Origin of the sequence: Paenirhizobium daejeonense (genome assembly GCF_014280875.1) — a bacterium.
GTDB classification, from domain to species: Bacteria; Pseudomonadota; Alphaproteobacteria; order Rhizobiales; family Rhizobiaceae; genus Allorhizobium; species Allorhizobium daejeonense.
The window spans coordinates 56,040-279,676 of sequence record NZ_JACLAL010000005.1 but is presented as its reverse complement, the minus strand read 5'-3'; the positions used below and the strand labels follow the sequence as shown (position 1 = coordinate 279,676).

At 60.0% G+C, this 223,637-nt stretch carries 238 protein-coding genes and 8 tRNA genes (2 of these 246 cut by a window edge); 96 read left to right on the top strand and 150 right to left on the bottom strand.

Annotated elements, in window-relative coordinates:
* Positions 1-722: the 3' portion of a molybdopterin molybdotransferase MoeA gene (locus H4I99_RS13940; RefSeq protein WP_163905441.1), read on the top strand. Its footprint begins 499 nt before the window's first position; 722 of the gene's 1,221 nt are visible here — the last part of the coding sequence; its start codon lies beyond the left edge, outside the window; its stop codon occupies positions 720-722.
* A gap of 20 nt (positions 723-742) precedes the next feature.
* On the opposite strand, the gene H4I99_RS13935 is transcribed toward H4I99_RS13940, so the two are convergent.
* The 5 genes from H4I99_RS13935 to H4I99_RS13915 form a co-directional block, all read right to left on the bottom strand.
* Positions 743-1,165 (bottom strand): hypothetical protein, encoded by a 423-nt coding sequence (locus H4I99_RS13935; RefSeq protein ID WP_163905439.1) that lies wholly within the window; start codon positions 1,163-1,165, stop codon positions 743-745.
* Positions 1,166-1,298: 133 nt separating this feature from the next.
* Entirely contained in the window at positions 1,299-2,936 is a 1,638-nt protein-coding gene (gene pyrG, locus H4I99_RS13930) for a CTP synthase (RefSeq protein ID WP_163905438.1), read from the bottom strand.
* Positions 2,937-3,070: 134 nt separating this feature from the next.
* The gene (gene secG / locus H4I99_RS13925) at positions 3,071-3,490 is read right to left on the bottom strand and encodes a preprotein translocase subunit SecG (protein WP_163905436.1); all 420 of its coding nucleotides are present in this window, start codon (positions 3,488-3,490) and stop codon (positions 3,071-3,073) included.
* Between the two features lie 93 nt (positions 3,491-3,583).
* Positions 3,584-4,354, bottom strand: a complete 771-nt coding sequence (tpiA, locus tag H4I99_RS13920; protein WP_163905434.1) for a triose-phosphate isomerase — start codon at positions 4,352-4,354, stop codon at positions 3,584-3,586.
* A 160-nt stretch (positions 4,355-4,514) separates the two neighbouring features.
* Positions 4,515-5,402, bottom strand: coding sequence for an alpha/beta hydrolase family protein (locus H4I99_RS13915; RefSeq protein ID WP_163905432.1), 888 nt, complete (start codon positions 5,400-5,402; stop codon positions 4,515-4,517).
* 219 nt (positions 5,403-5,621) lie between these two features.
* Here H4I99_RS13915 and parE point away from each other — a divergent pair, with 219 nt between their 5' ends.
* Positions 5,622-7,691, top strand: coding sequence for a DNA topoisomerase IV subunit B (parE, locus tag H4I99_RS13910; RefSeq protein WP_163905430.1), 2,070 nt, complete (start codon positions 5,622-5,624; stop codon positions 7,689-7,691).
* Positions 7,692-8,213: 522 nt separating this feature from the next.
* Positions 8,214-11,777: a putative Ig domain-containing protein gene (locus tag H4I99_RS13905; RefSeq protein ID WP_163905429.1), complete on the top strand. Its 3,564-nt coding sequence runs from the start codon at positions 8,214-8,216 to the stop codon at positions 11,775-11,777.
* A 134-nt stretch (positions 11,778-11,911) separates the two neighbouring features.
* Here H4I99_RS13905 and H4I99_RS13900 read toward each other — a convergent pair whose 3' ends face one another.
* Both H4I99_RS13900 and H4I99_RS13895 read right to left on the bottom strand, forming a co-directional pair.
* Positions 11,912-13,642: an ABC transporter ATP-binding protein gene (locus H4I99_RS13900; RefSeq protein WP_163905427.1), complete on the bottom strand. Its 1,731-nt coding sequence runs from the start codon at positions 13,640-13,642 to the stop codon at positions 11,912-11,914.
* Positions 13,643-13,785: 143 nt separating this feature from the next.
* Entirely contained in the window at positions 13,786-14,247 is a 462-nt protein-coding gene (locus H4I99_RS13895; protein WP_163905425.1) for a GNAT family N-acetyltransferase, read from the bottom strand.
* A gap of 165 nt (positions 14,248-14,412) precedes the next feature.
* Here H4I99_RS13895 and H4I99_RS13890 point away from each other — a divergent pair, with 165 nt between their 5' ends.
* Positions 14,413-14,847 carry a hypothetical protein gene (locus H4I99_RS13890; protein ID WP_163905423.1) on the top strand — a complete coding sequence of 145 codons (435 nt, stop codon included), beginning with the start codon at positions 14,413-14,415 and terminating at the stop codon, positions 14,845-14,847.
* Between the two features lie 9 nt (positions 14,848-14,856).
* Here the strand turns inward: H4I99_RS13890 and H4I99_RS13885 are convergent, their stop codons facing one another.
* The gene (locus tag H4I99_RS13885; protein ID WP_163905420.1) at positions 14,857-15,993 is read right to left on the bottom strand and encodes a DUF2336 domain-containing protein; all 1,137 of its coding nucleotides are present in this window, start codon (positions 15,991-15,993) and stop codon (positions 14,857-14,859) included.
* A 91-nt stretch (positions 15,994-16,084) separates the two neighbouring features.
* Between H4I99_RS13885 and H4I99_RS13880 the strand changes: the two genes are divergently transcribed.
* On the top strand, positions 16,085-16,819 hold the full coding sequence (locus H4I99_RS13880) for an aldolase/citrate lyase/malate synthase family protein (protein ID WP_163905419.1): 735 nt from the start codon (positions 16,085-16,087) through the stop codon (positions 16,817-16,819).
* On the opposite strand, the gene H4I99_RS13875 is transcribed toward H4I99_RS13880, so the two are convergent.
* Complete coding sequence (locus H4I99_RS13875; RefSeq protein ID WP_163905417.1) at positions 16,816-17,430, bottom strand: flavin reductase family protein; 615 nt, start codon at positions 17,428-17,430, stop codon at positions 16,816-16,818. The genes H4I99_RS13880 and H4I99_RS13875 overlap by 4 nt on opposite strands.
* The gene (locus tag H4I99_RS13870; protein ID WP_163905415.1) at positions 17,430-18,014 is read right to left on the bottom strand and encodes a nitroreductase family protein; all 585 of its coding nucleotides are present in this window, start codon (positions 18,012-18,014) and stop codon (positions 17,430-17,432) included. The genes H4I99_RS13875 and H4I99_RS13870 overlap by 1 nt, the downstream gene beginning before the upstream one ends.
* A gap of 168 nt (positions 18,015-18,182) precedes the next feature.
* Here H4I99_RS13870 and H4I99_RS13865 point away from each other — a divergent pair, with 168 nt between their 5' ends.
* Positions 18,183-19,073, top strand: a complete 891-nt coding sequence (locus H4I99_RS13865; protein WP_163906307.1) for an RgsD C-terminal domain-containing protein — start codon at positions 18,183-18,185, stop codon at positions 19,071-19,073.
* A gap of 15 nt (positions 19,074-19,088) precedes the next feature.
* On the opposite strand, the gene H4I99_RS13860 is transcribed toward H4I99_RS13865, so the two are convergent.
* The 4 genes from H4I99_RS13860 to H4I99_RS13845 form a co-directional block, all read right to left on the bottom strand.
* On the bottom strand, positions 19,089-19,931 hold the full coding sequence (locus H4I99_RS13860; protein ID WP_163905413.1) for a lysophospholipid acyltransferase family protein: 843 nt from the start codon (positions 19,929-19,931) through the stop codon (positions 19,089-19,091).
* Positions 19,932-20,033: 102 nt separating this feature from the next.
* Complete coding sequence (gene thrS / locus H4I99_RS13855; RefSeq protein ID WP_163905411.1) at positions 20,034-22,055, bottom strand: threonine--tRNA ligase; 2,022 nt, start codon at positions 22,053-22,055, stop codon at positions 20,034-20,036.
* Positions 22,056-22,172: 117 nt separating this feature from the next.
* Positions 22,173-22,559 carry a membrane protein insertion efficiency factor YidD gene (yidD, locus tag H4I99_RS13850; RefSeq protein ID WP_163905409.1) on the bottom strand — a complete coding sequence of 129 codons (387 nt, stop codon included), beginning with the start codon at positions 22,557-22,559 and terminating at the stop codon, positions 22,173-22,175.
* Positions 22,560-22,563: 4 nt separating this feature from the next.
* The gene (locus H4I99_RS13845; RefSeq protein ID WP_163905407.1) at positions 22,564-23,013 is read right to left on the bottom strand and encodes an iron-sulfur cluster assembly scaffold protein; all 450 of its coding nucleotides are present in this window, start codon (positions 23,011-23,013) and stop codon (positions 22,564-22,566) included.
* 278 nt (positions 23,014-23,291) lie between these two features.
* On the opposite strand from H4I99_RS13845, the gene folE reads away from it, so the two are divergent.
* From folE to H4I99_RS13830, 3 genes are all read left to right on the top strand, one after another.
* On the top strand, positions 23,292-23,897 hold the full coding sequence (gene folE / locus H4I99_RS13840) for a GTP cyclohydrolase I FolE (RefSeq protein ID WP_163905405.1): 606 nt from the start codon (positions 23,292-23,294) through the stop codon (positions 23,895-23,897).
* A gap of 61 nt (positions 23,898-23,958) precedes the next feature.
* Entirely contained in the window at positions 23,959-24,426 is a 468-nt protein-coding gene (gene hisI / locus H4I99_RS13835) for a phosphoribosyl-AMP cyclohydrolase (protein ID WP_163905403.1), read from the top strand.
* Between the two features lie 103 nt (positions 24,427-24,529).
* Entirely contained in the window at positions 24,530-25,483 is a 954-nt protein-coding gene (locus H4I99_RS13830; protein WP_163905401.1) for a patatin-like phospholipase family protein, read from the top strand.
* A gap of 58 nt (positions 25,484-25,541) precedes the next feature.
* On the opposite strand, the gene H4I99_RS13825 is transcribed toward H4I99_RS13830, so the two are convergent.
* Together H4I99_RS13825 and H4I99_RS13820 are read right to left on the bottom strand one after the other, a co-directional pair.
* Positions 25,542-25,976, bottom strand: a complete 435-nt coding sequence (locus H4I99_RS13825) for a CBS domain-containing protein (RefSeq protein WP_163905399.1) — start codon at positions 25,974-25,976, stop codon at positions 25,542-25,544.
* Positions 25,977-26,167: 191 nt separating this feature from the next.
* A complete protein-coding gene (locus H4I99_RS13820; protein WP_163905397.1) occupies positions 26,168-26,920 on the bottom strand; it encodes a rhomboid family intramembrane serine protease in 753 nt (250 codons plus the stop codon).
* A 342-nt stretch (positions 26,921-27,262) separates the two neighbouring features.
* Between H4I99_RS13820 and H4I99_RS13815 the strand changes: the two genes are divergently transcribed.
* The 6 genes from H4I99_RS13815 (at position 27,263) to H4I99_RS13790 (ending at position 32,596) form a co-directional block, all read left to right on the top strand.
* Positions 27,263-27,874 carry a PilZ domain-containing protein gene (locus H4I99_RS13815; RefSeq protein ID WP_163905395.1) on the top strand — a complete coding sequence of 204 codons (612 nt, stop codon included), beginning with the start codon at positions 27,263-27,265 and terminating at the stop codon, positions 27,872-27,874.
* 592 nt (positions 27,875-28,466) lie between these two features.
* On the top strand, positions 28,467-29,078 hold the full coding sequence (locus H4I99_RS13810; protein WP_163905393.1) for a transglutaminase-like cysteine peptidase: 612 nt from the start codon (positions 28,467-28,469) through the stop codon (positions 29,076-29,078).
* A gap of 273 nt (positions 29,079-29,351) precedes the next feature.
* Positions 29,352-30,137, top strand: a complete 786-nt coding sequence (locus tag H4I99_RS13805; RefSeq protein ID WP_163905391.1) for a hypothetical protein — start codon at positions 29,352-29,354, stop codon at positions 30,135-30,137.
* Positions 30,138-30,231: 94 nt separating this feature from the next.
* Positions 30,232-31,725: an SPOR domain-containing protein gene (locus H4I99_RS13800; protein WP_425314384.1), complete on the top strand. Its 1,494-nt coding sequence runs from the start codon at positions 30,232-30,234 to the stop codon at positions 31,723-31,725.
* A gap of 46 nt (positions 31,726-31,771) precedes the next feature.
* Entirely contained in the window at positions 31,772-32,041 is a 270-nt protein-coding gene (locus H4I99_RS13795; RefSeq protein ID WP_099057728.1) for a hypothetical protein, read from the top strand.
* Positions 32,042-32,068: 27 nt separating this feature from the next.
* On the top strand, positions 32,069-32,596 hold the full coding sequence (locus H4I99_RS13790; protein WP_163905389.1) for a gamma carbonic anhydrase family protein: 528 nt from the start codon (positions 32,069-32,071) through the stop codon (positions 32,594-32,596).
* A 21-nt stretch (positions 32,597-32,617) separates the two neighbouring features.
* Here H4I99_RS13790 and H4I99_RS13785 read toward each other — a convergent pair whose 3' ends face one another.
* From H4I99_RS13785 to H4I99_RS13775, 3 genes are read right to left on the bottom strand one after another with little or no spacing between them, the layout of a single operon-like run.
* Positions 32,618-33,013, bottom strand: a complete 396-nt coding sequence (locus tag H4I99_RS13785) for a Fur family transcriptional regulator (RefSeq protein ID WP_163905387.1) — start codon at positions 33,011-33,013, stop codon at positions 32,618-32,620.
* A gap of 5 nt (positions 33,014-33,018) precedes the next feature.
* Positions 33,019-33,834: a zinc ABC transporter permease subunit ZnuB gene (gene znuB, locus H4I99_RS13780; RefSeq protein ID WP_163905385.1), complete on the bottom strand. Its 816-nt coding sequence runs from the start codon at positions 33,832-33,834 to the stop codon at positions 33,019-33,021.
* The gene (locus tag H4I99_RS13775) at positions 33,827-34,750 is read right to left on the bottom strand and encodes an ATP-binding cassette domain-containing protein (RefSeq protein WP_163905383.1); all 924 of its coding nucleotides are present in this window, start codon (positions 34,748-34,750) and stop codon (positions 33,827-33,829) included. Before H4I99_RS13775 ends, znuB begins: the two co-directional genes overlap by 8 nt.
* Positions 34,751-34,855: 105 nt before the next feature.
* On the opposite strand from H4I99_RS13775, the gene znuA reads away from it, so the two are divergent.
* Both znuA and H4I99_RS13765 read left to right on the top strand, forming a co-directional pair.
* Complete coding sequence (gene znuA / locus H4I99_RS13770; RefSeq protein ID WP_163905381.1) at positions 34,856-35,872, top strand: zinc ABC transporter substrate-binding protein ZnuA; 1,017 nt, start codon at positions 34,856-34,858, stop codon at positions 35,870-35,872.
* 84 nt (positions 35,873-35,956) lie between these two features.
* On the top strand, positions 35,957-37,150 hold the full coding sequence (locus tag H4I99_RS13765; RefSeq protein ID WP_163905379.1) for a GTP-binding protein: 1,194 nt from the start codon (positions 35,957-35,959) through the stop codon (positions 37,148-37,150).
* 120 nt (positions 37,151-37,270) lie between these two features.
* Here H4I99_RS13765 and lpxB read toward each other — a convergent pair whose 3' ends face one another.
* The 14 genes from lpxB to H4I99_RS13695 form a co-directional block, all read right to left on the bottom strand.
* On the bottom strand, positions 37,271-38,458 hold the full coding sequence (gene lpxB / locus H4I99_RS13760; protein WP_163905378.1) for a lipid-A-disaccharide synthase: 1,188 nt from the start codon (positions 38,456-38,458) through the stop codon (positions 37,271-37,273).
* Positions 38,455-39,330, bottom strand: coding sequence for an LpxI family protein (locus H4I99_RS13755; RefSeq protein ID WP_163905376.1), 876 nt, complete (start codon positions 39,328-39,330; stop codon positions 38,455-38,457). Before H4I99_RS13755 ends, lpxB begins: the two co-directional genes overlap by 4 nt.
* Before the next feature lie 3 nt (positions 39,331-39,333).
* Positions 39,334-40,149 carry an acyl-ACP--UDP-N-acetylglucosamine O-acyltransferase gene (lpxA, locus tag H4I99_RS13750; RefSeq protein ID WP_163905374.1) on the bottom strand — a complete coding sequence of 272 codons (816 nt, stop codon included), beginning with the start codon at positions 40,147-40,149 and terminating at the stop codon, positions 39,334-39,336.
* Positions 40,146-40,613 (bottom strand): 3-hydroxyacyl-ACP dehydratase FabZ, encoded by a 468-nt coding sequence (fabZ, locus tag H4I99_RS13745; RefSeq protein ID WP_163905372.1) that lies wholly within the window; start codon positions 40,611-40,613, stop codon positions 40,146-40,148. The genes lpxA and fabZ overlap by 4 nt, the downstream gene beginning before the upstream one ends.
* On the bottom strand, positions 40,606-41,670 hold the full coding sequence (gene lpxD / locus H4I99_RS13740) for a UDP-3-O-(3-hydroxymyristoyl)glucosamine N-acyltransferase (protein WP_163905370.1): 1,065 nt from the start codon (positions 41,668-41,670) through the stop codon (positions 40,606-40,608). Before lpxD ends, fabZ begins: the two co-directional genes overlap by 8 nt.
* A gap of 51 nt (positions 41,671-41,721) precedes the next feature.
* Entirely contained in the window at positions 41,722-44,079 is a 2,358-nt protein-coding gene (gene bamA / locus H4I99_RS13735) for an outer membrane protein assembly factor BamA (protein ID WP_163905368.1), read from the bottom strand.
* Positions 44,080-44,271: 192 nt separating this feature from the next.
* Positions 44,272-45,405, bottom strand: coding sequence for an RIP metalloprotease RseP (rseP, locus tag H4I99_RS13730; RefSeq protein ID WP_163906301.1), 1,134 nt, complete (start codon positions 45,403-45,405; stop codon positions 44,272-44,274).
* A 33-nt stretch (positions 45,406-45,438) separates the two neighbouring features.
* Entirely contained in the window at positions 45,439-46,272 is an 834-nt protein-coding gene (locus tag H4I99_RS13725; protein ID WP_163905367.1) for a phosphatidate cytidylyltransferase, read from the bottom strand.
* A gap of 8 nt (positions 46,273-46,280) precedes the next feature.
* Complete coding sequence (locus H4I99_RS13720) at positions 46,281-47,024, bottom strand: isoprenyl transferase (RefSeq protein ID WP_163905365.1); 744 nt, start codon at positions 47,022-47,024, stop codon at positions 46,281-46,283.
* 44 nt (positions 47,025-47,068) lie between these two features.
* Positions 47,069-47,629: a ribosome recycling factor gene (gene frr, locus H4I99_RS13715; RefSeq protein WP_163905363.1), complete on the bottom strand. Its 561-nt coding sequence runs from the start codon at positions 47,627-47,629 to the stop codon at positions 47,069-47,071.
* Between the two features lie 52 nt (positions 47,630-47,681).
* Complete coding sequence (gene pyrH / locus H4I99_RS13710) at positions 47,682-48,404, bottom strand: UMP kinase (protein WP_163905361.1); 723 nt, start codon at positions 48,402-48,404, stop codon at positions 47,682-47,684.
* 103 nt (positions 48,405-48,507) lie between these two features.
* Positions 48,508-49,434, bottom strand: coding sequence for a translation elongation factor Ts (gene tsf / locus H4I99_RS13705; protein ID WP_163905359.1), 927 nt, complete (start codon positions 49,432-49,434; stop codon positions 48,508-48,510).
* 248 nt (positions 49,435-49,682) lie between these two features.
* Positions 49,683-50,450 (bottom strand): 30S ribosomal protein S2, encoded by a 768-nt coding sequence (gene rpsB, locus H4I99_RS13700; protein ID WP_163905357.1) that lies wholly within the window; start codon positions 50,448-50,450, stop codon positions 49,683-49,685.
* Positions 50,451-50,647: 197 nt separating this feature from the next.
* On the bottom strand, positions 50,648-51,478 hold the full coding sequence (locus H4I99_RS13695; RefSeq protein ID WP_163905355.1) for a cell envelope integrity EipB family protein: 831 nt from the start codon (positions 51,476-51,478) through the stop codon (positions 50,648-50,650).
* 118 nt (positions 51,479-51,596) lie between these two features.
* Here H4I99_RS13695 and H4I99_RS13690 point away from each other — a divergent pair, with 118 nt between their 5' ends.
* The 5 genes from H4I99_RS13690 (at position 51,597) to H4I99_RS24705 (ending at position 54,725) form a co-directional block, all read left to right on the top strand.
* Positions 51,597-52,067: a RidA family protein gene (locus H4I99_RS13690; RefSeq protein ID WP_163905353.1), complete on the top strand. Its 471-nt coding sequence runs from the start codon at positions 51,597-51,599 to the stop codon at positions 52,065-52,067.
* Positions 52,064-52,798: a glycerophosphodiester phosphodiesterase gene (locus tag H4I99_RS13685; RefSeq protein ID WP_163905351.1), complete on the top strand. Its 735-nt coding sequence runs from the start codon at positions 52,064-52,066 to the stop codon at positions 52,796-52,798. Before H4I99_RS13690 ends, H4I99_RS13685 begins: the two co-directional genes overlap by 4 nt.
* A gap of 10 nt (positions 52,799-52,808) precedes the next feature.
* Positions 52,809-53,999 (top strand): GNAT family N-acetyltransferase, encoded by a 1,191-nt coding sequence (locus tag H4I99_RS13680; protein WP_163905349.1) that lies wholly within the window; start codon positions 52,809-52,811, stop codon positions 53,997-53,999.
* Between the two features lie 69 nt (positions 54,000-54,068).
* Positions 54,069-54,494, top strand: coding sequence for an HIT family protein (locus tag H4I99_RS13675; RefSeq protein WP_163905347.1), 426 nt, complete (start codon positions 54,069-54,071; stop codon positions 54,492-54,494).
* A gap of 102 nt (positions 54,495-54,596) precedes the next feature.
* Complete coding sequence (locus tag H4I99_RS24705; protein ID WP_280513871.1) at positions 54,597-54,725, top strand: hypothetical protein; 129 nt, start codon at positions 54,597-54,599, stop codon at positions 54,723-54,725.
* 6 nt (positions 54,726-54,731) lie between these two features.
* Here the strand turns inward: H4I99_RS24705 and H4I99_RS13670 are convergent, their stop codons facing one another.
* Positions 54,732-55,589: an urea carboxylase-associated family protein gene (locus H4I99_RS13670; RefSeq protein ID WP_163905345.1), complete on the bottom strand. Its 858-nt coding sequence runs from the start codon at positions 55,587-55,589 to the stop codon at positions 54,732-54,734.
* Positions 55,590-55,711: 122 nt separating this feature from the next.
* On the opposite strand from H4I99_RS13670, the gene H4I99_RS13665 reads away from it, so the two are divergent.
* Complete coding sequence (locus H4I99_RS13665) at positions 55,712-56,593, top strand: LysR substrate-binding domain-containing protein (protein ID WP_163905343.1); 882 nt, start codon at positions 55,712-55,714, stop codon at positions 56,591-56,593.
* Positions 56,594-56,633: 40 nt separating this feature from the next.
* Here H4I99_RS13665 and H4I99_RS13660 read toward each other — a convergent pair whose 3' ends face one another.
* The 8 genes from H4I99_RS13660 to cysE all read right to left on the bottom strand — a co-directional run bounded on the left by H4I99_RS13660 (position 56,634) and on the right by cysE (position 63,303).
* Complete coding sequence (locus H4I99_RS13660; protein WP_163905341.1) at positions 56,634-56,969, bottom strand: branched-chain amino acid transport AzlD family protein; 336 nt, start codon at positions 56,967-56,969, stop codon at positions 56,634-56,636.
* Positions 56,966-57,718 carry an AzlC family ABC transporter permease gene (locus H4I99_RS13655; protein ID WP_163905339.1) on the bottom strand — a complete coding sequence of 251 codons (753 nt, stop codon included), beginning with the start codon at positions 57,716-57,718 and terminating at the stop codon, positions 56,966-56,968. The genes H4I99_RS13660 and H4I99_RS13655 overlap by 4 nt, the downstream gene beginning before the upstream one ends.
* A 188-nt stretch (positions 57,719-57,906) precedes the next feature.
* Positions 57,907-58,332 (bottom strand): nuclear transport factor 2 family protein, encoded by a 426-nt coding sequence (locus tag H4I99_RS13650; RefSeq protein ID WP_206110875.1) that lies wholly within the window; start codon positions 58,330-58,332, stop codon positions 57,907-57,909.
* A 180-nt stretch (positions 58,333-58,512) separates the two neighbouring features.
* Positions 58,513-60,984 (bottom strand): ATP-dependent Clp protease ATP-binding subunit ClpA, encoded by a 2,472-nt coding sequence (gene clpA / locus H4I99_RS13645; RefSeq protein WP_163905337.1) that lies wholly within the window; start codon positions 60,982-60,984, stop codon positions 58,513-58,515.
* A 9-nt stretch (positions 60,985-60,993) separates the two neighbouring features.
* Complete coding sequence (gene clpS / locus H4I99_RS13640) at positions 60,994-61,344, bottom strand: ATP-dependent Clp protease adapter ClpS (protein ID WP_099057701.1); 351 nt, start codon at positions 61,342-61,344, stop codon at positions 60,994-60,996.
* A 251-nt stretch (positions 61,345-61,595) separates the two neighbouring features.
* Positions 61,596-61,949, bottom strand: a complete 354-nt coding sequence (locus H4I99_RS13635; protein WP_163905335.1) for a phasin family protein — start codon at positions 61,947-61,949, stop codon at positions 61,596-61,598.
* 198 nt (positions 61,950-62,147) lie between these two features.
* Positions 62,148-62,351: a DUF3126 family protein gene (locus H4I99_RS13630; RefSeq protein ID WP_163905333.1), complete on the bottom strand. Its 204-nt coding sequence runs from the start codon at positions 62,349-62,351 to the stop codon at positions 62,148-62,150.
* Positions 62,352-62,478: 127 nt separating this feature from the next.
* The gene (gene cysE, locus H4I99_RS13625; protein WP_163905331.1) at positions 62,479-63,303 is read right to left on the bottom strand and encodes a serine O-acetyltransferase; all 825 of its coding nucleotides are present in this window, start codon (positions 63,301-63,303) and stop codon (positions 62,479-62,481) included.
* Positions 63,304-63,377: 74 nt separating this feature from the next.
* Between cysE and H4I99_RS13620 the strand changes: the two genes are divergently transcribed.
* Positions 63,378-64,181 carry an enoyl-CoA hydratase-related protein gene (locus H4I99_RS13620; RefSeq protein WP_163905329.1) on the top strand — a complete coding sequence of 268 codons (804 nt, stop codon included), beginning with the start codon at positions 63,378-63,380 and terminating at the stop codon, positions 64,179-64,181.
* Here H4I99_RS13620 and H4I99_RS13615 read toward each other — a convergent pair.
* The gene (locus H4I99_RS13615) at positions 64,178-64,963 is read right to left on the bottom strand and encodes an alpha/beta fold hydrolase (RefSeq protein WP_163905327.1); all 786 of its coding nucleotides are present in this window, start codon (positions 64,961-64,963) and stop codon (positions 64,178-64,180) included. The two genes, H4I99_RS13620 and H4I99_RS13615, sit on opposite strands and share 4 nt — an antisense overlap.
* A gap of 168 nt (positions 64,964-65,131) precedes the next feature.
* Here H4I99_RS13615 and H4I99_RS13610 point away from each other — a divergent pair, with 168 nt between their 5' ends.
* Positions 65,132-65,377: a zinc-finger domain-containing protein gene (locus H4I99_RS13610; protein WP_112830162.1), complete on the top strand. Its 246-nt coding sequence runs from the start codon at positions 65,132-65,134 to the stop codon at positions 65,375-65,377.
* Positions 65,378-65,402: 25 nt separating this feature from the next.
* Complete coding sequence (locus H4I99_RS13605) at positions 65,403-66,569, top strand: FAD-dependent monooxygenase (protein ID WP_163905325.1); 1,167 nt, start codon at positions 65,403-65,405, stop codon at positions 66,567-66,569.
* 2 nt (positions 66,570-66,571) lie between these two features.
* Here the strand turns inward: H4I99_RS13605 and H4I99_RS13600 are convergent, their stop codons facing one another.
* Positions 66,572-67,762 carry a cystathionine beta-lyase gene (locus H4I99_RS13600; protein WP_163905323.1) on the bottom strand — a complete coding sequence of 397 codons (1,191 nt, stop codon included), beginning with the start codon at positions 67,760-67,762 and terminating at the stop codon, positions 66,572-66,574.
* Positions 67,763-68,118: 356 nt separating this feature from the next.
* Between H4I99_RS13600 and H4I99_RS13595 the strand changes: the two genes are divergently transcribed.
* The 4 genes from H4I99_RS13595 to H4I99_RS13580 all read left to right on the top strand — a co-directional run bounded on the left by H4I99_RS13595 (position 68,119) and on the right by H4I99_RS13580 (position 72,388).
* On the top strand, positions 68,119-69,147 hold the full coding sequence (locus H4I99_RS13595) for an amino acid ABC transporter substrate-binding protein (RefSeq protein ID WP_163905321.1): 1,029 nt from the start codon (positions 68,119-68,121) through the stop codon (positions 69,145-69,147).
* Between the two features lie 97 nt (positions 69,148-69,244).
* The gene (locus H4I99_RS13590) at positions 69,245-70,438 is read left to right on the top strand and encodes an amino acid ABC transporter permease (RefSeq protein ID WP_163905320.1); all 1,194 of its coding nucleotides are present in this window, start codon (positions 69,245-69,247) and stop codon (positions 70,436-70,438) included.
* Between the two features lies 1 nt (position 70,439).
* Entirely contained in the window at positions 70,440-71,597 is a 1,158-nt protein-coding gene (locus H4I99_RS13585; protein ID WP_163905318.1) for an amino acid ABC transporter permease, read from the top strand.
* A gap of 17 nt (positions 71,598-71,614) precedes the next feature.
* Complete coding sequence (locus H4I99_RS13580; RefSeq protein WP_163905316.1) at positions 71,615-72,388, top strand: amino acid ABC transporter ATP-binding protein; 774 nt, start codon at positions 71,615-71,617, stop codon at positions 72,386-72,388.
* A gap of 96 nt (positions 72,389-72,484) precedes the next feature.
* Here H4I99_RS13580 and H4I99_RS13575 read toward each other — a convergent pair whose 3' ends face one another.
* Positions 72,485-73,240 carry a thermonuclease family protein gene (locus H4I99_RS13575; RefSeq protein WP_163905314.1) on the bottom strand — a complete coding sequence of 252 codons (756 nt, stop codon included), beginning with the start codon at positions 73,238-73,240 and terminating at the stop codon, positions 72,485-72,487.
* 600 nt (positions 73,241-73,840) lie between these two features.
* On the opposite strand from H4I99_RS13575, the gene H4I99_RS13570 reads away from it, so the two are divergent.
* Both H4I99_RS13570 and H4I99_RS13565 read left to right on the top strand, forming a co-directional pair.
* Complete coding sequence (locus H4I99_RS13570) at positions 73,841-74,413, top strand: transglutaminase-like cysteine peptidase (protein WP_163905313.1); 573 nt, start codon at positions 73,841-73,843, stop codon at positions 74,411-74,413.
* Between the two features lie 321 nt (positions 74,414-74,734).
* A complete protein-coding gene (locus H4I99_RS13565) occupies positions 74,735-75,448 on the top strand; it encodes an SOS response-associated peptidase (protein ID WP_163905311.1) in 714 nt (237 codons plus the stop codon).
* 251 nt (positions 75,449-75,699) lie between these two features.
* Here H4I99_RS13565 and H4I99_RS13560 read toward each other — a convergent pair whose 3' ends face one another.
* The 3 genes from H4I99_RS13560 to H4I99_RS13550 are packed head-to-tail and all read right to left on the bottom strand — an operon-like array spanning position 75,700 to position 76,647.
* Positions 75,700-76,050 (bottom strand): DUF1515 family protein, encoded by a 351-nt coding sequence (locus H4I99_RS13560; RefSeq protein WP_163905309.1) that lies wholly within the window; start codon positions 76,048-76,050, stop codon positions 75,700-75,702.
* Positions 76,047-76,208 (bottom strand): hypothetical protein, encoded by a 162-nt coding sequence (locus H4I99_RS13555; RefSeq protein WP_163905307.1) that lies wholly within the window; start codon positions 76,206-76,208, stop codon positions 76,047-76,049. The genes H4I99_RS13560 and H4I99_RS13555 overlap by 4 nt, the downstream gene beginning before the upstream one ends.
* Before the next feature lie 37 nt (positions 76,209-76,245).
* Positions 76,246-76,647 carry a secretion protein HylD gene (locus H4I99_RS13550; RefSeq protein WP_163905305.1) on the bottom strand — a complete coding sequence of 134 codons (402 nt, stop codon included), beginning with the start codon at positions 76,645-76,647 and terminating at the stop codon, positions 76,246-76,248.
* Positions 76,648-76,779: 132 nt separating this feature from the next.
* On the opposite strand from H4I99_RS13550, the gene H4I99_RS13545 reads away from it, so the two are divergent.
* Both H4I99_RS13545 and H4I99_RS13540 read left to right on the top strand, forming a co-directional pair.
* On the top strand, positions 76,780-76,968 hold the full coding sequence (locus H4I99_RS13545) for a hypothetical protein (protein WP_163905303.1): 189 nt from the start codon (positions 76,780-76,782) through the stop codon (positions 76,966-76,968).
* Between the two features lie 45 nt (positions 76,969-77,013).
* A complete protein-coding gene (locus H4I99_RS13540) occupies positions 77,014-77,478 on the top strand; it encodes a hypothetical protein (RefSeq protein WP_163905301.1) in 465 nt (154 codons plus the stop codon).
* A 428-nt stretch (positions 77,479-77,906) separates the two neighbouring features.
* On the opposite strand, the gene H4I99_RS13535 is transcribed toward H4I99_RS13540, so the two are convergent.
* Genes H4I99_RS13535 through H4I99_RS13520 form a run of 4 tightly spaced genes read right to left on the bottom strand, consistent with a single transcriptional unit; the run spans position 77,907 to position 80,371 of the window.
* Positions 77,907-79,130 (bottom strand): SGNH/GDSL hydrolase family protein, encoded by a 1,224-nt coding sequence (locus H4I99_RS13535; protein WP_163905299.1) that lies wholly within the window; start codon positions 79,128-79,130, stop codon positions 77,907-77,909.
* 5 nt (positions 79,131-79,135) lie between these two features.
* On the bottom strand, positions 79,136-79,429 hold the full coding sequence (locus tag H4I99_RS13530; RefSeq protein WP_163905298.1) for a hypothetical protein: 294 nt from the start codon (positions 79,427-79,429) through the stop codon (positions 79,136-79,138).
* A 29-nt stretch (positions 79,430-79,458) separates the two neighbouring features.
* Complete coding sequence (locus H4I99_RS13525) at positions 79,459-79,659, bottom strand: Pam3-gp28 family putative phage holin (protein WP_163905295.1); 201 nt, start codon at positions 79,657-79,659, stop codon at positions 79,459-79,461.
* Positions 79,660-79,669: 10 nt separating this feature from the next.
* Complete coding sequence (locus tag H4I99_RS13520; RefSeq protein WP_163905293.1) at positions 79,670-80,371, bottom strand: NlpC/P60 family protein; 702 nt, start codon at positions 80,369-80,371, stop codon at positions 79,670-79,672.
* A gap of 104 nt (positions 80,372-80,475) precedes the next feature.
* Here H4I99_RS13520 and H4I99_RS13515 point away from each other — a divergent pair, with 104 nt between their 5' ends.
* Complete coding sequence (locus tag H4I99_RS13515) at positions 80,476-81,576, top strand: acyltransferase family protein (RefSeq protein ID WP_163905291.1); 1,101 nt, start codon at positions 80,476-80,478, stop codon at positions 81,574-81,576.
* Here H4I99_RS13515 and H4I99_RS13510 read toward each other — a convergent pair.
* From H4I99_RS13510 to H4I99_RS13375, 28 genes are all read right to left on the bottom strand, one after another.
* Positions 81,560-82,117, bottom strand: a complete 558-nt coding sequence (locus tag H4I99_RS13510) for a DUF4376 domain-containing protein (RefSeq protein WP_163905289.1) — start codon at positions 82,115-82,117, stop codon at positions 81,560-81,562. The genes H4I99_RS13515 and H4I99_RS13510 overlap by 17 nt on opposite strands.
* Positions 82,110-83,345, bottom strand: coding sequence for a hypothetical protein (locus tag H4I99_RS13505; protein ID WP_163905288.1), 1,236 nt, complete (start codon positions 83,343-83,345; stop codon positions 82,110-82,112). Before H4I99_RS13505 ends, H4I99_RS13510 begins: the two co-directional genes overlap by 8 nt.
* A 25-nt stretch (positions 83,346-83,370) precedes the next feature.
* Complete coding sequence (locus tag H4I99_RS13500; protein ID WP_163905286.1) at positions 83,371-84,075, bottom strand: putative phage tail protein; 705 nt, start codon at positions 84,073-84,075, stop codon at positions 83,371-83,373.
* A gap of 3 nt (positions 84,076-84,078) precedes the next feature.
* The gene (locus H4I99_RS13495; RefSeq protein ID WP_163905285.1) at positions 84,079-85,158 is read right to left on the bottom strand and encodes a baseplate J/gp47 family protein; all 1,080 of its coding nucleotides are present in this window, start codon (positions 85,156-85,158) and stop codon (positions 84,079-84,081) included.
* Positions 85,130-85,666 carry a phage GP46 family protein gene (locus H4I99_RS13490; protein ID WP_194362110.1) on the bottom strand — a complete coding sequence of 179 codons (537 nt, stop codon included), beginning with the start codon at positions 85,664-85,666 and terminating at the stop codon, positions 85,130-85,132. The genes H4I99_RS13495 and H4I99_RS13490 overlap by 29 nt, the downstream gene beginning before the upstream one ends.
* A 2-nt stretch (positions 85,667-85,668) precedes the next feature.
* A complete protein-coding gene (locus H4I99_RS13485) occupies positions 85,669-86,088 on the bottom strand; it encodes a phage baseplate assembly protein domain-containing protein (RefSeq protein ID WP_163905283.1) in 420 nt (139 codons plus the stop codon).
* On the bottom strand, positions 86,085-87,152 hold the full coding sequence (locus tag H4I99_RS13480; protein ID WP_163905282.1) for a phage baseplate assembly protein: 1,068 nt from the start codon (positions 87,150-87,152) through the stop codon (positions 86,085-86,087). Before H4I99_RS13480 ends, H4I99_RS13485 begins: the two co-directional genes overlap by 4 nt.
* Entirely contained in the window at positions 87,153-87,776 is a 624-nt protein-coding gene (locus H4I99_RS13475) for a hypothetical protein (RefSeq protein ID WP_163905281.1), read from the bottom strand.
* Positions 87,776-88,234, bottom strand: coding sequence for a DNA circularization N-terminal domain-containing protein (locus H4I99_RS13470; RefSeq protein WP_163905279.1), 459 nt, complete (start codon positions 88,232-88,234; stop codon positions 87,776-87,778). The genes H4I99_RS13475 and H4I99_RS13470 overlap by 1 nt, the downstream gene beginning before the upstream one ends.
* A gap of 17 nt (positions 88,235-88,251) precedes the next feature.
* A complete protein-coding gene (locus H4I99_RS13465) occupies positions 88,252-90,138 on the bottom strand; it encodes a phage tail tape measure protein (protein WP_163905277.1) in 1,887 nt (628 codons plus the stop codon).
* Positions 90,139-90,196: 58 nt separating this feature from the next.
* A complete protein-coding gene (locus H4I99_RS13460; protein WP_163905275.1) occupies positions 90,197-90,571 on the bottom strand; it encodes a hypothetical protein in 375 nt (124 codons plus the stop codon).
* 2 nt (positions 90,572-90,573) lie between these two features.
* Positions 90,574-90,948, bottom strand: coding sequence for a phage tail tube protein (locus H4I99_RS13455; protein ID WP_163905274.1), 375 nt, complete (start codon positions 90,946-90,948; stop codon positions 90,574-90,576).
* A gap of 59 nt (positions 90,949-91,007) precedes the next feature.
* The gene (locus H4I99_RS13450) at positions 91,008-92,492 is read right to left on the bottom strand and encodes a hypothetical protein (RefSeq protein ID WP_163905272.1); all 1,485 of its coding nucleotides are present in this window, start codon (positions 92,490-92,492) and stop codon (positions 91,008-91,010) included.
* Positions 92,482-92,652 (bottom strand): hypothetical protein, encoded by a 171-nt coding sequence (locus H4I99_RS13445; protein WP_163905270.1) that lies wholly within the window; start codon positions 92,650-92,652, stop codon positions 92,482-92,484. The genes H4I99_RS13450 and H4I99_RS13445 overlap by 11 nt, the downstream gene beginning before the upstream one ends.
* Before the next feature lie 23 nt (positions 92,653-92,675).
* Positions 92,676-93,407: a hypothetical protein gene (locus tag H4I99_RS13440; RefSeq protein ID WP_163905268.1), complete on the bottom strand. Its 732-nt coding sequence runs from the start codon at positions 93,405-93,407 to the stop codon at positions 92,676-92,678.
* Positions 93,394-93,795: a hypothetical protein gene (locus H4I99_RS13435; RefSeq protein WP_163905266.1), complete on the bottom strand. Its 402-nt coding sequence runs from the start codon at positions 93,793-93,795 to the stop codon at positions 93,394-93,396. Before H4I99_RS13435 ends, H4I99_RS13440 begins: the two co-directional genes overlap by 14 nt.
* 2 nt (positions 93,796-93,797) lie before the next feature.
* Positions 93,798-94,148, bottom strand: coding sequence for a hypothetical protein (locus H4I99_RS13430; RefSeq protein WP_163905264.1), 351 nt, complete (start codon positions 94,146-94,148; stop codon positions 93,798-93,800).
* 98 nt (positions 94,149-94,246) lie between these two features.
* Positions 94,247-95,257 (bottom strand): major capsid protein, encoded by a 1,011-nt coding sequence (locus H4I99_RS13425; protein ID WP_163905262.1) that lies wholly within the window; start codon positions 95,255-95,257, stop codon positions 94,247-94,249.
* Between the two features lie 11 nt (positions 95,258-95,268).
* Positions 95,269-95,652: a head decoration protein gene (locus H4I99_RS13420; protein ID WP_163905260.1), complete on the bottom strand. Its 384-nt coding sequence runs from the start codon at positions 95,650-95,652 to the stop codon at positions 95,269-95,271.
* 2 nt (positions 95,653-95,654) lie between these two features.
* Positions 95,655-96,239: a hypothetical protein gene (locus tag H4I99_RS13415; RefSeq protein WP_163905258.1), complete on the bottom strand. Its 585-nt coding sequence runs from the start codon at positions 96,237-96,239 to the stop codon at positions 95,655-95,657.
* Between the two features lie 2 nt (positions 96,240-96,241).
* On the bottom strand, positions 96,242-97,162 hold the full coding sequence (locus H4I99_RS13410; RefSeq protein ID WP_163905256.1) for a S49 family peptidase: 921 nt from the start codon (positions 97,160-97,162) through the stop codon (positions 96,242-96,244).
* Between the two features lie 9 nt (positions 97,163-97,171).
* The gene (locus H4I99_RS13405) at positions 97,172-97,441 is read right to left on the bottom strand and encodes a hypothetical protein (RefSeq protein ID WP_163905254.1); all 270 of its coding nucleotides are present in this window, start codon (positions 97,439-97,441) and stop codon (positions 97,172-97,174) included.
* Positions 97,438-99,054, bottom strand: coding sequence for a phage portal protein (locus H4I99_RS13400; protein ID WP_163905252.1), 1,617 nt, complete (start codon positions 99,052-99,054; stop codon positions 97,438-97,440). Before H4I99_RS13400 ends, H4I99_RS13405 begins: the two co-directional genes overlap by 4 nt.
* Entirely contained in the window at positions 99,051-101,045 is a 1,995-nt protein-coding gene (locus H4I99_RS13395; protein WP_163905250.1) for a terminase gpA endonuclease subunit, read from the bottom strand. The genes H4I99_RS13400 and H4I99_RS13395 overlap by 4 nt, the downstream gene beginning before the upstream one ends.
* Positions 101,042-101,650, bottom strand: a complete 609-nt coding sequence (locus tag H4I99_RS13390) for a hypothetical protein (protein WP_163905248.1) — start codon at positions 101,648-101,650, stop codon at positions 101,042-101,044. The genes H4I99_RS13395 and H4I99_RS13390 overlap by 4 nt, the downstream gene beginning before the upstream one ends.
* Positions 101,651-101,823: 173 nt before the next feature.
* The gene (locus H4I99_RS13385) at positions 101,824-102,393 is read right to left on the bottom strand and encodes a hypothetical protein (protein ID WP_163905246.1); all 570 of its coding nucleotides are present in this window, start codon (positions 102,391-102,393) and stop codon (positions 101,824-101,826) included.
* Between the two features lie 186 nt (positions 102,394-102,579).
* Positions 102,580-103,377 carry a hypothetical protein gene (locus tag H4I99_RS13380; RefSeq protein WP_163905244.1) on the bottom strand — a complete coding sequence of 266 codons (798 nt, stop codon included), beginning with the start codon at positions 103,375-103,377 and terminating at the stop codon, positions 102,580-102,582.
* A 309-nt stretch (positions 103,378-103,686) separates the two neighbouring features.
* Positions 103,687-105,495 carry a DNA primase family protein gene (locus H4I99_RS13375; RefSeq protein ID WP_163905242.1) on the bottom strand — a complete coding sequence of 603 codons (1,809 nt, stop codon included), beginning with the start codon at positions 105,493-105,495 and terminating at the stop codon, positions 103,687-103,689.
* Between the two features lie 53 nt (positions 105,496-105,548).
* Between H4I99_RS13375 and H4I99_RS13370 the strand changes: the two genes are divergently transcribed.
* Positions 105,549-106,736 (top strand): hypothetical protein, encoded by a 1,188-nt coding sequence (locus H4I99_RS13370; protein ID WP_163905240.1) that lies wholly within the window; start codon positions 105,549-105,551, stop codon positions 106,734-106,736.
* Here H4I99_RS13370 and H4I99_RS13365 read toward each other — a convergent pair.
* Positions 106,726-108,003: a DUF7146 domain-containing protein gene (locus H4I99_RS13365; protein WP_163905238.1), complete on the bottom strand. Its 1,278-nt coding sequence runs from the start codon at positions 108,001-108,003 to the stop codon at positions 106,726-106,728. The genes H4I99_RS13370 and H4I99_RS13365 overlap by 11 nt on opposite strands.
* 134 nt (positions 108,004-108,137) lie before the next feature.
* On the opposite strand from H4I99_RS13365, the gene H4I99_RS13360 reads away from it, so the two are divergent.
* Entirely contained in the window at positions 108,138-108,332 is a 195-nt protein-coding gene (locus tag H4I99_RS13360) for a hypothetical protein (RefSeq protein WP_163905236.1), read from the top strand.
* 54 nt (positions 108,333-108,386) lie between these two features.
* The gene (locus H4I99_RS13355) at positions 108,387-108,812 is read left to right on the top strand and encodes a type II toxin-antitoxin system HicB family antitoxin (RefSeq protein ID WP_163905235.1); all 426 of its coding nucleotides are present in this window, start codon (positions 108,387-108,389) and stop codon (positions 108,810-108,812) included.
* 56 nt (positions 108,813-108,868) lie between these two features.
* Here the strand turns inward: H4I99_RS13355 and H4I99_RS13350 are convergent, their stop codons facing one another.
* The 6 genes from H4I99_RS13350 to H4I99_RS13325 are packed head-to-tail and all read right to left on the bottom strand — an operon-like array spanning position 108,869 to position 112,717.
* Complete coding sequence (locus tag H4I99_RS13350) at positions 108,869-110,722, bottom strand: DNA cytosine methyltransferase (protein ID WP_163905233.1); 1,854 nt, start codon at positions 110,720-110,722, stop codon at positions 108,869-108,871.
* Positions 110,712-110,858, bottom strand: a complete 147-nt coding sequence (locus tag H4I99_RS13345; RefSeq protein WP_163905231.1) for a hypothetical protein — start codon at positions 110,856-110,858, stop codon at positions 110,712-110,714. Before H4I99_RS13345 ends, H4I99_RS13350 begins: the two co-directional genes overlap by 11 nt.
* Positions 110,855-111,175, bottom strand: a complete 321-nt coding sequence (locus H4I99_RS13340; protein WP_163905229.1) for a hypothetical protein — start codon at positions 111,173-111,175, stop codon at positions 110,855-110,857. The genes H4I99_RS13345 and H4I99_RS13340 overlap by 4 nt, the downstream gene beginning before the upstream one ends.
* Complete coding sequence (locus H4I99_RS13335; protein ID WP_163905227.1) at positions 111,172-111,669, bottom strand: hypothetical protein; 498 nt, start codon at positions 111,667-111,669, stop codon at positions 111,172-111,174. Before H4I99_RS13335 ends, H4I99_RS13340 begins: the two co-directional genes overlap by 4 nt.
* Positions 111,670-111,671: 2 nt before the next feature.
* Positions 111,672-112,124, bottom strand: a complete 453-nt coding sequence (locus H4I99_RS13330; protein ID WP_163905225.1) for a hypothetical protein — start codon at positions 112,122-112,124, stop codon at positions 111,672-111,674.
* Positions 112,121-112,717: an MT-A70 family methyltransferase gene (locus H4I99_RS13325; RefSeq protein WP_163905224.1), complete on the bottom strand. Its 597-nt coding sequence runs from the start codon at positions 112,715-112,717 to the stop codon at positions 112,121-112,123. The genes H4I99_RS13330 and H4I99_RS13325 overlap by 4 nt, the downstream gene beginning before the upstream one ends.
* Positions 112,718-112,836: 119 nt before the next feature.
* Here H4I99_RS13325 and H4I99_RS13320 point away from each other — a divergent pair, with 119 nt between their 5' ends.
* The gene (locus H4I99_RS13320; RefSeq protein ID WP_163905222.1) at positions 112,837-113,859 is read left to right on the top strand and encodes a hypothetical protein; all 1,023 of its coding nucleotides are present in this window, start codon (positions 112,837-112,839) and stop codon (positions 113,857-113,859) included.
* A 26-nt stretch (positions 113,860-113,885) separates the two neighbouring features.
* Here H4I99_RS13320 and H4I99_RS13315 read toward each other — a convergent pair whose 3' ends face one another.
* The 4 genes from H4I99_RS13315 to H4I99_RS24815 all read right to left on the bottom strand — a co-directional run bounded on the left by H4I99_RS13315 (position 113,886) and on the right by H4I99_RS24815 (position 115,505).
* Complete coding sequence (locus tag H4I99_RS13315; RefSeq protein WP_163905220.1) at positions 113,886-114,461, bottom strand: winged helix-turn-helix domain-containing protein; 576 nt, start codon at positions 114,459-114,461, stop codon at positions 113,886-113,888.
* Positions 114,458-114,649 carry a hypothetical protein gene (locus H4I99_RS13310; RefSeq protein WP_163905218.1) on the bottom strand — a complete coding sequence of 64 codons (192 nt, stop codon included), beginning with the start codon at positions 114,647-114,649 and terminating at the stop codon, positions 114,458-114,460. Before H4I99_RS13310 ends, H4I99_RS13315 begins: the two co-directional genes overlap by 4 nt.
* Positions 114,646-115,146: a hypothetical protein gene (locus H4I99_RS13305; RefSeq protein ID WP_163905216.1), complete on the bottom strand. Its 501-nt coding sequence runs from the start codon at positions 115,144-115,146 to the stop codon at positions 114,646-114,648. The genes H4I99_RS13310 and H4I99_RS13305 overlap by 4 nt, the downstream gene beginning before the upstream one ends.
* Before the next feature lie 164 nt (positions 115,147-115,310).
* On the bottom strand, positions 115,311-115,505 hold the full coding sequence (locus H4I99_RS24815) for a helix-turn-helix domain-containing protein (RefSeq protein WP_163905214.1): 195 nt from the start codon (positions 115,503-115,505) through the stop codon (positions 115,311-115,313).
* On the opposite strand from H4I99_RS24815, the gene H4I99_RS13295 reads away from it, so the two are divergent.
* A complete protein-coding gene (locus H4I99_RS13295; RefSeq protein ID WP_425314383.1) occupies positions 115,435-116,187 on the top strand; it encodes an XRE family transcriptional regulator in 753 nt (250 codons plus the stop codon). The two genes, H4I99_RS24815 and H4I99_RS13295, sit on opposite strands and share 71 nt — an antisense overlap.
* Before the next feature lie 23 nt (positions 116,188-116,210).
* On the opposite strand, the gene H4I99_RS13290 is transcribed toward H4I99_RS13295, so the two are convergent.
* A complete protein-coding gene (locus H4I99_RS13290; RefSeq protein ID WP_163905212.1) occupies positions 116,211-117,203 on the bottom strand; it encodes a hypothetical protein in 993 nt (330 codons plus the stop codon).
* 457 nt (positions 117,204-117,660) lie between these two features.
* On the opposite strand from H4I99_RS13290, the gene H4I99_RS13285 reads away from it, so the two are divergent.
* The 19 genes from H4I99_RS13285 to H4I99_RS24760 all read left to right on the top strand — a co-directional run bounded on the left by H4I99_RS13285 (position 117,661) and on the right by H4I99_RS24760 (position 128,314).
* Positions 117,661-117,897: a hypothetical protein gene (locus H4I99_RS13285; protein ID WP_163905210.1), complete on the top strand. Its 237-nt coding sequence runs from the start codon at positions 117,661-117,663 to the stop codon at positions 117,895-117,897.
* A gap of 1 nt (position 117,898) precedes the next feature.
* Positions 117,899-118,552: a hypothetical protein gene (locus tag H4I99_RS13280; RefSeq protein ID WP_163905208.1), complete on the top strand. Its 654-nt coding sequence runs from the start codon at positions 117,899-117,901 to the stop codon at positions 118,550-118,552.
* Entirely contained in the window at positions 118,552-118,833 is a 282-nt protein-coding gene (locus tag H4I99_RS13275; protein ID WP_163905206.1) for a hypothetical protein, read from the top strand. The genes H4I99_RS13280 and H4I99_RS13275 overlap by 1 nt, the downstream gene beginning before the upstream one ends.
* Positions 118,830-119,564 (top strand): hypothetical protein, encoded by a 735-nt coding sequence (locus H4I99_RS13270; protein ID WP_163905204.1) that lies wholly within the window; start codon positions 118,830-118,832, stop codon positions 119,562-119,564. Before H4I99_RS13275 ends, H4I99_RS13270 begins: the two co-directional genes overlap by 4 nt.
* The gene (locus tag H4I99_RS13265; protein WP_163905202.1) at positions 119,557-119,808 is read left to right on the top strand and encodes a hypothetical protein; all 252 of its coding nucleotides are present in this window, start codon (positions 119,557-119,559) and stop codon (positions 119,806-119,808) included. The genes H4I99_RS13270 and H4I99_RS13265 overlap by 8 nt, the downstream gene beginning before the upstream one ends.
* Entirely contained in the window at positions 119,808-119,963 is a 156-nt protein-coding gene (locus tag H4I99_RS13260; RefSeq protein ID WP_164490807.1) for a hypothetical protein, read from the top strand. The genes H4I99_RS13265 and H4I99_RS13260 overlap by 1 nt, the downstream gene beginning before the upstream one ends.
* Positions 119,960-120,442: a hypothetical protein gene (locus H4I99_RS13255; RefSeq protein WP_163905201.1), complete on the top strand. Its 483-nt coding sequence runs from the start codon at positions 119,960-119,962 to the stop codon at positions 120,440-120,442. The genes H4I99_RS13260 and H4I99_RS13255 overlap by 4 nt, the downstream gene beginning before the upstream one ends.
* The gene (locus H4I99_RS13250) at positions 120,442-120,666 is read left to right on the top strand and encodes a Lar family restriction alleviation protein (RefSeq protein ID WP_162760627.1); all 225 of its coding nucleotides are present in this window, start codon (positions 120,442-120,444) and stop codon (positions 120,664-120,666) included. Before H4I99_RS13255 ends, H4I99_RS13250 begins: the two co-directional genes overlap by 1 nt.
* Positions 120,666-121,172 (top strand): single-stranded DNA-binding protein, encoded by a 507-nt coding sequence (gene ssb / locus H4I99_RS13245; protein ID WP_163905199.1) that lies wholly within the window; start codon positions 120,666-120,668, stop codon positions 121,170-121,172. Before H4I99_RS13250 ends, ssb begins: the two co-directional genes overlap by 1 nt.
* 41 nt (positions 121,173-121,213) lie before the next feature.
* Positions 121,214-121,573 (top strand): YfdP family phage-associated protein, encoded by a 360-nt coding sequence (locus H4I99_RS13240; protein ID WP_163905197.1) that lies wholly within the window; start codon positions 121,214-121,216, stop codon positions 121,571-121,573.
* Positions 121,574-121,600: 27 nt separating this feature from the next.
* Positions 121,601-122,518, top strand: a complete 918-nt coding sequence (locus H4I99_RS13235) for a DUF2303 family protein (protein ID WP_163905195.1) — start codon at positions 121,601-121,603, stop codon at positions 122,516-122,518.
* Positions 122,519-122,575: 57 nt separating this feature from the next.
* A complete protein-coding gene (gene dnaN / locus H4I99_RS13230) occupies positions 122,576-123,688 on the top strand; it encodes a DNA polymerase III subunit beta (RefSeq protein ID WP_425314386.1) in 1,113 nt (370 codons plus the stop codon).
* An 11-nt stretch (positions 123,689-123,699) separates the two neighbouring features.
* A complete protein-coding gene (locus H4I99_RS24350; RefSeq protein ID WP_206110873.1) occupies positions 123,700-124,353 on the top strand; it encodes a nucleoside triphosphate pyrophosphohydrolase family protein in 654 nt (217 codons plus the stop codon).
* 9 nt (positions 124,354-124,362) lie between these two features.
* A complete protein-coding gene (locus H4I99_RS13220) occupies positions 124,363-124,554 on the top strand; it encodes a hypothetical protein (RefSeq protein WP_163905191.1) in 192 nt (63 codons plus the stop codon).
* Complete coding sequence (locus H4I99_RS13215; protein ID WP_163905189.1) at positions 124,551-125,153, top strand: hypothetical protein; 603 nt, start codon at positions 124,551-124,553, stop codon at positions 125,151-125,153. Before H4I99_RS13220 ends, H4I99_RS13215 begins: the two co-directional genes overlap by 4 nt.
* On the top strand, positions 125,150-125,617 hold the full coding sequence (locus tag H4I99_RS13210) for an ASCH domain-containing protein (RefSeq protein WP_186663315.1): 468 nt from the start codon (positions 125,150-125,152) through the stop codon (positions 125,615-125,617). The genes H4I99_RS13215 and H4I99_RS13210 overlap by 4 nt, the downstream gene beginning before the upstream one ends.
* Positions 125,610-126,866 carry a phage Gp37/Gp68 family protein gene (locus tag H4I99_RS13205; RefSeq protein ID WP_163905187.1) on the top strand — a complete coding sequence of 419 codons (1,257 nt, stop codon included), beginning with the start codon at positions 125,610-125,612 and terminating at the stop codon, positions 126,864-126,866. The genes H4I99_RS13210 and H4I99_RS13205 overlap by 8 nt, the downstream gene beginning before the upstream one ends.
* Positions 126,863-127,075 (top strand): hypothetical protein, encoded by a 213-nt coding sequence (locus H4I99_RS13200; protein WP_163905185.1) that lies wholly within the window; start codon positions 126,863-126,865, stop codon positions 127,073-127,075. The genes H4I99_RS13205 and H4I99_RS13200 overlap by 4 nt, the downstream gene beginning before the upstream one ends.
* Before the next feature lie 207 nt (positions 127,076-127,282).
* Positions 127,283-128,314 (top strand): tyrosine-type recombinase/integrase, encoded by a 1,032-nt coding sequence (locus H4I99_RS24760; protein ID WP_163905183.1) that lies wholly within the window; start codon positions 127,283-127,285, stop codon positions 128,312-128,314.
* Between the two features lie 70 nt (positions 128,315-128,384).
* Here H4I99_RS24760 and H4I99_RS13190 read toward each other — a convergent pair.
* The 5 genes from H4I99_RS13190 to H4I99_RS13170 all read right to left on the bottom strand — a co-directional run bounded on the left by H4I99_RS13190 (position 128,385) and on the right by H4I99_RS13170 (position 130,576).
* Positions 128,385-128,461: transfer RNA gene (locus H4I99_RS13190), tRNA-Arg, on the bottom strand.
* 63 nt (positions 128,462-128,524) lie between these two features.
* The gene (locus tag H4I99_RS13185; protein WP_163905181.1) at positions 128,525-128,830 is read right to left on the bottom strand and encodes an ETC complex I subunit; all 306 of its coding nucleotides are present in this window, start codon (positions 128,828-128,830) and stop codon (positions 128,525-128,527) included.
* A gap of 505 nt (positions 128,831-129,335) precedes the next feature.
* Positions 129,336-129,412, bottom strand: a tRNA-Pro gene (locus tag H4I99_RS13180).
* A 95-nt stretch (positions 129,413-129,507) separates the two neighbouring features.
* On the bottom strand, positions 129,508-129,957 hold the full coding sequence (locus H4I99_RS13175) for a DUF192 domain-containing protein (RefSeq protein WP_244625078.1): 450 nt from the start codon (positions 129,955-129,957) through the stop codon (positions 129,508-129,510).
* A gap of 40 nt (positions 129,958-129,997) precedes the next feature.
* A complete protein-coding gene (locus H4I99_RS13170; RefSeq protein WP_099057687.1) occupies positions 129,998-130,576 on the bottom strand; it encodes a cold-shock protein in 579 nt (192 codons plus the stop codon).
* A 185-nt stretch (positions 130,577-130,761) separates the two neighbouring features.
* Here H4I99_RS13170 and gloA point away from each other — a divergent pair, with 185 nt between their 5' ends.
* The 4 genes from gloA to H4I99_RS13150 all read left to right on the top strand — a co-directional run bounded on the left by gloA (position 130,762) and on the right by H4I99_RS13150 (position 132,716).
* Positions 130,762-131,202 carry a lactoylglutathione lyase gene (gene gloA, locus H4I99_RS13165; protein WP_163905178.1) on the top strand — a complete coding sequence of 147 codons (441 nt, stop codon included), beginning with the start codon at positions 130,762-130,764 and terminating at the stop codon, positions 131,200-131,202.
* Between the two features lie 161 nt (positions 131,203-131,363).
* Positions 131,364-132,164 carry a hypothetical protein gene (locus tag H4I99_RS13160; protein ID WP_163905176.1) on the top strand — a complete coding sequence of 267 codons (801 nt, stop codon included), beginning with the start codon at positions 131,364-131,366 and terminating at the stop codon, positions 132,162-132,164.
* 186 nt (positions 132,165-132,350) lie between these two features.
* Positions 132,351-132,425 (top strand) — tRNA-Glu (locus H4I99_RS13155).
* 216 nt (positions 132,426-132,641) lie between these two features.
* A tRNA-Glu gene (locus H4I99_RS13150) sits at positions 132,642-132,716 on the top strand.
* 102 nt (positions 132,717-132,818) lie between these two features.
* Here the strand turns inward: H4I99_RS13150 and recJ are convergent.
* From recJ to H4I99_RS13120, 6 genes are all read right to left on the bottom strand, one after another.
* On the bottom strand, positions 132,819-134,621 hold the full coding sequence (recJ, locus tag H4I99_RS13145; RefSeq protein WP_163905174.1) for a single-stranded-DNA-specific exonuclease RecJ: 1,803 nt from the start codon (positions 134,619-134,621) through the stop codon (positions 132,819-132,821).
* A gap of 168 nt (positions 134,622-134,789) precedes the next feature.
* A complete protein-coding gene (locus tag H4I99_RS13140; protein ID WP_163905172.1) occupies positions 134,790-134,999 on the bottom strand; it encodes a hypothetical protein in 210 nt (69 codons plus the stop codon).
* 250 nt (positions 135,000-135,249) lie between these two features.
* The gene (locus tag H4I99_RS13135; RefSeq protein WP_163905171.1) at positions 135,250-135,468 is read right to left on the bottom strand and encodes a hypothetical protein; all 219 of its coding nucleotides are present in this window, start codon (positions 135,466-135,468) and stop codon (positions 135,250-135,252) included.
* A gap of 205 nt (positions 135,469-135,673) precedes the next feature.
* Positions 135,674-136,993 (bottom strand): homoserine dehydrogenase, encoded by a 1,320-nt coding sequence (locus H4I99_RS13130; protein ID WP_163905169.1) that lies wholly within the window; start codon positions 136,991-136,993, stop codon positions 135,674-135,676.
* 62 nt (positions 136,994-137,055) lie between these two features.
* Positions 137,056-138,273 (bottom strand): LL-diaminopimelate aminotransferase, encoded by a 1,218-nt coding sequence (locus tag H4I99_RS13125; protein ID WP_163905167.1) that lies wholly within the window; start codon positions 138,271-138,273, stop codon positions 137,056-137,058.
* A gap of 228 nt (positions 138,274-138,501) precedes the next feature.
* A complete protein-coding gene (locus H4I99_RS13120) occupies positions 138,502-138,909 on the bottom strand; it encodes an SHOCT domain-containing protein (RefSeq protein ID WP_163905165.1) in 408 nt (135 codons plus the stop codon).
* A 157-nt stretch (positions 138,910-139,066) separates the two neighbouring features.
* Here H4I99_RS13120 and H4I99_RS13115 point away from each other — a divergent pair, with 157 nt between their 5' ends.
* The 4 genes from H4I99_RS13115 to radC all read left to right on the top strand — a co-directional run bounded on the left by H4I99_RS13115 (position 139,067) and on the right by radC (position 143,449).
* The gene (locus H4I99_RS13115; protein ID WP_244625076.1) at positions 139,067-140,914 is read left to right on the top strand and encodes a PHA/PHB synthase family protein; all 1,848 of its coding nucleotides are present in this window, start codon (positions 139,067-139,069) and stop codon (positions 140,912-140,914) included.
* Between the two features lie 88 nt (positions 140,915-141,002).
* Positions 141,003-141,722, top strand: a complete 720-nt coding sequence (gene sfsA / locus H4I99_RS13110) for a DNA/RNA nuclease SfsA (protein WP_163905160.1) — start codon at positions 141,003-141,005, stop codon at positions 141,720-141,722.
* A 38-nt stretch (positions 141,723-141,760) separates the two neighbouring features.
* Positions 141,761-142,597 (top strand): type I methionyl aminopeptidase, encoded by an 837-nt coding sequence (gene map / locus H4I99_RS13105; RefSeq protein WP_163905158.1) that lies wholly within the window; start codon positions 141,761-141,763, stop codon positions 142,595-142,597.
* 3 nt (positions 142,598-142,600) lie between these two features.
* Positions 142,601-143,449 carry a RadC family protein gene (gene radC, locus H4I99_RS13100; protein ID WP_163905156.1) on the top strand — a complete coding sequence of 283 codons (849 nt, stop codon included), beginning with the start codon at positions 142,601-142,603 and terminating at the stop codon, positions 143,447-143,449.
* Positions 143,450-143,480: 31 nt separating this feature from the next.
* Here radC and recQ read toward each other — a convergent pair whose 3' ends face one another.
* Positions 143,481-145,340: a DNA helicase RecQ gene (gene recQ / locus H4I99_RS13095; RefSeq protein ID WP_163905154.1), complete on the bottom strand. Its 1,860-nt coding sequence runs from the start codon at positions 145,338-145,340 to the stop codon at positions 143,481-143,483.
* Between the two features lie 182 nt (positions 145,341-145,522).
* Here recQ and sthA point away from each other — a divergent pair, with 182 nt between their 5' ends.
* Positions 145,523-146,953, top strand: coding sequence for a Si-specific NAD(P)(+) transhydrogenase (gene sthA / locus H4I99_RS13090; protein ID WP_163905152.1), 1,431 nt, complete (start codon positions 145,523-145,525; stop codon positions 146,951-146,953).
* 59 nt (positions 146,954-147,012) lie between these two features.
* Positions 147,013-147,174, top strand: a complete 162-nt coding sequence (locus H4I99_RS13085; protein ID WP_163905150.1) for a hypothetical protein — start codon at positions 147,013-147,015, stop codon at positions 147,172-147,174.
* Positions 147,175-147,247: 73 nt separating this feature from the next.
* Here the strand turns inward: H4I99_RS13085 and tig are convergent, their stop codons facing one another.
* From tig to H4I99_RS13065, 4 genes are all read right to left on the bottom strand, one after another.
* Positions 147,248-148,729, bottom strand: coding sequence for a trigger factor (gene tig / locus H4I99_RS13080; protein WP_163905148.1), 1,482 nt, complete (start codon positions 148,727-148,729; stop codon positions 147,248-147,250).
* 189 nt (positions 148,730-148,918) lie between these two features.
* A tRNA-Leu gene (locus tag H4I99_RS13075) sits at positions 148,919-149,003 on the bottom strand.
* 183 nt (positions 149,004-149,186) lie between these two features.
* The gene (locus H4I99_RS13070; protein WP_244625074.1) at positions 149,187-149,777 is read right to left on the bottom strand and encodes a GDYXXLXY domain-containing protein; all 591 of its coding nucleotides are present in this window, start codon (positions 149,775-149,777) and stop codon (positions 149,187-149,189) included.
* The gene (locus tag H4I99_RS13065; RefSeq protein WP_163905146.1) at positions 149,774-150,877 is read right to left on the bottom strand and encodes a DUF2157 domain-containing protein; all 1,104 of its coding nucleotides are present in this window, start codon (positions 150,875-150,877) and stop codon (positions 149,774-149,776) included. Before H4I99_RS13065 ends, H4I99_RS13070 begins: the two co-directional genes overlap by 4 nt.
* 663 nt (positions 150,878-151,540) lie before the next feature.
* On the opposite strand from H4I99_RS13065, the gene H4I99_RS13060 reads away from it, so the two are divergent.
* The 3 genes from H4I99_RS13060 to trmFO all read left to right on the top strand — a co-directional run bounded on the left by H4I99_RS13060 (position 151,541) and on the right by trmFO (position 153,621).
* Positions 151,541-151,687, top strand: a complete 147-nt coding sequence (locus H4I99_RS13060) for a DUF1127 domain-containing protein (protein WP_163905145.1) — start codon at positions 151,541-151,543, stop codon at positions 151,685-151,687.
* A 259-nt stretch (positions 151,688-151,946) separates the two neighbouring features.
* Positions 151,947-152,090 carry a DUF1127 domain-containing protein gene (locus H4I99_RS13055; RefSeq protein ID WP_099059989.1) on the top strand — a complete coding sequence of 48 codons (144 nt, stop codon included), beginning with the start codon at positions 151,947-151,949 and terminating at the stop codon, positions 152,088-152,090.
* A gap of 115 nt (positions 152,091-152,205) precedes the next feature.
* Positions 152,206-153,621 (top strand): methylenetetrahydrofolate--tRNA-(uracil(54)-C(5))-methyltransferase (FADH(2)-oxidizing) TrmFO, encoded by a 1,416-nt coding sequence (gene trmFO, locus H4I99_RS13050; RefSeq protein ID WP_163905143.1) that lies wholly within the window; start codon positions 152,206-152,208, stop codon positions 153,619-153,621.
* A gap of 124 nt (positions 153,622-153,745) precedes the next feature.
* Here trmFO and H4I99_RS13045 read toward each other — a convergent pair whose 3' ends face one another.
* The 5 genes from H4I99_RS13045 to yajC all read right to left on the bottom strand — a co-directional run bounded on the left by H4I99_RS13045 (position 153,746) and on the right by yajC (position 158,532).
* Positions 153,746-154,207 (bottom strand): hypothetical protein, encoded by a 462-nt coding sequence (locus H4I99_RS13045; RefSeq protein ID WP_163905141.1) that lies wholly within the window; start codon positions 154,205-154,207, stop codon positions 153,746-153,748.
* Between the two features lie 80 nt (positions 154,208-154,287).
* Positions 154,288-155,130 carry a phytoene/squalene synthase family protein gene (locus H4I99_RS13040; protein ID WP_163906285.1) on the bottom strand — a complete coding sequence of 281 codons (843 nt, stop codon included), beginning with the start codon at positions 155,128-155,130 and terminating at the stop codon, positions 154,288-154,290.
* Between the two features lie 29 nt (positions 155,131-155,159).
* Positions 155,160-155,546, bottom strand: coding sequence for an Mth938-like domain-containing protein (locus tag H4I99_RS13035; RefSeq protein ID WP_163906282.1), 387 nt, complete (start codon positions 155,544-155,546; stop codon positions 155,160-155,162).
* A gap of 17 nt (positions 155,547-155,563) precedes the next feature.
* The gene (gene secDF, locus H4I99_RS13030) at positions 155,564-158,116 is read right to left on the bottom strand and encodes a protein translocase subunit SecDF (RefSeq protein WP_163905139.1); all 2,553 of its coding nucleotides are present in this window, start codon (positions 158,114-158,116) and stop codon (positions 155,564-155,566) included.
* 65 nt (positions 158,117-158,181) lie between these two features.
* Positions 158,182-158,532, bottom strand: a complete 351-nt coding sequence (gene yajC / locus H4I99_RS13025; protein ID WP_163905137.1) for a preprotein translocase subunit YajC — start codon at positions 158,530-158,532, stop codon at positions 158,182-158,184.
* A gap of 214 nt (positions 158,533-158,746) precedes the next feature.
* Here yajC and H4I99_RS13020 point away from each other — a divergent pair, with 214 nt between their 5' ends.
* Positions 158,747-159,619, top strand: coding sequence for an ATP-binding protein (locus H4I99_RS13020; RefSeq protein ID WP_163905135.1), 873 nt, complete (start codon positions 158,747-158,749; stop codon positions 159,617-159,619).
* Positions 159,620-159,700: 81 nt separating this feature from the next.
* On the opposite strand, the gene H4I99_RS13015 is transcribed toward H4I99_RS13020, so the two are convergent.
* The 14 genes from H4I99_RS13015 to H4I99_RS12950 form a co-directional block, all read right to left on the bottom strand.
* Positions 159,701-161,266, bottom strand: coding sequence for a LysM peptidoglycan-binding domain-containing M23 family metallopeptidase (locus tag H4I99_RS13015; protein WP_163905133.1), 1,566 nt, complete (start codon positions 161,264-161,266; stop codon positions 159,701-159,703).
* Positions 161,267-161,409: 143 nt separating this feature from the next.
* On the bottom strand, positions 161,410-162,063 hold the full coding sequence (locus tag H4I99_RS13010; RefSeq protein WP_163905130.1) for a protein-L-isoaspartate(D-aspartate) O-methyltransferase: 654 nt from the start codon (positions 162,061-162,063) through the stop codon (positions 161,410-161,412).
* Entirely contained in the window at positions 162,060-162,833 is a 774-nt protein-coding gene (surE, locus tag H4I99_RS13005; protein ID WP_163905128.1) for a 5'/3'-nucleotidase SurE, read from the bottom strand. The genes H4I99_RS13010 and surE overlap by 4 nt, the downstream gene beginning before the upstream one ends.
* Positions 162,834-162,850: 17 nt before the next feature.
* Entirely contained in the window at positions 162,851-164,134 is a 1,284-nt protein-coding gene (serS, locus tag H4I99_RS13000) for a serine--tRNA ligase (protein WP_163905126.1), read from the bottom strand.
* Between the two features lie 114 nt (positions 164,135-164,248).
* Positions 164,249-165,070 carry a twin-arginine translocase subunit TatC gene (tatC, locus tag H4I99_RS12995; protein ID WP_163905124.1) on the bottom strand — a complete coding sequence of 274 codons (822 nt, stop codon included), beginning with the start codon at positions 165,068-165,070 and terminating at the stop codon, positions 164,249-164,251.
* Positions 165,067-165,741 carry a Sec-independent protein translocase protein TatB gene (tatB, locus tag H4I99_RS12990; protein WP_163905116.1) on the bottom strand — a complete coding sequence of 225 codons (675 nt, stop codon included), beginning with the start codon at positions 165,739-165,741 and terminating at the stop codon, positions 165,067-165,069. Before tatB ends, tatC begins: the two co-directional genes overlap by 4 nt.
* A gap of 51 nt (positions 165,742-165,792) precedes the next feature.
* Complete coding sequence (locus tag H4I99_RS12985; protein WP_163905114.1) at positions 165,793-165,990, bottom strand: twin-arginine translocase TatA/TatE family subunit; 198 nt, start codon at positions 165,988-165,990, stop codon at positions 165,793-165,795.
* Between the two features lie 33 nt (positions 165,991-166,023).
* The gene (locus H4I99_RS12980; RefSeq protein ID WP_163905112.1) at positions 166,024-167,130 is read right to left on the bottom strand and encodes an ABC transporter ATP-binding protein; all 1,107 of its coding nucleotides are present in this window, start codon (positions 167,128-167,130) and stop codon (positions 166,024-166,026) included.
* Between the two features lie 99 nt (positions 167,131-167,229).
* Positions 167,230-167,967: an SMC-Scp complex subunit ScpB gene (gene scpB / locus H4I99_RS12975; protein WP_163906280.1), complete on the bottom strand. Its 738-nt coding sequence runs from the start codon at positions 167,965-167,967 to the stop codon at positions 167,230-167,232.
* Between the two features lie 8 nt (positions 167,968-167,975).
* Entirely contained in the window at positions 167,976-168,827 is an 852-nt protein-coding gene (locus tag H4I99_RS12970; protein WP_163906278.1) for a segregation and condensation protein A, read from the bottom strand.
* A 17-nt stretch (positions 168,828-168,844) separates the two neighbouring features.
* Complete coding sequence (nagZ, locus tag H4I99_RS12965) at positions 168,845-169,873, bottom strand: beta-N-acetylhexosaminidase (RefSeq protein ID WP_163905110.1); 1,029 nt, start codon at positions 169,871-169,873, stop codon at positions 168,845-168,847.
* 116 nt (positions 169,874-169,989) lie between these two features.
* A complete protein-coding gene (locus H4I99_RS12960) occupies positions 169,990-172,836 on the bottom strand; it encodes an SPOR domain-containing protein (protein WP_163905108.1) in 2,847 nt (948 codons plus the stop codon).
* A gap of 65 nt (positions 172,837-172,901) precedes the next feature.
* Positions 172,902-174,662 carry an arginine--tRNA ligase gene (gene argS, locus H4I99_RS12955; RefSeq protein WP_163905106.1) on the bottom strand — a complete coding sequence of 587 codons (1,761 nt, stop codon included), beginning with the start codon at positions 174,660-174,662 and terminating at the stop codon, positions 172,902-172,904.
* 65 nt (positions 174,663-174,727) lie between these two features.
* A complete protein-coding gene (locus H4I99_RS12950; protein WP_163905105.1) occupies positions 174,728-175,945 on the bottom strand; it encodes a deoxyguanosinetriphosphate triphosphohydrolase in 1,218 nt (405 codons plus the stop codon).
* A gap of 205 nt (positions 175,946-176,150) precedes the next feature.
* On the opposite strand from H4I99_RS12950, the gene erpA reads away from it, so the two are divergent.
* Positions 176,151-176,483, top strand: coding sequence for an iron-sulfur cluster insertion protein ErpA (gene erpA / locus H4I99_RS12945; protein ID WP_163906276.1), 333 nt, complete (start codon positions 176,151-176,153; stop codon positions 176,481-176,483).
* Between the two features lie 4 nt (positions 176,484-176,487).
* Complete coding sequence (gene xth / locus H4I99_RS12940) at positions 176,488-177,276, top strand: exodeoxyribonuclease III (RefSeq protein ID WP_163905103.1); 789 nt, start codon at positions 176,488-176,490, stop codon at positions 177,274-177,276.
* 61 nt (positions 177,277-177,337) lie between these two features.
* Here the strand turns inward: xth and exoR are convergent, their stop codons facing one another.
* From exoR to H4I99_RS12895, 9 genes are all read right to left on the bottom strand, one after another.
* Positions 177,338-178,132, bottom strand: coding sequence for an exopolysaccharide production regulator ExoR (gene exoR, locus H4I99_RS12935; protein WP_163905101.1), 795 nt, complete (start codon positions 178,130-178,132; stop codon positions 177,338-177,340).
* Positions 178,133-178,671: 539 nt separating this feature from the next.
* Positions 178,672-179,829 (bottom strand): OmpP1/FadL family transporter, encoded by a 1,158-nt coding sequence (locus tag H4I99_RS12930; RefSeq protein ID WP_163905099.1) that lies wholly within the window; start codon positions 179,827-179,829, stop codon positions 178,672-178,674.
* Between the two features lie 419 nt (positions 179,830-180,248).
* Positions 180,249-183,092, bottom strand: a complete 2,844-nt coding sequence (locus H4I99_RS12925) for a valine--tRNA ligase (RefSeq protein ID WP_163905097.1) — start codon at positions 183,090-183,092, stop codon at positions 180,249-180,251.
* A 122-nt stretch (positions 183,093-183,214) separates the two neighbouring features.
* On the bottom strand, positions 183,215-184,090 hold the full coding sequence (locus H4I99_RS12920) for a PopZ family protein (protein WP_163905095.1): 876 nt from the start codon (positions 184,088-184,090) through the stop codon (positions 183,215-183,217).
* A 168-nt stretch (positions 184,091-184,258) separates the two neighbouring features.
* A complete protein-coding gene (locus H4I99_RS12915) occupies positions 184,259-185,650 on the bottom strand; it encodes a TolC family outer membrane protein (RefSeq protein ID WP_163905093.1) in 1,392 nt (463 codons plus the stop codon).
* A gap of 255 nt (positions 185,651-185,905) precedes the next feature.
* Complete coding sequence (locus H4I99_RS12910) at positions 185,906-186,577, bottom strand: protein-L-isoaspartate O-methyltransferase family protein (protein ID WP_163905091.1); 672 nt, start codon at positions 186,575-186,577, stop codon at positions 185,906-185,908.
* Between the two features lie 173 nt (positions 186,578-186,750).
* A complete protein-coding gene (locus H4I99_RS12905; protein WP_163905089.1) occupies positions 186,751-187,083 on the bottom strand; it encodes a hypothetical protein in 333 nt (110 codons plus the stop codon).
* Between the two features lie 116 nt (positions 187,084-187,199).
* Positions 187,200-187,273, bottom strand: a tRNA-Cys gene (locus H4I99_RS12900).
* Positions 187,274-187,445: 172 nt separating this feature from the next.
* A complete protein-coding gene (locus H4I99_RS12895) occupies positions 187,446-187,730 on the bottom strand; it encodes a hypothetical protein (RefSeq protein WP_163905087.1) in 285 nt (94 codons plus the stop codon).
* Between the two features lie 162 nt (positions 187,731-187,892).
* On the opposite strand from H4I99_RS12895, the gene H4I99_RS12890 reads away from it, so the two are divergent.
* The 6 genes from H4I99_RS12890 (at position 187,893) to sseA (ending at position 193,704) form a co-directional block, all read left to right on the top strand.
* A tRNA-Asn gene (locus tag H4I99_RS12890) sits at positions 187,893-187,967 on the top strand.
* Positions 187,968-188,222: 255 nt separating this feature from the next.
* A complete protein-coding gene (locus H4I99_RS12885; protein ID WP_163905085.1) occupies positions 188,223-188,459 on the top strand; it encodes a hypothetical protein in 237 nt (78 codons plus the stop codon).
* A gap of 235 nt (positions 188,460-188,694) precedes the next feature.
* The gene (locus H4I99_RS12880; RefSeq protein ID WP_163905083.1) at positions 188,695-190,137 is read left to right on the top strand and encodes a cryptochrome/photolyase family protein; all 1,443 of its coding nucleotides are present in this window, start codon (positions 188,695-188,697) and stop codon (positions 190,135-190,137) included.
* Between the two features lie 305 nt (positions 190,138-190,442).
* Positions 190,443-191,483 carry a cysteine synthase A gene (locus H4I99_RS12875; RefSeq protein ID WP_163905082.1) on the top strand — a complete coding sequence of 347 codons (1,041 nt, stop codon included), beginning with the start codon at positions 190,443-190,445 and terminating at the stop codon, positions 191,481-191,483.
* 4 nt (positions 191,484-191,487) lie between these two features.
* The gene (locus tag H4I99_RS12870) at positions 191,488-192,225 is read left to right on the top strand and encodes an alanyl-tRNA editing protein (protein ID WP_163905080.1); all 738 of its coding nucleotides are present in this window, start codon (positions 191,488-191,490) and stop codon (positions 192,223-192,225) included.
* 39 nt (positions 192,226-192,264) lie between these two features.
* Positions 192,265-193,704 carry a 3-mercaptopyruvate sulfurtransferase gene (gene sseA / locus H4I99_RS12865; protein ID WP_163905078.1) on the top strand — a complete coding sequence of 480 codons (1,440 nt, stop codon included), beginning with the start codon at positions 192,265-192,267 and terminating at the stop codon, positions 193,702-193,704.
* Positions 193,705-193,780: 76 nt separating this feature from the next.
* Here sseA and H4I99_RS12860 read toward each other — a convergent pair whose 3' ends face one another.
* A complete protein-coding gene (locus tag H4I99_RS12860; RefSeq protein WP_163905076.1) occupies positions 193,781-194,620 on the bottom strand; it encodes a DUF4344 domain-containing metallopeptidase in 840 nt (279 codons plus the stop codon).
* Between the two features lie 169 nt (positions 194,621-194,789).
* On the opposite strand from H4I99_RS12860, the gene H4I99_RS12855 reads away from it, so the two are divergent.
* Complete coding sequence (locus H4I99_RS12855; RefSeq protein WP_163905074.1) at positions 194,790-195,260, top strand: DUF1203 domain-containing protein; 471 nt, start codon at positions 194,790-194,792, stop codon at positions 195,258-195,260.
* Positions 195,261-195,362: 102 nt separating this feature from the next.
* Here H4I99_RS12855 and ald read toward each other — a convergent pair whose 3' ends face one another.
* Entirely contained in the window at positions 195,363-196,481 is a 1,119-nt protein-coding gene (gene ald, locus H4I99_RS12850; protein WP_163905072.1) for an alanine dehydrogenase, read from the bottom strand.
* 157 nt (positions 196,482-196,638) lie between these two features.
* Between ald and H4I99_RS12845 the strand changes: the two genes are divergently transcribed.
* Entirely contained in the window at positions 196,639-197,100 is a 462-nt protein-coding gene (locus H4I99_RS12845; RefSeq protein WP_163905070.1) for an Lrp/AsnC family transcriptional regulator, read from the top strand.
* Positions 197,101-197,204: 104 nt separating this feature from the next.
* Positions 197,205-197,540: a PilZ domain-containing protein gene (locus H4I99_RS12840; RefSeq protein ID WP_163905068.1), complete on the top strand. Its 336-nt coding sequence runs from the start codon at positions 197,205-197,207 to the stop codon at positions 197,538-197,540.
* A gap of 85 nt (positions 197,541-197,625) precedes the next feature.
* Here H4I99_RS12840 and H4I99_RS12835 read toward each other — a convergent pair whose 3' ends face one another.
* The gene (locus H4I99_RS12835) at positions 197,626-198,594 is read right to left on the bottom strand and encodes a hypothetical protein (protein ID WP_163905066.1); all 969 of its coding nucleotides are present in this window, start codon (positions 198,592-198,594) and stop codon (positions 197,626-197,628) included.
* A gap of 13 nt (positions 198,595-198,607) precedes the next feature.
* On the opposite strand from H4I99_RS12835, the gene H4I99_RS12830 reads away from it, so the two are divergent.
* A complete protein-coding gene (locus H4I99_RS12830) occupies positions 198,608-200,596 on the top strand; it encodes a bifunctional 2',3'-cyclic-nucleotide 2'-phosphodiesterase/3'-nucleotidase (protein ID WP_163905064.1) in 1,989 nt (662 codons plus the stop codon).
* A gap of 177 nt (positions 200,597-200,773) precedes the next feature.
* On the opposite strand, the gene H4I99_RS12825 is transcribed toward H4I99_RS12830, so the two are convergent.
* Complete coding sequence (locus H4I99_RS12825; RefSeq protein ID WP_163905062.1) at positions 200,774-201,775, bottom strand: LysR family transcriptional regulator; 1,002 nt, start codon at positions 201,773-201,775, stop codon at positions 200,774-200,776.
* A gap of 138 nt (positions 201,776-201,913) precedes the next feature.
* On the opposite strand from H4I99_RS12825, the gene H4I99_RS12820 reads away from it, so the two are divergent.
* Entirely contained in the window at positions 201,914-202,528 is a 615-nt protein-coding gene (locus H4I99_RS12820) for an FMN-dependent NADH-azoreductase (protein WP_163905061.1), read from the top strand.
* Here the strand turns inward: H4I99_RS12820 and H4I99_RS12815 are convergent.
* The 3 genes from H4I99_RS12815 to H4I99_RS12805 all read right to left on the bottom strand — a co-directional run bounded on the left by H4I99_RS12815 (position 202,525) and on the right by H4I99_RS12805 (position 207,565).
* Positions 202,525-203,787: a GGDEF domain-containing protein gene (locus H4I99_RS12815; protein WP_163905059.1), complete on the bottom strand. Its 1,263-nt coding sequence runs from the start codon at positions 203,785-203,787 to the stop codon at positions 202,525-202,527. The two genes, H4I99_RS12820 and H4I99_RS12815, sit on opposite strands and share 4 nt — an antisense overlap.
* Before the next feature lie 121 nt (positions 203,788-203,908).
* Complete coding sequence (amt, locus tag H4I99_RS12810; RefSeq protein ID WP_244625072.1) at positions 203,909-207,100, bottom strand: ammonium transporter; 3,192 nt, start codon at positions 207,098-207,100, stop codon at positions 203,909-203,911.
* A 141-nt stretch (positions 207,101-207,241) separates the two neighbouring features.
* On the bottom strand, positions 207,242-207,565 hold the full coding sequence (locus H4I99_RS12805) for an HlyU family transcriptional regulator (RefSeq protein ID WP_099057626.1): 324 nt from the start codon (positions 207,563-207,565) through the stop codon (positions 207,242-207,244).
* A 185-nt stretch (positions 207,566-207,750) separates the two neighbouring features.
* Here H4I99_RS12805 and H4I99_RS12800 point away from each other — a divergent pair, with 185 nt between their 5' ends.
* Positions 207,751-208,686 (top strand): alpha/beta hydrolase, encoded by a 936-nt coding sequence (locus tag H4I99_RS12800; protein WP_163905057.1) that lies wholly within the window; start codon positions 207,751-207,753, stop codon positions 208,684-208,686.
* On the opposite strand, the gene ilvA is transcribed toward H4I99_RS12800, so the two are convergent.
* Positions 208,679-209,929, bottom strand: a complete 1,251-nt coding sequence (gene ilvA / locus H4I99_RS12795; RefSeq protein WP_163905055.1) for a threonine ammonia-lyase — start codon at positions 209,927-209,929, stop codon at positions 208,679-208,681. The two genes, H4I99_RS12800 and ilvA, sit on opposite strands and share 8 nt — an antisense overlap.
* 102 nt (positions 209,930-210,031) lie before the next feature.
* Between ilvA and H4I99_RS12790 the strand changes: the two genes are divergently transcribed.
* The 3 genes from H4I99_RS12790 (at position 210,032) to H4I99_RS12780 (ending at position 212,383) form a co-directional block, all read left to right on the top strand.
* The gene (locus H4I99_RS12790; protein ID WP_163905053.1) at positions 210,032-211,486 is read left to right on the top strand and encodes a TrkH family potassium uptake protein; all 1,455 of its coding nucleotides are present in this window, start codon (positions 210,032-210,034) and stop codon (positions 211,484-211,486) included.
* An 86-nt stretch (positions 211,487-211,572) separates the two neighbouring features.
* Positions 211,573-212,169 carry a hypothetical protein gene (locus H4I99_RS12785; protein ID WP_163905051.1) on the top strand — a complete coding sequence of 199 codons (597 nt, stop codon included), beginning with the start codon at positions 211,573-211,575 and terminating at the stop codon, positions 212,167-212,169.
* Between the two features lie 128 nt (positions 212,170-212,297).
* A tRNA-Leu gene (locus tag H4I99_RS12780) sits at positions 212,298-212,383 on the top strand.
* Between the two features lie 99 nt (positions 212,384-212,482).
* Here H4I99_RS12780 and H4I99_RS12775 read toward each other — a convergent pair.
* Together H4I99_RS12775 and wrbA are read right to left on the bottom strand one after the other, a co-directional pair.
* Positions 212,483-212,740: a PilZ domain-containing protein gene (locus H4I99_RS12775; protein WP_163905049.1), complete on the bottom strand. Its 258-nt coding sequence runs from the start codon at positions 212,738-212,740 to the stop codon at positions 212,483-212,485.
* Between the two features lie 145 nt (positions 212,741-212,885).
* Complete coding sequence (gene wrbA / locus H4I99_RS12770) at positions 212,886-213,482, bottom strand: NAD(P)H:quinone oxidoreductase type IV (protein WP_163905048.1); 597 nt, start codon at positions 213,480-213,482, stop codon at positions 212,886-212,888.
* Between the two features lie 296 nt (positions 213,483-213,778).
* Here wrbA and H4I99_RS12765 point away from each other — a divergent pair, with 296 nt between their 5' ends.
* The 3 genes from H4I99_RS12765 (at position 213,779) to gpt (ending at position 216,235) form a co-directional block, all read left to right on the top strand.
* The gene (locus tag H4I99_RS12765) at positions 213,779-214,567 is read left to right on the top strand and encodes a competence/damage-inducible protein A (RefSeq protein ID WP_163905045.1); all 789 of its coding nucleotides are present in this window, start codon (positions 213,779-213,781) and stop codon (positions 214,565-214,567) included.
* Between the two features lie 95 nt (positions 214,568-214,662).
* Positions 214,663-215,505, top strand: coding sequence for a universal stress protein (locus H4I99_RS12760; RefSeq protein WP_163905044.1), 843 nt, complete (start codon positions 214,663-214,665; stop codon positions 215,503-215,505).
* 232 nt (positions 215,506-215,737) lie between these two features.
* Positions 215,738-216,235 (top strand): xanthine phosphoribosyltransferase, encoded by a 498-nt coding sequence (gene gpt, locus H4I99_RS12755; protein ID WP_163905042.1) that lies wholly within the window; start codon positions 215,738-215,740, stop codon positions 216,233-216,235.
* A 320-nt stretch (positions 216,236-216,555) separates the two neighbouring features.
* On the opposite strand, the gene H4I99_RS12750 is transcribed toward gpt, so the two are convergent.
* Positions 216,556-216,966, bottom strand: a complete 411-nt coding sequence (locus H4I99_RS12750; protein WP_163905040.1) for a winged helix-turn-helix transcriptional regulator — start codon at positions 216,964-216,966, stop codon at positions 216,556-216,558.
* A gap of 54 nt (positions 216,967-217,020) precedes the next feature.
* Here H4I99_RS12750 and H4I99_RS12745 point away from each other — a divergent pair, with 54 nt between their 5' ends.
* Together H4I99_RS12745 and H4I99_RS12740 are read left to right on the top strand one after the other, a co-directional pair.
* Positions 217,021-217,386 (top strand): nuclear transport factor 2 family protein, encoded by a 366-nt coding sequence (locus tag H4I99_RS12745; RefSeq protein ID WP_163905038.1) that lies wholly within the window; start codon positions 217,021-217,023, stop codon positions 217,384-217,386.
* The gene (locus H4I99_RS12740) at positions 217,344-218,126 is read left to right on the top strand and encodes an SDR family oxidoreductase (protein ID WP_163906273.1); all 783 of its coding nucleotides are present in this window, start codon (positions 217,344-217,346) and stop codon (positions 218,124-218,126) included. The genes H4I99_RS12745 and H4I99_RS12740 overlap by 43 nt, the downstream gene beginning before the upstream one ends.
* A 39-nt stretch (positions 218,127-218,165) precedes the next feature.
* Here the strand turns inward: H4I99_RS12740 and H4I99_RS12735 are convergent, their stop codons facing one another.
* The 3 genes from H4I99_RS12735 to H4I99_RS12725 all read right to left on the bottom strand — a co-directional run bounded on the left by H4I99_RS12735 (position 218,166) and on the right by H4I99_RS12725 (position 221,133).
* Positions 218,166-218,699, bottom strand: a complete 534-nt coding sequence (locus H4I99_RS12735) for an SRPBCC family protein (protein ID WP_163905036.1) — start codon at positions 218,697-218,699, stop codon at positions 218,166-218,168.
* Positions 218,696-219,052: an ArsR/SmtB family transcription factor gene (locus tag H4I99_RS12730; RefSeq protein ID WP_244625070.1), complete on the bottom strand. Its 357-nt coding sequence runs from the start codon at positions 219,050-219,052 to the stop codon at positions 218,696-218,698. The genes H4I99_RS12735 and H4I99_RS12730 overlap by 4 nt, the downstream gene beginning before the upstream one ends.
* Positions 219,053-219,228: 176 nt before the next feature.
* Entirely contained in the window at positions 219,229-221,133 is a 1,905-nt protein-coding gene (locus H4I99_RS12725) for a methyl-accepting chemotaxis protein (RefSeq protein ID WP_163905032.1), read from the bottom strand.
* A gap of 807 nt (positions 221,134-221,940) precedes the next feature.
* Here H4I99_RS12725 and H4I99_RS12720 point away from each other — a divergent pair.
* A protein-coding gene (locus H4I99_RS12720; RefSeq protein WP_163905030.1) for a vitamin B12-dependent ribonucleotide reductase crosses the window boundary here: on the top strand, positions 221,941-223,637 show its 5' portion. 2,116 nt of this gene lie beyond the right edge of the window; the window shows 1,697 of its 3,813 coding nt (coding positions 1-1,697); the start codon lies at positions 221,941-221,943; its stop codon lies off the right edge, out of view.

Below are 223,637 nucleotides of genomic sequence, written 5' to 3'. Positions count from 1 at the left end.
ATGACCGGGTGACGGTCTACGAGAGGCCCAAGGTCGCTATCCTCGCAACCGGCGATGAACTGGTGCGACCGGGCCAGACGCCGGGGCCAAGCCAGATCATCGGTTCAAATAGCTTTGGGATCGCAGCTCTTGCTCGCGAGAATGGAGCGGAGGTTATCGATCTTGGCATCGTGCCAGACGATCGGGGAGAGATTACCCGCGCGATCGAGAAGGCCAGATCGCTCGGCGCCGATGTTCTGGTGACGCTCGGTGGCGCGTCGGTCGGTGACCACGATCTGGTGCAGTCGACCCTGATTGCGGCGGGAATGATGCTGGATTTCTGGCGGATCGCCATGCGGCCCGGAAAGCCACTGATGGTCGGCAGCCTTGGGGAAATGCGGGTGCTCGGCCTGCCCGGCAATCCCGTGTCCAGCATGGTCTGCGGTCTGCTGTTTCTCGAACCGCTGCTGGCGAAACTGACGGGCCGCATTCCATTGCAACGAAAGACGACCGCGCTATCTGCATCCGTTCTTCCGGCGAATGACCACAGGCAGGATTACCTGCGTGCACGATTGATGCGCGCAGACGGAAAACTCGTCGTGCAGAGTTTCGGCAAGCAGGATTCCTCGATGATGAAGATCTTCGCGCAATCGGATTGCCTGATCATCCGTGCGCCGGGCGCGCCTGCGCTGGAGACCGGCGCCGAAACGCCGATCCTGCTTCTTCGTCCGTTTGTCGGGTAACAGCTGGGTAGCTACCTGCCTCAGACGGCGAGCGCTTCTTCCGAGCTTGCGGTATCCTGGTCCACACCGAGCTGCTGCTTGATGGCTTCCTTGATTGCGTCCTCGATCGCCTTGCGCTCATCTTCGGGCATCGCCGCGAGCTGCTCTTCCGTAAGATTGTGATCATCGAGATAGGCGGCGCGGATCTTCTCGGCGAGAGTCACATCCGAGTATTCCAGAAACTTGGAAATGATGTCGTCGTGAGAGCGGCTCTTTTCCGCCCTCTGCTCGGCCTCGTATTCGTTCTTGCGCGTTTCGAGAGCTTCTTCATCGCCGAAGGTGAAGGCCGGTTTGTCCTCTTCATCCAGAATTGCGGAAAAACCGGTGTCCGCAGAACTGCCGACCGAGTTCGTAGCCTTGTTTACAACTTGCGAAGAAAAGAAAGATGAATCACCGATACGCATTAAAGCCTCCTTGGTTCGCGGGCACGATGCCGCAAGAGGCTTGCACGAGACTGGGGACAACTCGCGCAGAAAATTTAAAACCCGGCCTCGCGGCCGGGTTCATATTCGTCAAAACAGCTATTTCACGCTGCGGTCAGACCAAACGGCTCTGTTCGACAGCGGCTCCGATGAAGCTCGAGAACAACGGATGCGGATCGAGCGGACGGCTCTTCAGTTCCGGATGATACTGCACGCCGATGAACCACGGGTGGTCTGGATACTCGACCGTTTCCGGCAGCAGGCCATCGGGCGACATGCCGGAGAAGACCAGGCCACAGTTTTCCAGCCGGTCCTTGTAATCGACATTCACCTCGTAACGATGGCGATGGCGTTCCGAAATCTCGGTCGAGCCGTAAATCTCGGAAATCTTCGTACCCTTCTTGAGGGATGCCTTGTAGGCGCCAAGGCGCATGGTGCCGCCAAGGTCACCGGCCTTGGACCGCTTCTCGAGTTCATTGCCCTTCATCCACTCGGTCATCAGGCCAACGACCGGTTCATTGGTCGGACCAAACTCGGTGGAGGATGCCTTCTCGATGCCGGCAAGGTGACGGGCAGCTTCAACCACCGCCATCTGCATGCCGAAGCAAATACCGAAATACGGGACATCGCGCTCGCGGGCGAACTGGGCTGCAAGGATCTTGCCCTCGGAGCCGCGCTCGCCGAAGCCGCCGGGCACCAGGATGCCATTGACCTTTTCGAGATAAGGCGCCGGATCTTCCTTTTCGAAGACCTCGGACTCGATCCATTCAAGCTTGACCTTGACCCTGTTGGCGATGCCACCGTGATAGAGCGCTTCGATCAGCGACTTATAGGCGTCCTTCAGGCCGGTGTATTTGCCGACGATGGCAATCGTAACCTCGCCTTCCGGCGTACGGATACGGTTGCAGACGTCTTCCCACTGGTCGAGACGCGGCTTGGGCGCCGGCTCGATGCCGAAGGCGGCCAGAACCTCGTTGTCGAGGCCTTCCTTGTGATAGGCCATCGGCACGTCGTAGATATTGGAAACGTCGAGAGCTTGGATGACGGCGGTCTCGCGCACGTTGCAGAACAGCGACAGCTTGCGACGCTCCGCTTCCGGAATCTCGCGATCTGCACGTACCAGCAGGATATCCGGATGAATGCCGAGCGCCTGCAGTTCCTTGACGGAATGCTGCGTCGGCTTGGTCTTCAGCTCGCCGGCCGCCGGGATATAGGGCATCAACGTCAGATGAACGTAGACGGCGGTGCCGCGCGGCAGGTCGTTGCCGAGCTGGCGGATCGCTTCCATGAACGGCATGGCCTCGATGTCGCCGACGGTGCCGCCGATCTCGCAGATGACGAAATCATAGTCTTCGTTGCCTTCTACAACGAAATCCTTGATTTCATTGGTTACGTGAGGAATGACCTGAACGGTTGCGCCGAGATAGTCGCCGCGACGCTCCTTGTCGATGATGTTCTTGTAGATCCGACCGGTGGTGATGTTATCGGTCTTGGTTGCCGAACGGCCGGTGAAGCGTTCGTAGTGACCAAGGTCAAGGTCGGTTTCTGCCCCGTCATCGGTTACGAAGACCTCGCCGTGCTGTGTCGGGCTCATGGTGCCCGGATCGACGTTGAGGTAGGGGTCCAGTTTGCGCAGGCGCACGCGGTAGCCCCGCGCCTGCAGCAATGCTCCGAGTGCCGCGGCCGCAATTCCTTTACCAAGAGAGGAAACCACGCCGCCTGTGATGAATACATATCGCGCCATGGGAGTCACCGGATACCTTTTCAGAATTGATTCCGCCAGCCTAAAAGAGCCGAAACCCTACTTTTTTCTTAAGAGGGGCGGAATATACACAAAAGAAAACCGGCGGACCGTTAAGTCCGCCGGAGGGATTGGAAAGCCGACGATCAGTTGCCCGTCGGAACGGCGTTCGGATCAGACTTAGGAGCGGCAGGAGCCGGAGTAGCCGCGCCATCGACAGCAGGAGCTGTGGAACCGGCCGGAGTCTGGTTGGTAGCCGGAGCCGAACCCGGAAGCTGATCGAGAACGCTGGCACCGGGAGCCGTCGGGCTCGACTGGATACGATCGAGAATGTCCGTCGGCTTCGATTCGAAGCGGGCGAGCAGGCCAAGCCCAAGCGAGGTCGCAAAAAACAGCGCCGCCAGAATAGCAGTCGTGCGTGTCAGCGCATTGGCCGTGCCGCGTGCCGACATGAAGCCGGAGCCGCCGCCGATACCAAGGCCGCCGCCTTCGGAACGCTGGATCAGCACTACGCCGACGAGCGCCAGCACGATCATGAGATGAATGACAATCAATACAGTCTGCATGGAATTTCCGTCCTGCCCTGAGCGGACAAAATAGCGATGTTTGGCGGCTCTCTACACGAGAGACCGCGCCAATGAAAGCCCCTCGCCCGTTTTTCAGGCGGTGAGTTCTTCATACGCCCTGTATATGGCGAGGAAATCCGCTGCCTTCAAGCTCGCACCGCCGATCAGAGCGCCGTCGACATTGGCAACGCCCATCAGTTCCTTCGCATTGGAAGGCTTGACCGAACCGCCATAGAGAATGCGCATGCCCTTGCCTTCGTCGCCGAAGCGCTTGACCAATTCCGCGCGCATGAAGGCGTGGGCCTCCGCGACGTCGGCAACGGTCGGAGTCAGGCCGGTACCGATTGCCCAGACCGGCTCATAGGCGATGACGGTATTCGCTGCAGTCGCGGCATCCGGCACGGAGCCAGCAAGCTGCCGCTTGAGGATATCAAGCGTCTGTCCGGACTTGCGCTCGTCTGCGGTCTCGCCGATGCAGATGATCGCAGTCAGCTCGGCGGCATAGGCGGCCTCTGCCTTGGCGCGAACGAGATGGTCGGTCTCGGCATGGTCGGTGCGGCGCTCGGAGTGCCCCACGATGACATGGGTGCCGAAGCAATCTGCAATCATTTCAGCAGAGATATCGCCGGTATGAGCGCCGGAAGCGTTCTGATGGCAATCCTGTGCACCGATCATCAGAGGGCTGTCCGTGCAAAGAGCGGTTGCGACATAAAGCAGCGTCGCCGGTGGGCAGATCAGCGTCTCGACCTTTTCCGACAGCGGCGACACGACGCCTTCGGCCATTGCCTTGATCTGGTCGAGCGAGGCTCGCGTACCGTTCATCTTCCAGTTTCCCGCGACAAGCGGACGAACATTCGGTGTCATGTCGATAATCCAACCCCAGCTTCGTTGTCGGGGACCTAGCAAATCAAGGGGGCAATGAAAAGCTTGCGAGGGGAAATTCGCCGCCAAATCAGGCGATATGGTGAAAATCCGGCTCAAATTTGCAGCATTTATTAGCAATCACTGCTTTCCGTCGCCATTTTCAGCGTGTCTTCAACAGCCAGTTGAGGATCTGTCGCCAGTCGCTCATCCGCACGGGCGTACCGTGGGATCCAGTCTCGAAAAGGGTAAACCGGGTCGGATAACCGACCTTGTGCAACCGGTCATAAAGCGCGATCTGATCGGTCGCCGCATAGACGCTGTCACGGCTGCCATGGGTGAAGGCGATCGGCAGCTTGCGCTTGTAGGCGGCACTCCTGGCAAAATCGGGATCGGTCGCGCCGCCGAGGATCGCCATACCACCGAGTTTCTCGACGACAGCCGCATCCCGCGTCACGCCCCAGCAGATGAAACTACCCATGGAGGCGCAGGCGAGCACGACCGGCTTCCCCGGAGAGCGGGCGGAGATATCGCCGATCAGCGCGGAAACCGCAGCAACGCCTGCTGTATCGAAGGACGCAACAGTGGGGGCGTAGTACGTCCCACCATTACGGACCGCGAGGTTCTTCAGGCGATTGAAGTTGCCACCGAAGGAATAGTCGTTGGCACCGAGCCTGCGGTCGCCACCCCGTCCATGGATGAATATGACGGTGAAGGCCGCATTTTCGGCTACCCCCACCCGCGTCACGTCGAGCGGACCGGTCGTCAGGGCCAGCGTTTCGTTCACCTGCTGCCGCTTGATACCAAGATCGACATATCGCGATTTCACCCGTCGCTCGGGTATCTGGTCACGACCGTTGATGTCGCGCATTTCCTGATAATCGACCAATTCGAAGTCGCCACCGTCGCGGCTTTCGATGATCGTCGGGCTGGAAAAGAGGTCGTCCTTGAAGGGCGCCAGAGCCTCGGCGCGAGCCTGATCGCATAGAAAAACGGCCAGAAGCAACGCAACGAACGTCACACCGCGGAAATGAACTGTGGACATTTGCATCGGGAATGCGTCTCCTCGTCCGGTCAGCCTTGCCTTCGCCCCGGCGGACACGCAATGCTTCAGTGAAATTTCACGCGGCGGCCTGCAGCCAAAGTCGCGCCTGCCTCGCCTTTCTGGCAAAATCCCGGCGATTCGCAAGAGTGACCCGGGTTCGAGGCGATTTGCGCGCAAGGCCCTGCCATTGACGCCGGTATAACCGACAGATTATCGAACGAAGCCATGGACGACAACGATCTCTTCGCCGGACTGCCGCTTGCGCAGAAGACCGAGGCTCCCGAAACGCCGGCGAGCCCTACCCCGCCTCCGGGACAGGCGCGCGCCGCTGCGCCCTCTGCTCCGACACTTGCGCCCGCCGCTGGCGGCGATGATTACGGCGCATCCTCGATCCGCGTGCTGGAAGGGCTCGAGCCCGTGCGTATGCGGCCGGGCATGTATATCGGCGGCACCGACGAAAAGGCCCTGCACCACCTGTTTGCCGAAGTCATCGACAACTCGATGGACGAAGCGGTCGCGGGTCATGCGAACTTCATCGAGGTCCACCTCGATCTCGATGGCTGCCTGACGGTTACCGATAACGGCCGCGGCATTCCGGTCGAGAACCATCCACAGGTTCCTGGCAAGTCGACGCTTGAAGTCATCATGACCAAGCTCCATGCCGGCGGCAAGTTCGACGGCAAGGCCTATGAGACCTCCGGCGGTCTTCACGGCGTCGGCATCTCGGTCGTCAACGCGCTCTCCGACATTCTCGAAGTCGAGGTCGCCCGTAACCGCAAGCTCTATCGCCAGACCTTCTCGCGCGGCATCCCGCAGGGCGGATTGCAGGAACTCGGCGATGTGCATAACCGGCGCGGCACCCGCGTTCGCTTCCACCCCGACGCACAGATCTTCGGTGACCACGCCAAGTTCGACGCCGGGCGTATCTTTCGCATGGCGCGCTCCAAGGCCTATCTCTTCGGCGGTGTCGAGATCCGCTGGAGCTGCGATCCGGGCGTCGTCCCGCCAGGCGGCGAAATCCCGGAAAAGGCGGTCTTTCACTTTCCCGGCGGCCTGAAGGATTATCTGGCGGCTACGCTCGGCAAGGACTTTACCGTGACCCGCGAAATCTTCGCCGGCCGAACGGAAAAGACCGGCGGGCACGGCGCGCTGGAATGGGCGATCACCTGGTATGGCGGTGATCCGCAGGTCCATTCCTATTGCAACACCATCCCGACGGCCGAGGGTGGCACGCATGAAGCAGGTCTGCGCATCGCGCTGACCAAGGGCCTGAAGAACTACGCCGAACTGACGCAGAACAAGCGCGCCAAGGAGATCACAACCGACGACGTGATGATTTCCGCCGTCGGTATGCTCTCCGTCTTCATCCGCGAGCCGGAGTTCGTCGGCCAGACCAAGGACAAGCTTGCGACCGTCGAGGCACAGCGCATCGTTGAAAACGCGCTGCGCGACCCCTTCGACCACTATCTCGCCGACAATCCCGCCGAGGCGGCCAAGCTGCTCGATTGGGTGATCGAGCGGGCGGAAGAACGTCTGCGCCGCCGCAAGGAAAAGGAAGTCAACCGCAAGACCGCAGTGCGCAAGCTGCGCCTGCCGGGCAAGCTGGCCGACTGCTCACAGAATACGGCCGAAGGCGCCGAACTCTTCATCGTCGAAGGCGATTCGGCAGGTGGCTCCGCCAAGCAGGCGCGCAACCGCTCCAACCAGGCCATCCTGCCCCTGCGCGGCAAGATCCTCAACGTCGGCAGCGCCAGCCGCGACAAGCTGATGGCAAACCAACAGATCGCCGATCTCATCCAGGCGCTCGGCTGCGGCACTCGGTCGAAGTATCGCGACGAGGACCTGCGCTACGAGCGCATCATCGTCATGACCGATGCCGACGTCGATGGCGCACACATCGCCTCTCTGCTGATCACGTTCTTCTATCAGGAAATGCCGGAACTGATCCGAGGCAACCATCTCTATCTCGCGGTCCCCCCGCTCTATGTCATCCGTCAGGGTGCGAAGACGGTCTATGCCCGCGACGACGCCCACCGGGCCGAGCTGATGGAAACCGTATTCAAGGGCAAGAAGGTCGAGATCGGCCGCTTCAAAGGTCTGGGCGAGATGATGCCGGCCCAGCTCAAGGAAACCACGATGGACCCCGCCAAGCGCACGCTGCTGCGCGTGGGGATTGACGACGTCGACTTCGAGGGAACCCGCGATGCCGTGGACGCCCTGATGGGCACCAAGCCGGAAGCGCGCTTCCGCTTCATCCAGGACCGGGCGGCTTTCGCGGAAAACCTCGACATCTGAGGCGAGCGAGTCAGACGACGCGCGGTCGAGCGCCGCCCGTCGACCATCCGCACGAGTGTGGCCGTTACGTGGGGAATTTCATCGTTCCGGCATGCAACATCTGCCAGTTCGATCGCGCGTGACACCGCGCATGCGTCGCCCCATGAAAACCGTGTGCGCTCAGCCATATGAGAATCGGCTGCAGTCTGGAAGACAGTGTCTCGCTGACGGTCACTCGACGCATTCCATGCTTCCGCCCACAAGACACCTTGTCTACCCGTTCAAGCCGCATTCAGCCTTTTAGTTCGAATGCACGGTCCTTTCAAACCTCGCGCGCTTGCACGAACAGGAATGGCGGCATCCGCCGACCTGCCGGGATGGTACGCCCCTGCAGAGATGCACACAATTTTGACCCCTCCAGGCATCCATACGCCCAGTATTGGACGATTGGTCACGCCCCGTTCCGGGCTAGAACTGCCCCCGACACAGATTGCAGCCGTTCTGATTTGAACGCTGGTTCCCACTGCTCGAGTAGTTCGTTTCATGTCCATTGCGATCACCCACCTATTGCGGCGTCTCGCCGTCAAGGCGCTTGCAACGCTCGCCCTCATCATCTGCCTTTCGCAGACGAGCGCCAAGGCCACGGACCTCTACCATGAGGTTTACAGCGGCGAGAGCGTGAGGCTCGTCGTGAACGAATATGGTCAAAACGCCGTGGGTTATGACTATCCGAATGGCCTTCATGGCACTACGACGGGCGCGCCCGATGGGACCGCCGACCTCATCTACACCTCCAATGCCGGTTACGTCGGACAGGAGGTGATTGTAACGACAGCCTACGGCGGTGCGAATTATGACATCCCGGTCGCCTCGGACACCCACCATATCACCGTCAAGCCACGGATCACCTTCTCCGCGAGCAGCTGGCCGAATGGCAAGAAGGGTGCGGTCTATAGCCAGTCAGTGACCGCCAGCTACAGCGCCAGCTCAACGGCCGTGACCTATTCTCTTGCCGACGGCTCGCTACCTACTGGCCTCAGCCTCGACGGATCGACTGGCACGATCTCGGGAACGCCGACCGCTACAGGAAGCTGGACATTCACATATCGGGCCGTCAATGGCGACGGTTACTCATCGAGCCAGTCGATGACCCTGAAGATCGCCCCTTCTGCCACCGACCTGTCGACCACGGTCGCAGCAAACAGCAGCGGCAACACCATTGCCTTCGCGGTATCAGGAAGCGAACAGGTATCAGCGGTCTCCGCACCAAACCACGGCTCGACGAGCCTCTCCGGTTCGACGGCAAGCTACACCCCCACCGCCGGCTACTCCGGTTCAGACAGCTTTACCTACCTCGTAACGGACAGCGCCACGGGCCTTTCGTCGGCAGCCACAGTGAACATCACCGTCACGGCCCCGACGGTGGCCATATCGCCCTCCACCTTGCCTGCAGGCACCGCTGCCGTTGCCTATAGTCAGACGCTCTCGGCGGCCAACGGCACCGCGCCCTATATATTCGCCGTCACTTCCGGCTCGCTGCCCGCCGGTCTCATGCTCTCCACCGACGGCACGCTGTCCGGCACACCAACGACGCAAGAGAGTCGGACCTTCACTATCACCGTAACGGATTTCTACGGAGCCACCGGCAACCAAAGCTATACCGTAGCCATCGCAATCGCCGCACCTGTCGCCAGCGACACTTCAACAACGGTCGCTGCCAACAGCAGCGACAATCCCATCGCGCTCAATCTTTCCGGTGGCGTGGCTTCAACCGTTGCAATTGCTAATGCTCCCGGCCACGGCAACGCCACGGTCTCCGGTGCTTCGATCGCCTATACGCCAACCGCCGGATATTCCGGTTCCGACAGCTTCACCTATACGGCCACCAATGCCAGCGGCACTTCGACGGCTGCCACCGTATCGGTCACCGTCACGGCTCCAACAGTCGCCATTTCGCCTTCCTCCCTGCCCGATGGCACCGCTGCCGTCGCCTATAGCCAGTCGATCACGGCGAACAATGGCACCGCGCCTTATACCTTCGCGGTCACGTCAGGCAGCCTGCCCGCCGGACTGACACTTGCGACGGACGGCACGCTAGCGGGCACGCCCACAGCCGAAGGAAGCCAGACCTTCACCGTCTCCGCAACGGACGCCTATGGAGCCACCGGAAGCCAGAGCTACACCGTGGCCATCGCAGTCGCAGCACCCGTCGCAGGCGACGTCTCGGCAACGGTCGCAGCCAACAGCAGCAATAATGCCATCACGCTCAATCTCTCCGGTGGCGCGGCATCAACCGTTGCAATCGAGACAGCTCCGGGTCACGGCACTGCCACGGCCTCCGGTGCTTCGATCGCCTATACGCCAACCGCCGGATATTCCGGTTCAGACAGCTTCACATATATAGCCACGAATGCCAGCGGCACCTCGGCGGCCGCGACCGTGACCATCACCGTGACGGCCCCAACGCTTGCCCTTTCCCCGACAGGACATTTCAGCCTTCGGGAGAACGAAACCTTCTCGCAGACCTTTACCGCCAGCAATGGCGGCGCGCCCTACAGCTATGCGATTACCGGGAGCCTGCCCGCAGGGATCAGCTTCAACGCCGCTTCTGCGACCCTATCCGGCAATCCGACAGTCAGTGGGGAATTCCCGCTGACCCTGACGGTGACCGATACCTTTGGAGCCACGACTTCCGCCAGCGTCGTTCTCGCCATCGGCGATGCGCTGCCGGTTGCCCCATCCATGTCGAGCGTGACGACCTCCGGCCTGACGACAACGGTCGATCTGACCGAGGGTGCAACCGGCGGCCCCTTCACTGGCGCCGATCTTGTATCACTTTCGCCGCCGTCCGCAGGCACCGCTACCATCATTCTCGGCGACACGGCTGCGGTGGACAGCAGCGCTGCAATCGCCTCGGCCATTCGCGAAGGGCGCTATCGGCTGCGTTTCACCGCAAGCCCCACATTCTCCGGCAATGCCGTAGCAACCTACACCCTGACGAGCGCCACCGGCGTTTCGGCACCGGCGACCGTTACCTTCAGCGTCACGGCCCGTCCCGACCTCTCCGCCGACGCCGATCTCGCGGGCCTCGTCAAGGCTCAGGCGGAGGCCGCCAAGCGTCTTGCCGACAGCCAGATCGACAATGTGCAGCAGCATCTGAAATCGCTGCGCGGCAAACAATGCCTGGAGAACAGCCTCGGCATCAGCCTGACCGACACAGCTGACGGACAGGCACCCATCTCTGGGAGTGCCGGCTGCTCGCCGATTGCCGGTGGAGATCTTGCCTTCTGGAGCGGCGGTTCGATCGACCTCGGCGATACATCAGGCCGGGATGGCGCGAGCGACATCGACCATACCACAGTCTCGCTGACAGCAGGTCTCGACTACAGGCTGACCGACACCTTCATAGGCGGCGTCGCTATCGGCTTCTCGCGCGACCGTTCCGACATCGGTGACAAAGGAACGACCAGCGTCAACAAGGCGGCGAGCGCCACGCTCTACGGCCTCTACCTGCCCGGCGGCGGCTTCTTTATCGACGGGCTGCTCGGCGCCGGTATTCTCGACTTCGATTCGCTCAGGATCACGTCCGTGACCGGACAGGAGGCGGAAGCGAACCGCAGCGGCCGGCAATTCTATGCCGCCGTCACCGGCGGCTACGATTACCGGATCGGCGAGGTTTCCCTGTCATCCTATGGCCGCCTCAGCGGTTCACGCTCCATCCTTGACAGCGTGGAGGAAAGTGGCACCGAATGGGAAAATACCCTGATCGGTCGCCAGCAGGCAGACAGCTTCACGGCGACGCTGGGCCTCTCACTCGGATACGACATCGACCTTGAAAGCGCTGTCTTGACGCCCGAGCTGACACTGGACTTCTCTCATGATTTCCTGAGCAGCAGCGACACGACCGTAACCTATGCCGACAGCGGTTGGCCAATCGACTATGTGATACCCGGCTCGGACAGCAGCCGAGATCGGCTGACGGTCGGGTTCGGGCTGACGCTGGCGGCCAGCGAAGCCGGAACGATGACCGGGCGCTACAGTGCGACGCTCGACCGCGACGGTCTGCAGAGCCAGCGTTTCAACATCGATCTGTCACGCAAGTTCTAACGGATCGACCCGCAAATCAGAATCGATTTGTGGGTCGATAACCTTTGTTTCAGGAAGCCAGAGCCAGCCTCTGCACGTCCGACTGGATATCCGGCGCTGTCGCAGAGCAGAAATCAAACCGTGAAAGCGGTGGATTACTCCGCCGCGCCCAATTGTCCGAACTGAGCCTCGTATAGCCGGGCATAGCCCCGGCCGGCACGCAGGAGTTCGGTATGGGTGCCGATCTCGGAAATGCCACTCGCGTCCACCACAACAATCCGGGAAGCATCGCGGATCGTTGCCAGGCGGTGGGCGATCACCAGGGTCGTTCGCCCTTCTGAGAGTTCGCTGAGCGACTGCTGGATCGCCCGCTCCGTCTCCGTGTCGAGCGCGGACGTCGCTTCGTCGAGGATAAGAATGGGTGGGTTTTTCAGGAACATGCGGGCAATCGCCATGCGCTGCTTCTGGCCGCCGGAAAGCTTGACGCCGCGCTCGCCGATGACGGTATCGAGCCCCTGTGGCATGCCGGCGATGACACCATCGAGCTTCGCACGACGGGCGGCTTCCATGATCTCGACCTCGGACGCACCGAGACGGCCATAGGCGATGTTCTCGCGCACCGTACCGCCGAACAGGAAGACGTCCTGCTGCACGATGCCGATCTGACTGCGCAGCGAGGCAAGCGTCAGCTTGCGGATATCATGCCCGTCGATGGTGATCGCTCCCGTGGTGACATCGTAGAAGCGCGGCAACAGCGAGCAGAGCGTCGTCTTGCCGGCTCCGGACGGTCCGACGAAAGCGATGGTCTCACCGGCCTTGATGTCGAGATCGATCCCACGCAGCACCGGCTTTTCAGCCGTATAGCCGAAGCTTACTGACCGGAAGGCGATATCGCCCTTGAATTGCGGCGCTTCGACGGCATCCGGCGCATCGGCGATATCCGGCTCGGTGTCGATGAGTTCGACGAAGCGGCGGAAACCGGCAATGCCCTTGGGATAGGTTTCGATGACGGAATTGATCTTCTCGACGGGCCGGAAAAATACGCCGACCAGCAGCAGGAAGCTGACGAAACCGCCATTCGACAGATCACCTGACAGCACGAAATAGGCTCCGGTGATCATCACGACCATCTGGATCAGCCGCATGCTCATGTAGCTCATGGAAACGCTGGCAGCCATGATCCTGTAGGCCGCGAGCTTGGTGCGGCGATAGTTCTGGTTGTCACTTTCGAAAAGCGTGCGTTCGTGCTCCTCGTTGGCAAAGGCCTGCACCACGCGGATGCCGCCGACATTTTCCTCGATGCGCGTATTGAAGTCGCCGACACGGCCGAAAAGCGCACGGAAGTTATCCGTCATCCGCGTGCCGTAACGGCTGGTGACCCAGGCCGTCAGCGGCACAATCGCAGCCGTCAACAGCGCCAGTTCGACATTGATCGACAGCATCAGCAGGAGGGCGCCGATAAAGGTCATGATCGCGATAAACAGGTCTTCCGGACCGTGATGGGCGACTTCGCCGATCTCCTCCAGATCCTTGGTTAGCCGCCCCACGAGATGACCGGTCTTCTCGTTATCGAAATAGCGGAAGGAGAGCTTCTGGATGTGGCTGAAGGCGAGGCGGCGCATATCCGTCTCGATGTTGATGCCGAGCATGTGACCCCAGTAGGTGACGGTCGCCATCAGAACAGTATTGAGCAGGTAGATCACCAGCAGGGCGAGCGAAGCTCCAACGATCAGGCCCCATTGGCCGCTCGGCAGGAGATCGTCGACGAACGATTTCACGGCCATCGGGAAGCCTAGCTCCAGCACGCCTGACAAGACGGCACAGCCGAAATCGAGGACGAACAGGCCGCGATAAGGCCAATAGAAAGCGAAAAATCTACGAAGCATGATCAGTCCGTAAGGAATGGAAAGAGACGTCGCCACCGAGACAGGAGGCTAAATGTTGATTTTCTTTTTCATATTTTTACCGCCGCGCCAAGGGCATTACTTGACGCTTTACGAGTGATTTGCCGCATCGCCGGTACAGGTGGCTAGTCCGCCAGCCGCTTTTCCATGAACAGGCTCAAGGGATCTGGCCTGTAGGAACCGAAGGGCGGAATTTCCACAAATCCGAAACGACGATAAAGCCCGATGGCTTCTGGCTGGCTTATACCCGTTTCGAGACGGATGGCCGCAAGTCCCGTGGCGCGAGCGCAATCCTCCAGAGCTTCCATCAGAAGGCGGCCGATCGCAAGGCCGCGTGCTTCGGGCGACACGAACATACGCTTGATTTCGGCGGTACCCTCGCCAGACACCACGAGTGCGCAGCATCCGACGATTTCGCCATCCTTCCGCGCCACAAAAAACGACACCTCGGGCTTTTCCAGCGAGGCTACGTCAAGCAGGTGATTGCTCTCGGCCGGATAGAGCGTCGCCATATAGGCATCCGACTGTTGGAGAAGGGCAATCACTGCCTTCTGACGGACCGGTTCGCGGGCAATGGTGACGGGCATGGCGCTTTCCTTCCACAATAAGGCGGAAGCTTCAGCCAAATGTCGCCGGTCGGTCAAGATCGCCGCCGCGACGCCCTGCTATCGTCTTGCTTTGGCTGCATTCCTCTGATTGAAAGTGAGGGAAACACATCGATATCACCAGCCATTTTCGAAAACGGGTTTCCCATGCAAGCCGCCCTTATCGTCATGACCATTCTTGGCTGCGACGACAGCGTCAACGAATGCCATTATGTAGCAACGGCACAACAGCATTTCGTGTCCGTGGAGCTTTGCGACGCTGCAACGGAAAAGGTGCTCGAGGGATATTCCGGCATCAAATATCCGATGGTCGTTGCCGTATGCCAGCCACCGGACAAACAGACGGCGGACATGCAGACACCCCCGGAAGGCGCCGCCAAGCCAGCGGTCGATGAACCGGCCCCTCTGCCCGGCCCGGCCGCCTCGCTGCCGGAGGAGGAGCGCCAGTCACTTGCCGCCCGTGCGATCTCCAAGATCCGCAACGTGCTGCCCGAAACCTCCGACATCAAGATGGTGTTTGCAACACCGCTCCACGTCGTTGCAGACGGCTATTCCTGGGTGGCCAAGAAGATCGTTCCGTAACAGGCGGCCTCAGGCCGCGAAAGCGATGCCGTTCGCGTAGTCGCGGGCGATACGCCGCTCTTCCGATATGGCCAGCTTCTCGACCATTTCCAGAAGCTCCATCGCGGCTGCCGGACGGTGGGCACCATCGCGGTAGCGCGCCATCAGGCGCGGGGCGATATTGTCCACATCAGTTGCCTGGGACGACAGGACGGCATTACGCCACAGCATGATCGCATCGACAAAAAGCGGGCTGATGTCACGGGCAAGACCAACGCTTTCGAGCAGCGCACGCACGGAGTGGAAGCGTCCGGTCGCGAGAATGGCCCGGACACGCCGCTCTTCAAGACCGGAAAGTGCGACAACGACCGACGCGAAGAAATCCGTCCGCCCGACGCATAACGCATGCATCAGGAAGGCGGGCGTCAGACGCCCCTCCGTCCGTAGCTGTTCGACCAGTGACGGCATCTCCTCGTGCGTAGCGGTCCCGGCAATAACGATGGAAGCAGCCGCGCCAGCCTCGCGGGCCAACCTCTCCATCCGGCGCGCACCGATGGCCGCGAGAACGAAATTGGAACCGGTCAATGCTTCGGCAACACGGCCCACAAGGATCTGGCGCACGGCTGCAGGAAGATTTTCGCGGGCCAGCAAAAGCGCCCTCACCTCGTCTTCTGCACCGTGACGTTCCGCGATCCTCCGCAACGTCAGAGGAGAGATGCCGGCACTTCTATTTTCCAGCAAGACGCAGACTTCACCCGCATCGCCTATCTCTGCCAGTGCCGCAGCTACGACGCGCGAGAGCGCAGGACGAGCTGCGATGAGGGCTCGAGTCTCGGCATTGCCACGACCTGCAAGATCAACGAGATCCATATCGCCGAGCACCGGCGAATGCAGGATTGATACCGCCGCGATTTCCGGTTGATCCTCTGCGAGAGACACCATCAAGCCACGCGGCGCCTGATTGGACGCGGCCAGCGCTTCAACCAGCGCCAAGCGCACGCGCGGCGAAGGATCATCGAGAAGACAAGTCATCGCCATCTGGGCGGCCTGTCGTTCCTGAGCGCTCATGTTGGAGCGAAGATAAGCCCTCGCGAGAGCATTGGCTGCCCGTGCCCTGTCCCCCGCCTTGGCCGTCTCTACCCAACGAAGAAAAGCTGCAACGATCACTGCAAAACCCAACCAAGCCCTGAGAAGCCGCGTAAGATCACTTGGCTTATGGTTTCACGGTAACGGGAAAAGGTTTAACATTCAGTTCACCATGTTCATTAACCGGGAGGCCGATCTGGCCAGCAACGCCAACGACATCCTCAAGGGGCCTTCACTACGGATCTTGCTTGAGATCGCTTCCACATTCGAGGCCAGAAACGTGGCCCATGCGGTGGATGCAATCGTGGTGAACGGCAGCGGTCAAACCGATAAGTCCCCTTTTGAGGAAGGCCATGGCGACATTCCGCGCCTTGCCTATCTCGACAACAATCCGGACAACGACGCGCTTGCGGCACAGCTCGCGGTGCTGATGGAATCGCTTCCACATGGAATCGTACTCGGCAAAACACGGAACGGGTCTGACCTCCAGCGACTCGACACGCTGCTTTCCGCGGAAGAAGCCATGCGGCAGCTTCCCGTCGGTGCAACCGCAATCCTTGCGGTGATGGGAGACAATCCGGCAGGATTGCTCAATGCAGAGAGTTTTGCGGGACGGACACCGCGCCTCAAAGGATTGGGATGCAATACGAGCGCTCTAAGGCGGAGCGACGGAGCGGCCGGAACACTTAGGCTTGCGGCGGATATCACGTTGCTGGCCGCGTCCCACGCCGACGTGCCCGCCTTCAGCTGGCTGGAGCCGGAGTTGTCGGGCAAGGCTCTCGCCGAAGCTTGCACCCGCGCCCGGCAGGATGGCTTTACTGCACTCGTCACGTCCCGAGCGACGCAGGTCGCTACGATCCTTGCGACCCGCGACAGCGATGCAGAAACACTCGAGGAAGCGGGTTAGAGCTTCTTCGGCGCCTCGGGGCGGAACATTTCGAAGACCGGCGCCTGTTCGGCAAAGTCCATGTAGCCCAAGCGCGCCACCGGCCGCGCCAGCTCCACGTCAAACCTGCCGTTGCGGATGACTCTCTCGTCAATGTGGATGCCGACGACCTGGCCAAACACGGCATGGCTGTCCGAAGCGCCACCCTCCAGCGTTTTCAGGGTGTGGACCTCTGTCACGCGGCATTCGAGCGCCGCTACAGCTTCGCCGACGAAGGGAGCCGAGACCAGCCTCCCTTCCACCGGGGTCAGACCTGCAATCTCGAATTCACTCACGCCGTAAGGAACGACGACCGAGGAAAGGTTCACCTTCTCCACCAGATCGAAGCCAACAAAGCTTGTGGTGAAGACGCCGGTCTCCTCGGCGTTCTTCAACGAATCCTTGCGACCGCTCGAGGAAAACATCACGATCTTCGGCCGGTCGCTCACGGCGTTGAAGAAGGAGTAGGGAGAAAGATTGACCGAACCGTCCCGTCCGCGAGTGCCGATCCAACCGATCGGGCGCGGCGCCACGATTGCCTTGAAAGGATCGTGGGCGAGACCATGGCGGTTGGATTCCGTCTCATAGAACATCAATCACCGTTTCCTACCCATGTAACAACATCCGATAGGGCTGGCCGCGGGCGCTCGGTCGCAGGAAAGGTCGTGGAACCTATATGGATAAAGCCCGCCACCTTCTCGCCCGGCCTGATTCCCAGCAGCGGATGGGCCCGCTCGTCATAGGCAAACCATTCAGTCAGCCAGTTGGATACGAAGCCGACGGCATTGGCCGCCATCAGGAGATTGAGGCAGACCGCGCCCGCGGACATCACCTGTTCCCATTCGGGGATCTTCACATGCGGAGCAGCTGTGCTGACCACGGCGATCACGACAGGCGCGCGGGTAAAACGTGTGCGCTCGACATTGACCATTTCCTCGGAAAGATCCGGTTTCTTCTGAAGCGCCATGGCGAGCAGTTCCTCGCCGATTCGAACCCTCTCTTCACCACGATAGACGATGAACCGCCACGGAGCGATCTTGCCGTGGTCCGGCACTCGGACGGCAAGCGTGAGAATCTGCTCAAGTTCGGCGGTCGTCGGTCCTGGCTCGCTCATCTGAAACGCGGGAATGGAACGACGGACGGCAAGATAATCGATAAGTTTCATATCATTTTTCATTCAGGGGCACTTTCCGGCTTTGTCGATGGCAGACACGTCTTGAAATTGCCATCGCATTGCGATTGAAGTTGCTGTCATTGGAGTAGAAGTCAACCAATTGTGCGATACATGATCCGCCATACCCGCGCTGCCCGCCTGTTGTTCGTCGTGGCGGCAACATTGTTTGCCATGACATCCGCGCGCGGTGAAGACGCATTCCAGTCGTTCAAGCAGCTCAACGGCACCACCAAGATGCCGAAGCTGAACGCGTTTTCTCCCAATTTCAGCCAGACGACACCGCCTCGATCCACATCAAAGAGTGTCGCGCTAGAAGCCAAGCTCACCAGCGATGGCGAACCCATGCAGCAGGGCCTCTCCTGGCGAGTGTTCAGCCCCATCCCGGACGGTGACGGCAAACTGCCGCTACTCGCAAGCGCCGAGGGCGGTTCGGCCGACTTCCAGCTAGAACCAGGAGACTATTTCGTCAACGTTTCCTTCGGCCGTGCGGGCGTCACGAAAAAACTTTCGGTTCCGAGCGAAGGCGAAGTTGAAAAACAGGTGATGGTGCTTGATGCTGGCGGTATCCTGCTCAATGCCGTCTCAGGCCCAGACACCCGCATTCCAGCCAAGGAACTGAAATTCGACGTCTATTCCGCCGAAGTTCAGGCGGACGGCGAGCGAGGCCTCATACTCGAGGACGTGAAGCCTGACACGATCGTCCGCCTCAGCACCGGCACCTATCACATCGTTTCCGAATACGGTTCCGTCAACGCGGTTGTACGCGCCGATATCAAGGTCGAGGCCGGCAAGCTGACCGAGGCGACCATCCAGCACCGTGCGGCGCAGATCAATCTCAAACTGGTCTCGGAAGCGGGCGGCGAAGCGATCGCCGACACCGCCTGGTCGGTCCTCGCCTCCTCGGGCGACATCGTGGCGGAAAGCGTGAGCGCCTTCCCGGTCATGGTGCTGGCGGAAGGCGAGTACACCGCGATTGCCCGCAACAAGGACAAGATCTACCAGAAAGACTTTACCGTCAGCGCCGGCCAGAACGTCGATGTCGAACTGCTTCTGACAAAGTAAGCCGCCTCTTGCGGCTCAGCCCACCTTTTTCAACGCTATACGGCGACGTGTCGGTTCCATTGAGAAGACGGCATCGTAAAGCCGTGCAAGGATATCCTTTCGATCCGGGATGGCGCGCAGTTCTTCCCAGTTCAGCAGATCCCCGATACGGGCAGATATGGTCGATCCCGAAAGACGCCGGAACTCGCGAATCAGAAGCGAAATGCGGAGCGTCAGCGACAGCTTACTGGCCAGATGGAAAAGTCGGCCGTTCTGCCCCTCGAAATAGACGGGAATCACATTCGCACCGGCAGCCTGGATGAGTTTTGCCGGGAATATCTTCCACGGCAAATCTTCCGCGCGGCCAAAGCCCCGGCGAGCGGTCGCAACGCCACCGGCCGGAAACACGATCACGGTCACCCCTTCCTTCAGGAGCCGCACCGCCTCATGGCGCGTCTTCATGTTGATCGCCATCGCTTCCTTGGTCTCCTCGAAGGAGACAGGCAGCGAATAAGGCGCCATTTCCGGCACCTTCAGCAGTTCATTGTTGATCAGCACCCGGAAGGGACGGCCGAGTTCCTCCGCGAGTGCCAGAATGGCAATGCCGTCTCCGATACCGAACGGATGGTTCGCGACAATGACGACAGGGCCTTGCGGAAGATTGGCCGGCGGCCATTGCCCCTGCACATTCAGGTGCACATCGATGAGATCCAGCATCTTGCCGAAAACGCGGTCGGTTTTGCCGACGATATCGGAGCGCCAGATGTCATAGAGACGGGCAAAACGATCTCGGCCGGAAAGTCCTTCGATCGACCGGATAAACCAGCGCTTCAGGCGCGGGTCACGTTCATTGGCGTAGGAAAGCTTATCGAAACGCAAGGTATTCCCCTCAACCAGCGTTACATATTCCAAAGGCCGTATAACAATGATGTGACAAATGTCTGACAGGACCTGTTCGCAGGCCCTGTCAGACAACCACAATCAGGCGGAGGCCTTGCCCGCCAGCTTCCGCTTCAGGTCCGGTGCCGTGGCTTCCAGCGACAGGGCCTTGATCGCTTCGTCAAGCGTCATGGCGGTCTGATCCTGGGAGCCGAGACGACGGATGTTTACCGTCCGCTCTTCGGACTCGCGCTTGCCACAGACGATGATGACCGGAACCTTGGTCACGGAATGCTCCCGGACCTTGTAGTTGATCTTCTCGTTACGGAAGTCGGTCTCGACCTGAAGACCGGCGTCGCGCAGCGCATCTGCCACTTCCTGACCGTAACCGTCAGCTTCGGAGGTGATGGTTGCAACCACAACCTGGGTCGGCGCGAACCACAGCGGCATGTGACCGGCGAAGTTCTCGATCAGGATGCCGAGGAAGCGTTCCATCGAGCCGCAGATCGCCCGGTGGATCATTACCGGCTGCTTCTTCTCGGAATTCTGGTCGATGTAGAAGGCCCCGAAGCGTTCCGGCAGGTTGAAGTCGACCTGCGTGGTGCCGCACTGCCAGTCACGGCCGATGGCATCCTTCAGTGTGTATTCGAACTTCGGACCGTAGAAGGCGCCCTCGCCCGGCAGAATGCCGGTCTTGATGCGTCCACCGGACTGTTCTTCGATGGTCTTCAGCACGTCCATCATTACCGTTTCGGCACGATCCCAGAGCTCGTCGGAACCGACGCGCTTCTCCGGACGGGTAGAAAGCTTCACCACCACTTCCTTGAACCCGAAGTCTTCATAGACAGAGAGGATCAGGTCGTTGATGCGCAGGCACTCAGCCGCCATCTGATCTTCCATGCAGAAGACGTGTGCATCGTCCTGCGTGAAGCCGCGCACGCGCATCAGGCCGTGCAGCGCGCCGGAAGCCTCATAACGATGAACAAGACCGAATTCGGCGAGGCGCACGGGCATGTCGCGATAGGACTTCAGGCCATGCTTGAAGATCTGCACGTGTCCCGGGCAGTTCATCGGCTTCAGTGCGAAAACGCGCTGGTCGGCCTCCTCGTCATCGGCATTGGTGAAGGCATGCGCGGACTTCACCGCAAACATGTTCTCCTGATACCAGCCCCAGTGACCGGAGGTTTCCCAGAGCGATTTGTCGAGCACCTGCGGAGCGTTGACTTCCTGATAGGTGCCGGACAGCCGGCGACGCATGTAGGCCGTCAGGGTCTGGAACATGCGCCAGCCCTTGCCATGCCAGAAGACAACACCCGGACCTTCTTCCTGGAAATGGAACAGGTCCATTTCGCGGCCGATCTTGCGGTGGTCGCGCTTTTCGGCTTCCGCGAGAACGTGGAGGTAATTGTCCAGCTGTTCCTGCTCGGCCCAAGCCGTGCCGTAGATACGGGTCAGCATAGGCCGAGTGGAATCGCCGCGCCAGTAAGCGCCCGCGACCTTCATCAGCTTGAAGGCGGTGCCGACCTGCCCCGTCGAGGCCATGTGCGGACCACGGCAGAGGTCGAACCAGTCGCCCTGCCTGTAGATCTTGAGGTCCTGCCCTTCCGGGATCGCGTCAACGAGCTCGACCTTGTAGGCCTCGCCCTTGTCGGCAAACACATCCCGCGCCTTGTCGCGCGACCAGACTTCCTTGGTGAAGGCCGCGTTCTTCTGAATGATCTCCTTCATCTTCTTTTCGATCTTGGGCAGATCTTCGGGAGTGAAGGGCCAGTCCTCGCGGGTATCCGGGTGGACGCGCTTGAAGTCGTAATAGAAACCGTTCTCGATCACCGGACCGATGGTTACCTGCGTGCCGGGCCATAGGTCCTGCACGGCTTCGGCCATCACATGGGCGGCGTCGTGGCGAATGAGTTCCAGCGCGCGCGGATCTGTGCGGGTGACGATTTCAATGGTGCCGTCAACCACAGGATCGGAGAGATCGCGCAGGGAGCCGTCGAGCGCAATGGCGACAGCCTTCTTGGCAAGCGACTTCGAAATCGACTCGGCAACATCGCGACCGGTCGTGCCCGCAGCGAAACTGCGGACGGAGCCATCGGGAAATGTGAGGGAAACAGATTCAGACATGAATATCTCCTTATCCAGTCCCGCCAACGAATGCGGGTGGTGATTGAAAGCCGAACCAAACGGAGCGGCCTGTAACGCGGCGCGTATTAGTCCGAAACACTGCAGAAGTAAAGGAAATCAGCCGTTGCCGCCGATATCCCGCCGCTTGCGGCCAGCCCGCCAGTAGCGCCATGGCGCCCACCAGTTATAAGCCTTGCCGAGCGCCTCCGGCACCGGGTCCGCGCCCCAGGTGCCGCCGGGTCCGCAGCGTCCGACGCGAAACAGTGTCAGCCATCCACCCGCCCAGAGACCATGGCGGGCAATTGCCTCGTAACCGTATTCCGAACAGGTCGGCATGTGGCGGCAAGAATTGCCGATGAAGCTGGAAAGCGTCAGCTGGTAGAGCCTGATAAGCGCCATGCCGAGAAGCCGGTCAGGCGTCTTGCGGAAATGACCGGCATAATTTCGCCCGCGCCGGGCCTCCGCCCGGGGCCGATCATGGCCGCAACCCGGCTGGTCGCACATCGCTTCAGCCGACCTTCGCGGTCGCGGCAGCGCCAGCCTCGATCTGGTCGATGCAGTCCACGACGGCTTCGAAAGTCAGCATGGTGGAGGCATGGCGGGCCTTGTAGTCACGAACCGGCTTCAGAAAGCGCATGTCCTCGAAGCGACCGGACGGACCTTCGCCGCCATCCTTCAGCATGGCAAGCATATCGTCGCGAGCGGCGCGAACCTCCCCGGCACTCGCTCCCACGACATGGCGGGCCATGATCGAGGAAGACGCCTGACCGAGAGCGCATGCCCTCACCTCGTGGGAAAAGTCGGTAACGACATCTCCGTCCATCTTGAGATAGACTTTGACGCGGGAGCCGCAAAGCTTCGAGTGTTTCTCCGAGACCGCGTCGGCATCGTCCAACCGGCCGGTACGAACGATGTTTCCCGCGAAATCGAGAATCTTGGAATTATATATGTCGTCCATGGCGTGTCTTTATGGTCTCCTGAACCATTATACGATCAAGGCGGCGGGCGCGTTGTAGTCACTTTACGCAACACACTGTTGCGCCTGCGTTCCTTCACTCTGCCTCGAACACCATTATATGAGAGTTGAGAATTCGATCCAAATAAAACAAGGGCGGCGCCGGTCCGTCGCTCAGGAATTGAAAGAACGGACTTGCCAAGATGAGCCGAGTTACGCATTTACAGGCGGAAAAAGAGAAACAGACGGTCCGTACTGCGAAGAACCGGGAGACCATAGGCATGGATGCCATCGTCAACAAGCTATCGTCCGACGCCGACCGTCCAAGCCGCGAAGAGGCTGAAGAGGCTGTTCGCACGCTGTTGCGCTGGATTGGCGACGACCCTGGTCGCGAAGGTCTGCTCGACACTCCCAAGCGAGTGGTGAAGGCTTATCGTGAGCTGTTTGCCGGCTACGATGCCGATATCGATGAAGTGCTCGGCACGACCTTCGAGGAAGTCGCAGGCTACAACGATATCGTTCTGGTGCGCGACATTCCGTTCTTCTCGCATTGCGAACACCACATGCTGCCAGTGATCGGCAAGGCGCATGTGGCCTACTTGCCCGATGGTCGTGTGCTCGGTCTTTCCAAGATCGCACGGGTGGTCGAGGTGTTTGGCCGCCGCCTGCAGACGCAGGAAGCGATGACGGCGCAGATCGCCAACGCCATCGAGGAAACCTTGCGACCGCAGGGCGTCGGTGTCTTCATTGAGGCCGAGCATATGTGCATGGCCATGCGCGGCGTCCAGAAGTCGGGCTCCACCACGCTGACAACCACCTTCACGGGCCGGTTCAAGGATAACGCTGCCGAGCAGGCCCGCTTCATGTCGATGGTGCGCGGCCGCTGAGCGGCGCATCGCCATCGTCCCTTTCAGGCCTCCCATTCAGGCCCCTTTTCAGGAATGCATCATGACGACGATCGCCTTCGATCCGCCCCCGTCCGACAAGCACGCCCTTGAGGAAGACACGCATTTTACGCCGAAGTTCGACGAGAAGGGTCTGCTGACGGCCGTTGTCACCGACGCCCGCGACGGCGAACTGCTGATGGTCGCACATATGAATGCCGAGGCGCTCGCTCTGACGCTCGAAACGGGCATCGCGCATTATTACAGCCGCTCGCGCGGGAAAATCTGGAAAAAGGGCGAAAGTTCCGGCAATCTGCAAGGCGTAAGGGAAATTCGGACCGATTGCGACCAGGATGCCGTTTGGCTGAAGGTCGAGGTGGCTGGCCACGATGCTACCTGTCACACGGGGCGTCGATCCTGCTTTTATCGGAGCGTATCGCTCTCCGGCGATACGCCGCACCTCGACATCACCGACAATCACCGTCACTTCGATCCCGATGCCATTTATGGCGGACCGGACAAGAAGGCCTGACGGAGCATTTCCGAACACGCCCGATCCACCGCGAAAGGATTTGGTAAGCATCCGGTGCGCTAATGATGCACTGGGAGTTGTTCAGCCGTGAGGAAGTGCGCAGATGCTGAACTGGAGTATCAAGGGTAATGCGTCCGCACGGAATGCGGCAGCAGGAGGCACGACGGCAATAGCGCCGCCGCCCCTCGAACCACAGAAACCGAAAAAGACCAAGATAGCGCTCGCCCTTGGTGGAGGCGCGGCTCGCGGGTGGGCGCATATCGGCGTTCTCAGGGCGCTAGACGAAGCGGAAATCGAGGTCGGCATGATCGCCGGCACTTCGATCGGCGCTCTCGTCGGCGGCTGCTATCTAGCCGGAAAGCTCGATGAGCTCGAAGCCTTTGCCCGATCCCTCACCATGCGCCGGATCGCATCTCTTCTCGATCTAACCATCGGCGGCGGTGGTCTGCTTGGCGGCATGCGCCTGACCAAGAGAATGCAGGAGCATCTGCAGGGCCTGATGATCGAGGACCTGCCAAAGCCTTTCGTGGCTGTTGCCGCCGAACTCAACAGCGGCCATGAAGTGTGGATCGAAAGCGGTCATCTGATAACGGCCCTGCGGGCCTCATACGCGCTTCCCGGGATCTTCGAACCGGTCAACTGCAACAATCGCACGCTCATCGACGGCGCGCTGGTCAATCCCGTACCAGTCTCCGTCTGCCGCGCCTATGAACAACCCTTGGTGGTTGCTGCGAACCTGCACTACGACCTCTTCGGCCGTTCCGCCGTTGTCAAGCACAGGGCGGGTGAACTCACCGACGTCTCCGAGGCGCCTCCGAGGGATCGCCACAAGATCGGCCTCACTGGAGTAATGGTACAAGCCTTCAACATTATTCAGGACCGCATTTCTCGCGCAAGGCTAGCCGGCGATCCGCCGGATCTCGCGCTCCATCCGCGGCTCAACGATATCGGTCTTTCCGAATTTCACCGCGCCGGGGAGGCAATCGAGCGCGGCTACGAAGAAACGAAATCGCGCATTAACGACCTCAAGCGCTTGCAGGAAACCTTCACCCGCTAACAGGCAACGTGCCGGCCGGAGCTTAACCCGGCCGCGCGCCTGCAGTCAGTCAGACTCATCATCCCGCGATGTAAGCCTTGATCTGTTCTGCTTCGATTTCGATCTCGCGAATACGCGACTTCACGACGTCGCCGATGGAAATGATCCCACAGAGCTTGCCGTGCTCCTCGACCGGCACGTGACGGAAGCGGCGGCTTGACATCATTTCCATCAATTCGTTCACGGTGGTATCCTCACGGCAGCGATGAACATTCGCCGTCATGACAGCGGAAACCGGTTGATCGAGCGCGGCAACTGCCGACCTGCCAATGGCACGCACCACATCGCGCTCGGTGAATATACCGACGATACGGTTCTCCATGCCGACGACCACGACGGCGCCGATCCTGTTTTCTTCAAGTATGCGGGTTGCTTCGGCCAGTGTCACATTTGGACCAACGGTAACAACGTTGCGCCCCTTCGCCTCGAGTATGCTCCTGACGGATACAGACATGTTCTCCTCCTTGGCAATCATTGGAACCCTATCGAACGCCGCAACCTCCATGCGGTTTCCGATTGGGGAAATGGTGCCTGTTATCCAAGGAGATTGCAATATGCGCCGGAATCCGGCTAGCCGGCGCATAATGCATTCTGAGAGAAGCTCAATTGGAGTGCGATATATGTGTCCGACTGGAGGCACCGCGCTTAGCGATTGCGCGGATCACGTACCGGATCGAAGAGCCCGAACCCCAGGAATCCGAGCAGGAATCCGCCGATATGCGCATCCCAGGCGATGGCGGCACCGACATCGCCGAAAAGCGGTATGCCAAAAGCAACCACGATATTGCCGACGAACCAGACAAGTATGAAGACCCGGACCGTCTTCTGCTGGAGAGCTTCGAGAATCGAAAGCCGGGGCGGATGGTAGCCGAAGAACGAAGCGGCCTGCCTCGCTCGTCCGCCGAAAGCGAATCGGCAGGCAGCGCCCATGAAGGCCGAGACAGCGCCGGACGCGCCGATCAGTATCGTTGGCTGCCCCCAGTTGACGGCGGTGTGCAACGCCGCGCCTGCAGCCGACGAGATCGCCCACAGCAGGAAGAACCTTCCAAGCCCAATCCTGCGAAATACCGGTGTACCGAATGCCGCGAGCCAGAGACCGTTGAAAGCCAGATGCTCCACGCTGCCATGAAGCAGGGAATATGTAACGGGCGTCCAGAGCCATTCATATCCCTGCCCGGACAGCGGATAGGCATAGCGAATCGGAGAAAAGCCGAACTCGATCGTCAACCAGTCCGCCATTTCCGGCGGCAGCAAGACGGTCTGCACAAAGTAAATCGCAGCGAGCAGTATCAATGAAAGAAGAATGCCCGCCGGAAGATTGAAAACCGGCTCTCTCCGAGGCTTGTCATCCTCCGGCATGGGCAGGTCGTTTGTGGACTGCGGCGTCGTTTCGTCCATCGGGTCTTTCCTCCGAAAACCGGTGAAATCTCCATCCACCGCACCAGCGAGCCATAGCGCAGCACACAGACAAAAAAAAGCCGTCCGACCGGAGCCGGACGGCTGTTCGGGTCCCCCAGGGTTCAACCCCTACCCGACAGTTGGTGCTGAAGCATATTGCTTCGATACGTCTTGAAATCTCATTTGCCACAGTCACGACATGCGCGCAACGAAAAGGAAGTATTAACCTTAACTGCACGAGCGCGACGGCGATTCCGAAACCACGGGCACAGTCACAGAACGTTATGTTAACAGCTTGCCGCTAAGCATTTTATCGTCGCGAAATATTTCAAGCGTTCATCCATGTATTCTTTTCAGGCTTCGCAGAACAGCACCACGGCTCCTCCGGCACAGCAGCGCGCCTTCCAGCGCGTCGCAGTGAATCTGCAGGGCCGCCTGATGCTTGCCAACTATGAAGAATATGTCTGCAAGGTGATCGACATGTCTCCGGGCGACGTCAACTTCGCCTGCGCCGGGCGGCCGCGCGTCAACGAACGGGTCATCGCCTACATAGACCATCTCGGACGCATCGAAGGCACTGTGACCAAGCTGACCGAGGACGGTTTCGTCATTTCCATCGTCGCGACCGGCCGCAAGCGTGAAAAGCTTGCCGCACAGCTGACCTGGATTGCCAACAAGCACGAGCTCGGCCTTCCCGAGGATCGTCGCCACGACCGTCTGACGCCACGCAATACCGTAACCCAACTCACCCTTGAGGACGGCCGGCGCTATCCCTGCCGTCTGATGGACCTGTCGCTTTCGGGCGCCGCCGTCGACATCGACATCCGCCCGCCGATCGGCACTGCGGTTCAGCTTGGCAACATGCGTGGCCGCATCGTACGTCATTTCCTTGAGGGCGTCGCCATCGAGTTTCTCTCGCTGCAATCGCATGAAGCCCTCACCGAATTTCTCTGAATAGCCAGCTTCCGCCGCGAACCCGGTCGCTTACCGCCGCGAACCCTTGAGCGCGCGTCATCAGAAAATCCTGAATCTGCGCATCCAGCGCTCCGAGGATCGATTCCGATCTTCGGGCTAATGCTCCGGCATTCACGCCGGGTTCAGGCGGCTGCCTGCATAAAAAACACTCCCTCATCACACTCTTGTGAAAATTCTTCGCCCGAATTTCCTCTCGCTACCGCTGGCGGCTTCTAGCATGTCGACCCAACACCCGGTGAAGAATTCGGAGCGCAGATCAAGCGCACTCCGTCACATAGCGGAGATCGGAAATCTGCCTGCGCCTCGAGATAGTCATGAAGCGAATTTTACCTTGTAATTTCAAATCATTACATTCCTACCACCCCCTCGTCGCGAAATTCGCACCTCCCAAAGAAGGTAAAATTTGACGAAATTTTTCATCGAATGTCGCTTAAGTTTTATTTTCATTTTATACTTATTTTATTCTATTTATCCGCAAGTTTAAATCTATTCAACTTCGTATTTTACTTCGACATTTTGCAAGAGATCAAAATATACGTGTCATGTTGGCTCCATCACAGGGAGACAACAAATGACAAAAAAGAAAACTCTGGGGATTGGATTTTTGACCGTGGCACTGCTGGGAGCGCTCGCCGCACCAGCCGCCGCAGTACCTGCCGGCATGAAGATCATCGGCAAGGCAAACCCGCCGATCGGTCACTATGAATTCTGCAAGATCTATGCGAGCGAATGCCGGCCGGCCGGAGGTGACACGGGTCCCGCCCTGCTGACCGAGGACAACTGGAAAGTCCTGCTCGACGTCAACTACACCGTCAACAGCTCGATCACTCCGATGACCGACATGGAAATATATGGTGTCGAAGAGCGCTGGGCTTATCCGCGCACCGTCGGCGACTGCGAAGACTTCGTGCTCCTCAAGCGCAAACTTTTGATGGAAAAAGGTTTCTCGGCCTCAGACCTTCTGATTACGGTCGTATTGCAGCCGAGCGGAGAAGGTCACGCGGTACTCACGGTGAGAACCGACCGCGGCGACTTCGTTCTCGATAACATGCGCAACAAGGTCCTGCTCTGGTCCGATACGGAATACACCTACCTCAAACGTCAATCGGCGGATGATCCCGGCCGATGGGTCAAGCTCCAGGACGGTCGCGCTCCTGCGGTCGGCAGCGTCGGCACGAACTAAACTCGCGCGAGCAAGCTTGAAAGCTTCTGGCCCGGTCAGTCCCCCGCATACCCCGTCCCCGACCGGAGCCAACGAGCCGGTCCCGCTCATCCCGGGACCGGCTCACCTTTTTTTGGCAACCTACCGGCACTGCACCCCACCACTCCGTAATCTTTTACCCAGCATTAACCATCTTCATCGACGCTCACCTGCGGCAGCCTATGAAGGATTCGTAAGCGGACCGCCGAGGATGACACGAGCGGGGCCGCGAAGTCCCACGAGCAAGGGATGGAGATGGCGAACACGGCAGACGAAACACAACACCACAGTCCGCTGATATCCAATCGGTTTCTGCTAATCCTAACCTCAGCGATAGCTGCCCTCGCCGTGCTCTCGGTTGCAATCCATGTCCTGGGTCGCAGTTTCGGACAAGAGCTTGCGCTTGGCGGCCACACGGAAAGCACGGACAGCTACACCATCGCCATCGGCCAGGATCAACTGCAACTGGAGGCGAACACCATCCGCTTCGAGGATCAGCGCCACGATGGCAAAAGCGAACGTATCGACCTCCATCTGCTCTGGCCGGAGATGAACGGCTACAGCAAAGACCTGAGACGCCGCTTCGACGATATCAGCAGCACCGGGTCGCTGATCTTCCTGCAGCTTTCGCAGAGCACCATGTCCCGCGACATGTCAGGCAGAATCGAGCCCATCTATTCGCTGCTATTCGACGGTCCATCGCAAAAGGGACCGGCAGGTCTCACACTTCACAAGTTTCGCCGCGGCACAGGTTATGACAATGAGACGCTGCTGACTGCAAATCTTCCTGACGGGGCCGACTATGCTGTGCGGTGCATCCTCCCCACAGATCCATCGTTCGCCACCAGCGGCGATTGCCAGCGGGACATCCATGTCGGAAAGGACCTGACGGTTCTATATCGGTTCTCAAGCCTGATGCTCAAGGATTGGCGGGCCATCGACACAGCTATCCGGGGCCACATCGAAGCACGCATAAAGAACCCGTCCCTCGCTCCATCCCATAAAATGCGACGAGATCCGGCAACGAATGATTCATTATAAACCTCTTGGTAAGGCTGCGGCCGTAGACTTCCCGAATTGGGCGCGTGGGGGCGAGCCCGGATCCCAGATGATCAGAATTTGAAGAGTTCTTGCGGTGCAGAATAGAATAGGAAGTCTCAATCTCGCGCGGAAGATACAGAAGCTGGCGGCGGCCGCTCTGGTTTTCGCAGCGGCAGTCGGTGTCAATGTCGGGTCGGCGGATGCCGCGCCCAAATATGCCGGGATTGTTGTCGACGCCAGTACTGGCAAGGTTCTCTATAGCGAGGATGCCGACAGTCTTCGTTATCCGGCGTCCCTCACCAAGATGATGACGCTTTACCTCACTTTCGAAGCGCTCGAAGCGGGGCGTATCCGTCTGGACAGCAAGGTGCCGGTTTCGGCCAACGCTGCGGCGGAGCCTCCGTCGAAACTGGGCGTCGGCGCCGGTCGTTCCGTGACGGTCGAGCAGGCCATTCTTGCTCTGGTCACCCGTTCGGCAAACGACATGGCCACCGCTCTCGGTGAATATATCGGTGGCTCTGAAAGCCGTTTCGCACAGCAGATGACGGCGAAGGCCCGCAGCCTCGGCATGACCAAGACCACCTATCGCAATGCGAACGGTCTGCCCAACACGGCGCAGATGACCACGGCCCGCGATCAGGCGCGTCTCGGCATTGCGCTCCGCCAGCATTTTCCGCAGTATTTCGGCTACTTCTCCACGCGCAGCTTCCAGTTCGGCAAGCAAACGATCGGCAACCACAATCGTCTTCTAGGAGCGGTTCGCGGCGTCGACGGCATCAAGACCGGCTACACCCGCGCGGCCGGTTACAATCTCGTGACCTCGGCTCAAGCCGATGGCCGTTCAATCGTCGGCGTGGTGATGGGCTCTTCGTCGGGCGCCAAGCGTAACGAGACGATGAAGCAGCTCGTTCTGCGCTACATGCCGAAGGCATCGCGTTCCGGCGGTGGTGGAGACCTGATCGCCAAGGTCAACACCTCGGTAGCCCCATCTGTGGCTGCAACCGCCGTGGAAGAGCCGCCGGTTGTCGCCAGCGCGCCGCGCCTTCCGTCCGAAGGTCCCCTTCCCGATACCCGTTACAAGAATGGTGCAGTCGCTTCGGCCTTTGCTGCGCCGGCAAACGACAACGGTGCCGCCGCCGCCCTCAAGGCCGCAACAGGCGCACCGGAACGCCCGCTTTCTGCCGGTGTGCCCGTTCCTCAGCCTGCTCCGGCCTATATGCCAAAGGTAAAGGCCGCGGCTGAACCGCAGTCTCTCGCGGAAGAAGAAGCAGAATCCGTTGCGCAGGCCGCCGTAAAGCCTGTGGATCTCGACCAGACGATTACGGCCTCCACCCAGCCTTCGGCGGGCTGGGTCATCCAGATCGGCACCTCGCCGGATCGGGAACAGGCCATGACACTCCTGCGCAAGGCGCAGGATAAAGGCGGCAAGGTATTGCGTTCCGCCACCCCTTTCACCGTCGCCTATAACAGTGGTTCGGAGCAGCTTTATCGCGCGCGGTTCGGCGGCTTCGACGACCAGAAGACAGCGGTTAATGCATGCAAGAGCTTGAAAAAGGTGGGTATCGGCTGCTGGGCTGCAATGCAGTGACAGTCGCCTCCCGACCTCGATTTTTATCGCGTACGAGGTAACGAACATGGCATCGAACGAAAATCACTTCGAATTCGCGGCGAGCCAGGACAACGAAAGCCGCGGAGGGCATTACGGCCTGCATCCGTTGCACGAGGCTGCGTTCCGGCTTGCCGATCTCGGGCTTAGCCGTAAGCGCTCGCGCACCAAGGACCTGATCGGCCTGCTGCTTTGCCACGGCGCGCGCGCCTGGCGTTATTCGCAACCTGAAGCCAATATCCACCTGCATGTTTCCTCGCAGGCTGGCCGTTTTCCCGTTCTTCTGCGCCTGCGCTGAAGACGGCTGACAGACGGACACGGTTTCATGCCGCTATATTCGCTCGGAAACCTCTCGCCGAAAACGCCCCCTGAAGGGCGTTTCTGGGTTGCTCCGGATGCTCATGTGATCGGGCAGGTCGATCTCGGCGAGGACGTCGGCATCTGGTTCGGAGCCGTCCTGCGCGGCGACAACGAACCGATTGTCATCGGCGAACGGACCAATATTCAGGAAGGCGTGATGATCCATACGGACCCGCGCTTTCCAGTGACGATCGGTAAGGGCTGCACTGTCGGGCATCACGCCATCATTCATGGCTGCACGATCGGCGACAATTCCCTGATAGGCATGGGCGCTACCGTTCTGAACGGCGCGAAGATCGGCAACAACTGCCTCGTCGGCGCAAACGCACTGATCACCGAGAACAAGGAATTTCCCGACAATTCGCTAATCGTCGGTTCTCCCGCCCGGGTCGTCAGAACTCTGGACGAAGCCTCAGCGGCGAGACTTGCCTTGTCGGCTGAGAGCTATGTCCGCAACTGGCAACGCTTCGCCCGCGATCTTAAGCAGATCTGATAGAGCCGGGGTCAGCGCCGCTCAGGCACATTCAGCGCACAGGCCACGGATTTCAATCGTCGTCTTTTCCGCCTTGAAGTGCTGGCCCTTGGCCCAGTCCTCCAGCCGATGATCTATGGCGTGATCGTGGAATTCGCTGACACGGCCGCACTTGTTGCAGATCGCAAAGGCGACCGTGCCATGATGGCAGCAATCCTGCTTGGGATGAGCGCAGACGACGAAGGAGTTGATGCTCTCGAGACGATGCACCAGCCCCATCTCGACCAGCTTGTCGAGCGCCCGGTAAACCTGCAGCGGCGCCCGGAAACCATGATCGCGCAGGCGGTCGAGGATCCCGTAAGCCGAAAGCGGTCCAACCGATTCCGTCAGCGCATCGAAAACGAGCGATTGGTTCTTCGTCAGTTGTGGCGTTGTCATGGTTCCTATCCCTGCCTGTTCGTCTCGGCACCCTCGCGTCCGGGCTTGGGCAGGAGACTCAAGAGAAAGAGTACAAGAGCCGCCACGACAATCGAAGGGCCGGACGGCGTATCATAGGTCAACGATCCGAAAAGACCGAAGACGACGGCGACCGCGCCGATCAGCGACGCGAAGACGGCCATGACCTCTGGCGTCGTCGCGAACCGGCGTGCGGTCGCAGCGGGAATGATCAACAGCGATGTAATCAGCATGATGCCGACGATCTTCATCGCGATGGCGATGACCAAAGCCATCAGCAGCATGAAGGCCAGACGCGCCCGCTCGGGCTGCAATCCCTCGGCCTCGGCGAGTTCCGCATTGACCGTCGCGGCCAATAGTGGACGCCAGAGCCAGGCGATCATGCCGAGCACAACGGCGCCGCCGACCCAGACCACCACGATATCGGTCGTGTCCACCGCGAGGATATCCCCGAACAGGAAGGCCACCAGATCGATACGCACCCAGGTCATGAAGGCAACCATCACAAGGCCAATCGCCAGTGTCGCGTGGCTGAGTATGCCGAGCAACGCATCGGCCGAAAGCGCCTGCCGGCGCTGCAGGAGGAGGAGCAAGAGCGATACCATCGACGCAACGACGAAGACGCTCACCATCAGATTGAGCGACAGCAACAGCGAAAGCGCAACGCCCAGAAGCGCGGAATGAGCCATTGTATCGCCGAAATAGGCCATGCGCCGCCAGATGACGAAACAGCCGAGCGGGCCGGTCGTCAGTGCAAGTCCGATACCCGCCAGCATCGCGCGGAGGAAGAAATCGTCAAACATGATTGGTCTCCCTGCCCTTGCCAGGCGAGGTTAGAACGGTTTCGCCGCCTGCCGCTTTGCGATGGCTACCGTCATGCGCATGGTCGTGATGGGGATGATCCTCATCATGATGGTGGTGGCCGTCACCCGGATGGCAATGTTCGGTTACGCTGCCATCACTGTGCATTACGCGGCCATCTGGCAGATGCGTGTGGTCGTGATCGTGGCTGTAGACCGCGAGCGTGCGGCCTGCATTGGCGCCGAAGAGGCGCATATATTCCGGGCTCTGGCTGACGGCCGCCGGGGTGCCGCGGCAACAGACATGGCCGTTGAGGCAGATAACCGTGTCGGTTTCGGCCATGACGACGTGCAGGTCGTGGGAAATCAGCAGAATGCCGCAGCCGGTGGAATTGCGGATCGAGGTGATGAGATCGTAGAGCGCTATTTCGCCGGAAAAATCCACGCCCTGAACCGGCTCGTCCAGTACCAGCAGATCGGGCTTGCGGGCGATGGCGCGGGCTAGCAGTGCACGCTGGAATTCTCCGCCCGAGAGGTGCTGCACCTCTGCAGATGCGAGATGGGCAATACCCACCGCCTCGAGCGCTGACTTGATCTCGCTCTCGGGCAAAGGCCCGGTAAGGCTCATCAGGCGCTTGACGGTCAGCGGCATGGTCCAGTCGACGGCCAGCTTCTGCGGCACATAGCCGACGCGAAGACCGGGCTTGCGTTCGACCCTCCCCTCATCCGGCTTCAGCACGCCGATCGCCATCTTGGCGCTCGTCGACTTTCCGGAGCCGTTCGGACCGATCAGCGTGACGATCTCTCCCGGTCGCACGGAAAATTCGACGCCGCGAACGAGCCAGCGCCCGCTTCTGCGGATGCCCGCATCCTGCAGCATGACCAGCGGCTGATCGTCTCTAGTTTCTGGCTGAGACATCGTGACCCCGAAAATTTGTTGTTGCACGACGCTATGCCACACGTTATAGCGTTACGCAATGAATGTAATATTATTACATAACACATTCAAGATGGAGATACCCCTATGATCAAGTCCCGCGCCGGCCTTTTCACCACCACGGCAGCTCTTCTCTTCATGCCTTCGCTCGCCTTTGCCGCGCCGCCGGAGGTCGTGGTGTCGATCAAGCCGATCCACTCGCTCGTGGCGGCGATCATGAAGGGCGTTGCGGAACCGAGCCTGATCGTGGAGGGTGCGGCTTCCCCCCACACCTATAACATGAAACCGTCCAATGCCCGGGCTCTCGAACATGCCGACGTGGTCTTCTGGGTCGGCCCCGGACTTGAGGCTTTTCTTGAAAAGCCGCTCGATGCCCTGGCCGGCAAGGCCAAGGTTGTCGAACTCGAAGATGCTCCCGGCATCACCAAGCTGCCCTTCCGCGAGGGAGGTGCGTTCGAGGCTCACGACCACGGCGAACATGATGAGCATGCCGAGGGCGAGCATCATGACGACAACGGCGCAGAACATGCCGAGGCAAACGGTGAGAAAGCCGGGCATGCCGATGAACATCATCATGACGAGCATGGCGGCACGGACATGCATCTCTGGCTCGACCCGATGAACGCCAAGGTGATGGCTGGCGCTATCGAGGCCACGCTGATCGAGGCCGATCCCGCCAACGCCGCGCACTATAAGGCGAATGCCAAGGCATTGGATGACGAACTCACCGCATTAGACAAGGAAATCGCCGAAACCGTTGCGCCTGTCGCCGACAAGCCCTTCATCGTCTTCCACGACGCCTATCAGTATTTCGAGCATCGATATCATGTTCACGTCGCAGGCTCGATCACCGTCAGCCCTGAAACCATGCCCGGTGCGGAGCGCGTCTCCCAGATTCATGCCAAGGTCAAGGAACTCGGTGCGGCCTGCGTGTTCGCAGAGCCCCAGTTCGAACCGAAACTGATCAAGGTCGTCACGGAGGGCACCGACGCGAAGAGCGGTACGCTCGATCCTGAGGGCGGCGCCATCACCGAAGGCCCCGAGCTTTACTCGACGCTTCTGCGCGGCATGGCCAAATCCCTGGCAGACTGCCTGTCCCACTAAGGGTGGTGCTCTGCGGAAGGCGGACGGAAGTCCGCCTTTTCGCGATCCTCAGTTGTTACAACATTACATCCTGGAGTTTGTTACATGGACAAATTGCCTGTCACTGTTCTCTCCGGCTTTCTCGGAGCGGGCAAGACAACCCTGCTCAACCACGTTCTTTCCAATCGAAGCGGTCTCCGTGTTGCGGTGATCGTCAACGATATGAGTGAAGTGAACATCGACGCGGCACTGGTGCGTGATGGAGACGCCGCACTTTCCCGGACGGAGGAACAACTGGTCGAAATGACCAACGGCTGTATCTGTTGCACGCTTCGCGACGATCTGCTGCGCGAAGTGCGAGATCTCGCCGTGCAGGGCCGGTTCGACTATCTACTGATCGAGGCGACCGGTATTGCCGAGCCGCTTCCCATCGCCACCACCTTCGATTTTCGCGATGACAATGGACAGAGCCTGTCCGATATCGCGCAGCTCGACACCATGGTGACCGTGGTCGACGCGGCAAATCTGTTGAACGACTATTCCTCCTCCGATTTTCTCGCGGACCGAGGCGAAACGGCGGGCGATGGCGACAATCGAACCCTCGTAGACCTGCTGGTCGAGCAGATCGAGTTCGCCGATGTCGTCGTGCTCAACAAGATCGGAACAGCGACACCGGAACAACGCGACGCCGCGCTCAAGATCATCGCCGGCCTCAACCCGGATGCGCGGGTGATCGAGACGGATTTCGGCGCCGTCGCACCGCGCGACATCCTTGGAACCGGTCTGTTTGACATCGATAAGGCGGAAACCCATCCGCTTTGGTTCAAGGAACTGAACGGCTTCAAGGATCATGTACCGGAAACGGAGGAATACGGTATCCGTTCCTTCGTCTACAAGGCGCGCCGACCGCTCGACCCCACGAAATTTCAGGCCTTCATCGACCGCGCCTGGCCGGGTGTCATCCGCGCCAAGGGCTTCTTCTGGCTGGCGACGAGGCCGCATCATGTCGGCTCAATCAGTCAGGCGGGGGCGCTGGTCCGGACCGGCCGCATGGGCCTCTGGTGGGCGTCGGTACCTCGCGAACGCTGGCCTGACGATGCCGGGTTCAAGCGTGCCATGGCGCCCTATCTCGATCCGGAATGGGGCGACCGCCGGCAGGAGATCGTGTTCATCGGCGCCGATCCCATGGATGAGCGGCGGATAACGGCGGAACTCGACGCATGCCTTGTACCGGCCGAGAATTTCACGCCTTCGGCATGGAGCAAACTGCCGGACCCCTTCGCCTCCTGGACGCAGTAATCCGTATCCCCATCTTGAGAAATCTGGACCGATGTCGCGCATGGCACCGGTCCGGAAGGACCTGCCGGTTTGGAAAAGGCAGCCGCCGGCAGGTCCGCACCCGTTTCGAGCGGGAATGCCTCAGGAGTTTTTGGGAAGAACGCCCTTGTCACGCAAGAGATCGAGGACGATCCGCGCACCCTCTTGGCCGGCGGGACGCTCCGTCGCAAGCCGCTTCCATGCGAGATCGAAACCGGCCAGCATGGCCTGCCGCTCAAGCGTATCGGTAGCCAGCCTTTCCGCCATGCGCAGGAGATTACCCGGCCGCACGTAGTCGTTCAGATATTCCGGCACAATCGGATAATCGGCGATCAGATTGGGAAGTGCGCCGGTCCAGATCTTGATGCGGTGGCTGATGAGCTTCATCAGCCAGTCGGTCTTGTAGGTGGACACCGTGGGCACCGTTGCCAGCGCCAGCTCCAGGATCACGGTGCCAGAAGCAGCAATCGCTGCGTCGGCCTCGGCAAAGGCCTGCCATTTCGCATCCTCACCGACGAGAACCTCGGGCTTCAGAGCCCAGTCGGCGATCATCTGGCGCACGCGCGCTTCCTGGCGCGGAACAGTCGGCATAAGAAACCGGCTCGGGCCGTTTCTCTCGGTAAACTCGATCATCGCCTGCCCATAGACCGGCAGAAGCGCGGAGATCTCCGCCCCGCGCGAACCGGGAAGCAGCATGATCGTTTTCTGCTCGCCGGCCCGTTTCGGCAACTTTCCAGCGCGCGCCGCGCGCGTCTCCAGCAGCCTTGCATTGGTCGTGAGACGATGGCCAACGAAATGCGTTGCAGGACCACCGAGGCGACGCATTACCTCCGGCTCGAAGGGCAGAACCGCCAGCACCGCGTCGACGTAGTCGAGCATCGCCTTGGCGCGATATTCCTTCCATGCCCAGACGCTGGGGCAGACATAATCCACCACCGGCAAATGAGGTAGAGCTTTGCGAACCCTCTTCGCCACGCGATGGGTGAAATCGGGACTATCCACGATCAACAGAACGTCCGGGCGAGCCTCGACGATGGCCTTCGCCGTCTGACGGATCAGTGAGAGGAAGCGCGGCAGGCGCGCAAGCACCTGGGTGAGCCCCATGACGGACAGCTCGGAAAAATCGAAAAGGGAACGCAGGCCTTCACGCTCCAGTGCGTCGCCACCCACGCCGACAAGTTCAACCGGTCCGCCATGGCGCTTTCTCAGCGCGGCGATCAGGTCTCCACCCAGAAGGTCGCCGGAGACTTCGCCGGCGATGACAGCAATCTTCAGCGGACGGTCACTCACATCACGCCTCCCGGCAAGCCGCGATCAATACCGATCACGAAAAGGCCCGCCTCGTTGGCCGCGGCAATCGTTGCCTCACGCTCGATCACCAGCGCCCTTCCGGCTTCGACCGCGACACCAGCAAGACCCGCTCGCTTGGCATTCTCTACCGTCGAGCGACCGATTGACGGCAGGTCGGCCCGGAGATCCTGCTGAGGCTTGCACAGTTTAACCAGCACTCCCTTGCGGCGCTGCGAAATCCGGCCCTCGTCCCTCAACCGCGCAACGCGCGCGAGCATGGCGTCGGTTCCCTCGACACCCTCGAGCGCCACGATACGCCCGCCGACAGTGACTGCGCCCTGCCCGACATCAAGCCGCCCGAGTGCTTCCGCAGCCTCGGCACCCTTGGCTATGTCACGCAGATCGTCATCGTTTGGCGAAACGGTGCCGAGCGGACCGGTGGATGCAAGAAGATCGGGCGCAATGTCCTGAACGCCAATAACATGACATCCCTGCCCCTCGATGAGTGAAATCACCATCTTGAGAACAGCGTCATCCCCGCCTGCAAGCAACGTCTTCAACGCCAAGGGCAGCTTCATTAGCGCCTTCAGGTTGACGTGGATTTCGCGAAAGCCCGGCCGACGTTTGACGCCGCCGGACAGCACGACGCGCCCGATGCCGTGACGACGGAACAGCGCAGACAATCCCGCTACGTCACCGACGCCAACCACCGCATTGTCGAAGTCCCGCCATTGCTGATCGGCTTCGTCCTTCAGTCGCAGAATGAAGGGATCCTCACCGGATCGCCGGGCTGCCTCAGCCACATAAAGAGGCAAAAGGCCGCTTCCGGCGATGATCGCCAGACGACCCGCTCCTGCCTTGGCCGGCGCCATGTCTCAGTTCTTGCCGCGATGCGGAGAAGAAAGCGCCCTGTCGCTCTCGGCAGCGATGAAATCCAGGATCTCTATAACCTGTGGGCAATCGAGATACTCTGCGCGGATCGCCTCCGCGTTGACGCGAGCAGAGCCCTCGCCTTCGAAGATCTGCTTGAAAGCGCGACGGACCTGATGGATGACCGATCGCTCGATGCCAGCGCGGGTCATACCGACGACGTTCAGACCGCCGAGGATGCCAGGGTTGCCGTTGAGCATGCCGTAAGGGATGACATCATAGCTGACCGCCGAGAGACCGCCGATAAAGGCCTGCCGGCCTATGCGGGTAAACTGATGCACGGCCGAACCGCCGCCGAGAATGACACGATCCTCGACCTTCACATGGCCGGCGAGCATCACATTGTTCGACAGAATAATGTGATCGCCGAGAATGCAGTCATGCGCCACATGGGAATTGGCGAGGAACAGGTTGTTGTTGCCAACCACGGTCTTTCCGCCGCCTTCGGCAGTGCCCGTGTTCATCGTCACACCTTCGCGCATCGTGCAATTGTCGCCGATGGTGAGTGTCGTTTCCTCACCGGCGTGATGAACACTCTGCGGATCACCGCCAATCACCGCGCAGGGAAAAATTTTTGCATTCCGACCAATCGTCGTGAGGCCGGTCACAGAGACATGCGATATCAGTTCGCTGCCATCACCAAGCTTCACCCGAGAACCGACACGGCAAAAAGGGCCGATCTTGACGTTCTCGCCGATCACGGCTCCATCATCGACAACGGCAAGGGGATGAATGCTGGCGCTTGCGGCAATCATGCTCATTTGTCTTCCTTGCGCATGATCATGGCGCCGATATCGGCCTCGGCAACCAATGCGCCATCGACCTTGGCATCGCAATGGAATTTCCAGATATTGCCGCGCTGCTTCTGCTTCACGACATGGTACTCGACGCGATCACCAGGCACGACCGGGCGGCGGAAACGGGCGTTGTCGATCGTCATGAAGTAGACTAGGTTTCCGCCCTGCCCTTCCTTGCGTGCGCAGATTGCACCGGCTGTCTGGGCCATTCCCTCGATCAACAGGACGCCCGGCATGATCGGTGCTTCAGGAAAGTGACCCGTGAAATGCGGCTCGTTGGCCGTCACGTTCTTGATTCCGATTGCAGAATTGTCGCCGTCGATCTCGATGATCTTATCCACCAACAGGAAGGGATAGCGGTGGGGCAGAAACTTCATGATCTGGAGGACATCGGCCGAACCCAGTTCTGTCTTAACGCCCTCAGTCATTCTTGCCCTCCTTTTCCTTGTTGCGGCTATCCGTGCGGCTTAGCATTTCGGCGACTTCACGAAGGTAATCCTTCATCGGGCGCGCCGGCACCCCGCCATATCGCCCGCCGGGCGGTACATCCGAAAGAACGCCGCTCATCGCCGCGATCTGCGCACCATCCCCAATGGTGATGTGACCGTTGACCCCCGCGGCTCCGCCGAGCATGACGCCGTCACCGATGCGCGTGCTGCCGGCAATACCCACCTGGCTGACTATTCCGCAATGACGGCCGATGCGAACATTATGGCCGATCTGCACCAGATTATCGATCTTGGTTCCTTCGCCTATCACCGTATCGTCCATCGTACCACGGTCGATCGTTGTGTTCGCACCGATCTCCACGTGATCCTGGATGATGACGCGGCCAACCTGCACGATCTTGATCATGCCGCGCGGTCCCGGCGCGTAGCCGAAGCCATCCTGCCCGATACGGGCGCCATTGTGGATGATGACGTTATTGCCGATCAGCGCCACCTGCACCGTGGCGCCGGCAGCGATCGTGCAGTTTCGGCCGATACGCACGCCGCGACCAATAACGGCGCCTGCACCAATATGGCTGCCGCTGCCGATTTCGACATCCGCACCGATCACAGCCATGGGCTCGATACGAACGTCCGGTTCCAATCGTGCCGAAGAATCGACAAAAGCCGCCGGGGAAATAGCCTCGGCTTCATCCACCATTTCGATCGGACGAAGACCCGACGGGAAAAGCAAACCGCCAACCATGGCAAACGTCATAGCTGGAGCCGAACTCAAAAGTACTGGAATGTGGTCGGGAATGAGCGACCGAAGCGCCTTGTCGCAGATAATCGCCGAAGCCTCACAAGTCTTCAGCTCTTCCTTGCTGCGACGGGACAGGATGTAACAAATGTCCCCCTTACGCGCACGATTAACGGGCGCGACCGACCGGATCATCCGATCGCCCGCACCCTGATCAAGCAACTCCGCCCCCACATGAGCGGCGATCGACGCAAGCGCGATCCCCTCATGGGGCGGAAAAAAGTGGTTATGCTCCATCAGCCAAAGCCCCAGAACGTTACGCTGTCGGAAGCCCTTGGGCTACAGACCTTAGAACTGGTTCGCCATGCTGAAGCGGAAGTTCTGAACTTCGTCGTAGTCTTCCTTGGCGACCGGAACCGCGTAGTCGAAGCGCAGAGGACCGAAGGGCGACAACCAGACGATACCTGCGCCGACCGACGCACGGACCGACATATCGGTACCAACAACCGTCGACCTGCCGGTGCTGACATCATTACCGTACAGAGTACCGGCATCCGCGAAGATCGCGCCGCGCAGATTAAGATCCTGCGGAACCAGTGGCATCGGGAAGCTGGCTTCAGCCGAAGCGGTAAAGTAGGTCGTACCACCGAGTGGATCGTCACCCGCACGAGCGCCAATACCCTGGGTATCGAAGCCGCGCAGCTCCTTGCCGCCGATCTGGAACTGATCAAAAACGTTCAGCTTGCCATCGGTGGCGATGACATGACCGGCGCTGGCCGAGACCGAACCAATGATATCGAATTCGTCTGAAAGCGGATGGAAGTAACGGAACTTGCCGTAGACCTTGTAATAGTCAGAGTCGCCACCGAGACCCGCATATTCATGCGTCAAGCTGGCATAAATACCCTCGCGTGGCATCGTGCGATCATCGAGCGTATTGTAAACGAAGGAGTGACCGATGATCGACTGCTTCCACGGGCTCTCTTCAATCAGATCGATATACGGATCGGAAAGCGTGTCGTCCGAGGTATGCGCGATACCATCGGTGCCGAAGGCGCCATCTTCCTTATACTTGATCTGCTTGTAGGTGTAACGAACGGTCGTAGCGAGATCTTCGGTGATCGGCGCGGTGACGCGGAAGGTAACACCCTGCTCCTCGTACTTGTAATCCGAATTGCTGCTGGTCTGACTCTTGAACAGGTCGAAACCCGCAGCCAGACGGTAGCCGAGGAAATACGGCTCGGTGAAGGAGAAGTTATAGGTACGGCTGTCTTCGAAACCGCCACCGACGGCGAGACGAATGAACTGACCGCGACCAAGGAAGTTCTTTTCTTCGACCGAAGCTTCCAGAACAAGGCCATCGCCACCGACCGAATAACCGGCACCGATACCGAACGAACCGGTCGGCTGATCTTCGACGTCCACGACGAGAACAACACGGTCCGGAGCGGTACCCTGCTGCGTCGAAATGTTCACGCTCGTGAAGTATCCGAGAGCCTCAAGACGACGCTTCGCGCGAGTAATGACTTCCTGATTGAAGGCATCACCTTCAGACAGATCGAACTCGCGACGAATGACATAGTCACGCGTACGGGTATTGCCACGGATTTCGATGCGCTCAACGTAGGCGCGCTCACCCTGATCGACGAGATAGGTTACACCGATGGTGTTGTTGCCGAAGTTTCGGTCGCCGCGCGGAACAACGCGAGCAAAGGGATAACCCTTGGCTGCAACCCGCTGCGAGATTGCCTCCATGGACTTCTGAACATCCTTGGCGCTGTAGGTGCTGCCAGCGTGACTTTCGAGAAGCCCCTGCAGATCGGCACCATCGACACCTTCAACCGTCGACTCTACCTTGACGTCGCCGAACTTGTAACGCTCGCCCTCATCGACGGTGATCGTTATGGTGTATTCATTCCCCGCCTCGTTCAGCGAAACATCGGAAGAAACGACGCGGAAGTCGGCGTAACCATGATTGTAATAGAACTGGCGCAGCGCTTCTTCGTCAGCGCGCAGCTTGTCCTCGTTGTAAACGTCCTTACGGGTCAAGAAGGACAGAACGCCAGACTGCTTGGTCTGGATAACCGACTGAAGGCGGCTGTCACCATAGGCATTATTGCCGACAAAGTTGATCTTGGAGATCTTGGTACGCTCACCTTCATTGATCACGAAGGCCAGATTGACACGACCTTCCGCGACCGGAACGACCTGCGTCGTCACCTCGACATCGCTGCGACCGATGCTGGCGTAAGCCTCCTTGATACGGGAGATGTCAGCAGCAGTCAGCGCCTGGCTGTACGGACCCATTGGCTGGGTCTGAACGATGCCGCGCAACTTTTCATCCTTGATCTTCCGATTGCCATTGAAGACCACCTGGTTGATCAACTGAGCCTCGGACACGCTCACCACGAGCGTACTTCCGGAAACGGAAATACGTACGTCGGAGAAGAAGCCGGTCGCATAGAGCTGCTTGACGGATTCATCGATATCCGTGTTCGAGAAACTCTTACCCGGCTTGATTGAGATATTCGAGCGCACAGCCTCGGGGCTGACACGCTGAACGCCCTTAACCTCGATACGCTGAATGACGGCAGCCTGGGCCGCAACGGCCGATGCAAGGACAGCCACACCTGCGCCCGAAGAAACAACACCAGCAGACAGCGCGACCGCCGATACTGCGTTCAAAAATCTTGAACCAGCCTTCATGTGTATTCTCAACCTTCTTCCATTGTCCCGAAGCCGTACCCCGACTCCGGCCCGTGTGTGGTTTTAACGGGTTTTACCCTACAAGCAAGGGCGGACGTTAATTTCTATTTACTTCGTTTCCATGCGTGGCCCAATCGCCACTATCAGTTTGAAACATCGTAAACAAATCCCTACAAAATTGGCAAGACGACCTTAGCCGATCAGCCTGCTGATGTCGTTCCAGGTGGCAAAGACCATCAGTGACACGATCATCGCCAATCCGATGCGGAAAGCGATCTCCTGTGCATTCGGGCCTACCGGTTTCCCTCGCAACGCTTCAAGCGCGTAGAGGAGGAGATGGCCGCCGTCAAGGACCGGAATTGGCATCAAATTCAGAAGTCCAAGGGAAACAGACAAAACAGCGGCAAGATTGACGAGAGCGACAACACCCAATGTCGCCATCTGGCCGGACGCCTGCACGACCCTGACGGGACCTCCAAGCTGATCCGCATTCATTCGGCCGGCAATCAGATTCGACAGATAGTCGACAGTGCCGGTGACGATATGCCACGTCTGCCGGGCCCCCTCGCCCACGGCCTGCAGCGGCGTCAGCTCCACGATACGGAAATTCCCCGACTGCTGGTTGGTGACGATGCCAATCTGCCCGACTTCCATCTTGTTGCCGAAGCGATCGGACGTTTCCACCCGGCGCGGCGTCATGTTCAGCGCGAGTTCGCCACCATTCCGGCGAACGGTCACGACAACCGCGATTTCCGGCCGCATGCTGATATAGCGGACGACGTCGTCAAAAGTTTGAACCGCTTCGCCATCCAGAGCCACGAGAACATCGCCCGGCTGAACACCCGCCTCCGCGGCAGCGCTGTCGGCCTTGACCTCGGCGACGACGGGATCTGCAACGGGCTTGCCCATCGTGCCGAAAAGAACGGCGAAAATGGCGATTGCCAGAACGAAATTCGCAATGGGGCCGGCCGCAACAGTGACTGCCCTTTTCCACAGCTTGGCGCCGGCGAGAGTCCGGGCGCGATCCTCGGGTGTCAGTTCCTCAAGCTCCCCGCCATCCGGTCGGCTTGAAGCATCGGCATCGCCGAAGAACCGGACATATCCTCCAAGGGGAATAGCAGAGATTTTCCAACGAGTTCCATGCCCATCGGTGAATCCGACCAGTTCGGGTCCGAAGCCAACGGAAAAGGCGAGCACGCGAATGCCCGATAGGCGTCCGGCAAGATAATGGCCGAGCTCATGCACGAAAACGAGCAGGGAAAGAACGATCACGTATGGCAGGATATAGCCGACGAGAAAGCCGAAAAACGCGGTAATATGATCCATCATCCCATTCCGTTTACGGCGTTCCCACTCCCGTCAAAGACCGAACAGGAACGCTCCAAGCGACGTGACCGCCCCCTTGCCAAATGTGGAGAACCCTACAGCAAGAAAGAAAGCTGCAAAACAGGCAAAAACAAGTCCGTCAACACGATCCATGACACCGCCGTGCCCTGGAATGAGGTGGCTCGAATCTTTCACACCGAAACGCCGCTTGATAAACGATTCGAAAAGATCGCCGATCTGGCCTGCAACAGAGAGGAGCAGCGCAACAACTGGTATCCAAAGGCCGACCGACTGGAAAAAGGCAAGCGCCACCGCAGTGCCACCCAATACGCCGGCAATCGTACCGCCGATCGCCCCCGACCACGTCTTGCCGGGTGAGATCCTAGGCGCAAGCTTCGGGCCGCCAATCGCGCGGCCGACGAAATAGGCCAGGATATCGGTCGCCCAAACCACGGCGAAAACAAAAAGCATGGCGGCAAAGCCGACAGAATCCTCACCTCGGATCGCGGCCAGGGAAACGGCGCTGAGACCGGAATAGAAGATGCCCCCCACCTGCCACCACCGCCAGTTTCCCGCGATAGACGGCAGGATAGCAGTGACGACCAAACCGGCAAGGAGCGGCACGGTCAAATCGGGGGAGCCGAACAGCATGTTGAGGCCGATGACGGAGACTGAAAACCAGCCAAAGGCGTGGCCACGCATGTTGCTCTCCGCAAGCTGCGTCATTCTGGACCACTCGTAATAAACGAGAAGGCCGATCAGCACGGACAGCAGCCGGAATGCAAAACCACCCAACCAGGTAGCCGTGAGGACGATTGCGGCCAGAACGATCGCCGAATAAATGCGGAGCGTTAATTCCCGGGACATCAGCACTGCTACGATCCGAGCGCGACTGCCTTGTCCGAGATCCCGCCGAAGCGGCGGTCACGGGAGGCGTAACGCTCCAGGGCGGCAAAGAAAACCTCGCGACTGAAGTCTGGCCAGTATTCGGGCACAAACATCAGTTCCGAATAGGCTGCCTGCCAGAGAAGGAAGTTGGAAAGGCGTTCCTCGCCACTGGTGCGGATGATCAGATCGGGATCGGGAATGCCGGCAGTATCAAGACGGCCGTCGATCAGCGCAGACGTCACGTCGGACGCCTTGAGGCGTCCTTGTTCAACGTCGGCAGCGATCGCCGACATGGCGCGCGCCATTTCGTCCCTCGCCCCGTAATTGAAGGCAATGACCAGGGTGAGCGCGGTGTTGTTCCTCGTTGTCTCTTCCGCCTCCAGCAGAAGGGAAAGGATATCCCCCTGCAGGTTGACGCGATCACCGATGATGCGAATGCGGACATTCTCGCGATGCAGTTCCGCCAGGTCGCGACGGATGAACATCTTCAGGAGGCCGAAGAGATCGTTGACCTCGGCCTCCGGCCGGCGCCAGTTCTCAGACGAGAAAGCGAACAGCGTCAGATAAGCCACGCCGGCATCCGCTGCAGCCCGCACGATCTCACGCACCGCTTCCACGCCCTTGCGGTGACCCACCGCGCGTGGCAGGCCCCGTGCATTCGCCCAACGACCGTTGCCATCCATGATGATCGCAACATGCTCGGGAGCGCGGCAGTTTTCGGCTTTCGACATTGACGGTTCCGGTTTGATAAACTCGTACAGGGCGGCGGACCGCATCAAACCTGCATGATTTCCTTTTCCTTGTCGACGAGCAAGCGATCGACTTCGGAAATCGTGTCGTCGGTCATCTTTTGCACCTTTTCGGACTGCGAGCGGCTGATGTCCTGCCCAATCACACCGTCCTTCTCGGCCTTTTTAAGGCCGTCCATGCCGTCGCGGCGAACGTGGCGAATCGCCACCTTGGCCTTTTCGGCATAGTCATGCGCAACCTTGACCAGAGACTTGCGGCGTTCTTCGTTGAGTTCCGGCAGCGGAATACGCAGGTTCTGGCCGTCGATGATCGGGTTAAGGCCGAGGTTGGCTTCGCGGATGGCGCGATCAACCGCGTTTACCATCGACTTATCCCAGATAGAAATGCCGAGCATGCGCGGTTCCGGCACAGTTACGTTGGCCACCTGGTTCAGCGGCACGCGCGAGCCGTAAGCCTCGACAGTTACCGGATCCAGAATGTTGGCCGACGCGCGCCCCGTGCGCAACGATGCTATATCGTGCTTGAATGCGTTGATAGCGCCTTCCATACGGCGCTTGATGTCGTTGAGATCAATGCCTTCGCTCATGATGAACTCCCTTTATTCTTCGTTCGACGTTCCCGGGAAGGAAAGCCGTGTATCAATGATCGGTAACGATGGTCATGCGACCGGCGCCGGACAGAATATCGCAAAAACCGCCTGCCTCGTGAATCGAGAAGACGATGATCGGAATGGCATTTTCGCGCGCAAGGGCCACCGCCGCCACATCCATGACGGCCAGCCCCTTGTCCAGAACTTCGCTATGGGTGAGCTTGTCGAAGCGGGTTGCCAAAGGATCCTTCTTCGGGTCGGCGGAGTAAATGCCATCCACCTGGGTACCCTTGAAGATCGCCTCCGCGCCGATTTCGGCGGCGCGCAGCGCTGCGGCCGAATCCGTGGTGAAGAACGGGTTGCCAGTACCGCCGGCGAAGATAACCACCCTGCCCTGAGACAGATGGTGCAGCGCGCCGCGCTGGGAGAAGCTTTCGCAGATTTCCGGCATGGCAATGGCAGAGAGCACGACGGTATCGACGTCGAGCTTGCGCAGCGATGTCGCAAGCGCCAGCGCGTTGATGACGGTGCCCAGCATACCCATGTGGTCGCCGGTCACCCGGTCGCCACCCTTGGAAGCAACAGCGACACCGCGAAAAATATTTCCGCCGCCGACGACGACGCCGACCTCGACACCCATGGAACGCGCCCGAGCGATATCGGAAGCGATGCGATCAGCGACTGCCACGTCGATGCCGAAGCCCTGGCTGCCCATCAGGGCTTCGCCGGAGGCCTTCAGAAGAACACGCTTGTAGATGGGCTTGGAAGACATGCTGGCTCCTAGGGATTGATCTGATGCCGGATACACGAAGGGCATCGCGTTGTCACGCGATGCCCGATTTTTTCCCTAACATGGTCCACCGACCAATGGGCGATCAGCCCTTGGCAGCAGCGGCAACTTCGGCAGCGAAGTCGCTCTCTTCCTTCTCGACGCCTTCGCCAAGCAGCAGGCGGGCCATGCCGACAACCTCGATCGAGGCGCCAGCAAGCTTTTCAGCGTCCTTGACAGCCTGGCCGACGGTGATGTCGGGGTTAATGACGAAGGCCTGCGACAGAAGCGCGACTTCTTCGAAGAACTTGCGCATGCGGCCTTCAACCATCTTTTCAATGATGTTGTCCGGCTTGCCGGAAGCGCGGGACTGCTCGATGAAGACGTTGCGTTCGCGTTCGGCAACGGCTGCGTCGACTTCTTCAGCGCGGATGGCGAGCGGGTTGGTTGCAGCGATGTGCATGGCAACCTGACGGCCGATCGAGGTCAGGACTTCCTTGTCGCCGACCGACTTCAGGGCAACCAGAACGCCGAGCTTGCCGATGCCGTCGCCAGCAGCGTTGTGCACGTAGGTGGCAACAACGCCGTGCTCGACTTCGAGCTTGGCGGCGCGGCGCAGGGTCATGTTTTCGCCGATCGTGGCGATTGCATCCTTGACCGTGTCAGCTACGGACTTGCCGGTTGCCGGGTAGGTCGCAGCCGATACAGCTTCAACGGAACCGTCGGTGTTCAGCGCAACGCTTGCGATGCCGCGGACGAGGTCCTGGAAGGCATCGTTACGGGCAACGAAGTCGGTTTCGGAGTTAAGTTCGATGGCGACAGCCTTGTGGCCAGCGCTGGCAATGCCGATCAGACCTTCAGCGGCGGTGCGGCCCGACTTCTTGTCGGCCTTGGCGATACCCTTGGCGCGCAGCCAGTCGATTGCGGCTTCGATGTCACCGTTGGTCTCGGTCAGAGCCTTCTTGCAATCCATCATGCCTGCGCCAGACTTTTCGCGCAGTTCCTTCACCAGTGCAGCAGTGATTTCAGCCATTGTTTGCCTCTTATCGTTTCACGCGACGCCGTGCGAAAATGCCATCGGCGCCTGTTTTGGGCACGAGTTGTACCCGGAAGTGTGACATCGTGATGAAGCCGAACCATCACGTCGAATTCGCCACGGCTCGGAGGTTTGCACCCACGACCGGGCCGGCCTTTAAAAACGGAACCGGCCGCCAACCCGATTGGCTGAGTGGCGGCCGATTGCAACTATACTGCGATGGCGGGCGAACCCGCCAGTTCGAATCAGGCGCCGGCTTCGCCTTCGAGAGCGGGCTCGACCGGAACTTCGGCGGAAGCGCCGATGTCGCGGCCAGCAGCACCCTGCTGACGAGCAATGCCGTCGATGGCAGCGCGGGCAATCAGGTCGCAATACAGCGAGATAGCGCGCGAAGCGTCGTCGTTACCCGGGATCGGGTAGTCGATCAGGTCCGGATCGCAGTTCGAGTCGATGATCGCAACGACCGGGATGCCGAGGCGCTTGGCTTCGTCGATCGCGATCTTTTCCTTGTTGGTGTCGATGATGAACATCAGGTCCGGCGTGCCGCCCATGTCCTTGATACCACCGAGAGCCTTGTCGAGCTTTTCGCGCTCGCGCTCAAGGTTCAGGCGCTCTTTCTTGTTGTAGCCGGACTGTTCCGAAGACAGGATCTCATCGAGCTTGCGCAGACGCTGGATCGAGTTCGAAATGGTCTTCCAGTTGGTCATCATGCCGCCGAGCCAGCGGGAGTTGACGTAGTACTGGGCCGAACGCTTGGCCGAGTCAGCAATCAGCTCGGAAGCCTGACGCTTGGTGCCAACGAACAGGACGCGGCCACCACGAGCGACGGTGTCGGACACAACCTGAAGGGCGCGCGACAGCATCGGAACGGTCTGAGCCAGGTCGATGATGTGGATGTTGTTACGATCGCCGAAGATATACGGCTTCATCTTCGGGTTCCAGCGGTGAGTCTGGTGACCGAAGTGAACGCCAGCTTCCAGAAGCTGACGCATGCTAAAATCGGGCAATGCCATGCCTTTTACTCCTTTTCCGGTTTAACCCCCGCAAAGCAAACAGCGCCCTTTTTCGACGCCACCGGCGGAAACGGCCGGATTTCTCCCGGTCGATCCCAAGCTTCGCGTGTGGAATGGTGCTGCCCTTATAGGGCTTGCCCTTGGAAATCAAGAGTATTGCGTGACAAATCGAACGAATACCTTCTCTTGCCGCAATCTCAGCGAGGCTTACAGTCTCCCGAACCCAGGACCTCCAGATTGGTCAGCTTGCCGCTGAGGATGAAATCGCCGTAGTCAAGCGTCAGATCCTGGGTGATGCCGTTTTCATAGAGCTTGAAGGACTGGGTATAGATTGGCAGAACGTCACCAACGGCCTTTTCGTCGTAATAGGCGATGGACACAGGCCAATAGGCGGTGCCGGCCAAAGCCTCGGACGCTTTGTCTTTTGATTCGGTCGTGACAGGCTTGCGTTCAGGGCCAACGATCGTGGTGGTCAGGTAGCTTTTGTCGCCGTCCTCCGAGCCATCGAATATGCGCGCCTCGAAGAAGGTGCGCCCCTTGCGGGCATTGTCGATGACTTCGAGCATGTGCTCGGCCGGGAACCGGCTGTCCGCCAGCTCAACCGCACGCTTGGCGGGTTCCGAAAGCTCGATCTTCACCTTGCCGTTCTCGTCGGCGGCCGCGCCGCTCACATCCTTGTCGAGCTGGTCATCGGTGAAAGACTTAGTCTCGAAGCGGAACTTGCCCTTGGCTAAATCCTCGAAGGTGAAGCTCTGCTGGTCGGTGACGCGAACCTGTTCACCGGTATCGATCCGGGTGACAAAGCGGAAATTCGTCGTGTAGCCGGCGCATTCCGAGCCGCTAAACTCATAGACCATGCGGCCGCGCATGCCCTCGATGCCGGAGCGGTCTGACGCCTGCTTCAACTCGATATCGTAGACTGCGCGGTGCGGCACCAGACCGCCCGCGACCGCAGCATTCGCCGATGCACCCGTCATGCTGAGCGCTCCGAAGGCAGTCAGCACAACGGCAAATGACGAACGAAACATCGATATCCTCCTGTTGGACTCTTTCGCGATGTTATAAGAACAGATCCGGCAAAAGCGAGACCTGCTTTGGTCACCACAGGATTCTTTTTCAACTTACCAACAGATCCGGGAAACACACATGTCCGATAGCATCGACGGTCGCCTGGCAGCCATGGGCATCCAGCTGCCGGAAGCAGCTGCCCCAGCCGCCAATTATGTACCCTACGTCATCAGCGGAAACCTTCTTTATCTCTCCGGCCAGCTGCCGATTGAAGGCGGAAAAGTGGCGATCACCGGCCTCGTGGGCTCCGATGTCGCGCTTGCCGATGCGCAGCGGGCTGCCGAACTCTGCGCCATCAACATCCTGGCCCAGGCCAAGTCCGCCCTTGGCGGCGATCTTTCCCGGATCGTGCGTGTCATCAAGCTCAACGGTTTCGTTGCGTCGGCTTCCGGCTTCGTCGAGCAGCACCTCGTCATCAACGGCGCCTCCAACCTGATCGCCAACATTCTCGGCGAGGCCGGCAAGCATGCCCGCGCCGCCGTCGGCATGGCAGCACTGCCGCTCAATGCCGCCGTCGAGATCGACGCTATCCTGGAGATCAGGGCGTGACATCCGCAGACTGGATCAAGGAACGTCCGGTCGCCCATCGCGGCTATCACGACATGAACAAACAGGTCTGGGAGAATACGCTTTCGGCCTTTTCCCGGGCGGTTGATGCCGGCTTCGCCATCGAATGCGACATCCAGCTTTCGTCCGACAGCGTGCCGATGGTCTTTCACGATCACGACCTGCAGCGCCTCTGCGGCCTGAAGGGTGAGGTGCGAGAACGCACCGCAGGCGAACTGGGCATGCTTTCGATCGGCGGCACCGCCGACCGCATTCCAACGCTCAGACAGATGCTCACCCTCGTCAAGGGACGCGTGCCGCTGGTCATAGAACTCAAGGGCATCAGCGCCGAAGAGGACGACGGCCTCGCCGAAGCCGTGCTCGACGTACTGGAAGGCTATGAAGGCAAGGTCGCGCTGATGAGCTTCGACCACTGGCTGCTGAAGGACCTCAAGTCCCTCGAATGCCCCTACCCGGTCGGACTGACGGCCGAAGGCGCGGATCCGGAACAGTTCTTCGTGCATGACGAAGCCATGCAGCTCGGGCTCGATTTCGTTTCCTACTGCGCACCGCATCTGCCGAACAGCTTCGTCACGGCCCTCAGGGAAAGAGGCATTCCGGTCATCACATGGACGGTCAGGGATGAAATCATGCGCGAGCATACCTATAAGTATGCAGACCAGATGACCTTCGAAGGTTTCGATCCGCGCGAGACGCTGGTCGAAACCGCCTGACGGGAGACCCATGACAGGAGAGCTGACGATCCGGATCGAAAGATCCTTTTGCAAGATCGCACCGGAACGCTGGACCCAACTCTCCGGCGCCTACCGGGGATTGAAGGATTATAATCCTTTCAATTCCCATGCCTTCCTGTCGGCGATGGAGGAATCGGGCTCGGCTACGGCTGAGACCGGCTGGCTCGGTCATCACCTTCTCCTCGAAAACGGCGACGGCGCACTTATCGGCGCCGTCCCCTCCTACCTGAAGAACCACAGCCGTGGCGAGTATGTCTTCGACCATGGCTGGGCTGACGCCTTCGAGCGCGCAGGCGGCCACTATTATCCGAAACTTCAAAGCGCCATTCCCTTCACGCCCGCAACAGGGCCGCGCCTGATGGCGGCTATCGGGCAGGATGACAGCGCCATCCAAGAGGTTTTGGCCTCCGGATTGCGGCAGGTCGCGGACGAACTCGGCGTTTCCTCTGCGCATGCCACCTTCGTGCCGGAACACGAATTGCCGGCATTCAAACAGCAGGGCTTCCTGCATCGAACCGACCAGCAGTTTCATTTCATCAATGAGGGCTACGCCAATCATGAGGCGTTTCTGGAAACGCTCGCCTCCCGCAAACGCAAGGCGCTGAAGAAGGAGCGTCGTGCCGCGCTTGAGAACGGAATCACCATCGACTGGCTGACCGGATCGGACCTCACCGAGGACATCTGGGACCAGTTCTTCGCCTTCTATATGGATACCGGCAGCCGCAAGTGGGGCAAGCCGTACCTGACCCGCATGTTCTACTCGCTGATCGGCGAACGGATGGCGGAGGATATCCTGCTGGTCATGGCAAGGCGCAGCGGCAAGTATATTGCAGGCGCCATCAATTTCATCGGCGGCGATACGCTGTTCGGCCGTCATTGGGGCTGCGTCGAGGATCACCCCTTCCTGCATTTCGAGGTCTGCTACCACCAGGCAATAGACTTCGCTCTCGCCAGGGGTCTCAAAAAGGTCGAGGCCGGCGCGCAGGGTGAGCACAAGCTTGCGCGCGGCTACCAGCCGGTGACCACCCATTCCGCTCACTATATTGCCCATGCCGGGCTAAGGAAGGCGGTCTCCGACTATCTGGAGCACGAGCGGCGGGAGGTCGAGCAGATCGGCGACTATCTCGACGAGCACACACCCTTCCGCAAGGGAGAGCGGCAACAGCGCGAAGACGACTGATCGACCAAAGCCATTCTTGATCCCGAGCGGGCGATCGCATTAAGTGGCGCCGACAATGAGGAGATACCCATGACCAGCCCGGCCTACGATCCGAACAACATCTTCGCCAAGATCCTGAAAGGCGAGATCCCCTCCGTAAAGCTCTATGAGGATGACGACACCCTCGCCTTCATGGATGTAATGCCACAGGCAACCGGGCATTTGCTGGTGATTCCCAAGGTTGGCTCCCGCAACCTCCTCGATGCCGATCCCGCGGTCCTCGCCAAACTGATTCCGGTCGTGCAGAAGCTCGCGGTCGCAGCCAAGGAAGCTTTTGAAGCCGATGGCGTGTTCGTCGCCCAGTTCAACGAACCGGCCGCCGGGCAGACCGTCTATCACCTGCACTTCCATGTCATTCCGCGCCACGAAGGCGTGCCGCTCAAGCCGCATTCCGGCAAGATGGAAGATATCGAAGTGCTGAAGGCCAATGCGGAGAAGATCAAGGCCGCACTTTGATTTTCCGCCTCAGCGTCGCGCGTCGGCAGGAACCTTCTGCGGAGCGCGCGGCTCCAGAACTTGCAAGGCCATTGCAGCCACACGGACGGAAGGAAAACCGGGATGAAGAACGACTTCTACTACGCGATCGTCGGGCAGCACACCAACACCAACGAGGGCCTGGGCCGGATTCTCGGGGTCATCATCGCCTTCATAATCATCTTCGGCGGCCTGTTCTGGCTGATCGGCTGACAGCCGTCACTGCTCCGGGCTGACATAGCCATTCCGCTCCGGGAACGGCCAGTTCTTCAAGAGTTCGACATCGGGCCGGAAGATCTCGACCTTCAGCGGATAGCAGGCGGCTGTATCGCTCGAATGCTCCGAACTGCAATCGCCGCCCGGGCAGGCCGACAGGCCCCCGAGAAGATCGATCTCGGCGAAGAACTCGATGAAATCGCCCGGCCGGACCGGGCTCGCCTTCATGAAGTATTGATGCGTGTCTCGAGTGAAACCCGTGCACATGAAGACGTTGAGCACGTCATGCACATGAGGCTCTGCCTCCGAGAAGCCCATACCCCGCGCGCCGGCGAGCGCCCGCGTTAGGTTCGAGTGGCAGCAATTGTGATAGTCGCCACCGGACAGCAACCTGTTGGTATAGGGATCGCAGCGCGTGCCGATGACATCGTGAACGCTGCCGCCGTCGTCATCGAAGCCGTACCAGGCAAGCGTGTCATGGGTGATCGTCGCCATCGGTCTCAGAGAGGGAAGCGTGCTCCAGAGACGGTCGCCAACCGTGACGTGGGTGGCATGCAGCGCACGGGTCTTACCGCTGAAGAAACGCTCGGAAAGATCGTTGGCATTCCACAGGTTGAGGTCGCCGACCTGCGATCCCTCGACGCTGACGATCCGGAAGAAATGGCCCTTCGGCACGTTGAACGTCCGCCCGTCACGCGGCGGGACGATGACCTCATCGATCTTTTCAAGACTGGTCCGGGCCTGCTTCAGCAGCGCCATATCCGGGGTCGGCAAGGTTCCATTGGGATAAACGACCACCGGCTTGACGGCGCGCCGCTCGGCGGCGTCTGCGGGAACTGTTATCTCGGGCTTGATGGTCATGGACGTCTTTCATATTGCTGCGCGTTGGAGATAATCGACCTTCGGAAACTGCACGCCCATAAAGCCTCTGACAAGACGGCTTCTCCTTGCCTCAAGGGCAAGCATGGCTTAGCCATGGAGACATGAAGCTTCCGCCTCTCCCCAGCCTGCGCGCCTTCGAGGCCGCCGCCCGCAAGGAAAGTTTCCGTCATGCTGCCACCGAACTCGGCATGACGGCAGCGGCCGTCAGCCAGCATGTCAGGGCGCTTGAAGACTGGTTCGGAGTGGCACTCTTCGAACGCAGCGCCCGCGGTGTCCGACTGACTGCGGAAGGTCGGGATTTCAGCCGCACGGTATCGACCAGCCTCGGAGCAATCGCCGCGGCGGCGGAACAGCTCTCGGCCGCGCGCCAGCGGCGACAGGTGCGCCTCGCCTGCCTGCCATCGGTGGTATCACACTGGCTTGCTCCTCGCCTTCCCGCCTTCCGGGCAGCGCATCCCGACATACAGGTCATGATCAGTTATTCAGCCGGCGCCGTGACGCCCGCGGAGGCAAAAGCCGATCTGCTGATCCAGCATGGCGTCAGACCCTCATCGGAGGCACTGCCAATCCTCAGCGCGGCAACCCGTCCGACCGCAACACGGGGCTATGTCGAACGGAAAGGCCCGTTTCCTGAAACCTCCGACCTCGCCCGCGCGGATCTGCTGCATGACGAAGACAAGGCGGCATGGAGAAGATGGTTTGCCGAAGGAGGAATCGCGGCACCGACGGAGTCGGGTCCCCTGTTCGCGGATTTCAACCTGCTGGTAAGCTCGGTGACTTCGGGGCTGGGAGTGGCGCTCTGCCCAACCGCCCTGATCGCGGACGAACTGGCGCGTGGCGCGTTGCAGATCCTTTTCGAGCGGGCGAGCGACACGGAAAAACATTACTGGCTGATAGAAGAGGATCGTCCGACACCGGAAGCCGCGCTCATGCGCGACTGGCTACTCTTGGAATCGCGAAAATCTGGCCAACTCACTCCGTAGCCCAACGCGAACCACGGCCGTTTCGTTTAGTGACGCCCCATCAATACAGGGTAATTCCAAGCGCAAGCAGCGCAAGCGACACGACGACGCCGACGATGACCCGTTCACCTGCCAGCAGGAAGGCCAGAAAGCCGAGGCCTGCCGCGCCGAGCCTCATCCATAGCGGTGTGTGCTCAAGGCTGCCGGTCGGGAAGACGATGAGTTTTGCTGTGACGGCCATGACGAGGGCGGTTGCAACCGCCCTCACCCACAAAAGCGCTTCCGAACCTTCGTTCAAACGGTTGCCGGCCACAACACCGAGCCAGCGCCAGATATCGGTCGCAAGCCAACCGGCGACCAGAATCACTACGTAGGGCCACCAGTCGGTCGCACTCATGGCTCGCCTCCTCCGATCCCCGACTTCCTTGTGCGAACCACATAACGGTCGAGCAGATAGGCCAGGGTGCCGCCTCCAAGACCGACGATCAGGATGTCGAAGCCCGGCGCGACGAGTGCCAGTAGCGGACCGCCGATGACGCCCACCACGAAAGCGATCCGCACCACGGAATGGCGGGCCGACGCCCAGATCGACGCAACGAAATAGACGGGCGTCAGGAAGAACAGCACCCCGGCAACGGGCGGAGGAAAGGTGGAGACGAGACCGTAGCTCACCCCCACAAGCACGGTGTTGACCGCAACCAGTGTCAGGCCAAAGCCGGCGAAATATGCGGTACGCGCCTCCCTGGGAACAGTCTTCAACGTACCCATGGCGAAGACCCAGGCGGTGATCGCGACGAAATGGGAGAGAAAGAGCAGCAGCCAGGTCGGCGTTCGTTCGTTGCGCATTTCCGGAACGAGCGAAGCGACCATGGGCATCATGCGGATCGAGGAAAGCGATACCGCGAGAAACATCGCCAGGATGTTCGCTCCGCTCGCCATCATGCCGATCAGGATCATCTTCGCCGGCAATGCCCACACCATCAGCGTCATCAGCATTGCCTGCTCGCGGGAAATGCCCGATTCGAGCGCAAAAGCGGCGAAACCGACGAAGGAGGTCATGAGGATGATCGCCGGCAGGCTGAAGATGCCCGCCGCACCCTTTGCCGCCCAGCGCAGCGAGGTGAATTGAGGAGCAGGCTGGTTCATTGAAGAGAAGCCACGAAGAAACCGGAACGCGCGGAATGGATGCCCACAGACCTACACTGTTAGAACGCCGGATCGCAAGGCTACCATCCCGGTCTCGCGTACCAGAGTTTGCAAGCGGACAGCGGGCGCATTTCGTAGGAAAAAATGGGAACCGATGTCCACCTCACCGAAGGCAAGGTAGACAGGCCTCAGCGCATTCCGTCGGGGCCGCCGCTGACCGATATCATCAGCCAACGGTCCCCGTCCTTCTTATAGACTTCGGTCCAGCGTCCCGCGACGGACTTGCCGCCCGCGTCCGGCGTTTCGACCTCGGCCTGATAGCTGTAATGGACCACCCCCACCTCATTGTCCACGACGGTGACCTTGAGGGGTTTCAACCGATATCGCAGAACGCGTGGCGAATAGGGTCCGACAGAAGCGATCGCCGCTTCATAATCGTGCGGCGCATCCGTGCCTGTGACCCAGCCGGAATAATCGCGATGTAAAAGTTTGCGGACAGGCTCCACTTCGCGGCGGCGGGCAACTTCCCACATAACAGTAACGTGATTCCAGAGTTCGCGCTGTTCATCCGTGAACCTGATGTACTCGTGCCCGTCCGCTTCCATCACGCTCATCCGCCCGCATCAAGCTACATCTAAAGGCTACGCTCGAAGACAACCCGCCGCAACCTGAACCTAGGGTTAGCCATTTTCGATCACGGGATCGTCATCACCCGAAAAACAAAACCCCGGCTCTTCCTGCGAACCGGGGTTTCGAACATTTCAGCGGTGCTTCGGCAAATCAATGCCTGACGATCAGCCTTTCTTGGGCACTTTCGGCACCGAACCGCGGCGCTTCGGCGGAGCCTCGACGACGGCTTCCGCCGCCTCGGCCTTGGCCTTTGTCTTGCGCGGCTTCTTCTTGGCTTCCACCACCTCGGCGGCGACCTCGACAAGTTCTGCCTCAGGCTTCGGCTTTACCGGAGCGGCATCGGAAACGCATTCGAGATCGAGAACCTCGGCGCCTTCTTCGTCCTTCTTGACGCCGACCTTGACCACTCCACCCTTCCGCAGCTTGCCGAACAGGATCTCGTTGGCGAGCGGCTTCTTGATGTGCTCCTGGATGATCCGCGACAGCGGCCGGGCACCCATCTTTTCGTCGTAGCCGCGCGTGGCCAGCCATGCGATGGCCTCCGGCGAAAGGTCGAAGGTGACATTCCGCTCGGAGAGCTGAGCTTCGAGCTGCATGACGAACTTCTGCACGACCTGATGGATGACTTCCGTCGGCAGCGGGGCGAACGGGATGGTCGCATCCAGACGGTTGCGGAACTCAGGCGTGAACAGGCGGTTCAACGCCTCTTCATCCTCACCGGTCCGTTTGGACGAACCGAAGCCGATGGCGGACTTCGCCATTTCCGAAGCGCCCGCATTGGTCGTCATGATCAGGATGACGTTGCGGAAGTCGATCTTCTTCCCGTTATGGTCAGTCAGCGAGCCGTGATCCATCACCTGCAACAGGATGTTGTAGATGTCCGGATGCGCCTTCTCGATTTCGTCGAGCAGCACGACCGAATGCGGATGCTGATCGACACCGTCGGTCAGCAGACCGCCCTGGTCGAAGCCGACATAGCCGGGAGGTGCACCGAGCAGACGCGAAACCGTGTGCCGCTCCATGTATTCCGACATGTCGAAGCGCAGCAGTTCCACACCGAGCGAAGCAGCAAGCTGCTTGGCAACCTCCGTCTTGCCGACGCCGGTCGGACCGGAGAAGACGTAGCAGCCAATCGGCTTGTTCGGCTCCCGCAGACCCGCACGGGCAAGCTTGATCGAGGTCGAAAGTGCTTCGATGGCCTTATCCTGGCCGTAAACGACCGAACGCAGTTCCTTTTCGAGATTGGCCAGCACCATCTCGTCGTCCTTGGACACCGTCTTCGGGGGAATACGGGCCATGGTGGCGATCGTTGCCTCGATCTCCTTCTCGGTGATCAGCTTGCGCCGCTTCGAAGCAGGCAAGAGCATCTGGGCCGCGCCCGTCTCGTCGATCACGTCGATCGCCTTGTCCGGCAGCTTGCGGTCCGAGATGTAGCGCGCCGAAAGCTCGACGGCCGACTTGATCGCCTCGTTGGTGTAGCGAAGCTTGTGATAGTCCTCGAAATAGGGCTTGAGGCCCTTCATGATCTCGATCGCATCGTCGACCGACGGCTCATTGACGTCGATCTTCTGGAAGCGACGAACGAGCGCACGGTCCTTCTCGAAGAACTGGCGGTATTCCTTGTAGGTGGTCGAACCGATGCAACGGATCGCACCGGAGGACAGCGCCGGCTTCAGAAGATTGGACGCATCCATTGCGCCGCCCGATGTGGCGCCCGCTCCAATCACGGTATGGATCTCGTCAATAAAGAGTACCGCACCGGGGTAATCCTCGAGCTCCTTCACGACCTGCTTCAGGCGCTCCTCGAAATCGCCACGGTAACGCGTGCCCGCAAGCAGCGTACCCATGTCGAGCGAGAAGATGGTCGCATTCGCGAGCGCTTCCGGAACCTTGCCCTCGACAATGCGCTTGGCAAGCCCCTCGGCAATCGCAGTCTTGCCGACGCCGGGATCACCTACATAGAGCGGATTGTTCTTCGAGCGGCGGCAAAGCACCTGAATGGTACGGTTTACTTCTTCGTTACGGCCGATCAGCGGATCGATGCGGCCATTCTTGGCCTTCTCGTTCAGATTGACGCAGTACGCCTTCAGCGCCTCCTGCTTGGTCTTGGCGGACCCCTCTTCCTGCTCGCGGGCCTGCTTGGCTTCGCCATCGCCCTCTTCAGCACCACGCGGCGGACGAACCTGAGCTGCACCCGGCCGCTTGCCGATCCCGTGGGAAATATAGTTGACGGCATCGTAGCGGGTCATCTCCTGCTCCTGCAGGAAGAAGGCCGCATGGCTTTCCCGCTCGGCGAAGATCGCAACGAGGACGTTGGCGCCGGTCACTTCCTCGCGGCCCGACGACTGTACGTGGATCACGGCGCGCTGGATGACCCTCTGGAAACCGGAGGTCGGCTTGGAGTCCTCGTCGTAGCCGGTGACGAGGTTGGCGAGTTCATTATCGACGTAGTCGATCACTGTCTTGCGCAGGGCATCGAGATTGACATTGCAGGCGCCCATCACTGCCGCCGCATCAGCGTCGTCGATCAGCGCAAGCAACAGGTGCTCGAGCGTTGCATATTCATGGTGCCGCTCATTGGCGTAGGTCAGTGCCTGATGCAGCGCCTTTTCGAGGCTGGGAGAAAATGTTGGCACGTCAGATCCTCACTTCTTTTCCATGACGCATTGCAGCGGATGTTCATGTTGCCTTGCGAAGTCCATCACCTGACTTACCTTCGTTTCAGCGACTTCGTACGTGAAGACACCACATTCTCCCACACCATGATTGTGCACATGCAACATGATGCGGGTGGCGGCTTCCCTGTCCTTCTGGAAGAAGCGCTCCAGGATGTGGATCACGAACTCCATCGGGGTGTAGTCATCGTTCAGCAACAGGACGCGATACAGGTTCGGTTTCTTCGTCTTGGGCTTGGTGCGCGTAATGACAGACGTGCCGCGATTGGCATTGTCCCCTTCGCGTCCATTGCTCTGCATGAAGACCGGCTTGGCGATCATTTCAGTTCATTCTCCATTGTCCGACCGATTTGCCAAAGACGCAATGCGACGGACGAACACTCAGGACAGTAAGGTAGTTCATATTCCGCTGATTTTAAGCCCCCCAGTGCACACTGCAAACAGAATCGCCGCAACGCACCGAAAAGCGTGAAAAGAGGCAAAGCGTATATCAGCGCCCTAAAAGCGCAAGACCGGCCGCACTATGGTGCGGTCGGTCCCGAAAAAACCTGAGTTGAAATGTCCGGCAGCAGTCAGGCCGCGGTGGAGTACGGCGTGGAAGACGTTGCCTTGGCGATGGTCGCCTCATAAGGCTTGTAGACCGTCTTGGCGAGATCGGCATACATTTCGCCCATCTTCGTCGCCTCCGTCACGAGAGACTCGTATGACGACTTCATAAAATTAGACTGCAACTCGAACGCGTTCTCGACGCTCTTCACGCCGGCGAGCGATTCCATGAAGGTCGTTGCGTCCTGAAAGGACTTCTTGGAAAACTCGGAAGCTTCTGTTGCGATCGCCTGAAAGCCCTTGCTGATCTCTGCATAATTTTTCAGCATGGCATCCATAGCTTCCTTGCCCTTCTTATTGGCCTCATCGAAGTTGAACATGCGCAATTCCTCCTGCTCGTGCCCTTTTTCAATGCAGCGAACGATAGCAGATGCACAAATTCGGTCAAGTAGTCTTGTGCGTCGCAATATCCTCCTGTGGTTGCAGTCGATACCAAAACAAAAAGGCCGACCGCAGCATGGTCGACCTCTCATTCCCTGAAAAGGAAAACATATATCAGTATCTATGCAACTCTCGGATTAGAGATCGACGTCGAGAATGGCCATCGAAAAATTGTAGGAAAGATCGCCGTCTTCCTCATCCTTGAACACGACACCCAGGAACTCTTCGCCCGCATAGACTTCGGCAGAGTCATTCTTGCGAGGACGCGCCTTCACGGAAATGTTCTGGCCGAACATCCGCTTGAAATAGGCGTCGAGTTTCTTGATTTCTTCGGGCTTCACTTGAATTCTCCGTCTCGATTCAATTCGGCCCGCTTGTCGCATGTGCCGTCCGTAGATGTAAAGACGCAAACAGCGCTGAACCACCCGGACAGCACACTCCGTCGAGCCGCATGATCACGTTACCATATCAGTCGTCGGCGGTGATCATCTGGTCCATCGAACGTGCGGGCTCAGCGCAGCCCGCCTCGCCAACGACCCGTGCCGGAACACCGGCAACGGTCGAGCCTTTCGGCACTGGCTTGAGCACCACAGAACCCGCCGCGATGCGCGAGCAGCAACCAACCTCTATATTGCCGAGCACCTTGGCTCCTGCGCCGATCATGACGCCATCACCGATCTTCGGGTGACGATCGGCGCCTTCCTTGCCGGTGCCGCCGAGGGTCACGCCATGCAGGATCGAGACGTTGTCGCCGATACGCGCCGTCTCACCGACCACGAGACCGGTCGCGTGATCGAGAAATATGCCCTTGCCGATCCGAGCAGCCGGATTGATGTCCGTCTGGAAGACGCTGGAGGAGCGGCTCTGCAGATAAAGAGAGAAGTCGCGCCGGCCGCGGTTCCATAGCCAGTGGGCCAGTCGATGGGTCTGGATGGCATGGAAACCCTTGAAATAAAGCACCGGCTCCATGAAACGGGTGCAAGCCGGGTCACGATCGTAAACAGCCTGGATATCGACGCGCACGATCTGCCCCCATTCCGGCCAGTCGTTCAGCATTTCCTCGAAAGCCTGACGCAGCAGGATCGCCTGCATGTCCGGGTGATCGAGGCGTTCACAGATCCGGTATATGACGCAGTCCTCAAGCGAACGATGATTGATAATCGTCGAATAGAGAAAGGTTGCAAGCAACGGATCGTGCTCGGCAGCCGACCGAGCCTCGCCCTTGAGGCTATCCCAGATCGGGTCCATCGACATCACATGCTCTCTCTTGAGGAATTCGTTCTTTGCGGCCATCGCCGGTCTCCTCGTTTCATTCCAGACGGCATTATATAGTCCATCCTCGATTCAACATAAATGGGCTCCGAGAAATGAAACACACCAGTGAATTCGCCGCCGGCAAGATCCTCGCCTCAAGCCAGAACGGCGTTGGCATCCTGACGATCGACAATCCGGAGCGCAAAAACGCAATCAATGCCGCCATGTGGCGCGCCATACCCGAAGCGATGCACTGGCTCGCCACCTGGGGAGAGGCGCGCGTAATCGTACTCACCGGCGGCGGTAGGCGTGATTTCAGCGCCGGGGCGGATATCTCCGAATTTCCGACAGTACGCAAGGACACGGCAACGGCGAAGGTTTATGAAAGCGAAAACAGCGCAGCCTTCGCGGCAATTAGAAACTCTCGCGTTCCGGTGATCGCCGCCATACGAGGCATCTGCTACGGCGGTGGCTTCGGGCTGGCGGCAGCGGCGGACCTGCGCATCGCGGCTGAAGACGCCGCGTTTGCAGTGCCCGCAGCGCGTCTCGGCCTCGCCTACCCGGCGGATGCCGTGCAGGATTTTTTCCACGGACTCGGTCCACAGATTTCGCGCAAGATGCTGTTCACCGGCCTGGCGCTCGGGGCAACAGAACTCTCCACCGCAGGCTTCCTGATCGAGGTCACTGCCTCCGCCGCCCTCGACGCGGCCGCGCTGTCACTTGCCGAAACCATCGCGGCCAATGCACCCCTCTCGGTGCAGGCTTCCAAACTCGCCCTTCGAGCCGTCGCAACCAACGACGACGACCTCCTGCGTGAGGCGGAAATCATCGGTGCGACAACCTTTGACAGCGCAGATTATGCCGAGGGACGCGCGGCGTTCGCGGAAAAGCGACGGCCGGTTTTCAACGGACGTTAAACGCCGTCAATACTGCGGTAGAAGTCCAGAACGGCTTTCTTGAACACACGGTCACCGACAGCCAGCATATGGTCGCGGTTCGGGATATCGATGGCCTGCGCATGGGGCATCAGGGCGGCCAGTTCGTGCGGCGACCCTGCAATGTCGTCCTTGGTTCCGACGGCAATCAGGGTCGGCGCATCGACCCTTGCGATATCCGTCCGGCTTACCAGCTCCCTCGATGTGCTGATGCAGGCGGCGAGCGCGAAACGATCAGAATGGGTCTGTTCGGCAAACTGCCGGAACATCCGGCCGCGCGCATGAGTCACATCGTCGAGCGAAGGAGCCAGAAGCGCTTCGGCAATAGGGTCCCAATCGCCGACACCGTCGCACAGACCGATTCCCAATCCCCCGAAGACAAGGGACCGAACGCGGTCGGCATGCTCCATTGCCAGAAAGGCGGAGATGCGCGCACCCATGGAATAGCCCATGACATGGGCCTGCTCGATGCCGAGATGTGTCAGCAGTGCCGCGGCATCTCCTGCCATCAGGGAAGGATAATAGGCCTCCTGCTCATGCGGCCGATCGCTCGCACCATGACCACGATTGTCGAGAGCGATGACACGGTAGCCAGCCTCCCCAAGGGTTCTGAGCCATCCCGGATAGACCCAGTTGACGTTCGCCGTCGAGGCGAATCCGTGAATCAGCAATACCGGCTCACCCGCGGGATCCCCCTCGTCGAAATAGGCCAGCTGGAAGCCATCATGCATGAAGGAAGAGAAAGGAGGCGCATCGAGATTCATCGGTCATTCCTGTCGGCAGCATTGTGGTGCAACAATATTGAAAGCGGCGTCGGCCTCAAACCCCTCTCGATGTGTTTTTCTGTGACTCCCTATCGTGTTTGGCTCTACCCTTTTCGAAGGAAGGAAGATAATGTCCGGGCACTTTCGAATGGCATAGCGGAGAAAAACATGGCCGGGCACAGCATTCCCCATTTCCAGAACGACGGCGGTCACGCGGTGATCGAGATCGGCGTGAAGGAATTCATGTGCACGGGCGCATCGGCTCCCTTCGACCATCCGCATATCTTCATCGACATGGGACATGACGACGAGAAGGTCTGCTCCTATTGCTCGACGCTCTACAAGTACAACCCGTCCCTCAAGGCGGAGCAGACCAACCCGCCGGGTTGCGTCTACCATGTAAAGGCGGCCTGAGCGGCGCTCCTGATCGGCCAGTTCCATGACCATCAAGACCGCCGCCATCATCGGAGCAGGCGTGGCGGGCTTGACTGCTGCGCTTTCGCTCGCACGGCATGGCATCCATGTCGATATCCTGGAGCAGGCACCGCAACTCGGTGAGGTGGGAGCCGGTCTCCAGCTCTCTCCAAACGCCACCCGCATTCTCGCCGACCTTGGCGTGTTGCCGGAGATTAAACAGCACTGGTTGGAGCCGGACGAAATCCGGCTCGCCTCGGGCACCTCGCTCAAGCCCCTTGCCACCGTTCCCGCCGGTCGATTCGCCCTTGAGCGCTGGGGAGCGCCCTATGGCGTTCTCCATCGTTCGACGCTGCAGCAGGCTCTGTTGACTGCGGTCATTCGTAATTCCCACTGCAAGCTTCATCTCGGACAGCGGATCGAAAACGCCACCGCATCGGCGATCGAGGCAATGACCGGGACCAAACCCGAGCTGGTCGTGGGCGCAGATGGCGCATGGTCGCCGACACGAAAACTGATCGAGGGCAGTCCAAAGATCGCCTTTTCCGGCAATATCGCGTGGCGCTTTACCGTTCCCGCCGCCGGCGCTCCCGCTTTCCTGAGCAATCGCTGCGTTACCGCCTTTCTCGGCCCCAAGACGCATCTGGTCTGTTATCCGCTGAACGAGATCGACGGCTTCAACCTTGTCGCCATCGCCGCCGGCATGAACCCCGGCGAAACCTGGGCGTCACAGGGAAGCGATATCCAGCACGGCATGCTGCTGGCGCAGTTTTCCGGCTGGAACCCCTTCATTCTGGCGCTTCTCGCGGGTGTGAAACAGGCAACATTCTGGCCGCTTTACGAAGCTTCGCCCGGACACTGGCAGAACGGTCGCGACACGGTGCTGATCGGGGACGCGGCCCACGCAATGATGCCATTTTCGGCGCAGGGCGCGGTCATGGCCATCGAGGACGGGTTCGAGCTTGCCGGTTACGTCTGCGGCTCCCTTCCGCTGGCGCAGTCGCTTGCGGCCTTTGAAATCCACCGCAAGGCGCGCGCAGGGCGCGTGAAGGCGCGTGGCGCCTTCAACAAATTCGCCTATCATGCGCGCGGACCGGTCCGCGTCGCGCGCGACATCGTTTTGTCGCTGCGTCAGCCGCAGAGCCTCGCCGCTGATTTCGACTGGCTCTACGGCTATCGCGCAAAGGGCTGAGATCAGATCGCCGCCGCGGCGTCGAAGCCCTTTTCGAGATCTGCAATAATGTCCTCGACATTCTCCAGACCGATCTGAAGGCGGATGACCGGACCTTCCTTCGGCGCCTTGCAGATCTTTCGATCGTCGAGATTGACCATCACGGCCAGGCTCTCGTAACCGCCCCATGAATAACCGAGACCGAAGATTTCGAGGCTATCAAGAAAAGCGCGCGCCTTCGGCTTGAACTCGGCAGGATCATCGACGGCCAGTACGAATGAGAAGATGCCGCTAGCACCCTTGAAGTCGCGCTTCCAGATTTCGTGACCGGGGAAGCTCGGCAAGGCGGGATGCAGCACGGTGGCGACTTCCGCCCTGCCTTCCAGCCACCGGGCCACCGCGAGGGCAGACTTCTGGTGGGCTTCGAGGCGTAGCCCCATCGTCCTGAGACCTCGCAGGATCTGATAGGAATCATCCGGGGAGACGCAGATACCCAGCGTGATCCTCGCCTCATCCAGCGCGCGCCAGTAGGTCTTGTTGGCCGAGACGGTGCCGAAAAGCACATCCGAGTGGCCGGACGGATATTTGGTTGCGGCATGGATCGAAATATCGACGCCGAAATCCAGCGGACGGAAATAGAGCGGCGTTGCCCAGGTGTTGTCCATGGTGACCACGCAACCGTGCCGGTGGGCAACATCTGCGATGACGCGGATATCCTGCATTTCGAACGTATTGGAACCCGGTGCCTCGGTATGCACCAGCTTGGTGTTCGGCTTGATCAGCGCCTCGATTCCAGCTCCGATAGTCGGGTCGTAATATTCAACGCTCACACCCAGACGGGTCAGCATCGTGTCGCAGAAATGACGGCACGGCGAATAAACGGAATCGACGATCAGGGCATGATCGCCTGCAGACAAGAATGCCAGAAAAGGAACGGTGATCGCAGCCAGGCCCGAGGGAACGAGAATGGTACCGGCTGAGCCTTCCAGTTCATCAATCGCATTGCAGAGCGCGTCAGTGGTCGGTGTGCCGCGGGTGCCATAGGTATATTTCTGCGCTCTCGTTTCCATCGTCCTTGTGTCGGGAAACAACACGGTCGACGCGCGGACAACCGGCGGATTGACGAAACCGAAGAAATCCGACGGATCGTTGCCGATATGGCAAAGCTTCGTGTCCGTACCGGCATTAGCCAGCGTCTCTTCTCGGTTTTTCATTGGTGATTTTACCTTTGCTGAGGGGCTTTCGACCGTCATTTGTGACGGCCCACATCCAGGCGGTCAAGGGGGAAGATATCCGGAGAAGCGACATCTTAAGAGCCTTCTCAAAGCGCTTGGGGCGGCGTTTTTTTGTTCACCACCTGCCTTAACGAGGCGAAAAACGCTCAATTTTCAAGCGGTTTTAGCAAATTGCCGCTTTTCTGTCCGAAACGAACCATCAACACTTGACCCCACATTCATTTACGACTGTGATAGGTCGTCCGCTCCGGGAGGCCAGCGGACCGGCGAGGACGAGCGTAGACAATTACGCAACTCGCTGTGAGGCAAAAGACAACAAGATAAGGGTTGGGAAGATGAACAAGAAGATTCTGTCCGCCGCGCTCGGCGCCGCAGTTCTCGGTTTCGGCGCAGCGGCTGCCAATGCCGGAGTGCTTGATGACGTGAAGGCGAAGGGCTTCGTTCAGTGCGGCGTGAACGGCTCGAATCTCGCCGGTTTCGGCGCGCAGGACTCCTCCGGCAACTGGACTGGCCTCGACGTCGATCTGTGCCGGGCCGTCGCTGCAGCAGTTTTCGGCGATGCGACCAAGGTCAAGTACACGCCCCTTTCGGCAAAGGACCGGTTTCCGGCGCTGCAGTCCGGCGAAGTCGATATGCTCGCCCGCAACACTACCTGGACCATCAGCCGCGATTCACAGCTTGGCTTCGATTTCCGCGCAGTGAACTATTATGACGGCCAGGGCTTCATGGTTCCGAAGAGCCTGAACGTGAAGTCCGCGCTCGAACTTTCGGGTGCTGCGGTCTGCGTACAGTCCGGCACCACGACAGAACTCAACCTTGCCGACTACTTCAAGGCGAACAACCTTGAATACAAGCCGGTTGTTTTCGAAAAGCAGGAAGAAGTCGACGCCGCCTATCAGTCCGGCCGTTGCGACGTCTACACGACCGACCAGTCGGGCCTGTATTCGATCCGCCTCTCGCTTTCAAACCCAGCCGATCACGTGATCCTTCCGGAAATCATCTCGAAGGAGCCTCTTGGTCCGGCCGTTCGCCAGAACGATTCAAAGTGGTTCGACATCGTGACCTGGGCGCACTACGCCATGGTTGCGGCTGAAGAATTCGGCATTACTTCGGCCAATATCGATGAGATGACCAAGTCGGCCAACCCAGACATCAAACGCTTCCTCGGCGAGGAAAAGGACCAGACGATCGGCAAGGATCTCGGCGTTGACGAGAAGTGGGCCTACAACATCGTCAAACAGGTCGGCAACTACGGCGAGAGCTTCGAACGCAACGTCGGTGAAGGCTCCAACCTGAAGATCCAGCGCGGCCTGAACGCCCTGTGGACCAAGGGCGGTCTGCAGTACGCTCCGCCGATCCGCTAATAGCGACTGGCATTCGTGGGAAGGCGCGCCTCGGCGCCTTCCCACTGACAATAAATGAAGAAGACAGCCAAAAACGGCTGCGAACAGGGGATAACGCATGGCAGTGGTCGCCACCAACGGAGACGGCGCTGGCCGCCCGATACAATCATTTATTTACAATCCAGCTGTCCGACAGTTTGTCTATCAAGCGCTGACGGTCATAGCTATAGTTTGGCTTTTCTGGTTTGCAGGGTCCAATGTGGTCGCAAATCTGCAGAAAGCGAACATGACAGCCGGTTTCGGCTTTCTCAACGGTCGCGCAGGCTTCGACATCGCCCAGACGCCAATCAGCTACTCGAGCGACGAATCCTATGCCAGAGCACTGCTTGTCGGCTTCATCAACACGCTGATCGTTGCAGCCTGCGGCATCGTCACCGCGACCATCATCGGCCTTCTGGTCGGCATCGGCCGACTGTCCAACAACTGGCTCATAGCGCGCCTGACGACCGTTTATGTGGAAGTCTTTCGCAACATTCCGCCACTTCTGGTCATTTTCTTCTGGTACAAGGGCGTATTGTCGCTGCTTCCGGATGTGCGAGCCTCTCTTGAGTTGCCGCTCTCCATCTTCATCAGCAACCGCGGCATCTACATGCCTGCACCGGTATTCGGCGAAGGCGATTGGGCCGTACTCGCCGCGTTTATTATCGGGATCGTCGTCGCCATCGTTTACACGAAATGGGCGAACACGCGGCAATTGCAGACCGGTCGTCGCCCGCCGGTTCTGCTGGTCAACATCGTGCTGATCATCGGACTGCCGTTAGTAGTGTTCGCCGCACTCGGCTTCCCCGTAACCTTCGACATTCCTGAACTCGGCAAGTTCAACATGCGGGGCGGGACCGTCATAGGCCCGGAATTCCTGTCGCTGTATCTGGCGCTCTCCTTCTACACCGCAGCCTTCATTGCTGAAATCGTGCGGGCGGGGATCAAGGGGGTGTCGAAGGGGCAGAGCGAAGCGGCCTCCGCGCTCGGTATCCGCTCAGGCCTCACGACCCGTCTGGTCGTACTGCCGCAGGCGCTGCGGATCATCATTCCGCCGCTCACCTCGCAATATCTCAACCTGACCAAGAACTCGTCTCTGGCGGTGGCAATCGGCTATGCCGATCTCGTGGCCGTTGGCGGAACGATCCTCAACCAGTCCGGTCACTCGATCGAGATCATCGCGATCTGGATGGCGATCTACGTTTCGATCAGTCTCGCGACATCGCTGTTCATGAACTGGTTCAATGCCAAGATGGCCCTGGTGGAGCGCTGAGATGAGCAATGACACCGTTTCCTACGTAAGACACGATTTCCTTCCTGCCCTGCCCGCTCCGTCGAGCGACAGCTCTGCCGGTGGTTGGCTACGAAAGAACCTCTTCGCAACACCGCTCGACAGCTTGATGTCCGTTTTGTTCGGCATCGTGATCATCTGGTTCATCGTATCAAGCATCGACTGGCTCTTCCTTTCGGCGGTATGGAAAGGCGACGGACGCGCGGCCTGCGCCACGATCGCCCAAGGCGGCACGCAACCCGACGGGTGGAGCGGTGCCTGCTGGGCGTATGTCGGCGACTGGTTCACCCAGTTCATGGTGGGGTCCTATCCCCGCGATCAGCTCTGGCGCCCGATCCTGATCGCCATGCTGTTCGTCGGTCTGCTGACCACGATGCTAATCCCGTCCTTCCCTCGCAAGGGACTGAACGCAATCCTGCTACTGGTCGCTCTGCCGATCCTGGCCTATGTCCTTCTGCTTGGCGGCTACCTCGGCCTCAGCCACGTCGAGACGACCCAATGGGGCGGGCTGATGGTCACGCTGATCCTCTCCTTCGTCGGCATCGTCGTGTCGTTGCCGGTGGGGATTCTGCTTGCTCTCGGGCGTCGGTCAAAAATGCCGATCGTGAAGGCGGCATCCGTCGGCTTCATCGAACTGGTGCGTGGTGTTCCGCTCATCACCGTGCTGTTCATGGCCAGCGTGCTTCTGCCGCTGTTCCTGACGCCCGGCAACAACATCGACAAGTTCCTCCGCGCGCTGATCGGCGTATCCATCTTCGCCTCAGCATATATGGCAGAGGTCATCCGTGGGGGGCTCCAGGCGATCCCGAAGGGTCAGTACGAAGGTGCCGATTCCCTCGGTCTCAGCTACGGGCAGAAAATGACTTTCATCATCATGCCTCAGGCGATGAAGCTTGTCATTCCGGGCATCGTCAATACCTTCATCGGCATGTTCAAGGACACCTCGCTGGTTTCGATCATCAACATGTACGACCTGCTGGGGATCGTGAAGGCGAGCTTCGGCGACGCCAACTGGCTGACCCCCGTAACGCCGCTCACAGGCCTGATCTTTGCCGGTTTCATCTTCTGGCTATTCTGCTTCGGCATGTCGCGATACTCCGCCTTCATGGAGCGGCATCTCGACACAGGCCACAAACGATAATTCAGGGAAACACCGCTATGGCTAACACACAACCTGCCAAGATGACCGTCTCCGACACCGACGTGATGGTCGAAATCATCAACATGAACAAGTGGTACGGTGATTTCCACGTGCTGCGCGACATCAACCTCAAGGTGATGAAGGGCGAACGTATCGTCATCGCCGGCCCTTCGGGCTCGGGCAAATCGACGATGATCCGCTGCATCAATCGTCTCGAAGAGCATCAGAGTGGCAACATCATCGTCGATGGAACCGAACTTACCAACGACCTGAAGAAGATCGATGAAGTGCGGCGTGAAGTCGGCATGGTGTTTCAGCACTTCAACCTTTTCCCGCACCTGACCATCCTAGAGAACTGCACGCTCGCCCCTATCTGGGTTCGCAAGATGCCCAAGAAGGAAGCCGAGGAAGTCGCGATGCACTTTCTCAAGCGGGTGAAGATCCCGGAACAGGCTAACAAATATCCCGGCCAGCTTTCCGGCGGCCAGCAGCAACGTGTGGCGATCGCTCGAGCACTTTGCATGAAGCCGAAGATCATGTTGTTCGACGAGCCGACCTCAGCGCTCGATCCGGAGATGGTGAAGGAAGTGCTCGACACTATGGTCGGACTTGCCGAAGAAGGCATGACGATGCTCTGCGTGACCCACGAAATGGGCTTCGCCCGCCAGGTCGCCAACCGCGTGATCTTCATGGACCAGGGCCAGATCGTCGAACAGAATTCTCCGGCCGAATTCTTCGACAATCCGCAACACGAGCGCACCCGACTGTTCCTCAGCCAGATCCTGCACTGATCCGAAAACTGACTTTCCGAAAAAGCCCGCCGGTGGATTGATACCGGCGGGCTTTTTTGCATTTCCACCTGTCATCCATCAGTGGCAACACAGGCTTCAGGGACACCAGGAATCCTGCTTGCCCATGCGGGGCTTTGCCAGCCCCTCCGACACAAGGATGGATCCCAGCGAACGACCGTCGCGCGCCACGACTCGTATTCCCCCGGCGTCCTGTCCCCTGAGCGAGGAAAACTCGAAGTCGCCGCCATTCAGGAGCTCGCGCAAGCGTACCTTGGCGGCAAAGCCTTTCTCTCGCTCCTGCTGGCAACGGGCCTCCTCGGTCCCGGGCGCAATGACATCGGCAAGCGCGATGCGGGTCTTGTGATACCAGAAGGTGTCGCCGCTCGAGACGCAGTTATCCAATCCCGATGTTCCGCAGAAATAAAACTTGCCGGAAAACCCCTTGCCGAGCAGGACTGTATCCGCCTTGCGCTCATCCTTTGCCGCCGGTTTGGCTGCAACCTGATTGATCGCTGCGCCACCGACCGGTTCAGGCGGAATGGGACCTTTGGGGCGCTTCGCTTCCTGTTTCGGCTTTTCAGCGGATGCGACGGCATTTGGCGAGGCCTGTCGTTCCTTAAGTTCCGGCTTGCCGGAAACCTCAGTCCTGGAGGGGCTCAGCTGCGACCTCTCCTTTCCGGAAAGGTATGCCACGACTGGCGCAGGCAGCTTACCACGGTTGTCATAAGCCGCGATTCCGCCCGCCACAACAAGCAGCGCCCCCAGCCATGGCCAGATACTGCCCGCGCTATGTCGGCTTGCAGTTTTCTTGCGTTTACGCGGCGTGCGTTTCGTCTGGGTATTGCCTGCCATGGGAGCCTCTCTTCTGCGAGGTTTCACACTCCAAGGGTTTGCTCAAGATTGGTAAATACTTGCTAAAGCGCCCCGATATCAAATCCGTCTTACACCGGTTTCAAACGCGACCATTCCGCGAGCGCCAAGGGCGTTCACTGATAGTCAAAGTGCGCCTAACCCGTTGAGGGTGTTGAATTCAAGTCTTCCCCGGCCAATACATAGAAAGGATTATATCCATCGTTAGCCCTATCAGGCGGCTTCACAAAGCCAGCTGGAAATGCGCAGATTTCCCGATCACCTGAACGGTGGGGAGGAACAATAATATGACAACAAATACAAACCTCTGCTCGAACAGAGGGCGCTGTTTGAGGACATGCCTCGTGAAACTTTCGCCGGGAATATGCACCCCTCTCATGGGATAGCGACCGCCGAAACTCGAAGCCTTAAGGCCTCGCACAAAACAGAAAAAGAATAGAGCCTTCATCGACCGGGCGTAAGCCCGGAACGGGCGCTCACTATCTTTCTCGCCGTTTCCATAGAGATGATTCTGCCGCGGACTGCACCGTTCCACGGAGCCTGATCGTGTGCCGATGATTCGCTCACAGTCGGAGGCATGCGATGCGTGCCGTATGTATTTGCGTTACTGCCGCCCTCATCCTGACATCCGCCCACAACTTGCCAGTATGGGCGGCCGAGCGCTCGGCCTTGTCAGCCGCCTCATTCCTGGAGGAAAAAGCGGCCACTCTCGCGCCCTATGCCTTCGTGCGCTTCTGCATCCAGATGCCCAAAGAATGCGCCCCGAAACAGGGCGCTAAGGAAGTGGGCCTAAGCGCCAGCGTTGCCGTCGACATCGCCTCGATCAACCGAAGCGTAAACCACAGGATTGCGCCACGAAACGACAGAAACGGGCTGGATGTATGGACGCTGTCCCCACGTTACGGCGACTGTGACGACTACGCTGTTACCAAGAGAAGAAAATTGATAGAGGCGGGCCTGCCTGCCCGCTCTGTCCGGCTCGCCATCGGACGCACCCCGAATGGCCAGGGTCATGCTGTCGTCGTGGTCAGAACAAGGACTGCAGACCTCGTTCTGGACAACCGCAGCGACGCAATCAAGCGGGTCAACGAGGTCGACCTCGTCTGGATCAAGATGGAGTCTGCAGATAATCCGAAATGGTGGTACGCGCTTTGAAGAAAATTTTGCTGTTCAGACCCTGAAAAGCGCTAGGGTCCGCAGTGCGAAGATCAGGTTAAGATTCGGCAAACTGTCTGAATGATGGCGACCCCTGCAGGAATCGAACCTGCGACAACCTGCTTAGAAGGCCTACAGCGAAACGCTGAGTTTTATGACTTTTTGCACAATCCGTTTACAGGCAACCGCCCGTTTTCTGCTGCAGAATTCGAAATTTTTGTAAACCGTTTTGTCCTTTTGATCCCAACACAAAAGGACATCTCCATCCCTTGCCTGCCGCCACACTCGCCCTAAACTTCTTCCCGAAGCTGGAGGCTCGGCATGTGCAATCTCTACAACGCCACCACGAATCAGGAGGCCATCATCGCGATCACCCGCGCGATGGTCGGGAATGTCGGCAACCTCGAGCCGTCGTTTGACGTCTATCCGGATCAGCTCGCACCTATCGTGCGCAACACGCCGGCAGGACGGGAACTTGCACGCGTCCGCTGGGGACTGCCGTCGTCATCGCAAGCCCTCTATGAGGCGGCGACAAAACGGGCCGACAAGTTGCGAGCCAAGGGGAAGGACGTCGACTTTGACGAACTGCTGAAAATGGAGCCGGACGGCGGAACGACAAATGTCCGCAACACCAAAAGCCGACACTGGACCCGCTGGCTCGGCGTCGAGCACCGCTGCGTCGTACCGGTCACTCGCTTTGCCGAGCCAGACCCTGCCAACAAACCGGAGGGCGGCCGAACGCCCAACGCATGGTTTGCCCGCAGCCCGGAACAACCACTGATGTTTTTCGCCGGGATCTGGGTGCCGCAGTGGACAAGCGTCAGAAAGGTCAAGGAAGGGCCGATAACCACCGACCTCTTCGCATTCCTCACCTGCGAGCCGAATAACGTCGTGGCGGCGATCCATCAAAAGGCGATGCCCGTTCTCCTCACCGAGTCGGACGAGGTCGAACAATGGCTGACAGAACCGTGGGAATCGGCCAGAGAGTTGCAGCGCCCCCTCCCCGAGGACCGACTGATTTTGCTGCCGAGGTGAATATGAGCGACGAGACGTCGAAACCGGACAACATCCACGAGGATCATTACTGCGAGCACGATGGCTGCAAGCGCTGGGGAGCGTGGGGCTACGCCAGGAATGTTGCGGCTCCGTCCCGCTGGTGGTGCCGAGAACACTACCCGCATCATCGCAAATGAAGTGGGCCACTATAGCCCTCATAATCACGCTGATGACGCTGACATTGGCAGGTCTAGCGCTTTCAGTGATCAACGCGATGAGCTAACGGCAGGCTACCGCCCCAGCAGCGCTTTCACCGCCCATCGGATCGTATCCGAAAACGTCGCCCCGAATGCCGCCGCGCCGATGCCGGCGATGGAGAGCGATGTCATCCCCATGATTTTCCAGCGCCGCACCTCATCCGTCACTTGCTTCATGTCAGCGACCGTGCCCGTCATTGTTCGGTGGCTGCCCTCGATCGCGCCCACGCGGTCGGCCATGGCGTCGACCCGTTGATGCAGTCTGGCACGGCTCTCGTCTGCCTTGTCCTGCCGCTCCTTGTTTTCCCGCTTCATCTCAGCGATATCCTCGCGCAGGTGCCTGAGTTCCACGCTCATTTCCGCCAGCAGTGCCTCAGAACTCATTTCGTCTCCTGTCCCTGATATGCACGAATGACCGCGCCTTTTGCCGCATTCAGCGCCCGGCAGTCCGCCAGCGCCTGTCGATCCTGCCCCCACAACCGGTATCGGACGTCCTGATCCGCGCCGGCAGGAATGTAAGTCGCCGGATCGCAGTCGCGCATCACGCTCTCCGGCACATGAGCGAGCCGCGGCCGCGTATCAACGGCCGATGCTGTTGAGAGCGTTCCGCACCCGCTCAGGAATAGCAGTGCAGGAGCTGCCGCCAGCAGCCCCACCAGATGACGCCGCATCGGATTTCCTTTCCTCGGCAATGGCTGTTTCAAGTTCGTTGATACGGATGGCGCCGGCGGCCTGCGTATCGAGCAGCAGCCGTTCGGCAGCATCGACTTTGGTCTGCGCCGCCACGCGCTCCGCCTCGCGGTCGAGATCCGCCCGGCGCTGCCTCTCCTGCCAGACGAGGCGTTCTCCGAGCGCGCCGGCCTCCCGCGCCTGCCGCAGCCAGCCCGGCCAGACGTGGAACCCCGCGACCGTAAGGGCGATGGCAAGCAGGATGACATCCCAGGCGGCCAGCGCCGCCCGCAGACGAGTGATAAACAGCATTACGAAATCTCCTGTCACCACATGAATATGTGAATTTTAATGAGCAAACACAGTTTACATTTACGGCAAAATGTCGTAGTTATTATTCATGGACAACGGCATTGGGCCGGGTCCTCGGTAAGGAGACCGACCATGACTATCGAAACCATCTACGAAGAATTTTCCCGTGGCTCTAACGGCTTTATCAAGGCAGTACAGACCCATTGCGGATACGATATCAGCGATACCGAGATTGAGCGCATCGCCGCCAGGGCGGAAACCGCCGCTGAGTTCGACCGGATCTGGCAAAACGAAGATTTCTGGACCGATGCCAATAACTGAGTTCCGGCCCCGCTTCAGCGGGGCTTTTCCATTCAGGAGCTAGCCATGACTGAAATCGCCATGACGGCAGCGGAACTCGCAGCCCTCGCCTCGCAATGTTACGGCCAGTTCTGGCAATCGCCGCTATCCCGCGAGATGGACGTGAATGTCCGTACTGTCCAGCGATGGGCGGCCGACGGCATACAGAGAACGGCGACGGCCGAGAACGTGCGCCGGTTTCTCACGGACCGGCGTGTCGTGTCGATCCAGCCGCCCGCCTCCAGCATGTCCGAGGAGGAGCGGGACGATGCCTGTTACGATGCTATGAAATCTCCCCTCACGGCTCTCGCCGCCGCCGCTGATAGCCAGGGCTGGCACCCGGCAGAGGTATGGGTTGCGATCCTCGCGGTAGCGTCAGATGCCATGTATGCCATGAGCGGCAAGGCGGCGACCGTCGATACATTGCGGCAGGCTATCACTAATATGGATGATTGGCCCGAGCAGGATAACCTCGGCAGAGACGCCAAATGAAATCTCCGGTCGATTGACAGAGGAGCCAATGCAGGGGCATTTATGCTCAATCCCCATGCGGCACACGGGGAAAACATGGCCGTGGCGGCCGGCCTCGAAACGAGGACGAAACCGTATGGATAACGACAGCCGCAGATTCGTGGAGCATCAACCGCTCGGCGGATACTCCGCCTCACTCAACACCATTCCCCAGCACGTCATATTCCTGGCTGAGTGCCGGTCATGCGGGCGTCAACGCGAACTGGATCGCGCACTGCTCGATGCCTATGCGAATATGGCTAATGTACGGAATATAGAGGCCCGCCTGCGCTGCGCATGCGGCGAGAAAAACACCAGGCTCATGACGGGATACTGGGTTTCCAGCCCGCCAGCGGGGAACAGCTCCTGACGCCTCCAGTTTGAGCTGCGAACACCAGATGATGTTGTGACTATGGGCTGAATGTCAGCGCCGCTGCCATCGCCGCGCACTTGGCAGTATATGGATGCGTGCCGTCGCCTGTGACCGGATACGGACCTCCCCATATCCCGCTATCGCGTGCGGTCATGGCAGCGTCGGCGAAATCGATGATTTGCCCATTGATGCCAGAACGCCGAGCACGGGTGGCTGCATTTACCACATCGAGCAACGACCACGTGCCATCTGTTTTTTCAACCTGAGCCTCCGCGCTGATCCAGCCCGTGCCCTCGACGGCCTCACTGGTGCGGGGTGTAAGCGTCGTCTGGTGGATGATAGCGGACGGTTTAACCCAAAGGATCGTCGCAACGATGGAGGAATATGCAGTGTCCAGCGCTTCCTGCGTTGAACTCTGGATCAGGTCGTTGACACCATGTTCGATCACATAGTCAGTGACCCTGACGCTGTTAAAGAACGTCGCAACAGGACCAGCTCCAGATATCAGCGTTGCAAACTGCGACGCACGCTGCCCCGGATACGCTATTTTCACGCTAGGCATCACGGCATCTATCAATCGTGCTACGAAACCACTGGAGCCCTTCGCCCCAGTCCCGGTAGTGTCACCTTGCCCATGGACCAGACTGTCGCCCAACAACGCAGCGGCTCGCGCTCCGGCCGCAGCGATATCCGCGTGGATAGCCGACGCCCCGTGATACTGCGAGGTATTGGAGCCGGTCATGGACCCGCTATTGCCGAGATCGCTCGCTGCAAATCCGTCACTGATTCCACCGAGGGAACTCGCGACAGCCGGGAGGACGAGCGCCGGGATAGTCCCTGTGGTGAGGATCACGGTGCGCTCCCAGAAACGCGCGCCTGCGGGGATCTTCACGCCGCATGTGACCTCGATTTGCCCGCCGGCTGGGACAACGACATCGGCGCCGGCATTCACGGGAGTAAATGTTCCCGCAGGGTACTCAATAAACGATTTGCAGGTGTATCCAGCGCTCGCCGTGGTGGCTGCGCCGGACATGTACCAACCGAGATATGTCAGCCGCAGATTGGAAATCTCGCCGGATGGATGAGCATAGTGCTCCCGCCGGGAGGTATAGGGGGCGGTCCGAGCTGCTCCGGCTGTGGGGATCTGCGTCCGGTTGGCAGCGATGATGCCGGGCGTCACTGCCGCTCCACCACCCTGACCAAGGGCGATCTGTCCCAGGCCAAACGCCGGTCCCGGGCCGCCGAATGCAATCACCGGCATGAGCCCTACTCCGTCACGGTCTCGATGGTCTTGGCGCTGTCGCCGCGGGGATAGGCGTAGACGTTCGTCGTCGTGTCCGAGAACGTGAACGACGCCGGCCGGTCGGCCGTGATCGTCAGGAAATCGAAACCCGCGCTGGCATTATCCTCCGTCGTCGGCGCCAAAGTCGGCAGCGCCGAGCCGGTCTTGAGGTAGATCGCGCCGGAGCTGCGAAGCGAAGCCAGCACCTTTGCCTTGGCAGTCGAGACGGCAGTCCACTGCCCGGCCGCGCAAAGCACGGCCTTGGTCGTTGCGGTCATGATGAAAATCCTTCAACGGGAGGGTGATGTCAGGTCGGCTTGCCGGTCTTGCGCGCCCACTGCCACCAGGCGACAGGGACCGAGGCGATCAGCGCCGAGATGCCTGCTTCGATCGAAGACGCGACGGCGGGGTCTGTGGTGATCAAAGCCTTGACCTCATCACCGATATAGCCGGAGCCATAGAGCCAGCCCGCAACCATGTAGAGGGCGATGCGAATCCATACGGTCATTGTTTCCTCATCAGGCTTCGTTACGCGTTTCGACAAGCGTCGAACCGTCGGCAATCACGGCTCCGCTATTGACTGCGAGCGCTGTCAGCGGCCAGCGGCTGCCCCCCTTGCGCAGCCGGTTCTTGACGATCCGGCTGACGGTAATGCTGTCGCTCTGGTTGCCGCCGATCACGTGGTAGTGGGTCGCGTCCTCGGAAACGTAGAACCCCACATGCCCCTGCCAGCCATCGGGCGAGCCGCGCCAGAAGACCAGCACGGCACCGCGCTGCGGCGCGCACTCACGGCCGAACTTCAGCCAGTTAATCGCCGCATAGGGATTGTTCGGCAGCACCTCTTCCGGCATGGAGAGAGCAATGCAGGTCTGCACGAAATCGCCGCACCACGGAACCTTCGCCGGATCGCCGACCGTGCCACCGTCGCTTTTCAGAAATTCGCGCAACGCCGCATTGTCGCGGCGCTCGTGCAGCCCCTTCGTGCGAAAGGCCTGTTCAAGCCACGGGCAGGCATCCGGGCTCTCGGAAGCAGAGACAGTCGCGCCGCCAAACAGCGCCCTGAGTGTCGCCGGGCCGGCAATACCATCGACAGTCAGATGGCTCGCCGACTGAAATCTCTTGACGGCGGCAATGGTCTGCCGCCCGCGAATGCCGTCTGCCGGACCCGGATCATAGCCGAGTTCCGCCAGACGACGCTGGATATCCAGTGTCGTTTTCATGGTGATTTCCTTTTGATTGTAAAACGAGAAAGACGCGCTCGGCGCTGGCCTAACGCTGAAGGAGTGTACTTGCTGCGCAATACGACCGATGGTATGGGTCACTCATGGAGGCAGCTAACAAATCGTTGATACCGTTCATCCACATCCTGCGTGGCGTCGCACCGCTGTTGGTTGTATGGGCGCATCTCGGAGGTGCTTGGTACGCGGGAACCCACAAGGCGATTCTGCCAGTGTTCTCGACCTTTCGGGAGTGGTTCAGCACACCGTTACGACTGACGGGGGATGGTGCTCATCTAGCAGTGATGGTGTTTTTCATCATCAGTGGGTTTATTATCAGCCACGTCGGCCAGACCGGTAGCAGGATAGACTTTATTCTTCGTCGATCCGTACGCATCCTGCCCACACTGTTCCTGACTATATTCATCACTTGGCTGATAGCGGTGTGCTCTGAAACATTGGGCATCACCCCGTTCTACGGAAACAAGGCGCAGTCGGCCGGCGACTATATTGCAACAGCGCTAACCTATATCTTTGCCATCGATTACCGTCGCTCCGCTTTGGGACCGGTTTGGTCTCTCTATGTGGAGTTCATATTCTACGGCATCTTCGCCATCTGGATGATGGTAGCCAGGCCCCGCCCGGTGCTGGCAACCATAGGGATGCTGGCATCCGTGGCGATGATCTTGGCCCCGGTAATCTTCAGCCAATACGCTGCCGACCAGGCAACATTCACTGGATACCTGCCGTTTTTCATCATCGGTCGCGCAATGTACTTGTATCAACGATCGACGCTATCGCTTGGCGGGTTAGTGGGATTTACCACCGCGAGCATTGCCATGCTGTTCTCGGTTTTCGAGCAGACCAGACCTGGATACCTGACCGGCGACGGTCCCTTCGAACCGATCGTGACGTACGTCGCTGCACCTGTCGTTTTTTTCGCGGCAATGAAGGCCGGCTTTCAGAGTGTGCCGGCCCCGCTGATGTTTCTCGGAAACATCTCATACGCTCTGTATCTGCTGCACGCACCTGTCGGGAATTTCGCGATGAATGCCCTTTACGATGCAGGGGCGCCCCTCGCCATCGTGTTGATGGCAGGCATAACCGCAAGTTTCGTGGCCGCCGCCCTTGTCACCATATATATCGAGCGTCCCATCCAGCGCGCTGTCCGCGCCGGAATTAGTCAGTCCGTCACTGCGCCTGCCTAGCAGACGGCCATTCGGCAGCGTCCACCTCTTGTTGGTTTGCAATATTGCCTTCTTCAATTGCCCTGACGATCACCGCCTCGGCAGAGAAGCACGAACTGATGAAATTCATCACTGCCGTCGCCATCGCAAGCATTTCATCCTGCCCCAGCGATAGGAACGATCCGTCTGCGCATTTCCAGGCCGTTGAGAATTCGGAGCCGATGACAGTGGCCGCAAGCGCGCCATTCCCGATCGCAGCCTGACTGTCGCGGTCCGTGGCGATGAGGTTGCCACCATAGACAAATCCCCCCGTTTCCAATGCATAGCGTTTCGCTGCGGCATAGTCAGCCAGGCGAACAAAAACCCCATACGGTCGAAGGACCTCTGCCAGCTCAGCCTCGCTCTCGGCGCCGGACGCATCGCGAGGATAGGGCGTCGGCATCGCACCGGTACGGAGCCATAGAACATAATCCGTATCGTTGGCCGCGACAAACGCGCGTGATGCGGAGGAGTAGAGAGCCCCATCCTCCCGGATCCAGTACCAGTTTGCTGGATCAAACATATTGGCCTCCTGTCGCTGTCGTTCCAGCTGTCGGACCGGGGTAATAGCCCACCCCAGCACCATCGGTATTAATAATGCCATTTGCCGTGGCGTTGTATTTTTTGCCGGTGTTGACGTTCGCCGCACCCGTTATTGAGGCGTACGTGACATGAATATTGCCCAAGGAAACCGCATTCACGAACTGCGTAAAACCAACCGTCGCAAGAACGTTCAGCGCAGGCACCGCCCCCTGAAGGAAACGAATAGCCCCACCATCGGCGACATACATGTGAGCGATCGTTGCTCCGCCGGCGATCCGTTGTGTTCCGGTAACGAGGATAGACCCACCGGCCCCAGCCGCCATGTGAGCGCCACCATTGGATGTTCCTCCACCGTCGTTGACAGGCCATTCCATGGTGCCAACAACAACTGAGCCACCGGTTATTTGCAGATTATGAGCCGCGGCGACGGTTGTTGTCGGTTTGAGACCTTCGACCTTCCATCCGCTGGTGCCATTTGCCGTAATCGCCCCGGTTACAACGCTTGCGGGTGTCGCGACGTTTCCGGTCAGTGTCACTGACGACGCACCAGCTACGTTCTTCAGTGAAACGGCACCATATGTACCGTTTGCCACGGAAATCGTTGCAGCGTAACCAGCCCAATTAATGGATGCGACAACGTCGACAGCCTTCTGAATAGTCGCAAAGGCCGTCCCGCTTGTGAGGCCGCTGTTGCTGTCACTACCCGTGTTAGAATTGACATAATATGTCCGGTCGGCAGAGACGCTCGGCTGCACTACGGCCGCCCACCATTTTGCTGCGCCATACGTAAAACGTACGGGACCGACCAGTTCGCCGCCGACCAGCGGAGCGCCGAAGAGGTTGACGATCGGCAATGCTCCGAGACCATTGACATTCAGTGTCGCGGCCCCCGTGTTAGCGACCCCGATCGTCAACACCACGGTCAATCCGTCAACCAGCGCAGGAGGCGCCGATAGCAGCGTCGCCGCCAACGCATTGGCCGTGCCGCCGAGGACGCCGTAGTTGAGACCGCCAGACTGGATGGCCGCAGCAAGCTGCAGCACATCGTCAGGGGTAAATCCCGCCTTCTTGATGACGTTGACGATTTCCCTCTGCGTCCAGTTTGGGAAACCAGCGGGGAGTTTCGAGCCGCTGGTCGCAGCTGAGGAGTTGCGGTCGACATATTCCTCATCCGGGTCCGACGACCCGTATGGTGCCTGATACTTCATGATAGCCTCGTGCTTTGGTGTGAGGTCAGTCGTTGGCGAGAATGGGCAGGGTCCAGGCCGGCGCGAGCCGGCGCAGGATACACATCAGGCGTTCGGCATCGCCAAGGTCGAACAGCGGGTCATGGCCGCATTCGGAAAAGCCGCATTCGAAATAATCGACCGCGAGATCGGCAACATGCACCAGCCAGTAGGTCTCCTCGCCAGGAGCGCCCGTTTCGTGCTCGCCGCCGCATTCGGAAAACCCGCATTCGAAAATCACTGGTTCCGTGATGGTGATCGAAAAGCCGTATCCGGCCGCCAGCGCGATGAACTCGCCAGGCGTCGCCACGGCCAGCGCGCGAACCTTGGCTTCCAGAGCCCTCAATCGTTCGGCGCGACTGGTCTCTCCGGTCACGCAATTGTCCGGCAGGCCGTAGTCCGTCTCCCAGTCGGTCAGCAGCTCGTCGACGCCGGCGACGGTCGATTCCCGCGCCAGCCTCCACGCCCTTGCATAGAGCCAGATAAACGGGTCGATCAGCACGCGGGTAAATCGCGCCAGTACCGAGGCGAGCGACATCGCCTGACCATCCGGCGTCCCCCATGCTGCCCCCTGCGGCCAGAACGAAAGTGCCGCCCCGATCAGGTCGTCATTCTCCGGTGCGGTGAGTGCGTCCGACGGTGCGACGATGAGAATGCCATCGCCCTCGTCCGAGCCGATGCTCGTCCGCGTATGCTCATAGGTGTTGCGCATGGATCAGGCCGTATAGCTGTAGGTGCCGGGCGTCGGGAACTGCCCGCCCGTCAGCACGATATTGGCGGCAGGCGCCACCAGAACGTGGCTTTCCTCGCCTGCTACCCCGGAAATCGCCTCGCCGATCCAGCTCCGCGACAGGGTGAATGTGTTGCCTGCGATGCCGGGGCGGCATTTCGTCAGGTAGATATCGGCAATGGCCGTCTCGATCGCGGCGCGGATCTCCTCATTGTCGGGAGAAAGCCCGCTGATCGTCACATCGACCGGATGCGCCGTCGGCGCAACGACTTCACTGGCATCGGACCGGATCAACCGTTTTGCATCGATCGCCGCCTGCACCACCGTCACATCGGAGGCCTCGGGGATATAGCCCGGCCGGTTTTCGAACAGGAAGTAGACGAACACGTCGCCCGGGTTCTGCCCACGAAACGCCCATGCCTGCTTGACCCCGGAGACGGCCCGCACCTCGCGTTCGTAGTCGCTGAGCTTCCCTGCGCCCGGAGGGTTTCGCTTGCGCTGCAAGCCACGTGCCTTGAGAGAATCGTTGGTCTCGATATCGGCGCCGCCGCCCAGCCCGTCCGCATCCACCTCGAATGTCGTCGACAGATCCGGATAGAGGCCGGGATCGGCCAGAGACAACAGCCCACCGCCATCGCGATTGGTGTTGGAGCCCTTGGTCTCTGCAATGACGGCCAGCGTCAGGCTGCCATCCGCGCCGGATGTCGCAGCCGCGGTCGAAACGTATGTGACATTGCCGGAAACGAAGCGGATGCCCTCCGGATAGGCGGTGCTCGCTGCAGCCGTTCCGACAGCCTGTCCCGCCGCAGCGGACGCCTTTTTCCTGTAGATCCCGACATCCGAGCAGTGCAGCTCGAGGAATTTCCCCGTCGCACTCGTCAGAAACATCTGCCGCGCCAGATAGCCCATGCGCAGCTCGAATTCATGCGATATGCCGGCCAGGACCTTCGCGACCACCGTCACGAAATTGTTTTTCAGCGCCGTGTCGCTCCCGGGCAGCCAGCGACGGAACGATCCGCGGATCGCCGCCGAGGCGTCATCGAGCGAGCGGATGGACCACGCCATTGACCTGCCTCCAGAGAAGTTCGAATTTTCCGTTGTAGACGCGCTCGCCGTCGCGCCCGTAGAGCATCACTTCATATTCGATCCGGTTTGCCGGCCGGTCGGCAGTGACCGCAATATCCATCGAAGCGACCGCCCCCTGCTCGATCAGGGGTTCCAGCGCCTCACGCACATAGTCCTCGATGTCGGTCTCGATGCCGTCGTAGATCGCCCTGCGTCGCAGCAGCCAGAGGCGCGAGCCGAGCGCGGTCTCGCCATCCATCAGGTCGAAACTATCGCCAATCCAGCCCCGGTTTTCCTCGCCGTCGCGCAGCTCGCTGTCCTCGACCCGGCGATCCGTCTGCAGCAGGATTAGCACCTGCGTCGCCAGCCCATGCTCTGCCCGGAGATCGCCGGGGGCGGAGGCATGGTCGAGCCCGTTCAGGATCAGGTCGCCGACAGTGCCGTCCCAGCCGAGATCGGGCCCACGATAGGGCTCCTCGGCCTCATCGACCGGAATGATGCGGATCATGGTCACGCCCCGTTATTGCCGTCGCCATCGACGATCGATCCGGCCGCCGTGATGCCGCCGGTCATGGAAATGCTGCCGTCGATGGTGATGTCACCGACGAATTCGAAAACCGGCGCAACCAGCCGGACCTTGGTTCCGACCAGGCTGATGATGTTGCCCGAGCTGTCATAGATAGCGGTCCCGCCACTAGGCAGGTCCGCCGCCCGCTTGCCAGGATGTTCGCCGCCGAGAACCACCGCGAAATCCGGATTGCCCGGCATGGGCAGCAAAATGCCCTTGCCGCCCTTGATCGGGCTGGAGGCGAAACCATGCGGCTCAGGCCGGTAGATCCGGGTATAGCCATCGCCGTAAGCGCCGCGTCCGGAGACGAACTGCTGCCCGCCCTTCTCCTCGACGCGGCCATCGAAATCGAAGCGGATCATTCGTCTGCATACTCCGCATCTGCTGCACCGGGCGCGGCATAGCCATCCGCCGATTTCCCGCGCGGGTTCTCTCCGCCGAGCGCCCGGGGGTCGGCCAGCGAAAGCGTCGCAGAGGTGATGTCGCTCTGGTGGAACGCGATGCTCTTGATGATCATCAGCCCGCTGATACCGAGCCAGTCATCCTTGACCTGCACCAGCCAGTTCGGCTGCCAGATCCGATTACCCTCGTCCCGCCAGCCACTCACCGGGATGGAGGCCGTCACGGCCGCGCCGGCTGCCCGCCGTGCCTGCCAGACAGCCCGCTCCCGCATCCGGTCGATGGTCGCCTCGCCCTCATGCGGCAGGATCAGAACGCGTTTTCGCGTGACGCCGCTATCCGTGGCCGTTGCCTGCGGCCTGAGCTGCTGTTTCTCCGTGCCGACAGTCGCCTGCCCGCGAATGCGGGTTTCGGAATAGCGTCCGCGCTCCGTGAAACTGGCACTCGCGCCCGACAGGATATTGACCCCGCGCCGTAGCGTGCCGCTGTGAACTCCACCCGGTTTCGAGGCGAGCTTCAACCGACCCTCAGGCGTATCGTGGAGCAGCAGTTTACGCCCACGAATGCGCCGCTCGATCGAAGCGAACGCGCTCTCGCCAACGGAGAGTTTATGCCGCGCCTCGACCGGCAGCTTCGTGCCGTCTGTCTCGATCCCGATTCCGTAGCTGTCCAGCTCCTTGGCAATGGCGGCGACATCCTTGTTGAGGATCTCGCCGCTCTCATGCACCGCCGAGCACTCGACGTAGTCGACGGTCCGAGAAACCAGCCCACAGGACAACGTCCGGTCGGCCTCATCATAGCCGGTCGAGACGTCGCGGACATAGCCTGTCAGCATCAGGTCTCCGGAGGCCGTGATCCTCGTCTCCATGCCGGGAGCCACCGGGAGGCCTGAGCCGGTGATGACGAATTCACCACTCGCGGACCGCGCCGCCTCCTCCGCCGATACCTTGATATCGATCGACATGATCGGCGGCAGGCCGGAAACCACGACAGTCTCCAGCGGGCCATAGGATACAGGCAGGGTCACTCAACTCTCCAGCGCGTCGAAGGCGACAGGCATCAGCATCGGTGTCGAAGCCCCGGCGATATCCACCAGGCTCTCCGCCCGGCCGGCATCGCCATAGAGCTGATAGGCCAGCACGGTCGATGGCAGCGAAATCCCGGTCTCGACCCGCACGACCGGCACGGCATCCGCCGCCTGATCGGAGACCAGTCGCACCGAGACATCGACGAGCCGCGACAGCCAGACATAGAGATCGACAGCAACCGCGCCACGGGAGGACACCAGCGCCAGCGCCGCCGTTCCGGTCGCCCCGATCCGCTCACGCCCTGCCCGCGCCTGCGGCCGCGAAATCCAGCCCGCCCGCGGCCCTGCGATACAGAGACCGACCGCCAGCAGGATCGCCGCCGCATCGGTCGTATCGGCTGCGACGAACTCCACGACCTTGATCGCATCGAACCCGGCCGGCGTCGTGACGCTCTCGGCGACGATCCGCATCAGCGAGATCGTCTCCAGGGCGAAGCCGTCCGCGTCGAGATCCTGCGCGGCCACCAGCCTGTCGGCGACGTCGGCCGCATCAAGCACATCCATCACCAGCATCGAGGCCAGTGCCGAGAGCCAGTCGCAGATTTCCTGCCTGTCCGCAGCCATCAGAAGAACCCGCCAAAAGCAGCGGCAGCCAACGACAGGGTGCCGAGCACCGCCGCCGTCACGTCGCCCACGCCGAGGATGGCGCCGGGCATATTGCCGGCCGGGATCGCCGTGAAGGCGAAGGCGATATAGCCCCGCTGGTCCTTGAACCGGCTGCGCCGGAAGCCCTCGACATAGGCCAACTGTCCGCCATCCATCGGCAGCACCAGCCGCCCGGGACCGGCCGCATTGCACGCCGCCTCCAAAGCCTTCGCCTGCACATCGCTCAGGTCGCCAACCAGATAGGCCGTCACGTCATAAGCCGGCGTCGCCAGCCCCATTTCCTCCAGATAGGTCGTGCGTCCCCCGGCATATTCATGCCGCGCCAACCGCTTCCCGCCGGAAAACTCGTCCATGTCGACCCAGAACGGCACGCCGCGATAGCTCGCCCGTCTGAGGGTTTTCGCCCAGTCACGCATGTCTCAGATCCTCGAAATCACCAGCCGCCGCCGCCCGGCTTCTGCGGCGGCATGCTGCGGCCCGTATCGGCGTTGACGGCAGGACGCCCGGGAGCGCCGACCCCGGTGCTCTGGGCCATGGTGCGGTTGAATGCGGCGGCGGCGCTGACCATTTTGTCCGCCGCGCTGGATATCGCGGCAGCCACGTCGACGCCGGCGACCTTGAAAAAGCCGGACGATTCCTTGATGGCATCCGCCCCCTGCCGGCCTCCATCGGCAATGCTGCGCCCCGCCTCCTCGCCGCCGCTTTTCAGTTCGTCGGTCCCGATGTCGATTTTCAGCGCATCCTGCCATTCGCCTTTCGACGGCAGGCGGAAGAGGCCCGCCGCAGACTGCCCCATATCGGCGATTGCCGGCGTTGCCCCGATCTTCGGAGCCTCGGGACGCGACGGCCCCTGCATCGGCGCTGCCGGGCGCGCACCGGGAATCGGAACATCGGTCTTCGGCAGGTCGCGGGCGTTGAGATGCCGATCCCCTCCCGGAAACTCTTGACGGACAACCGGCAGGTTATGCCGCCCGGTAGAGGCCTTGACCTTGCCGCTCTCATACTGCCGCTGGCGATACTCCGCGATCGCCTTCTTGTCACTGTAGCCGCCCTCGATGGCGGCCTGCATCTTTTCGTCGTCGGTACTGGTAAGCCCCCACTGGGTCCGTTCCCACCAGCCCATGCCACGCTTTTCCAGCCCGGCGTTGACAGAGGCATGGTAGTCGAGATTGCTCGACACACTGTCCATCAGGCTGGTGGCCGTCGGCGCAATCGCCTTGCCGAAATTCGTCTTCAGCTTTTCCCAACTGTTCGACATGCGGTCGATCGATGCCTGCGTATCCGACATCACGCGATTGACATCGCGCCACACAGTGCCATTCACCTCGGCCGAATTCATCAGCTCGAGGAATTTCCGCAAGCTGTCCTCGCTGGTGATCAGCGACTGCATGCCGAGCCGGAATTCCTGATCGGAAAACAGCAGCGGAAGCTTCGACAGATCGCCCTTGATCGCCTCTTTCGAGAGACGCACGAAGGCGGAAACGGCATCCTCGCCGGATTTCGCAGCCGCCTGCATTTCGCTGCGAAGATCGACGCCGAACTTCTTGAACTTGTTGGCCGTTTCCTCGGAAAACATCTTGCCGAAGATATTCTGCGCCTGCGTTGCCGCAGAACTGGCATCGCCAGTGTCCTCGCGGATCGTCTGCAGGATGGCGACCAACCGCTTCAGCCCGTCCTCGCCGTCATAACCGAGCGTGGCAAAGCTGTTCGCAAGGCCCGGAATATACTGCGCCATGTCTTTGAGTTCGAACTGTCCGGCTTTGCCCCCCATGACCATGATGTCGAAAGCACGCTGCAACTGCGACGTCTCAATCTTCAGCGCATCGGCGGCCTTCAAGCCGGTATTGGCGATGTCGGCTGTCGCTGCCCCAGACGCCTGCGCCGTGGCCAGCACCGACGGCAGGAACGCCATTGCCTCCTCCAGAGATTTCCCGGAGGAAACCAGCGTATCCAGCGCCTCGATGGCGGGAGCGACGCTGTCATAGTTGAGGTCTTTAGAGACCTTTTGCGCCTCGGCAAATGCCTTGGATGTCTGCTCGCTGGTCGCATCGGCCGTGATGCCGATACGGGTCATCTGCCGTTCCAACGCGGCAAAATCGGTGAGAGCAACTTTGGCGCCATAGGCAATCGCGGCCGGAGCGGCATAGCGCGCCACCATGGCGTACATATCAGCGGTTCCGCGCGCCAGCATGCCCTGTCGGCGGTTGAACTCCCCGGCCCGCCTGTTCACATCGCCCATTTTGTCGGCGATGTTCTTGAACACCCTCCCCGTCTTGTCGATCGCGGAGATCTTGAGGGCCGCCTCAATGACGCGGTTCATGGTCACCTCCTACGATACTGAACGGCCCGGTTTGCCCACCAGGCGATTTCCGAGAGCGTCATTCGCTGGACGCGGGTTGCGTCCCATCCAAACCGGAAGACGAGGTGGTCGGCGGCGACGTCGCAGGCGCCGCCTCCCGGAAAAAACTGATCACCTTGTCGGCAAGCTTCTTGCCGTCCAGCGAGGAAATCAGAGCGAGGTTCTCGTAGCCCGGAGACCCGACCTTCACGAGCCTCCGGAGATAGGCATCGATGGTCGACGCGTAGGTGATGAGCATCCCACCGCCCTGCCCGTTCGGCTGCCATTCCTCTGGAAATCCCAGACCGTCCGTATAGGTATCCACATAGGTCGGCTCCCGGAGCACGACGCTGTCGAACGGCAGGCCACCCGGCACCTCGTAGCGCCGGGAGAGTTTCACGACATGCTCAGCCATGATCAGTCACCCGTCCGCCGATAGTTCCCGGCGGAAATGGTGAGGCCGCTCACCTCGCCGTTGAGGCGGTTACTGTCGGAGTCTCCGACGAAAAACGCGGATATGAAATGATGCGTCACGCCGGTAAATTCCTCGGTGATGACGATGTTCTGCCGCGGCGCCCTCATCAACGCGTCGAAATCGACCCCGCTGTCCTTGAACACGACATTGGCACGCGGCGAGGTCGGCGTACCAATCCGGTCGTTCGAACCGTCCTGATTGGTGATAGATTCATTGCTCTGCCGACCGCGCTGGACGGAAAATGTGCCGCGCAACGAAAGGTATTCACCGCTCGAAAGACGGACGCTCATGCGCCCGCCAAAGTCCTTGTCTGCCATGGCTGGCTCTCCTGTGAGGGGTTAGGCCCGTGAAGGGGATGCGAGGCGCCGGCGGCGCCTCAGACCTGTGCGAACACGCGGGCGAGGCCTGCGAAAATGTCGGCGGGGTTGACGCGATCCATGTCGAGGCCGATATCGAAGCGAGCCGGATTATCCGCGTTACGGGTGACCACAATGGCGTCCAACACAGCGGCGGACACCTCCAGAACGCCGCGCAACGACAGTTCAACCATCGAATTCACCAATGTGGCACGAACATCTTTGGCTGTGATCAAGGTCGGCAAGTTGCCCGGGTTGTCATCCACAGCAGCCTTGTTCGAATGTTCGGAAGCCAGCTGTGACCGCAGATATTTAAGCGAATAGGTGGTCTGATAAATCGCTTGGATATCCCGCATCGCCGAGTCGGGAACGCCGTTCGTCGTCTGCTGCTGCGTGATGATCTTGTCGATGGCGATATCGCCGGAGCGATCCACGAACCAGGTAGACACGCTGTTCGACAACAGGCTGTTGCGCGTCGGGTATTCCGGCCAGTAATCGCGATCACGCGGTGCGATCACATCGGACACCACGAGCCCAGACTGGTTGACAGAAACGCGACCGTCGGAGCCGCCATCGAGGAACGAGGCGATGCGCCCGACCACGGCCGCGACGAACTCATAGTCCGGCCGCGCCATGCCGCCGTTGGAAAACAGCGGGATCATGGTGAGATGCCAGCTGTCTTTGGCCAGCGCCGAGGTGGCGAGCGTCGCCGTGGTGCCGGATTTCGGATAGAACACATGACCGTAGAGCTGCTGGAGATAGGACCAGCGGCCCGACACGTTGCTGTGGAAATCGTCGAGGCGCGTGCGGTTCGCATCGTCGCTGAAGGCCGAAACGACGACCTCGAACGGGTCGTCTCCCATTGCCGCCAGCACGGCGGAAACATCGGGAGTGCCGGCGCCTGCAATCGAGACCGCGAATGTCAGGATGCCAGAGAACGCGTTCGCGCCGTCGAGAACCGGGATGTAGACGTCGATGCCGGAGGCGTAGACGCCCTTATGCCGGGCCGTAATAGTCACGACATTGGTCGCGGCAGCCGCGGTGAATGGCAGGGAGATCTTGGTGACCGGATTGATATAGGCGTTGATGGCCGCGGCAAGCGCAGTCGCCACCGCATTGGCGCTGTCGCCGGCTGCGATATTGATCGCCACGCTTTCGCCGGCAATCTGCAAGACGCCCTGCCCGCCGGCCGCCGGAACCACGCCGACCGTGATGGTCCGCGCCTCCGCCGTGGTCGCCTCATCGACGCGCCCGAGCCAGATTTCCTGCGCGGCAGCGTTGCGCCGCATGCGGATGAACATCGCCTCCAGCATCGAGCCGCGACCGGCAAGGTAGCGCGCCTCCTCGACACTGCCGCAAAGAGCGATACCGGAGACGGCGAGCGCACCGGCGGCGAGGCCATGGCCAAGCAGGATGGCACGGTTGTCGCTGGAAAACTGGCCGCCGCTCTCGACGTCGAACGCCAGCAGCGGCGCGATGAGACCGCTCGGAATATTACTTGCCATCGGCGTCGTCCTTCTTCTTGGAGCTTTCCGGCTTCACGATGAGATCGCCGTCCTTGACCATCCGGCGATGAAACTGCGAGAGCGGATCGATCGGTCGGCCGTCTTCCGGCCAGCCGTTCGGGATCAGGCGGCCGGGAGCCGCCACATAGAGCACTGTCATGGATGCCTCCGGTGATGTGGGCGTCAGGGTTTCGGCGTGCCCACCACGCCGTTGATTTCGGTTCCGCCCGGGATCCGGGCCGTGAAGTCCATGCCGGCGAGAGCGGTAGGTGGCTCGGCGGCAAAGTGCGCGCCAAGCGCCTGTAACTGGGCCTTGGCATAACTGCCGTCCGGTAATGCGTCGCAGACATTACGGATCGGTTCGGGAAGCCCTCCAGCCGCCACATTGAAATCGTCGTCGCGGATGGACAGGTGAAACCGCGTCGTCATCCGATGCCAGCGCAGCCCGTATTCAGGGACCGCGAATGTCCTGTTTTCCACCCGGATCACCCTCCGCACCAGTCGCCGCCAGGCCAGCCCGGCCGGGCTGAATTCCAGCAGGTAACGGACCCGTGACGCGAGAGCCGCCAGAACCAGCCGCGCCGATGGATCGCCATCGGCCATGGCGTCGGCGAAAGCTGGTCCGTCGCCATCGCGGGCGACGATGCAGAGTTCCGAGACAACGTCGAGCACGGCATCTGCCTCGGCGTCACCGGCATCCGTCAGGGGGCCACGAAGTGCCACCCCACTTTCCGGCGTGTAGAGCGACAGGACGGGCGTATATTCCGCCTCTTCGTCGATATCAGAGAGCGACGGCGCCCGGCTGTCGAACACCCGCGCCCCTGCCAGGGTCGGATAAGGGCCGCCGGCGGCCTGCGCTGCGGTCGGCAGCAGGATTTCCATGGCCACCAGCCGGACCGCCTCAGCCGCCAGCATGTTTCACCTCCGAGAGATACCAGGCGGGCCGCGAGGAGCCGTCCCGCTCCGAGGCCTCGATCCGCCATGTGCGTCCGCCACTGACGACCCGGTCGCCATTTCGCGGCCGCCACGGCCATTCGCCCACATGCGCCGTCAGCACCGCCGCGTAGGAGACTGTCGCGCCCGGTGTACCGGGATCGCCCGGCGGATGGCGGGTGAGCCTGTCGGCGGGCGGCTGGAGATCGATGGTCCCGAGAAAGTCGAATGCAGGCCTGCTGTAATCGACCTGCATCCCGTGATTGACCGATTGCCCCTGCCTGTAACCGACAAGCTGGCAGGGCGTGACATCGAACACGCCCGCCACCGTATCCTCGAGCATCGCCCGAGCCGATGCCCAGTCGACCATGATCAGGACTTCAGGGCTGCGAGCGCCGCTTCCGCCGCCTTCACCTCAGTCTCCGCTTCGGCCTTCGCCGCGAGGTCATCGCCGGCGGTCGCCAGCTTTTCCTGCGCCGCCGCCACAGCAGCCTCGGCCGCAGCAAGCGCGGCGGAGGCGTCGGAAGACGGCGTTACGGATTTCTTCTTCGGCTTCTCCGGCGCAGCGACCTCGACAGCAAAGCGGTCGGCGATCAGGTGGCGGCCGTAGCGTTCGGGAACCGTGATCGGTGCCAGCGCGTCGACATGGACATCCTCGCTCTTGCCGAGAACCGCGCCGGGGATGATGCCGCCCTGCGGGAATGCAATGGTGATCTTGCTCATGGGAGTACCTCTCCTGTTGTCGAGTGCCATCATGAGGATGGCGCTTGAAAACAGGAGGCCGGGACAACCGGCCTCCTCATTCTGCGAGGCGATGAATGTCAGGTGAGCGTCAGCTTGCGCAGAACCTCCGGGCGCGTGCACAGCGAGATCGCATTCATCTGAACTTCGAGGTCGTTGCCCTTGCCGTTCGTCTTTTCCGGCGCGCGGCTGTAGAACGGCAGGCCCGGGCTGTTGACAGTTTCCTTGTAGTCCGCCGGCGCGAACCGGGTGATGAACAGGTTCGGTACACCCTTCACTGTGACGCGGGCCTCGCTATCGGCGATATAGGGAGATCCGAGATCGGCCGTCGCCTTGGCACCGGTCTTGTAGCGTTCCCAGGTGGCGCCGCCCCATTCGAAGACATCGGGAACATCCTGCCTCAACACGGTGGCGCCTCCGTTGTAGAGGAAGGTATCCCTGACAGACTTGTGCTGCCACAGGGCCTTGTGGAAGCCGCGGCCGGTGAAAACGTGAAACCCGTCATAAGGTTCATCGAGAGAGTCTTCGATGGAATAGACGACATCCTGCCAAAGGCTCGTAACCAGTGTTGCGTCCACGTCGAGTTCAAGCGAAACATCGGCCGGCACCGCGATGCTGAACGTGTTGTAGAGGTTGACGAGAACACCGCCGGATTTCGAGGTCACGATGCCCTTGATAGCGCCGACACGCTGATGTTCTAGCGTCATGGTCAGATCCGCCGCATGACGCTGCGCCTTGCGGTTGATGCGCCCTTCGACGGTTTCCAGCGAGCTTTCAGTCCCGAATTCGCGGACGTTCTGCACCTCGTCGGCAAGAATGCTGTCGTCGCGCTGGTAATGAGGGATGATGACCGGAACCTTCGTTCGATCTTCGTCACCGGTGGTCTCGCCCGGACCGCCGCGAGCGGTCGGCTCGACAAGGCCGAGTTTGCCGTTACGACGTTCGATCGAGATCAGCGTGGTCGAGACGCTGTCTTCCTCGAAGATACCGGAGGCGCTGACCTGTCCGGGCCGATAGGGCACGGCATTGACGGCGGCCGTCAGGCTTTCAAGGCTGAACGGGTCGGAGGTATGGACATTCGGTGCGGTCACGGTCGTTCTCCTTATCGTGCCTTGATCGTGACGGCGCGGAGCTGGGTGAGCTTCGTCGCCTTCTTGGTGTCGTCGTTGACCGTGCTGTCGTAGACGAGCATCGGCTTCTTCACCTCGGCATCATTGGTGATGCCGACGGTCGCAACATCCACAGAGGTCGCATCGACCTCGTAGGCCGCGATGGCGGTAGCCGTTTCGGCACCCTCCTTGCCGACGGTGCTGGCATTGGGCGACGGCGTATACTTGCCGCTTGCGGTGACCTTGCCGAGCACCGTGCCGGCTTTGACAACGCCGGAACCAGAGACGATGGTGATGGGTTCGCGCGAGAGCGTCCGGTTCGCCTCCGACAGGACGAAGGCGAGATCGCGGGGAGTTTCAGTGAAACTGGTCGGCATGATCATACCCCCTTCTGGGTGTTGCGACGCGCCGCAAAAATGGCGTCACGGTTGATTTTCGGGCCGCTGGCAGCCGCGCTCGTCCCACCACCCGGCATTGCCAGATTGGCGGCGGCCACGCGCTGCTGTTCGTAGGTGGCGGCAGCCGACGCCGCCCCCTGCTGCGCCGGCTTCGGCGGTTCGGCCGAGGCGGTGGCTGCCGGAACATTGGCGGTGACGAAGGCCACGATAGCCTCCGCGGACATGTCGGGCGAAGCGTTCGCGAGGTCGAGCGCTGCGCCCATGCGCTTGGCGTCGCCCTTGATGCTGTCAGCGCCGAGGGCCGCGTTGATGCGGTCCATGGCAGTCTTGAAGCCGTCGGAACCACCGGAGGCGGCAGCGGCGGCGGCAATGGTCGCGGCGGCAGCCTGGGCTGCACCGGCCACAGTCTGGGTGTCAGACATAGAGCCTCCTGTGGGGTTGGCCTCCGAGGGAGGCGTTTCAAGATTGGATGCATTGGCATCCGCTTCGACCCCGAGATCATCGAGGCCATGGGGGAGCGCTCCGGGCCGCACCGCAGCCCGGATGGTTGCAAAAAGACTGGACATAATCAGCTCCGGTTCACTTCCTTGACGAAGGCGTCAAACGCCTCGATCGGATCGCCGACAGCATCGGCTAGACCAAGCGACACCGCCTCGGCGGCGTCATAGACGCCGGCCTCCGTTCCAAGCGCCTTGGCTTTGGTGATACGGCCACGGCGCCCCTTGGCTACGGTTTCCGCGAAATCCTGCCGCATCGATTCCGCCTGCTCCTGCCATTGTTCGGCAAGCGCCGCGTTGAGCGGCTCATAGGGGTTGCCGTCCGCCTTCTTCTTGCCGGCGCGAATGATGGTGAGGCGGATGCCCGCCTCGTCCAGCGCCTGGCTGTAATCGGCATGGATCATGATCACGCCGATCGACCCCGCTCCGCCGTACCGGGGCATGACGATCTGCCGCGCCTGCGACGCGAGCAGGTAACCGGCCGAATAGGCGTAGTCCGTCAGGATGGCGATGGTCGGCTTTTCCTTCGAGAGCTGCGCCATCGCGGCGGCCGTTTCGAAACCGCCATTCACCTCGCCCCCGTAGCTGTCGACCTCGTAGGCGACGCCACGGACGAGATTCGAGCGGCGTGCTATCGCGATCTGAGCCTGAAGGCCCTGATAGGATGTCTCTCCCGATGCAGCACCGACCCAGCCTCCCTTGTGCACAAGCGACCCTTCGATTGGAATGATCGCGACGTTGTCGATCATGTCGAAAGGCAGCATGTTGGCGCGGGTGTAAGCACGCTCGATCCTGTTGCCGATCTTGCCGGCGAGCGGGCGACCATTCGACCCGGCGACATGGTCAACTGCCCCCTCTGGATTGGCAATGACGATCGTGTCTCCGGCGATCCGGCCACCCAGACCGTGCAGAAAGGCCTCGGCCTTGCGCGGGTCGTACATCAGCGGAGTGTTGAAGATCCGCTGGGCGATATGTGCGTAACGAAGGCTCATGACCGATCCTCAGAAGCGGAATTTCCAGCGCCGCGATGGGCGGCAGCCATTGGTTTTCGCCATGCAGGCCGCCTGCAGGCGTACCAGTTCGGCGTCTATGTCTGCCATGCTCGACGATGCCACCTTGAGACGCTGGTGCATTACCGGCGAGCGGATCTCGGTCTCCTCGACCTGTTCGCCGGCCAGGCGCTTAGCCTTGGCGGCCGCAAGTGCTGCGTAAAGCGCGCACGGGTCCTCGACATCGACAGTGACTCCGCCGATCTTGACAGGGTTCGTCATGCCGATGCTCCCTGCTGCTGCGCCTCGGTCGAAGACTTCGAGCCGTAGCCGCGTTCGAACGGGCTCCGCATGCCGGCATCGACATAGCGCTCGTGCCACATCAACCGGCTTTCGAACACCTCCTCCGGATCGTCTCCCAGTTCGCCGCATTCCCGTTCGAGTGTGCCGGTACCGTTGGCGATACGCTCGCTCGACGCCTTGGCGCGTTTCTCATCGTCCGCGGTCGGTTTGCTTGGTCCCTGACAAAGCGCCCACAGGATCGCCTCGCGGTTCGCGAGAAACACCTCGTAGCCGCCCTTGAACGGAATTCGGCCCTCGCCGATCTCCTCGTCGAGCCACGATGCATAGGGCACCAGCACATGCGGTGCGGCGATACGGTCTGTCCGGCGCTGCGCCAACGGCCAAAGCGCCGAGTTCTCCATGTTGGTTGAGGCATAGGTCGATGCCGTGTAGTCCATGGTGTAGCCACCATAGGAAATGCCGAGCGCCCGGGCCTGCTCGCGATGCAGCGAGGCGATGAATGGTATCGACTGACCTCCCGGTGTCGAGATGGTCTTGAATTCGAGATCCTCATCAAGGGAAAGATGCGACACACCCGCGCCCTCGCCGTAACGGACTTCGGCCTCCGCCGCTCGCTCCAACTTGTTGCCGTAATAGGCCATAAGGCCCTCAGCGACATTATCTGCGCCCTCAATGCCGCTCTCCTTGAGCGAGCTGAGTGCTTCGAACGCCTCCGCAGACGGTTTGCCGCTTTTCAGGATGGCGGCATAAATCGTCTGCATGAAATGAACCTGGGCAATCGCATCCTCGGTGTTCTCCGCCATCAGATATTTCCGAAACGTCGTTGCCAGCGGCGAGAGGCCGCGAACATCATCGGACGAGAACGGATCGAAGGCATGCATGACGAGCTGCCGGCCATCGGCATCACGCGCCGCGTAATCGGTCTTGACCGTGATCCCGTCTCGCCTCTCCTCGAAGCGGTAGTGTGTCGGGCGTCCATAAGCGTCGTGCGTAATGCCCTGATATAGGCCAGATGCCTCGTTGGTTTCCTGCACCAACTTCTGCGGAGACAGGAGCAGGAACTTCGTTCCCGTCTTCGTTCCCGGCAGGCGCTGGGAAAGCGGAAGATACTCAACAATGCCAACGCTCTCTCCGAAGGCAAGCCAATGCCGGACGCCAACGTCTGTATGCTGCGGAAGCGTGAACTTGGCGCGAAAATCGCATTCCAGCGGCGACCACGCCCAGACCTTGAACCGCGACTTGACCAGACGTGTCCACTCGATCGCTTCCTTCTGGTCGTAGCCGAAGGCCGAAAGATCAGGACGCGGGTTGAGCTGAAGCTCGACACCGACCGTATCGGCGATGATCTGGTCGGCAGCACCGCGCAGGCGCCCGGAGTTCTGCAGCATGTCCATCGCAAGCGCGGCCGCCCGCCACCAGACACGACGGATCTCGTCACGATGCTCGCGAAGCGACGCCGGCCGCGAGGCGATCACGCCCGAAGGCGTATCGCGCATATAGCTCGCCCGGACACGAGGCGCGGTCTGCGGTGCGGGAACCACACTGCTGCCCGCCCGGACGCGTATCCGTGGCTTCTCCGCTGTCGTCGTCATTTCCGCTTCTTCCACTTGTCGGCCCACGAAGAGCCGGGCTTTTTCGACGATGTCGGTTCAGGCGGCGGCGCGACTTCTGCAGGCGTTGCCGCAGCAACCACGACGGAAGCCGGTGACAGAAGATCCGGAACGTTTTCCGGCTCATACTTGGCCCTGAGTGCCGCCCACTGACTTTTCGTCAGGCGCGAAAGCCCGAGATGCTCCGCCATCGCCATCGCGTAGATCCGGCAGTCGAGGAAGTGATTGTGCTCTCGCCGGAGCGCCCACTCCTCATGCAGCTTTCCCTTGGTCAGCTTCTGCGTGAAATACTCCGCAGTCAGCTGCTGGAAATACTCCTCGCCCAGTTCGCCATGAAAGTGGCAATAACCCGGCGGATCGCAGGCCTCGCCGGACCTGAGACCAGTCTTGTGCAGGTTGCCGTAAAGCTCGGCTTTCAGGGACCACGTCCCGACCGGCCATGTCATGGCGGAACCGTAACGCTTCCGCTTGCCACGTTTGGTGACTGACTTTCTGGTCGGCGGACTGATCGCCGGGACGCCTCGTCCCGGCATGCCCTTCACCGCATAGGCGTTCGAATGACGGCGGCACCATTCAAGCACCTGGTTGGTGCGGTAACCGCTATCAACTCCGCGCGCCTCAATCTTGCGCAGGACCCCGAAGGCATCCGGAAACTCCTGCTCGGTAAATTCCTCGAGTAGAAGCCACGCGCCAGCCTGCGGATTGTCGGTTGCCCCCTCGAGGAATTCCGCACAGACGTTCCAGCTTTGCCGATCCTCACCGAAGGCCACGACCTCGCAGTAGATGCCGTAGCTCTGCACGTCCGCTCCGCTGACGAGGATCAGGCCGCCTGCCGGAATCGTGCCGGCCGGGTAGCTCTCCCTTCGCTCCATCAGTCGTTGATGGTCAGGAGCATTCCCCTTCATCTGGTATGGCAGCGCCAGAACCAGATTATGATAGTCCTTCGCGCCGGCTTCGCCCTTCGCCTCGTAGCTGATCTTGTCCTCGGCAATCGCCTCGTAGGACATCATCAGCGACATAAAGGCGTCCACATGGAACCCGGGATGACGATCCGGGCCGGAAAGCGTGGGGATGTAACGCCCGTGCCGGACCGCCGGAACTCGCTCCATCTCCGAAATGTGGTGCTCACACTGAAGGCATTGCAGCACCGTCTTGTGCGGATGCTTCTTGTCAATCAGCAGATAGGCGTCCCGCTGCACCTGTTCAGTTCCGCATTCCGGGCAGCGTATGTGCCAGAAGCGCTGGTCGGAACGTCGGAAATCGCGGTCGATTCTGCAATGCCCCGGCCCGTCGCCGAGCGCGTCGCCACTATCTAGTTCCGGTGTCGACAGGCCGAAGATCTTGAACGTCTTCTGCCGGCGAAACGCGGTGAAGCGGCCGAAGAACAGGTTCTCCGGGTCCGCGCCGTTCGGCAGCATCTGCCACTTCGACACCTCATCCTTGACGCCGTATCGTGTCGTCTTGCCCGACAGGTCGGTGACCACGTTAGCGTTGGCGAGATAGATAGAGCCGCCGGAAAACCGCTTCTCGTAGATCGTCGAGCCGCGCCCCGATCGACTGACATCGGGAAAGATGACCGTCTTTTCCGTCTTCTTCGCCCAGGCGTCGATCAGCGGCTGCAGCTTGCCGGAATTGATGTCCTGCAGCATGTCGATGCTTGGCACCGCATACATCATGTTGTCGGGCGCATTCTCCGACAGGTAGAGCATCCACGCCAGAGCGAGGATCGACACGCCGGTCTGCTGCGACTTGCGTACCGTGACCTCGTTGCACGGATGCTCCTGACTGAGGCACTGCGCGATCTCGACCAGATACGGTGCGTCTTCAGGAGCCCAAAGCTCACCCTTTCGCGGGCCGTCCACCAGCACGATGTTCTTCGGCAGCCATGCGTCGAACGGGACTGGAGGCTGCGGGCGGATGGCGCCTGCCATCGCAATGCCGATTGCGCGAAACGCCCCCGGATGGAATGTCACGCTTCCTCATCCTCGATCAACGGGTCAGTTTCGGGCGCTGCCGCGGCGATCGCCTCCAGTTCATCGGCCATCTGATTGCCGAGCTCGAAGGCAATCTGCCGAAGCAGGACACGGACCCCGTGAACGCCCTCTTTCGAAACGGCCAGCGCAACCGCATCAGCCTGGTTGGGTAACCGGCGAATGATCGCCAGCAGCTTGGCGCCGATCTCCTTGATCGCGTCTTCTGTCCGATCCCGACGGATAAGCTGTCCGCACTCTTCCTGATGCCGGATCTTCTCGCGCCCGACCTTCAGCCACTCGGACTGTCGCCGCGCCTCGTCGAAGCTATCCTCATCACGAAGAGGCCGCCCACCAGTGGAGCGCCCCGACATCTGGTCATCGTCGCCGGCCCGGATCGGCGCGGTCGCCTTCGCCGGGTTAACGAAGCGCTGGCGAAACTCATCGTAGTGAGCGAGCGAGACCCGAAGGACCTGCCCCTGCCCGCCGCGCTCCACCGGCGTCTCCGGCCGCGCTTCGACTAGTTTCTTGACGGTTTTGGATACGGCCGGCTTTGATACCGCGTCGCGCGCAGCAATCTGCGCTATCGACCACATGACATCGCTCATCGTTAACCCGTCCGTTAACCGCCGCGTTAACCCCGTTAACCCCGTTAACCCAATATTTTAAACCGTTTGTCTGGCGAGTTTTCGGGGTCGCCCCGGCCCGCAGGGGGCGTTTTCGGGATACGGTCCCTTGACCCCGGGGGGTGGGGTGCCCGGCCCCCGACGGCCGACCCGCCCTATCGGGGGAGGATGCGGTCGAGTTCGTGGAGGACGCGGGGCGCGAGGTGATCCTCGATTAGTTCCGCCAGCACTTCCAGGAACACATCCGGATTGTTGGTGACATCGTGTGCAGGGTTCGGCCCGAACAGTTCGCGGATCTGCTCCTTTTTGGGGTTGCTTGGCATCTTCGTGCCCGGCACTCGACGCCACACTCCGGTATGGGTAGCGCCGTCTTTGCCTGCCTTTACCGTCGCAATGAATGCGTGCCGGTACGATCCTCGCAGGCGAACCCGAACGCCTCTCGACGTTTGCGTCGCGCCCAACTTGTAGAGGCTGATCCAGCCCGACTTCTCGATGATCTCGATCGAGTTTCCGCCAGCGTTGAAATGCGCAGTCGTCAGTTCTCGTATGGTCCCCGCCGGCAATTTCACACGCTCGGCGCTTCGCCGGACGATCCGCGTTCTGGCCATGTCGCGCATACGGCTCATCGCCCGCGCCATGGCCTTTCCCTTAATCTCGCCGGGCAGATTGGCAATCGCCCTACCCAACTGTTCGATCTCGGACGCATCGAAGACGACGTCAGACACCGCACGCACCTTTCTGGAATGCCGCCATTACAGCGGCGGGGTTCATGACAGCCTCCATCGGCTCGAAAGCAGGCCCGGAAAAGCAAAACCCGCCGGGCGATGGCCTAGCGGGTTTTCCTAACCTTTTTCAGTGTGCTTATACTATGTCAACCAACTGCCGCACCTCAAGGCCGCATCCAGAAAAACTTATCCAGCCATATCAAAACCTTGTGAGGAATTTGCAGAACGTGCACGCCTGCGCCACGGATGACGGTCGGGAACGAACGGCGCAATGGCATGGCCTTCAAGCCTGTTCGCGAGCGATCTGGCGAGGTATGACAGGGCATCCTGCCAGAGTTCCCACTCCAGCCGCGACAGGATTGCACCGCGGATCGGATCTGAAAGCGTGTATTTGCGATAGGCGCCCTTGACCGGCCGCTGCTTGCGGCGGTCGAACCCGTCCGTTTCGTATTCATAGACCCGTCCGAAGGCGTCGCGCGCCTTGCGGGTGACGAACCACGCCTCCTTGCCGGCATGCTTGACCATCTGGGTGCGCGGCATATCCGCCCGCCAGTCCGGCCCAAACCCGAGAATGGCCGAGCCGGTGACCAGCGCCACGACATAGCGACCCGAGACGCGGTCGCCCTTCAACCGCTGCTCTTCCACCACGCGCGCAACCTCGGAAGCGATCAGTCCATGCTCGTCCGGCCATTCCGGGAATGGCTGCCAGCCATCGGGGATGGAGAAGGTCATTTCGGCTATCGCCCGCACGGCCGCACCTGCCGCCAGCGCATCCGGATGCGGCTCGCCATATTCGAGGAAATCCGGCACCACGCCATAGATGTTGGGCGAGCGGTCGATCAGCGTTCCGAGCACCGCGAAATCCCGCGTCATCGCCCAAGCGCTGCTGAGACCGATGCCCACACCCAAATCCCCACTTCCCACCTTGGGCAATTCCTGCGTAAAAGCCCAGATCAACAGCTTCTCAATGGTCACGGCTTTCATGATCAAACCTTTCTGACAGTTCCTGACAGTTAACCTGACAGTTTTCGGATAGTTTATTTATTATATTTCAATCAGTTAGACAGTTCTGACAGATATTTCCGCATTACATATGGCGCTCTCCGCACCTCCCCACTCCCTTTACATATAGGCGGGGAAAAACTATCCGAACTGTCAGCAAGCATTGTTTTCATTCGCATTTTTTGCCTCAAACTATCCGTTGAACTATCCGTTCAACTGTCAGAACTGTCAGACAGTTTTCGGGATTTCTGACGGTTAGAGCCGGGCCGCGAGGGGGTTGCGGGGCCTTCGTCATCGGAAATCATCCGGAAATGGCTCATCGAAGCGGCCGGGAGGCGGCTCGTTGCCACGGTCGACATAGGGCACATTGACGAGGCGAATGCCGCGGTAGAGCACCACGCCCGACGATCGGTCCTTTTCGAACTTCTTGCCCATGTCCCGCCCGAAGGCGGTGTTGTTCATCGGCTTGCCGCCCTGGTCGATGGTGAAGTCGCAATAGGATTGGTAGAGCACCTTGCCCTCGACGGCCGGCGCGCCGTCGTCGCGCTGGATGCAGCGGGCAACGAAGGCCGCCGTGCGGTCCATGTCGTCACGATAGGCCTGTGTGGCCTGCACGACGGCCTCCGGGATCACCAGCCCCTCACGCAGATAGATCTGCACGCCGTCTATCAGCCAGTTGAGGATGCCTGGATATTCGGGCTCGAAGGAAGCGATCACATCCTGAAACTCTCGCCTGTCTTCCTTGGCGATCTGGCGCGGCCAGTGCACCACGGCCATGCGCCGCCATATGCCGTCATCCGTGCCGCTGATGCGCGGATATCCGTTACCGCTCATCATGGCGATGAATTTCGGCTCGAAGTCCATGTAGCCGGAAAACAGGTCGCGAGCGGTGACGGTCTCGCCGCCGGTCAATTCCTTCACGAGGTTTTCCCTGAGGTCCTCGCCTTCGGGCAGCTCCTTCACGCGCAGCAAGCGCTTGCCATAGAGCCGCGCCAGATCGGGGCTTGCGCTACCTGACGAACCGCCCTCGCCGATGATACTGGTCGATGGCAGCGTGACGGCCGCCTCGCCCAGCACCCGGCAAAGCGTTTCCATGTAGACCGACTTGCCGTTCGCGCCGTTGCCATAATGGAAGAACAGGTACTGCACGGTGATCCCAAGCATGCTGAGACCGGAACTCACCTGCACGAGCCGCCGAACCGATTCATCGGGCAACTTGCTGGAAATGAATGCGTCCCATCGCGGGCAGACGGCCTTTCTGTCATAGGCCACCGGCACGACGCTGGTGATCAGGTCCCTGCGGCGGTGACCTTCGATCACCTTCAGGCGGAAATCGGTGCAGACGTCGATGAATTCGGGCGCATCCGGCGTATCCTCGAGGCTCACATGGCGCGGGTTTTTTCGCTTGGCCATGGTGCGCTCGAATTTCAACGTGGCGTTCTTCACCGCCACCATCCACTTGTCGGCGTTGAAATCGTCGGGGCTGCGCAGGATATGCGGCGCGATGCTTTCCAGCATGGCGTTGATCTTGGCGACGTTCTTCGAGGTCACGGCATGGTCGAGCCGACGCTTGATCCGCTTGCCATGCCCTTCATCGGCCTTGTCGGCCTCGGCAACCAGCTTCTTTTCCTGCGCGGTGCGCTCGCTCTCCGGCTTCTTGCGCGCCGCCTCGGCCTGGTCGAGCACCATCTGCTCATAGGCGTTCGGCCTGATGAAAGCCGTCTCGGCCGCGATCCGGTCACCCAGCCGCTGCGCGATCGCCCGCGACTTCTGGCCACCATTGGCGACGTCCCAATGCGATCCGGTCCAGACCGCGAATGTCGGAGATCGGCCCTTTTCCTGCGCGACCACCATCAGGTCGTCGCCGAAATGCAGCCGCAGCCGCTTACCATTGTCGGTATCGGAATGGTCGAACTCGGCGCAGAACTCCACGACGGCCGGATCGGCATCGCTGTTACCAGCAATGGCCGCGACCGGCTCGCCCGCAGGGCCTTCAGGGGTTTCGGGGTTTTCACCGTAGCCCGCGCGCTGCGCCTGCGCCTGCGCGAGTATCCTCGCGACGGCAGCCGGCACGCCAGTACTTGAAGTTGTGGTGGACATACGTGTTAACCTTCGCTCTTCACCACCACGGGATTCGGGCAGGGATTTGCATAATGAGAAAGATCGTCGAGGCAGTTGAGCGTGTAATCAACCCGTTCGACAGATGGCTGACGACGAGCCCGATTCCGCGGATCGCGGCAGTCGTCGTTGGAACCCTGACGGTCTTTCAGTTGTGGATTGACCTTGATGCCAAACGCGAGGAACGCACCGAGCGAGTGGAAACCCAGATAGAACGCGCCTGGGAACGCCTCTATCGCCGGCAGAGCGGAGACACTGGCAAAGGCTACGCGCTCAATCTGTTGCTGAAGAGCGATACTCCGCCCAACGATATATTCCTGGGATGTAAGACTATTGGCGAGCCTCTCCCCAACGGCGAGTACTGCGAACACAATCCCATTATTTCGGGGGTCGATTTTCCCCCAAATTTCAATCGGCTTACATTGGAGGCAGTGCAAGGTTTCCGCGATTACGGAACACACACAAACATAAACCCACTCATTTACCAGATTAATTTCCAAGGAATAAGTATAAAATACAGCAAATTCAACAATCACAATATTGGTAATAATTTTATGATGGGATCTTATATAGAATTTTCCCAGATAACCAATTCCAATATCAATTCCGATGCAAGCATTAACAATAGCGATGTCAGAAATTCGGTAATCGGCGCAATGGAATTTGGCTATATAGCCGATAGCAATCTCAGCGGAAGCTCGATTTCCATTCCCTACAATTGGGACCCCCGTTTTACCGAGGAAACGCTCAATCGCCAATTTCACAACGGAAACTGGGCATGGGCAGACGACCCGCCACGTTTCCTGATTAATCCTGGTGCTGGTTTCATGAGCTGGGCGGACCCTGCGCGTATCGGTGTCAACCTCTGCGATCCAACTGTTGGCGCCGCCGGGGGACAAGACCCGGCTTACGAACATACGAACAGAGAGTACGTACCGCTCTACGACTTCATTCGGGACTTCGAGATCGGCCCCGTTGTTGATATGGAAGTTCAACCGCCTGAAGTGGAGTACTTCAATTATTTCGGATCGCCTTTTGTCCCAACGGGATCCAACGTTCACGGATGCGCACTTATCAGCGCGGAGGACGCGCGAAAGAAGTGGCCCGATCGCTATGAGACGACCAGCGATCTGAGAAAAATAGCCAAACATCTTGAGGCTGTCCTTGATATCGACACCTTCAAGCGAGCCTATGATCCGAGGAAATCGCCCCTCAACCCCTAACATGGCCACCTCCCATCGCCTCGGCCATCGCCTCGGCAAAATCCTGCCCCTCTGGCGGCCACCAGGTCGAGACCTGCCGTCCCTCGCGCGCATGCCGGGCTTCCGCCCGGGCCATTGCCGAGGCCGTCGCCACGGGTTCGCTGTCGCCATCGGCGAGCAGGACGAGTTCGCTCACATGCTCGGGCACATGGAGAACATCGCCAGCATCCGAATCTGTGCGCGGAACCGGGCCTTGAACCCGGATAGCTCGCAGGCGACCGGCCGCATCTTCCTTCTTCAGGGTCGGATGATTGAACGCCGATTTCGGATCGGCCGGGCCGGCAAGATTACCGATGTCTCCTGCCGCGAAATAGAATGTATCGTCGCGCCAGCCTTCGGGGGCCGCGACAGCACAGAGGGTTTCGATCCCCTCGCCGCCCATCCACCTCTTGGCAGAGGGATCGCCGTAGACGGGGATGAACCCGCCCTTTTTCGTGCCGCGCATCTTCTTGGTCGGCAAGGCCGCCCCATCGGCATCGAGCAGCACGGGCCGGCGCTTCGGCAGTTGCGACAGATCGATCCATGTCTGGTGGCAGCCGATGATGCGGCCTTCCGTGTTGACGAATGGCGCGATCATCGCCCATCCCTCATGCAGCGCCAGCGGCCGCCCGAAATCGTCCTGTCCGTGCCAGTAGGTGCAGCGCGGAATGAACCGCAGGTTTTCGAACACGCCGCCGGCGGGCACGAAGCCGGTGCGCGCCTGCAGGTATGACGAGATGACCCGCGCGCCCTCCAGGGCGTCCGGTTCGTCCCTGCGGCAATCGACGGCGTTGAGGTAGATACCGCGCGCCTTGCCGACTTCCTTTTCCCGAAAGTCGGCCTGCTTCTTCTCCTTGTCCTGCCTGTTGGTATCGGCCTTGGCCTTTGCCTCGGCGATGCGTTTCAGGCGGGCTTCCCGCTCTTCGTCGCTTTCCCGTTCGGCACCCTCCGGCACCTCCTCGCCAAGCACGGCGGCGCAGGCTTCGAGGAATTCCTCGCGACGGCGCAGATCGAGATGCAGCAGATGGGCCGCCAGCCCGATCCCGTCGCGGCCGCCATCGGCTCCACGGCAGACCCAGACGCCTTTCTTGCGATTGACCGCAAAACGATCATTGCCGCCGCAGCGCGGGCACGGCCCCTGATATTCCGGCTTGCCCTTCGGAGCATCAGGAACATTCAGCCGGTCGGCCGCCACATCGAAGTCGACGGCGCGGGCATTGATGACGAATTCTTCGATTGCGGCGTTCATTGCGCCACCCCCTTAGTGTCCAAACCGACATCCAAATTTCGCACATTTTTGTGCGACATCCCTTGCTCTTCGCACAAAAATGTGCGAGATATAATTCCAAGGAGACGCGAACTAGAGGAAGGAGGTGACAAAGCTTGAAGCGCGAACAGTTTCTTCGGGAACTTCGCCAGATCGCAAAGGAGCAGAACAAGGTTCTGGAGATCTACGAAGGGAAAGGGAAAGGTTCGCACTACAGGGCAAAGTACGACGGCAAGATCTCCACGATCAAATCCGGCGAACTCAGTCCCAACTATGTGCGACTGGTCAAGAAGCAGCTTGGCATCGAATGATGCCAAGCTACCCCAGTCGCCAAACAACAAAAGGGAAAGGATGCTAGAAGGAACATGCAATACACCTATCAGGCAACGGTTGAAGAGGATCCCGATGGTGGGTTCATCGTCACTTTTGCCGACGTCCCGGAGGCGATAACCGCCGGCGATACCTTCGAAGAGGCGATAATCAACGCTCGGGAAGCGCTTGGCCTCGCCCTTCGAGGGATCCTCCAGGATGACCGCAGTCTTCCGCAACCAGCGGCCCATGACGGGGTACCGGTCGCAGTAGCAGCGGACGAAGCGGCCAAGCTCGCGGTAATCCAGGCTTTTAGACAGGCCGGGATTACCAAGTCTGAGCTTGCCCGCAGGCTCGGCAAAACCGAGACGGAAGCCCGCCGTATCCTCGATCCCGACCACGGGACGAAGATCGGGCTCCTGCAGGAAGCGCTTCTCGCGCTTGGGCAGGAAATCGTAGTGACGGTCAGAAAGGCCGCCTGAACCGAAGCGGGGCGCGGGAAACTGCGCCCCGCCTTCTATCCGAGACACGCTGCACATCACGCCGCCACCCTCCTCACCGCCAGATGCCCGGCATTCGCCGCCACCAGCGCCTTCGCCACCGGCGGGCAAACGCTGTTACCGACGCACGAGACCTGAACCGACTTGGAAAACGGCACCCACAGCGGGCCGCCATCGTCACCCATGTGCTGACGATCCCAGTACCCGTCGATTTTGTAGTCCGGCGGGAACCCTTGAGCGTTGTACAGCTCGCGCGGCGTCAGCATCCGCATGCCGATATCGACGATGACGAACGTCACCCCGTCGACCTCAATGGTTACGAATTCGCGTTCATCCCAGAAACCATGCGAACGCAGGAAATCGGCAACCTGCCGCGCCCGTGCCACCTGCGCCTCGGTGAACGGCGGCACGCCGAGCTTGGCCTCGACATGGCCATGGCGCGGCTTTGTCGTCGCCGTCCGCATCGCCTCGTCTTCGCGCGATCCGTCGCCGGTGGCGTAATAGGACTGCAGGTAGGGCATGACGAGCTGAGACTTGCCGCCATCCTGATCGGCCATGATTGTATGTGACGGCTCGTCAACACCGTGACCTGTCGACCTACCGAACTGGCGCGCGATATAGGCCGAAACAACCTGCTGATGGCTGCCGGTCTGAGTGATCGTCGACAGCGCTTCATTCATCGGCCTACCGGGATTGACCCCGCCGACCCTGCGACTGTCATTGTTCGCCTGCGCCATGAAGGCCACCGCCGCACAATTCTGGTCCTTGCTGCTGGCCGTGATCGTGTGCGCCTGTCCGTCCACCGGCCGACATGCGCCGCCCTGTTGTGCATAGGTCAGGACAGGTGCCAGCAGCCCCAGCGGCGCCGCGCCGCCCGGGCGCTTGATAAAGCTGTTCGCGGTAACCGTCGGGAACTGATCGCGCATATCGCAGCCGGTCGCTCCGGAGTTAAAGCGCTGGATTGACGGTGCAGTGACACCAGACCTGCCGCTCTGGCTTAGGCCCACCAGGAACGGCCGTTTCGCCCGCAGGACATAGCGATCCATGCCGCGCGCCATCCGAGCCATCGAGTTATCGGCCAGCGGCCGGACGGACCGCACGCCGTGTCTTGCCCAGATCTCGTCCGACGTGTCGAATATCGACGGACACGGGATCGACCAGTCGATGCAATCGGCAACGATGGGCCACGGCAGCTTGCGGCCGGCGATCACTTCCGGGTCATCCGGCGCGCCATGCGTCGGCTGTGGCCAGACGATTTTCTGTCCGTCGAAGCGGATGATGATGAACAGGCGCTTTCGGATCGTCGGCGCGCCATAGTCGCGAGCGCGCAACTCCCGCATCTCGATCTTGCCACCGAGGCTACGCAGCTTGCGACACCATTTCTGGAACGTCTCGCCCTTGCGCTCCGGATCCGGCATCAGGCCGCGTTTCGTTTCGATCAGCGGGCCGTAATCCCTGAATTCCTCGACATTCTCCATGATGACGAGATCGACGCGCCCGCCGGATTTCTGGATGCGCTCGATCCAGCCCGGAATGATCCAGCAGAGGTCGCGGATATTGCGCGAAACCGGCTTGCCTCCCTTCGCCTTGCTGAAATGTTTGCAATCGGGCGAGAACCAGGCAAGCCCGACATGCTTGCCGGAGAGATGATCAAGCGGGTCGATCCGGTAGACGTTTTCCGAAAGGTGCACCGTCTCCGGATGATTGACGGCATGCAGCGCCAGCGCATCGGCATCGTGGTTGATGGCGTAATCCGGCGAACGGCCAAGCGCCATCTCGATACCGGTCGAAGCGCCGCCGCCGCCGGCGAAGCTGTCGATGATGATGGGCTCGCTCGCAGGCAGCATCGCGCCCGCAAGCATGGTTCCGGCGAAGAGAGTTTCACGAAACATCGTCACTCACCTCAGCGCACGAAACGCAGCGATAGCGCCCCCCCCTGACGGACCAGCCGAACAGGGAGACGAAACGGTCGCGATTGGAACCGGAGAATGAGAGCTGCTTCGGGCAATCGTAACAGGTGAGGATCATGCTCCCCTCCCCGCCATGGCCGCCGTCGCCACCGCCGTTCCAGCCTTCACCAGATCCGCCAGATCCCTGTCGGTGGCGATGCGGAGCTGACCCTTAACCTGCATCGCGTGCAGCGTGCTATCCAGAGCCTCCGGCCAGTGGTCCCGGCGCAGCGCGATGAAGGGCGTGCCACGCGTCCAGCCGCGTAGCTGCGGCACGCGATGGAGGAAGCGCATGCGCTCGACCTTGTCGAAGTCGAGGTCGAACTCCATCGCCGTGCGGCGGCATTCGTTAAACGACGGCGCGATGACCAGCAGGATGCGGGACTTGTCCTTCATCGGCCCGCCCTCGCGGCGAGGTCGGCGACCAGCGCGCGGCCGAGATCGGTCAGCGCCCAATGGGAGGATTTTCCCCAGCGGCGCACCAGCCCGTCCCGGATCAGCCCGCCCATGGTGCGATCGGCCACGCTGACGGTCACTGAAAACCGTGCGCAGATCTCGCCCCGGGTCGCCTTCAGCACACCATCGTCAGACTGATCGATTGCCGTGAGCACCGCGACTGCGAGTTTCGACCACGATCCCGTGGTGCGCGTTTCTCCCGCCAGCTTGCCGGCCACATCCTTCGGCACCAGAGATTCCCCGCCGACGGATGGCAGTTCATAGGCATGGACCTTGCCAGCATGGACGGCGATGCAATCATCGAGAAGGACCCGCGAACCGCCCTCGGCCAGACGTTCCTGCAACAGCAGGGCCATTTCCGTCTTTTCATGCGGCATCAGCGCGCCGAAGCGCTTCGCCGTCATTTTGAAATCGTCGAATGCATGCAGCGCCATGATCAGCTCCACTTCGTGGCCAGAGGGGAGGATTGCGGTGCGCGCGCCGGAAGCGCGGCAGGAGGGGGAGCGGACGGCCGGGATGTCGCGGCGACAGGCTGATCCGCCGCTCCTGTCCCGGCCTCCTCCCGCGCCGAACCCGTCCCGCAGGCCTCGGCGCAGTATTTCCGCTCGGACGCATCGCGACGGGCGAGCCAGTCGGCAATGCGATCGGCATGGCGCTGAAAGTCGAGATCGAAAGACCGCGCCGAACGCTCCTCCCGCCACATGGCCTCGATCGTGCTGCCATCGCTGAACCACAGCGACAGGACGGGCGCGCCGGTCGGAATGCCCGAGAGATCCCCGATGGAGGAGATGACGGCCAGCCAGTCCGGCGCGCGGTCGGCGGAAAAGCCGAACAGCGCCCGCACGGCGGCGTCTGGCCGGTCGGTGACGATGGTGAGGGCGATGGTCATAGCGCGCCCTCCAGCCGGAACTTGCCCACCTCGTTGCCGAAATGGCTCCAGCCCGGACGCGGCGTGCGGCAGAACAGTTCGACCTTGCGGGTATCCGGCCCCGTCAACCTCTCGATGGCTTCGGCGAAATATTCTGGCTTGCGGCTATGCTCGCGCACCGCCTCGAAATGCACCTGCGCCTCTCTCATGGTGGCGCGGTTGTAGCCTCTGCCCCGTGTCGCCAGCCAGCATTGCTCCATGCCGCTGCGGGTATGGTATCCCATGCCCATCCGCACATCGTCGCTATCGATGAACAGGCGGCTCTGGCCGTATGGCCCTTTGACCTTGATCCAGCAGAAAGCAACAGTCTTGAGGGTGAAACCCCAGGCCGACACCAGCTCCATCGCCTGCGGCAGCATGGGCTGGATAACCCACAGGAACAGCGCCGCATCCTTGGCGGCAATCTCCGCGACCGGCAAGGCCTTCAGCGATGCCATGTCCATGCAGGCATAATGCTGGACCGCGCCGCGATCCTCGCCGCGCTCGGACCAGGCATCGAACCGCCACGGCGGATCGGCATAGAGAATATCGAACGGACCGACAGGAAGCGTCATACAACCCTCCGGATCGAGATGTTTCGCTTGGGGAAGAACCCGCTTGGCGCGTGGACGGCCGCCGATACACCTGCTAGCGATTCAGTACGGGGATTGCGGCGAACCGGCAGGGGGAAGGCATGGCGGGGAATGATCGGAATAAGGAAGACCGTCCGGTCAGCGACTGGCCGAACATGGATCCGCGATGGTGGATGCTGGCCGCGGTTACAGTCACTTTCGGACTGGCCATCCCCGGCGCGATCTTCGCAGCTGTCGCAGTATTCAGCCAGAAAATGCCGGAGACCGCACACGATATGGTGACGGTGATCGTCCCTTTCGGCACGATTGTCCTCGCCCTCATCACCTTCTTCACAGTGGTCTGGCGCGGTCTGCTCACCGACCAGCAGGTCAAAGAGCAACGTCGCCAGAACAACGCCAAAGACGACGAAATGCTGACGAAATTGCTCGTTGATGGCGCAGGCTTGCTCGGCGACGAAAACGAAGCCAAACGTATGGCAGGCGTGAGTGCGCTGAATACGGTCGCAACCGCTCCAAATGGCAGTTACTCCAGCAATGCGATGGAGATACTCCTCGAATTCTGGGAGCATAACTACAGAGCGGACAACACCACCCGCGCCGTCCGCAACACGTCCAGCGCGCTTGCACAAGCCGTTCGGCTTGGTCGGCGCGCGAACACTGGCATTTACGTTTTCGAAGATGAGAGGTCGCCTAACCTCTCCGACTGGTCTCCCCCGCCCGGAGCACAGTTTGTTTTTTTGCGGGGCGGTTTTATCGGTAAGAATTCCTTTGCAAAGCTCGACCGGAACACGCGGTGGACTATGAATCAAGTCAGCCTTGAAGGCTGTATAATCGAAGCTGGCAGCTGGGAATTCTTCACCTGCCGATTCAAGGGGTGCACAATTGCTACCCCCCCTCTTAAAAGCGGGGCCGAAAACTGGTTCCATGAGCGCAGCTCGTTTGAAGACTGCGACTTTTCGGGCGCCGCCATCGACGCAAATGATTTCAGAAGCTACGTGCAGGAATACGGTAGCCTTAGAGTGCACAACAACTTTTACTACGAAGACGACCCACCCGTGTCCAATGCTTCGATAGACTGGTTGAACGAATTGCTTTGCCTTCCTGCCAGCATGCGCGCGGATTGAATATTTGGGGTGGCGCCGAGATCGCATCACGCCACCTCCCCGCCGATACGCACGGAAGCAGCCAGCCGCTTGTAGCGCCGCTCGACGCTCATGTAGGGCTTGCGCATGATGGTGGCGCATTGGGCCGGTTTCATCTTGCGGGAGATCAGGTCGAGCAGGGTCGTGTCGTCTTCCGGCGTCCAGCGCTGCACGCGGCCGCGCAGCGAATGAATGCCTGCGTCGCGGATCGCGTTCGCCTGCGTCGCATCGGCCTCGACCAGCCGCCAGCCCTTGCCCCAGACGGTTTCGATCACCAGGCCAAGCTCGGCCATGGCCGGGCGGATCTTGCAGATGTAGACGTCGATGATCTTCGTCTCCGGGCCGTCACCGACGACATCGCAGAAGATGGCGTCATAGATGGCGTCTTTCGTCGCCATCCGCGGAAAGCTGTCGATCAAATGCTTCGCCACGCCAAAGCCGCGTGGCGTGAACCGCACGGTGATCGCGCCGTTGGTGATCGTCGATGTCGAGGGGTCAGCGAGAAATTCCCGGCCCTCGACCGTCTGCTGGCAGCAGGGGCAAATCAGCGCATTGGGCGCGGCGGCTAGAAGGGCCTCGTTCATCGGGCGCCCTCCCCGGCCGGACGCGGCCAGCGCTGGCCATCCAGCTTGCGCCAGCAGGTATCCCGCTCGACGATCATCTGGGCGGCCAGATCGAGCGGATGACCACGACCGATGACGATGACCCCACACAGCCCGGCTTCAAGCAGGGCCAGCCCCTCGACGAAATGCATATCGTGGCGTTCGCTCATCGATCTTCCCCCACGATGCGCAGGCCGGTTTTTTCGCCGCCGCGCGCCTTGATATTGGCGAGTGCGGCGCGCAGGTCCGAGGTTGCGTGCTGCAGCGAGGAAAGCGCCCGGTCGACAGTGTGTGCCTCCGCCGCCGTCACCTGTCCGTCGGCAATGGCAACGGCGAGAGCATGCGCCACTTCCGCGCTCTGGCGCATCATCTCGGCATGAGAAGCCATGACGCAGACATCCGCCGCGCGCTCGGCCTCGGGATCGGTCAGCCGCCGGCCATTGGTCTCGGCCAGCACCGCCGTCACCAGCGGCTGGCCGCAATCGGCCTCGAGCGCGATCACGGCGGAGAGCGACATCAGCTCGACATCGCCGGGATTGTTCATCCGGCCGATCTGGCTTTTCGAGATGGAGGTGATTTCCGCGGCCCGTTCGATGCCGCCATTCAGCTTGATGAGGTCGCGCTGCGCGGCCTTGATACGATGAAACCAGGCTTCGGATACGGACACGGAACTCTCCCTTGCAAAGAGACAAAAGCTTTCCCGCGCCGGGAAATCCCGGCGTGTTTTCCCGTTTTGGGAAAGGATCGGAAATGAGATGGTCAGCCCATCGAAAACGGGGTCAGATCACGGGGGACCGCAACATGACGACAGACCAGCGAAACGAGACGGCATCATTCGGCAGCCTCCGGCCTGTCCTTTCCTTCGCGAAGGATGAGCATCAGCAGCCGACGCATGGTGGAAGACATGGGTGCCCCGTTCTCGCAGCGCGAAACAGTCGATCTATCAACACCGAGCATGTTGGCCACGTCGAGCTGCGTCCAACCTTTCTCGAACCGTATCTGTCTCAAATCAGGATCGTTGGTCATGTTGCCAAGTGTGCATAACGCACACATCACTGTCAAGTCGAAACGCACACCGATAGAGTGCAATATGCACATCATGTCCTATGATGACCGGCCCGATGCGGCGAAAAGACTTGAGCAGGCGCGTATTGCGCGCGGTTTTTCAGACGCGAAGAAGGCGACAACCTTTTTCGGCTGGAAATACGATACCTATGCACAGCATGAAAACGGCACGCGTGGATTGACGCGAGCTGCAAAACAATATGCCAAGGCATTCCGGGTCAGCGAGGCCTGGCTGCTGACCGGGGAAGGGTCGGGCCCGGGGCAGCCCCAAGAAGTGCCGCTCAAGGGCAAGGTCGGGGCCGGAGCGGAGGTCTATGCGCTGGACAACGGCTCTGACGATACCGTCGAGGCACCGGCTGGCGCCGCTCCCAGCACTGTTGCCGTGGAAGTTAGCGGAGACTCGATGTTTCCGGCCTATGAGGACCGCACGCTTCTTTACTACTCGAAACTTCTCCCACCCGAGCAGATGCTCAATCGCCGCTGCGTCGTCCAGCTCGCCAACGGCAAGATCTTTGTAAAGGTCCTTCGGAAAGGCAGCGGAGGAAACCTCTACACGCTGCAGAGCCTCAATCCGCTCTATTCGGACATTACCGATCAGCAAGTGGACTGGGCGGCACCGATCGATTGGGTGAAGCCCCGTTAAGAGACCTCACCCATGGGGTAGCGTTATTGCTTGACACCCTGATCCTTGCCGGAAGAGATCCTTGTATAGGGTTCGAAGGACGGAGGAATGACTCCGCCGCCCGCTTTGCTGAAATGCTCGGCGCATTCCTTTTCCGTCAGCTTCCGCGTCAGGTTCTTGGTCACGTCTCCGTAAAGGCTCGTGTCCGACACGACGCCGGCGAACTCGAAAGTGCGATCCGCGGCGTTGGGCAGAACCTGCGCCAGGGAAGTGATGTTCTCGAAATTCTGCGAGACCCCACCATTCAGCTGGACCGTTCCGCTGTAGGGGACATCAACGACCCGCTGTGCGAATTCGTGATGATAAATCATCTCCTGCATAGGACCGACATTGATCTTCTGGCTAAAGGCCAGATTCTCCTCCCTCTCCTCACTCACGTCCGACTGATCGGAGACAGAGATTTCCTTGCTGAATTTGGCGCCGATCTTGCCATTGACAACGAAGGAAAATGAGACTTCGGCCGATACATCCTGAGAGTTCTTCACTGTCTTGGTCTTCACGACCCTCGTACCGACCTTGGATCGGAACGAGTGATTGAAGCCGTATTCCTGTCGTTCAGTGCTGCAATTCAGATATGTGGCGCGCAAGCCGAAGTACATGGTGGGGATATCCTGCCAGTTCGGCTCCTCCACCTTCACCACGGGGCGAACTTCGACCTGGAACGATCCGTTGGACGTCAGCTTGCCCATGACGTCTTTGTAACGCGTTTCGTACTTGTCGTAGCATTGCTGCTCGTAGCACTGCGGACCAATATGGCCGTCATCCTCAGGAGGAATCCTTGCATCGTCGGCCGCCGGAGTTGACATGATCGCGCCCCCAACATCGCAAGGCAGCTTGCGTGGAGGCCTGCACCACTGTCCTACGACAACCTGATACTCAGACCGGCTGACAATGTAGTCCCTAAGCTGAGCCAGCCTTGCATTTACAACACTGAGCACATCCGTCTCAAGCTTCCCTGTCGAGGTCGCAGCTTGCATTGTGTTCATCAGAGACATGTCGGTAGGCAGAAAGGTCCCGTTCAGCTCTACGCTGCCACTGCATTCGCAGACCGGTCGGCCGCCCCCACTCGCATTCTGGCACTCGGCGGCCTGCCCCTGTTGGCAGTCGATCGAGCACGTGTCCCCCACATCGTTGCTCGCACTGCAACTTGCAGCGAGGGACGAACTATATCCCCCAGCAACCGTACCAACGAGCAAAGTCATTACTGCTATAATGCGTCGCATACTCCCCTCCACGACATTTATAACTACGGATGCACTATGATGCGGGCACTGCGGATTGCATATTGCTAAAATTCGCACATAGCGGGAATTTTTGTGTGCATTTCGCACATTGACGCCACACACAATTGTGTGCATTATGCACACCGTTGGCTGAGCGTTCTCCATGTATCGGCCTTCCTTCCGGCCTTTCCCAATGCACTGGAGCCCGCACATGATCCGCTTTCAACCAGAAGCCACCACACCGCCGGTTCCCCAGCCGCAGCGCTGCATCCGCTCCCTGCAGGAGAGGATGGCGGACGACATGCGCGAACTGGCTTTCGCCGGGCGCAATGTCAGCCTCGAAACGCTTGGCGAGTGCGGCTGGACACCGGACACGGTGAAGCTGCTCGCACCGGAAGCCCGCGAGATTGCACGGCGCAAATCAACCCGTCAGGTCGGAGCGGCCTGACATGGAAACGCTCACCAACGACTATGAGAGTTCAGCGAGGCTTCACTGCCCCGGCGATAATGCTCCCAGTGGGACCATAGAATTCGAGAGCCTCCCGGCAGATATCGCCGACCGTTCGGGACCGGAGAGCGGAAGCTGCTCGGCTGTTTCCGGCGACAACAGCCGTGTAGTCGTCACCGTTTCGCGAACGGATCTGCTCGATATCGACCCCATTGATGCGCGACCAGACATCGATGGATTTGAAATCGAGTTCAACCGCGGGACAAGCATTCCCGTAGGCCATCGCTTCGCCAATGAGTTTCGCGGCGCCAGCGTCAGCTCGCAGCGGGCAGGAGGCCGCCACGACAATCCCGGCGGCAAGAAGCAATCTGTAGAGCATTACAATATCCATTCCAGCGAAGGCACGATTCATCGTCGCCCGCATTCTACCCGCAATCAAGAGGAGAGCGGGGCTTTCCACCGCGCGGAAATCGAGCCCTTCCCCGCCTATCCCTCCCGCGCCGCGTCGCCGCGCGTCTTCGCCACCGTGGTCTTCGGCCTCGCCATTTGCGTCGCCCTGCTCGCCGTGGCCGCGCTCTTCTCGGTGCAGATGTTTGCCGCACAGCAGCGCATCGCCGGGATCGACCAGCGCATTGCGCTGGATGTGAGGCTGTGATGACGGATCAGATCATTCTCATCTCAGGCTGGTGGATCGCGGCCGCCTTCTTTGCACTCTGGGTACGCTCGCTGCTGAAACAGTCTCGGCAGGCGGCGCTTTATCTCGCCGAGAGACGGGCGGCGGTGAAGTTCTCCGTCGATCATCCAGCCGCGCCCGGCACCAACTCGTTTCTCATCGACTTCTTCGTCTGCGGCAGCGATGAACTCGCCAGGCGCTGGCCCGAATGGCCCGCCTATCGCCGGCGCAAGATCCTCGAACTGACCGGGGAAGCCGCATGAAGGACGCGCCACAGTCGTTCCCGCCGCTATGCCCCGAGGTTGTCGAGAGCTTTCGCGCCGATGGCAGCCTGATGGATCTCGCCCGCCCCATGGTCGAGGAAATCGATTTCTGCGACATGGCCCGCCGTCTCTCGCGCATCGCCCGTTTCAACGGCGCGCCGCTGGCCGGCGCGTTTTCCGTGGCCCAGCACTCCGTCATGGGCGCCGAGGCCCTGCTCAACGAGGGCGAGGACAGCCTGATCGCGGCGCTGTTCCTGCTGCATGACGGCCATGAATACCTGATCGGCGACAAGACCCGCCCGTTCCAGATGCTGCTGGCCGAAATGATGGACGCCCGCTTCGGGACGGGAACCGGCCTCAAGCTCCGCAGCGTCATCGCCGAGATCAAGGGCAGTTGGGACGAGGCGATCTATGCCGCCGCCGGCCTGCCCGCGCCTTCTGCCTGGACCAATCGCATGCGCAACAGTGTCCACGGCATGGATGAGCGCATGCTCAATGCCGAAGCGCTGGCGCTGTTCGGGCCGAGAGCCATCGACTGGGTGAAGCGCGGCCCGCGCTGGGCCCTGCCGAAGTTCAAGAAGGGCTCGCCAGCCAAGCCGTGGGGCCCGGCCGATGCGGAGTTCCGATTCCTCGATCTGTTCGACCGCCTGATCGGCATCGAGCGCCGCACCGGAGCCCGCGCGCTCCACGCCGCCCATGTCGCGACAGCGGATGGAGGGCGGCATGGCTGATCGTGCACCGGATATCGCGCTCGCCTTCAGCGCGCATGACGTGAAGCTGCCGCTTCGCCGCTGCGCCGAGTGCTCCGCCACGCTGGTCGATGCCGATGGCCGGGATGTCCTGACCATCGATGTCAATGCCGCTCGCCCCGATAGCGATGTCGAAGCCATCGTCCTGCTCATCATGAAAATCATCAATTCCAGCGACGACCCTTCCGTCGGGTTCGCACTGGCATCTGCAGAAAGCACCAATTGATGGAAAAGCTTCTCCCCTTCCGCGTCCATTTCGAGGACGGCCACAAGCTCGATATTTCCGCCGCAAACGCCAAGTCGGCGACCGACAAGGCCAAGGCCGCCTATGACGGCATCATCCGCAAGGTGAAGATCGTCCGCGAAAGTGAGGCGGCATGAGCAAGATCGTCGTCACCATCATCAAGACGTTCCCGGTTTCCGGCCGCAGCCTCTGCCTGACCGATGAAGCCGGCAGCCTGACCGGCGGCGTCCACAAGGATGGCGCGCCGCTGACCCGCAGCTTTTCCGATGGCGCGGTCGCGCTGCAGAACAGCGACGGCAGCTGCGCCTGTGGCCCGGTGGATTTCTGGGCCGCGGTCGAGTTCGCCGGGCGCATCGTCGAGGGCGACCCGCGCGCCATCACGGAGCCGGGCTCCGCCCTCCTGCTCGCCACCGCGCTGCTTGGCGCCTCCATGGCATGGCCGCTGCCCACAGCGCCTCAACCGGATGCGGCGGGGCCGCAGCCTTGCCGCATTGCCGATCCGTCCACCCGGGATTGCCCGAACATGAAGGAAGTTGGCGGCGGTATGGACGGCGAGCGCTATCGCTGTGCCGTGTGCGGCAAGGGGTACTTTCTCGATTACGAGGAGATGAAGTGATGGCTCGCCTCCCGAAGCTGAAACCCTGCCCGTTCTGCGGCGAGCGCGACGCGTTCGTCGAGCGCGCCGATTTCAGCAGCGCCTATGTCTTCTGCAACAGCTGCAGCGGCAAAGGCCCTACCGAGTGTCAGGAGAGTGACTATGAGGAAACGCCCGGCGAGCGGGCGGCCATCCATGCATGGAACAAGCGCAAGCGCGCCTCGAAAAACAAGGAGGCTGTGTGATGGCCGGTTCTCTCAACAGGGCGCAGCTCATAGGCCATCTCGGCGCTGATCCCGAGATCCGCCGCACGCAGGATGGCCGCCCCATCGCCAATATCCGGCTCGCCACCTCCGAGACCTGGCGCGATCGCAACAGCGGCGAGCGCCGGGAAAAGACCGAGTGGCACACCATCGTCATCTTCAACGAGGCGCTGGCCAAGATCGCCGAGCAATACCTCAAGAAGGGCTCGAAGGTCATGGTCGAGGGCCAGATCGCCACCCGCAAGTGGCAGGACAAAAACGGGCAGGATCGCTGGTCGACCGAGATCGTGCTGCAGGGCTTCAACGCACAGTTGCTCCTGCTCGATCGCTCCGAAGGCTCCGGCTACCGCGCCGGCAGCGACGACCCCGGCGATTACGGCTTCGACGGCGAGCGCGCCTCGGGAACCACATCCAACTCCCGAACCCAGTCCAGTGGCCAGGGCGGAGGCTCCTTCTCCCGCGACATGGATGACGACATTCCCTTCTAGAACCGAGCCCCTTCTGACGACCCCTTTTACGGAGAAACCCCATGCAACTCATTCGCGATGCGCAATCCCTGCTCGGCATGCTGGAGAGCGGCGATCTCAACAGCGAGATGACCGACACCCTGCAGGCGGTGCTGGAAAAGCTGCTCGACCTTTCCAACGAGCGGCCCAACGTCACCTACAAGGGCGAGGTCGCCCTGACGCTCAAGCTCGCCGTCAAGAACGGCATGGTCGAGATCAATGCCGAAATCCCGCCGCCGAAGCTGCCCAAGCTGCCGCGCAAATCCTCGATGTACTGGGTGGTCGAGGGCGGACGCCTTTCGACCGAGCATCCCCAGCAGCACGACATGTTCCCCGGCCCGCGCGAAATCGACCGCGGCCGCAATCCGCTCACCAGCCAGTAACCCCCTCAAGCAAAAGGAAACATTCCCATGGATCAGCTATCCGAAACCGCGGTCAAGGCGATTGCCGAACTCACCCGGGAAATCGACACCGGCATCAACGTCATCAATCCGCCCTCTGAAATCCCCGGCCTGCCGGCCTCTATCCCTGTCATGATCGACGGAGCCGATGGATCGGTCAGCAGCGTGAAGAGCCTCGTAGAGGAATGGCGCGTGGCCCCGCTGCGCAAGTCGGGCACGGCAAGGGTCACCACCCTCGAAAGCTTTATCGACCTCACAAACCGCCACAAGACGGAGGAAAGCGCGATTTTCGCTGCAACCGATTGGCAGAAACCTTCGCTCACCGCCGTGATCGACTATCATGAAAACCTGTCGGGCGGACAGGCGGACAACGGCAAGCACCGGGTTCTCTATGAATTCCCACGCTCGCAGGAATGGGAGGCATGGTCCGGCATTCACGGCCAGTCGCTCGACCAGGCGACGTTTGCCGAGTTCATCGAGGATCACATCGCCGATCTTTCCGCGCCGGATACGCTGGAGGAAGAGGATTTCCGCAAGAAGTTCGGCTTCAAGGTCGCCTATCCCAACGAACTGGTGGCCCTGTCGCGCGGCCTCGCCGTCCACACCGAGACGCGGGTGAAGAGCAATCTGGTGCTGCAGTCGGGCGAAGGCGAGATCACCTGGGACGAAGAGCACAAGGACGCGGCAGGCAACAAGCTCGCCGTGCCCGGCATGTTCATCCTGTCGATCCCCGCCTTCCACATGGGCGAGACCATGCGCATTCCCGTGCGCCTGCGCTACCGCGTCCGCGCCGGCGCATTGAGCTGGACCGTCCTGCTCTACCGCCCCGACGTGTTCATCACGCAGGAGGTGCTGCGCAACCTCCAGACCGCCGCGGCCGAGACCGAGCTGCCGAAGTTCGTCGGTGCGCCGGAAATGTCGGCCTGATCCGTCAGGCGGCGCCTCGCGCGCCGCCCCACATCCCGCGCCCGAGGAGGCGAAGCCCTGATGTTCACCGCAAGCAAATCCGCCCTGCTCGATGCCCTGAAACTGGTCGGCCAGATCGTCGAGCGCCGCAACACCATTCCCGTCCTGCAGAACGTGCTGTTCGAGCGGCTCGGCACCACCGGCAAACTGATCGCCAAGGTGACCGACCTCGACATCGAGGCGACGATCCCGTTCAGCGCCGCCGTCGATACCGGTTTTCGCGGCTTCACCGTGCCCGCCCATCTTCTGATGGATATCGTCAAGAAATTGCCGGATGGCGCCGAGATCCGTGTCGAGGCGGCGGATGCCGAACTGACTGGCGTCACCCTCAAATCCGGCCGCAGCCGATTTCGTCTTCAGGTCCTGCCGCCCGCCGATTTCCCCTCGCTCGACGGCGCGGAAATGCCGTTCGCCATCGATATTCCGGGCACGGCCTTCGAGCACGCCATCGGCGGCGTCCGCTTCGCCATCTCGACGGAAGAGACCCGTTATTATCTCAACGGCATCTATCTCCATCCCTCCGAGGGCGGCCTGACGCTGGTCGCGACCGACGGGCACCGCCTGTCGAAACGCTTCATCCCGCTCGAAGGCGTGCCGCAGGACATGCCCGGCGTCATCGTGCCGAAGAAGACGGTCGAGGCACTGCTGAAACACCTGCCGAAGAACGAGGACGTCACCCTGCAGATTTCCGACGCCAAGATCCGCCTGATGATCGGCGACATGGTGCTGGTATCGAAGCTGATCGACGGCACCTTCCCGGATTACCGCCGCGTCATCCCCGCCTACACGAATTTTGTGGAAGTCGAGGGCAAGGCGCTTTCGGCCGCGATCGACCGCGTCTCGACCGTCTCCACCGGTAACGGCCGCGCCGTGAAGATGACGTTTTACGAAGGGCTGCTGAAACTCACGGTCAACAACCCCGACGCCGGCAATGCCGAGGACGATCTCCCCTATGAGGGCGAGGCCGAACTCGAGGTCGGGTTCAACGCCAAATACGTCAACGACGCATTAGCCAACCTCTCGGAACAGACGGTCAACATCTATCTCGGCGACCCCGGCTCCCCCGCCGTCCTGCGCGCCGACGGCGACCACGCCGAAAACCTGATCGTCCTGATGCCCATGCGCGTTTGAGGAGAAGAGCTATGACCGCCAATCAGTCAGAAAATGCGAAACGTGTTCGCCACAAACGTCGCGGCACTGAATACACCGTTATTGGAACAGGGCGCATCCAGATTGGAAAACCCCTCAACGACATGGATCATGTCGTCATTTATTGGGGCGACTTCGGAGATCTTTGGGTCCGCGGAGAAGACGAGTTTCTCGACGGGAGATTCGAGGAACTACCCAAACCCATAAACCGCATCTCTCTGGAAGACGTCGAGATGATGCGGGCTCTCGCGAACGAGCCTCGCAACGCGCTGGATGCCTATCAGCAGGTCGCAACCCACAGCGCCATTTATCCGGGCCAAGGCACTCCGCTCGGCCTCGTCTATGTGGCGCTGAAAATGAACGGCGAAGCGGGCGAGTTAGCCGAGCACGTCGGCAAGGCCATGCGTGACGATGGGCTGGTCAGCACCATATTCAGGTCGGGCAACGACACAGAAGTGACATTCAACGGGCTCTCGCCCAAGCGCCGCGCCCTGCTGATCAAAGAGATCGGTGACGTCCTCTGGTATCTTTCCGCCGCCTGCAACGAACTCGGCATCAGCCTTTCGCACGCGGCCGAGACGAATATCGGCAAGCTCTACGACCGCGGGCAACGCAACGCCCTCTCCGGCTCCGGCGACGAGCGATAGGGGGCAGCGATGCAGGATGACCATCCCATTCCCCTCGGCAAGTCCGTCGGCTCGGCCCGGTCCCAGTTCATCGCCTCGGTGCGCAAGGCGCTGCGTTCTGTCGAACAGGGCCGCGCTGCCTCCGCCGCCATCTCCGACATCCGCCAGGCCATCGCGGTGCTCGACCGCAAGACGGCATCCCCGAAGGGAGGAAAGGCATGATTACCGACGTGATCGAACGCCTGCACGCCAGGATCGAGAAACAGAATGAGATGCTGACGCAACTGCATGCGCGCAACGCCGTGCTTGAAAGAGCACTGCCGGCAGAACTGCACCCGGATACCGCTCAACTCGTCGTAAGCTTCGCATCGGCACTGACCGAAAAACTTCTCGCGGCTCAGAAGAAGTATGGCCACACCAACGGTTGGAAAGTGGACGACTGGGAACGGGACTGCAAGAAGGCCCTGATGAAGCACGTCATGAAGGGCGACCCTCTCGACGTTGCAGCCTATGCCGCTTTCTGCTGGGCACGCGGCTGGAGCACCACTCCGTATCGGCCACAAGCCGACCCTGAAGACGTCATGATCCGCGACTTCACGGACTTCGTCAAACAAACCGCGCCCAGACTTCATTGGAAGATCTGGCATGAAACAAACACCCACCCGAACCACAGCTTAGGTGGCATAGACGGATGGCAACACGGCTTCGGCACTCAGACCTTCGGTCCGATGCCTCTTCCCGATCTCATTGCCAAAATGAAATCTGAGGTGAGCGCCGAGATGGATCGTCTTGCATCAAAGCGGGAAGGCGGCGCGGCATGATCGACCCCACCCTCCCCAACCTCGCCCTCTCCGTTCGCCAGCCATGGACATGGGCCATCATCCACGCCGGCAAGCCGGTCGAGAACCGTGACTGGAAGAGCGGCAATCCCGGCCTGAAATTTCGCGGCCCCGTCTGCCTGCATGCCTCGGCCGGGATGACGCGGGCCGAATATACGGACGCCCGCCACTTCATTCTGTCGATCGGCATTCCCAATGTGCCCGCTTTAGAGGAACTCCGGCGCGGCGGTATCGTCGGCGTCACCACCATCGTCGATGTGGTGACAGCCCATGACAGCGACTGGTTCTTCGGGCCCGTCGGCCTCGTCCTCGAGGATAGCCGCCCGGTTGATTTCATCCCCGTCGTCGGCGCCCTCGGCTTCTTCGACTGGCGCCCGCGCGTGATCCGCGCCGCCGCGCCAGGTCCTGCCAAACCTCGCCCACAGGGAGGCCTCTTCGATGTCTGACGGAACCACGATCGAATGGACCGATGCGACATGGAACCCGATCACCGGCTGTTCCGTCGTCTCCCCCGGTTGCACCAATTGCTACGCCATGAAGCTCGCCGGCACGCGCCTGAAACACCATGAAAGCCGTTCCGGCCTGACGAAGGAATCGAAGTCCGGCCCCGTCTGGACCGGCGAGGTCCGCTTCAACGAGCAATGGCTGGAGCAACCGCTGCGCTGGACGAAACCCCGCATGATTTTCGTCTGCGCCCATGGCGACCTTTTCGCCGAGGGCGTGCCGGACGAATGGATCGACCAGGTCTTCGCCGTCATGGCGCTCGCCCCGCAGCACACGTTTCAGGTGCTGACGAAACGGCCGGAGCGGATGCGGGAATATCTTACCGCAGCGTCTCGTCAGAGCGACATCGCCGCTGCTGGTGTCTGCATAGGTCAGAGCCCCTCACATCAATTCCTGATGCGGAGCGAATCTTGGCCCCTCCCCAACGTCTGGCTCGGCGTGTCCGTAGAGGATCAGAAGCGCGCCGACGAACGCATCCCGATCCTGCTCGACACCCCGGCCGCGATCCGCTGGATCAGCGCCGAGCCGCTGCTTGGGCCGGTGGATATTTCCAGATGGACCGCATCCGCGAAGGTGACCTGTAAGAAATGCAGTCATGATTTTTGGCTGCATGACGCAAACCCATGTCAGCACGAGGATTATGGCGGCGGCTGGACACTGGCTTGCCCGATTTGCGGCGGTTGCCGTTGCAAGCGAGCATGGACCGCAGCCGACGAACGGACTGTCGCATTCGAGCCGCCGCAGGACTGGATCGACCGGAAGGTCGGCCGTTTTGATAAGGTCCATCCTACAATCGAGATCAAATCTCTCATCGACTGGGTTGTCGCCGGCGGCGAGAGCGGCCCCGGCGCTCGGCCGATGCATCCGGACTGGGCGAGATCCCTGCGCGACCAATGCAAGGCGGCCGCGGTACCGTTCCTGTTCAAGCAATGGGGAGAGTGGTGGGAAGTAGGGTCCGAAATGCGAGACGAGAACGGCAAACACCTCGTTGTCGACGCAGACAGTCACGAAGCATCGGAGTTGTGGGACGAGCACTTCGACTGCCTCATAACTCACGACGGCCGACGCTTCACGCCGGAAACACTGCCGGAAGACACTCTCGGTCGCCTGATGAGCCGTATCGGCAAACGCGCCGCCGGTCGCCTTCTCGACGGCATCGAGCACGATGCCTTCCCGGTGACCGGACGATGACGGCGCTGCCCTACATCTATCGCTGGAACCGGCAGGGCCGCAAAGGCCAGCCCTGTGACGTGCTGGCACGCGGAACGATGAATTCGTGCTGCGTTCGGTTTGCTGATGGATACACGATGGTCACCAGCCGGAATGCGCTGATGCGAAATCGGGACGCCGGCCATCTCACCAACGTCGAGCACAACTCGTTTCCGGTGGACCAGCCATGACCTCACCCGCCCTCGTCCGATCAGCCGACCTGAAACGTATGGCGGACATCGCCAAATCGAAGGGCGTGACCGTTTGGATTGAAATAGACGGTCGCCGTATCGGGGTTTCCCCCGATATCCACAACGTCAACAACCCAGCTCCGGTTGACCTGCAGCCGGAAGACTTCACGTCATTGGCAGAGTGGCAGGCGTGGAGAGATCGGAATCGTGCTCGTGAAACTCAAAGGGATACATAAAGTAAAGCGCCGGCTCGCAAGCGGAGAGATCCGCATCCACTATTATGCGTGGCGCGGCGGTCCCAGAATGCAGTCGCCGCCCAACACGGAAGCGTTCGCGGCTGAGCTGCTGAAACACAAGGCCGACAGCGCGCCCGTCGAGGTAAAGACCATCGATCTTCTCATTGATGCTTTCGAAGCCAGTCCGGCTTTCGCTGCGCTGGCTGAAAAGACCAAGGAGGGTCATCGGTTTGCGTTCAAGGAGATCCGAAAGGAATGGCCGAGACTGCCGCTCAAGCTCACCCAGCAACGCGGAATGAAGGCCATGATTCGGAAATGGCACCAGACATTCTCCGCGAACCCGCGCAAAGCGGACCAAATGCTGTTCTCCCTCTCCAGAGTATTCACTTTCGGGATAGATGAGGAGATCATCGAGAAAAACCCGTGTTCCGGCATAACGAGGCTCTATACAGGATCACGGCGGGAGGCCATCTGGACACCGGCACTCATCTCGCAATTCCGGGCGGGCGCCAAAGCGCCTCTGCGCCTCGCTTTCGAGCTGGCTATCCACACAGGACAACGACAGGGAGACCTGCTTTCGCTCACCTGGAAGCAGTATGATGGCACACACATTCAATTCGAGCAGGGGAAAACGAAAAAACGTGTCCGCATCAAAGTGCATTCCACCCTGAAGGCGATGCTGGATGCACTACCGAGGCCTGCGATCCGGATACTGACCAATTCGCGCGGCCGCCCCTGGACGAATGATGGCTTCAAGACTTCGTGGGGCAAGGAATGCACTCGGCTCAAGATCGAGGGAGTGACATTCCACGACCTGCGCGGAACTTTCATCACCGAGAGACGGCGGGAAGGCTCAACAGCCGAGCAGATCGCCTCTATCAGCGGCCACTCCCTGACAGAGGTCGGACGAGTGCTGGAGAAGCACTATCTCGCGCACGATCAGCAGACCGGCGACGCCGTCATATTGCGTATGGAAAGAACAACAAGGAAACAGAAAAAGTAAACGGCTTCAAAAAAGCTGTAAACGGGGTCTTCCAGACACAGGGAAAGGCGCGCTAAGTACTTGAAAAGATTGGCGACCCCTGCAGGAATCGAACCTGCGACAACCTGCTTAGAAGGCAGGTGCTCTATCCAGCTGAGCTAAGGGGCCATCTCTCCCGTCGTTTAAGGCTGACGAAATTAAGGCACGCAGTGCAATACGTTTGGCAGTTCCTCAATGTGTCCAGGGCTGCAGACGATTGAAGCGGAAGTTGTCGGTATAGGAAACGATCTGTCGTTTCGGTTCCTTTGGCTGGATCACGCGATATTCGATGCCTTCGCGCTTGGCATAGGCTTCCGCCTGTTCCAGCGTTTCGAACACGAGTTTCACCTGCTGGCGCGTATCGGCAGAACTGGTGTAACCCATGATGGGATCGATCTTGCGGGGAATAGCCTGATCGAATTCGAGGATCCAGACATGGGTCTTCGCCTTGCCGGACTGCATCGCGGTCTTTGCGGGGCGGTAGATCTTCGCGGGCATGGTCGCGTTCAACTCCAGAAATGACGGCAGGAAGATCCTTTCCGTCGTTTAATTATCGCATCTGCCGCAGGTATTAGGCTGCGACGAATTCGAAAACTCCGATACCGAGATTCGAAACCAGATAGATTTCAGAATTTCAGGACCTTAGAGCAGCGATTCGCTATCCGCGATGATCGCTGTTGTATTCCAAATTCTGAAGTGTTCTGCCCCATTTGGACAATTCGATCAACTCATATTTTGGGCGGCATTCCGCTCCAGAGACCTTGCGGATCAGGCTACCCGCAGACTGAGCGATCCCATCTCTTCTACCCGAGGGATGCATGGCAGAACACGTCAGTGCTGTGTAATCCGGATCATCAGCAGGAGTCCTTGCCTGTCGAGGGACAGGAGCCAATCCGTGTTTCAAGTGCGCGTTACAAAGTATAGCTGCACCCGCGGCGCGCTCACAATGCACTTTCAAAGTAGTGAAACGACACCGAATTCCTCAATTATATCAACGAGGAAGTGGTCGGAGTGGAGAGATTCGAACTCCCGACCCTCTGGTCCCAAACCAGATGCGCTACCAGACTGCGCTACACTCCGTTCCAGTGATGAAAGTGGCAATACACGGTTCACCATCGAGCCGCAACATTAAAAAAACGCTATCCGCATGATGATCTGCACTTGGGCAGCATCGGCTATTTCAACGAAGGCGTCGTTGCCGCGATGGTGACCAGGGCACCGGGAGCGATTCCCAGCTCGGCGGCGCGACCGCCCCGAATTTCCAGGACGAAGCGCACCGGCCCACCGGACGAAATGATTGACTCGGAATAGGGAACGGCGCGGCTGGCCACCCGCCGAACACGCCCGGCGCCATCGATAAACAGCATGTCCAGAGAGAGGGGCGTGTTTTTCATCCACATCATGACATCCCGCTCAAGGCCGAAGTCGAAGATCATACCTTCGTCATCACCCAGTTTCTCGCGGTACATCAGGCCACGTTCACGCTGCTCGGGGTTCAGGGCGAGTTCGACCTGAAATTCATGCGACTTGCCTCCCGGCATGTCGATTCGCAGCTGGCCTCTGCCAAAATGGACATCTCCGGCAGCAAGAAGACTTGCCGGCACCATAAACAGAAAAAGCGCCATGAAGGCGCTCTTTGCAATTGTTATCATTTTTACGCGAGCCTCAATGCGCACGGGCAGCCGGAGCCGGGTTATCGGGATGGATTTCGGCCGCCATCAGCCCCTTGTCACCGTTACCGAAACGGACCAGCACCGTCTGTCCGGGACGCAATTCGGTGAGGCCGAAGCGGCGAAGGGTCTCCATGTGTACGAAGATATCCTCCGTTCCCTCACCGCGCGTCAGGAATCCGAAACCCTTGGTGCGATTGAACCACTTGACCAGCACGCGTTCAAGTCCGCTTGTCGGCGTAACCTGTACATGAGTGCGCACCGGCGGCAGTTGCGACGGATGAACAGCCGTCGACTGGTCCATCGAGAGAATGCGGAACGCCTGGTAACCGCGATCACGCTTCTGAATCAGGGCAACAATGCGGGTGCCTTCCAGAATGGTCTGGTAGCCGTCTCGGCGCAGGCAGGTTACATGCAGGAGCACATCCTGCATACCGTTATCCGGTATGATGAACCCGAAGCCCTTAGCTACGTCGAACCATTTCACGACGCCGGTGATCTCGATCAGGTCAACAGCTTCTCCGGACAGTTCTTCGAAACCAGAGAGCCCTTTCGGTAAAATCCTGTCCGCCATCTCCCAAGCCCCTCGAAAACGCGTCACACGGTAAAGTTAATTGATTCTTGACGCTTAGATTAACATTCTCGTAATGGATCAGCGCAAGTCCTAGATTCAGATATTCCCAGATGCTTTTTGGGCTATGAGGCTTGCTCGAAGCTGTCGCCTGTTCCATATCCCCTAAAGTCATATGGAGAACCTTCATGCGCTATCTTCACACCATGGTTCGCGTCAAAGATCTCGACGCATCGCTCGATTTTTACTGTAACGTTTTTGGACTCACCGAGATCCGTCGGATGGATAACGAGAAGGGTCGCTTCACTCTCGTCTTTCTTGCGGCACGCGACGATATCGATGCTGCCCGGAACAATTCGGCTCCCTGCCTCGAGCTGACATATAATTGGGATCCTGAAGATTATACCGGAGGACGGAATTTCGGTCACCTTGCCTATGAGGTCGATGACATCTACGCCATCTGCCAGAATCTGATGGACCGAGGCGTGACCATCAACCGTCCTCCCCGCGACGGCCACATGGCTTTCGTACGCTCTCCCGACGGAATCTCCATCGAGATCCTGCAAAAGGGTGAGAGCCTGCCCGGATCAGAGCCGTGGCTTTCCATGCCGAATACCGGAGTCTGGTAAGACGCCGGCGCAAACCTGCACCCGCTTCGCGCAAGTTAATCCTTTTAGTCTGATGCCTCGAATGGCTCGCCGCATCCGGCGCGCCGCACTCGGACACAGTGAGACGGCCAGTCGGAGAACTGAAGTCCGTGTTGCTTGAGCCGACCAAGAGGTATCTGCGCATGGCATCTCGTTTCGTTCGGGCCACTCCCGCCATTCACTTGCTGCTTGTCGGCGCCAGCCTGCTGGCGCTGGCCGGGTGCCAGACCAATCAGTTGGTCGAGACCATGGAAGTCGGCGATGCCGCGCCTGAGACGCCCGCTGCCGTTCCCAAGAAGAACAACGGGCCCCTGCCCGCCTCTGCTGCCGCCTACACCGACCCGCTTGTCGTCAGCGCTGCCAACGGCAGGAAGGTTCCGACCGCGACTCGCAAAAACGCGCCGGTCATTCCCGATCCCGTCCAGCAGGTGGCAGCACCCGCCGATCTCGGAGAACTGACCATGCAGCCGACCACGGTGTCGGCAGGCCGCAACAGCATTTTTTCCGCACCAACTCAGGCAGCCACGCAGGAATCGGAAGATCTGACGACCGGGTCCGAAACGGTATCCCCTACTGTGAACACCAGCGCGTCCTCCAGCATCGTTCCAGCCGACCTACCGGCACGGGCCGTCAGCCCGATTAATAAGAGCCTCTTCAGCGCAGACCTGCCCCAACCGATCGAGCCAACGCGAGAAGCCGCAGTCATGCCCGATTACTCCGAACCGGCAGCTCCAGCGAAATACGATGCAGCCGAGCCGATCTCTCTTGCTGAAGAAGAGGCGCAGAAGTCTACCGCTTCGGTTCCGGCGGCTGCAGCAGAACCCGAAGTCGCTTCTGCGGACGCACCGCAGAAGAAGCGGAAATGGTTGCCATCTCTTTCCGAGATCCTCTCAGGTGGCAAGAAGAACAAGGGCGACCAAAACGCTTCGGCCGAAAGCCACTAAAGCGCCGGGTTCTAAGGGCATTTGCCAGACCGCCAAAACTCGAACTCCCGTCAACATTCTGTTTTTATTCAGTTATCGGCTTATTTTCCACAGGCTCGCGGCATCTGTCATTTTTTTGCAAAAAAACAGAAATTGCCGCTTGCGGGAATAAATCGACCTGACTATAAGGGCCTCCACGGAGCGCACGCGCCCTTCGTCTATCGGTTAGGACACCAGATTTTCATTCTGGGAAGAGGGGTTCGACTCCCCTAGGGCGTGCCACTCCTGCTTTCATTTCCCTCCATAAAAATAGTGATGAAAACCACTTGATGGTCGTCATTTCCGGCGAATTGCCCGAAAGACTGCCTGCGTATTCGGGTGTTCCATCAGTCTTCCACAGCCTCAGATTTTTTTCGAAATTAGAATGAAAAAACAGCAAGATTCCGCTTGCGGCTTTTTCAAACCCTGCCTATAAGGGCGCCACACCACGAAGCGCAGGCGCCCTTCGTCTATCGGTTAGGACACCAGATTTTCATTCTGGGAAGAGGGGTTCGACTCCCCTAGGGCGTGCCACTTCAATTTTCATCAGACCTTCATAAAGATACTTAATGCGAGCAGTCATAACTGCTTTCATACCGCATCTTAGCAATTACCTTACAGTGCCTCGGCAGCCTCTCACGGAGCCTTTGCAGCATCAAGGATACGCATCTGCACGCGCCTTGTACCCTGCCAGTGATCGGCGCTCAGCGAACCCACAACATGAATCTGCATGCCCCGGCCTTTCAGCAGGAAATCACCAAGCGGTGTCTCGGCGGCCCGGAAGGCAATGCCATCCACACGTGAACCATCCTGCGCCTCAAGCGTGACCTTCACATGAGTCGTACCCACCGCCCTTGCGTCCTTCAGACGATGGGATGGAATGGCGAAGATCGGCTGCGGATGACCGGAGCCGTAAGGACCGGCCGATTCGAGTTGGTCGATGAGTGCCACGGTTGCGGCGGACGCGCCGAGGGCGCCATCGATCTTCAGGGCTCGGTTGGCGGTGAGAGACGCAACCTGCGCAGAAGACGCCTCATCAAAAAACGTCCGCAGCCTACCCAGATTCGCGCGCTCGACAGTCAGGCCGGCAGCCATGGCGTGCCCACCACCCTTGAGCAGTAGGCCCGCATCCACGGCCGCTCGCACCATACGCCCCATATCGAAACCATTGATCGAACGACCGGAACCGGTCCCCCTGCCTGAGGGATCGAAAGCAATGGCAAAAGCAGGCCGCCTGAATTTTTCCTTGATTCGCGCCGCGAGCAATCCGACTATGCCTGGATGCCAGTTGTCCCGTGCGGTCACGATTACCGAGGCCGAGTCGCCGTTGCCGTATTCGGCAAGCACTTCCGCCTCCGCTTCGGCCAACATCACGGCCTCCATCGCCTGACGTTCGCGATTGAGTTCATCCAGCCGTTCGGCGATCTCGTCGGCCTTTGCGGTATCGTCAAGGGTCAGAAGACGGCTTCCCAGTGCTGCATCCCCAATTCGACCGCCGGCATTGATTCTCGGTCCGACGAGAAAGCCGAAATGGTAAGGCGTTACCGGCCCACCAATGCCGGCCACCCGCAACAGTGCGGCAAGGCCAGCATTATTCTGGTGGCGCGCGGCGATCAGACCCTTCACGACATAAGCACGGTTCAGACCTTTAAGCGGCACCACGTCGCAAACGGTGGCAAGCGCAACCAGATCAAGCCAGGACAGGAGATCAAGCGAGCGCGCCTTTGGATGGCCAGCCTGACGCAGCATGCGCAGTGTGGCCACCAGCACGAGAAAGACCACACCCGCAGCGCAAAGATGCCCCTGACCCGAAAGATCATCTTCCCGATTCGGATTGACCAGCGCGAGACAAGCCGGCATCTGATGCCCCATCTGGTGATGGTCGATCACGACGACATCCACGCCACGATCGGCAGCCGCGGCCAGCGCATCGATACTGGTGGACCCGCAGTCGACCGTGACGATGAGCTGCGCGCCCCTGTCGATCAACTGGCCAATCGCGGTCGGGTTCGGCCCATAGCCTTCGAAGATGCGGTCCGGAATATAGATTTCTGCCTCGATGCCGAAGTGATGCAGGAATCGATACAGCAACGCTGAAGACGCGGCACCATCGACATCATAGTCACCGAAGATGGCGACCCTCTCCCCGTCCCTGATCGCCCTGACCAGCCGTTCCCCGGCTTTCGCACAGTCGGTAAGACGCAAAGGATCCGGCATGAGGGAGCGAATGGTCGGATCAAGGAAGGCCGGGGCTTCATCAACACCCACGCCACGTCCGGCAAGAACGCGCGAAACAATCTCCGGAAGACCATGCAACTGGCTGATCGCAAGCGCCCTGTTCTGCCCTGCCTGATCGAGACGAGACACCCAACGCTGTCCGGAAACGGATTGCTCAACGCCCAGGAACGCGCGCGGGACGGGATCTACCGGTTCTTCCATGCCTTGACTGCCCATTAAACCTGATCTTCTTCTACAGGTCACCGGACAAATAAACATCCCTTAAGGCTTGCACAACAGCGATACTGCGCAGTCTTCCACGAAGCAAAGACATCACAAGCCGAAAGGCACGGTTAATACCATGAACAGAACGCTCGTCACCGACGCGTTTCAGGCCAAAAGCCAAGCAACGGAGCCGAATGGGATCATCATCAAGGATAGGAAAAGAAGTATAATCGCCCAGTTACGGATGCCCTCGAAGTCATCATCCTCCAACCGCTTGACTTCGCTTGCGCTCCACGGAGCGATCTGAACACTTTGCCAGCCAGAGTCAAACCCTCGGACCGGCGACAGATGTGCCGATTTCTTAATGCGGATCATTCAAGGCTCCTCCCAAGACCCCTAAATCATCGGAATGAATAAAACCTACGCTGCTCCGCAGAAATATGCGAGAGCCCTTGCGCCAAATGTAACAAAAAAAATAAAAATATACTCTGCGCGACGGGAATTATACTGCAACGCAACAAAGAACGAGAGCAAACCACATATCCTCTTCGCATCGCAAACGTCACGGTGCGCGATGTCCGTGGACTAACTCCCCCCACACAAGCCTCGCCTGATTCGCCATGGATCAGAGCAGCAGCAATGCCAGACCGACCAGAGGCGGCAGCGAAATCGCGATGAACACCAGGATCATCGCCCAATTACGGCCTCCTTCGAAATCATCACTCTCCGACGGCGGATCGTCGGGCCAATCCTCGATAAAAGCTTCACCTGAGTCTTTGTGTTTAACCTCGGTACTTTTGCCAGATATCGCCGTTATTTGCGGCGGCATTCCTGCATAGAACATAAGGGCCCTCCCCCCCAAAGAACCAGCACAACCACTGGATGACAATTATATCATTATTCCATCCAACGCCACGATCATATTCACTCCATGTGATATCTAAATATTCATACTTATGGAGGTAGGTGGACCGTCCAAAAGCATCAAACCCGCCTCACTGAGCGCGGCGGGTTTGATATCCTTCCCATTTTGAGAAGCGGAGGTTCCGCTAGACTGTCTTGGGACGTTCTATACGGATCACCTGTGGCTCGCCGATCAAATAGCCTTCGTGCTTGATCGCCGACACAGCCTTGCGAACGGCATTCTCCATCGTCGCATGAGTGACCAGGATAATCGTCACAGGGGCGTCGGCAGTTGTATACTGGGAGCGCTGCACGATCGATTCCAGGGAAATGCCATTTTCGGCCATCTTGGTCGCGATACTTGCGAAGACGCCTGCACGATCCACAACCGAAAGCCTGATGAAATAGCCGCCTTCATGGCTCTTCATCTTTGCCTGGCGATAGTGTTCGAGGAGAGCAGCCGGCCGGCCAAGGACGGGCACCTGCTGCGCACCCGGTCGGCTCTTGGCGATGTCGGTGATGTCACCGAGAACCGCAGAAGCAGTGGCATTTCCGCCGGCTCCAGGGCCAACCATAAGCAATTCGCCCAGGATATCGGATTCGAGCGCCACGGCGTTGGTCACGCCGTCCACCTGGGCAATCACCGAGTCGAGCGGCACCATCGTTGGATGAACCCGCTGTTCGATACCGGTTTCGGTACGCTGCGCGACACCGAGCAGCTTGATGCGATAGCCGAGTTCGGCTGCAGCATTGATGTCCTCGATCGAGATATTGCTGATGCCTTCCAGATAGATATCGTCGACTGCGATCTCGGAACCAAACGCCAGCGTCGTCAGGATGGCGAGTTTGTGAGCGGTGTCGTTGCCCTCGATATCGAAGGTCGGATCGGCTTCCGCATAGCCCAGGCGCTGGGCCTCCTTAAGGCACGCCTCGAAGGAGAGCCCTTCCTTCTCCATCCGCGTCAGGATGTAATTGCAGGTGCCGTTCATGATGCCGTAGACACGCGAAAAATTGTTGCCGGTCAGGCTTTCGCGCATTGCCTTGATGACCGGAATGCCACCGGCAACCGCAGCTTCGTAGTTGATCAGCAGGCCTTTTTCTTCCGCAAGGCGAGCAAACTCGACGCCGTGACGAGCAAGAAGCGCCTTATTGGCCGTCACTACATGGATGCCGCGTGCCAGCGCCGCGCGTACAGAAAGATCTGCAGCGCCATCCACACCACCGACCAGCTCCACGAATACGTCGATATCGGCATTCTCGACGAGAGCCACGGGATCGTCGAACCAGGTAATGCCGGAAAGATCGACGCCGCGATCCTTGTTGCGGTTGCGGGCAGAAACCGCCGTGATGGTGATCGCCCGACCGCAGGCAACCGCAAGTGCGTTGCTGCGCTGCTGGATGATACGGACGAGCGAGGCACCGACGGTACCCAGACCCGCTATGCCGATTTTCAGGGCATCAGCCATGGTTCTTTCCTGACATTTCAAATTCGGAAGTCGGGCGGCCGCGAACGGGCCGCCCCTGGATCTCAACGGTGGGCGTTGAGAGAAATCACATTATGCATCGTATCGTCGGCAGTCGAGAGGAAGCGCTTGAGATTGCGCGCGGCCTGACGGATGCGGTGCTCATTTTCCACCAAGGCGATACGGACATACTCATCGCCCTGCTCTCCGAAGCCGACGCCGGGAGCAACAGCGATATCGGCCTTCTCAACCAGCAGCTTGGAGAATTCAAGCGAGCCCATGGCGCGGAACTTTTCCGGGATCTTCGCCCAGGCGAACATGGTGGCGGCCGGCGGCGGAACCTCGAATCCGGCCTTACCGAAGCTTTCGACCAGAACGTCGCGGCGGCGCTTGTAAACCGAACGGACTTCCGCGATGTCGGAGCCGTCACCGTTTAGGGCATGGGTCGCCGCCACCTGAATCGGCGTAAAGGCGCCGTAGTCGAGATAGGATTTCACACGGGTCAGCGCCGAAATCAGGCGCTCGTTACCGACGGCAAAGCCCATGCGCCAGCCGGGCATGGAGAATGTCTTCGACATCGATGTGAACTCGACGGCGATATCCATCGCGCCGGGAACTTCCAGCACGGACGGCGGCGGCGGGCCATCGAAGTAAATTTCGGAATAAGCGAGATCCGACAGTACGATGATGTCATGCTTCTTCGCGAACGCGATCACGTCCTTGTAGAAATCCAGCGAGGCGACCTGCGCCGTAGGGTTGGACGGATAGTTGAGGATCAGCGCCAGCGGCTTCGGGATCGAGTGCTTGACCGCACGCTCGAGCGGCGGGAAGAAGGTCTCGTCCGGCTCGACCGAGATTGAACGAATCACGCCGCCGGTCATCAGGAAGCCGAAGGCGTGTATTGGATAGGTCGGATTGGGGCAAAGCACCACATCGCCCGGCGCAGTGATCGCCTGCGCCATGTTGGCGAAGCCTTCCTTGGAACCGAGCGTGGCGACGATCTGCGTATCCGGGTTCAGCTTCACGCCGAATCGGCGGGCGTAGTAGGCAGCCTGAGCGCGGCGAAGACCGGGAATGCCCTTGGACGAGGAATAACGGTGGGTGCGCGGGTCCTGGACCACCTCGCAGAGCTTGTCGACAATGGCCTTCGGCGTCGGCAGATCGGGGTTACCCATGCCGAGGTCGATGATGTCGGCGCCACCGGCTCGCGCGCTCGCCTTCAAACGGTTGACCTGTTCGAAAACATAAGGCGGCAAACGCCGAACTTTGTGAAACTCTTCCATCTCTAACCCCTGGGACCACGCGGATTTCTGCCGCGACAGGCGCGTTCGTTCTTCTGGCCATCGCCCATCCCGCAACGAACCGCAAAACCGGGACAGGACGAGTGTAATGCATGGAATGCGGTAGCGGCAAATTTTGGCGCAAATCCGCAAGCAGCCGACAAAACTTCAGGAAACAGGCGCCGGTTGCATTTGAGTTGCTTTGCTTAAAAAAAGCCTGAAACGCAAGCGCTATTTGGTGATCTGCGCTTGGGTCTCGGCACCGTGCTCGGCGGCAAGCTTGCGCAGTTCCTGCACACGACGCTGATATTCGGCTTCGGAGATCGCGCCGGAGCGACGTGCAGCACCGAGTGAGGACAGCTTGCGCTGCAGATCGCCGGCCTCCTCGTTGCTCATCTGCACGCTCGCCGCAGTCAGTGATCCGGAGAAATCCGGATAACCATCGGGAGTGGTCGAGGAAACAGTCGGGCCGACAGGCGCATCCGCATCATCGACCGTCACTTCCAGCGAGGCCGGTGTGGACGACCCAGCGGCGGTCTTGTCCTTCGTCGACGTGCAACCGGACAATAGGAGAATCGCGGCCGCGGCACCAAGCCCGAGACGCGCTGCCAATCCGTTTGTCCAAGTCCTGTCGATCATTATCGGTATCCGCTGCCGGTCGTGGTTCGGTTGAGTTCGAAAGACCGGATCGCTTAACAGTCAGTCCGGGCTTTCGTATCGCTGGAACTTGTAGTCGTTTTCGGGCAGGATGTGCAATTACAAAAGACGCCGGAAAAACGATCCTGGGGAGGACGGCTTGAGCAGCGAACGCGAAGACGCGCGACAGAACGGTTCGGGAGCAGCCGGCTTCGATCCTAAGCTGATCGAACCATACATCGTCAAGGATCCGGAGACGCTCGCCGTCAACGTTGCCCGGGCGATGGAAAATCTCGGAAAAGCCGCCTCCACATGGCTTGGGCCGCGCGAACGCGGCGAGATCGTCGATCCGGTTTCGGAACCAATGACCGAACTCGTCAAGACGATGTCGAAGGTCACCGAATACTGGATGGCCGACCCCAAGCGGACGCTCGAGGCGCAGACCCATCTCATGGCCAGCGTCTTCGCCATGTGGTCGCGCACGCTTTCGCGATTTTCCGGCAGCGCCAGCGACCAGCCGCCCGAACCGCCGATCAAGGACAAGCGTTTCGCCGACGAGGACTGGCAGCGCAACCCGTTCTTCGACTTTCTGCGGCAGGCCTATGTCATCCTCAGCGACTGGGCGGAAAAGCTGGTCAACGAGGCGGAGGGACTGGACGAACACACCCGCCACAAGGCTGCCTTCTACGTTCGCCAGATCACGGCGGCGCTTTCACCGACCAATTTCGTCGTCACCAATCCGCAACTCTACCGGGAGACGGTCGCGAGCCACGGGGCCAATCTCGTCAAGGGCATGCAGATGCTGGCGGAAGACATCGCCGCCGGACGCGGAGAGCTTCGACTGCGCCACACCGACACCAGCAAATTCGCTGTCGGCGAAAACATGGCAGTCACGCCCGGAAAGGTGATCGCGCAGAGCGATATCTGCGAAGTGATCCAGTACGAGCCCTCGACCGAAACCGTCCTCAAGCGGCCACTGCTGATCGTTCCGCCATGGATCAACAAGTTCTATATTCTCGACCTCAACCCGCAGAAATCCTTCATCAAATGGTGTGTATCTCAGGGCCATACCGTGTTCGTGATCTCATGGGTCAATCCGGACGAGCGTCATGCCGACAAGGGTTGGGAATCCTATATTCATGAAGGTATCGACTTCGCACTCGATACAGTCGAGAAGGCCACGGGCGAGCAGGAGGTGAACGCCATCGGCTACTGTGTGGGCGGTACTCTGCTGGCCGCAGCCCTTGCGCTGCACGCCCAGCAGGATGACAACCGCATTGCCAGCGTCACCTTCTTCACCACGCAGGTGGATTTCACCTATGCGGGCGACCTCAAAGTCTTCGTCGACGAGGCGCAGATCGGCGGACTGGAAGAGCGCATGCGCCAAACCGGTTATCTCGACGGCTCGAAGATGGCAGCAGCTTTCAACATGCTACGCGCTTCCGAACTCATCTGGCCATATTTCGTCAACAGCTACCTTAAGGGCCAGGACCCCATGCCCTTCGACCTGCTTTACTGGAATTCCGATTCCACGCGCATGGCTGCGGCGAACCATTCCTTCTATCTGCGCAACTGCTACCTCAACAACAATCTGAGCGAAGGCCGGATGCAGCTTGCCGGCAAGACCTTGTCTTTGAAGGATGTGACGATCCCGGTCTATAATCTCGCCACTCGCGAGGATCACATCGCCCCGGCCAAGTCGGTCTTCGTCGGCAGTGCGCTGTTCGGCGGCCCGGTCGAATACGTGCTGAGCGGTTCCGGCCACATCGCCGGCGTGGTCAATCCACCCGACAAGGAAAAGTACCAGTACTGGACGAACGGTACGCCCGTTGGCTCTTACGAAGACTGGGCCGCGAACGCGAGGGAAACCGCGGGTTCGTGGTGGCCACACTGGCATGCCTGGATCGAAGCGCATAACAGCGAACGTGTGCCCGCCCGCAAGCCCGGCGGCGGTGCCTTGAATGCCATCTCGGATGCCCCCGGAACCTACGTTCTGGCGCGGGTCTGAAGTTCAAGGGCAGGTTTGATAGCAATCCTGTTCCTTATCCTGTCGTCGCAAGGTTTGCGGCGACCACCGCAAAGCGCTACATCCTCCCATGCTCTTCGTTCCGCCCCTCGTCCCTGCCCGCCTCATCCAGCGATACAAGCGCTTCCTGTTCGACGCCGTTCTGGAGGACGGTCGTGAGATCACCGGCTTCTGTCCGAACACCGGGTCCATGCTTGGCTTGACGACACCCGGTTCGCGCATATGGCTCTCCGAGCACGACAATCCGAACCGCAAATATCGCCACGCGATGGAACTGGTCGAAGTGGAAGGTGCTGTCGTGGGGGTCAACACGGCGCTGCCGAACCGGCTTGCCGAGGAGGCCATTCTCGCCGACATCGTCGGGGATTTCGGCAGCTATCCCGTGCTTCGCCGCGAGCAGCGCTATGGCCGCAATTCGCGGATCGATATCCTGCTCAGCGGACCGGACCGGCCGGATCTTTATGTCGAGGTAAAGAACGTGCACTTTACCCGGAGCGGCGGGCTTGCGGAATTTCCGGATACGGTCACCGCGCGCGGCGCCAAGCATCTGCGGGAGATGGCAGATATGGTGGAGGCCGGTCACCGGGCCGCCATGATTTTCCTGATTCAGCGCGAAGATTGCGACCGCTTCCGGCTTTCCGGCGATCTGGACCCTGCCTATGCGGCAGCCTTCGCAGAGGCCAGCGCCCGTGGTGTGGAGGCATATGCGGTAAAATGTGCCGTATCGCCGGCGGAAATCACACCCTCAGGGTTGATCGAGATAGACGAACCGGTCCTTGCTGCTTTATGACTTGAAAGAACATCGCAGACCAGACCGAAAGCACGTGCATGGTGACCTATGTCGATGCGGCAACCGCGCCGCTCAAGAATACCGGGGCGATCAGGCTCTACAGCCAGGAAGACTTCGCCGGGATGCGTAAGGCATGCCAGGTGACGGCTCGCTGCCTTGACGAACTGGCCTCAATGGTCAAACCAGGCGTCACGACCGATGCCATCGATCGTTTTGTTTTCGAGTTCGGTATGGACAACGGCGCCCTGCCCGCAACGCTGAACTACCGGGGCTACACCAAGTCCGTCTGCACCTCCATCAACCACGTCGTCTGTCACGGCATTCCCAACGACAAGCCGCTGCGCGAAGGCGATATCGTCAACATCGACGTCACTTATGTCGTTGATGGCTGGCATGGCGACTCCAGCCGCATGTATCCCGTCGGAGAAATCAAGCGCGCGGCCGAACGGCTGCTCGAGGTCACCTATGAATGCCTGATGCGCGGCATCGCCGTGGTTCGTCCGGGCGCACGAACCGGCGCCATCGGCGAAGCGATCCAGACCTATGCCGAGGCAGAACGCTGCACCGTGGTGCGCGATTTCTGCGGTCATGGCGTCGGCAAGCTCTTCCACGACAGTCCCAACATCCTGCATTACGGTCGCTCCAACGAGGGACCGGAGCTGCGCGAGGGCATGATCTTCACCATCGAGCCGATGATCAATCTTGGCCGGCCGCATGTGAAGGTGCTTGCCGATGGCTGGACGGCCGTCACGCGAGACCGGTCGCTCACGGCGCAGTACGAGCACGCCGTCGGCGTTACCGCAACGGGCTGTGAAATCTTCACGCTCTCTCCCGGCGGTCTCGACCGTCCCGGTCTTCCGCCCCTCAAAGGCTGATTCATGGCCCGCCCCCCGCTTTCTGACCTGCCGGGCATCGATGTTTCCGCCGCGACAGAAAGCGGGTCGGACGAAGACACCGCCGAGATTCCCGACGAGCGCGGTTTCTTTGCGGAACAGACAGCAAAGACAGGCAACCTGAAGAAACGCACGCCGGTCAGCGAAGTCGTCGAAACGGCGGAAGCTCATTATCACGGCCATCGCGATCGGCTTCGCGCCCGCTTCCGGGACGGCGGCGACGGCGCACTCGCCGATTACGAAATTCTCGAATTATTGCTCTTCCGGCTCATTCCCCGCCGCGACACCAAGCCGATCGCCAAGGCGCTGATCGCACGCTTCGGCTCGCTTGCCGGCGTGCTCGGCGCCTCGCCTGCCCTCCTGCAGGAAGTCAAGGGCATCGGCGAAACCGTAGCCCACGACCTCAAGCTGATCGCCACCGTCGCCCAACGCATGCTGAAGAGCGAATTGCGCGGCAAGCAGGTGCTGGCATCCTGGTCCTCGGTCATCGACTATTGTCATTCGGCCATGGCCTACGAGACGACGGAACAATTTCGCATTCTCTTTCTCGACAAGCGCAATGCGCTGATTGCTGACGAGGTGCAGGGTCGCGGCACCGTCGACCACACGCCTGTCTATCCGCGCGAAGTGGTGAAGCGGGCCCTGGAACTCTCCGCCACCGCCCTTATTTTAGTCCACAATCATCCAAGTGGTGACCCGACGCCTTCGCGCGCCGATATCGATATGACGAAGCTGATCATCGACACGGCGAAACCGCTCGGCATCACCGTTCACGATCACATCATCATTGGCCGTGATGGCCATGCGAGCCTCAAGGGCCTGAGGCTCATCTGATCACCCCGGCGACTTTGGGCAGCAGAGCTTCCTACCGCTGATGCGAGCGGATGACGGCCAGAAAATCGTCACCGTATCGCTCCAGCTTCGCTTGCCCGACACCAGAAATACCGAGCAGCGCATCGCGGCTGGTCGGCCGTTCCGTTGCAAAGGCAATAAGCGTCGTATCAGGGAAGACGACGTAGGGTGGAACAGAAAGCGCCTTGGCGATCTCCATTCGTGTGGCGCGCAGAGCCTCGAAAAGCTCCATATCGGCCCCTTCGAGAGCATTCCTCGCATTGGCCGCGCGAGCGCCGGCGTTCTTTGCGGCCTTGCCCTTTGTCGGACGGTCCTTGCGGAACAGGACCTGGCGTTCGTGCCGGAAGACCGCGCGGGCCTCCGGTTCGAGCTTCAACGCACCGAAAGCCTCATGATCGACGCGCACTAAGCCGGCGGCGAGTAGCTGCCGGTAGACGGACTGCCATGTCCTTGTCGGCAGGTCACGGCCCGCGCCGAACACCGGCATGTCGACATGACCGAAGCGTATCGTTCTCTCATTCTCGTTGCCGGTCAACACATCGATCAGGTGTCCGGTGCCGAAGCGTTCGCCCGTGCGATAGACCGCAGCCAGCGCCTTGATCGCCGCTTCCGTTCCATCCCAGGTCTCGACCGGTTTCAGGCAGGTATCGCAGTTGCCGCAATTGCCGGGGTGCGTCTCGCCGAAATGGGCAAGGATTGCCTGCCTGCGGCAGCCGGCCGTTTCGCAGATGGCGAGCAGCGCGTTGAGCTTTGCCCGCTCGACGCGCTTGATATCGTCACCGGCATTGCCGCCGTCGATCATCCGGCCGCGCTGGATGACATCGACCATGCCGTAGGCCATCCAGACTTCAGATGGCAGGCCGTCGCGTCCGGCGCGACCGGTTTCCTGATAATAGGCCTCGACGGAACCCGGCAGATCGAGATGGGCAACATAGCGGACGTTCGGCTTGTCGATACCCATGCCGAAGGCAACGGTCGCAACGAGGCAGAGGCTCTCTTCCTTCAGAAAAGCGTCCTGATGTGCATCGCGAAGTTCTCGCTCCATGCCCGCATGATAGGGAAGCGAACGTATCCCCTGGGTGTTCAGCCATTCGGAGGTTTCCTCCACCTTGGCGCGCGACAGGCAGTAGACGATGCCGCTCTCACCTTCGTGCCTTGAAAGGAAACTGAGCAGTTGCTGGCGCGGCTGGTCACGTTCCACGATCTCATAGGCAATGTTCGGACGGTCGAAGGATGTGGTGAAGACCGTGGCGTCCTCGAGCCCGAGCCTTGCAATAATGTCCTCGCGCGTGTGCGGATCGGCAGTCGCGGTCAGCGCCATGCGCGGTACGCCAGGATATTCCTGGGCCAGCCGCCCAAGGTCCCGGTATTCCGGACGAAAGTCATGGCCCCACTGGGAGACGCAATGAGCTTCGTCGATAGCGATCAGCGCAATCTTCGTGTTGCCGATCATTTCCCGGAAGGCAGGCGTGACGATCCGTTCCGGGGTGACATAGAGGAAATCCAGCTCACCGCGATCCAGCGAACGGCGGAGGTCGACAAATTCATCACGTCCCAGCGAGGAGTTCAGTGCAGCGGCCCGCACGCCGAGCTGTTTCAGCGCCTCCACCTGATCGCGCATCAGGGCTATCAGCGGCGAGACGACGAGACCGACGCCATCGCGACAGAGGGCCGGCACCTGAAAACACAGGGACTTTCCCGCACCGGTCGGAAACAGCACTACCGCGTCACCGCCTGCAACGACCTGGGCAACGACATCGGCCTGCTTGCCACGGAAAGCCGGATAGCCGTACACCTGCTTGAGGACGGAAAGCGGATTTCTCGCACCCTCGCGGTCGAAGAGGGGATCGGTGCGGCTTGTCATCAGTTCCATGGAATCGCCTTCGTGGGGAGGCCGCCATTATGCACAGCGGGACCGCGACTGCGAGCCTTCACGTCTTCATGCGCAGTCCTGACGCGACCGATAACGAAACAGTCAGAATGACCTGCTATTTCTTGCTGCAGCGCGGCAAATCGCCGCTTCCGATTCGCATCCAGGTCTGAGGGGCACACCAGATGAACAGTTATGACTTCGTTGTCGTCGGCAGCGGACCGGCGGGACGGCGCGCCGCCATTCAGGCCGCCAAGCTCGGCAAGCGCGTGCTGGTCATCGAAAAGGGCACGCGGGTCGGCGGTGTTTCCGTCCATACCGGCACGATCCCCTCGAAGACGCTGCGTGAAACGGCCCTCAACCTCACCGGCTGGCGCGAACGCGGTTTCTACGGCCGCGCCTATCGGGTGAAGCAGGAGATACGTGCGGAAGATCTCCGTCGCCGCCTGCTCATCACCCTCGATCACGAGGTCGATGTTCTGGAACACCAGTTCTCGCGCAACCGTGTCAGCCAGATGCGTGGCACCGCCCGTTTCATCGACCCCAAAACGCTGGAAGTGGAGAAGGAAGACGGCGAGGTCCTGCGCGTACAGGCGGAGGCCGTGCTGCTTGCCGTCGGCACCCGGCCCTATCGGCCGGCTCATATCCCCTTCGACGGCACGAGCATTCTCGACAGCGACGAAATCCTCGAGATCAAGGAATTGCCGCGTTCGATGGTGGTGATCGGCGCGGGTGTCATCGGTATCGAATATGCCACGATCTTCAGCGCGCTGGACACCGCCGTCACGGTGGTCGAGCCCCGCGACACGATGCTTGAATTCATCGACAAGGAGATCGTCGAGGATTTCTCCTACCAGCTGCGTGACCGCAACATGAAGCTGATCTTCGGCCAGACGGTGGAGAAGGTCGAAAAGGAGCCGAGCGGCCGTTGTCGCGTCACGCTGCAGAACGGCCGCGTTCTCACGGCGGAAATGGTGCTCTTCGCCGCCGGCCGGGTCGGCGCAACCGATCTTCTCAACCTCGAAGCCTGCGGTCTCGTGGCCGACAGCCGCGGCCGCATCAAGGTCGATCCGGAAACCTTCCAGTCCTCCGTGCCGGGCATCTATGCCGCGGGCGACGTCGTCGGCTTCCCGAGTCTCGCCTCGACCTCAATGGAACAGGGCCGCATCGCTGCCCGTCATGCCGTCGGCGCACCGTCGCAGGATCCGCCGCAATATTTCCCCTACGGTATCTATGCCGTGCCGGAAATCTCGACCTGCGGCCTGACCGAGGAAGAGGTCCAACAACGCGGTATCCCCTATGAATGCGGTATCGCGCATTTCCGGGAGACGTCCCGTGGCCATATCATGGGTCTCGACAGCGGCTTGCTGAAGATGATCTTCTCTATGAAGACCCGCCGCCTTCTCGGCGTTCACATCGTCGGCGAGGGCGCGACTGAACTCGTTCATATCGGCCAGGCCGTACTGAACCTGAAGGGCACCGTCGAATATTTCGTGGAGAATACGTTCAACTATCCGACGCTCGCCGAAGCCTACAAGATTGCGGGGCTGGATGCGTGGAACAGGATGGGCGAGTTGAAAAAGGAACCGCAGGACGCATTGAAGGTCTCCTCGTGACCTCATCGAATTGGCCGGCCGGACTTTATCCGAGCCAGCCAATTCGAACGGGAGACATTGTGACGAGCGAGCAGGCCTCGGGTCCGGGGATCAATCAGGTGATCAGGATCGAACGCGTTTCGCGCATCTGGGCGCCGAGCGACAGCTTCTTTCCCAACCGCAGCGAGGCAGAGCGCATGCAGGCCACTTACGACACATATCGTATCAGGCCGACCGATTGAAACGACTGTAAGCACCAAACGCAAAAAGGCCGCCCTTGAGGCGGCCTTTTCGTATCTAATCAGATGTCGAAGATTACTCGGCGTCGCCTTCGGCGGCCTTCTTCTTCGGAGCAGCCTTCTTCTTCGGAGCGGCTTCTTCGCCTTCGGCAGCGTCGTCAGCCTTGGCAGCAGCCTTCTTCTTCGAAGCGGCCTTCTTGGCAGGCTTGTCGCCTTCTTCGGCTTCGTCGTCAGCCAGAAGCTCTTCCTTGGAGACCTTCTTGTCGGTGACGTCGATTTCGCTCAGCAGCTTGTCGATGACCTTTTCTTCGAACAGCGGAGCGCGCAGCGAAGCAGAAGCGCCGGGGGTGTTGCGGAAGAAGTCGAGGATCTGCTTTTCCTGGCCCGGGAACTGCTGGAGCTGGGCGAAGAGAGCCCGCTGCATTTCGTCCTCGGAAACCTCTACGCCACCCTTCTCGCCGATTTCGGAGAGAACGAGGCCGAGGCGAACGCGACGCTCGGCCAGGGTGCGATATTCTTCGCGAGCCTGTTCTTCGGTCGTGTCTTCGTCCTCGAAGGTCTTGCCGGACTGGGCGAGATCGGTGTTGATCTGGCGCCAGATGTTGTCGAACTCGGCGTCAATCAGCTTCGACGGAGCGTCGAACTTGTAGAGAGCATCGAGCTGATCGAGGATCTGGCGCTTGACCTTCTGACGGGTAACATTGCCGTACTGGCTTTCGATCTGGCCGCGAACGATTTCCTTGAGCTTGTCAAGCGATTCGATGCCTAGCTTAGTCGCCAGCTCGTCGTTGATCTCGATTGCGGCGGGAGCAGCAACGTCCTTAACGGTAACGTCGAAGGTGGCTTCCTTGCCGGCAAGGTTCTTCGCCGGATAGTCTTCCGGGAAGGTCACGGTGATGGTCTTCTCGTCGCCGGCCTTGGTGCCGATGAGCTGGTCTTCGAAGCCCGGAATGAAGCGGCCGGAGCCGAGAACCAGTTCAGCGTCAGAATCGGTGCCGCCATCGAAGGCAACGCCGTCGACCTTGCCGACGTAATCCATGGTGATGCGGTCGCCGTCAGCAGCCTTGCCCTTCTTGGTTTCGAAGGAACGGGCGCTTTCGGAGATCTTGAGGATCTGTTCGTTGACTTCCTCATCGGAAACATCGACGACTTCGCGAACGACCTTGATGCCCTCGACCGACTTCAGTTCGATCGGCGGGAGAATTTCATAGGCCATGGTGAATTCGAAGTCGGCCTGAGCGGTCAGGATCTTTTCTGCTTCAGCCTCGTCCTCGGTCATCGCGATTTCCGGCTGGGTCGCCGACTTTTCGCCACGCTCGGAAAGGATCGAGGTCGGCTTTTCACGGAGGATCTCGTTGACGAGATCAGCCATGATGGACTTGCCATACATCTTCTTCAGATGGCCGACCGGCACCTTGCCCGGACGGAATCCATTGACGCGGACCTTGTCCTTGGCATCAGCGAGGCGCTCGTTCATGCGAGCTTCCATGTCCTTGGCCGGAATAACGACCTTGATTTCGCGCTTCAGCCCTTCAGCGAGCGTTTCGATAACCTGCATGTTCGTACCTTCATGTCGTGGCGGCCGTGCTCGGGCAGCCGTTTTGTTTCCCCGAGCACGACGCCGGAATCCAAATGATTTCCCGGGCGTGGCTGCGACGCAATCCTCAAGCATTCTGCCAGGCAATATGGCGCTAAGAGCGATGTGAACGGCTTCGCTTCCGTCCCGCATACACCCGCGCGGAAAACCTGGTGCGGGTAGAGAGACTTGAACTCCCACGCCTTGCGGCACCAGAACCTAAATCTGGCGTGTCTACCAATTTCACCATACCCGCGTCCAAGAGAACCGCATGCTGCCTTCAGCATGGCCCCTCCGGAGCGCGCGTCTCTATATCACCCGTTTTTATACACGCAAAGGAAAAATGACACACAAACCCCGGCTCCCACGGGAATCAGCCGCAGGCACCCGTGTTCCCATGCCCCGCCATGATCGACAGGACGATTACCGGTGAGAAAACTCAGTATAGCGGCTCTTCATAGAGCGGCTTGCCATCGATCCGCAATTCGCGAATCTGGGCGAGCCCGTCTGCACTCACACGCACGGCGATACTGACCGCTCCTTCGTTGCGCTCTTCCTCGATAGGACGCCCCTCGCCTTCCGGCACATAATAGCGCTCTATCCCATAGTCGACCCGGAGGCTCCCTCCGTCATCCACGGGAAGCGCATAGGTACGGAACGGCTGCGTGCGCATGACGACTGTTCCTTCCACAGATGGAAGCCTCGCGAAGGAAGCCTCATCAATCACCCAGAAGCCGTCTACACCCGGTTTCAGGCGCACATTCATCTCGGCCAGTTCATAGGGTTGTGGCTTTTCGCCTTTGATCAGCGCAACCGGAACGGTCGAAACATCATAGGAAAGGATGACATAATCTCCGCGCAAGAGGTCGCGCGGATCGACCGGCGCTGTCTTGAGCAGAATTTCCGTTCCCGAACGCAGGACGGAAGCACGTTTCTCAATCATTCCAGCCAGAACGATCGTCTGCACAAGAGAGAGAACGGCAGCAATTGCAAGGTAACGGATAAGCGGACGGCGGAACATCTCGATCATTGCGCGATCTCCTTGTCCTTGCGAGTGAAGATCTTCTCGAGCTTCACCACGACAAATGCCAGCACCGCAACAACCAGACCCGCAAGCAAGAAGAAAGTGGACGTTCCGAGCATGGAATCGATGGTCACAAAGGACAGATAGAGAACCTCCGCCGCGAAAATAAAATAGGCGAGATAGCGAACCGCTCCATTATCCCTACCCTCCAGCGACAGCGCCAGCAACGTCGCCCCGATGGTGAGCAAAGCAAGGAGAGCCAGATCGCCGCCCTCGGTCCAGTGAAAGTGCAGCAGCCCCAGTCCCAGGAGTGTCAGCACGAAGGTGTAAAAGGCCGGAGATGCGCCACGCTGGCGGGCCAGAGCGGAAATGGGCGACAGCGGCATCGTCACGGCAAGGAAGGCCAGCGCACCCACGATCACAAAGAGGATCGCCACTCCAACATCCGTATGGAGCGAGTAGAGCCATGCGCACCAACCGAGCAGCAAGATATAAATGAGATGCCGCGACCGCTCGGCCCCCGTCCACTGCGCGAGGAGCGCCAGGATGACGCCTGCAACCGGCGGCCAGAAGGCATAGAGCCCCTGCCACTCCGCATCATATTGTTCGAGATAGGCGCCGAACACGACAAAGGCCAGCAGGCCGGCGAAAACGGTGAGCGCCGCCGAGCGGAAGGCCGCAGCAGACACCACCGTCATCCCAAACCATAGCAGCATGGCGCCGAGCGTATCGCCGGAGAGATGATAGAGCTGGCCGATCAGGGCGATGGCCCCGCCGAAACTTGCTGCACCCAACACCAGCAACGCCGCACCAAGCCTGTCCGAACCGCGAGCGAAGGAAAGCGCCGCGGAAAGATAAAAGATCCAGATCAGCAGGACGATGCCGACAACCTTCGTAAGGCGCGGTATCTCCTGCCAGTTGGCGGCAACCAGAAGCAGGATCGACGCGGCGATCAGCACTGCTGCCAGAATCATCAGCACGCCGCCAACGCTGAAGGATGATTTTCGGGAATCGAATTCCTTCAGAAGCACGTCTGCTGTTGCCTGGGAAAGCATTCCTTTGCCGACCCAGATGGCCAGATCCCGCTTCAATCGCCCCCGATACATCGATCCTCCCCTATCTGATTACTGGAGAAAACAACCCAAGGCCGTCTCTCTTCACTCCTTGTGCGCACTCTGGTCCGCACCACAGAGAAAGACAATCGCCAAATCGCCATCGGCCACGCCCCTCGGAAGGGACACCATGCATCTTGCGCATGGCTTCCATGAATATATCGCACTGCACAAAAGCAAATATATGAGGTATACAAAACTCAATGAGATCACGAGGAGCAAATTTGGTTCCGGAGATCTTCGGTGGATGATCCACCTGACAGTTTCGGCCTGTGCACTCCTCCTCCCAGCACAGTGTCGATTTGACCAGCGACACTCCTCCTCCCAGTCGCAGGTCTCCCAAAATGACGCTCACCGGACCTCCTCCCCCGGTGAGCGTTATTTTTTTGGCCCGCTCGCTGGCGTTTCGTTGCACTTCGCCGATCTTGTGCATCGCAAAAGGAACTTCTCCACCCATATCACCGAACCTGCGATGCTGCATTGCTCGCCAAAAAATTCGGCAATTTACCAATCATCAACCATTGCCCCATGCGTCATTCGCATAGGTGTCATACAGGTTTGAGCCTTCATCTCTTTCGCGACGCAGCATATATTACTGCCATGAGATTAGGAGGCGCCCAAAAGAGGAGCGCCACTGAGATAGAAAAGAGGCACATCATGAACATCACTCGCTCGCTCAACAACTGGCGCAAGTATCGTCAGACGGTAACCGAACTCGGCCGCATGACCGACCGCGAACTGCGTGACCTCGGCATTGGCCGTGAGGACATCCGTCGCGTTGCTCGTCAGGCTGTTGCCGGCTGATCCAGCCAGCATTAGACCTTGAAAAAGGCCTCCCGTTTCGGGGGGCTTTTTTATTTGCCTGACGTTTCCTCGCACGGCCTGTAGGCGTGCCTATTTATTGCTCTCTGCCTTTATATGCACCATCCCCCTGCACAAATGCATGGCAGTCGCTTATAATTTGCACTGCACAATGTTATTTTACGAGCGTATAAGAACGTCAATCGCTGATGCGGAATGAGCCGCAAGATCAGCGCAAAAGATAACACCCGAGGAAATGACCATGAACCCGATCCGCATTGCAAAGAACTGGATTAGCTACCGCCGCACGATGGCCGAGCTGGGCAACCTGTCCAACCAGGCGCTCTCTGACATCGGCATCACCCGTTACGAGATCCGTAACATCGCTTCGCGCTCCTTTCGTTAATCGATAGGTCAGCAGCGAAAGCTTCGTGAACGGCGCCATTCGGCGCCGTTTTTGATTCCGAGACCCGGAATGGAAATGATTGGAAGCCGGGCCTGCCCGTGATAAGCAGCCGCCCATGACAAACACCACGATTTCCCCCATTCACGTGATCGGCGGCGGGCTCGCCGGTTCGGAGGCTGCCTGGCAGGCGGCACAAGCTGGCGTGCCGGTGATCCTGCACGAAATGCGCGGCGTGCGCGGCACGGATGCCCACAAGACGGACGACCTCGCAGAACTTGTCTGCTCCAACTCCTTTCGTTCGGACGACGCGACAGCGAACGCCGTGGGCGTGATCCATGCGGAAATGCGGCTTGCCGGTTCACTGGTCATGGCCTGCGCGGACAAGCATCAGGTTCCGGCCGGCGGCGCGCTCGCCGTCGACCGCGACGGTTTTTCCGCTGCCGTTACAGAGGCGATTTCCACGCATCCGCTCATCACCGTCGTTCGCGAGGAAGTTCGTGGCCTTCCACCGAAGGACTGGGGGCTTGCGATCGTTGCAACCGGCCCCCTCACCTCGCCGGATCTCGCCGACGCCATCCGTGCCGAGACCGGCGAGGATGCACTGGCCTTTTTCGACGCCATAGCCCCCATCGTCTATCGCGACAGCATCGATATGGATGTCTGCTGGTATCAGTCGCGTTACGACAAGGTCGGACCGGGCGGCACGGGCAAGGACTACATCAACTGCCCGATGGACGAGGCACAGTACAATGCCTTCGTCGATGCGCTCATTGCGGGCGACGCCGTAGGCTTCAAGGAATGGGAAGGCACGCCCTATTTCGACGGCTGTCTTCCCATCGAAGTCATGGCCGAACGGGGCCGCGAGACCCTGCGTCACGGCCCGATGAAGCCGATGGGCCTCACCAATGCGCACAACCCGACCGTCAAGGCCTATGCGGTGGTGCAGTTGCGTCAGGACAATGCACTCGGCACGCTCTACAACATGGTCGGTTTCCAGACCAAGCTCCGCTACGGTGCCCAGGCCGAAATCTTCCGGATGATTCCGGGCCTCGAGAACGCTGAATTCGCACGTCTCGGCGGCCTGCATCGGAACACCTATATCCATTCCCCGGTCCTGCTCGATTCCTCGCTGCAGCTTAAGAGCCGCCCGGGTCTTCGGTTCGCTGGTCAGATCACCGGCTGCGAGGGGTACGTCGAAAGCGCATCCGTCGGTCTGCTCGCCGGCAGGTTTGCCGCAGCTGAGCGCAAGGGCGAGGCTGTCCGGCTACCGCCACCGACAACGGCGCTCGGCTCGCTTCTCAACCACATCACCGGCGGGCACATCGTCAGCGACGAAGAACCGGGCAAGCGTTCCTTCCAGCCGATGAACATTAATTTCGGCCTGTTCCCGGAACTTGAGCCGGGATCGATCGTCAAGCCGGAGGGCGTCAAGCGCTTCCGCGGAAAAGACAAGACGATCATGAAGCGGCAGCTTGTTGCCGCCCGCGCGCTGGCCGACTGCAAGACCTGGCTCGGCTTAGCGGAGAGCTGAAGCTGACGACGTCAAGAGCGTAACGATCTTGCGGAGCCGCTTCCTGCTTATCAGGTGGCGGCGCCTTTTTTATCTTTGGGATGGTCGTCGCTACGGTCTTTGCACGTCATGCCGCTGAAGAGAATCAGGTGGTTGGCAAAGCGCCAGCGGGCGGAGTGTCGCGTCCGGCCGGCGCGACGTAATTTCCCAGCAGCCAGAGCGAGACCTCAGCAGCCTCCGCCGGAGAGGAGAATGTGAATTCACCATTGTGGAACGGAGCATCGAGGAACTCGATTGCAATACCACGACCATTCGAGAGATCGCGCACCCGGACGGTGCCCGCTTCGATCAGATGGCAGGCATAATGGCCGCGAAGGCTGCGCATGAACCCGGCCTTGTTGTCGTGAAGGCGCACGAAGACGACCTTGCCGTCGGCCGTGGCGTGCAGATTTCGGATCGCTTCTTTTGGAAAGGCCCGACCGAACTCCATAATGGCGAGGCCTGTATCATGAAGATTGTCCTCGGCAACCCGCTTCGTCATGCGCGTCGAATAATATGCAAAGACCGCGACCAGCACGAATATCAGCGTCCAAGTGACCAAGCTCACGCCATGCCTCCAATTCCAAGCCGGTTTTCCGGCGGCGGATGAAGCGATAACAGCCGAGCCTTGCGCGAATTTGACGGCGATCAGAATCGCCCGGCATAGGCCGCACGCATCATCCTCAACTGCCGCCGCCACTGGGCGGGCCTGATATCCCGTTCGAAAATGGCAGCACCGGAGCGCTGTGCTGCGACAAGAACAGGCTCGGCCAATGCCACGGGCAAATAGGCGCAAACGAGACTGCGCGGCAATTTGCCCGCACCGCGCGCCTTGCGCAGGTGATCGAGGCCGAGACCCGCGAAGGCCGCCACGGCGGCTCCGATCCGCTCCCTATCCTTGCCGGCAAGGAATGTATCACGGTCCAGTCCGACGGCCGAGAGAATTTGCAGCGGCAGGAAAAGCTGACCACGGGCACGGTGGGTCGGCATCAGCAGCATCGCCCCGGCAATGGCCTGAGCGACACCCGCATGCCCTGCGATATCCGCACAGGCTGGCGCGGCGGCCGGATCAAGCACCAGACTGGCAAGCTGGATCAGCGCCGCAGCAGTCTCGCCGCCATAACCCTCGAGCATAGCCGTAGTCTCAACGGGATCGTCATAGAGATCGAAAACCCGCGCATCGACCATGCCTTGCAGTGCCGCGACCGGCAACCGGTGTTCCTCGATGGCTCTCAGCAGTTCGGCAGCAAGCGGATTGGCCTCGGTGGAGCCATGTCCCGAGCCGGCCAGAAGGTCGCGCCAGTATTGCAGCCTAACTTCGCCCGGCAGGGGTTCACGGACAAGATCGCGGATCCGGGCAATCTCCGCATTGAAGGCATAGAGAGCAGCCAGCGCTCCGCGTTTCTCCGCTGGTGACAGCAAGCATGCGAGATAACGGTCGCGATCCGTATCCCGCAATATTGTTAGGCTGACGGCGTTGCTGTCGGGCATTTGCTGGCTCACGGAAATCTCCGACTTCTTCAGACAGCGATAACCGCGGCTGCAACTGCGCGCTGCTCGGCCAGCATGATGTTATAGGTGCGCACCGCGGCTCCAGTGCTCATCGGGTCGCTGGAGATTCCCAGCGCCTTCAAGGCCGCCTTGAGCTCTGCGGGCAAGGGACGAAGCTGCTTGCCGGTACCGACCAGCAGCACTTCGATATCCTTCGATTCGTCCAGCACCCGTTCGAATGCCGCGACCGTCAGCGGCTCCCCCTCATCCAGTCCCCAGCCATAGACGCCGGAAGGCAGAAGCAGTAGCGAGCCACGATGAGACATATCCGCGAAACGGAAACCACCATTGCCGTAGGCATCAATCGGTGCCCGACCGGGAAAATGGGCCTGCCGGATGACGATACCCCTGCCGATCGGTCCCAGCGCCACGATCAGGCCTCGACCTTTCCGGAGACCGGACGCGATTTGTCCACATCGTCCTTCTGGAAGGTTTCAGGCCGCAAACGGAAGGCGATCAGAACTGGTGCGGCGATATAAACCGAAGAGAAGGTACCGACCAGAACGCCAAACAGCATGGCTAGTGTGAAAGAGGAGATAACCTCACCGCCGAAGAGATAGAGCGCGACCAGCGCCAGGAACGTCGTCGAACCGGTCAGCACCGTACGCGACAGAGTCTGGTTGATCGATGTGTCGATGAGAACGTTGAGCGGCATCTTCTTGTAACGCCTGAGATTCTCACGCATTCGGTCATAGACCACGACTGTATCGTTCAACGAGTAACCAATGATTGTCAGGATCGCCGCGATGCTCGTCAGGTTGAATTCGATCCCAAGGAAAACAAACAGGCCGAGCGTCAGGATCACGTCGTGCAAGGTTGCGATGATCGCACCGACCGCGAACTGCCATTCGAAGCGGAACCATATGTAGATCAGGATGAAGATCAACGAAACGCCAACGCCGATCGTCGCAGTCCTGGTCAGTTCACCAGATACGGCTGGACCGACCACTTCGACACGTCGGAACTCATAAGCGTTCTCAAGCTCGCTCCTAACCAGAGTGATCGCCGACTGCTCAGCGTTCTCACCACCCTCCTGGGCCTGGATACGGATCAGGACGCTCGACGGATCGCCGAAACCCTGAGCCTGGATTTCGCCGAGGTTGAGCTGGCTGAGACGGTCACGGATGTCGGCTATATCGGCCGCGCCGTTGCGCGCCTTCACCTCAATGATGGAACCACCCTTGAAATCGATGCCGAGGCTGAGGCCAACGGTCATGAAGCCGACCAGCGACGCCAGCGTCAATGCGCCGGCAATGGCGAAGGTGTAGCGTCGGATCGCCATGAAGCGAATGTTCTGGGCATCGAAAATTCCGGTGCGAACACCCTTCGGCAGATGCTTGGGACGGCGCCAGCGATACCACATAGCCATCAGCCAGCGCGTCATGGTGAAGGCGGTGAAGACGGTGGTCACGATACCGACGGCAAGCGTAACAGCGAATCCGCGCACAGGGCCGGAACCGAGGAAGAAGAGGACCAGAGCAGCGATGAGCGTCGTAAGGTTGGCGTCGATGATCGTCGCAAAGGCCTTGTTGAAGCCCGTATCGATCGACTGAATGAGAGACCGGCCGCTTTTGACCTCTTCGCGAATACGTTCATAGACGAGAACGTTGGAATCCACCGCCATGCCCATGGTCAGCACGATACCAGCGATACCCGGCAAAGTGAGAGTCGAGCCGATCAATGTCAGGACGGCGATGATCATGATGACGTTTGCGGCGAGTGCAATGTTCGCCATTACACCGAAGGTGCCGTAGAAACCGAGCATGAAGAGCACGACAAAGATCGCACCGATGCCGCTTGCGGTAATACCGGCATTGATCGAGTCCTGACCGAGACCCGGACCGACGGTCCGTTCTTCGACCACGGTCAGCGTCGCGGGCAATGCGCCGGCGCGAAGCAGAACGGCAAGGTCGTTGGCGCCTTCAACCGAGAAGTTTCCGGAGATCTGTCCGGAGCCGCCGATGATCGGCTCACGGATGACCGGCGCTGAAATCACCTGATCGTCGAGTACGATGGCGAAGGGACGTCCAACATTCTGCTGTGTCGCCTGGGCGAAACGCTGCGATCCCTTGCTGTCGAAGCGGAAGGTGACAACCGGTTCGTTATTCTGCTGGTTGAAGCTTGCCTGCGCGTCCACGAGGTTTTCACCCGAGACCAGCGCGCGCTTCTCCACAAGGTAAGGAACAGCCGGATCGTCAACCGAATAAAGAACTTCCGATGTTGCGGGTGGACGACCGTTGATGGCCTCCTCTACCGGCATGCTCGTGTCGACCATATGGAAGGACAGCTTGGCCGTCTGGTTCAGCAGCGACTTCAACCGCTGCGGATCCTGCAGACCCGGAACCTGGACGATGATGCGGTCATTGCCCTGCCGCTGGATCAACGGCTCGGTGGTTCCGAGCTCGTCGACACGGCGGCGCACCACCTCCTGAGACTGGGTGAGCGCGGAGGACGCGCGGTAGTCGATACCGGCCTCCGTCAAGTTGAAGCGGAGAAGGGTTCCCTCTTCCGTGAGCGTCACTTCCTGAACGGAACCGCCCGTCAGTCCACCCACGCTCACGGGCGCAGTTATATTTTCCAGTGCCTTCTTGGCCGCCTCGACCTTATCGGCATCGGTAATCCGAACCTGGATCTGTTGACCCACGCCCGAAAGGCCTGTGTACCGGATGCCCGCATCACGCAAAGCGGCGCGGATATCGCTGACCGTCGTCTCAAGGCGTTCCTTGACGATATCGGCACGCTCGATCTTGAGCATGATGTGGGAACCGCCCTGCAGGTCAAGACCGAGCGTCACCTGCTTATGCGGCAACCAGGATGGCAGGGAGCGAAGCTGTTCCTCGCTGAAGACGTTGGGTAACGCCACCAGCGTGCTCACCAGCACGGCAAGCCAGATCAATACGGTCTTCCAGCGAGAAACGTACAGCATGAAACTCTCGAAATCAGATGTTTGCTTAAGGCAATGCGGGGCCGGTCAAGCCGGCCCGGCAGCAATCAGGAGGCAGCCGCCTCGGTCTTGACCGGCTCGCCCTTGACGCGAACTTCGGCGATGTAGGTGCGCAGGGCACGGATCTTGACGCCATCGGCGATCTCGATCTCAAGTTCCTTGTCGTCGATCACCTTGGTAACCTTGCCGACAATGCCGCCGCCCATGACGACCTGATCGCCGCGCCGGATAGAAGTCAGCGTTTCCTCGCGCTTCTTCATCTGCTGGCGCTGCGGACGGATCAGCAGGAAATACCAGATCAGCATCAGCGGTGCGAAAAGGAACAGCATTTCAAGGCCGGAGCCGAATACACCGCCGGTAGCAGTTCCCTCTTGGGCGAAGGCTTCAGTAATGAACATCAATAACTCCCTAGACAAGCCAAGCGCGCGGGCAACCGCTGGCCCCCCGCATCAGGTCGCCGGAATATAGTAACCGGCTATATGAATGCAACAGAAACAGCCGTTATGCGTACCGTTTTACCGCCTCTTACCCTTTCGAGCCTCAAAACGCCATGCTACCGCCCGGCAAAACCGTGACAGGTGAAGATCGCAACACGCTTAAGAGGGAATCGCTATGCCCGAAGAGATCAATCTTTCGCTGCTGGAGGAAATGCGCCGACTGAGGGCAGCCGTCGAACGGCTAGCCGGCCCCGGCCCCGCTAAAATCGACTGGGATGCCGCGGATTGCTTCGTCTGGAGCCCTGCTCGCAATGAGCTCCAACCGGTCAAACGACCGAACCGTATTGCGCTCAAGCTCATCCGCGGCGTCGACCACGTACGCGATATCCTGCATGAGAATACGCTTCGTTTCACAGAAGGATTCCCGGCCAACAACGTGCTGCTCTGGGGCGCGCGTGGCATGGGCAAATCCTCGCTCGTGAAGGCAGTTCATGCCGATGTCCGGGCCGAAACGGGCGTATCGCTAAAGCTGGTAGAGGTGCATCGCGAGGATATCGCCACCCTGCCCGCTCTTCTTGATCTGGCCAAGGATGTGGAGCACCGTGTCATCGTCTTCTGCGACGACCTGTCATTTGACCATGACGACACCGCATATAAATCGCTCAAAGCCGCGCTCGACGGTGGAGTCGAGGGACGACCGGACAATGTTCTCTTCTACGCGACTTCGAACCGGCGCCATCTGCTCCCCCGTCACATGATGGAGAACGAGCAGTCCACCGCCATCAATCCTTCGGAAGCGGTGGAAGAAAAGGTCTCGCTGTCGGATCGCTTCGGCCTGTGGCTGGGTTTCCACAAGTGCGGTCAGGAAGACTATCTGGCGATGATCGACGGTTACGCTGAACATTTCGCCCTTCCACTCGACCGGGAGCAACTCCATCGCGAGGCGCTGGAGTGGGCGACCACGCGCGGCGGCCGCTCAGGTCGTGTGGCGTGGCAGTATATTCAGGATCTCGCCGGTCGCCTTCGCGTCAGGACAGACCGCCCCTGAATGCCGGGTGCCGCAGCCTCCTGCAACAAGAAAAGGCCCGGGATTTCCGGGCCTTTTCATTACCTGCCTGGGACGCAATACCTATTCCAGGAAAGTCATTGGATTTACCGGGGTCGCATCCTTGCGTACCTCGAAGTGCAGCATCGGGCGCTTCACATTGCCGCTCATGCCGGAAGTGGCGAGCTGCTGTCCCCGCTGAACCTTCTGGCCGCGCTGGACCGAGAGCGCATCTGCATGGCCGTAGACAGTGACCGTTCCGTCGTCGTGGCGCACCAGAACCGTGTTGCCGAGTTCTTTAAGGCCGTTGCCGGCATAGATGACCACACCGTTTTCGGCGGCCTTGACCGGCGTGCCCTGCGGTACGGATATATCGATACCGTCATTACGCTTGCCTTCGACATTAGCGCCGTAGCCGGCGACGACCGCACCGCGTACCGGCCAGCGATACTTGCCGATGCCGGTGGCTTCCGGCGCATCTTCCTTCGTATCGACGGAAGCGACTTCGCTGACGGACTGGGTTGCAGCCGGCGGCTTGTAGGCAGCCGGTGCCGGCTTGTTGTCCTTGGCCGGAACAGAGGCCGTCTTGACAGGATCGGCGACCGGAGCCTTGTCGGCAGCGGAGGCCACCTGACTCGACGCACCCGGCATCTTCAGCTTTTGGCCGATGCGGATATTGCCATCCGTAATACCGTTTGCCTTCTTCAGGGCATCGACGGATACGCCATTCGCCTTGGCGATCTTGTTGAGGGAATCCCCCGGCTTGACGACATAGGGAGCAGGTCCGGCACCTGCGCCAGCGTCCGACTTACCTGTGGCGCTCGACGCCAGATTCTGTGACTTATCGCGCGAAGTCGGCGTACTCGGAAGAACGGCGACGTTCTGCTCCGGCGCCTGGGGAGCAAGCGGCTTCTGACCGTTCGCCGGCAAGCCGGAAGCGTCGGCTGCGGCGCGTGCAGCATTCTTCTGCCCTGCGAAGGACGGAATGATGACGAGCTGACCGGCTGCGGCATCCGATGAATGGGTCAGGCCATTGGCCTTCAGGATTTCTCGTTCCGGCACGCCATAGCGCTGGGAAAGCGTCGCAAGGGTTTCGCCGGGCTTCAGCGTCACGCGGGTGGCATTTGCCGCGGACCAGTTGCCGGCCGGACGCGTGGTACCGGTGGACAGCTCGTCGGCATTGAGGTTGCGCGGCGGAGCACCGAGAGATGCTGTTTGGGTATTGTTGGGGGCCGAGGGGAACGGCTGCGCGAGAGCGGCCTGTCGCTCGTCATTGCGGGACGTTGCGGACGGGGGAGCGAGTTCGGCGCGCTGAACCGAAACCGGGGCGGCGGCACTGCGGGCGACCGAAGGCGCGCTCTGAGACGGATAGGAGGGCTGAGCCGAAGGATAAGGCTGACTCATTGCCTGCTGACGGGTCGAATAATCCGGCTGTGCGCCAGCGATATCCTGCGAGGGCACGAGCCTCTGCCCCTCGACACCAGTAATATGACGCCTCGGAGTCGAGGCCGTCGTCATACTGTCGGTTGAAAAGACAGAACTGAAGCGGGACGCATCGGAACTGCACCCGCTGGCGGCACCGGCCAGCAGCATTGCCACTGCTATACGGGCGACTGGCAGTCCGGATTTCGGCGATACATTTTCACGCATAACTCGACCCACATTCTACGCAACTTGATGTGGTTTAATTAAAGCGCGTTAGTGTTACCGGGCGGTTAACTGGCAGGAATCACTGTGAATAATTTCGAAACTCCGCACATTCGCACGGGGTTCGGGCCACGGTCGTCGGCAATTCAGAGGAAAGACGCAATCTTGGGTACCAGCGGCAGATAGGGCGCCTCGAACAGATCCTCGCGCTCGAAACGGCTACCGGTCTTGATGAGACGCACCATGACGCAGGTATTTTCGCCGGTGACGAGCGGAGCGAGGAACATGCCGCCAGAGACGAGCTGTTCGGCGAAAAATCGAGGCATGGCGGGAAAGGCCGCGGTCGAAAGGATGCGATCGAAGGTGCCCTCACCCGATAGACCATTACTGCCATCGGACTGGCGCAGCACCACATTGCGCATGCCAAGATTGTCGAGACGCTGCTGCGCACCGGCAAGCAGCGTCTTGTACCGATCGACGGAAAGTACCCGCTCAGCCAATCGGCCGAGCACCGCCGACATGAAACCGCTTCCGGTGCCGATTTCCAGCACGCGCTGTCCAGGCTTGACCTGTAGCAATGACAGCAAGCGCACCGCGAGGTCAGCGCCTTCCATGAAGGAACCGCATTCGATCGGGATCGAGCGGCTCGAATAGGCCTCGTCGGAATATTGCGGCGGAACGAAAAGCGATCGCGGAGTCTGCTCGACAGCAGTCAGAAGATCGAGATCCGAGATCCCCTCCGACCGGAGCCTGAGCACGAGAGCCGCGAAGCCCTCCTTTTCCACCAAAGCCGATTTCAACCCGCAACTCCGAAGCCCAGCGCCTTCGCAAGACGATCCTGCGCGGCATAGTCCGTCATGTCGAGCTTCAGCGGGGTAACCGAGATCTTGTTCGCCTTGATGGCCTGCAGGTCCGTTCCCTCGCGAAAACGGCTACCGCGATCGCCGAACCGCAACCAGTAATAGGGAAAGCCCCGACCGTCGGCGCGCTGCTCGACTTCCAAACCGAAATCGAGCTTGCCCTGCGACGTCACCTCGATGCCCTGCACCTCAGATGGGGCGCAGCGGGGGAAGTTGACGTTGAGGAACGTACCGTCAGGAAGATCCGCCTCAATGAGCTGCGCCAGCAGCTTGGGTCCGAGCGTCTCGGCGACTTCCCAGGGGATCATCCGGCCGCCATTGTCATATTCGTAAAGCTGGCTGAGCGCGATCGAGCGAACGCCCTGCAGCGTGCCTTCGATGGCGCCAGCCACGGTACCGGAATAGGTCACGTCGTCAGCGAGGTTGCCCCCCGCATTGACGCCGGAGAGCACCAGATCGGGCTTTCTGTCGAGAACCTCGCGGACCGCCATGATGACGCAGTCCGTCGGCGTTCCACGCAGTGCGAAACGCTTGTCGGCCACCTTGCGAAGGCGCAACGGTTCCGAAATCGTCAGCGAATGAGCAAGGCCGCTCTGGTCCGATTCAGGTGCTACGATCCAGACATCGTCCGAAAGGGTTCGGGCGATGCGTTCCAGGACGGCCAGACCTTCGGCATGAATGCCGTCATCATTGGTCAGGAGAATGCGCATACCGTATCTCCCTTGTTTCAGGCAGCCTTCTCGATCTTCTTCAAACCGCCCATATACGGCAGCAATACGTCCGGAATGGTGATCGAGCCGTCCTCGTTCAGGTAGTTTTCCATGACCGCGATAAGGCAACGGCCGACCGCCGTGCCCGATCCGTTCAGGGTGTGCACGAAGGTCGTACCCTTCCCATCCTTACCGCGATAACGGGCATTCATGCGGCGCCCCTGGAAATCACCGCAAACAGAGCAGGACGAAATCTCGCGATAGGTGTTCTGGCCCGGAAGCCAGACTTCCAAATCGTAGGTCTTGCGCGCACCGAAACCCATATCGCCGGTGCAGAGCGTCATCGTACGGAAATGCAGACCGAGACGCTTCAGCACTTCCTCGGCACAGGCCGTCATGCGCTCATGCTCTTCGATCGAGCTTTCGGCATCGGTGATCGAAACGAGTTCGCACTTCCAGAACTGGTGCTGGCGCAGCATGCCACGAGTATCGCGGCCGGCCGAGCCAGCCTCGGAACGGAAGGAAGGCGTCAGAGCGGTAAAGCGCAGCGGCAGCTTTTCCTGCTCGAGGATTTCGCCCGACACCAGATTGGTGAGCGTCACTTCCGCTGTCGGGATCAGCCAACGACCATCGGTGGTCTTGAACAGGTCCTCCGCAAACTTCGGCAGCTGCCCGGTGCCATACATGGCCTCGTCGCGCACCATCAGCGGCGACGACACTTCAGTGTAGCCATGCTCGCTGGTATGGAGATCGATCATGAACTGGCCGAGCGCCCGCTCAAGCCTCGCGAGCGGGCCTGTCAGAACGGTAAAGCGGGCGCCAGACAGCTTGGCTGCGCGCTCGAAGTCCATGTAACCAAGGCCTTCGCCGATTTCGAAGTGCTCCTTGGCAGGATGGTTCCAGCCAGGCTTCTGGCCGACGACGCGGGCAACCACGTTGTCGTGCTCATCCTTGCCCACCGGCACATCATCGAGCGGAACGTTGGGAATGCGCGAAAGCTGGTCTGTGAGTTCCGCGGAAACGCGACGCTCCTCTTCCTCAGTCGCCGGCATTGTATCCTTGAGCTGGGCAACCTCGGCCTTCAGCTTCTCGGCAAGCTCGGTGTTCTTCTGCGCCATGGCAGCGCCGATCTCCTTGGAGGCGGCATTGCGGCGGGACTGCATGTCCTGAAGCGTCTGGACCACGGCCCGGCGCTTCTCATCGAGCGCAATCAGTTGTGCAGCCAGCGGCTCAGCGCCGCGCTTTGCCAGCGCAGCGTCAAGGGTATCGGCGTTTTCACGGATCCATTTGATATCAAGCATCGTCGTTCCAGGTCGTCTTGCGGTGATCGTCGGATCGGACCTGGCGGGCGCCCTGTCCGGCCCCATGGATGCATGCTCGCGATGAAGGAGGCCGGGCAAGCGAGGGCTGACGCCCTATTCGCTCTTCTCGCCTGCCTCGTCCGTCGGTACGAGCGCGTCCGCGTCCGCAGCCCGCCGGCGCTCCACGAGTCGTGCAGCATAGATGGCTACCTCGTAGAGAAGGATGGTCGGCAAAGCAAGGCCGATCTGGGACATCGGATCGGGAGGCGTCAGTACTGCGGCGATGATGAAAGCGACAACGATGAAATACTTGCGCTTTTCAGCAAGCCAAGTGCTTTCGAGAATGCCTACACGAGCAAGCAGCGTGGTCACAACCGGCAACTGGAAAACCAGCCCAAAGGAGAAGACGAGCGTCATGATCAGGCTCAGATATTCCGAGACCTTTGGCATCAGCGAGATCGCAACCTCGCCTTCACCCGGAGCCTGCTGCATGGCGAGGAAAAACCACATCACCATCGGCGTGAAGAAGAAGTATACGAGTGCAGCTCCCATCAGGAACAGTACCGGCGAAGCGATAAGGAATGGCAGAAAAGCCGCCCTTTCGTTCTTATAAAGCCCCGGCGCAACGAACTTGTAGATCTGGGCGGCGATCACAGGAAAGGCGATGACCATCGCCCCGAACATCGCGACCTTGACCTGCGTGAAGAAGAACTCCTGCGGCGCAGTATAGATGAGTTCGGCCTTGGCAACATCGAGACCGGCCCACAACACTGCCCACTTGTAGGGGATCACCAGCAGGTTGAAGAGGTGCTTGGCAAAGGCAAAGCATGCGATGAACGCGATAAAGAACGCACCCAGCGCCCAAATCAGGCGGGTACGCAACTCGATCAGGTGCTCGATCAGCGGCTGCGGCTTGTCTTCAATGTCGCCGCTCATGCACGGTCCTCGGTCTTTGTCTTACGGGGCTTGCTGGTCTTGGCGCCTTTGGCAGGAGTCGTCTCATCGACTGCCTTGGGAGCGGCTGGCTTGCGGGTCCGCTTGGCAGGGGCTACGGCATCGACCGTGGGTGCCCTAACGGATCCGGCAGGTGTCTTGGGTTTGCGGCTACGGCTCTCCGCCTTTACCGCTTCTGCAACGGCAGGAACTGCTGTCGGGACAGGAGCCTGATAAGCGGTCGGTGTCGCCGCTGGTGCAGGCTGAGAGATCTCAGGCGGGGTACCAGGCAACGTCACAGGAGCCTCCGGTAGAACCGGCGTCTCGGCGGGTGTGTCATTGACTGGCGGCATCACGCTCTTGTTGTCGGGCTTGGTCGCCTTCTGCAAGTCGGCCTTGATCTCGTTACCCATCTGGCGAAGCGGATTTATCGCGTCGCGCAGCGAGGTCGCAGGATTGAGCTTACGCGCTTCGTCCACACTCTGACGCAGATCGTCAAGTTCGGCTTCTCGCAAGGCCTCATCGAACTGAGCTCGGAATTCTCCAGCCGTACGGCGCAGTCGCGCGGTCATTTTGCCGAACGCTCTGATCATTGGCGGCAGGTCCTTCGGCCCCACCACCACGATCAGTATCACCGCGATGACGAGCAACTCGCTCCAACCTACATCCAGCATCAAAAGGCTCCCGAAGCCAAATCAGAAGGCCGACGAGCGGCCGTATCGCGCTTATTTGGTCTCTTCGACCTTGTGATCTACCGTCTTGTTCGGGGCCTGATTTTCAGCCTCGTCGTCGGACATGCCCTTCTTGAAGCTCTTGATGCCCTTCGCAACGTCACCCATCAGTTCCGGGATCTTGCCACGACCGAACAGCAACAGGACGATGGCCAAAACGATCAGCCAGTGCCACATGCTAAAAGAACCCATTACTGTCACTCCTTGTTTGCGTGTCCCATCGATTTAAGATGTTTCAGCCCGTTTTACAAATACGAAAATGTCCTGTGAATTCACTGTTACCGTAACCTCTTTGCATCCCGGTGCCAGAACGTCCGCACGAATGCGTGAACGAACAGGCCGCTCGGTCCCGGGCACAGCAAGTTCCAGCAATTCGACAACACCGAGAAAGCGCCGCGACAGGATACGCGCTGGTATTTCTCCGCCTTCTTCCCGCACGACAACACCTGACAGACGGATCGCGACGGATACCGGGCAACCCTCGCCGATTCCCGAAACTCTGGTCTTTCCGAGAGGCGTCTCGACCTGTCCATCACGAACAATGCTCGAAAACTCGTTGATCTCCGAGAAGAAGGCGGCTGTGAAAAGATCGGTGGGCCGACGATAAAGATCGTCCGAGGTTCCCACCTGCACAAGGCGACCGTCCCTGAGCAGAGCGATCCGGTCCGCCATGCGCATCGCTTCTTCGGCATCATGGGTCACCACGACGGCGGTTGCCCGCGTCTCGCGCAGGATCGCCAACGTATCGGCGCGAATGGTGTCTTTTAGTCGGGAATCAAGGCCGGAAAAGGGCTCATCCATCAAGAGAACGCCGGGACGCGGCGCAAGGGCGCGAGCCAGAGCCACGCGCTGCTGCTCTCCGCCCGAAAGGGCATGAGGATATTTTTCAGCATAATGGGCAAGCCCAACGCGCTCCAGCGCGATCATGGCTTCCGCAGTCGCCTCCTTGGGCGGCAATGCTGTCAACCCGAAGCGGACATTGTCCAGCACGTTCATATGCGGGAACAGAGCGAAATCCTGGAACATCAGGCCAATGCCGCGCTTCTCGGGAGGAACGAAACCGGAGGAACCGGCAACTTCCCGTTCGTTCATCAACAGGCGGCCCGAAGACTGAACCTCTATCCCGGCGGCAATCCTCAGAAGCGTGGTCTTGCCCGATCCCGACGGTCCCAACAGGCAAAGAACCTCGCCGGCCTTCGCAGTCAGGGAAACACCGCGAATGGTCTCCTTTCCGTGATAACCATGACGGATATCCTGAAAACTGAGACTGGCGGCGAAGGTTACCCCTGCCGTACGCCTAGCCTCCGTACTATCGACTGCGATCGAATTCATAACATCATCCGCAAGGCCACTGACAATGCACTGCATGACGAAAATGAACCGTCACGGTGGATTTCTGCAGCTAAGCCCATCATCCAACAAAACATGATCCTATTCGTCCGCTTCACCGCCCGGTGTCAAGAGACCGAGTTCTTCAAGATCGAGTTGGGTGATGGGATCCTCGTCCTCTGCGAGGTCGTCATTGCCGATCGGCAGCGGTACTGAGATGTTGGGCGGAATGCGGCCAGAGAGGAGTCCTGCCCCCTTGAGTTCTTCGAGACCCGGCAGGTCGCGTAGTTCTTCCAGGCCGAAATGGTCGAGAAAATCTCGCGTCGTTCCAAGCGTCACGGGCCGGCCCGGCGTACGACGGCGGCCGCGAAAACGCACCCAGCCCGCCTCCATCAGCACATCCAGCGTACCCTTCGACGTCTGCACACCGCGAATATCCTCAATTTCAGCGCGGGTGACCGGCTGATGATAGGCGATGATCGCCAGCACTTCGAGAGCGGCACGGGACAACTTCTTCGCTTCGGCGTCGTCCTTGCGAATGGCAAAGGAAAGATCGGCGGCAGTGCGAAAGGCCCAGTGGTCATCGACCTGCAGCAGGTTGACCCCGCGTCCGGCATAGTCATCCTTGAGGCGCAGCATGATGGCGCGGACATCGGTTCCGCGTGGCAGGCGGTCGCCGATGAAGTTTTCCGATACCGGTTCGGCGGAGGCAAACACCAGCGCCTCGGCTATCCGCATGGCCTCGTTTTCCAGGCGCAGCCTCTCGGCGCTCGGCAGAGCCGGCGCATCCGAAGAATCATCTTCGTCCACGAAGAGATCCTGATCCTGCGGTTCACCCATCATGCGCTCTATTCCACCGACGAGAGGTCGGTAGCGCGCGGGCCGCTACGCATGTAGATCGGCTGGAATGCGCCGTCCTGACGGATCTCCAGCCTGCCCTCGCGCACCAACTCGAGCGAGGCGGCGAAGGCGCTGGCGATTGCAGTTACCCTCTCCTCCTCAGAGGCGAGGTAGCGCAGCAGATATTGCTCGAGCGTCGTCCAGTCAGCGATTTCGCCGATCATGCGCGTCAAAATGGCGCGCGCATCAGACAGGGCCCACACCTTGCGCCGCTCGATCGTCACCTGAGTGATTGCCTGTCGTTGACGAAGGGCCGCATAGGCAGTCAGCAGATCGTAAAGCGTCGCCTCATATGAATTCTCGACGCGGGTCGGTACATGTTCCGGCGCGCCGCGTGCGTAAACGTCGCGTCCAAGGCGATTACGATTGATGAGCCTGGTCGCGGCCTCGCGCATCGCTTCAAGACGCTTCAGGCGGAAGGCGAGTGTTGCCGCCATTTCCTCGCCCGAGGGACCCTCGTCCTTGGCCTGCTGCGGAATGAGCATGCGAGATTTCAGGTAGGCGAGCCACGCAGCCATGACGAGATAATCGGCGGCAAGCTCGATACGGATGCGCCGGGCGCTATCGATAAACTGCAGATACTGCTCGGCCAGTGCCAGCACCGAGATGCGAGCGAGGTCGACTTTCTGGTTGCGTGCGAGAAACAGAAGAAGGTCGAGCGGACCTTCGAAGCCCGCGACATCGATCACCAGAGCCGGTTCACCCGTCAGCCGCTCGGCGGAGGTCTCCTGCCACAACGGGTCCATCGGCGTGGCTGGGCCAGCGCCAGCTGACGAATTGCGCGCCGTAGTCGGGGGCATGGCTCCGGTTCGAGACATCAGGCGGTCGCCCTCAAACCATCGAACTCATTGCGGATATCGGCTTCGGCATAGAGATCGACAATGCCAAAGGCCTTCTCGACGGCATCGGCACGCGCCCTCGCCTTGCCGGCAAGCACCGGTGCAGCAGCGGCAACGGCGCGCATCTCGTCCATCACTCCGTTGCAATGGAGAACGACGTCGCAACCACCAGCAACGATCGCGGCGGCGCGCTCGGCTATCGTGCCCTTAAGGGCATTCATCGACACGTCATCGGACATCAGCAACCCATCGAAACCGATCTCGTCACGGATGATTTTGTCAATCACCACCTTCGACGTCGAAGCCGGATGATCCGGATCGATGGCGGAGTATACCACATGCGCGCTCATCGCCATCAATTCGTTGCGCAACCGGCGGAACGGCGGAAAATCGTGCGCGGAAAGAACTTCATGGGATGTCGTGACGACCGGCAACTCGTGATGGCTGTCTGCCATGCCCCGGCCGTGTCCTGGCATATGCTTCATCACCGGAAGCACACCGCCGGCCTTCAGGCCCGCCGCGGCCGCCTCCCCCATCTCGCCGACAATCACCGGATCGGTACCATAGGCCCGGTCGCCGATGACATTGCTTGCGCCTTCGACCGGCACATCGAGCACCGGTAGGCAATCGACATTGATGCCGAGTTTCAGGAGATCGAAGGCATGAAGGCGAGACATCAGCCACGCCGCGCGCAGGCCTAGCACCCTGTCGCGTCGGTAAAGCTCTCCGAGTTCGGCGCCCGACGGATAGCGGGGCGCGATCGGTTCGCGGATGCGCTGAACCCGCCCACCTTCCTGATCAATCAGGACAGGCGCGTTGCGGCCACCGACGGTGTCACGCATTTCGGCCACGAGATCACGTATCTGCGCCGGCTCCGAAAGGTTGCGGGCAAAGACGATGAAGCCCCAGGGCTGCTCGTCGCGATAAAGGGACTTCTCGTCAGCAGTCAGCGAAAGGCCGTTGCAGCCGAGGATCATGGCTTTCGCCGGGGCGTATTCTTGGGTCATGGGAGAATCATAGAAGGGATGGTTGCAAAGCCGAAGCACTGCAAAGCGTCATACACAAAAAAAGAGGCGAAAACGCTGGGTTTCCGCCTCTTTTTCATATTTCGGAACCGCTGTCCTTATTTCGTAACCAGGCAACTTCCGCCAGCAGCCTTGTAACGCTCGCAGAGCGACTGGGCATCTGCCTTGCTGCCGGCAGAGATGCGGACGCGATAGTAGGTACCCTTGCCAGCGATTTCAGCCTTCTTGATCTCGTAGGCGTGACCACCGACAACGCTCGCGAACTTGCCGGAAATGCTCTTGTAGGACTTCTCGGCCTCGGCTTCGGAAGGAAGCGAAGCAACCTGGATGAAATAGCTGCCGGGAGCTGCAGCCGCAGGTGCCGGAGCAGGCTCGGCCGGAGCCGGAGTTGCGGCCGCCGTTTCAGTGGCAACCGGCTTTGCCTGGGCCACCGGCGCTACCGGAGCAGCTGCGGTTGCCGGTTTGCTCGTCGGGCTTGCGGTGGGTGCAGCAGGCCGGGCGGTCGGAACGGCAGCCGCCGTTTCGGTAACCGGCGCCACTTCCTTCACAGGAGCGGGCGCTGCGGCCGGAGCAGCCGTTTCTGTCGGCTGGACACGTCCGGCCGTCGGCGCAGCAAGCGCCGACTTGGCTTCAGCGGCCGGAGCGTTGGTCTTGTCGGCTGCAGCCGACTGGACCGGTGCCGGTTCTGCAGGAGCTTCCTGTGCGACGAGGGTGCCATCCGGACGGACGATCATTGTACGCACCTTACGGGGCGTGATCGTCGTCTGATCGCCGTCGGCCTCAGTCTGATCTTCTGCCTCGTTCCCGGATGGCAACAGGCGCGGATCTTCGGTCTCGCCGACCGGGGTGCCCATGGCCTCGCCGTCGTTTTCGCCTTCCAGCGGAAGCGTTTCCGGAATCAACGTCTTTTGTACGACATCGACCGGCTCCTCGCTCGAGGAAATCAGGCTCTGCTGCTTCGGCTCTTCGACGCCAGCGCCGGCAACTCGGTCGTACACGGCCTTGTCCTGGTTCGGAACGGACTTGCCGCCCCGGTCTTCGGGAACAACCTTTACCGGCTCTTTATCAGCCGTGATGACAGGGGGTGTACCAGACGAAATGCCCGGAACGCTCGAACCGCTGAACCAGGCATAAAGCCCGCCTGCGCCAAGCAGAAGAACGACAGCAACCGCAGAACCCGTCAGCAGAAGCCGGCGCGTCGAGCTGCGAGTGGCGCCAATGCCTTCCTGAGGCTCGAGCGGAATATTGATACGGCCAGAAGCATTATTGCCTCGGTATTCCTCGGGCTTGTTCAGCGTGCGACGGAAGTCTTCCTCCAGCGCCCGTTCGAAAGCATCGAAGTCATCGAGCGGTTGCTGTGCTGCGACCGGAGCCTTTGCGGGTGCCGCGGTCGAGGCTGCGGCGACCGTCGCAGTTGCGGCGGCGACAGAAGCTGCCGGCTGAACCCGTGACGGAGCCACCGGAGCAGGAGCCGCGGCCTCATCGAAAAGAGAGGCGAGCTCTGTGTCGAGATCGAGATCGTAATCGTGATGGAAAGCTGCCGGTGGTTCCTTGGCTTCCGGAGCAGGTACTTCCGGCACGTCCATCTCTGCTACCGATTCCGGATGCTCTTCCTGTTCGGCAATTTCCGACGGATCGAAGGGCAGCGGCTCTTCGGCCAGATCGAACGACGGCTCTACGACTGCTCGCTCCGGCGCACGCGGCTGAGGCGCGGGACGGACGGGCTCCACCGCAAAAGTCGGCTCGATGGTCCGCGCGGGCTGAGCGACAGCCCGTGGGCTCGGTTCTACTGCTGCGACAACAGCCGGAACCACCGGACGGGCGGCGCGCATATCGGCATCAGCTTCGATATCGGAAAGATCGAGTTCGATATCATCGAGCTGCAGATCAAATTCGGCATCGGCGAAGGGATCGAACGCCTCCTCCATGGACTGACGTACAAGCGCGGATATGACCGGCGCTGCGGCAGGCCGAGGCGCGAAGGCAACCGAAGAAACAGGGGCTGGCGCAGGAGCCGGCTTCTTTTCCTCTTCTGCTGCAAGATCATCGGCGAAGGAGAAGGTGAACGACGGCTCGGCGCGAGCGACCGGTGCGGCAGGAGCCACGGGTGCTGGCTGCGCGATGTGCGACTTTCCTGCATCGGCCTCCGCGATCAGGTCATCGAAACCGAAGAAATCATCGACCTTGGCGGCAGCTTTCACCGGTTCAGCGACGACAGCTGTGGCGACCTGCTCGGAGGGAGACCAGTCGAAATTTTCTTCCGGGAGCTCGGCTTCAAGTCCAAAGTCATCGAGTGAGAAGTCGTCGGCCTCAACTTGGGCAGGCGCCGCCGGCTGCGGCGGGACGGCGGCAACGGGAGCCACCGACTGTTCGTGGTCGCCTGCCGAAACCGACGGAGCCGTCGAAAAATTGGCAAGAGGAAGACGAAAGCGCGGAGCGGTTTCAGGCTCCGAAGCAGAAAAAGCTACACGAGCGGGAGCGACCGCCGGGACCGGCACAACTACGGGATCGACCGGTTGCCAATAGGCCTCTTCTTCCGGCTCTGAAACCGCAAGCTCGAGCTCATCGGCCAGATCCACATCGAAGGACGGATCTTCGCGATAACTGTCGTAGGCCGGTTCCGGTGCGGAATAGGAAGCAGAGACTTCCGGCTCACGATACGTGTTTTCCACGCGAGGAGCCGGCGAGTACGCCGCCACCTGATCGACACGCGCGACAGCCGGCTCTACCGGCTGAGGAGCATCATAAACCTCGAACTCGCGCAGCAATTCGTCTTCAAGATTGAAGTGGTCTTCGTCGGACGGAGACACGCGTGCTGCCGGGGCGGAAGCCTGAGGCTCCGCCGGCTCGAAGCCGACGATACGCGCAAGCTCAGCCAACGGATCGTCGTCCGCAAAGCTGTCATTGCCATATCGGCTGCCATAGGCTGCTTGCTTTTGTACCATTACAACTTCCACTCACTTACGCGACAAAACGCTTGCCAGTGCAATGTGGGGAAATGGTGACGATACTATCGCATTTCTACCGGAGCTTCAGTGCCAGTTATGGACAATCCGGACTTCAGAACAGAGGCGACAGCATGCACCAGCCCAAGCCTGGCGATGCTCAATTGTCGATGTTTATCGTTAACAAAACGTAATTCGGGCGAATCCTTGCCCTTGTTCCAGTGAGCATGGAAAGAACTTGCCAGATCGTAGAGATAAAAAGCAAGCCTGTGAGGCTCCTGAGACTGGGCTGCAGCCTCAATAATCCGGGGATATTCGGCGAGTTTGGCGATAAGCTGCAGCTCGGCAGGATCGTTGATCTGGCCTTTCACGGCAGAGGCAAAATCGAGACCGTCAATGTCCAGATCCGGGAAAGCTTCACGCGCCTGCCGGAAGACCGACATGCAGCGGGCATGGGCATACTGCACGTAGAAGACCGGGTTATCCTTGGACTGTTCGGTCACCTTGGCAAAATCGAAATCCAGCGGCTCGGAATTCTTGCGGTAAAGCATCATGAAGCGAACCGGATCCCGGCCGACCTCTTCCACCACATCACGCAGGGTGACAAAGTCGCCGGAACGCTTGGACATCTTCACCGGCTCACCGTCGCGGTAAAGCTTGACGAGCTGGCACAGCAGCACGGTAAGCTTCGACTTGCCTTCCGAGACGGCGCGATTGACCGCTTCCAGACGCTTTACGTAGCCGCCATGGTCGGCGCCAAGTACATAGATCATCTCGGAATAGCCGCGATCGAACTTGTCCTTGAAGTAGGCGACGTCGGCGGCGAAGTAGGTGTAGCTGCCGTCCGATTTCATCAGCGGACGGTCGATATCGTCACCAACCTCCGTGGAGCGAAACAGCGTCTGCTCGCGGTCCTCCCAGTCTTCCGGCAACTGGCCCTTCGGGGGCGGCAACGTGCCGCGATAGACATGTCCCTTGAAGGTCAGGTCATTGATCGCGGTGCGGATCTTGGCGGCGCCGTTGGCGTGCAGCGTACGTTCGGAAAAGAAAATGTCGTGATGGACGTTCAGCGTCGCGAGATCCTCGCGAATCATGACCATCATCGCATCAATGGCGCGTTCCTTGACGATCGCCATCCAGTCTTCTTCGGGCATCTGGTGCAACTTCACACCATATTCCTGGGCAAGCGCCTGCCCGACCGGAACGAGATAATCGCCCGGATAAAGACCGGAAGGGATCTCGCCGATTTCCTCGCCAAGTGCTTCTCGATAACGCAGGAAGACGGACCGGGCCAGAACATCAATCTGGGCGCCCGCGTCGTTGATGTAATATTCCTTATCGACCTCGAAACCGGCAAAGGCCAGAAGATTGGCCAGCGCATCGCCGACGACAGCGCCGCGGCAATGGCCGACATGCATCGGGCCTGTCGGATTGGCGGATACGTATTCGACATTGACCTTGCGGCCCTTTCCGAGCGACGAGCGGCCGAAATCCGTACCTTGCGTGATCACCGTCGACAGCAGGCGCTGCCAGTAGCCGGTAGACAGGCGGATGTTGATGAAGCCGGGGCCAGCGACAGTCACCTCGGTGATGTCGGCATCCTCCTTCAACTTTTCGCCGATCACCTCGGCCAGCGCGCGCGGATTGGTGCCGATGCCCTTGGCCAAAACCATGGCGGCATTGGTCGCGGCATCGCCGTGGCTCGAGTCGCGCGGCGGTTCGACAACGATACGACTGAAATCGAGCGTTTCGCGCTTTTCCTTGATGATGTCGATCTGCTCGAGCGCGTTCTTAATTCTCGTTTCGAAATCGGCGAAGAGGTTCATGGCGTTTACCTGACGCAGGCGCTCAAGCTTGAGGCCTGGCAAATTGAAAGAAATCGAGGGGGTGCCTATCGCAAATCGGGAGTGTGGTCAAACAACTCCCTGTGGGTGCGCAGCGCATAGGTGTCCGTCATGCCGGCGAGATAATCGCCCACATGCCGCGCCCTTGCCTGCGAATTGAGACCTGCGATGTGATCCACCCAATAGTGGCTCTTCATCAGGCCCGGATCCGTCATGTAGGCGCGGAAGAGATCAGTGACGATCTGGGCCGCACCGGCTCGGATGCGCATGATGTCGGGATGACGATAGATGCGGCTGAACAGCAGCTTCTTGATCTGCCGGTCAGTCTCAGCCATCTCGTCCGAGAAGGTGGCCATGGTGCGATCGGCGGCACGAACGTCCGCAGCACTCATCGGCCGAACCTCCCTCAACCGCTCCTGCGCAACGCCGATGACGTCCTCGACCATGCGGGTGATCTGCCGGCGCATGATCTCGTGGGTGAAGCGGTCCTCGTCGAGATGCGGATAGCGATCGCGCACCTCGCGCATCAGGCCGGCGAGGAAGGGCACGTCTTCCAGCATCTCGAAGGTCAGGTAGCCCGAGCGCAGGCCGTCATCGATATCGTGCGTGTTATAGGCGATGTCGTCGGCGATTGCCGCGACCTGGGCTTCCAGACCGGCATAGCTTGCAAGCTCCAGATCGTGGATTTCGCAATAGTCGAGGATCGGCTGCGGCACGGGACCCCGGGTCCCCTCACCGTCCCCGGTCAACAACGGACCGTTGTGCTTCACCAATCCTTCGAGCGTTTCCCACGTCAGGTTAAGACCGTCGAACTCGGCGTAACGCCGCTCCAGCTTGGTGACGATGCGCAGCGACTGGGCATTGTGATCGAAGCCGCCATAGGGCTTCAGCACCTCGTCGAGCGCATCCTCTCCGGTATGACCGAAAGGCGTATGGCCGAAATCGTGAACCAGCGCCACGCCCTCGGCGAGGTCTTCGTCAAGCTTCAGCGCACGGGCGAGCGCACGGGCAACCTGCGCCACCTCGATCGTATGGGTGAGCCGCGTGCGGTAATGATCGCCATCCGGCCCGATGAAGACCTGGGTCTTGTGCTTCAGGCGACGAAAGGCGGTGGTATGGACGATGCGGTCGCGATCACGCTGGAAATCGGAGCGAGTGGGGCTTCCGCCCTCGGGGAACAAACGCCCTCTCGTCGTCCAGGGGTCGGTCGCATAGACCGCCCGCTCACCGGATCCGAAACCAAGGGCACTTCTGTCAATCGTCATTGCTTGTCCTGCCTGCAGCCCATTGACGCCATTGCGCAGCCTTCATACCTATAGCAAATCAGCCGGCAAGGCTGAGTTTAGCGAATGTCGGATACATAAGCTTCATTCCCCTTCGCGAAAGTCTCAATCTTTCGTGTCCCGCGTTTGAAGCTCCTCCGTTTCCAGTTGCCAACCCGCGGGCCTTGAACCCGTCAGGAGGACATAGATTATGGATGAAACCGTTACCCTTTCGGATGCTGCTGCCAAGCGCATCGCCGCAATCGTCGCCAGCGAAGCCGACAAGAGCGCATTGCGTATTTCGGTGGAAGGCGGCGGCTGTTCCGGCTTTTCCTACAAGTTCGAACTGGACAAGGGACCGCAGGACGACGACATCGTCGTGACCAAGGACGGCGCGACGCTGCTGATCGATTCGATGTCGATCGCCTACATGACCGGCTCGGAGGTCGACTTCGTCGATAACCTGCTCGGCCAGTCATTCCAGATCAACAACCCCAATGCCGTTGCAAGCTGCGGCTGCGGCACGAGCTTTTCGGTATAACTTCATGAAGATAGCCACCTGGAACATCAATGGCGTGAAAGCCAGGATCGCCAATCTGGTCCAGTGGCTCGAAAGTTCGGCTCCCGACATCGTGTGCCTGCAGGAAATCAAGTCGGTGGACGAAGGCTTCCCTCGCCTTGAGATCGAAGCCCTCGGTTATCACGTCGAGACCCACGGGCAGAAAGGCTTCAACGGAGTCGCTCTTCTGTCGAAAATCAAGCCCGACGAAATCAACCGCGGCCTGCCCGGCGATGACACCGACGAGCAGGCGCGTTTCATTGAAGGCGTTTTCTCCGTTGCAGGCGGCGTGGTCCGGGTAGCGTCCCTCTATCTGCCGAACGGCAATCCGCCTGAGGATCCGGTCAAGTATCCCTACAAGCTTGCCTGGATGGAACGACTGAAGGTGTTCGCGGAGAGTCGCCTGGCACTGGAAGAACCTTTGATTCTCGCTGGCGACTACAATGTGATTCCCGAGCCTCACGACTGCAGAGATCCCAAACAATGGGAGACGGATGCGCTCTTCCTGCCGGCGACCCGTGCAGCGTTCCGGCGGCTTGAGAACCTCGGCCTGACCGATGCCGTTCGCGCGACAAGCGACGATCCCCTGCTCTATTCATTCTGGGATTATCAGGCTGGAGCTTGGCAGAAAAACAACGGCATCCGCATCGATCACCTGATGCTGTCGCCGGAAGCGAACGATCGCCTCCTCTGCGCCTCGATCGAAAAGCACGTACGCTCATGGGAAAAGCCATCGGACCATGTTCCGGTCACGGCCACCTTCGATTTCGCCTGAAAATAGCAGGTAGTTACATTGCGGGCCAATAAGGCCCGCATGAGATCACCTCGTTGGGTGACTATTCATTCTGGCTATAGACCTGCGGAGCCAGCGCCACAGCGACGCGCCGGTCGTCTTCGCTGGCCAGCGAAAATGCCTGTTCCTGAAGGTCCTGCATCCAGCCGCAATCTTTCGGCGGACAACGTTCGACGGCCGCCGTCAGGAAAGCAAGGCCACGAACCGTCTGCCCCTCCTGAAAGAGCACGTTGCCAAACACCGACATGGCGCCGGCATGGCCGCTCTTACGAGCGAGGTTCAACCATTTCTTCGCCTGCTGGACATTCGTCTTGCCGCCTTCGCCCGCGAGAATCATGCGGGCAAGCTGAAACTGCGCCTCAGGTACGCCAAAGGTCGAGGCGGCCTGAAAGTAAAGCTGGCGGGCTTGCGAGAGGTCGATCTGCACCGGGCTTCCCGGAATGCCCTGACGATAATAGCGAGCAAGCGACAGCAGGGCATTGACGAAGAAGCCGGTGTCTTCCGAGCCGGGTTCCACGCCTTCGCTTGCGATTTCGGAGTAGATCTTGAAGGCCTCGAAATCATTCTCGACCACGCCGTCGCCGTCGGCATACATGTTGGCAAGAGCCCAGCGCGAGCCCGTATGCCCCTTTTCAGCAGCGTAGCGATAGGCTTCGACAGCCTCCTGCTTCTGACCGTTCTTGTAGGCCTTGAAGCCGAACTTGAAGAGATCGAAGGGGCCGGATTCCTTGCTCACGCCGGAGTTGATATCGAATGCATGTCCGGAATTGCCCGCAGCAAGAAACAAAGCTGCCGCAAGAAGCAATGTCGCCGGAGACTTCCAGTCAGAATTGAACATAGTTCCGTATTTCTTCCACAAAACCGACGACATCAACCCATCCGCTCGTTCGATACCGAAGGATCGGCTGCATCATTGGAACGATTTAGCGCGAAAGCATGAACACCAGGTTCATCGCCGAGCCGTAATTCAATACGCCCTGCGCCAGCTCCGGCGCCCGCGTCAAACTCAACTTCAGCGACATTAAGAGTCCTTTCTGGCAAGACTACGACTGCCGCACCGCAACGTAGCCCCCTTCCTGAGAATTCGACTTCGCGCCACGTCGCCCCCGCAACGATGGCTGAATTCTGAGGGTATTCCCCGTTTACCTGCCCCATTCTTCACTCACGCTACGCCCACCGAGAAACGCTCTCGCCGTCTCTTGATATTATCGCTGCGCTTCGTTTGTGGCGGGAAATGGACAAAATTGACAGGGCCTGGCTTCGAAAAGAACGATTGGCCAACTGTTGCAGTTTCATCACAACCATGGTGCTGGCGTAAGAGACAAAAAGCCCGGCTTGAGCCGGGCCTTTCGAGTACCTTGTCAAAACGGGCGATCTTCAGAAGGAAATCCGGTAGGATCCGGAGACGGCATAGGCCCAGTCGCCATCCGCAGTCGCATTGTAGGTTGCGCCCTTCGCGAGCGACTGGCTGCCTGCGGTCATGTAGCTGATACCTGCACCGAAGCGAAGTTCGCCGGGACCTGCCTTGATCGCTGTACCGGCCGCGAGCGTCCAGGTGTCGGTCATGATATCGGCGCCGGTGCCCACGCCCTTGTCCCAGGTGAGGTTGATTGTGCCAGCCACCTTTTCGGTGAAGGCATGTGCGACACCGGCCTGAATGGTCCAGCCATCCTGCCAGTTGTAGATATCCTCATACGGGGTTCCGGCGACGGTATAGTTCAGAGCCTTCAGTACGCTCCAGTCCGTCCACTTCACAGAACCATAAACCAGCCAGCCCGGAGCAACACCTGACTGCACGCTGAGCTTCAGGGACTGCGGCAGCGAGCCGTAACCACTGGCGATGCGCGAGATCGGAGCGATATCCAGATCATAGGAACCACTATCGGTTTCATGATCGATCTGCGAACGGTACATCAACTGGACGCGCAGAGCGTATTCCTTGATTTCGTATGCAGCACCGAGACGATAGCCGTAGGAGCCGCTGTCATCGAGCTGGAGGGTACCACCCATGTTCTGCGCGGCAGGCGGCAGAAGTGCATTATAGTCGTTGCTTACGTTATGGGCGGTGTAACTGAAGTCCTGAATGAAACCGCCGCCGAGAACGTGCAGAACACCGCGACCGGCTTCAAAATTCACATCACAGGTCGCGGCATATTCGTTGCTGTCGAAACCCTTGTAGCCATACGGATTGTTGCCGTTGAGCAAGGCGGCCACCTGCGCATCCGGGCCATAATTCGAGTCGGCACCAAAGGGCTGCGTATAGGTGAATGCGCAGGCCAGACGGTCATGCAGCTTCACCTTCATGGCAACGCTCGGGATCCAGTAGTTATCCGAGAATACGCCATCGTCGTTCGCGACCCCTCCCGTGGTCTCGAACTCGCGTTGCGGCGATACCCAGGTGGCACCCGTTCTGATAACGACAGTGCCATCCTCATAGAGAATGTCCGTATCAGCTTCGCCGCGTGAAAAACCGCCTGCATTGGCAACGCCGGCAAAGGCCGTAGCGCCCAAAAGGCAAAGCAAGGTTCGTTTCATGAATTTAGTTGCCATCTGTCTCCCCACTCCTGGCAAATACTAAGAAGCCCATTTTAGCTAGGAGAGGGGTAATAACAATCTAACGACACCCCACCAGAACGGGTAAGACGCATTGCATTTCTTACGTAAATTTTCTTACCTTAACGTAAGAAGTCAAATTTCTCAGATTTTTTTACCAAAAATCCTTCAGCTGAGGCGCAATCAAAGAAAAAAAATCCAAAAAATGCACGAGTTGTTGCGACGGCGACACAGCCGGAAAATACTGTGTCTTTCATCACAACGTCACTCCCGATCCATTAAGGCATGAAAAATGCCGCTCTACCTGTTGCAGAGCAGCATTCTCAAGCGTCTGAAAAATCGTCACAAAATGCAAAATACAAGAAAGCACTGCAGCAAAAAGATTCGCTGCTCGCTTCTCGTCAACCGGCTTCGGCAACTCGTTTGAGTGCTGTCTCCAGGCTGGCGCGCTGCACCTCAAGTTCGGCAAAACGCTCGCGTTCCGCCGCCACCACCTCCGGATTGGCGTTCGCCACGAACTTCTCGTTAGCAAGCTTGGAGGCGATACGCGACTTCTCCTGATCAACCTTCCCGATCGCCTTTTCGAGGCGGGCCTTCTCGGCTGAAAGATCGATGAGCGAACCCAGCGGCAGGCAGGCGGTGGCCTCACCGACGACGATCTGCGCCGCTCCCTTTGGAGCTTCGCCGGCAAGCGCGATGCTCTCGACGCGAGCAAGGCGCTTGATCGAAGCTTCATGACGGGCAAGTCGCTCCCGGGTGACGCCATTCGATCCGACCACGACCAGTGGCGCGACGGCAGCCGGAGGAACGTTCATCTCGGCGCGAACCGAACGAATACCCGTGACGAGGTCAATCAGCCAGTTGATATCGGCGGCCGCGCTGTCGTCAGCGAAGGTCGGGGTCGGCCAGTCGGCATGGCAAAGCAGCATATCGCGCGCCTTGCCCTCACCTGCCGTATGCGCCCACAACTCTTCGGTCATGAAAGGCATGAAGGGGTGCAGCAGCTTGTAGGTCTCGTCGAGGACATAAGCAGCGCAAGCCTGTGCCTCGGCCTTTGCTGCCGCATCGTCGCTGGCGAAAACCGGCTTCAGCAGCTCCAGATACCAGTCGCAGAAGCTGTTCCAGACGAAGCGATAAAGCGCACCCGCCGCATCATTGAAGCGGAAAGTTGCTATGCTCTCGGTGACTTCGCGCTCTGTGCGCGCAAGTTCCGTCAGGATCCAGCGGTTGATGGTCAGCGTCGTCGTTTCTGGCAGGAAGTGCGGATCGTTAGCAACGCCATTCATCTCCGCAAAACGCGTCGCATTCCAGAGCTTGGTACCGAAGTTGCGATAGCCGGCGATACGAGCCGGATCAAGCTTCACGTCACGGCCCTGCGCCGCCATGATGGCAAGCGTAAAGCGCAGAGCATCAGCACCGTATTCATCGATCAGTTCCAACGGATCGATGACGTTGCCCTTCGACTTCGACATTTTCTGGCCGTTCTTGTCGCGAACCAGAGCGTGGACATAAACCGTGTGGAAGGGTTCGACCGGCTTGCCGTCCTCGTCCTTCATGAAATGCAGGCCCATCATCATCATGCGGGCAACCCAGAAGAAGATGATGTCGAAGCCTGTGACGAGCACGTCTGTCGGGTAATATCTGGCGAGTTCGGGCGTATCGCCCGGCCAGCCGAGCGTCGAGAACGGCCACAGCGCCGAAGAGAACCAGGTGTCGAGAACGTCCTCGTCGCGCGTCAGGATCTCGCCCGGCGCGAAGTTTTCAAGTCGCTCCTGTACCCAGGCCTTCCACGGACCTTCATGGGCAAGATAGTGCTGCACGGCAGCGTCTAGCGCTTCTTCCTCGGTCTTTTCAACGAAGACCTGACCGTCCGGACCGTACCAGGCGGGAATCTGGTGTCCCCACCAGAGCTGACGCGAGACGCACCACGGCTGAATGTTCTCCATCCACTCGTAATAGGTCTTGTCCCAGTTCTTCGGAACGAATTTGGTGCGACCCTCGCGAACGCTCTCGATCGCCGGCTTGGCCAGCGTCTTGGCATCGACATACCACTGTTCCGTCAGGCGCGGCTCGATCGGCACACCGCCACGGTCGCCGTGGGGAACCATGTGCTTGTGCGGCTCGATCTTTTCAAGCAGGCCTTCCGCCTCAAGGATCTCAACGATGCGCTTGCGGGCATGGAAGCGATCCTGCCCCTGCAGCGTTTCCCATACTTCCTGCTGTTCGCGAGTCGGCGTCAGCCCTTCCAGGAAATCGTCATTGTCGGTGATGGTAACGGTCGCATCGATATTCAGGACGCTGACCATACGGAGGCCGGTACGTTTGCCGACCTCGAAGTCATTGAAGTCATGGGCCGGCGTCATCTTGACCGCACCGGTGCCGGCGGTCGGATCCGGATACTCGTCGGCGACAATCGGGATCTTGCGGCCGACGATCGGAAGGACGACGTGCTTGCCGACGATCGACGCGTAGCGCGTATCGTCCGGATGGACGGCAACACCGGTGTCGCCCAGCATGGTTTCCGGACGCGTGGTGGCGACAACCAGATAGTCACGCGTTTCGAACTCGGTCGGCTTGCCCTCTTCGTCAAACGCGATCGGGTGCTCGTAGGTGACACCTTCTTCAAGCGGATAGCGCAGATACCAGAGGTTCCCACTAACCTCGACCTGCTCGACCTCGAGGTCGGAAATCGCGGTCAGGAGCTTCGGATCCCAGTTGACGAGGCGCTTGTCCTTATAGATCAGGCCCTGCTTGTAGAGCGTGACGAAAACCTCGAGCACGGCCTCAGACAGCCCCTCATCCATGGTAAAGCGTTCGCGCGACCAGTCGCACGATGCGCCAAGACGCCGCAGCTGATTGAAGATCAAGCCACCGGATTCAGACTTCCATTCCCAGACCTTCTCGACGAACGCCTCACGGCCCATCTCGCGACGGCTCGGAAGCTGCTGCTCCATGAGCTTGCGCTCGACAACCATCTGGGTGGCAATGCCGGCATGGTCCATGCCGGGCTGCCACAGCACATCCTTGCCGCGCATCCGTTCGAAGCGGATCATGATGTCCTGAAGCGTATTGTTCAGCGCGTGCCCCATGTGCAGCGAACCGGTCACATTCGGTGGCGGAATCACGATGGTGAAAGTGTCCTCGCCCGGCTTGGCGTTAGCGCCGGCGCGGAAGGCGTCAGCCTCCTCCCATGCCTTGGCGATCTTCGGTTCGACTGTGGTTGAATCGTAGGTCTTTTCGAGCATTTTCTGACCAGACTTCGAGGTTCTTCTTGTTGGTTTGTAAATAGGATGGCCGACCCCGAGTCAACAAGAAAGCCGCCCCGATCCCCGGAGCGGCCCTGTCCCTCAAGCTGGCGAAAAAGGAATTAGCGGCGGGGTCCGCGGGCCACACGCTCGATTTCCTCACGCACCAGTCGTTCGACAAGGGTCGGAAGATTATCGTCCAGCCATTCCTGCAGCATGGGGCGCAACATTTCCTCAGCCATCTCATCAAGGGAGCGGCGTTGCTGGCCGTCGATTGCCGCAGCGAGTTCGCCAAAAGAACGGGAAACCTGCTCCACCGTAGCGGCCGAAACAAGCGCATTCAGACCGGAAACGGCAGCTGCAGGAGTCTGCACCTCCGGCATCGCCTCCTCCGCAACAACCGGAGCCGCAGCGGTTGCGGCCTCGACATCGGCCATGGCCGCCGCTTCAAAAGCGGCAGTATCGAGCGCGGACGGAGTCGGCTCGACAGCCACGGGCTCGGCAGGCACTACCACCGCGCGTGCAAACTGGGGCTCCATGGGCCGGGCGGGAGCCGCACGTAGTTCAGCCATTCGGCTGGTCATGACCGGGCTTTCGGCACGGAAGGCAGCAGCCTGCTGTGGCACGGGCTCCACTGGAGCCATACGGTCGCTGCGCTCCGACGCAGAACGGACGCGCGCGGCAAGATCGGCCAGAGAGATGTTCTTGGCCTGGGCCTTTTCGACCGGGGCCTGCTGTGCAGCATAGGAAGCAGCAATCGGTTGGACCGGAATACCCGCATCGTTGGCGGGAACGATATCGGCGGCGGCATAGGAAAGCTCTTCATCGACCGTCAGATGAATCGCGTCGTCCATCTCATCCTCCTCGCCACCGTAAACCGGCGGCAGGGAACCGGACATCGCCTTTTCACCACCCGGATCATTGCTTTCGATAATCCGGCGAATCGAAGCCAGAATTTCTTCCATGGACGGTTCACGCGCTACACTTGGCTGAGCCATATTCATCCCCGTTGGTCCCAGATTTGACCGCCTGCCACAGCGCAACATCGCATACGCAGCAAACTGATTCGCGTTCACCTTAGGATACGCCTATGGGGAAAAAAATCACGAGAACGTCCGGAAATGGTACTGATACACAGCTTTCTTCGGACAGATTTACGTGAATGCTCAGCGCCCGTCGGGCGTGCGCAGTCCGAACCATGCGTCCTTAACGGCCTCATAGTGCTCTTCCGCCCGATATTCGGCCACTGCAAGGCCTTGGCTCTGGACGGTAAGACGGCCCGATGCCGCAATGACCGCATAGCTCGCGACAACTGCATTACGCTGATATCCGACCATGCTTTCCTTCGCTTCAAGCACTGTCTGCTGTGCATTGAGAACGTCGAGGGTCGTCTTCTGGCCGACATTACGCTCCTCGATGACACCCTGCAGCGCAAGATTGGCGGCCGAGATCTGTTTACGGGCTGCAGAGATTGCGGCGGTTGCCGCCTCCATCTGCGCATAGGCAGACGTAATCTGCTGAACCACCTCGGCGCGTGCTGAATCGACTAGAATGCGTTGTTCGCCGAGGGTTTCCTTGGCCTTGCGGATCTGGCCGTATTCGGCGCCACCCTGATAGATTGGGATCTTCAGCTGCGCCGTGATACTGGCCACGCTGTTATCAGGGCTGTCACCGCTCACGGAGGGCTCATTGGTCCAGTTGCGCCCGACGTTACCCTGAATCACCACGCCCGGCAGAAGACTACCTTCAGCGGATTTCACCTGATAACCGGCCGCATTGACGGCATGGAGCGCCGCCAGGACCGAAGGATGTTCGCGAATTCCGATCTGCACGGCAGCCTCGAGATTCTGAGGCAGCGCCTTGCTTGCCGGCGAAGGCTGCTTGATGCCCTTCGGCATCTCTCCGACGATCTGCACATAGGTCGCCTCGCTCTGCTTGAGCTGGGCCACGGCCGCGGAAAGCAGGGCCTGCGAACCGGCGAGCTGGGCCTCGGCCTGGCTGACGTCTGTGCGAGTACCCTCGCCCACCTGCAGGCGAGCATTGGCGGCATTCAACTGCTCTTGCAGGAACGCCAGGTTCTGCTTGCGAATGACGACGATCTGCTGGTCGCGAGCCACATTGGCGTAAGACTGCACAGCTGCGAGCAGGATCGAGATTTCGTTGGCGTGAAGGCTTTCGCGATTGGCGAAAACGCCGGATTCGGCTGCCCGAACGTTATTCAGGGTCTGGAAGCCGTCGAAAATCTGCTGAGTGATAGAAATGCCGACCGTCTGGTTGTTGTAACCATAGTCGGGAATTCCGCCGCTGATATTGGATACGTTGACGGCGCTTGCAGTGGCGGTTGCGGCGACTTGCGGCCGCATGCCAGCCTTGGCAATCGTGACGTTTTCGTCGGTGGCCCGCAATGCAGCGCGAGCAGCGTTGAGATCCGGATTGTTCTCATAAGCCTTGGCCATCGCCCCGTAGAGGCTTTCGGCGAAGGCCGTTGCTGGCGCTACCGCCAGCACAAGCGCGGGTAAAACAACGGAAGCCAGCGCAATTTTCCGGATGAACGACATATTCCACTCCCCAACTAAGAACGGCCTACGGAATATCCCCACTCCGCGCCGGCTATTGATGCCGGCAGCCCGTCCGTGAAGCTTCAACGCTTTCCGTACATTAGATGGCCTGCTGCAGCCTCGACTGCAACATGACCACCATCCTCATCAGGGAGAAACACAGACATCGTTGCGCAACGGCAACATTCTCATTCAGCTTCGACTAAATCAATCGCCCGAACGGAGGAGCCCCCGCAGAAACGGGGGGTAGTTCGATTAGAAAACGAATTCTTGAACCCTACGGAAACCCGGCAACGGGCGCACCGCGGTATTGAAGTAGTCGTTATGAGAGTAGGACTTCCCGGTACGGACATAAAGTCGCGCCCGGGAGGCATTGCCGTAGCCGACAACGGCAATAAGGCGTCCGCCGTCTCGAAGCTGGGAAAGCAGACCCTCCGGCACTTCCTCGACAGAACCGTTGAGGAATATGACGTCATAGGGAGCTTCGGCGGGGTAACCCTTTTCCATATCGCCCGTGACAACGGCAACGTTATCGCAACCGAGCTCCGAGAGCTTTTCTGTCGCCGACGCCGCCAATGCCTCGTCGCTTTCGACCGCAACGACAGAGCCCGCCAGCGACGACAAGATTGCTGCGGCATAGCCAGCGCCACAACCGATCTCGAGCACCAGATCATCCTTGGTGATGGCGCCGAGCTGCAGGAGCTTGGCAAGCGGCGATGGCTCCATGATGTAACGGGCGGGCCTGCCATCGGTAGCAGGCGCGATCTGCATGTCCTCATCGATATAGGCAAGGCGCTTCAGCTGGGCTGGAACGAAGGCTTCGCGCGGCACCGTCAGAAATGCCGTCAGCACGGAATGCGACGTCACGTCGGTCGTGCGAATCTGGTTGTCCACCATTTTGATGCGTGCTGCTTCGAAGTCCATCATTTCCTGTCGCCCCATATCCGGCCGCGTTGCGTCACGAGTGTCTTAATTGGAGCCGCCGCGGCTTTCAAGACATTGCACAGCCCCGCATGCGTTTCTCGGATGGCAAAGCTGCGCGCGGCGTCTGAAGACGACGAGGCTGACGCCGCACTCCTCAAAGCCGTCGCCTGCCCTCATCAATCCTCGATGGTATAAGTGTCGACCTCACAGAAATCGATCTTGTCGGAGAGATTCTCGTATTCGGCACTGTCCTCGAACACCGCCCGAACTCGATACTCACAGATATCGCTCCCCCCGACGAGAGTAAGTTTTCGGGATTTGCCTTTGCCGAGACCGTGCTTGTTCAGCAACTCCTGGCGCTGGCCCTTGCCATTCGCCGGCGTGGCAAAAAACTTCACGATCATGCCCTCGGTTTCGTTCTCCAGCGTCACGCTGAGATTGCCGGCCAAAGCCGGAGTGACCGAAAAACTGCACAGAGTGGCGACGGCGAGCATGAAATGACGACGCATGATCAGGTTCCTCCTTACTGGAGGCTTCATGCTCTAAGCCATTGCGTCAAAGGCGCAATCCGCCGCAATCGTCCAACTTTGTGCGGATCGGCGCAATCAATGTATAAATAAGGAAATGGAGGCCTCGCCCGGAATCGAACCGGGGTGCAAGGATTTGCAGTCCTCTGCGTAACCACTCCGCCACGAGGCCATTCCAAACTTAAAAGCGTGTGGTGGCGCGGATTTAGACGGGATACCGGGAAACCGCAAGAGGGATTTTCGCAAATTTACCTTTTAATTGTTCGAAACTTGAAAGGGGTGGCAAGCCCACCGAAAAACGCCACGCGACCCGAACGACGCCCCCAGTTCCGGCCTGACGGGTATCAGCCACGCCCGGCCCGCTTCACCTGTGGATAACGCTTCCGCCACCAGATCGCTATGCGTCGTCTTTTCCGGCGAACGGATGGAAGATCATGAGAAAGTACCAGCAGTCCGAGCGGCGCCATCCAGAAACCGAGAATAGGCAGGAATCCGAGAAAGCCACCGCCGACCAGCAGCGTACCGGTAACGATGCGTCCCGTCCGGGACCGGGGGAACGGCAACTCGAAACCACCGAGCACAAGTTTTCCACGGTCTCCGTCGATGCGGTATTTACCCTTGCCGGCCATTCGAAACCCTTTGGATTCATGGAAAAATGCGCCCAAGGGCACAGCGCATGAGATGGTACCTGAGAAAAAATATGCAAGCTTGTCACATTTTTTTTCAAAAAACCGCTTGGCAAATCGAACAGGCGTTTGTATTAGCCCACTCACACCGCGGCGAGCGGTTGTTCCCTGGTAGCTCAGCGGTAGAGCACTCGACTGTTAATCGATAGGTCGTCGGTTCGAATCCGACCCGGGGAGCCAAAGAATTCAAGGCCTGAGCAGAAATGCTCGGGCCTTATTCTTTTGTCCTTCAATAACTTGCGCCTCAACGATAGACCGTGAACCTTTTCGGTCATCTGCGCGCATCAATCATGGTGCCACTTCCTGAACTGAGCGCGCTCCGACAATTCGGCTGCAATCTCCTCATAATTCCGGATCACTCAGGGCAGCGAAACCCGGTCTTCATTTTTGCCTGATATCAAGCGGCCATAATATTGTGATCAGGAGAGAGAATATATGTGGCTCCAGCTTCATGACGGGGACGGCTTCCCCTTCTTCGTGAACATGGACAATGTGGTGGACTTCCGCTGGTACGAGCGGGAAAAATATACCTGTCTGCTGACGACCGCGCCGGTCGCCGAAAAACTGCACAGGCTTTATGTCCGCGAAAGCGCTGCGGAAATCATGAAACTGATCGGCGAGCAGCAGGTGAGAACGGCCCGAGTGACGGCTGCCGCCGTTGCCACGGCCTGACGCAACGATAACTTTCCATTTTCGAGTCAAGCGTAGGGGGGCGGGACCGCAGACGGCCCGCCCGTTTTCTTTACGTCGCCTCCCTTGAGCATCAGTGATGACTCAAACGTAATCTGGTCATGAGCTGGCGCATCTACGCGACGTTTTATGCAAGAAATCGCATGTACCGTTGATCCTCCACAGCACTCCCGACGTAGAACAGTTGTTTCGTGCAGCAGATTCGGGCCATTTCCTCATGACATCCCTAAGCCGGTCGCCGATCATTGTCTGGTTCCGCAAGGATCTCCGACTTCGTGACAATCTTGCGCTGGCCACAGCAGTTGAAAGCGCGAGACCGGTCGTGCCGGTCTATATTCTGGAGCCAGCATCGACTGGCACCGGACCGCTCGGAGCGGCACAAGCCTGGTGGCTACACCATTCGCTGTTGTCGCTCATCGCTTCGTTAGGGAACATTGGCAGCGGTCTCATTTTGCGCAGCGGCCCTGCCGAGGCCGTCCTTGCGTCTCTGATTTCAGAAACCAAGGCAAACGCGGTCCACTGGAATCGGCGTTACGACCCAGCCGGCGTCGCGATCGACACAACCCTCAAGGAAGCCCTTACCACGAGCGGGCTGACGGTTCGCAGTTTCTCCGGCCAATTGTTGCATGAACCAACCCGCCTGAGGACTGGCGGAGGAACGCCCTACCGCGTCTACACTCCTTTCTGGAAGGCGCTGGAAGCATCCGGAGAACCTCCGGAGCCTGTGCCAGCCCCGACATCGCTTGGCGCCCCAACCAACTGGCCGGGCAGCGAGAATATTGAAGACTGGAAGCTTTTGCCGACACACCCCAACTGGGCCGCGGAGTTTGCCGATGTCTGGCAGCCCGGCGAAGCAGGGGGGCAAGAACGCCTCGCAAGCTTCATCGAGAACGGTATCGGAGGCTATCGCCACGGGCGCGACTTCCCTGCCCGTTCGAACACGTCGAAGCTTTCACCCCATCTGTCGCTCGGCGAAATCTCACCCGCGGACGTCTGGCACGCCATGCGGGGCCTTGGTGCTTCCGTCAGTGCCGAAGACGTCATCCACTTCCGTAAGGAACTCGCCTGGCGCGATTTCTCCTACCACCTGCTTTTCCATTTCCCGGAGCTTGCGACCAAGAACTGGAACCCGAGATTCGACGCCTTCTCTTGGTCTGGCTCACAGGACCTGTTCAAGCGGTGGACAACAGGACGGACCGGCTATCCGATCGTCGATGCGGGAATGCGAGAACTCTGGCGGTACGGCACCATGCACAACCGGGTGCGCATGATCGTTGCCTCCTTCCTCGTCAAGGATCTGCTGATCGACTGGCGGGAGGGCGAACGCTGGTTCCGCGATACGCTGGTCGATGCCGACCCGGCGTCCAATGCCGCAAGCTGGCAATGGGTAGCGGGATCCGGTGCCGATGCAGCTCCTTTCTTCCGCATTTTCAATCCGATCACCCAGGGCGAAAAATTCGATCCGGACGGCGATTACGTGCGCCAACATGTTCCAGAACTGGCCAGCCTTGATGCGAGATACATCCACAAGCCGTTCGAAGCGCCGCAGGCTGCGCTCAGTGCAGCAGGCGTCCGGCTGGGCGAAACCTACCCGCTTCCCATCGTAGATCATCGCAAGGCGCGCAGCATGGCGATGGCTGCCTATCAGTCTCTCGATTAAGGATTCGGAGTACCCGGGCAGCAGCCCACGGCCTTGCAACGAGAAACACCGGTGACTCGGGCATGGTTTTTCAGAAGCGGCGGCAGGGTTGAAATGTGTTTTCTTGCCTTCACGCGTTTGTGGCCGGAAAAGTCTCGGCTGAGAGCGCCTTGCGTCCATTAGGAGGCATAAGGGGCGCTCTAAGGTCTTGAAGTTACGCATCGAGCCTTCCGAAAATCGATTCCGATTTTCAGGCCGATACGCTAGGGTCCAAACCCGATAAGGGTTTTGGCCCTATCTTCCGTGAAAGAGAAGGCAGATCCCCCATGTCATTTCATCCCTCCGTTCTCGAGGCCATCGGCAATACGCCGCTTATCCGCCTGAAAGCTGCGTCTCAGGCAACCGGCTGCACCATTCTGGGCAAGGCCGAGTTCCTCAATCCCGGCCAGTCGGTGAAGGATCGCGCAGCGCTCTTCATCATCCGTGATGCGGAACGTCGCGGCCTGCTTCGTCCCGGTGGCGTGATCGTCGAGGGTACGGCCGGCAATACCGGCATCGGCCTGACACTGGTCGCGAAGGCGCTTGGCTACCGCACCGTCATCGTCATTCCGGAAACCCAGAGTCAGGAAAAGAAGGATGCGCTGAAGCTGCTCGGCGCCGAACTGGTCGAGGTACCGGCCGTTCCCTACAAGAACCCGAACAACTACGTGAAGCTCTCCGGCCGCCTTGCCGAGCAGCTTGCCAAGAGCGAGCCAAACGGCGCCATCTGGGCCAACCAGTTCGATAACGCCGTGAACCGCGAGGCGCATATCGCCACCACGTCGCGCGAAATCTTCGAACAGACCAATGGCGAAGTGGACGGCTTCATCTGCTCGGTCGGCTCAGGCGGCACACTGGCCGGCACCGGCATAGGCCTGCGCAACCTGAAGCCCGAAGTGAAGATCGGCATTGCCGATCCGGAAGGTGCCGCTCTCTATGAGTATTACAAGAACGGCGAGCTGAAGTCCTCGGGCTCCTCGATCACCGAAGGTATCGGCCAGGGCCGCATCACCGCCAATCTCGAAGGCTTCACGCCCGATTTCGCCTATCAGATCCCGGATTCCGAAGCTCTTCCGATCATCTTCGACCTCGTCGAGAACGAGGGGCTTTGCCTTGGCGGCTCCTCCGGCATCAACATTGCCGGCGCAATCAGGCTTGCGCGCGACCTCGGTCCGGGTCATACCATTGTGACCGTGCTTTGCGACTATGGCACCCGCTATCAGTCGAAGCTCTTCAATCCGGATTTCCTGCGTTCCAAGAACCTGCCGGCGCCGGGCTGGATCGGGCACAAGGCACAGTTCCCGTTGCCCTTCCAATCTCCAGAGTGACCTCATGCCAACCACTGCTCTCTACCGCGACGACTTCTATCTCTCGACATGCGAAGCGGTGGTGACGGCAGTACATGAGGGCGGCGCGGTCGAGCTCGACCAGACCTGTTTCTATGCGACCTCGGGCGGCCAGCCCGGGGATACGGGCGTCTTCGAGCGCGCCGATGGCTCGAAGATCGCCGTTGCGGTCACACGCCACGGCGAAACCAAGGACATCATTCTGCATCAGCTTGCCGAGGGAGAGATCCTGCCCTTAGTCGGCGAAAAGCTGGTCCTGCATATCGACTGGCCGCGTCGCTACAAGCTGATGCGCATGCATGCCGCCTGTCATCTCCTGTCCGTCGTCTGCGCCTATCCGATCACCGGCGCCGCAGTCGGCGAAGATGAAAGCCGCGTCGATTTCGACATGTCGGAGACCATCGACAAGGATCAGGTGACGGCCGACCTTATGCGGCTCGTTCAGGAAAACCATCCGATTTACGTACAGTGGATCACCGACGAGGAACTGATCGCCAATCCTGGCATCGTCAAGTCGAAGAACGTCCGTCCGCCTGTTGGCATGGGGCGCGTCAGCCTCGTCTGCATCGGCGAAAACTCCAGCGTTGACAGCCAGCCCTGCGGCGGCACACATGTGTCGGAAACACAGGAAGTCGGGGCGATTCACATCGCCAAGATCGAGAAAAAAGGCAAGGAAAACCGTCGGTTTCGCATCCGTTTCGGTGCACCGGACGCTTCGGCCTGACCTCGGGGCCAAAACCTACAGATCATATGGGAGAAGACCATGCCTGCGGAGAAAAGCCGTTTCGTCGTGTCTGCCGACTGGGTCGAAAAACAGCTCGGCGCACCGGAGTTCCGGATTGTCGATGCCTCCTGGTATCTGCCGGCTCATAACCGCAACGGCGCGGCGGAATATGCCGCCGGCCACATTCCGGGTGCCGTGTTCTTCGATCAGGACGCCATCGCCGACCATTCGACCGGTCTTCCGCACACCCTGCCGACGCCGTCATACTTTGCGGAAGAAGTCGGCAAGCTCGGCATTTCCGCCACCGACACCATCGTCGTCTATGACGGTCCGGGCTTCTTTTCCGCGCCGCGCGTCTGGTGGATGTTCCGGGTGATGGGTGCAAAGGCCGTCTACGTGCTCGATGGCGGCATCGACGGCTGGAAGGCCTCGGGCCGACCGCTGGAAACCGACCTGCCGGAACCGAAGCCTGCCACATTCGAAATCACTTTCGATCGCAAGCGCGTAACCTCCTTCCCGCAGATGCTGGATATCGTCGAGGCCGGCTCACGGCAGATCGCCGACGCCCGCTCGGCCGGCCGCTTTACTGGCGAGGAAGCCGAGCCCCGCGCCGGCATGCGTTCCGGCCACATGCCGGGCGCTCGTAGCGTTCCTGCTTCCATTCTCTCAGAGAACGGTCACCTGAAGGACCTGGCGACCCTCCGTTCTATCTTCACCACCGCTGGTATCGATCTTTCCCAGCCGGTGGTCACGAGTTGCGGGTCCGGGGTCACGGCAGCGGTGGTCACGCTCGCGCTGGAATCCATCGGCCACAGCGACAACTCGCTTTACGACGGATCGTGGTCGGAATGGGGTTCGAAGCCGGAAACGGAAACGCCGATCGTTACCGGCGCGGCCGAAGCGATCGGCGCGCCGACACACGGCCCCCTCACCGCAACTGTGACGACGCTGGAGATGACAGCGCCTCCGAAGGCCAGCCTGCCGGTGCCGGTCAACATCCAGACAGCGATCATGCGGACCCATGAAATTCCACTGCCGTTCTATCGTTTCCTTCACCGTCAGGTGGGCGCCCGCTGGCACTGGTACAGCCGGCTCAGGATGAGCGATGCCGAACTCAAAACGGCAATCCACGATCCGAGAGTTACCATTTCCGTGCTGTATGTGAATGGAGCACCTGCCGGTTTCTTCGAGTTCCTGCAGCAGAGCGAGGAACTGGTCGAGCTTTCCTATTTCGGACTGATCGAACACGCGCTCGGCCTTGGCCTCGGCAAGTGGTTCCTCCTGCAGGCCCTTTATTCTGTCTGGCAGGGCAATCCGAAAAAGGTGGTGGTGACGACCAATTCTCTGGACCATCCGCGCGCGCTGCAGCTCTATCAGCAGTTTGGCTTCTCGCCTGTTGGAACCTCAACCACGCTTGTAGATCCGATCAGCGAAACAGAGCTCCTGCAGCTTCTCAAGCGCGACAACGTCGCGCTCTGATCCAGCCTTTTCAATCTGGGAAAGCGCCGTTGCTCCGGAGGGAACGCGGCGCTTTTTCGTCCGGCGCAGCCGGTCTTCAGTTCTGCACCTTCTCGCGCTTGAAATAGCCATCGATCAGCATGAGATGCTGCACGGCCAATTCATAGCAATAGGTGATCTCACGCGTCTGCGGATTCCAGAAGGCGTTGACGACGCCACAGCTCTTGGCCGTCAGTTTGATACCATCATCGAATTTGTAGCTGGTGCCGATGCCCTCGGAAACGAGTTCCAGTACGCTTGCCTCCTTCAGCATGTCCGCGAAGATCTGGACATCCGGATTGTCGGCAGGCTCGTAGGAGACATTGAGCGGCTTGCCCTTGCCCTCCTCCGCCTGATGCTGTGCCAGAAGCGAGAACCAGCTATCCTTGGCATGCTGATACTCCCCCTCGCATTCCTCCCGGCGTTCCCTGGGGAAATCGAGCGAGTCGGCAAAATTCTCGAAATACTTCGCATCCGCCCCGACCATCATGCAGACAATGGCATAGGCGCGCTGGCGGTCGAGACCGTGCGTGTCGAGGAAGTCGGTTTCGTTCAGATCCTCCTCACGTGCTTCATCCGACAGAAACCAGCCATCGGCGGCATCCTGCATGGCGACGTCGAGCTCCTCGACATCGGCCTCCAACAGCAGGATCGAGGAGAGCGCATCGACGGCATCCTCCTCGCGCCCCAGAACCGGCAGGCCGAATTCCGAGATCAGCATGTGGCCAGCCTCGTGAAACAGCGTGAAGATCGCGTTGTTGACCATGAAGGTCCGCGCCTCTTCCAGCTGCTTCTCCGTCAGCTTTGCCTCCTTGGCGGCCTTGGCCTGTAGCGGGCCGGCCCCCGCTACGACTGTGACCATCAGTGCCGCCGCCAGTCCGATCGACAACCTCCTCATGTACCCCCCCCTGTTCTCCTGAAGAGCGAAAACGCAGCAGGAAGCTAGGACAGCGGGAAGAGAGGGAGAATCGCCAAATCTGGGCGGATATCAGCCGCCAAGGCAGGAATCGGGTGGGCGAGCTTCGTCAGGAGCGGGACAATGGGGCATAATCAGAAGGAACCACCTCATGACGACCATCACATTCACGCCCATGCCGAGCGATCAGGCGACTTCCTACCGCCTCGGGGAAGCGGACGCCTATGGCCTTGCCCCCGAGAGACGCATGACCTCCGGCACCGGCTATCCCTGCCGCCACTGCCTTTCGGACATCGGCGACGGCAAGCCGTACCTGACGCTAGCCTATCGTCCCTTCCCGGCTCTTCAGCCTTATGCCGAGACAGGGCCGATCTTCATGCATGCCGAGGAATGCCCACGCTATGCCGGCGAGAGCGTGCCGCCGATCCTGGAAAGCAGTCCCGATTATATTTTGCGCGGCTACGGCCACGACGACCGCATCGTCTACGGCACCGGCGCCGTCACGCTGCGCGAAAATGTCGAGGCGCGAGCCGCCGAACTCCTGGCGCGACCCGATATCGCCTATGTGCATGTCCGCTCCGCCCGCAACAACTGCTATCAATGCCGGATCGACCGGGCCTGACCGAACATGAAAAAGGGCCGGCCGATGGGAGAGCCGGCCCTTTCGGCCACGGCCGCACCGAAGAAGCGGACCTGACATCGCGCTTGCCGTGGCCGTAACCTCTCAGGCGACGTTCAGCGCCAGTTCTGGCGCCTGAAGGTCATATCCCAGCGCCTCCGCGACAGGTCCGTTCGTAACCCGGCCCCGGTGGACGTTGAGGCCATTGCGCAGATGACGATCCTCGGCAATCGCCCGCAGGCCCCTGTCGGCCAGCGCCAGACCATGCACCAGCGTGGCATTGTTGAGAGCATGGGCCGACGTCACCGGAACGGCGCCCGGCATATTGGCGACGCAGTAATGCACGATGCCATCGACCTCATAGGTCGGATCGGAATGGGTGGTGGCGTGGGAGGTCTCAAAACAGCCGCCCTGATCGATCGCCACATCGACGATGACCGCTCCCTTCTTCATGCCGGAAAGCATTTCGCGGGTAACGAGTTTCGGCGCGGCCGCACCAGGGATCAGCACCGCGCCGATCACAAGGTCCGCCGAGAACACTTCCTGTTCCAGTGCATCTATGGTCGAATAGACGGTGTGTATGCGGCCGGCGAAGAGTTCGTCGAGCTGGCGAAGGCGCGGCAATGAGCGATCGATTATGCTCACGTCGGCGCCAAGACCCGCCGCCATGCGCGCGGCATGCAGGCCGACGACGCCGCCGCCGATCACGGTCACCTTGGCCGGCAGGACACCCGGGACACCGCCGAGCAGAATGCCACGGCCTCCATTCGCCTTCTGCAAGGCCGTCGCCCCCGCCTGAATTGCAAGACGCCCCGCAACTTCGGACATGGGAGCAAGCAACGGCAGCCCGCCACGGTCGTCGGTAACCGTCTCATAGGCGACAGCCGTCACGCCACTGGCCAGAAGGCCCTTCGTCTGTTCCGGATCGGGCGCGAGATGCAGATAGGTGTAGAGGATCTGGCCATCGCGCAACTGCACCCATTCGGAGGGCTGTGGTTCCTTGACCTTGACGATCATGTCCGACTTTTCGAACACATCCCTGGCGCTTGCGGCGATCCTTGCGCCCGCAGCCATATAGGCCCCGTCATCCGCGCCGATCCCGGCTCCGGCTCCCGTTTCGACAAGCACGTCATGGCCATGGGCCACATATTCGCGCACCGCGCCGGGCGTCAGTCCGACGCGATATTCATGGTTCTTGATTTCCTTGGGGCAGCCTACGCGCATGGGTTCCTCTCTTCTCGCCGGCCTTGAGCCGGTCTCTCGCTAAAAGCGAGAAATTGAACCACCGAATGCGTGGAATGTCCTTGCAAAATGGAATTGCCAAAACCGCGTCATTCGCAGAAAATTGCGTTCGCTTAAGCAAACTTCGAAAGATCCGCGAATGAGTGAACTCGACAGCATCGATCTTGCCATTCTGAAGGAGCTTCAACAGAACGGCCGCATGACCAATGCCGAACTCGCGGAGAAGGTGGGCCTCAGCCCCTCGGCCTGTTCGAGACGGCACGACATTCTCGAAAAGACCGGAGTCATCAGCGGCTATTATGCCCGACTGTCGCACAAGGCGATCGAGTACAAGATGATGGTGATCGTCCACATCTCCCTCTCCGGACAGTTCGCCAAGACGCTCAGCGAATTCGAGGCGGCAGTGAAGCGCTGTCCGAACGTTCTGGTCTGCTACCTGATGTCTGGCGAATACGACTATATCCTCAGGGTCGCGGCCAAGGATCTCGAAGACTACGAAAGGATCCACCGCGACTGGCTATCCGCCTTGCCGCACGTGGTGAAGATAAACTCCAGCTTTGCACTCCGGGAAGTCATGGAACGGCCCAATGTCGGCCTCTAACGGTCCCAAAATGCAGAATAGTTCATATTTTACCGACCAGATTTAATCAGCGTCTACGCCTCGTTTCCATAATGCCCCGAAATCGAACATCACGGGGGCAAACGATGGAGCAAAGACTGCAGATCGAAGGGCGCAAGGCGAACCGGAGCCGCGTCCGCATGAAGGGCAGGATCAGGCACCTCAACCAGGAAAGCGAAGGACGCATTTACAACGTCTCGCGAACCGGCATCGGGATCGAGCTGCTGGGAAGGTTGCATGTCGCAAAGGGCAGTCACGTCGTCGTTCAGACCGATGACATCGGGCTGATTGAAGGCACTGTGCGTTGGGCCTATGGCGGCTATCTGGGCGTCCAGATCGATCAGAGTTCCAATTCTCTGGCGCAGATGTCCGCCTATTTCCGCAATTTCCATCAGGAGGTTCGGCCAGTTCTCGTCCGTTAAGAACTGCTATAGCGACGTCTGATCCGAAGACCAGTGCCCGTACCAGGCACTGGTCTTCCGCACTGCGTTTGCAGACTGGCAGGCCCTACTTGAACTCAGGCGCAGCCGCCTTCAACTCGATATCGAAGGGCTGAATCGCTCCGTTTCCGAGCAAGTAGCGGACATCGTTGAGGTAGTTTCGCGACCGAGACACCTCGATATCAATCACGCCATTTCCGCTGGGCGATGCCTGACCAAGATCGTTCAGGGAAAAGCGGGCATTGTTGGTGCCAACGACGCCTTCAATCGTCGCGGTTGCCGCTCCCTGCGGCACGACAAACTGGACCTCCTTGGCGCCGGTCTCTACCGGTTTCGTGACCAGCTCCTGTCCGTTGGCGTCCTGCAACACAACCCGACAATCAACACATTGCTGCGAAATCGCACCGATATTGAGAAGAACCTCTGCGGGCGCAACGGTCGATTCCGATTGGGCGAACGCATTTGAAACCAGAAAGGAGCTGTTTTTAATCATCGCTCCCTCCGTCACCACCGTTGTGGTCTTTGTCACTTCCTGTGTTGGAGACGCGGCGGTCAAGGTTGAGAGGACGAATGCCGGAGCGCCGATCCCAAGGAGAAAAGCCTTGCCGTTGACCTCCTCCCGCACGAAATGAGCCACGAGCCCGCCAATCAGTGCCAACAGCAACAATATGCCTATCGACGCAATGATCGGTACGGCCACTGAATAGGCGGCCTCCTTGTCAAGTTTTGCCAACCAGTTTGCAAACTCCCCCGATTGTGCCCTGACTGCCATGCGTGCTAGCTCCGGCGACATGCCGCCGACCGCACCAGCCATGAAGATCGAACTCCACCATTGCATCCAGCTACCCCCTATGACGTCCGAGTTACACTCCTTTATCCTACTATTCCATAGATTGCATTTCAACAAAACACAATCAACGATAATTGCACACGTCACGCCTTGGTGATGACACTTCATCACCATCACATCCCTGTCATTTTCGGGATGCACTTCTCGAAAAACAGACATACTCTCCCGGCCCGAGAGGATATTCATGAAGGAGCCCGCCATGCCGTCTTTGATCGACCTCCATCCGATCTCCCGCCGCTCGTTCATTGGTGGCTTCGCCGCAACGACTGCGCTGATCGCGCTGCATCCCTTTGCGGCCAGGGCCAACGGCAACCAGGCTCACCTCCGCCTGATGGAAACCACCGATATCCACGTCAACGTGATGCCGTATGACTATTATGCGGACAAGCCGAACGACACGATGGGCCTGGCGCGCACGGCAACCTTGATTGATTCGATTCGGGCGGAAGCGGGCAACTCGATCCTAGTCGATAACGGCGATCTCCTTCAGGGCAATCCGATGGGCGATTACATGGCCTACAGGAAAGGCATGAAGGCTGGCGACCTTCATCCGGTTATCAAGGCAATGAATGTGCTCGGTTACGACTGTGGCACCGTTGGCAACCACGAGTTCAACTACGGCCTCGACTTCATGTTCAACACGCTGGCCGGCGCGAACTTCCCGATCGTGTGCGCCAACTTCACCAAGGGCCAGCTCGCCAGCGATCCGAAGCAGGACGAACTACATTTCAAGCCCTACGTGATCCTCGAAAAATCGATCAAAGACGGAGCCGGCCAGATGAGCCCGATCAAGGTCGGCTTCATCGGTTTCGTACCGCCGCAAATCATGGTGTGGGACGCCAAAAATCTCGAAGGCAAGGGTCAGACGCGCGATATCGTTGAGGCGGCGCGAGCGTGGGTACCCGTCATGAAGGAGGAAGGCGCCGATATCGTGATTGCGCTTTCCCATTCCGGCATCGACGGCCATGGCCAATCCGATCGTATGGAAAATGCCTCGCTTTATCTCGCAGGCGTCGAAGGTATCGATGCCGTCTTTACCGGACACCAGCATCTGGTCTTTCCGGGACCGAAGGATTTTGTCGATGTGCCGGGTGCCGACCCGGTGAAGGGCTCGCTACTCGGCAAACCTGCTGTCATGGCTGGCTTCTGGGGCTCGCATATGGGCCTTATCGACCTGCTCCTGGAAAAGGATGGCAACGGTTGGAAGATCCTGGATTTCACCTCCGAAGCCCGGCCGATCTATCATCGTGACGAGAGCCGCAAGATCGTCGCCAATGTGGCCGACAAACCCGAAGTGGTGGCAAGCGTCGCCGCCGAACATCAGGCAACACTGGAATATGTCCGTACCCCGGTCGGCAAGACCTCGGCGCCGCTCTATTCCTATTTCGCCCTGGTAGCCGATGATCCGTCGGTACAGATCGTCTCGAACGCGCAGACCTGGTATGTCAGGAACCTGTTGAAGGAAGGCGAATTCAAGGATCTGCCTCTCCTCTCGGCCGCCGCCCCTTTCAAGGCTGGCGGACGCGGTGGTGCGGACTACTATACCGACGTTGCCGCAGGCGATATCGCCATCAAGAACGTCGCCGACCTCTATCTCTATCCGAACACCGTGCAGGCGGTGAAGATCACCGGCGAGCAGGTGAAGAACTGGCTGGAAATGTCGGCCGGGATCTTCAACCAGCTCAAGCCCGGCGAGAAGGATCAGCCGCTCATCAATCCGGACTTCCCGTCCTATAATTACGACGTTATCGACGGCGTTACCTACCAGATCGACCTCTCGATGCCCGCACGCTTCGACAAGGACGGCAAGCCGGTCCATCCGGAAGCAAGCCGCATCGTCAACCTGATGTTCGACGGAAAGCCTATCGATCCGGGTCAGGAATTTGTCGTCGCGACAAACAACTACCGCGCGGGCGGTGGCGGCAAGTTCCCTGAAATCGCCGCCGACAAGGTCATCCTTGTCGCACCCGACACCAACCGCGACGTCATCGTCCGCTACATCGTCGATCAGGGCACGATCAATCCGGCCGCCGATGAGAACTGGAGCTTCGCACCGATGGAAGGGACGACGGCAGTCTTCGAGACCGGTCCGAAGGCGCGCGATTATGCAGCGACGGTGAAAGGCGCGAAGATAGAGGATGCCGGCAACGGCGCCGAAGGCTTCGCCAAGTTCCGTCTCATTCTCTAAAGCGTGTCGCGATCTTTCAGATTCGCTTCTTGCGCTTTAAGTTTTTGTTTGATCGCATGTCGTTGCTGCAAAACCACTGCACACTTTTGCGTGACATGCACTAGAGCGCCGTGCGTCCATTTGGACGCACAAAGGACGCTCTAACATCTTGAATGTACGCATCGGCCTGAAAGTCGATCAGACCGCTTCGCGCAACACCGCCGGAGCGGCTCTCTTCATTCTAGCTGCCGCCGGATCGTCGTCACTGGTGATATGCGCTATGGCATCCGTCATGTTGTCGGGGCAGTTCGACAGGCGTTCGGCAAAACGATCAACCAGCCAGCGCCCGGCTGGCCCCGGTGGTGTCGCGACACGCCAGAGAGCCGCCAGCGGATATTCGAATTGTTCGTAGGGTTCGACATCCAGCCGGACGAGACGCCCATCCTTGATATCGTCCCGCACCATGGCGAGAGGCACCCCACCCCATCCGAGGCCGGCGAGCACCAGCCTGTGCTTGGTGGTCATGTCACTGACGTGCCACCTGCGCCGGGAAATGATGTTGAAGCCCCGATCGTCGAGTGGCCGGGCGCTATCGGTCACGACGATCTGCACGTCGTCAACAACATCGGCGAAGCTCAGCCGCCGTCCCAGCGCCGCCAGACGATGCTGCGGAGCAGCCACTGGAACGATAAAGGAATGGCCGATCTTCCGCTCGACGACACCGCCGCTGGCTTCCTTGGTCGCGCCGCCGATGGCAATGTCCGCATTCCCCTCGTCAACCATTCTCGCGACAAAGAAGGGAGAACCGACCGTGAGGTGCAGCGGCACCGTTGGGAAAGTCTGCTGGAAAAGCGTCAACACCGCCATCACCGTGAAATCCGGCACCATGACGCTGACGGCCACCGATAATTTCGGCTCCAGCCCTTCAGTCAGCGCCTTGGTGCGCGCCCTCAAGCCATCGAGATCGGCGATAATGCGCTTGGCATCCTCCAGCACTGCCCGCCCCGCCTCGGTCAACGTCGGCTGCCGCGCGCCGCTGCGTTCGAACAGCGAGAGCTGAAGCTGAGCCTCCAGATTGCCGATCGTGTAGCTGATAACGGACTGAGCCCGGTTTAGACGTCGTGCTGCGGCGGAGAAACTGCCGGTTTCTGCAATGGCAACAAAGACCTGCAGCTGATCGAGTGTGGGATTGGGCAACATGCTTCTATCCAAATTATCGATTGAGAGGATCGATATTATCACAGTTTTTTCGATTGGTCGCGCAACTTATCTGTCTTGCACCGCAAAGGTCTCCTCCCTGGACCTGCGGGGACCAATTCCAGATCAAGAGGTAAGACCATGTCCTCCATTCTTCTCGTCCGCGGCAGCACCCGTGGTGACGATTCCCTCTCCACCAAGATCGCCCTGCAGCTCGTCGACGAACTGCAGAAGAAGGCCCCCGGCTCCACTGTCGTGGACCGCGACCTGTCCGCAAATCCCCTGCCGCACATCGGCAGCGACTTCTCCTCGGCAATCCGTCTTGCCCCGGCTGATCGCACGCCAGCTCAGGCGGAGGCCATCGCCGTCTCCGACGCAGCGGTTGATGAACTGCTGGCTGCCGACACGATCGTTCTCTCCAGCGGCTTCATCAACTTCGGCATCTCCTCGATCCTGAAGTCCTGGGTCGATCACGTCGCCCGCGCCGGTCGCACCTTCAACTACACCGAGAACGGCCCGGTCGGCCTTTTGAAGGGCAAGAAGGCTTACCTCGTGATTGCTTCCGGCGGCATCTACTCCGGCGACGCAGCCGCTCTGGACTTTGCTGAGCCCTATCTCCGCCGCGTCCTGAACTTCATTGGCATCACCGATATCGAGGCGATCCGCATCGAAGGCGTGGCCTACGGTCCGGAAGCTGCGGAGAAGGCAATCGGCGCCGCTCAGGCTCGCGCCCAGGAACTGGCCAAGGCTGCCTAAGCCTCTGCGATCGGCCGGCCTACGATTCGGTTTCGGCCATCGTTCTTGGCCTGATAAAGCCGCTCGTCTGCCAGTGACAGTAGACTGTTGAAACTGCCGCCGTCCTCAGGGGCGGCGGCAATGCCTAGACTGATGGTTACGGCCTCGCCGGTGGGATTGTTGACCTGATTGCGGATAGTCCTGCACAGCTTTTCCCCAAGCAGCAACGCTTCCGCATAGGCTGTGCGTGGACACATCACCACGAATTCCTCACCGCCAAAGCGGAAGAGATGGTCCTGCGGCCTGACCGTGGACTGAAGACAGCCAGCGATCTCCTTCAGTAATGCATCGCCGCGTAGATGGCCGAAGCGATCGTTGATCGACTTGAAATAGTCCACGTCGATAATCATCAGGCTGGCCGGCTCCTCCTCCTTCAGCGACTCGCGAAGGAGGCGCGGGGCCTCAATCTCCATCCGGCTGCGATCGAACACCCCGGTTAGCACGTCGCGCCCCGTCCGGGACAGCAGGTCCTCGTAGCGTTCGCGGAACGTCAAATCGCTGAACACATCCCGGATCGGACGCCGAGAGTGCAATACGCCACCACCCCGCAGCAGCCGGTGGTAAATCGCGAACATTGCCGAATACAGGATGAGCGACACCATCTTGGCACGCCAGCCTCCCCAGAAGACTTCAGGAGGCGTATCAAACAGATAGTTCAGGAGCGCGAAGAACCCGATCTGGTCGAAGGTCAACACGAGAGCGCCGGAAAGCCAGAATCTGGCGACCGGAAGGCGCGGCATCATCCGACCAAGCCGCTCATAAAGGAGGATGATGCCGAGCGAATCGACGTAGAGCAGCGTCGTGCCCCAAATCATCAGCAGGCCCATCTCCCGCAGGAAGGTCATGTCGGCGGCCTGCGCTGCCGTCGGCTCGACCGTCTGGTGCAGCAGCAGAAGTTGCGCCATTGCAACCGTCACGAGATTGCCTAGAAAGAGCCCGTAGATCGGCTGGCGTACGGTGGACGCATCTTCCTTGATGTAGAGCATCAGGATCAGCATCAGCTTGCCGGCGAAGAACACGGAAGAGCCCGGTGAGACGACGCCGAAGGGAAGCTCGATATAGAAGACCGCCGCGAGATAGGTCTCAACAAAGTGCATGACCCCAAGCGCCGTCAGAAAGACACCAAGGCCAATGCGGTGCCGGAAATGAAGGAGCGTCGTCATCAGGACGAAGTAGAGAACCGCTTCGCTGACGAACAAGGCCAGGTTCCACGTCTGCATGCTCGATGTCCTTCACCTAAGGCGACAGATCAACGCCTTGCATACGCATTATCAGGCTTTATCGTCGTTCGAAAGGCGGCCCCGGATCCCTTAGCGGTAGGGTTAAGCAATCTTCGACGCGTCACGACGCACGTTGAGTTGCTGGCGTCTCTGCTCCACCATGTATTTCCATGGCTAGACCAGCCACCACTTCGGCCGGCACTGAGAGCGCAATCTTGTCAAGCGGCTGCGGTCGGCCGAGCAGATATCCCTGCAGTTCATCGCATCCGGACCTTGCCAGGAAGCGAGCCTGCTCCAGTGTTTCCACACCTTCGGCGACCACGGTCATACCAAGTCTGCCGCCAAGATCGATGATCGAGTGAACGATCGCCTCTGCGCTACCTTCCTCCCCCAGGTTGGAGACAAAACCGCGGTCGATCTTGATCGTATCGAAGGGATAGCGGCTCAGATAGGACAGGGAAGAATAACCGGTACCGAAGTCGTCGAGCGCTATTTCGTAGCCGCTCACCTTGAGTTCGTTGAGGATCTTGAGCGCCCGCTTGTCGTCATCGATCAACACGCTTTCGGTGATCTCAAGCTCCAGCCGCTTCGTCTCCACGCCGGCTGTGCGCACGATCTCGTCGAGACGACGGCGGAAATCGGTGTGGCGAAACTGTATCGGACTGACATTGATGGAAAGCCTGCCAACGTTCGCCTCAAGCGAAAGCATGCGGCATGCCTCGCGGATGGCCCATTCACCCAGCGCGATGATCTTGCCGGAAGCCTCGGCCACCGGAATGAAATCGACGGGGCTGACGATGCCGCGTTCCGGGTGATGCCAGCGGAGCAAGGCTTCATAGGACGTCACCTCGGCGGAAACCACGTCGACACGCGGCTGCAGAAAAAGTTCGAACTCACCCCTTGCGATGCCCGCGTCGAGGTCCACCTCAAGGGCACGGCGTTTCTCGATCAGCGTATTCATGCCGGGCTTGAAGATACGGAACGTATTACGACCGGAATTCTTGGCGTGGTAAAGTGCCACGTCCGCGCGGCCGACCAGTTCCTCAACCGTTTCTGCGTGGTCTGGACACATCGCGGCGCCGATACTGACACCACACCTGATCAAATCGCCGCCCCCTATTTCAAAGGGCTTGCGGAACGACTGCGCCAACCGGCCGCAGAAATCCTCGACCTGGGCCTGAAAATTGATTCGGGACAGGATGATGGCGAACTCGTCGCCGCCAAGCCTGGCGGCGACGTCATGACTTCCCAGTATACGTTGCAGACGGTCAGCGGCCTCGCGGATCACTGCATCGCCGGCGGGATGCCCGTGGATATCGTTGATATCCTTGAAGTGATCCAGATCGATCATCAGCACGGCGCATCCGCCCTGCCGCCGTATATCCCTCACGCTATCTGCGAGCCTCTGGTTGAACAACGCCCGGTTCGGTAGGGATGTCAGTGGATCATGCTGGGCAAGGTAGCGGATCTGGTTTTCGACACGCTTGCGCTCGCGAAGATCGACAAGGCAGCCGATACGCATGGGTTTTCCGCGATAAACAATCTCGCGCCCCTTCATCTCGACCGGGATAACCTCGCCATCGTCGCGCAGCAGGCTGATCTCCATGTCGAAACCGCCTTCGGCGCCTGTCATGGCGTCGGCCTCTGCCTGATCTGCAGCAAGAACATCCCGGATAGGCCGGCCAATCAGTTGATCAAGAGAAACACCCATCAATTCCGCCAGCTGTTCATTGCCATCGAGGATGATCCCATCATGATAGATGACAATGGCCTCGAAGGTGGCGTTGGCGAGGGCCGTAACGCGCTCGGCTTCCTCGTCGTCGCGCTTCAGCGAGCGTTCCTCCTCGCGTGCTCTTTCCTCGGTCTGGATGTTGTCCATCAAGCGGTTGAAAAGCGCGGTCAGGTTCTCTGCCTCGTCACCCGCTTCGACAGGAAGCCTGCGGCTCAGGTCCGCCGCGCCGGACAGGAGATCCGACAATGCCTGCTCCACATGGCCGACACCCAGCCGGCTGCCGTGTTCGGCAACGTTGAGGCCGATCTCCTCGACCTCGCCCGACACACGGATACCAAGCGTCTTGTCCAGCACCTTGAAGAATATCCAGCCGAGGCCGAATGCCCAGTAGAAATTCAGTGCCGAGCCGAATGCCTGCACATATAGCTGCTCCAATCGTCCGCCAGCGGGCAGGCGATCAACCGGGGCCAGCAACGCCAAGGCGAGCGTGCCGGCAACACCGGCGAAGCCGTGAACGCCGATTGCACCGACGGCGTCATCGATCTTCAGCTTGCGCTCCAGGAAGTCGTTGGCGAATATCGCTACCGCGGCTCCGAGAGCGCCGACGATCAGTGCTCCACCCGGCTGTAGAACCTGGCAGCCGGCTGTTACGGCAACCAGTCCGCCCAGCATGCCGCAGAGCGACTTCTCCGGCAAAACGATCTGATCCTGCATATATCCAAGCACATAACCGACGCAGCAGGCGATGCCCCCGGCAAGCACCGTATTGAGGATGATCGGAGCCACGTCCGCATTGGCCGAAAGCGTCGAGCCCCCATTGAAGCCGATCCAGCCGAAGAAAAGGATAAGGGCGCCGGTCGTCGACAGAACGGGACTATGCCCCGCGATCCGGACCGGTCGTCCCTCACTGTCATAGCGCCCCAGCCGAGGACCGATAACGGCGCAGGCCGCAAGCGATATCCAGCCGCCGGTCGCATGAACCACCGTGGAACCGGCGAAATCGACGAAACCGAGATTGGCGAGGAATGCACCGGAATTGGGGCCCAGTGCCCCTCCCCAGGCCCAATGTACAAAGAACGGATAGATCACCGCGGAAAGGAAGATGGAGCCGAAAACATAGGCTGCGAGCTTCATGCGCTCGGCAACGGCACCCGAGACGATGGTAGCAGCCGTGCCACAGAACATCACCTGAAAGACGAAGAAGGCGGATTCCCAGCTATCGAGCCTCTGGAGAAAGAAGAAATCACCATCGACACCGACCGGAAGCCAACCGGAAGCGCCAAAAGCGAACATAAAGCCGATCGCAGCGAAGGCGACCGCTCCGAAGACGAAGTCCAGAAGGTTCTTCTGAGCGACGTTGATCGAGTTCTTGGAACGCACCATCCCGGCTTCAAGGAGGAGGAAGCCGACCTGCATCATCATGACCATGCCAGCAGCTGCCATCAGCCAGGCGATATTGCCAGCTGCAGAGGCGGTATCTCCTGGGGCGGATGCTGCGACGCCCTTAGCCGGTGCAGCAAGGGTAGCGAACGCTAGTGCCGCAAGCCGGAAAAACGGGTGAACAATAAATAAAAATCGCAAGGTGCGAACCGATTCAACAAGATATTGATCGGTCAATACAAGCGACAATCATTTAAGATTACGTGTTCGTGACAGGTGGTTTTTTGCGATGCGGAAAGACTTATGATGCGCTACGCCGTCGCAGCCTCGCACCTGCCACGGTCAGACGTTGCGCGACTTCTCGCCATCGGAAAAAAGCGAGGCACCGTTCTGGTCGATGATCTGGCGCGCCTTGCGGAAGGTGCATTCCAGCGCATCATCGAGCGACGTGAAGATGTCGGCCCGGATGAAGGTGCGCTCAAGCGTCTCGCCGTTCACCTGCTTCTCGATCTTTCCGGCCAGCCGATACTGGCTACCCTCGCGGATCGGTGCGGCGTGGATCAGGCACTCCTGATAGGCCTGAGGCTCAGCAGCGGGCGCGGACGGTGCCGCTCCCTTGGAGCCACCGGAGAAAACGGACAGGATGTTCGAAAGAAAGGAAGCCATGGCGATTGGCTACCACATAGAGTGACGGAGAAAAAGTCCCGGCGGTCTGGAAATTGCGGAAGCTCCATCTAAGGGCGATAGGAGGGACAAGATGGCTCGCCTCTCCAGATGGACCGACATCATCTTGTCTTTCCAACAGGACAGGCTAGGCTTCAAACGAACCACGGAGCAGAGCCGGGCCGCCCATGCCGTGCCCATTCGCGCTGATCGCCGGCCATCAGGCCGGACATTGTCCGCATTTCGATCCGGCGACCATCGGGGCCGATCCGGAGGCGTATCTTGCCATGTCCGAGGCCAGATATGCTGATATCCGGCCGCACGCACTCAAGCACATCGTCTGGGCGGACCCAAACGATAAGGCGCAGAGCCGCATCTCGATCATCTACATCCACGGCTTCTCCGCCACGGCCGGCGAACTACGTCCCCTGCCCGATCTGGTTGCAACTTCACTCGGCGCAAATCTCTTCTTTACCCGGCTTACGGGTCATGGACGTTCAGGAGACGCCATGGCCGAAGCCTGCTTGGAGGCGTGGCTTGAGGACTATTCGGAAGCGCTTGCGATCGGCGAACGGCTCGGGGAGAAAGTCGTGGTGATGGCCTGCTCGACCGGCGCCTCGCTTGCCACTTACGCGATGTCACTGCCGCAGTTCTCCGGCCGCGTGGCGGCCGCAGTATTCCTGTCGCCGAACTATGCTATCGCCAATCGCGGTGCATTCCTGCTGACGCTTCCCTTCGCCCGCCTGATCGCCCATCTGGTCCTCGGCTCCCACCGGAGTTTCGACCCGATAAACGCTGCCCACGCGAAGCTCTGGACGACGACATATCCTGTCGAAGCCCTCCTGCCCATGGCTCAGCTTGTAAGGCTGGCGTCCCATTGTCGGGTGGAAAGCTTTGCGACACCGGCGTTCTTCATCCAGTCGCCATCCGATAGAGTCGTTCGCTTCGACAAGACTTACGCCGTTTCAAACCGGTGGGGCGGTCCCCATCGGCTACTCGACCCGGGCCCCGTCGGAGATCCCGAGAAGCATGTCATCGCTGGCGATGCGTTATCGCCAGGCACGACGGCAGCGCTTGCCCGCGTGATCATAGACTGGCTCGGAGAACGACCCGAACTCAGATGATGAGGTTGGCGAGGATTTCGTTCTCGGTGATATCCTCGTAACCCAGCCCTGCCGTTTCAAACCGGCTCGCCAGCTCCGCGAAATTCTCCCGCCGGTTCGTTTCGATGCCGATCAGGATCGAACCAAAGTTGCGGGCGGATTTCTTCAGGTACTCGAAACGGGCGATGTCGTCGTCGGGACCCAGCAGGTTGAGGAAATCGCGAAGCGCGCCCGGACGCTGCGGCAGTCGCAGGATGAAGTACTTCTTCAGCCCCGCATAACGCATCGCGCGTTCCTTGACGTCGGGGAGACGTTCGAAATCGAAATTTCCACCGGAGACGACTGCAACCACCGTCCTGCCCTCGAGACGTTCGCGCGGCAAAAGATCGAGTGCCGCAAGAGAAAGGGCGCCCGCAGGTTCCAGCACCACGCCTTCGACGTTGAGCATGTCGGTCATCGTTACGCAGATCGCATTCTCCGGCACGATCATCACCTGCTTGGGCGAGAAATCCTTCAGGGCTGCGAAATTCAGGTCACCGATCCGGGCAACAGCTGCGCCATCGACGAAATTGTCGACCTTCGGCAGTGTGACGATTTCTCCGGCCTCAAGGCTCTTCCTGAGGCTCGGCGCACCAGCCGGCTCGCAAAAGAGGAAGGCATCGCGACCGAGGCGATCGGCCAGATAGCCGGTGACACCGGCGGACAGGCCACCACCGCCAACCGGAACAATGACGAGATCGGGCGTCACATCTTCCGGCAACTGCTCGGCGATCTCAGCCGCAACCGTCGCCTGCCCCTCGATGATATCGTCATGATCGAAAGGCGGCACCATATAGCCGCCAATCGCCTCGACATGCTCGCGGGCCGCCGTATAGCACTGGTCGAAAATATCGCCGAACAGGCGGATGGTGATGAACTCACCGCCGAAAATGCGGGTCTTGTCGATCTTCTGCTGCGGCGTGGTGACCGGCATGAAAACGATCCCCGGCACACCGAAATGCCTGCACACGAAAGCGAAGCCCTGGGCGTGATTGCCGGCGGAAGCGCAGACGAAGGTCTTGCCCTCGGCGCCATCGGCCACGATCTTGCGCAGAAAATTGAAGGCGCCACGGATCTTGTAGGATCGAACCGGCGTCAGATCCTCGCGTTTCAGGTAGACATTAGCGCCATGGCGGGCGCTCAGATGCTCGCTGAACTGCAGCGGCGTGGCGGGGAACAGGCCCCGCATGGCTTCCAGCGCTGCCTCGACGTCCTTGTGCGTCACTTTTTCCATCCGTTGAATTTTCGGGTCGGTCTCGCTATGGCATAGACAGGCGGCGGAGACAAAGCCTGTTTGCGCAAGACCTCGAAAACCGGTTTCTCATCCTTGAACGCCAACACCCTCCGAGCCGTTGTCTACATCGCCTCCCTTTGCGGTCTCTATCTGTCGATCGCAATGCTGGTTCCCGCGATGGTCGACCTCTATTATGGCCACTCCGACTGGCGCGTTTTCACGACCTGCGCCTTCATGGTCGGAGGAGTTTCTCTGCTTGCCGCCATGGCGACACGCGGTGCACCGCCGATGTTCACGAAACGGCTCGGCTTCCTGCTGGTCAATGTGCTCTGGGCCGTATTCTCGCTGGCCGGCGCAGTACCCTTCATGTTTTCCGACGCGGACCTCAGTTTTGCTCAGGCCCTGTTCGAATCAATTTCCGGCATTACCACCACCGGTTCCACCGTCATCGTAGGGCTTGATTCGATGCCGCCCGGCCTCTTGATGTGGCGCTCGCTGCTGGCATGGCTCGGCGGTATCGGCATCGTGGCTCTCGGACTGTTCGTTCTCCCGTTCCTGCGCGTCGGCGGCATGTCTTTCTTCAAGATGGAATCCTCCGACACCAGCGACAAGCCATTCGCCCGGCTCGCCACCTTCACCCGTGCCTTCATCGCCATCTATGTCGGCATAACGCTTGCCTGCGCCATCTGCTACGCCCTTGCCGGAATGAGCCGCTTCGACGCGATCAACCACGCATTTTCTACGGTCGCAACCGCCGGTTTTTCGACCCACGATGCCTCTTTCGACTATTTCAACAGCAACGCCGTCTTGTGGGTGTCGACCTTCTTCATGACGATATCGAGCCTGCCATTCTCGATCCTGATCGTGCTGGCGGTTCGTGGTCGCCTGGATGCGTTGCGCGATCCGCAGATCGGCGTCTTTCTGGGGTATGTCATCGCCTTTTCGTTGTCTGCGGCGATCTACAATCACCTGCGGAACGGCGAACCTTTCCCTGATGCCCTGACACACGCTTTCTTCAACTTCTCGTCCATCCTGTCCACGACCGGTTTCTCCAGCCAGGATTATCTCGGATGGGGTCCCTTCACCATCATGGCCGCCTTTTTCGCCACCTTTATCGGTGGCTGCTCAGGGTCCACGGCCGGCGGCATCAAAGCCTACCGCTTCGTCATTCTGTTCAACATCCTCGGCACCGGCCTGAAGAAGCTTATCTATCCCAACGCCGTCTACTCGGTGCGTTACGGCAACCAGACTGTCGATGCCGAGACACAGCGCACGGTCTTTCTGTTTTTCAGCGCCTATATCTTCCTCTGGGTGCTCGGTAGCATGGCCATGGCCGCTTTGGGCTATGACATGATGACATCGACTTCCGCCGTCATCACGGCACTCTCGAATGTCGGCCCAGGCGTCAGCCCGCTGATCGGTCCGGTCGGAAATTTCTCGAGCTTCAACGATCCCGAACTCTATATCATGTCGATCATGATGCTGCTCGGACGTCTGGAAGTCCTCACCGTGCTTGTGTTGCTGATGCCAATTTTCTGGCGCAACTGATGAAAGAGGCGGCCCTGCCGGCTTGACGGCACGCCGCTTTCTACCAGACTTGGCGCGGGTGACTCGCAGGCGGGGATGTCGTGCACATGAGGAAGATCACAAGTTACGGGCTGAAACCGGCTGCGCTCGCAGTCTCGGCAGCCCTCCTGGTTTCACAAGCGTCGGCAGGAATGCTTGCAACGGCAGCGGCCGAGGCCGAGAAAAAGGCCGACAGGAGCGATTTCGTCGGTGCGTTCGAAGCTATGCGCGATGCCTTCGCCGATTTTGGCGGCCTGCTGCCCCTCACCGTCGGCAAGGCGGTCTTCGTGACCGAAAGACCGAAGGGCTACGGCGCCTACAAGCCGAGAAAGGAACCGGTCTTCGAACCCGGAGAGCCGCTGATCACCTATGTGGAACTCATCGGTCTCAATTGGCAAAGGCAGGATGACGGGCTGCAGCACTCGAACTTTACGGTCGATTTCGAACTGATCGACAGCAAGGGTGAAATACTGGCCAGTCAGAAAAATTTCGGCACTTTTTCGTTTGCCGGCTATGCGCGGAACCAGGAGATGTACACTCATCTCACCCTTGATATCGATGGTGCGGCACCGGGTGCCTATCGTCTGCGCTACACGATCAACGACACGCTCGGCCAGAAAACCACCGGCGTCGAACAGCCCTTTACCGTCGTCGCCCACCACTGAGCGGGCCGCGGTTGTCCGACCGACGCGAAATTCCAAACTCAGGATGCAAACAAGGGCGTCCTGGCCGAACACATTCCGGGGCAGCGGTACTTGACCGAATCCGCCAAGTGCTGGACATAGAAGCCCGCGCGGACGTGGCGAAACTGGTAGACGCAAGAGACTTAAAATCTCTCAGCCTTTGGCTATACGGGTTCGACCCCCGTCGTCCGCACCAATTGATGAATGTCATCCGGCATTTTTGGGCATCAACCGTCACATCAGGGACGAGCACCGCTCAGGTGCTGTCCGCGCCAGCGGCGCGATGAGATCCGGGTCAGGCGGCGTTAGCCGTACCGAAGGAAACGCCAAGTTCCTTGGCATTACGCCAGCATGCCCTGCAAGGGCGCATGCTGCCGTCCTCAAATCTCAGATTGAACTCGTCGGGTACGCCCGCCGTGGTTTCCATCACCAGCTTTGCTCCGCCCTCGGAGAGATTGCGGACCATGCAATCGAAGGTGGAATATCCACCTGGCAAAATAATGCGTGCCGCCTTGAGGGCACGCGACCTTGGTTGCGCTCTGCGTTCGTTCATGGCCGTTCGTCCTGTCCTTTCTGACAGGATTCAGCGACCCAAGACTCTAATTATTCGTTGAGAAAACCATGCAATAGTTAGCGAAACCATAGAAAAAGGGCGGAGAATGAATTCTCCGCCCCACTCATCACCGGACAGAAACCGATCAGGCGAGCTTTGCAGCAAGCTTGGCGACATGCGCGCCCTGAAACTTGGCAGCTTCCAGCTCGACTTCCGAGGGCTGGCGCGAGCCATCGCCGTCCGTGATCGTCGAAGCGCCATAAGGCGAGCCACCCTTGACGGCATCAACGCCCATCTGGCCCTGGAAGGCATAAGGCAGGCCGGCAACAACCATGCCGTGGTGCAGAAGCGTCGGGATGAAGCCGAGAATGGTGGATTCCTGACCGCCGTGCTGGGTTGCGGAGGAGGTGAAGACAGAGCCCACCTTGCCGACGAGCTTGCCGGTGAACCACAGGCCGCCGGTCTGATCCCAGAAGTTGCGCATCTGCGAAGCGACGGTACCGAAACGGGTGCCAGCGCCGACGATAATGGCGTCGTAGTTTTCGAGTTCCGCCGGGGTAGCGATCTCGGCCTTCTGGTCGAGCTTGAAGTGCGAGCTCTTGGCGACTTCTTCCGGAACCAGTTCGGGAACGCGCTTGACGGTGACTTCGGCACCAGCCGACTTTGCACCTTCGGCCACGGCATAGGCCATGGTTTCAATGTGACCATACGAAGAGTAGTAGAGTACGAGTACCTTTGCCATTGGCTTGCTTTCCTTTGCTGGGATTACCGGTTGAGGTTGGCCGCTGAGCAGCCGTTTCAAGAAGTCGAAGATCATGTCAGATATCCGTCGTGATCGATGACGGGAATTTATAGCAGCTATTCGTCGTTCACCAGATGACGACACTGATACGGAGTGTTCAATCCCGGTGAACGATTTTTCCTTGCATTTGCATTACCGACATATTTTCGGACCCGAACCACAGGACAATGCTCTTGCTTCCGAAGGAGACAGGACTAGGTTCTGACACGACGCAATATCGGGATTCCATAACCTCCATGACACAGGCAATCATCAAGACGGCCGCCATGCTCGCCATCGGCGACGAACTGCTTTCGGGCCGTACCAAGGACAAGAATATCGGCCACCTCGCCGACATGCTGACGGTTGCCGGCATCGACCTCAAGGAGGTGCGCATCGTCGGAGACGAGGAGGAGGCGATCGTTGCAGCACTGGACGCGCTGCGCAGCCGCTACGATTACGTTTTCACCTCGGGCGGCATAGGTCCGACCCATGACGATATCACTGCCGATGCCGTATCGGCGGCTTTCGGGGTGCCGTGCGAGCACGATGCCGATGCGATGCGCCTGCTCGGCGAGATGTATCAACGCCGAGGCATGGAATTCACCGAGGCGCGCCAGCGCATGGCCCGCATGCCGCGCGGCGCGCGCCATATACCTAATCCGGTCTCCACAGCGCCCGGCTTCGTCATCGGCAATGTGCATGTGATGGCCGGCGTTCCGCAGGTCTTCCAGGCCATGCTGGACAATGTGATCTCCACCCTTCCCGCCGGAGCCAAGGTAATCTCCCGTTCCATCGCCTGCCCGTTCGGCGAGGGCGATATCGGGACGCTGCTGGCCGGCGTGCAGAAGGCGCATCCGGATACTTCGATCGGCTCCTACCCGCAGTTCGATGGCCAGCGCTTTTCGACCGAACTCGTGGTGCGCGCCCGCGATGCGGCAGCCGTCGATGCGGCGGCCGTCGCTATCGAGGCGATGATTGCCAAGATCACCGCGGAAAAGGATGCCGCCCGGGTCCGCGACCTCGGCACCGGCGAGCTGGCTTGAGCCGGCTTTCTATTGACCGAAGTCAAGGAAGGGACCAGTCTCCCGCGGCAATATGTTCACGCGGGACCGAATTGAACACCGCCGAGGAGACCACCATGGGTTACAAAACACTTCTTGCCGTCCTGGACATGCAGAAGGACGCGCAACAAATCACTGATTTTTCCATTTTCCTTGCCGAACAGTTCGGATCCCACGTCGTCGGGCTGCACGCCGAGGCGCTCGCCGCCGTGCCGCTGGTAGCGCCGATGGAAATTCCGGATCCCGCCACCGTTCAGGCGCTTCAGGACATGGCCCACAAGGAGACGGTGGAGGTAGAGAAAGTCTTCCGCTCCACCGCCGAGCGGAACGGCACCTCTCATGAATGGCGCAGCTTCGTCTCTTCCGCGGGATATAGCGCCGCGTCGTTGATCGACAGCGCCCGATCCGTCGATCTGGTAGTTGCTGGCCAGGGCGAAAGTGGTCTGCTTTCGGAAAGCCGCGCCGATCTTGAAAACTTCCTGTTCGAAAGCGGACGTCCGGTCCTTCTGGTTCCCTATATCCTCAAGCAGCCGAAGCCGATCAAACGCGTACTCATCGCCTGGAACGGTTCGCGGGAAGCGGCACGCGCCACCTTCGACGCCCTGCCCTTCCTCAGGGCAGCCGAAGCGGTCGAGGTGTTTTCCGTCGATCCTCCGGAAACGTCGATGCAGTCGGCTGAAATGGCGGGTGCCGAAATCGCCGCCGCGTTGGCGCGCCATGGCATCAATGTCACGGTCGTCCGTCAGGAATCGGACAAGCTTCCGGCCTCCGCGGCTATCGAAAACCGCCTCTCTGACAGCTCCATCGATCTGCTGGTCATGGGCGCCTACAGCCACAAGCGCTGGTGGGAGGCATTGTTTGGCGGCGTTACCCGCACAGTTCTCGATTCGATGACGGCGTTGACGCTCCTTTCGCGATAAGGCTGGAGAGCGGCGAGAAGCCCTTGCCTTCGGGCCCGGAATGCCGCTAATAGCAGCGGCCAGAGACCTGAGCCCCTTGTGGGCGTCACTCGCGCGGCTTGTCCGCGCGTTTGCCGTTTTTGGTAGCGAGACGTCGATGACGACGTGCGCCTCCGCAACGGACCGGTCTTCAAAAAAGGATGCCGGCCGGCCGGCGAATATGAACCCTCGCCCTTGCGGAGCTTTTAGTCTGATGTCCCTGCCCGATAAAGCCTTTCCCGTTTCCTGGGATCAGTTCCACCGCGATGCGCGCGCTCTTGCCTGGCGGCTGGCAAGCCTCAATCAGGAATTCCGTGGTATCGTCTGTATCACCCGCGGCGGTCTCGTACCGGCAGCAATCATTTCGCGCGAACTCAACATCCGCCTGATCGACACGGTCTGCATCGCCACCCGCCACGATTACGTCAATCAGGGCGAAACGCAGCTCCTGAAGGGCATCACGGCCGAGCTTGCCACGGACGGTGGCGCAGGCGTGCTCGTGGTTGACGACCTTACCGACACCGGCAAGACGGCGCTGGAAGTACGTGAAATGCTCCCGAACGCTCATTTCGCCTGCGTCTATGCCAAGCCGAAGGGCGTTCCGACCGTCGATACCTTCATCACGGAGGTCTCGCAGGACACCTGGATCTACTTCCCCTGGGATATGGGCTTCACCTATCAGGAGCCGATCGCCAAGGGCAGCAAGGGCTGATTCTTCCGGTCCCACACGGATGCTGGAAGCCGGCCGGATAGCGGGCTAAGATTACTGACAAAGCCTTTCCGATTGTCTTTTGTGATGGCGGTGCCACACCCACTGTCGTCATTCAGGCCTTGAGCCGGAATCCAGCGCGATCAAGTCCTTGATCGCAAGGGAGTCTTATGCGCGATGGACATCGCGCAGCTGGATGCCGGAACAAGTCCGGCATGGCGGACAAGGGGACAACTGCGCTCAATACGGACTTTGTCAGCAATCTGAGCCCGCCGGATGGCGGGCTTTTTCGCGTTTCGACCCAATGTGTCCCTTCACCCGCATTAGCCTGCCCCTTCTCCGTCGGATCCGGCCGCTGCCACGGACATGTCCTCGCGGAGTGCGGCCCAGGTCAGCAATGAGTCGAGCGCGGGGCACAGCGCCTGCCCCCATTCCGTCAGGCAATATTCCACCTTCGGCGGTACCTGATGGTGAACGATGCGCTGTACGATGCCGTCATTTTCCAGCTGCCGGAGCTGCTGAATGAGCATTTTCTGAGAGACACCAGGAATTGCCCGCTCCAGATCGGAGAAGCGAAGAACCCGGCCTCCGAAAAGATGGAACAGGATCACAAGTTTCCATCGGCCCTCGAGGAATTTCAAAGCTTTTTCGACACCTTCCGCCGCGGTATCCCTCGTGTATCCATGTTCCTTACCTTTAGGTGAGTACCTTACTTTTTCGTGCGTTCTTGTCATTTTTTCAGGATAGAGCGATCTCTTCGGTAAAGCAAACGAACCGGGAGAACCGCAATGCCGATAACCTTGCCGAAACCGATCAAAGCCTATTTCGCCGTCGACCGGATCAACAGCGCAAACATGGCGCAATGCTTTACCGAGAACGCTGTCGTTCTCGATGAAGGAAAGATGCATACCGGCCGGGCCGCGATACAACGCTGGAAATCCAACGCTTCCGCGAAATTCGACTATGTCAGCGAGCCCATCGCGGTCGCCGAGGAAAACGGCGGCATTGTCGTCACCGGCCGCGTCACAGGCAATTTCCCCGGAAGCCCCGTCGATCTGAGATACACCTTCGTGCTGGAAGGCGATGCGATCGCAAGACTGGAGATCACCCTATCAGTTTCGACCTCGGCCTCAGAGATGCCCGCGCGCTGGTGACGGGCGGCACGAAAGGCGTCGGCGCCGCCGTGGTGGATGCTTTGCATCAGGCAGGTGCAAGAGTGGTGGCGACGGCGCGTAACCCGCCGGAGGTCGCTTCGGAAAAGGCCCACTATGTCGCAGCGGACATCACCACGAGTAAAGGCTGCGCGAAGGTCGCGGCCGCGGCCTTGAGACATCTCGGTGGCGTGGATATCCTTGTCAACGTGGTGGGCGGCTCCTCTGCCCCTCCCGGCGGCTTCGCCGCTCTGGATGACGACGAATGGCTCAGGGAATTGAGCCACAATCTTCTGCCCTCCGTTCGCCTCGACCGCGCATTGCTGCCGGGTATGATCGAGCGCGGAGCAGGTGTTATCGTGCATGTCACGTCGATCCAGCACCAACTGCCCCTGCCGGAGTCTACGACGGCCTATGCGGCGGCGAAGGCCGCGCTTTCCACCTACAGCAAGAGCCTCTCGAAGGAAGTAGCGCCGAAAGGCATACGGGTGGTTCGCATTTCGCCGGGCTGGATCGAGACGGAAGCGGCCGTCGCCTTGGCAGAACGCCTCGCCAATCAGGCGGGTACGGACTATGAAGGTGGCAAGAAGATTATCATGAACGCGCTTGGCGGCATCCCGCTCGGTCGCCCGGCAAAACCGCGCGAGGTGGCAGATCTCATCGCCTTCGTGGTTTCGCCGCGTGCCGGCGCGATCACCGGCACGGAGTTTGTCATCGACGGCGGTACCGTGCCGACAGCCTGATGGTTCGCCGTCACCCGATCGCACCCTTCCTAATCCACCTCAGGCAGGAAGTCGGCGCTCATACTCCTTACGCAGACGCGCCCAACCATCCCAGAATGGTTCGGTGCGTCCGCCAGAGAGTGCCGCGGCGAGCACTTCGAGATGCATGTGCCAGCCGGCGCCGATCATGATCTCGTTGGTCCGGTCGCTAATCCGCCGGTGAATGACGGTCATCAGTACCTCCCCGCCTCTCGGCTCCAGCGTAAAGGACACCTGACCTCGCTCTCCCCAGGAGAACACAAGACGCCGCAGCGGATCCACTTCGATGACACGGCTCTGCATCCGGTGTTCCTGCGGGAAATTCTCGGGGCGTTTGCCGGGCGGATCGGTTAGTTCGTCGTTGCGCCAGACGAGTTCAAATGGCGCTCCCGGCTTCATCTCCATCGTTCCGGAAGCGAGCCATTTTCTGCGCAGGTCACTTTCCGTGAGATAGGACCAGACCCGTTCGACGGGTCCGGGCAGAAGCCGCTCGATCTTCAGGGTAGCGGGCTCGATCAGCTCGCCAAAGGCATGCATGCCTGCAAGTTCGGTCATTGCTCTTCTCCTCTTTCACGGGTTCGGGCCTCATGCCCGTCCTCCTCACGAAGCAAGCGTTCGAGCTCATCGAGACGACCGGTCCAGAAGCGCTCGTAGAATTCAAGCCATTCATGCGCCCTGGCGAGGGGCCCCGGCTCAAGAGTGCAGAAATGGGTGCGGCCCTTCACGTCCCGTCGAATCAGACCGGCTCCTTCAAGCACCTTGATGTGCTTGGAGGCCGCCGCCAGAGACATATCGAAGGGCGCAGCAAGCTGGCTGACCGTCCGCTCTCCGAAAGCGAGTTCGCGCAGCATGCGCCGGCGCGTGGCATCGCCGAGCGCATGAAAGATGTCGTCCAGAGCTTGCTCCATATATTCAACCATGTGGTTTACTATACGGGAGAAGATTCAATAGTCAACCAATCGGTTAAATAAACTGCACTTCGAGTGCCACGCAGCTCTACCCGCTCCTGATCAACCCTGCCCAAAAGAAGAAGGCGCCGCATCGCTGCGGCGCCTTTTCTCTAAAGTCGATCTCGGGGGGGGGGCTATGCGGCGTAACGCGACTGGCCCACGTAGGAGCCATTTTCCAGGCGGAAGCGGCCGAGCTGTTCCTGAAGCTGACGGGCTTCGCCGGCCAGCACCTCGCTGGAAGCGGTGGTTTCTTCCACCATGGCGGCATTCTGCTGCGTCATCTGGTCCATGTGGTTGACCGAGGTGTTGATCTCGCCGAGCGCCGAGGATTGCTCCTGCGAGGCACGGGCAATGCTTGCCACGTGATCGTTGACACGATTGACCAGTTCCTCGATCTCGGTCAGAGCCTTGCCGGTCGAAAGCACCAGCGAGACCCCGCCATTCACCTCTTCGGCCGACGCCGTTATCAGCGTCTTGATTTCCTTGGCGGCATTGGCGGAGCGCTGCGCCAGTTCGCGTACTTCCTGAGCGACGACGGCAAATCCCCGGCCGGCTTCACCCGCACGGGCAGCTTCCACGCCGGCGTTGAGCGCCAGCAGGTTGGTCTGGAACGCGATCTCGTCGATCACCGAGATGATCTGGCTGATCTTTTGCGACGACTGCTCGATACGGCCCATGGCATCGATGGCGCTGCGGACAATCGCCCCTGATTTGCCGGCACTTTCCTTGGTCTCGTGCACCATGCGGCTTGCTTCGTTCGCGCGCTCGCTGGAGGTGCGGACGGTCGTCGTAATCTCCTCGAGCGCGGCTGCGGTCTCTTCAAGAGCCGCCGCCTGCTGTTCGGTGCGCCGAGCCAGCTGGTTGGCGGCAGAGCTCAGTTCACCGGAGTTGGAGGTGATCGTGCCCGCCACCGAACGGATGTTCAGCATGGTGCCGCGCAGCGTATCCATGGTGGTGTTGACGTTCGCCTGAAGTTCGGCAAATGCGCCCTGGAACTGGCCCTGCATTTGCTGCATGAGGTCGGCATCCGACAGTGCGGCCACGACGCGGCGGACTTCGGTGACGCCCCGGTCAACACTCTCCACGAGTTCGTTGACGCTTGCGGCAAAACGCCTGAGGTCCTCGTCCTCATAACTTTTCGAAATTCGCTTGCTGAAATCGCCGGCAACGGCAGCGGCGACGATACCGCTGATGCTGCTCTGCAGATCCTTGCTCTGGGCATGCAGCGCAGCTTCCTGGGTTTCCATTTCACGCATCTGCTGTTCATTGGCCTGAAAGACCTGCAGCGCCCGCGCCATCTCGCCGATCTCGTCCTTGCGGTCGGTGCCGGGAATGGTCTCGCCGAGCTTGCCGGCGGCGAGGCTGGACATGACGTCGGTGAGGTGCCGGATCGGCTTCACGATACCGCGGCTTGCCAGCAGAAAGCTTGCGGCAACACCGGCAACGATACAGATGATGGCCGTAGTGAAAAGCAGGGTGACAGTTAAGCCGGAAGCCGCAAGCGCGCCCGCGCGGGACGCAGCAAGTGATTCGGCCGATGAGGTACTATAAAGCTTGACCGTGCTGGTGACTGTCTTCTGGGCGTCCAGAACCTTGTCGAGCTCGGCCGCCATCGCGGCCGGATCCTTGCCGGCTTCGGTTCCGGCAACAGCAACCATGTCACGGATCTTGCCGAAATAGGCATTCAGCGTCACGCGGATATCCTCGAGAAGCTTGTGCTCGTTGGCGTCGGCCGTCGAAGCGATCTTGGGCAGACGGTCCAGCATCTCCTTGGAACGCTTGTCCGTCTCAGCGGCAAAATCAGCAGCCTTTTCCGGCGCTAGCGCAAGCTGGTAGGTCATGCGGCTGATAGCGATGATGTCGACGCGAAGATCCATGGCTTCGCGCGCCACTTCTTCCCGAGCGCCCGTATCCTTCAGAGACGAGCCGAGAGAGAAGAGCCCCTGCGCGCCGACTGCTGCGATAATGCCGGCAGCGCAGCCCATAAGAACCACCAGAAGACTGATCTTCTTCAGGATAGATAGATTGACGATGTTCATGTGGATACCCTGTGGGGCGGCCCGGCTCATGCGCGCGGCAGCCCGTCCCATACAGCCCACAATTCATTTGGGGCCAATTCGACACCGACCTTGCAGGACATCCGTTTCGAATTGGTTGCATCTTGCACCTATATTTTGCAACTCGGCCACCTTTGCGCCCGAATTTCGCTTGGCGCCGCCGCGCCTGCCAAGCATCGCAACGAATCAGTGTGCGTGGCAGCAACCATCACCCGTCAGGCTCGATAGCGCAGATGCAACCGATGCGCCGGATTGGCACACGCAGTGGCGTGTCCAGCTGCATTTTTGCCACAGGCAACGCCTCCAGCTTGAAGCATCGCTCACAAACCACTGATTTCCTTGGATTCGCCTCTATCCCCGTTTTCCACAGCCGTGAGCCACAAGATGTGGTATTAACCATTTCACACCAAACCAGCCCTTGACGGAATCGGCTCTTTCAAAGTTAATGCTTCCTTATGTTGCGGCGGCGACTGGACCGGACGGTAACGAGGCCGGTTCGTTTCAAAGAAATCGAAAATCGAGTGCGGGACGCGGGTTCATGAAGAGCTGCGCCGAACCGGTCGTTGCGTGTGCGATTTTGACCGCCAAAACGCGTTTGGGGACTGGCAGCAAGAACTTGTTAACACTATATCTAGTAGGCTTGCAGCCGTAATCAACACAATGTAGACAGCCACTCATCTCCGGATGAATGAACTGACGGAAAAAATGACAACCGGCTGCGGGGCAAGCGCTTGCAGACGGACGAGGCTTTTTGCGCCTATAATGGCGCGCCAGATGCGAGGGACGAAGATGCGCATTGAACGACGTTTTACCAAGCCAGGCCAATCGGCCTATGCGGAGATCGAATTCCGCAAGGCCGTGAGCGAGATCAAGAACCCGGACGGTTCTATCGTCTTCCGGGCGGCGGATATCGACGTTCCCGCGCAGTTCAGCCAGGTTGCGACCGACGTTCTGGCGCAGAAGTATTTCCGCAAGGCAGGTGTGCCGAAGGCGCTGAAGAAGGTCGAGGAGAATGACGTCCCCTCCTTCCTGTGGCGCTCCGTGCCCGACACCGAAGCTCTGAAGGCGCTGCCCGAAAACGAGCGCTTCGGCTCCGAAAGCGACGCCCGCCAGGTCTTCGACCGTCTCGCCGGCACCTGGACCTACTGGGGCTGGAAGGGCAAGTATTTCACGTCCGAGGAAGATGCCCTCGCCTTCCGGGACGAGCTTGCCTACATGCTTGCCACCCAGCGCGTCGCCCCGAATTCCCCGCAGTGGTTCAACACCGGCCTGCACTGGGCCTATGGCATCGACGGTCCCGGCCAGGGCCATTTCTATGTCGACCCCTTCACCGGCAAGCTCGTCAAGTCCAAGTCGGCCTATGAGCATCCGCAGCCGCACGCCTGCTTCATCCAGTCCGTTGAAGACGACCTCGTCAACGAGGGTGGCATCATGGACCTCTGGGTCCGTGAAGCACGCCTGTTCAAATACGGCTCCGGCACCGGCTCCAACTTCTCCTATCTGCGCGGCGAAGGCGAAAAGCTTTCCGGCGGCGGCCGCTCGTCCGGCCTGATGAGCTTCCTGAAGATCGGCGACCGTGCCGCCGGCGCGATCAAGTCGGGCGGCACCACCCGCCGTGCCGCGAAGATGGTCGTGGTCGACATCGACCATCCGGATATCGAAGCCTATATCGACTGGAAGGTGAAGGAAGAGCAGAAGGTCGCGGCGCTGGTCACCGGCTCCAAGATCGTCGCCAAGCACCTCAAGGCCATCATGAAGGCCTGCGTCAACTGCACGGCCGACAACGACGCCTGCTTCGACCCGAACGAGAACCCGGCCCTGAAACGCGAAATCCGCGCGGCCAAGAAGGACCAGGTTCCCGAAAACTACATCAAGCGCGTCATCCAGTTCGCCCAGCAGGGCTACAAGGATCTTGAGTTCAAGACCTATGACACGGACTGGGATTCGGAAGCCTATCTCACCGTTTCCGGCCAGAACTCCAACAACTCCGTCTCGCTGAAGGACGACTTCCTGCGCGCTGTCGAGAATGATGGCGAATGGAACCTGACCGCCCGCAAGGACGGCCGCGTCATGAAGACGCTGAAGGCCCGCGACCTCTGGGACAAGATCTCCTATGCCGCATGGGCATCGGCCGATCCGGGCCTGCACTTCAACACGACGATGAACGACTGGCACACCTGCCCGGCCGCCGGCCCGATCCGCGCGTCGAACCCGTGCTCGGAATACATGTTCCTCGACGACACGGCCTGCAACCTGGCTTCGCTGAACCTCCTGCAGTTCAAGGATGCAGCGACCAAGAAGATCAACATCGCCGACTACGAACACGCCGTCCGCCTGTGGACCGTCGTTCTCGAAGTATCGGTGATGATGGCGCAGTTCCCGTCGCGCCAGATCGCCGAACTCTCCTACGAATACCGCACACTCGGCCTCGGCTACGCCAATATCGGCGGCCTGCTGATGTCTTCCGGCATCCCGTACGACTCGGC

Coding starts and splice junctions, on each gene's coding strand:
- H4I99_RS13420 (WP_163905260.1), bottom strand. CDS start 95,652: ATGCCGACCAGTTTCACTGAAACTCCCCGCGATCTCGCCTTCGTCCTG.
- recJ (WP_163905174.1), bottom strand. CDS start 134,621: ATGGAAGAACCGGTAGATCCCGTCCCGCGCGCGTTCCTGGGCGTTGAG.
- frr (WP_163905363.1), bottom strand. CDS start 47,629: ATGAGCGAAGGCATTGATCTCAACGACATCAAGCGCCGTATGGAAGGC.
- secDF (WP_163905139.1), bottom strand. CDS start 158,116: ATGCTGTACGTTTCTCGCTGGAAGACCGTATTGATCTGGCTTGCCGTG.
- sfsA (WP_163905160.1), top strand. CDS start 141,003: ATGCTCTTCGTTCCGCCCCTCGTCCCTGCCCGCCTCATCCAGCGATAC.
- H4I99_RS13345 (WP_163905231.1), bottom strand. CDS start 110,858: ATGATCCTCACCTGTTACGATTGCCCGAAGCAGCTCTCATTCTCCGGT.
- H4I99_RS13445 (WP_163905270.1), bottom strand. CDS start 92,652: ATGACAGTGCTCTATGTGGCGGCTCCCGGCCGCCTGATCCCGAACGGC.
- H4I99_RS12920 (WP_163905095.1), bottom strand. CDS start 184,090: ATGGCTCAGCCAAGTGTAGCGCGTGAACCGTCCATGGAAGAAATTCTG.
- H4I99_RS13655 (WP_163905339.1), bottom strand. CDS start 57,718: ATGAACCAGCCTGCTCCTCAATTCACCTCGCTGCGCTGGGCGGCAAAG.
- yajC (WP_163905137.1), bottom strand. CDS start 158,532: ATGTTCATTACTGAAGCCTTCGCCCAAGAGGGAACTGCTACCGGCGGT.
- H4I99_RS13605 (WP_163905325.1), top strand. CDS start 65,403: ATGACCATCAAGACCGCCGCCATCATCGGAGCAGGCGTGGCGGGCTTG.
- thrS (WP_163905411.1), bottom strand. CDS start 22,055: ATGTCTGAATCTGTTTCCCTCACATTTCCCGATGGCTCCGTCCGCAGT.
- H4I99_RS13470 (WP_163905279.1), bottom strand. CDS start 88,234: ATGCGTGACTGGGCGAAAACCCTCAGACGGGCGAGCTATCGCGGCGTG.
- H4I99_RS13020 (WP_163905135.1), top strand. CDS start 158,747: ATGCCCGAAGAGATCAATCTTTCGCTGCTGGAGGAAATGCGCCGACTG.
- tpiA (WP_163905434.1), bottom strand. CDS start 4,354: ATGACACCGAATGTTCGTCCGCTTGTCGCGGGAAACTGGAAGATGAAC.
- H4I99_RS13260 (WP_164490807.1), top strand. CDS start 119,808: ATGGAAAAGCTTCTCCCCTTCCGCGTCCATTTCGAGGACGGCCACAAG.
- H4I99_RS13220 (WP_163905191.1), top strand. CDS start 124,363: ATGCAGGATGACCATCCCATTCCCCTCGGCAAGTCCGTCGGCTCGGCC.
- H4I99_RS13870 (WP_163905415.1), bottom strand. CDS start 18,014: ATGAAAAATGATATGAAACTTATCGATTATCTTGCCGTCCGTCGTTCC.
- H4I99_RS13595 (WP_163905321.1), top strand. CDS start 68,119: ATGAACAAGAAGATTCTGTCCGCCGCGCTCGGCGCCGCAGTTCTCGGT.
- H4I99_RS13325 (WP_163905224.1), bottom strand. CDS start 112,717: ATGACGCTTCCTGTCGGTCCGTTCGATATTCTCTATGCCGATCCGCCG.
- H4I99_RS13650 (WP_206110875.1), bottom strand. CDS start 58,332: ATGAGCGTGATGGAAGCGGACGGGCACGAGTACATCAGGTTCACGGAT.
- H4I99_RS13040 (WP_163906285.1), bottom strand. CDS start 155,130: ATGCCCGACAGCAACGCCGTCAGCCTAACAATATTGCGGGATACGGAT.
- H4I99_RS13890 (WP_163905423.1), top strand. CDS start 14,413: ATGCAAGCCGCCCTTATCGTCATGACCATTCTTGGCTGCGACGACAGC.
- H4I99_RS13135 (WP_163905171.1), bottom strand. CDS start 135,468: ATGTTCTATGCAGGAATGCCGCCGCAAATAACGGCGATATCTGGCAAA.
- H4I99_RS13880 (WP_163905419.1), top strand. CDS start 16,085: ATGTTCATTAACCGGGAGGCCGATCTGGCCAGCAACGCCAACGACATC.
- H4I99_RS12880 (WP_163905083.1), top strand. CDS start 188,695: ATGACATCCCTAAGCCGGTCGCCGATCATTGTCTGGTTCCGCAAGGAT.
- exoR (WP_163905101.1), bottom strand. CDS start 178,132: ATGTTCAATTCTGACTGGAAGTCTCCGGCGACATTGCTTCTTGCGGCA.
- H4I99_RS13175 (WP_244625078.1), bottom strand. CDS start 129,957: ATGGCGCTTTTTCTGTTTATGGTGCCGGCAAGTCTTCTTGCTGCCGGA.
- ssb (WP_163905199.1), top strand. CDS start 120,666: ATGGCCGGTTCTCTCAACAGGGCGCAGCTCATAGGCCATCTCGGCGCT.
- H4I99_RS13065 (WP_163905146.1), bottom strand. CDS start 150,877: ATGTATCGGGGGCGATTGAAGCGGGATCTGGCCATCTGGGTCGGCAAA.
- H4I99_RS13450 (WP_163905272.1), bottom strand. CDS start 92,492: ATGGCAAGTAATATTCCGAGCGGTCTCATCGCGCCGCTGCTGGCGTTC.
- surE (WP_163905128.1), bottom strand. CDS start 162,833: ATGCGCATTCTCCTGACCAATGATGACGGCATTCATGCCGAAGGTCTG.
- H4I99_RS13805 (WP_163905391.1), top strand. CDS start 29,352: ATGGCGAACACGGCAGACGAAACACAACACCACAGTCCGCTGATATCC.
- H4I99_RS12895 (WP_163905087.1), bottom strand. CDS start 187,730: ATGGCCGGCAAGGGTAAATACCGCATCGACGGAGACCGTGGAAAACTT.
- H4I99_RS13330 (WP_163905225.1), bottom strand. CDS start 112,124: ATGACCATCGCCCTCACCATCGTCACCGACCGGCCAGACGCCGCCGTG.
- rpsB (WP_163905357.1), bottom strand. CDS start 50,450: ATGGCATTGCCCGATTTTAGCATGCGTCAGCTTCTGGAAGCTGGCGTT.
- H4I99_RS12950 (WP_163905105.1), bottom strand. CDS start 175,945: ATGACGATTGACAGAAGTGCCCTTGGTTTCGGATCCGGTGAGCGGGCG.
- gpt (WP_163905042.1), top strand. CDS start 215,738: ATGTCCCTGCCCGATAAAGCCTTTCCCGTTTCCTGGGATCAGTTCCAC.
- H4I99_RS12910 (WP_163905091.1), bottom strand. CDS start 186,577: ATGATGGACTTCGAAGCAGCACGCATCAAAATGGTGGACAACCAGATT.
- H4I99_RS13365 (WP_163905238.1), bottom strand. CDS start 108,003: ATGAACGCCGCAATCGAAGAATTCGTCATCAATGCCCGCGCCGTCGAC.
- H4I99_RS13795 (WP_099057728.1), top strand. CDS start 31,772: ATGGCATCGAACGAAAATCACTTCGAATTCGCGGCGAGCCAGGACAAC.
- xth (WP_163905103.1), top strand. CDS start 176,488: ATGAAGATAGCCACCTGGAACATCAATGGCGTGAAAGCCAGGATCGCC.
- H4I99_RS13490 (WP_194362110.1), bottom strand. CDS start 85,666: ATGATCCGCATCATTCCGGTCGATGAGGCCGAGGAGCCCTATCGTGGG.
- H4I99_RS13765 (WP_163905379.1), top strand. CDS start 35,957: ATGGACAAATTGCCTGTCACTGTTCTCTCCGGCTTTCTCGGAGCGGGC.
- H4I99_RS12745 (WP_163905038.1), top strand. CDS start 217,021: ATGCCGATAACCTTGCCGAAACCGATCAAAGCCTATTTCGCCGTCGAC.
- H4I99_RS13725 (WP_163905367.1), bottom strand. CDS start 46,272: ATGTCCCGGGAATTAACGCTCCGCATTTATTCGGCGATCGTTCTGGCC.
- H4I99_RS13285 (WP_163905210.1), top strand. CDS start 117,661: ATGATCCGCTTTCAACCAGAAGCCACCACACCGCCGGTTCCCCAGCCG.
- H4I99_RS13845 (WP_163905407.1), bottom strand. CDS start 23,013: ATGGACGACATATATAATTCCAAGATTCTCGATTTCGCGGGAAACATC.
- H4I99_RS13475 (WP_163905281.1), bottom strand. CDS start 87,776: ATGGCTGCGGACAGGCAGGAAATCTGCGACTGGCTCTCGGCACTGGCC.
- fabZ (WP_163905372.1), bottom strand. CDS start 40,613: ATGACTGAGGGCGTTAAGACAGAACTGGGTTCGGCCGATGTCCTCCAG.
- H4I99_RS12805 (WP_099057626.1), bottom strand. CDS start 207,565: ATGGCTTCCTTTCTTTCGAACATCCTGTCCGTTTTCTCCGGTGGCTCC.
- H4I99_RS13240 (WP_163905197.1), top strand. CDS start 121,214: ATGCAACTCATTCGCGATGCGCAATCCCTGCTCGGCATGCTGGAGAGC.
- H4I99_RS13825 (WP_163905399.1), bottom strand. CDS start 25,976: ATGTCTGTATCCGTCAGGAGCATACTCGAGGCGAAGGGGCGCAACGTT.
- H4I99_RS13250 (WP_162760627.1), top strand. CDS start 120,442: ATGGCTCGCCTCCCGAAGCTGAAACCCTGCCCGTTCTGCGGCGAGCGC.
- H4I99_RS13320 (WP_163905222.1), top strand. CDS start 112,837: ATGGCGGGGAATGATCGGAATAAGGAAGACCGTCCGGTCAGCGACTGG.
- H4I99_RS13380 (WP_163905244.1), bottom strand. CDS start 103,377: ATGAAAGCCGTGACCATTGAGAAGCTGTTGATCTGGGCTTTTACGCAG.
- argS (WP_163905106.1), bottom strand. CDS start 174,662: ATGAACCTCTTCGCCGATTTCGAAACGAGAATTAAGAACGCGCTCGAG.
- H4I99_RS13255 (WP_163905201.1), top strand. CDS start 119,960: ATGAGCAAGATCGTCGTCACCATCATCAAGACGTTCCCGGTTTCCGGC.
- ald (WP_163905072.1), bottom strand. CDS start 196,481: ATGCGCGTAGGCTGCCCCAAGGAAATCAAGAACCATGAATATCGCGTC.
- H4I99_RS12730 (WP_244625070.1), bottom strand. CDS start 219,052: ATGGAGCAAGCTCTGGACGACATCTTTCATGCGCTCGGCGATGCCACG.
- H4I99_RS13635 (WP_163905335.1), bottom strand. CDS start 61,949: ATGTTCAACTTCGATGAGGCCAATAAGAAGGGCAAGGAAGCTATGGAT.
- H4I99_RS13690 (WP_163905353.1), top strand. CDS start 51,597: ATGTCCGATAGCATCGACGGTCGCCTGGCAGCCATGGGCATCCAGCTG.
- H4I99_RS13810 (WP_163905393.1), top strand. CDS start 28,467: ATGACAAAAAAGAAAACTCTGGGGATTGGATTTTTGACCGTGGCACTG.
- H4I99_RS13665 (WP_163905343.1), top strand. CDS start 55,712: ATGAAGCTTCCGCCTCTCCCCAGCCTGCGCGCCTTCGAGGCCGCCGCC.
- H4I99_RS13875 (WP_163905417.1), bottom strand. CDS start 17,430: ATGTTCTATGAGACGGAATCCAACCGCCATGGTCTCGCCCACGATCCT.
- H4I99_RS13555 (WP_163905307.1), bottom strand. CDS start 76,208: ATGCGCGACTGCGATCCGGCGACTTACATTCCTGCCGGCGCGGATCAG.
- H4I99_RS13295 (WP_425314383.1), top strand. CDS start 115,435: ATGTTGGCCACGTCGAGCTGCGTCCAACCTTTCTCGAACCGTATCTGT.
- H4I99_RS13520 (WP_163905293.1), bottom strand. CDS start 80,371: ATGAAAACGACACTGGATATCCAGCGTCGTCTGGCGGAACTCGGCTAT.
- H4I99_RS13120 (WP_163905165.1), bottom strand. CDS start 138,909: ATGATCGACAGGACTTGGACAAACGGATTGGCAGCGCGTCTCGGGCTT.
- H4I99_RS13895 (WP_163905425.1), bottom strand. CDS start 14,247: ATGCCCGTCACCATTGCCCGCGAACCGGTCCGTCAGAAGGCAGTGATT.
- H4I99_RS13370 (WP_163905240.1), top strand. CDS start 105,549: ATGAGAAAGATCGTCGAGGCAGTTGAGCGTGTAATCAACCCGTTCGAC.
- H4I99_RS13620 (WP_163905329.1), top strand. CDS start 63,378: ATGAAACACACCAGTGAATTCGCCGCCGGCAAGATCCTCGCCTCAAGC.
- sseA (WP_163905078.1), top strand. CDS start 192,265: ATGCCTGCGGAGAAAAGCCGTTTCGTCGTGTCTGCCGACTGGGTCGAA.
- H4I99_RS12915 (WP_163905093.1), bottom strand. CDS start 185,650: ATGTCGTTCATCCGGAAAATTGCGCTGGCTTCCGTTGTTTTACCCGCG.
- H4I99_RS12785 (WP_163905051.1), top strand. CDS start 211,573: ATGAGGAAGATCACAAGTTACGGGCTGAAACCGGCTGCGCTCGCAGTC.
- H4I99_RS13530 (WP_163905298.1), bottom strand. CDS start 79,429: ATGACCGCAACGACCAAGGCCGTGCTTTGCGCGGCCGGGCAGTGGACT.
- H4I99_RS13440 (WP_163905268.1), bottom strand. CDS start 93,407: ATGCTGGCGGCTGAGGCGGTCCGGCTGGTGGCCATGGAAATCCTGCTG.
- H4I99_RS13680 (WP_163905349.1), top strand. CDS start 52,809: ATGACAGGAGAGCTGACGATCCGGATCGAAAGATCCTTTTGCAAGATC.
- H4I99_RS13815 (WP_163905395.1), top strand. CDS start 27,263: ATGTATTCTTTTCAGGCTTCGCAGAACAGCACCACGGCTCCTCCGGCA.
- H4I99_RS13505 (WP_163905288.1), bottom strand. CDS start 83,345: ATGAAGTATCAGGCACCATACGGGTCGTCGGACCCGGATGAGGAATAT.
- H4I99_RS13335 (WP_163905227.1), bottom strand. CDS start 111,669: ATGGCGCTGCATGCATTCGACGATTTCAAAATGACGGCGAAGCGCTTC.
- H4I99_RS13315 (WP_163905220.1), bottom strand. CDS start 114,461: ATGAACGAGGCCCTTCTAGCCGCCGCGCCCAATGCGCTGATTTGCCCC.
- H4I99_RS13400 (WP_163905252.1), bottom strand. CDS start 99,054: ATGACGACGACAGCGGAGAAGCCACGGATACGCGTCCGGGCGGGCAGC.
- H4I99_RS13510 (WP_163905289.1), bottom strand. CDS start 82,117: ATGTTTGATCCAGCAAACTGGTACTGGATCCGGGAGGATGGGGCTCTC.
- H4I99_RS13560 (WP_163905309.1), bottom strand. CDS start 76,050: ATGAGTTCTGAGGCACTGCTGGCGGAAATGAGCGTGGAACTCAGGCAC.
- secG (WP_163905436.1), bottom strand. CDS start 3,490: ATGCAGACTGTATTGATTGTCATTCATCTCATGATCGTGCTGGCGCTC.
- H4I99_RS13200 (WP_163905185.1), top strand. CDS start 126,863: ATGACGGCGCTGCCCTACATCTATCGCTGGAACCGGCAGGGCCGCAAA.
- H4I99_RS13905 (WP_163905429.1), top strand. CDS start 8,214: ATGTCCATTGCGATCACCCACCTATTGCGGCGTCTCGCCGTCAAGGCG.
- scpB (WP_163906280.1), bottom strand. CDS start 167,967: ATGGGTGAACCGCAGGATCAGGATCTCTTCGTGGACGAAGATGATTCT.
- radC (WP_163905156.1), top strand. CDS start 142,601: ATGGCCCGCCCCCCGCTTTCTGACCTGCCGGGCATCGATGTTTCCGCC.
- tatC (WP_163905124.1), bottom strand. CDS start 165,070: ATGAGCGGCGACATTGAAGACAAGCCGCAGCCGCTGATCGAGCACCTG.
- H4I99_RS13070 (WP_244625074.1), bottom strand. CDS start 149,777: ATGATCGAGATGTTCCGCCGTCCGCTTATCCGTTACCTTGCAATTGCT.
- H4I99_RS12970 (WP_163906278.1), bottom strand. CDS start 168,827: ATGCCCCCGACTACGGCGCGCAATTCGTCAGCTGGCGCTGGCCCAGCC.
- H4I99_RS12815 (WP_163905059.1), bottom strand. CDS start 203,787: ATGCAGACGTGGAACCTGGCCTTGTTCGTCAGCGAAGCGGTTCTCTAC.
- H4I99_RS13615 (WP_163905327.1), bottom strand. CDS start 64,963: ATGAATCTCGATGCGCCTCCTTTCTCTTCCTTCATGCATGATGGCTTC.
- H4I99_RS12870 (WP_163905080.1), top strand. CDS start 191,488: ATGCCAACCACTGCTCTCTACCGCGACGACTTCTATCTCTCGACATGC.
- H4I99_RS12760 (WP_163905044.1), top strand. CDS start 214,663: ATGGGTTACAAAACACTTCTTGCCGTCCTGGACATGCAGAAGGACGCG.
- H4I99_RS13915 (WP_163905432.1), bottom strand. CDS start 5,402: ATGCAAATGTCCACAGTTCATTTCCGCGGTGTGACGTTCGTTGCGTTG.
- H4I99_RS13670 (WP_163905345.1), bottom strand. CDS start 55,589: ATGACCATCAAGCCCGAGATAACAGTTCCCGCAGACGCCGCCGAGCGG.
- H4I99_RS13205 (WP_163905187.1), top strand. CDS start 125,610: ATGTCTGACGGAACCACGATCGAATGGACCGATGCGACATGGAACCCG.
- H4I99_RS13695 (WP_163905355.1), bottom strand. CDS start 51,478: ATGTTTCGTTCGTCATTTGCCGTTGTGCTGACTGCCTTCGGAGCGCTC.
- map (WP_163905158.1), top strand. CDS start 141,761: ATGGTGACCTATGTCGATGCGGCAACCGCGCCGCTCAAGAATACCGGG.
- H4I99_RS24815 (WP_163905214.1), bottom strand. CDS start 115,505: ATGACCAACGATCCTGATTTGAGACAGATACGGTTCGAGAAAGGTTGG.
- H4I99_RS13540 (WP_163905301.1), top strand. CDS start 77,014: ATGACTGAAATCGCCATGACGGCAGCGGAACTCGCAGCCCTCGCCTCG.
- H4I99_RS13275 (WP_163905206.1), top strand. CDS start 118,552: ATGACGGATCAGATCATTCTCATCTCAGGCTGGTGGATCGCGGCCGCC.
- tatB (WP_163905116.1), bottom strand. CDS start 165,741: ATGCTGGATGTAGGTTGGAGCGAGTTGCTCGTCATCGCGGTGATACTG.
- H4I99_RS13340 (WP_163905229.1), bottom strand. CDS start 111,175: ATGAAGGACAAGTCCCGCATCCTGCTGGTCATCGCGCCGTCGTTTAAC.
- clpS (WP_099057701.1), bottom strand. CDS start 61,344: ATGATCGCCAAGCCGGTCTTCATGCAGAGCAATGGACGCGAAGGGGAC.
- H4I99_RS13570 (WP_163905313.1), top strand. CDS start 73,841: ATGCGTGCCGTATGTATTTGCGTTACTGCCGCCCTCATCCTGACATCC.
- H4I99_RS13430 (WP_163905264.1), bottom strand. CDS start 94,148: ATGAGCAAGATCACCATTGCATTCCCGCAGGGCGGCATCATCCCCGGC.
- H4I99_RS12825 (WP_163905062.1), bottom strand. CDS start 201,775: ATGTTGCCCAATCCCACACTCGATCAGCTGCAGGTCTTTGTTGCCATT.
- H4I99_RS13535 (WP_163905299.1), bottom strand. CDS start 79,130: ATGCCGGTGATTGCATTCGGCGGCCCGGGACCGGCGTTTGGCCTGGGA.
- H4I99_RS13235 (WP_163905195.1), top strand. CDS start 121,601: ATGGATCAGCTATCCGAAACCGCGGTCAAGGCGATTGCCGAACTCACC.
- H4I99_RS12725 (WP_163905032.1), bottom strand. CDS start 221,133: ATGAACATCGTCAATCTATCTATCCTGAAGAAGATCAGTCTTCTGGTG.
- H4I99_RS13185 (WP_163905181.1), bottom strand. CDS start 128,830: ATGCCCGCGAAGATCTACCGCCCCGCAAAGACCGCGATGCAGTCCGGC.
- H4I99_RS12735 (WP_163905036.1), bottom strand. CDS start 218,699: ATGACCGAACTTGCAGGCATGCATGCCTTTGGCGAGCTGATCGAGCCC.
- lpxA (WP_163905374.1), bottom strand. CDS start 40,149: ATGAGCATGATTGCCGCAAGCGCCAGCATTCATCCCCTTGCCGTTGTC.
- H4I99_RS13270 (WP_163905204.1), top strand. CDS start 118,830: ATGAAGGACGCGCCACAGTCGTTCCCGCCGCTATGCCCCGAGGTTGTC.
- H4I99_RS13660 (WP_163905341.1), bottom strand. CDS start 56,969: ATGAGTGCGACCGACTGGTGGCCCTACGTAGTGATTCTGGTCGCCGGT.
- lpxD (WP_163905370.1), bottom strand. CDS start 41,670: ATGGAGCATAACCACTTTTTTCCGCCCCATGAGGGGATCGCGCTTGCG.
- H4I99_RS13820 (WP_163905397.1), bottom strand. CDS start 26,920: ATGGACGAAACGACGCCGCAGTCCACAAACGACCTGCCCATGCCGGAG.
- sthA (WP_163905152.1), top strand. CDS start 145,523: ATGAACAGTTATGACTTCGTTGTCGTCGGCAGCGGACCGGCGGGACGG.
- H4I99_RS13290 (WP_163905212.1), bottom strand. CDS start 117,203: ATGCAAGCTGCGACCTCGACAGGGAAGCTTGAGACGGATGTGCTCAGT.
- H4I99_RS12960 (WP_163905108.1), bottom strand. CDS start 172,836: ATGGTACAAAAGCAAGCAGCCTATGGCAGCCGATATGGCAATGACAGC.
- H4I99_RS24705 (WP_280513871.1), top strand. CDS start 54,597: ATGAAGAACGACTTCTACTACGCGATCGTCGGGCAGCACACCAACACC.
- H4I99_RS12930 (WP_163905099.1), bottom strand. CDS start 179,829: ATGAAACGAACCTTGCTTTGCCTTTTGGGCGCTACGGCCTTTGCCGGC.
- H4I99_RS12845 (WP_163905070.1), top strand. CDS start 196,639: ATGAGTGAACTCGACAGCATCGATCTTGCCATTCTGAAGGAGCTTCAA.
- nagZ (WP_163905110.1), bottom strand. CDS start 169,873: ATGACCCAAGAATACGCCCCGGCGAAAGCCATGATCCTCGGCTGCAAC.
- H4I99_RS13460 (WP_163905275.1), bottom strand. CDS start 90,571: ATGGCTGAGCATGTCGTGAAACTCTCCCGGCGCTACGAGGTGCCGGGT.
- H4I99_RS12775 (WP_163905049.1), bottom strand. CDS start 212,740: ATGAACGAACGCAGAGCGCAACCAAGGTCGCGTGCCCTCAAGGCGGCA.
- H4I99_RS13055 (WP_099059989.1), top strand. CDS start 151,947: ATGAACCCGATCCGCATTGCAAAGAACTGGATTAGCTACCGCCGCACG.
- H4I99_RS13265 (WP_163905202.1), top strand. CDS start 119,557: ATGGCTGATCGTGCACCGGATATCGCGCTCGCCTTCAGCGCGCATGAC.
- hisI (WP_163905403.1), top strand. CDS start 23,959: ATGACGACGATCGCCTTCGATCCGCCCCCGTCCGACAAGCACGCCCTT.
- H4I99_RS13130 (WP_163905169.1), bottom strand. CDS start 136,993: ATGGCTGATGCCCTGAAAATCGGCATAGCGGGTCTGGGTACCGTCGGT.
- H4I99_RS13410 (WP_163905256.1), bottom strand. CDS start 97,162: ATGAGCCTTCGTTACGCACATATCGCCCAGCGGATCTTCAACACTCCG.
- H4I99_RS13060 (WP_163905145.1), top strand. CDS start 151,541: ATGAACATCACTCGCTCGCTCAACAACTGGCGCAAGTATCGTCAGACG.
- H4I99_RS13355 (WP_163905235.1), top strand. CDS start 108,387: ATGCAATACACCTATCAGGCAACGGTTGAAGAGGATCCCGATGGTGGG.
- cysE (WP_163905331.1), bottom strand. CDS start 63,303: ATGGCCGCAAAGAACGAATTCCTCAAGAGAGAGCATGTGATGTCGATG.
- H4I99_RS13785 (WP_163905387.1), bottom strand. CDS start 33,013: ATGACAACGCCACAACTGACGAAGAACCAATCGCTCGTTTTCGATGCG.
- H4I99_RS13215 (WP_163905189.1), top strand. CDS start 124,551: ATGATTACCGACGTGATCGAACGCCTGCACGCCAGGATCGAGAAACAG.
- H4I99_RS13495 (WP_163905285.1), bottom strand. CDS start 85,158: ATGGCGTGGTCCATCCGCTCGCTCGATGACGCCTCGGCGGCGATCCGC.
- H4I99_RS12925 (WP_163905097.1), bottom strand. CDS start 183,092: ATGCTCGAAAAGACCTACGATTCAACCACAGTCGAACCGAAGATCGCC.
- H4I99_RS13525 (WP_163905295.1), bottom strand. CDS start 79,659: ATGACCGTATGGATTCGCATCGCCCTCTACATGGTTGCGGGCTGGCTC.
- H4I99_RS13405 (WP_163905254.1), bottom strand. CDS start 97,441: ATGACGAACCCTGTCAAGATCGGCGGAGTCACTGTCGATGTCGAGGAC.
- H4I99_RS13160 (WP_163905176.1), top strand. CDS start 131,364: ATGGCATCTCGTTTCGTTCGGGCCACTCCCGCCATTCACTTGCTGCTT.
- H4I99_RS13830 (WP_163905401.1), top strand. CDS start 24,530: ATGCTGAACTGGAGTATCAAGGGTAATGCGTCCGCACGGAATGCGGCA.
- H4I99_RS13775 (WP_163905383.1), bottom strand. CDS start 34,750: ATGTCTCAGCCAGAAACTAGAGACGATCAGCCGCTGGTCATGCTGCAG.
- znuA (WP_163905381.1), top strand. CDS start 34,856: ATGATCAAGTCCCGCGCCGGCCTTTTCACCACCACGGCAGCTCTTCTC.
- H4I99_RS13610 (WP_112830162.1), top strand. CDS start 65,132: ATGGCCGGGCACAGCATTCCCCATTTCCAGAACGACGGCGGTCACGCG.
- H4I99_RS12860 (WP_163905076.1), bottom strand. CDS start 194,620: ATGAGGAGGTTGTCGATCGGACTGGCGGCGGCACTGATGGTCACAGTC.
- H4I99_RS12750 (WP_163905040.1), bottom strand. CDS start 216,966: ATGACAAGAACGCACGAAAAAGTAAGGTACTCACCTAAAGGTAAGGAA.
- H4I99_RS13485 (WP_163905283.1), bottom strand. CDS start 86,088: ATGATCCGCTTCGATTTCGATGGCCGCGTCGAGGAGAAGGGCGGGCAG.
- folE (WP_163905405.1), top strand. CDS start 23,292: ATGGATGCCATCGTCAACAAGCTATCGTCCGACGCCGACCGTCCAAGC.
- tig (WP_163905148.1), bottom strand. CDS start 148,729: ATGCAGGTTATCGAAACGCTCGCTGAAGGGCTGAAGCGCGAAATCAAG.
- tsf (WP_163905359.1), bottom strand. CDS start 49,434: ATGGCTGAAATCACTGCTGCACTGGTGAAGGAACTGCGCGAAAAGTCT.
- H4I99_RS12985 (WP_163905114.1), bottom strand. CDS start 165,990: ATGGGTTCTTTTAGCATGTGGCACTGGCTGATCGTTTTGGCCATCGTC.
- H4I99_RS12800 (WP_163905057.1), top strand. CDS start 207,751: ATGCCGTGCCCATTCGCGCTGATCGCCGGCCATCAGGCCGGACATTGT.
- H4I99_RS13600 (WP_163905323.1), bottom strand. CDS start 67,762: ATGAAAAACCGAGAAGAGACGCTGGCTAATGCCGGTACGGACACGAAG.
- H4I99_RS13865 (WP_163906307.1), top strand. CDS start 18,183: ATGACATCCGCGCGCGGTGAAGACGCATTCCAGTCGTTCAAGCAGCTC.
- bamA (WP_163905368.1), bottom strand. CDS start 44,079: ATGAAGGCTGGTTCAAGATTTTTGAACGCAGTATCGGCGGTCGCGCTG.
- H4I99_RS13755 (WP_163905376.1), bottom strand. CDS start 39,330: ATGGCGCCGGCCAAGGCAGGAGCGGGTCGTCTGGCGATCATCGCCGGA.
- rseP (WP_163906301.1), bottom strand. CDS start 45,405: ATGGATCATATTACCGCGTTTTTCGGCTTTCTCGTCGGCTATATCCTG.
- H4I99_RS13210 (WP_186663315.1), top strand. CDS start 125,150: ATGATCGACCCCACCCTCCCCAACCTCGCCCTCTCCGTTCGCCAGCCA.
- H4I99_RS12875 (WP_163905082.1), top strand. CDS start 190,443: ATGTCATTTCATCCCTCCGTTCTCGAGGCCATCGGCAATACGCCGCTT.
- H4I99_RS13465 (WP_163905277.1), bottom strand. CDS start 90,138: ATGAACCGCGTCATTGAGGCGGCCCTCAAGATCTCCGCGATCGACAAG.
- pyrH (WP_163905361.1), bottom strand. CDS start 48,404: ATGTCTTCCAAGCCCATCTACAAGCGTGTTCTTCTGAAGGCCTCCGGC.
- H4I99_RS12980 (WP_163905112.1), bottom strand. CDS start 167,130: ATGAATTCGATCGCAGTCGATAGTACGGAGGCTAGGCGTACGGCAGGG.
- H4I99_RS12765 (WP_163905045.1), top strand. CDS start 213,779: ATGACACAGGCAATCATCAAGACGGCCGCCATGCTCGCCATCGGCGAC.
- H4I99_RS13515 (WP_163905291.1), top strand. CDS start 80,476: ATGGAGGCAGCTAACAAATCGTTGATACCGTTCATCCACATCCTGCGT.
- H4I99_RS13720 (WP_163905365.1), bottom strand. CDS start 47,024: ATGTCGAAAGCCGAAAACTGCCGCGCTCCCGAGCATGTTGCGATCATC.
- H4I99_RS13935 (WP_163905439.1), bottom strand. CDS start 1,165: ATGCGTATCGGTGATTCATCTTTCTTTTCTTCGCAAGTTGTAAACAAG.
- H4I99_RS13390 (WP_163905248.1), bottom strand. CDS start 101,650: ATGAGCGATGTCATGTGGTCGATAGCGCAGATTGCTGCGCGCGACGCG.
- H4I99_RS13575 (WP_163905314.1), bottom strand. CDS start 73,240: ATGGCAGGCAATACCCAGACGAAACGCACGCCGCGTAAACGCAAGAAA.
- H4I99_RS13900 (WP_163905427.1), bottom strand. CDS start 13,642: ATGCTTCGTAGATTTTTCGCTTTCTATTGGCCTTATCGCGGCCTGTTC.
- H4I99_RS13790 (WP_163905389.1), top strand. CDS start 32,069: ATGCCGCTATATTCGCTCGGAAACCTCTCGCCGAAAACGCCCCCTGAA.
- H4I99_RS13565 (WP_163905311.1), top strand. CDS start 74,735: ATGTGCAATCTCTACAACGCCACCACGAATCAGGAGGCCATCATCGCG.
- trmFO (WP_163905143.1), top strand. CDS start 152,206: ATGACAAACACCACGATTTCCCCCATTCACGTGATCGGCGGCGGGCTC.
- H4I99_RS13350 (WP_163905233.1), bottom strand. CDS start 110,722: ATGTTTCGTGAAACTCTCTTCGCCGGAACCATGCTTGCGGGCGCGATG.
- H4I99_RS13415 (WP_163905258.1), bottom strand. CDS start 96,239: ATGTCCAGTCTTTTTGCAACCATCCGGGCTGCGGTGCGGCCCGGAGCG.
- H4I99_RS12835 (WP_163905066.1), bottom strand. CDS start 198,594: ATGAATATCCTCTCGGGCCGGGAGAGTATGTCTGTTTTTCGAGAAGTG.
- H4I99_RS12830 (WP_163905064.1), top strand. CDS start 198,608: ATGCCGTCTTTGATCGACCTCCATCCGATCTCCCGCCGCTCGTTCATT.
- serS (WP_163905126.1), bottom strand. CDS start 164,134: ATGCTTGATATCAAATGGATCCGTGAAAACGCCGATACCCTTGACGCT.
- H4I99_RS13170 (WP_099057687.1), bottom strand. CDS start 130,576: ATGGCGGACAGGATTTTACCGAAAGGGCTCTCTGGTTTCGAAGAACTG.
- yidD (WP_163905409.1), bottom strand. CDS start 22,559: ATGTGCGACCAGCCGGGTTGCGGCCATGATCGGCCCCGGGCGGAGGCC.
- H4I99_RS13590 (WP_163905320.1), top strand. CDS start 69,245: ATGGCAGTGGTCGCCACCAACGGAGACGGCGCTGGCCGCCCGATACAA.
- H4I99_RS13375 (WP_163905242.1), bottom strand. CDS start 105,495: ATGTCCACCACAACTTCAAGTACTGGCGTGCCGGCTGCCGTCGCGAGG.
- H4I99_RS12840 (WP_163905068.1), top strand. CDS start 197,205: ATGGAGCAAAGACTGCAGATCGAAGGGCGCAAGGCGAACCGGAGCCGC.
- H4I99_RS12885 (WP_163905085.1), top strand. CDS start 188,223: ATGTGGCTCCAGCTTCATGACGGGGACGGCTTCCCCTTCTTCGTGAAC.
- H4I99_RS12855 (WP_163905074.1), top strand. CDS start 194,790: ATGACGACCATCACATTCACGCCCATGCCGAGCGATCAGGCGACTTCC.
- H4I99_RS12905 (WP_163905089.1), bottom strand. CDS start 187,083: ATGCGTCGTCATTTCATGCTCGCCGTCGCCACTCTGTGCAGTTTTTCG.
- H4I99_RS13455 (WP_163905274.1), bottom strand. CDS start 90,948: ATGGCAGACAAGGACTTTGGCGGGCGCATGAGCGTCCGTCTTTCGAGC.
- H4I99_RS13280 (WP_163905208.1), top strand. CDS start 117,899: ATGGAAACGCTCACCAACGACTATGAGAGTTCAGCGAGGCTTCACTGC.
- gloA (WP_163905178.1), top strand. CDS start 130,762: ATGCGCTATCTTCACACCATGGTTCGCGTCAAAGATCTCGACGCATCG.
- H4I99_RS12820 (WP_163905061.1), top strand. CDS start 201,914: ATGTCCTCCATTCTTCTCGTCCGCGGCAGCACCCGTGGTGACGATTCC.
- H4I99_RS13675 (WP_163905347.1), top strand. CDS start 54,069: ATGACCAGCCCGGCCTACGATCCGAACAACATCTTCGCCAAGATCCTG.
- H4I99_RS13580 (WP_163905316.1), top strand. CDS start 71,615: ATGGCTAACACACAACCTGCCAAGATGACCGTCTCCGACACCGACGTG.
- znuB (WP_163905385.1), bottom strand. CDS start 33,834: ATGTTTGACGATTTCTTCCTCCGCGCGATGCTGGCGGGTATCGGACTT.
- H4I99_RS13140 (WP_163905172.1), bottom strand. CDS start 134,999: ATGATCCGCATTAAGAAATCGGCACATCTGTCGCCGGTCCGAGGGTTT.
- H4I99_RS24350 (WP_206110873.1), top strand. CDS start 123,700: ATGACCGCCAATCAGTCAGAAAATGCGAAACGTGTTCGCCACAAACGT.
- H4I99_RS13545 (WP_163905303.1), top strand. CDS start 76,780: ATGACTATCGAAACCATCTACGAAGAATTTTCCCGTGGCTCTAACGGC.
- H4I99_RS13500 (WP_163905286.1), bottom strand. CDS start 84,075: ATGCGCAACACCTATGAGCATACGCGGACGAGCATCGGCTCGGACGAG.
- recQ (WP_163905154.1), bottom strand. CDS start 145,340: ATGGAACTGATGACAAGCCGCACCGATCCCCTCTTCGACCGCGAGGGT.
- parE (WP_163905430.1), top strand. CDS start 5,622: ATGGACGACAACGATCTCTTCGCCGGACTGCCGCTTGCGCAGAAGACC.
- H4I99_RS13310 (WP_163905218.1), bottom strand. CDS start 114,649: ATGAGCGAACGCCACGATATGCATTTCGTCGAGGGGCTGGCCCTGCTT.
- H4I99_RS13125 (WP_163905167.1), bottom strand. CDS start 138,273: ATGGAAGAGTTTCACAAAGTTCGGCGTTTGCCGCCTTATGTTTTCGAA.
- H4I99_RS13015 (WP_163905133.1), bottom strand. CDS start 161,266: ATGCGTGAAAATGTATCGCCGAAATCCGGACTGCCAGTCGCCCGTATA.
- H4I99_RS13435 (WP_163905266.1), bottom strand. CDS start 93,795: ATGGTCGACTGGGCATCGGCTCGGGCGATGCTCGAGGATACGGTGGCG.
- wrbA (WP_163905048.1), bottom strand. CDS start 213,482: ATGGCAAAGGTACTCGTACTCTACTACTCTTCGTATGGTCACATTGAA.
- H4I99_RS13550 (WP_163905305.1), bottom strand. CDS start 76,647: ATGCTGTTTATCACTCGTCTGCGGGCGGCGCTGGCCGCCTGGGATGTC.
- H4I99_RS13585 (WP_163905318.1), top strand. CDS start 70,440: ATGAGCAATGACACCGTTTCCTACGTAAGACACGATTTCCTTCCTGCC.